This is a genomic window from Streptomyces sp. NBC_01216 (assembly GCF_035994945.1).
In the GTDB taxonomy this organism is placed as follows: domain Bacteria; phylum Actinomycetota; class Actinomycetes; order Streptomycetales; family Streptomycetaceae; genus Streptomyces.
In genome coordinates, this window is the sequence record NZ_CP108677.1 from 1,318,666 (window position 1) to 1,549,351 (window position 230,686).

Below are 230,686 nucleotides of genomic sequence, written 5' to 3' on the forward strand. Positions count from 1 at the left end.
TGCTCTCCCCCACCGGCCGCCGGATCGCCGGCGCCGGCGAACCGCTGGACAGCGGCCTCGCCGCCCGGCTGGCCGGCGAGCATCTGGCGGCCACCCGGACCGGCCGGCGCGGGCCCCACCGGCTGAGCGTCGGCGGCACCACGTACTCGCTGTTCCCGGTCCGCAGCACCGGGCGCGGGGCCGCACCCGCCTCGCGGGACGTCCGGGAGACGGTGCTGTCCGACTGGCTCCTGGCCGTCGAGGCGGACGCCGGGGACTGGCCCGCCGCCCGGCTGGACCTGCTCCAGGGCGTCACCCAGCTGATCGCCGTGGAGCGCGACCGGCGCGACGCGGCGCGCACGGTACGGCGCCGGCTCGCCCAGGAGGTCCTGGAACTGGTCCAGGCGGGTGCCGCGCCGGCCGAGATCGCGGCCCGGCTGCGGGTCGCCGCGCCGGTGCTGCTGCCCGGACTCGGCACCGCCCCGCACTGGCAGGTGGTGGTGGCCCGGGTGGAGTGGGAGCCGGACGGCTCCACGGGCCAGTCCCTGGACAGCGGCCCGGTCGCCCAGGCGGTGCTGGAGGAGATCCTCGTCGACCCGGCGACCGTCGGGCCGGAGTCGGCGGACCGGATCGCCGTGGCCCACCACGGGGACGAGGCCATCGCCCTGGTGCCGCTGCCCGCCGGCCCGCTCCCGGACAGCGAGGACGAGGAGGGGACCACGAGCGCCGGTCTGCACGCCGACGTGCTCCTGGCGTCGGTACGGGAACCCCTGTCCTCCGGTCTCGCCGACGACGGCCGTCTCACGCTGGGCGTCAGCGCCGCGGTCCACTCCGCTGAGGGCCTGCGGGGGGCACTGGAGGAGGCCCGGCACGCCCGCCGGGTCGCCGGGGCGCGCCCCGGCCGCGTCTGCGCGGCGGGCCACCACGAGCTGGCCTCGCACGTGCTGCTGCTGCCGTTCGTCCCCGACGACGTCCGTCGCGCGTTCACGGCACGGCTGCTCGACCCGCTGCGGGACTACGACCGCCGCCACCGCGCGGAGCTGATCCCCACACTGGAGGCGTTCCTGGACTGCGACGGCTCCTGGACGCGCTGCGCGACGCGACTGCACCTGCATGTGAACACCCTGCGCTACCGGGTCGGCAGGATCGAGCAACTCACCGGCCGGGACCTGTCGCGCCTGGAGGACAAGCTGGACTTCTTCCTCGCGCTGCGGATGAGCTGACGCCGTGCGGGCCCCGCGCCGGAGCGGGGCCGCGCTCCGGCGGGGGTCGGCCGGGCGCATCCGGCGCTCCCCGGACCCGGGGAGCGGCACGCGCGGACGCGCTCACCCGGAAGGCGGAATGACAGATTCATCTCTTCGGGGGAGCGCGCGCCCTGCGTTCACGGGAATTCCGGTCCGCGCGATGCCTCCGGCATCGGCACCCGACGTGCCACCGTGGTCTCCGACCGCTTCGATTCGGCCCGTCCATCGGTCACTTCGGGCCGTCTGTGTCCGTATACCGGATAAACACAAGGCACTTGTGAATTGATTCACCTGACCCCTTGGCCAGGCCCACCCGTTCGTGCTGAGATTCCAGCCTCACTCAACAGCTCAATGGTGCGCTCGGGGAGGGCAATGTGGCGGACACCGCCATGTCTGGTTCCGAAACGACGGAGGGTGACGATCCGTCCCTTGCCTACGGCGAGGCGACCCCCACGCAGACGGCCATATGGCGGCTGCGTTCGCGCGGCTGCTGGACGGACGCCGCCGCGCTGCTCGCCCCCCGCTCGGCCGATCCGGCCGCGGCGCTGGAACGGGCCGCGTTGCTGATCGAACGATGTCTCTACACCGAGAAGGGCTGGGCCGAGGCGGAGGAGGCCCTGCGGGCGGCCGAGGCGGTGACGCAGAGCGACGAGGAGCGCGGGGCGGCGGCCTGCGAGCGTGGCTACCTCGCGTACGCGTCTACACTGCTGGGGGTCCGGGACCGGGCGGACGAGGCGCGGGCCGCGCTGGGCCGGGCCGCCGCGCTGCTCGCCCCCTCGGCCGAGGGCCGGCCGCTGCTCGACTTCCGGCGCGGACTGATCGCCCAGAACCTCGGCGACTCCCCGGAGGCGGCGCGGGCCGCGTACCGGCGCGCCCACGCGGGGGCGACGGACCGGGGCGACGCGCTGCTGCTGTCCTTCACCTGGCGCCATCTCGCCGGAATCGCCCTGCGGGAAGGGGAGTTGGCGGAGGCTCGGCACGGCTTCGCCGAATCCCTTCGGATCCGCGAGGAGTTGGGGTATCTGGTCGGTACGGCACCGGCCCTGACCGCGCTCGCCGACACGGAGACGGAGCCGGAGGCGGGCCGGCTTCGGGCGGAGGCCGGACGGCTGTTCCGGCTGCTCGGGGGTGTGCCGACCTGGCTGGCCGGTCAGCTGGCCACCCCGCGCACGGCGGTCTGAGAACGGTGCGGCGCGGAGGGCGCGCGGCGACGGTGCCGTGACGGCCCACGACGCGGAGGGGGACGGGTCGCCGCAGGGCGGACGACGCGTCACCCTCCTGGCGCGCGGGAGGACGCCGGGCCGGCGGGCCGCGCCGGCTCCAGGCACTCCAGCACCTCGTCCATCCCGACCACCAGGGCACCGTCCGGGGTGACCGCCACGGCGCGTACGGGCGGCCCCGGGCGGTGGTGGAGGCGGGTACCGGCGTCGAGGTGGCGCAGTTCGACGAGCCCGTCCGCCCACGCGACGGCGAGTGCCGGACCCGCCCCGGTCGGCATCGCGTGCAGGGCCACGACAGCCGCGTCCCGCGCGGTGAACGGGCCGGGCCTCGGCTCACGGCCCGGGACCCACAGGCGGACCGTGCCGTCGGCTCCGCCGCTGCACACGAACGGCCGCGGCGTCTCCACGGCGGTCACGGCGGTGACCCGCCCGCTGTGCAGGGCTGCCTGGTGCATGCCCGTGAGGCCGAAGGCGTGCACCGAGCCGAGGCGGTCTCCGACCACCACCGAACCGGCGATCGCCGCGAGCGCGGTCCCCGGGTGCCGGGTGAGGGTCGCGGCCACCGCCTCGGTGAGCCGCTCCAGATACGGCGGCCGGGGCACGGCTCCCCGTACGGTGTGGAGCCGGCCGCGTTCGTCGAGGAGGAGGACCGCGCCGTCCGGTGCGGGCGCGAGGGCCTTGACCCGGCCGCCGGGAGCGGAGGCCGGGGTGCCGACCGGGTGCGCGTCGTCCGGGTCGAGCAGGGTCACCGTGTCGGTCGGTCCCGCCACCAGCAGCCCGCCCCGGCCCACGCCCAGCGAGGTGACCGGGCCCGGCCACGGCGGGGTCACATCACCCCGGACCCGCGTCCACCGCATCCGCCAGGGCGAGGCGGCGGCGAGCTCCGCGAGCGTCGGCCGCAGACGGGGGTCGGCGCCGTCCCCGAGGACGCCGAGCAGGAGCAGGGCGCGGTCGGCGGGGGTCTGTTCACGGCTGAGGGACTGGCCGGCGCGCAGCCAGGCGGACCGCAGTCCGCCGTGGTCCTCCTCGGTGTCGGCCGCGTATGCGCTGGTCACGCGCACGGGGTCGGCGGCGCAGACGGCGACCGGGTCGGCCGGGTCCGGGCCCGGCTCGGGTGGCCGGGCGCCTCCGGGCGGCGCGGCCGGTCCGCCGCCCGGTGCGGCTCGTCCGTCCAGCCGCACCAGGGTGACGCGCCGGGCGGCGAGCAGCGTGTGCGCGGGCGTGTCGGGGGTGGTCTCGACGACCATGCGGACGCGCCCCGACCCGGCGAGTTCCGCGAGCAGTTCGGCGCAGCCCCCCGGCTCCGCGGCGGCGTCCAGGTCCGTCAGGAGGAGCACCACCCGGCGGGTCTCGGCGGTGGCGAGGACCCGGACCAGCTCTCCGGGCGTCCGGGCGACCACGCCCAGGCGGTTCGCCAGCGCCCAGGCCGCTCCGAGCGCGCTCTGCCCGGCGAGCGGCACCAGCACCCGGGCCGATCGCCCGCGACGGCTCGCGGACCGCGCTCCGAACGTGGCCAGCCAGGCCAGCAGCTCGGAGGTGTCACGACCGGGCCCGCCGGCGAGCAGGCAGAGCCGCGGCGCGTCGGGGTCGGTCAGCCAGCCGAGCAGGGCGGCGGCCCCGGCCTCCGTGCCGGCGGGGGGTCGCTGCCCGCGCGGGGCCCCGCTCACGGATGCCGTCCCGTGGCCGTCGGCCGGGGGGCTTCTCCCGGAGCCGGGGGCGGGGTCGCGGACGGCATGGGGCACCTCACGGACGACGCCGCGCGGGCCGGCCGGGGCCGGCTGCCCGCGCGGAACAGGCTGACGGCACGACCTTACGGCCTGGCCCGTGGGCAGGGGCGGGCTCCCCGTCGGTAGCTGCGACTTGCGGCGGCGGCGAACCCGTCGACGTGCGCGGTGAGGGCCCGGGCGAGCTTCGCCGGCGTGCGCGGTGGGCGTCCCGGGCGTGGTGGCGGGGGTTCAGCCGCCCGAACCGGTGAAGTGCTCGCGGACCAGGGTCTGGACGACGGTCAGGTCGCGCCCGACGAGCGCGTCGAGCAGGGCGGTGTGTTCCGCCGCGTCCGCCACGAGATCGCCGTGGCGGGCTGCCGGGCCGTTCGTCAGCGGCCACTGGGAGCGGCGGTGCAGGTCGTCGGCGACCACGAGGAGCTGTTCGTTGCCGGCCAGCGCGAGGACCGCGCGATGGAAGGCCCGGTCGGTCTCGGCGTAGTGGGCGCGGTCCCCTCGGGCGGCGGCGGCGCCGGTGGCCTCGGCGAGCGGGCGCAGCTCGGCCCAGCGGGCTGCCGGAACGGTGCGGGCCAGCCGGAGCATGACCGGGATCTCGATGAGCGCGCGGACCTCGGCCAGTTCGGCGAGTTCGCGCGGGGTGCGCGCGGTGACCCGGAAGCCGCGGTTGGGTACGACCTCGACGGCGCCCTCGCTCGCCAGCCGTTGCATCGCCTCGCGCACGGGGGTGGCCGAGACCCCGAAGCGTTCGGCGAGGGTGGGGGCGGAGTAGACCCGGCCGGGGACGAGGTCGCCGCCGACCAGCGCGGTGCGCAGCGCCTGGAGGACCTGTCCCCGGACGGAGTGCCGCCGGACCGGGCGGGGCACGAGGTCCGGCGCGGGGGGTTCTCCGTGCGTGTGCTCGCCGCGGGCCGCGGGCGGACATGCCGGCGAGGGTGCGCGGACCCCGCCGCGCGGCTGCCCCGGGACGCGTGCGGCGCCGTCGACGAGCGGGTACGGCTCCTCCGCCGCCCGCTCGCGCGCTCCGCCCTGCTCCACCCGGGTCCTCCTGGGGCTGCGTACCTGGTCCGGCTCGCGATGCCGGGACCCCGAGTGCACCATAGGCGGACAGGGCCGCAGTTCAAACCTCACGACCGTCGGGTAAGGTAAGGCTTACCTGCTGACGATCGCGATTCGGTGGCCCCGTATGACCGTCCCCGCCCTCCTCGCCACTCCCCTCACCTCGCCTTTCACGGCGTCCTACGCCCGCCTCGGCGAGGTGTTCGCCGGGCTGCGGGTGGACGAGTACGCAGGGGGCGAGCGGCTGCCGCGCGGCGGCGGCTGGGTCGGCGCGGACGAGCTGGGGGCCGGTGGCGCCGCCCTCGACGAGTTCCTGGCCTGGGACGACGCCCAGGTGCTGCGCGACTACGGCACCCGGGCCCGTCCGGACGTCGTCGCGAGCTTCGGCCTCCACCGGTACGCCTGGCCGGCGTGCCTCCTCGTGACCGTCCCCTGGTTCCTGCACCGCAGGGTGCCCCGGCTTCCCGCCGGGAACGTCGGCTTCCACCGGGCGTCGGGGCGCATGGCCGTGACCGTGGAGGAGTTCGCCTGCCTGCCCGGCGATCCCGCCGCCGTCCTTCCGGGCGCCCGCGTGGTGGCGGACGAGGAGACCCTGCGTGCCGAGGTACGGGCGTCGCTCGCCGAGCACTTCGAGGCGGTCCTGGCCGGCTTCGGCCCGCGGATGCGTCGTGGGCGGCGGGCGCTCTGGGGCATGACCACGGACGAGATCGTCGAGGGGCTCTGGTACGTCGCCGCCCTGCTCGGCGAGGAGCGGCGCGGCATGGCGGAGCTTGACCTGCTGCTGCCCGGCGCGACCAGTCCGTACGCGGGGGCCGCGGGCTTCCGCGAGCTGCCGGGGTCCGGCGCGCCCGGCGAGGAGTCCCGGGCGACCCGGGACCGGGCCACGTGCTGCTTCTTCTACACCCTGCGCCCCGAGGACACCTGCCTGACGTGTCCGCGCACCTGCGACGAGGAGCGGGTCCGGCGGCTGACCGCCACCGCCTGACGGATACGCCACCCGCGCGGGTGACGTAAATCGAACGCAACCTCCCGACCCAGGAAGGACGTTCGACCAGATCGCACCTATTCGTATGCCCTGCCGCCCCGATGGCGTGCTCTTGCCGCGAAACCCCCCTCCGCGCCCCGGGAGGTCGGCCAGTATGGGCCGCCGAAAGGCCCTACGGCGATGCAAGGGACACCGCATGAGACTGACCGACATATCGCTGGACTGGCTGCTTCCGGGCGGCGTGATGGTCGCCGGAGTCCTGACGGCGGTGGCGGTGCTCGCGCGCGGCAAGCGCGCCGGTGACCAGGCCGCGGCCGAGGACTCCTGGGAACGCAGCGAGGAACGCCGCAGACGGAAGGAAGCCGTCTACGGGACCGCCTCCTACGTGCTGCTGTTCTGCTGCGCCGCCGTCGCCGCGGCGCTCTCCTTCCACGGTCTCGTCGGCTTCGGCCGGCAGAACCTCAGCCTGACGGGCGGCTGGGAGTACCTGGTTCCCTTCGGACTCGACGGTGCGGCGATGTTCTGCTCGGTGCTCGCGGTCCGCGAGGCCAGCCATGGTGACGCGGCCCTCGGTTCGCGCCTGCTGGTGTGGACCTTCGCCGGCGCGGCGGCCTGGTTCAACTGGGTCCACGCGCCCCGGGGCCTGGGACACGCGGGAGCCCCGCATTTCTTCGCGGGCATGTCGCTGTCCGCGGCCGTCCTCTTCGACCGGGCCCTGAAGCAGACCCGCCGTGCGGCACTGCGGGAACAGGGTCTGGTTCCCCGGCCGCTGCCGCAGATCCGGATCGTGCGGTGGCTGCGCGCGCCCCGCGAGACCTTCGCCGCGTGGTCGCTCATGCTGCTGGAGGGCGTGCGGACCCTCGACGAGGCGGTCGACGAGGTGCGCGAGGACCGGCGGGAGAAGCAGCAGACCCGGGTGCGCAGGCGCGATCAGGAGAAGCTCGACCGCGCCCGGCTCAAGGCGATCAACCGTCAGCACCGGGCCTTCGGGCTCGGACGCGGCGGTGGCCGGCAGGTGGAGGTCGCCGCCCTGGGTTCCGGCACGGGCTCCGCGACGGCCGTGGGGACGGCCGTCGCGGAGCCTGCCATAGCGGACCCCGGACAACTGCCGCTTCGACACCGGCCCTCCCTCGCGGCCGTGAAGGGAACTGAGTCCCGGACGGTGGACCTCACCGCCGAGGACGATACCCAGACGCTGCCCCGGCTCGACTCCCTGGAGCGCAAGCTCAAGGATCTGGAGCAGCAGTTCGGCTGAGAACCTGTCGGGTGGCCTCCGGCCGGGCGGTCACGCCTTCCGGTCGAAGGCCACCCGACGGCGTCCGAGAGGCTCTCAGGTCCTGTCGGGTGACCTCGACCGACAGGTTCTCAGGCAGCCGCCCCGTTCAGTTCGAACCACACGATCTTGCCGGCGCCGGTCCCCTGGTCCTCGACGCCCCAGGAGTCGGCCAGCGCCTCGACGAGGAACAGCCCTCTTCCGTGGGTGCCGTCCTCGGCGGCCGGCGCGGGTGGCCCGGCGAGTCCGGCCAGCCCGGAGACGAAGTCCCGGACCTCGACCCTGAGGCTGTCGGGGACGACGGTCGCGGTGACCACCGCGCCGTGCTCCGTATGAATGATCGCGTTGGTCACCAGCTCGCTGGTCAGCAACTCGGCCACATCGGAAGCCCCTGGCCCACCCCAGGTGCCCAGCATCGCGCGCAGGGCGTGCCGGACCTCCGGCACCGCGGTGAGTTCCGTGCCACCGACCTTCCTCAGCAGTTGAGTCGGCTCCGTCGCCTCCCCGGCCATATCCCCCACCCACATGTCGTCACGACTCCACGGTCTTCCCGCCTCGAACAGGCTCACGGGGATGCATGCCCCGCCGGCCGGCCCGCATGCCTACCGGATCGTCACCACACGCGCTCGTGGGCGTACGCCCGGTCCGCGCGCGGGGCGGGAGAGGCGCGACGCGCCGGATCACGGACGGTGCGCCGGGCCCGGTACGGGTACCCCGGCGGCGTCCGCCCCCGGTGGCCGCGGACGGGGTCGCCGAGCCTGCACCCGTACAGGCGCTGGACGCCCGCCCGGACGAGGATGCCGACGAACTGCTCAGCGACACTCTGTTTGGCCATGCGTCCCTCAACCCACGGGCCGTGGGGTTACGCCTCCCAGACGGCGACCCCCGTACGGTCGTCGGCGTACCCCTTCACCCGGACCTGGGTGTCGGCGAGGAAGGCGGCGAGTCCGGGAGCGACGGGGCCCGCCCAGCGTTCCGCGAGTTCCGCCGCGAGCGCGGGTTCGCCGCGCATCGGCTCGGCGAGGCCGTTCGACGCGAGCAGCAGGACGTCACGGGGCCGGGCGACGGAGGCACGGAACCGGAACGGCTCCGCGGGCGGCGGCAGCGGAACGTCGGCGACGGGGCCCGGTGGAGTCGTGACACCGAGGTCCATGGTGAGCCGGTCGCCGTCCGCCGCCTGTTCCGGGGGTTCCTGGGGCGGCGAGCCGAAACCGACCACGGGCGCGCCGGCCCGCGCGGCGGCTTCGGGGACGCGGGGCTCGATGTCCTGCCAGGCGCCGTCCCGGAGACGGAAGAGTCCGCCGCGGCCGATGCCGAAGAAGACGCGGGTACGACAGTCGGGGTCGGCCGAGAGCAGCAGACAGCGCAGGCTCGCGGTGTACTCCTCCGGTGCCACGTCCCGCTCGGCGGCACGGGCCCTGAGCCGGCCGTAGGTACGGTCGGTGAGCCGGTGGAGTCCGGACTTGAGGTCACCGCGGCGCCCGGCTCTGATGTCCTCGGCGAGCCGTGCGTGGCTGCGGCCGACGGCCTCGCCGATCCAGCGGCAGGCGTCGGCCGCCGCCAGGTGGGCTCCCTCCGCCGCGCGGGCGCCGCCGGCCACGGCGACGAGGACGAGCGCGGCCTCGTCGCGGCCGAAGCGGGCGGTGAGCAGGGCGTCGCGGCGCGGTTCGCCGCGAAAGCGGGCGGAGTCACCGCGGACGGAGGCGGCGCGCAGGGTGCAGAGACCGTAGTGGGCGCCGTCCAGGACGGTGTCCGGGACCAGCCCGGCCAGCTCTCCTGGATGAGCGGCGGGCAGCGCGGTGGGTTCCGGGTCGTACGTGGGCGGGCGGCTGCCGATGTGACCGGCCCGGGGCCCGGGGACGGGGACCTCCACGGTCGGCGGCGGCACCGGCGCCGCCGTCGGCGGTACGGGCGCGGGCCGTTCCGGGGCCGGTGGGGCGGGAGGCGGCGGGGCGGGGGGCTCGGGCGTGGGAGGCGGCGGTGCGGGCGGTAAGGGCGCGGCGCGTTCCGGAGCCGGTCGCGCCGGTGCGGGCCGGACGGGGGCGGGTGGCTCGGGGGCCGGTGGTTCGTAGGGCGGCACCTCGTAGGGTGGCACCTCGTAGGCCGGTACTTCGGAGACCGACCGCTCGGACGGGGGTGCCCCGGGCATCGGGCCCCGGACCGGGGGCGGCCCGGACGGCGGACGCGGTGGCGCTTCCCGGGGTGCGGCGGCCCGTGCGGCCGAGTCGAAACGGTCGTCCAGCGTGTCACCCGTGGCGGTCGGTGAGGTCTCCGGCATCGACGCGTCGTAGAGCTTGTCCCACCAGTCGTCCCCCTGCTGAGTCATGGCCCCTATTGTCCACCGCACAGGCCGCCCGAAAACAGGACATCGGGAAATGCGCGGCGAGGGACGCGAAAAAGGAGTCCGCCGGGCGACCCCACCCCCCACGGGAAGGACGCCCGGCGGACCGGCGTGATCAGCGCACGTCGTCAGCGCGGATCACGGTCTGGGGGACGGGGCCGCCCCGTGGCGTCCGTCCGTGCGGTCGCCGGGACGCCCCCGGAAGTCGCGGCGGCCGGTGTCCGGGTGACCGGTGTACGGGGTGACCGGTCACCCCGTCGCTCCTCCTCCGCTACTCCTCCGCCGGGCCGGTCTTCGGCCGGTCGCGGCGGGGGCGTGCGTCCGCCCTCCGGAAGGTCGTACCACGGGTGGAGCACCGGGATGTCCTGAGAGTAGACCGTCTCGTCGGCCACGGTGGCGGAATTCCGCGCCTCGGTGACGGCCCCGGGCCGGGTCGTGCCGGTGTGGGCCGTGCCGGTGTGGCCGCGGACGGGACCTTCGCCCGCGCCTCCGGCCGGGGCGGCGAGGGCCGACCCCAGGACCGTTCGCGGCGTCGGCGACATCGTTCTCCTCGTCCCCATCCGGCACGAGGCGGGTGAAAGAGGGCTCGTGCGCGGCAACCGGTGGTGCTGCCGTGACGCCACATTGGCAGAGGTGAGGCCGTTACAGGGATGATGTGCGGGGCGGGAATGCGCCGTGGCCGATTCCCGCCAGGCACCAACGGAACGAACACGTCCGCTGGGCGTCCCCGGAGTGTCCCGAGGCGTCCCGGACGTCCGGCGAGGGGTGGGGACAGCGATGCTGGGAGCAATAGGCCTCGACGAACGGCAGGAGTCGGCGTACCGCGCGCTGGTCGCGCTGGGCGCTGCCGAGGTCACGGATCTGGCGCACCGTCTCGCGCTGCCGGAGTCCGACACCGAGCGGACGCTGCGGCGGCTGGAGTCCCAGGGCCTCGCCGCGCAGTCCTCGTCGGGCACCGGCCGCTGGGTGGCGGCGCCCCCCGGAGTGGCGCTGGGCGCGCTGCTGACCCAGCAGCGGCACGAACTCGAGCAGGCCGAGCTGGCGGCGGCGCTGCTCGCCCAGGAGTACCGGGCGGAGGCGGCGCAGCCGGCCGTGCACGACCTGGTGGAGGTGGTGACCGGGGCGAGCGCGGTCACCCACCGCTTCCTCCAGCTCCAGTTGGGCGCGACCGAGGAGGTGTGCGCGCTGGTGACCGGGAAGCCGATCGCGGTGAGCGGCGTCGACAACGATGCCGAGGAGCTCGCGGCGAAGCGGGGCGTGGCCTACCGCGTGGTCGTCGAGCGCGAGGTGCTGACCCTGCCGTCGGGCGTCATCGAGCTGGCGGCTGCCCTCGGCCGCGAGGAGCTGATCCGGGTGGCGGACCGGGTCCCCACCAAACTGGTGGTGGCCGACCGAGCCCTGGCCATGGTCCCGCTGACCGGCCGCGGCGCCGAACCGGCGGCGCTGGTGGTCCACCCGAGCGGGCTCCTGGAGTCGCTGATGGGCCTCTTCGAGTCGGTCTGGCGCGAGGCTCTCCCACTGCGGCTGGGCGCGGGCGCCCAGGTGGCGGAGACGGAGTTCCCCGGACCGGACGCGACCGATCTGGAGGTGCTGTCCCTGCTGCTCGCGGGCATGACGGACGCGAGCGTCGCCAAGCAGCTGGACCTGGGCCTGCGCACGGTCCAGCGGCGGGTGAAGGGCCTGATGGAGCTGACGGGCGTGACGACGCGCCTCCAGCTCGGCTGGCACGCGTACGAGAAGGGCTGGGTGACCCGGAGCTGACGGCGCGGGCCGGCACCCGGCGCCCCGGACCGGTCCGGGCGGGTCCCCCCACCGATGCCCGCGACCTGCGGGGACGTCGCCCGTCCTGCACGCTGGGCAGATGGGTGTGTGGCAGCTGTTGCTGGTCGCGATGGTCATGCTGCTCGGCCTGTTCGGGGTGCTCGCTCCCGGCGTGCCGGGGCCGTGGCTGGTGTGGGCCGCGATGCTCTGGTGGTCGCTGCACGTGCAGACCCGGCTCGCTTGGATCCTGCTGGTCTCCTCGACGGCGCTGCTCCTGCTCACCCAGGTGGTCGTATGGCAGCTGCCCCCGCGCCGGATCCGCGGGCTGGGCATCACACGGCGGATGGTGACCTACGCGGGCGTGGGCGCCCTGCTCGGATTCGTCCTGGTCCCCGTGATCGGCGCGATCCCCGGCTTCGTCGGAGGGATCTACCTCTGCGAACGCCTCCGGCTCGGCGGCCACGGCCAGGCCAGGGCCTCCACCCGGACGGTGATGCGCGCCGTGGGCACCAGCGTGCTCGTGGAGCTGTTCGCCTGCCTGCTGATCGCCGGGGCCTGGGCGGGGGCCGTCCTCTGGGGCTGAGATCCGATGCGGTATCAGGTCCAGGGTCCCGGACGAGGATCGGTCCGCACGCCGATGCCGGGGCCGGGCCGGTGCGCGAAGCTGACCCCATGAGGGATTTCGAGGGCTTCACCGAGGCGGAACGCGCCTACCTGGACAGTCAGCGTCTCGGCAGAATGGCCACCGTCGACGGCCACGGCCAGCCGCAGGCCAACCCCGTCGGGTTCTTCCCGCGGGAGGACGGCACGGTCCTCGTCGGCGGCATGGCCATGGGCCGGACGAAGAAGTGGCGGAACCTCCAGGCCCATCCGAAGGTCGCCCTGGTGGTCGACGACCTGGTCAGCACGCACCCCTGGCGGGTACGCGGGGTGGAGATCCGGGGCGAGGCCGAACTGCTGGAGGGGCCGCACGAGCTCGGCCCGCACTTCAGCGAGGAGGTCATCCGGATTCGTCCGCGCCGGGTCCACAGCTGGGGTCTGACGGCTCCCGGGGAGAACCGGTCCGCTCCGTGACGGCTGCCTCGGCGGCCGGCGGTTCCAGATGGCGCAGGGCGTAGGAGCGCCAAGGGCGCCAGTTCTCCGCGTCCGGGCCGCCCTCGGGGGCCACGTCCGGGTCTCCGAGGCCGCGCATGCGGATGAGGCCCGCGAGGGCGGCCGTGACACCGGGGACCTCGCGCAGTGTCCGTTCCGCCGCATCACGGTCGGCGCCGGGGTCGAGGCGTACGGTCCCGTCGGTCAGGGCGACCGCCAGCGGCCCGGCGACGGGGTGGCCGGTGAGCGCGGCGGGCTCGGGGAACACATGGGTGAGGGCGCCGTGGGCCCTGTCCAGCGCGGTGCCGTGGCTCCGGGCCAGCCGCGCGGCCTCCCGCGGGCCGACGACACCGCGCAGCGCGAACTCCTCGGGGTCGGCCGCGCCCGGCGAACGCAGGCCGGGGCGGGCGGCGACCCGTTCGGCGAGCTCCGGGTCCGCGCCCAGGCGCTCCGCGACGGCGTACGGGTCGGCGTCCAGGTCGAACAGCCGGCGCAGCCGCTGGACGGCGGTGGTGAGGTCGCGCAGGTCGGTGAGACGGATCCGGGCCTCCAGCCAGGGCCCGGCGGCGTGTTCGTCCACCGAGACGATGCCGGTGCCGTAGGGAAGGCGCAGCGTCCGGTGGTAGGTGCGGGAGCCGGAGGCGCCGAGGACTTCCTCGATGTGCGGCAGGGCCTCTGCGGCGAGGAGGTCGAAGACCTCACGGGCGGCGTACGGGCCCCGGCGCGCGAGCCGCAGCGGCACCCCGGCGGTGAGGGCGGTGCGCGGGCCGGCGCCGGTACCGGACTCGGCTCGGAGCGCGGTAGGGGTCCTGGCGTAGACGCGGCGGATCGTGTCGTTGAACTGGCGCACGCTGGCGAAGCCCGAGGCGAAGGCGATCTCGGTGACCGGCAGGCTCGTGGTCTGGAGGAGGAGGCGCGCGGTGTGCGCCCGTTGGGCGCGGGCGAGGGCGACCGGGCCCGCGCCGACCTCGGCGGTGAGCTGCCGCTGTAGCTGCCGGGCGCTGTAGCCGAGGCGCCCGGCGAGTCCGGGGACGCCTTCGCGGTCGACGACGCCGTCGCCGATCAGCCGCATGGCGCGTCCGACGACGTCGGCGCGGACGTTCCACTCGGCGGAGCCGGGCACGGCGTCGGGCCGGCACCGACGGCACGCCCGGAAGCCGTGTCCCTGGGCGGCGGCGGCCGTGGGGAAGAACGTGACGTTCTTGCGCTTCGGCGTGACCGCGGGGCAGCTGGGGCGGCAGTAGATCCCGGTGGTCTCGACGGCGAAGAAGAACGCGCCGTCGAACCGCGCGTCCCGGCTGCTGACCGCCTCGTACCTGGTGTCCTCGTCCATCACGGTTCCAGTGTGCGGGAGCCGCGAGGCCGTGACTGGCGGTATTCGGACATGGCGTCGCAGGGCGTGCCGTCGGGGGGCGTACACGGGCCGGGCCGGTCACGCGCGTACCGGGCGGGGTACGCGCGCGACCGGCCCGGGACCACCGGCTCCGGCGTCGCTCAGCGGACCCGGCCGCGCTTCGCCTCCAGCGCCGCCCGGCCTTCCGCGCCCTTGCGCTTCCAGTCCTTGAGGATCTCGGCGCGGACGCGGGCATCCGTCTTGGCGACGATGCGCTGGTTCTCCCGCAGGAGTTTGCGGTAGCTCTCCAGGCGGCGGACGGGGAGGGAGCCGTCCTCGACGGCGGCGGTCACCGCGCAGCCCGGTTCCGTCTCGTGGACGCAGTCGTGGAAGCGGCACTCCTCCGCCAGGCCCTCGATCTCCGAGAAGACCTGTCCCACTCCGTGGCCGGCGTCCCAGAGGCCGACTCCCCGCAGCCCCGGTGTGTCGATCAGAACACCGCCCCCGGGCAGTACGAGCAGGTTGCGTGTGGTCGTGGTGTGGCGTCCCTTTCCGTCCACGTCCCGGGCGGCATGGACCGACATGACGTCCTCGCCGAGGAGCGTGTTGGCGAGGGTGGACTTCCCGGCGCCGGACACGCCGAGCAGCACGCTCGTGCCACCCGACACGACCGCGGCGAGCTCCTCCAGGCCCTCGCCGGTCGTGGAGCTGACCGGCAGCACCTGGACTCCCGGCGCCGTCGTCTCGACGTCCTGGACGAGGTAGGAGAGCCCGACGGGGTCGGGCACGAGGTCGGCCTTGCTCAGCACGACCAGCGGCTGCGCGCCCGACTCCCAGGCCAGGGCGAGGAAGCGTTCGATCCGGCCGAGGTCCAGCTCGACGGCGAGCGAGACCGTGATGATCGCGTGGTCGACGTTGGCGGCGAGGATCTGGCCCTCGGACCGCTTGGACGAGGTGGACCGGGCGAAGGCGGTCCGGCGGGGAAGGATCGTCCGCGCGTACCGCGGATCACTGCCCTCGGGGTCGACGGCGACCCAGTCACCCGTACAGACCACCCGCAGGGGGTCGTGCGGCGTGACGAAGGTGGTGTCGGCCCGGACGACGCCCTCGGGAGTGACCAGGTCGCACTGACCGCGGTCGACCCGGACGACCCGGCCCGGAAGCAGTCCCCGCGCGGCGTGGGGGGCGAACTCGCCCTCCCAGCCGGTGTCCCAGCCGTACGGGGCGAGGGCGTGCGAGGTGGAGTCCTGCGAAGAGGAGGAAGACAAGGGGGAACCCTTCGAAGGGCGGCCCCGGCAGCGCGCTTCGCGCGCGGAAGTTCGAGTGGGTGTCAGCCGGAGGCCACGGGGGTGGGAACGATGAACTCCTGAATGCGGGCAGAGCCCGTCACCGTGACAGTCATCAATGTCCTCACCTCCTGCTTCTTCTCGACGTGCCGACACCGTCCGCTCGGGAACGGATGAGCAGAACCATAGCCCCGCGCCAGGACACGGCGCCACCGATTAGGCGGCACCATCGATCGGACGGGAGCGTCGATCGGAAGGCACCACCGATCGGACGGGGCGGTCATCGAGCGAGGGCGGTACCTCCGCCGCGCCGGACGGTCCGCCGGCGCCACGGGGAAGCCTCAGCGGCGGGCGGGGCGGCCCGTGACCGGCCTCCCGGGTCGCTGTCAGTCCTTCTCCCACCCCGAGTGCAGGCGCGACTTCACGTCGTCGGGCGGAAGGAACTTCGACCAGCGTTCCGGGAACTCCGACGGCATGTCCGGGTCGTCCTCGTCCACGTCGTCCGCCTCCGCCCGCAGACGGGCGACGAGGTCCGCGGCCTGCGCGGCACGGGCTCGGTCGGTGGCCTCACGCGCCGCCGCGGTGGCGACCGAGGGCCACACCCGGTCGATCGCGGCGTTCACCGCCGCGCCGACCAGCACCGCGAAGGCCGAGATGCCGATCCAGAGCAGGACCGCGATAGGCGCGGCGAGGGAACCGTAGATCGTGGGTCCCTCCACCTGGCTGGTCAGGTAGATCCGGAGCAGGAAGCTGCCGAGGACCCACATACCGAGGGCCACCAGCGCCCCGGGAATGTCCTCGATCCAGGGCGAACGGACCGGGACCGACACGTGGTAGAGCGTCGTGAGGAAGGCGACGGAGAGCAGGATGACGGCCGGCCAGTACAGCACGGAGACCACTTCCGTGCCCCAGGGGACGAGTTCCACCACCCGGTCGGGTCCGACGACCGCGAGCGGTAGGACGACCGCGCCGATCAGCAGCGCCACGATGTAGAGCAGGAAGGCGAGGAGCCGGGTCTTGACGATGCCCCGGTGCCCGTCGAGTCCGTACATGACGGTGATGGTGTCGATGAAGACGTTCACGGCCCGCGATCCGGACCACAGGGCGATGGCGAAGCCGAGGGAGATCAACTCGGGGCGTTTGCCCTGGGTGACGTCGTCGAGGACCGGTTTGGCGATGTCCTGGACGCCGCGGTCGGAGAGGACCGTTCCGGCGGCGTTGAGAATGTTCTGCTCGATGCTGGCCACCGTGTCGGTGTTGGTCCAGTCGTCCGCGTAGCCGAGCAGCGCGATCATGCCGAGCAGCAGCGGGGGCAGCGACAGCAGCGTGAAGAACGCCGCCTCGGCGGCGAGTCCGAGGATGCGGTACTCGATGCACGAGTTGACGGTGTCCTTCAGGAGCAGCCAGACCAGTTTCCGCTTCGACACGTTGCGGTAGAGGACTCGCGCCCGGTGGAGTCTGCTCCCGGGCCGCCGCTCGGGGTTTTCCTTCGCTGCCTGCACGTCCTTACCGTATCGGCATGGCAGCCGGCACCCACACCGTGACCAATCAGGCTCCGCCCCTGGTGGGATACGACGTCTTCACATCCGACCGGGCTCTGGCGGAGTCCGTCGAACGACATCTGGCACCCGAGGATCTCGCCGGGGCGCGGGCGGACCTCGTGTCCCTGGGCCGGGCCGCCGGTTCGGCGCAGGTGCGGGAGTGGGGGGTGCTCGCCGACGCGTACCCGCCGCGGCTGCGCACGCACGACCGGTACGGCAACCGGATCGACGAGGTCGACTTCCACCCCGCGTGGCACCGGCTCCTCGGCAAGGCCGTCAACGCCGGGCTGACCGACGCGTGGGGCCGTCCGGGTGGACATGTCCGCAGGGCGGCGGGCTTCCTGGTGGCGACACAGGCCGAGTCGGGGCACGGCTGCCCGGTGTCGATGACGCACGCGGCGGTGCCCGCGCTGCGGACCGATCCGGAGCTGGCCGCCGTCTGGGAGCCGTTGCTGACCTCGCGTGTGTACGAGCGGGGACTGCGGCCGCCGGCCGGGAAGTCCGGGGTGCTGTTCGGCATGGGCCTGACCGAGAAGCAGGGCGGCAGCGACGTCCGTACGAACACGACCGGGGCGCGACCGCTGGCCGAGGAGGGCACGTACCTCCTCACCGGGCACAAGTGGTTCTGCTCGGCGCCGATGTCCGACGGGTTCCTGGTCCTGGCACAGGCGCCCGGAGGCCTGACCTGCTTCCTGGTGCCGCGGGTCCTGCCGGACGGCACCCGCAACGCGTTCGCGATCCAGCGCCTCAAGGAGAAGCTCGGCAACCGGGCGAACGCCTCGGCGGAGGTGGAGTTCGACGGCACGACCTGGGCGCGCCGGGTCGGCGAGGAGGGGCGCGGCGTCCGCACGGTCATCGGGATGGTGGCGGCGACCCGGCTGGACTGTGTGCTGGGCTCGGCGGCGCTGATGCGGCAGGCGGTGGCGCAGGCCGTGCACCACACCGCGTACCGGCGGGCGTTCGGCGGCGTACTGATCGAGAAGCCGCTGATGCGCAACGTGCTGGCCGATCTGGCCCTGGAGTCGGAGGCGGCGACGGTCCTCGGCATGCGGCTCGCGGCGGCCTACGACGCCGGCACGGACGCGGAGCGGGCGTTGCTGCGGATCGCGGTGCCGACGGCGAAGTACTGGGTGACCAAGCGGTGCACTCCGGTGGTGGCGGAGGCGCTGGAGTGCCTCGGCGGGAACGGCTTCGTGGAGGAGTCGGGGATGCCCCGGCTCCTGCGCGAGTCGCCGCTCAACTCGATCTGGGAGGGTTCGGGCAACGTCCAGGCGCTGGACGTGCTGCGGGCACTCCAGCGGGAGCCGTCGGCGCTGAACGCCTTCCTGACGGAGGTGGGCGCGGCGCGGGGCGCGGACCACCGGCTCGACGGCGCGATCCGCGGCGTGTTGACCGAGCTGGCCGATCTCCACGCGATCGAGGGCCGGGCGCGGCGGCTGGTGGAGCGGATGGCGCTCGTGCTGCAGGGCTCCCTGCTGGTGCGGTGGGCACCGGCGGAGGTGGCGGACGCGTTCTGCGCCGCACGGCTGGGTGGCGACGGAGGGGCGGCCTTCGGGACGCTGCCGGCCACCCTGGATCTCGGATCGGTGGTGGAGCGGGCGCGGGCGGTGACCTGAGCGCCTGTCACCGGACCGAAGTGGGCACCGGGGCGTGCGGGGCCCTCGGGGCGCGTCCCCCCGGGCCGGTGCCGGAGCCCGTACCGGACGGCTCCCGCCCCGTACGGCGCCTCCGCTGTGCCCTTGTCCGCGCGCGCCAGGGGTGGACCCGCGGGGGTCGGCGCGCGCGGAAGAACCGGGGGTGGTGCTGCGCCGACACGGCACCACCCTCGGCTGCCGGACCACCCTCCTGCACGCTGCCGATGTCCGCCAGAGTTGCAAGAGGTTGCAGGATTACCTCAACAGCCCTTCACCCGGGAACACCGGACGGCACGATGGGCTCCGACACTCCGGAAATCTGCAGAACCGATTCAGCGCCGCAGGTGGCTGGGAGAGAACGATGAAGAACACGCAGCTCGACATGTACCGGCTGGCGGCCATGGACGCCGCTCAGGCCGCCCGGCTGCTGTACCGGGTAAGGGAGGAGACCCTCGCGGGGCGCATGCCTCCGATCGCGCCCCGGCCGGTCATCGACGCGTCGTGGCGGCGGATGTTCCGGCTGGGTGTCGATCCGGACCGGAGCACCAGCAGCGTGCTGCTCCGGCGTGACGAGCTGGAGGAGCGGCGGCGCACGTCGGTCCTCGGGGAGGTGATGCGGACGCTGAGCGGCGGGCTCGCCGGGATCGCCGACGTCTCCCTCCAGATCATGGTCGTGACGGACGAACAGGGCCGGGTGCTGTGGCGCGAGGGCAATCTCGCGGTGCTGCGGCAGGCGAACGGCATCTGCCTGGAGGAGGGCGCGGCCTGGACCGAACACAGCACCGGTACGAACGCCGTGGGGACGGCCCTCGCGACGCGTCGGCCCGTGCAGGTCCACTCCGCCGAACACTACGTCCACACACTGCACCGCTGGACCTGCGCCGCCGCCCCCGTGCACGACCCGCGCGACGGACGGCTGCTGGGCATCGTGGACGTCAGCGGCCCCGCGTCGAGCTTCCATCCGACGACCCTGGCGCTGGTGCGGTCGGTGGCACGGCTCGCGGAGGCGGAGATACGCGAGCGTCACACGCGGGCCATCGAACGGCTCCGCTCGGTGGCCGCGCCGATCCTGTGCCGGGTGGGAGGGCGGGCGGTCGCCGTGGACATCCACGGCTGGACGGCGGCGGTGACCGGCATGCGCCTGAGGGACCGGATGGCCCTGCCGAAGTCCCTCCGCGCCGGACGGATCTGGCTGCCGTCACTGGGGAACTGCACCGTGGAGCCGCTGCCGGGCGGCTGGCTGCTGCGCGTGGACGAGGGGCAACCGGCGGCGATCGGCACGGCGGAAGCGGAGAGCCGGGTGGTCCTCGACCTGAGCCGGCCGCGGCAGTGGTCGGTGGAGGTGTCGGGGGCGGCCGGCAGCTGGACGCAGGAGCTGAGCCCGCGCCATGCCGAGCTGCTCTACGTCCTGGCGCTGCACCGGGACGGGCGGACGGCGGCGCAGCTGGCGGAGGACGTCTTCGGTGACCGGACGCGGACCGTGACGGTGCGGGCGGAGATGTCGCGGATACGCAGGAACCTGGCGGGCGTGCTGGCGCACCGGCCGTACCGCTTCAGCGAGGAGGTCGCCGTGGAGGTCCTCCGGCCGCCCCACCCGGACGACCTGCTGCCGCACTCCACGGCGCCGGCCGTCCGGAAGGGCCCCCGGAGCTGAGGACCTTCCCTCGAGGGGCCGACGGCCTCGCGGTCCCGGACGGCCCGGCGGGCCCGGCCGGGGGAGCGTGCGCGCCGCGCGGTATCGGGGCCGGACTCGGTGACCGCCGTGTGCACGGCGTCCGGGTCCCGCGGGCCGGACTCCGCGGAGCGTGGTCCCCGCCTCCCCTCCTGGACGCGGGCGGCACGGAGGGCGCGAGTCCGGATGGCGGAAGAGCGTCCACCATGCGGACGGCCGGCTCCGCGGCCCGAGCGGCCGGAGCGAGCCGCTCATCGACACCCACCCGCCGGCGCCCGCCTCCCCCGCGACATCGCGCGCACGGCGCCGCACCGGGGGCGGTCACCCCGAGGTCCGGCGCCTCTCCCGTATCCGAAGCCGCCGTGGGATACCGCCTCCCGGGTCGGGCCCGGGAGGCGGGCCGGGGGCCGCCTGGGCATCCCGGTCGCGGGCGTGATGCGATGAGCCCATGAGCACTTCTGTCACCATCTGGTCCCTCGAACAGACCTCGCCGTCCGATCTGAGCCCCGCCGCCGCGCCGGAGGGCGACGACATCACGATCGTCCGCGCCGAGGTGCCGTCGGCCGAGTTCAGCCGCTTCCTCTATACCGCGGTCGGCGGCGACATCCACTGGCACGACCGCCTGCACCTCTCCTACAAGGAGTGGCAGGCGATCGTCGAGAAGCCGGGGGCCGAGATCTGGGTGGCGTACGAGAAGGGCACGCCCGCCGGGTACGTGGAGCTGGACCCGCAGGACGACGGGGTCGTGGAGATCATCTACTTCGGACTGATCGCCCCCTTCCGCGGACGCCGGATCGGCGGCCACCTGCTGACCGAGGGCGTGCGGCGGGCGTGGGACCTGGCCGATCGCTGGCCGGGCCGGGAGGCGACCCGCCGGGTCTGGTTGCACACCTGCTCGCTGGACGGCCCGCACGCGATGGACAACTACCGGCGCCGCGGGTTCCGCCTCTTCGACACCAGGACGGAGGAGACGGAGGAGACGCAGACCCCGGGACCCTGGCCGGGCGCGCTGGCCTGACCCGGCGGCCCCGTGCCGGGAGGCCGGGGCCTACGCCGGGACACCGCGCCCGCGCCCCTCGTGTGGCGGGCGGCCGCCGCCCACGGTCCGCCCGGCGACCGCCCGCGCACCGTGCGGGCACCCCCCGGTACACGTCATGGCCGCCCCCTCCCCCGGCGCGTCACGTCACGCGGGGCCCCTTTCCGTCACCCGTCCCGCCACCGCTCCGCGCCGGTCTCCCCGACGGGTCCGCACCGCACGGTCCTTGACCGTCGGCCCGGAAAGTGATCCACAGCACATCGTCTCGTGATATGAGACATCTGCGTCCACATCTTGGACGAAGCTGGACTGAGTCCAAAGTCCCGTGACACGCTTCCGTCATGCCTGGAACTGGAATTGCCTTGGTGAGTCGGCGGCACGTCGACCTCGGCCGCATGTCCAGCGCCATCTGTCCGGCGCGCTGAGAGAACCAGCACCGCCGAGATCCCCTTTCTGCCCCACCCTGCTGCGCACCGTCGCGCCATCACCTGATCTGAGCACGAGTGTGCAGGTCAGAGCCGCCCTCCCGCAGTCCCAAAGGACAAAACGCCATGGCCGCCACCCCGGAAAACCCCGCACCCGCCACGCCCCGCCGCAAGGTGAGCCGTCACCGTGGCGAGGGTCAGTGGGCCGTGGGGCACCTCACCCCGCTGAACGGCAATGAGCAGTTCAAGAAGGATGACGACGGTCTCAATGTGCGGACACGGATTGAGACGATCTACTCCAAGCGTGGATTCGACTCCATCGACCCCAACGACCTCCGCGGGCGCATGCGCTGGTGGGGCCTCTACACCCAGCGCAAGCAGGGTCTGGACGGCACCAAGACCGGCGTGTTGGAGCCGGAGGAGCTGGACGACGAGTTCTTCATGCTGCGGGTCCGCATCGACGGCGGCAGGCTCACCACCGCACAGCTCCGCGTGATCGGTGAGATCTCCCAGGAGTTCGCGCGGGGCACAGCCGACCTCACGGACCGGCAGAACGTGCAGTACCACTGGATCCGGATCGAGGACGTTCCCGAGATCTGGAACCGCCTGGAGGCCGTCGGGCTGTCCACCACCGAGGCGTGCGGCGACACGCCCCGTGTCATCCTCGGATCGCCGGTGGCCGGTATCGCCGAGAACGAGATCATCGACGGCACCCCCGCCATCGACGAGATCCAGCGGCGGATCGTCGGCAACAAGGCGTTCTCGAACCTGCCCCGCAAGTTCAAGTCCGCGGTCTCCGGCTCCCCCCTGCTCGACGTGGCGCACGAGATCAACGACATCGCCTTCGTCGGCGTGGATCACCCCGAGCACGGGCCCGGCTTCGACGTCTGGGTCGGTGGCGGACTGTCCACCAACCCCAAGCTGGGCGTGCGGCTGGGCACCTGGGTCTCCCTGGACGAGGTCCCCGACGTCTACGAAGGCGTCATCTCGATCTTCCGCGACTACGGCTACCGTCGGCTGCGCACCCGCGCCCGTCTCAAGTTCCTGGTCGCCGACTGGGGCGCGGAGAAGTTCCGCCAGGTCCTGGAGGACGAGTACCTCCAGCGGAAGTTGTCGGACGGCCCCGCCCCCGAGCAGCCCGCGGGCCGCTGGCGCGACCACGTCGGCGTCCACCGTCAGCGGGACGGCCGCTTCTACATCGGGTTCGCGCCGCGGGTCGGCCGGGTCGACGGCGCCACCCTCACCAGGATCGCCGAGGTCGCCGAAGCGCACGGTTCCGGCCGGGTCCGCACCACCGCCGAACAGAAGATGATCGTCCTGGACGTGGAGGAGACGCGGGTCGACTCCCTCGTCTCCGCGCTGGAGGCCCTGGACCTGCGGGTCGATCCCTCGCCGTTCCGGCGCGGCACCATGGCCTGCACCGGTATCGAGTTCTGCAAGCTGGCGATCGTCGAGACCAAGGCGCGCGGCGCCTCCCTGATCGACGAACTCGAGCGCCGTATCCCCGAGTTCGACGAACCGATCACCATCAACATCAACGGCTGTCCCAACGCCTGTGCCCGGATCCAGGTGGCCGACATCGGTCTCAAGGGCCAGCTCGTCCTGGACGACGCCGGCAACCGGGTCGAGGGCTACCAGGTCCACCTCGGCGGCGCGCTCGGCCTTGAAGCCGGCTTCGGCCGCAAGGTCCGCGGCCTGAAGGTCACCTCCACCGAGCTCCCCGACTACATCGAGCGGGTCCTCACCCGCTTCGGCAAGGAGCGCGAGAACGGCGAGCGCTTCGCCACCTGGGCGGCGCGCGCGTCGGAAGAAGCCCTGTCATGAGCGAGCGTGCCGCCCCGTTCCACTGCCCGTACTGCGGCGACGAGGACCTGCGTCCCCACGAGCAGGGACACGGTGCCTGGGAATGCCGGGCATGCGGTCGAGCCTTCCAGCTGAAGTTCCTGGGGCTCCTCGCCCCGGGTACTTCGAGCCGTTCCGATGGAGGGGAAGAGACATGACGACGACCCAGCTCACCGAGGCCACCGATCTCAAGGCCCTGGCCGAACAGGCCGGACGAGACCTGGAGGACGCCTCCGCCCTGGAGATCCTCCAGTGGGCCGCCGGCACCTTCGGCCGGGACTTCTGCGTGACCTCCTCGATGGAGGACGCGGTCGTCGCCCACCTCGCCTCTCGCGCCCTGCCCGGCGTCGACGTCGTCTTCCTCGACACCGGCTACCACTTCCCCGAGACCATCGGGACCCGGGACGCGGTCGACGCCGTGATGGACGTCAACGTCATCACGCTGACCCCGCGCCGGACGGTGGCCGAGCAGGACGCCGAGCACGGCCCGGCCCTCCACGACCGCGACCCCGACCTTTGCTGCGCGCTGCGCAAGGTCAAGCCCCTGGAGGAGGGACTGACCGCCTACCGCGCGTGGGCCACCGGCCTGCGCCGCGACGAATCCCCGACCCGGGCGAACACCCCCGTCGTCGGCTGGGACGAGAAGCGGCGGAAGGTGAAGATCTCCCCCATCGCCCGCTGGACGCAGGACGACGTCGACGCCTACGTCGCCCGGCACGGCGTCCTCACCAACCCCCTGCTGATGGACGGATACGCCTCCGTCGGCTGCGCACCCTGCACCCGCAGGGTCGCGGAGGGCGAGGACGCACGGGCCGGCCGCTGGGCCGGCCGCACCAAGACCGAATGCGGACTGCACGGATGACGGACACTCAGGAAGATCAGGAGAAGCACGTGACGGGTGCGACGGTCTGGCTGACCGGTCTGCCGAGCGCGGGCAAGACGACCATCGCCCACGAACTCGCGGGACGGTTGCGGGGTGCGGGCCATCGGGTCGAGGTGCTGGACGGCGACGAGATCCGCACGTTCCTCTCCGTGGGGCTCGGCTTCGGCCGCGCGGACCGGGACACCAACGTCCAGCGGATCGGCTTCGTCGCCGAACTCCTCGCCTCCCACGGCGTGAAGGTCCTCGTCCCGGTCATCGCCCCCTACCAGGACAGCCGCGAGAGCGTCCGCGAACGCCACCGGTCCGAGGGCACCCCCTACGTCGAGGTGCATGTCGCGGCGCCGGTGGAGGTGTGTTCGGTGCGTGATGTGAAGGGGCTGTACGCCCGGCAGGCGGCGGGTGAGATCAGTGGTCTCACCGGGGTCGACGACCCCTACGAGGAGCCGCGCGATCCCGATCTGCGGATCGAGTCCCACAACCAGACCGTGCAGGAGTCAGCGGCGGCGCTGCACGCGCTGCTCACCGAGAGGGGCCTGGCGTGACCACCCTTGTCAACGTCCACGAGGCGACCGACAGTCCGTTCGCCCTGTCGCATCTCGACTCGCTGGAGTCGGAGGCGGTGCACATCTTCCGTGAGGTGGCGGGTGAGTTCGAGCGGCCGGTGATCCTGTTCTCCGGTGGTAAGGACTCGATCGTGATGCTGCATCTGGCGTTGAAGGCGTTCGCGCCGGCGCCGGTGCCGTTCACGTTGCTGCATGTGGACACCGGGCACAACTTTCCCGAGGTGCTGGAGTACCGGGACCGGACGGTCGCCGCGCACGGGCTGCGGTTGCATGTGGCGTCCGTGCAGGACTACATCGACGACGGCCGGTTGCGGGAGCGCCCGGACGGGACGCGTAACCCGTTGCAGACGGTGCCGTTGACGGAGGCGATCCGTCAGCACCGGTTCGACGCGGTGTTCGGTGGCGGCCGGCGTGACGAGGAGAAGGCGCGGGCCAAGGAGCGGGTGTTCTCCCTGCGCGACGAGTTCTCGCAGTGGGACCCGCGTCGTCAGCGGCCCGAGCTGTGGCAGCTGTACAACGGGCGGCACGCGCCGGGTGAGCACGTGCGGGTGTTCCCGTTGTCGAACTGGACCGAGCTGGACGTGTGGCAGTACATCCAGCGCGAGGACATCGCCCTGCCCCGGATCTACTTCGCGCACGAGCGGGAGGTCTTCGCCCGTGACGGGATGTGGCTGGCCCCCGGAGCGTGGGGCGGTCCGAGGGACGGCGAGCGGGTGGAGAAGCGGCTGGTGCGCTACCGCACCGTCGGAGACATGTCCTGCACCGGCGCCGTCGACTCCGACGCCACCACCCTGGACGCCGTGATCGCCGAGATCGCCGCCTCCCGCCTCACCGAACGCGGCGCCACCCGCGCCGACGACAAGATGTCCGAGGCCGCGATGGAAGACCGCAAACGCGAAGGGTACTTCTAGCCATGACCAGCACCACCGAACAGTTCGCCGACCTCTCCGCCACCACCCTGCTGCGCTTCGCGACCGCCGGCTCCGTCGACGACGGCAAGTCCACCCTCGTCGGCCGCCTGCTCCACGACTCCAAATCGGTCCTCACCGACCAGCTCGAAGCCGTCGAACACGCCTCCCGCTCCCGCGGCCAGGAAACCCCCGACCTCGCACTGCTCACCGACGGCCTGCGCGCCGAACGCGAGCAGGGCATCACCATCGACGTGGCCTACCGCTACTTCGCCACCAGCCGACGCCGCTTCATCCTCGCCGACACCCCCGGCCACGTGCAGTACACCCGCAACATGGTCACCGGCGCCTCCACCGCCGACCTCGCCCTCGTCCTCGTCGACGCCCGCAACGGCGTCGTCGAACAAACCCGCCGCCACGCCGCCGTCGCCGCACTCCTACGCGTCCCGCACGTCGTCCTCGCCGTCAACAAGATGGACCTCGTCGACTACGCCGAGCCCGTGTTCGCCGCCATCGCCGAGGAGTTCACCCGGTACGCCACCGCGCTCGGCGTCCCCGAGATCACCGCCATCCCCCTCTCCGCGCTCGCCGGCGACAACGTCGTGGAACCCTCCGCCCACATGGACTGGTACGGCGGCCCCACCGTCCTCGAACACCTGGAGACCGTCCCGGTCAGCCATGACCTGACAGGCTGCCACGCCCGCTTCCCGGTGCAGTACGTGATCCGTCCGCGGACCGCCGAGCACCCCGACTACCGCGGCTACGCCGGGCAGATCGCCGCCGGAGCCTTCCGCGTCGGCGAACGGATCACCGTGCTCCCCTCGGGCCGGACCAGCACCATCGAGGCCATCGACGCCCTCGGCGACCCGGTCGACATCGCCTGGGCACCCCAGTCGGTCACCATCCGGCTCGCCGACGACATCGACATCTCCCGCGGCGACCTCATCGCCCCCGCCGACGACGCCCCGCCCACCAGCCAGGACGTCGAAGCCACCGTCTGCCACGTCGCCGACACACCGCTCACCCTCGGCCAGCGCGTCCTGCTCAAGCACACCACCCGCACGGTCAAGGCCCTCGTCAAGGAGATCCCCTCCCGCCTCACCCTCGACGACCTCTCCCAGCACCCCCAGCCGGGACGGCTCGTCGCCAACGACATCGGCCGCGTCCGGCTCCGCACCGCCGAACCCCTCGCCCTCGACGCCTACGCCGACTCCCGCCGCACCGGCTCCTTCCTCCTCATCGACCCCGCCGACGGCACCACCCTCGCCGCCGGCATGGCCGGCGAATCCTTCGCCGGGTCCGATGCCTCGGCCGCCGAGAAGGCCACCGAAGAGGAAGGGTGGGACTTCTGAGATGAGACAGGACGTCTACGCCACCTTCTCCAAGGAGGGTGGCCGGGTGGGCTCCGGGGCCCTCGGCGCGGGGCGAGGAGGTGTCGCGCGATGTGCGTGCTGACACCGGCGTGCCGCGTACCCGGCGCCATCCCGCCCCGCCTCGAACGACACAGACGACGAAAACCGCGAAGACCCTGAGGGGAACACCTCCGTGCCTGCCTCCCGCGCCATCCCGCGCCGCTCACTCGCCGCCGCCGCGGCACTGCCGCTGCTGATCGCCGTGCTCGCTTCCTGCGGCTACGGCTCCCAGGCGCGGAGCGACCAACGGAGGGTGGCCGCCGAGGGCGAGAAGCTCTCGGCCGACTCGGTCCGGCTCGGATACTTCCCGAACCTGACGCATGCCACCGCCCTGGTGGGCGACCGGGAAGGCATCCTCCAGAAGGAGCTGGGCGGCACACAGTTGAAGGTCTCGTCCTTCAACGCGGGCCCCTCCGAGATCGAGGCGCTCAACGCCGGCTCGATCGACATCGGGTTCATCGGCCCTTCGCCCGCCGTCAACGGCTACACCCGGTCCAAGGGCGGCAATCTGCGCATCATCGCCGGGTCCGCGTCCGGCGGGGTGAAGCTGGTGGTGAACCCGGACCGGATCAGGGCCGTGGCCGACCTCAAGGGCAAGCGGATCGCCACCCCGCAGCTCGGCAACACGCAGGACGTGGCCTTCCTGAACTGGATCGGCCGCCAGGGCTGGAAGGTCGACGCCCAGAGCGGCAAGGGCGACGTCTCCGTGCTCCGCACGGACAACAAGGTGACTCCGGACGCCTACCGGTCCGGTTCCGTGGACGGCGCCTGGGTGCCCGAGCCGACCGCTTCCATGCTGGTCGCCGACGGTGCGAAGGTACTGCTCGACGAATCGGACCTGTGGCCCGGCAAGCAGTTCGTGATCACGAACGTGATCGTGTCGCAGAGGTTCCTCGATGCACACCCGGACGTCGTCGAGGCGGTGCTGCGCGGCACGGTGAAGACCAACGCGTGGATCAACGCCGACACCGAACGGGCGAAGGCATCGGTCAACGCCAGGCTCGAGGAGCTCTCCGGCAAACCACTGAGCGGCGAGGTCATCGACGCCGCCTGGCCCTCGATCCGCTTCACCGACGACCCGCTCGCCGCCACGCTCAAGACCCAGGCGGAGCACGCGGTCGGGGCAGGTCTGCTCAAGCAGCCCGACCTGAACGGCATCTACGACCTGAAGCCGCTCAACAAGGTCCTGAAGGCCACGGGGCAGCCCGAGGTCGCCGACGCCGGTCTCGGCGTCAAGTAACCCTCGACAACCCCAGTTCAGGTTTCCCAGGAGGTGACGACCATGGCCACGACCGCGACGCTCGCCAAGGCCGAGGACCGTGCGGCGGTGACCCACGCCGCCCGGATCGAGCATGTCTCGAAGTCCTTCGCCGGGCCCGCCGGCCCGCAACTCGTCCTCGACGACATCACGCTCGATGTCGCCCCGGGTGAGTTCGTCACCTTGCTGGGGGCCTCCGGCTGCGGCAAGTCCACGCTGCTCAACCTCGTCGCCGGGCTCGACCGGCCCTCCGCCGGGTCCATCGACACCCCCGGCGGCCGGCCGGCCCTGATGTTCCAGGAGCACGCCCTCTTCCCGTGGCTGACCGCGGGCAAGAACATCGAACTGGCTCTGCGACTGCGCGGGGTGGCCAAGGCCGCGCGCCGCACCGAGGCGGAACGTCTGCTCGAACTGGTCCGGCTCGGCGGCTCCTACGGCAAGCGGGTCCACGAACTGTCCGGTGGCATGCGCCAGCGGGTGGCACTGGCTAGGGCCCTGGCCCAGGACAGCGACCTGTTGCTGATGGACGAGCCGTTCGCGGCGCTGGACGCGATCACCCGGGACGTCCTGCACGACGAGCTGACCCGGATCTGGCGGGAGACGAACCTGTCGGTCCTCTTCGTCACCCACAACGTGCGCGAGGCCGTACGGCTGGCAGAACGGGTGGTGCTGCTGTCGTCGCGCCCCGGCCGGATCGCCCGGGAATGGAGCATCGGCATCCCGCAGCCGCGCCGCATCGAGGACGCCGCCGTGGCGGAACTGTCCGTCGAGATCACCGAAGAACTGCGTGGGGAGATCCGCCGCCATGGCCAGCACTGACACCACATCCCAGGCCGACGACCTCGCCGGCCTGGAAGCGGGCCTGGACGCGCTGGACAGCGTGCAGGTCCGGCGGACCCCGGTGGGCGAGGTCCTGCTGAAGAAGGTCCTGCCGCCGCTGCTCGCCGTGCTGCTGGTCCTGGTGGTCTGGCAGCTCCTGGTGAGCTCGCGGGTCGCCGACGAGGGGAAACTGCCCTCACCCGGAGCGGTCTGGGACAGCCTGTCCACGATGTGGCTGGAGGGGACCCTCTTCGGCATTCTGTGGACGAGCGTGTCCCGTGCGCTGCTCGGCTTCCTGCTGGCGCTGGCGATCGGTACGCCGCTCGGCCTGATCGTGGCACGGGTGTCCGTGGTGCGGACGGCGATCGGACCGATCCTGTCGGGTCTGCAGTCACTGCCGTCGGTCGCCTGGGTGGCGCCCGCGGTGCTGTGGCTCGGGCTCAACGACCGGATGATGTTCGCCGTGATCCTGCTGGGCGCGGTCCCGTCCATCGCCAACGGCCTGGTCGCCGGCGTGGATCAGGTGCCGCCGCTCTTCCTGCGGGCCGGCCGGACGCTCGGCGCGACCGGCCTGCGGGGCGCCTGGCACATCGTCATGCCGGCCGCGCTGCCCGGATACCTCGCGGGTCTGAAGCAGGGCTGGGCCTTCTCCTGGCGCTCGCTGATGGCCGCGGAGATCATCGCGTCCTCGCCCGATCTCGGCCTGGGGCTGGGGCAGCTGCTGGAGAACGGCAGGAACAACTTCGACATGCCGGGGATCTTCCTCGCCATCATCCTGATCCTGCTCGTCGGCGTCGCCATCGACCTGCTGGTCTTCAGCCCGCTGGAGCGTGCCGTGCTGCGGCGCCGCGGGCTGCTCGTGAAGAGCTGAGCGGGTCCGGTCGTGCACACCCGACACGCCGGCGGCCCGGTCCTCCTCGTCATCGCCCACGGCAGCCGCGATCCCCGGCACGCGGAGACCGTGCGGGCGCTGGTCGACCGCGCCCGGTCGCTGCGCCCGGGACTCCGCGCGGAGACCGCGTTCCTCGACTTCGACCGGCCATCGGTGACGGTGACCCTCGACCGGCTCGCGGCCGAGGGGGAACGCGACGTGGTGGCACTGCCGCTGCTGCTGACCCGCGCGTTCCACGCGAAGGCCGACATCCCCGCCGTCCTGCGGCAGGCCCCGCCGGCCCTCCGGGTCCGGCGGGCGGAGGTCCTCGGCCCGTCCCCGCTGCTGGTGGCGGCGGTGGAACGACGGCTGTACGAGGCCGGCCTCACGGCCGGCGACAAGAGCACCACCGGGGTCGTCCTGGCCTCGGCGGGCTCCACCGACCCGGAGGCGATCGCGGTGATCGCAGAAACGGCGCGGGAGCTGCGGCGCACCGGTTGGTGCTCCGTGCGGCCCGCGTTCGCCTCCGCGTCTCTTCCCCGGACCGAGGACGCCGTCCGGACCCTGCGCGCCGACGGGGTGCGGCGGGTCGCGGTCGCCCCGTACGTCATCGCCCCGGGCCGGCTGCCGGACCGGATCGCGGCGGGGGCGGCCGGGGCGGACGTCCTGGCGGACGTGCTGGGCCCCTCCCCGGAGCTCGCGCGACTGCTCGTGGAGCGGTACGAACAGGCCGTCGTGGTCCGCCGCGTGCCCGTGGCCGGCTGACCCGGACACCGACCGGCCCGAACGGCGACCGGCCGAGCACCGGCTGATCCGGACACCGACCGGCCGGATGGCGTCCGGACCGAACGGCGACCGCTCCGGAGCGCCGATGGTCCGGAGCGCCGATGGTCCGGAGCGCCGATGGTCCGGAGCGCCGATGGTCCGGAGCGCCGATGGTCCGGGCGGCAGGCTACCGGCGCGGGTCGCGCCCGCTCGCCGCGAGGGCGCGGCTGAGGGCCGGCGCGTCCGCCGCGACCTCGACCGGGGCGGCGAACCCGTCGTGGCGACGGTACTCCTCGGCGTGCTCCGTCACGACGCCGAGCAGGAACTCCGCCGTCGCGTCGGGCAGTGCGAAGTCCTGCCCGGTGGAGCGGGCCAGGTCCCAGCCGTGCACGGCGAGTTCCTTGACCAGCAGCGAGGCCATCACGGCCGCGGGCAGGGTCATGAAGCCGAGGTCGATCCGGCCCTCCCACGCGTCGGGGCGCCGCCAGGCGGCCAGTGCCCGTCCGAGCTGCGCGGTGTACCGCTCGGCCCAGTCGGCGTCCGCCGTGAAGGCGCGTGTCAGCAGTGTCTCGGGGAGCGGCTCGCGCCGGGCGCGGTGTTCGAGGCCGTGGGAGGTGTAGAGCACGAGGTGGTCGGCGAGTTCTCCCACCGTCCAGTCGGCGCAGACGGAGGGTCCGGCGAGGTGCTCGCGGGTGACGCCGCGGGCGACACGTGCGGCTTCGTCGGCACAGATGGTGAGGTGCGTGTGGATGTCGTTCACGCCGTCGACGTTACGAGTGGTCCCGTGCCCGGTCTTGAAGTTTCGCGACAGCCGGTGCGGGGCGGGCCGGGTCAGTCGAAGTCGAGGCCGCCGGTCCGGGTCCGCTTGAGCTCGAAGAGCTCGGGGTGAGCGGCCAGGACACGGAAGCCGTCGAAGAGTTCCGCCGCCTTCGGGCCGCGCGGGACGGCGCGCAGGACCGGGCCGAACCAGACCGTGCCGTCGACGTGGAGGGTGGGCGTTCCGACGTACCCGTCGGCCCGCGGGTCCTTGCCGGCGTCGTGGCTGCGCCGGACGGCCTCGTCGTACGTCGTGTCATGGGCGGCCGACGCGAGTCCCGCGGGCAGGCCCAGTTCCGCGAGGGACTCGGCGATCACGCCGTCGAAGTCCTTCCGCCCTTCCCGGTGGAACCGGGTGCCGTACGCGGTGTAGAGAGGGCGGAGGATCTCCTCGCCGTGTCGCCCGGCCGCCGCGGCGGCGACCCGGACCGGACCGAGGGACCGGTCGACGAGATCCCGGTACCAGTCGGGAAGTTCGTTCCCGACATTGTGGAGGTACAGGCTCATCAGCCGGAAACGCAGGTCGATGTCGCGCTGCTGTTCGACCTCGAGCAGCCAGCGGGAGGTGATCCAGGCGAACGGGCAGACGGGGTCGAAGTAGAGGTCGACGACGGGCGGGTGCTGGGCGGGTGTGGTCATGGAGCGGAGCCTAGCCAGCCGATGGCCCGTGGAAGCGGGCCATTCGGCGCCGGATCGACTGGGCCACCTCGCGTCGCCGACGTACGCGCTCCGCTCGACGCGGCCGGGGTCAGTCCGTCGCGCACTCGGCCGGACCGAAGGGCGTGCCCTGGTGGAAGTAGAGGAGCCAACGCCCCTCGGTCAGACGCCAGATGGAACTGCGGTGGGCACACACGCCGTGGGAGTCGGTGACGAAGGTCAGGTGCACGACATCGGGGGCGAGCTGCACGCCACGCATCCGGCTGGCGGTGATCGGCCGGGGCGTGGCCCCCTCGGTCATCGCGGCGATGATCGACGCCCGGTCCCAGCGGCGTCCGGAGCTGCCGAACTCCTCGAACTCCGGGTGCAGAAGCGCGCCGAACAGTTCGGCGGAGGCACGGACCGTCGGGTCCAGGAGGCGCAGTTCGCCCTCGACAGCAGCCGCCACGGCGGGGGTGTGCTCAGTCATGGGTCATCTCCACGAGTTTGAGGACGGTGTTCCAGTTGCGGGAGGTGGCGACGACCCCCTTGAGCAGAGAGGGACGGGAGACCGCCTCCGCGAGCTTGGAGCGGCCGAGACCGTCGGGGGCGTAGAGGTAGAGCGCCCGGTCGCCGAGCCGGAACTCCTCGGGCCGGAAGGCCGCCTCGTCGATCGCGGCGAACCGCTCGGGACCGACGGGCTCCGAGTAGTACGTGACGTGCAGTTGCCGGCCTTCCAGTTCCCCGGCGGGGAACGGGCAGGCGTCGGCCACGGCCGCGAGGTAGGCGGCACCGCGCACGAGGGTGTCGACCCGGAAGCCGAGGCGCTTCCCGATCGCCGCCTCGATCGCGGCGGCGAGGACGTCGTCACCGGAGTCGTCGTCGGTCGTGAAGACGGCGTTGCCGCTCTGGAGATACGTCCGGACGTTTCGGTGACCCAGCTCTTCGAGGAGTGAACGGAGCTCCGCCATGGGCACCTTGCGGTGCCCGCTCACGTTGATCCCGCGCAGGAGCGCGGCATAGGTCGTCGTCATGGTCACACGATAGGGCGGTCGCCGGGGCCCTGGGGGGAGGGCACGGCTGCCGCGCCGTGGCCGTACGGCCGCCCCGCGGCGTATCCGCCGGGCACGCGCGGACCGCCGGGTGCCCCGCCCGTCACGCCCGGCCCGGCGCGGCGGCGCCGACGGCCGGTGCCCGGTCGGGCCCTGCGGACCCGCCGGAATCGGCCGCCCGCCGTGTCCTCCGGCCGCCGTCCTGTCCGGATCTCCCTTGCGCGGCCCGGCACTTCGGGATCTCGCCCGGTCCGGCGAGGGCCGCGCGGAGACCGGGGGGTGGCGGGCGCGCCGCAGCGACGCGGTCGGGCTTCCGGGAACCACGACCGCGTACCCAGGGGTCCGGCCGCGCCTGGATGGATCAGCCGCCCGGCGGGCTCTCCCGGTCGGCGCAGACGCGGATGCCAGACTACGACGGGTACGCACAGGGCACGGGAGAGCGGGAGAAACGGGATGGACGAGGTGCGGGCACGAATGATCCTGGCCGCGACGGGGCTGCCTGCCCGGGAACAGGACTCCCCTCTGCTCTCCCTGGGGGAGAACGCGGTCTTCGCCGTCGGCGAGCTGGTGGTGAAGGTCGGCCGGGACGCGGAACTGCCGGCCCGCGCCGAGCGGGAACTGGCGCTCGCGTCCTGGCTGGCGCAGACGGGGATTCCCGCGGTACGCGCGGCGGAGCCGAAACCGCGCCTGCTGGAAGGGCACCCGGTCACCTTCTGGCATCGCCTGCCCCCCGCCGTGCGGCCGGCCGAGCCCCGCGACCTGGCGCCGCTGCTGCGGCGGATCCACGCCCTGCCGGAGCCGGACTCGTTCGCCCTTCCGCGTCGTGAGCTGCTCGGCGGCGTCGAGCGGTGGCTGCGGCTGGCAGGAGCAGCCATCGACCCTGCCGACGCCGCCTACCTGCGGGAGCGGCGGGACGCCTTCGCATCGGCCGCAGCCACGCTCACGCCGCACCTGCCACCCGGGCCGATCCACGGGGACGCCCTGCCGCGCAACGTCCACGTCGGCCCGGACGGACCGGTCCTCGTCGATCTGGAGACCTTTTCCTCGGATCTGCGGGAGCACGACCTGGTGGTCCTCGCCCTTTCCCGTGACCGGTACGGGCTCGATCCGGCCGCCTACGACGCCTTCACCGACGCCTACGGCTGGGACGTGCGCGGCTGGGAGGGCTGCGCCGTCCTGCGCGGTGCCCGGGAGACGGCGAGCTGCGCCTGGGTGGCCCAGCACGCGCCGGGCAACCCGGCCGCGCTGGCCGAGTTCGGGCGGCGGGTGGCCTCCCTCCGGGACGGCGACCCGAGCGTGCGCTGGTACCCGTTCTGACGCGGAGTCGGGGACCGGTCGTCACCCGGCGGTAGAGGCGAGGCCGGCCACGGTCACGGGCGCCGGGACGGCCCTCGCGGCCTGGGCACTCGTCGCCGTCGCCGTGATCGTGGTACGGCGCCGGGACATGCGAGAAGGGCTCGGCCGGGTGCGGCCGTGCCGTGATCGCCAGGTACGGCCGGTGCCGCCCCCGGCCGCCGGGGCGCGGCTCCGGGCCGGCGGCTCCGGGCTACCGGCTCCGCGGGATGACCGGCCAGGCCGACTCGACGACCGCCGTCGGGTCCGTGGTCCGTCGCAGGTACGCCTGCAGGGAGGCCGACTGCACGGCCGCGGCGCGCACCTGGAGGTCGTGCAGGTCGGTCGGGGACATCACTCCGACGGGCTGGTGCTTCTCGCCCATGCGTCGCACCACACGGGCGGCCGCCACGGCGTCCGCCCGCGCGTCGTGCGCGTCGTCGAGCGGGACGCCGTAGTGTGCGCACAGCGCGTGCAGGGCGCGTCTGCCCTTCCGGTACTTGTCGACGTGCTTGTCGATCACGAGGGGGTCGATGACGGGCGAGGGAATGCCGCCCAGTCGCTCGCTGATCGACGCCCTGCCGTACCGCCGGCACTCGCGGTCCAGCAAGGACAGGTCGTAGCGCGCGTTCATCACGACCAGCGGTGTCCCGGAGCGCAGCACCTCGGCGACGGTCCGGGTGATCTCCTCGATCGCGGACGAAGCCGGCACCCCGCGCTCCCGGGCGTGGTCCGTCGAGATGCCGTGGATCGCCGAAGCCTGCTCGGGTATCACCACTCCTGGATCGAGCAGCCAGTTCCGCTCCGCCGACACGGTGCCGTCCGGCTCCAGCCGCACGACCGCCGCGGTGACGACGCGGTCGGTCTCGACGTCCGTCCCCGTGGTCTCCAGGTCGAAGGCCGCCAAGGGGCCCGTGGTCCAGCTCATCGCGTGGCCCCCGCTCGTGTCGCCCCTGCCGGAAGACGGGCGTCCGGGCCCGTGAGGCGCACCGCCCGTCCGCCGCGGGCCCCGGCGACCGGCGCCGTCCCGAGCCGTGCCTCCGGCGGTCCGGTACCGGTGGTCACCAGGCCGAAGCCGACCAGCTCTTCCCCATGCCAAACCATCGGTTCCTCCTTGCGTGATCTCCCCCGTGGTGATCTCCCCCGTGGTGCTGTTCACCCTGCCACGCGTCACTGACAACGGCCGGGGCACGGGCCTCAGGAGACGGGACGTGAGTCGAGCCATACCGACTCGAACTCCTCCCGGTATGTCGCGAAGAGTCCGTTCTCACTGTCGCCCGCCTGCCGGCCGGAGCGGACCAGGTCGCGTCCGCCGCCCCTCAGTACCAGCACCGGCGCCTCCATGCCGCGGGCCCGCCGCAGATAGGACTGGACGACGGCGACGCCGTCCGGGCCGTCCCCGTCGACGAGGTAGGCGGTGAAACGCGGGGTCTCGTCGAAGACGTGGATCTGGAAGGCGCCGGGGTCCCGCAGCCGGGATCGGACCCGGCGCATGTGGAGGATGTTCATCTCCACGGACCGGCTCAGCTCACCCTTCTTCAGACCGAGTTCCCGCTCTCGCCGTTTGACGGCGCTGCTGGCCGGGTTCAGGAAGAGCAGCCTGATCCGGCAGCCTGACTCGGCCAGCCGCACGAGCCGGCGGCCGGAGAAGTTCTGCACCAGCAGGTTCAGTCCTATGCCGGTGGCGTCGAGGCGCCGGGCCCCTCCGAAGAGGTCCTCGGCGGGCAGCTGCCGCTGGAGGCGGACCCGGTCCGGGTGGACGGAGACCACGTCCGCGTACCGGTCGCCGACCAGGTCCTCGACGGCGTCGACCGGAAGGCGGTCGGCGGAGGGGACCCCCGCTCCGCTCCCGAGGATCTCCAGGAGCCGCGCGGAGGCGCGCTCGGACTGGGCGAGCACCGTCAGCGACAGCGCGCGGTTGCGGGAGACGACGTTGCGGGTCACCTCCAGCTCGTCCAGGGCCAGCTCCACCTCGCGCCGGTCGTCGAAGTACGGCTCGAAGCAGGGCCAGTGCTGCACCATCAGCTCCCGCAGCTGCGGGAGCGTGAGGAAGCTGAGGACGTTGTCGTCGGCCGGGTCGAGGAGGTAGCCCTTGCGCCGCGACACCTCGCGCACGGCCACGGCCCGCTGCACCCACTCCTGGCCGGCCGGACCCGCCGCGGCCACCACCCAGTCGTCACCGTGCACCGGCTCGTAGACCGGCCGCAGCACCGCGGCGACCACGGCGCGCAGCCGTTGCTCGACGAGATTCAGCCAGACGTAGGCGCGGCCGGCCCGCTGGGCGCGGGTGCGCACCTCGCTCCAGGCTTCGGCGCCCCAGGAGAGTTCCGCTCCGATCTCCATCGGCCTGGCGACGGACACCGCCCCTGGCGGCACGTCCCCGGGGTCGGGGGAACTCCCCTCGTGACCCGCGTCACCTGGGGGCAGCTCCAGACCTCCCGAGCTCACCCACGCACCGCCTTCTGCTCCTGGACGCCCGTCGGACAAAGATCAACGAAGGGTACTCCGGGAACGGAAGGCGGTGCAGCAGGATCGGCAGGCTCCTGCTCAACTCCCCTGATCCGAAGCGCCGTTCCGGTCGGCGAGATCGGACGGAGTGAGCGGTTTCATAGCGATTGCCCCCTCCGGGGGGCGGCCGGAACCCCGCGGGTGGGCGTACCCGACACGGTGCCTCGTCACGGCGACGCGGCGGAACCCCGCGCCGGCCCGACCCGGCCCGCGGCGGGACGGCCGCACCCCGGGACCGGCCCCCGGCGCGCCCGCCGCTGACGAGGAACCTCGGAGCGCGGGGCACCCCCGGCCCGGCCCCGCACGAGGAACCGCGGGGGCCGCCGTCCGAGCCCCGGGCAGCATGGCGCGCGCCGGCGCTCCCCCGGGCGACGACGCGACGACGCGCCGACGCGCACGCATACGCATACGCATACGAACCGTTCTTCCCCGATTCTCGCTGATTTCCGCACGGTCACCCGGTAGGACCGGCCGAAGTCCTAGGACGCGGTCCCACTTTCGGGCAGGATCTGGCCGGAGTGCACCCCAACACCCGGATCAGAATGGAAGAGTCGTATCTATGCAGGTCTGGCCGGGACAGGCGTATCCCCTGGGCGCCACCTACGACGGCGCCGGAACGAACTTCGCGGTCTTCTCGGAGGCCGCACACCGCATCGAGCTGTGTCTGCTGCACGACGACGGCTCGGAGACGGCGGTGGAACTGCGCGAGACGGACGCCTTCGTCCGCCACGCCTATCTGCCGGGCGTGATGCCCGGCCAGCGCTACGGGTTCCGGGTCCACGGACCCCACGCCCCGGAACAGGGGCAGCGCTGCAACGCGGCGAAGCTGCTCCTGGATCCCTACGCCCGCGCGGTCTCGGGCCGGATCGACTGGGGTGAGGCCGTGTACGGCTATCACTTCGGCAGGCCCGACTCGCGCAACGACCTCGACTCGGCTCCGCACACGATGACCTCGGTCGTGGTCAATCCGTACTTCGACTGGGGCGACGACCGCCGCCCACGGACCGACTACCACCGGACAGTGATCTACGAGGCCCATGTGAAGGGCCTGACGATGCTCCACCCGGAGCTTCCGGAGGAACTGCGCGGCACGTACGCCGGGCTCGCCCACCCCTCCGTCATCGGACATCTCAAGGAACTGGGTGTCACGGCACTGGAGTTGATGCCGGTCCACCAGTTCGTCAACGACCACCGGCTGGTGGACGCGGGTCTGTCGAACTACTGGGGCTACAACACCATCGGCTTCTTCGCCCCGCACAACGCCTACGCCTCCTGGGGCGACCGGGGCCAGCAGGTCCTGGAGTTCAAGTCGGCGGTGCGGGCCCTGCACCAGGCCGGAATCGAGGTCATCCTCGACGTGGTCTACAACCACACCGCGGAGGGCAACCACCTCGGCCCGACGCTCTCCTTCCGCGGCCTGGACAACCCGTCGTACTACCGTCTGGCCAACGATCCCCGCTACTACATGGACACCACCGGCACCGGGAACTCCCTGCTGATGCGGTCCCCCCACGTGCTGCAGCTGATCATGGACAGTCTGCGGTACTGGGTGACGGAGATGCACGTCGACGGCTTCCGCTTCGACCTGGCGGCCACCCTCGCCCGGCAGTTCCACGAGGTGGACCGGCTGTCGTCGTTCTTCGACCTGGTCCAGCAGGACCCGGTGGTCAGCCAGGTCAAGCTGATCGCGGAGCCCTGGGATGTCGGCGAGGGTGGCTACCAGGTGGGGAACTTCCCGCCGCTGTGGACCGAGTGGAACGGAAAGTACCGCGACTGCGTGCGGGACCTGTGGCGCGGCGAACCCCGCACGCTGGCCGAGTTCGCGTCCCGGCTGACCGGCTCGTCCGACCTCTACCAGGACGACGGCCGCCGCCCGCTCGCCTCGGTGAACTTCGTGACCTGCCACGACGGATTCACCCTGCGGGACCTCGTCTCGTACAACGGAAAGCACAACGAGGCCAACGGCGAGGGCAACCGTGACGGCGAGAGCCACAACCGCTCCTGGAACTGCGGCGAGGAGGGCGACACCGAGGACATCGGCATCCGGGAGCTGCGGGCCCGCCAGTCACGCAACTTCCTCGCCACCCTGATGCTCTCGCAGGGTGTGCCCATGCTCAGTCACGGCGACGAGTTCGGCCGGACGCAAGGCGGCAACAACAACGCCTACTGTCAGGACAACGAGGTCTCCTGGGTGCGCTGGCCGGAGCCGGGCGGCGAGGAGGACGGCACGCTGCTCGCCTTCACCCGGGCGATGGTGCGGCTGCGCCGTGACCATCCGGTGCTGCGGCGCCGCCGCTTCTTCCACGGCAGGCCGGTGCAGGGCACCCACGACGAGCTCACGGACATCGCCTGGTTCACCCCCGAGGGCGAGGAGATGACGGCGCGGGACTGGCAGGCGGCCCACGCGCGGGCGCTGTCGGTGTTCCTCAACGGCAACGCGATCTCGGAGCCGGGTCCGCAGGGCGAACGGATCGCCGACGACTCCTTCCTGCTGATGTTCAACGCCTCCGCGCAGGAGCTGGAGTTCGAGGTGCCGGTCAACCACGGCCAGACCTGGAGGGTGGTGGTCGACACCTCCCATCCGGAGGGCATCCCCCCGCTGGAGGGCCCGAAGGTGGCCGCGGGCGAGCGGGTGACGCTGGCACCGCTCAGCCTGACGGTGCTGCAGCGGCCCGCGTAGTCGACGGCGCGGCCCCTGACCGTCCCTTGTCGGCCCGGGGCCGGGCGCCGGGCCCCGGCGGCACTCCACGGACCGCCACGGGGGCGCCGGCCGGTCCTCGTTCGGCGGCGGCCGTACGGGTGTGGGTCCGTCCCCGCCGACGACGCGCGGGACGCCCCCCGGATGCCCGCCGGGCCGGGGCGGAGCGCGACCGGTCGTCGCCGTCCGGCACACCCGGCGCCCGGCGGTCCGTCTCCGGCCCGCCGCCGGGAGACGGGCACGTCTCCACGCCGCCCGCCCGTCGCGATGCACACGAACGGACGCACCGGGCGATGCGATGACACGGAAGCCGCCCAGCGGGGTACGTACGTTCGCATGACGCCCTCGTTCTCCGCTCCGACGGTCCCCACCGCCACCTACCGGCTCCAGCTCCAGCCCGAGTTCCCGTTTCCGGCCGCGGAGCGGGCCGTCCCCTACCTCGCCGGTCTCGGGGTCTCGCACCTCCATCTGTCGCCGGTCCTGGAGGCCGTGCCGGGGTCCTCACACGGCTACGACGTCACCGATCACCGGGTGATCCGGGCGGAACTCGGCGGTGAGGCGGGTCTGCGGGCGCTCGCCGCGACCGCCCGGGACCACGGGATGGGTCTGGTCGTGGATCTGGTGCCCAATCACATGGCCGCCTCACCCCGGCACAACCACGCACTGCGCGAGGTGCTCCGCGAGGGGCCGGACTCCCCCTACGCGCGCTGGTTCGACGTGGACTGGGCGGCGGCGGACGGGAGGCTCCTGCTCCCCGTGCTGCCCGGACGGCTCTCGGAGGCGCGGGAGCGGATGCGGGTGGCCGACGGGGCCCTGCACCTCGACGGGCAGGAGTTCCCGCTGCGGGACGGCACGGAGGAGCTGCCGCTCGACGAACTGCTCGACGCCCAGTGGTACCGGCTGTGCTGGTGGCGGCTGGCCCGGACCGAGCTGAACTACCGGCGCTTCTTCACGATCTCGGACCTGATCGGAGTGCGGGTCGAGGACCCCGGGGTCTTCGACGCCACCCACGGGAAGATCCTGGAGCTGGTGCGGGACGGCGTGATCGAGGGCCTGCGGATCGACCATCCGGACGGGCTCGCCGACCCCGCGGGCTATCTGGCACGGCTGCGGGAGTCGACCGGCGGCGGGTGCTGGACGGTGGTCGAGAAGATCCTCACGGGCACCGAACCGCTCCCCGCCGACTGGCCCGTCGCGGGCACCACCGGATACGACGCCCTGCGCCATGTGGACGGGCTCTTCGTGGACCCGGTGGGGGCCGACGAACTGCTCGACGTGTACCGGCAGTTCGCCGGAAGGGCCGGGGACCGCGGCGGATACTGGGAGCCGACCGCGCGCCGGGCCGCGTACAAGGTCGTGACCCACGAACTGGCCGCCGAGACCGCCGCCCTGACACGGATGGCCGAGCGGATCTGCGCCGCTGATCCCGAGCTGCGCGACCACGCGCCCTGGGCGCTGCGGACCGCGATCAGCGAACTCCTGGTCCGGGTCCCGGTCTACCGCACCTACGGATCGGGCGGTGAGACGGTACTGACACCGGACGCGGCACGCGGTGCGAAGGCCGCGTTCGCGGTCGCCGAGGAGGCGTCAGCGGTCGACACCGTGTGCGACCTGGCGCTCGGACGGCGCGGGATCGGGCCCGAACAGCGGGCGTTCCGGGCGCGGTTCGAGCAGACCTCGTCCGCGCTGCGGGCCAAGTCCGTCGAGGACACCGCGTTCTACCGCTTCACCCCGCTCCTGTCGGCGAACGAGGTGGGCGGCGATCCGGGCCGTCCGGCCGTCTCCCCGGAGGAGTTCCACGCCTACTGCCTGCGGCTGGCCCGGGACTGGCCGGCCACCGGAACGGTGCTGTCCACCCATGACACCAAACGGAGCGCGGACGTCCGGGCGGGGATCGCGGTCCTGGCGCAGTGCCCCGCCGTGTGGTCGGAGCTGCTGGAGGAGGTGGCGGGGGTACCGGCCCCCGATCCGCATCTGGCGTGGACGGCGTGGCAGACGGCGTTCGGCTTCGGAGCGGCGGACGCGGCCCGGCTGGGGCCCGCCGTGCTGAAATCCGTCCGTGAGGCGGGCCTCCACACCAGCTGGACCGAACCTGATCCGGTATACGAGCGCGCGGTGGACGAGTTCGTGGCGGCGGGTCCGGGCCGTATCCCCCTGCGCGCCGCCTCGGAGGCGGCCTTCGCGCTCGAACCACACATCCGGGCGCACCTGCTCGGTGCGACGCTGGTCCAGCTGACGATGCCGGGGGTGCCGGAGTTGTACCAGGGCACGGAGCGGGAGTACCGGGCGCTGGTGGACCCGGACAACCGGGAGCCGTTCGCGGTCGGGCCCGACGACGGCAAGACCGAGCTGGTCCGGGCTGCGCTGGGGCTGCGCCGTCGGCACCCGGACCTGTTCGGGGAGCCGGGCTCGTACGCGCCGCTGACCGCGACGGGTCCGGCGGCACGGCACTGCCTGGCGTTCGCACGCTCGGGCGAGGTGGTCACGGTGGTCACCCGGCTGCCGCTGCGCCTGGCGGAGGCCGGTGGATGGCAGGACACGGAGGTGCCGCTGCCGGAGGGCCGCTGGTTCGATCTCCTGCACGGTGTGCGGGAGTTCTCCGGTGGCGCGGTGAAGGTGGCGGAGTTGCTGGAGGAACGGCCGGTGGCACTGCTCAGCCGCCGGGCCGTACGGGAAGGCTCCGCGGGGCTCGGGTGATCAGTCCCGTCCGCTCGGGCCGGAAGCCGTCGACGAGCCGCAGCCGGGGCATGGTGTCGAGCAGGGCGCGCAGGGCGTACTCGGCCTCCAGAGCGGCCAGTTCGACGGCCGGACAGAATCCGCTGCCGTAGGTGAGCTGGCCGGGGTCGTCGCGTCCGGGATCGAAACGGTCGGGTTCCCGGAAGCGTTCGGGGTCGCGGCCCGCGGCGCCGATGAGCAGGGCGACCGGTTCCCCGGCGGGGATGGTGCCGCCGGAGACCCGCACCTCGGCGCCGGTGCGGCGGACGGCGATCTGCACGGGCGGGTCACGGCGCAGGGATTCGGCCCAGGCGCGGGCGATCGGTCCGGTCGGCCCCGGGGCCGCGTCCCGGAGCGTCGCCGGCAGGCCCGGGTCGGCGAGCACGTTGGCGAGGAAGGAGGCCAGGGCCTTCTCCCGTACCGCGATCTGGGAGGAGCACTGGCCGGCGAGCGCCGAGACGGCCCGGCCGCGTACCAGCCGCATCATGTCGCGGTAGGGCACGCCGACGGCTGCGGCGACCGTGCCGGCGGGCAGCCAGTGACAGAAGTCGGTGACCAGGTCGACCTGCGGGCGGGTGGCGATCCGGCGGGCGAGGACGTAGGCGGTACGGGCGGCGACGGCCCGCAGTTCGTCGACGTCGACCGCCACGTGGCTGTCGGCGCAGGGCGGGTCGCCGGGGCGGTGGCCGTGGGTGAAGCGGGTGTCGGTGAGGGCCGTGGCGACGTCGGCGTACCGGCTGAGCACCCAGGCCCGCAGCAGGGGGTCGTAGGTGAGCGGGAACCGCTCCCGCAGGGCGCGGTGGACGGGGTGCGGGTCGCGGGACGCGCCGGGGTCGAGGAGGCTGGGCGCGACGGTCCGGCTCCGGAGGGGTGCGGCGCCCGGTGCCGGGGTCTCCGCCCGTCCGCCCGGTGTCACCGTGCGAAGGCCGGGAGCTCTGGTCATGGGCGGGAGCTGTGTCCGGGTGTGCTGCCGTATGCCGGGCTTCGGTTCCTCGCGCATCGTGCCCCCTGTCGGTCCGGTGGGTCTCCTCACACCACCACCAGGCTGACCCTCCCGCAGCTCCCACACCGCCAACCGGGTGAAAAGGGCTGGGAAAGAAAACCGAAAGTGATCCGGGGTGTGGAGTGGGCCGAGCGGCGCGCCGGCCGTGCACCGGACCGGCGGAGACGAGACCGGCGGAGCGCGAGACCGGCGGTGGACCGGGTCAGTGCGGGGAGAGCCGGAAACTCATCTGTCCGAAGCTGACCGAATCACCCGCCCGGACCGCCACCGCCCCCGTGACCCGGCGACCGTTGACGGTGGTGCCGTTGGTCGAGCCGAGGTCACGCAGCACCCACATGCCGTTCCGGAGGGAGAGCTCGGCGTGCAGGCGCGAGACGGTCTCGTGGCTGAGGCGCAGCCCGTTCACCGGGTCACGTCCTATGCGCAGCGGCTGGACGCCCGGTGCGGGCAGCATCAGTTTCGGCAGCCGCTCGGACCGCCAGGCACGGCCGACCTTGGCCGTGAACGCCGACATCCGCTCGACCGCGCCCACCACGCGCCGGGTCCAGGTGCCCTCGGTCTCCAGGTCGGCCGTCAGGAGGGCGAGTTCGTCGGGGCGGCGGGCCACGAGTACCCGCTCCATGCGGTACAGGAAGGTGTCGTGCGAGAGGCGGCCCTGCGCGGCGCCCTCCCGGAGCAGTACCAGCGCACGGTCCCGCTCGGCGTCGGAGACCCGGACCGGGACGGCGCCGGAGTGCGTGGGGAACTCGAACGGGGTGCTCACACCCAGGATTGTCGGTCCGACCGGCACACAGTGTCCAGAAGACTCCGTGCCGGTTCTCTCCGAAGCGTTCGTTCCGGCATCACCGCAACGGTCTTCGACGGGTGGGTCACGCCGCCTCCCAGGGCCGGTCGCCGGTCCCGGCGCGCGCTCGGCCACCGCCGCGACGCACCGGGCCTGGTGGCCTCCGGTTGAGAGCCTGCCGGGTGACCTCCGGCCGGGTGGTCACGCCCTGGCACGCCCGCTGCCGGCGTTGCCGACATGCCGGTAGCTCCGTCACAGCGGCATCCCGGCGCCTTGGAATCGCGCGCACCAGACCGCGTCCGCCTGTCGGTCCAAGGCCACCCGACAAGCTCTGACAGGATGAACGCCTTAGCCGTTGGTCCATCGACGAGGGGATCGGCCAGTGCTGTTCGAGGTGTGGGCTCCCGCGGCCCGTGACCGGGTGACGCTGGAGCTGAACGGTGCGGGGCACCCGATGGAGCGGGACGCGGAGCGGGACGGCTGGTGGACCTGTGTGGCGGCGGCGGAGGACGGGGACCGGTACGGCTTCGCCCTGGACGACGGGCCGGTCCTGCCGGACCCGCGCTCACGCCGTCAGCCGAACGGCCCCGACGGGCTGAGCGCCGTCGTCGACCACGACGCGTACGTCTGGTTCGACGAGGCGCCCCGGCTGCGGCTCCGGTCTTCGGTGCTGTACGAGCTGCACGTGGGAACGTTCACCCCGGACGGCACCCTGGACGCGGCCCGCGACCGGCTGGGAGAGCTCGCCGGGCTCGGCGTCACCCATGTGGAGCTGATGCCGCTCTGCCCCTTCCCCGGCCGGTGGGGCTGGGGGTACGACGGCGTGGCACCCTGGGCGGTACACGAGCCGTACGGCGGGCCGATGGCGCTCAAGCGGTTCGTCGACACCGCGCACGGGCTCGGCATGGGCGTGGTCCTGGACGTGGTGCACAACCATCTCGGCCCGTCCGGGAATCACCTGCCCTCCTTCGGACCGTACTTCACCGAGAGCCACCACACGCCGTGGGGCGCCGCCGTGAACCTGGACGCGCCGGGTTCGGACGAGGTGCGGGCGTACCTGCTGGGCAGCGCGCTCGGCTGGCTGCGGGACTACCGGATCGACGGACTGCGGCTGGACGCGGTGCACGCCCTCGCGGACACCCGGGCGCTGACATTCCTGGAGGAGCTGTCGGAGGCCGTCGACGAACTGGCCCGGGAGCAGGGCCGTCAGCACTTCCTGATCGCCGAGTCCGACCTGGCCGATCCCCGGACCACGACCCCGCGGGTGGCCGGTGGCCTCGGACTCCACGCCCAGTGGAACGACGACTTCCACCACGCCTTGCACGCGGCTCTGACCGGGGAGTCCCAGGGCTACTACGCCGACTTCGCGCGGGCTCCGCTGGCCGCGCTCGCCAAGACGCTCCGGCAGGTCTTCTTCCACGACGGCACGTACTCGACCTTCCGGGGCCGTCACCACGGCCGCCCCGTGGACCGGGTCCGCACGCCCGCCCACCGCTTCCTGGGGTACGCGCAGACCCACGACCAGATCGGCAACCGGGCGTTGGGAGACCGGCTCTCGGCGTCCCTCTCCCCCGGGCTGCTGGCCTGCGCGGCGGCCCTGGTCCTGACCGCGCCGTCGGTGCCGATGCTGTTCATGGGCGAGGAGTGGGGGGCCGGGACGCCGTGGCTGTACTTCACCGACCACACCGATCCGGAACTAGCGGAGGCCGTACGGCGCGGCCGGCGGCGGGAGTTCGCGGCGCACGGCTGGTCGGAGGAGGAGATCCCGGACCCGCAGGACCCGACCACCCGTGACCGTTCGGTGCTGGACCGCTCCGAACGCGAACGGGCCCCGCACAACAGGCTGCTGGCCTGGCATCGAGAGCTGATCGCGCTGCGCCGCACCCTTCCGGATCTCACGGACCCGGATCTGGCGGCGGTGCGCGCGGCCTTCGACGAGGAGGGGCGCTGGCTGGCGTTCCGCCGCGGGGTGCTGCGGGTGGCGGTCAACCTGGGCGGTGAAGCGGTCGAGATCCCGCTGGGGTCGAACGGCCGGGATCGCGTCCTGGCGTCCTGGGAACCGGTCGGGGCGCCGGGCACGGACGGAATGCTGAGGCTGCCGGCGGAGTGCGCGGTCATCCTGACGGACGGCTGACCCGGGGGCCGGCCGGAGGACGGGCGAGGCACCCCGCCGCCGCGGTCCCGCCCGCCGGGGGGCGTGCGTGCGAGCGGCGTCACGGGTGCCGGGGCACGGCCTGTCGCGTCATCCGGGCCCGGTCGTCGTCGCCGCTGAACGGCGCGGGGGCGGACGTGCTCGGCGTCGGCTGTCTCCTTCGCGACGTACGGCGTCCCCCCGCCGCGACTGGTCAGCGCTGCTCGGGGTCCTGGGTGATGAGGCGGGCGAGCAGACGCTGGAAGTCCTCGCCGGCGACGATCCGCGGCTCGCCCTCCTCGGCGTGCTCGGTGAGCCGGGTGAGCCGGCCGTCCCGCCACCAGAAGACGCACGGGCTGACGGCGCCCGGCGTGTCCTCGTAGCCGGAGGCGGCGAACGAGGCCATCGCGCCCAGCGCGGGGACGATCGTGGTGTCCCGGATCGGATGGAAGGCCAGTTGGTGCCGGCACGGCAGAGCCACCAGCGCGCCGTGCTCGCCCAGCGACTGCCCGGTGACCCGGTGCGCGACCCCGTCCAGGTCGAGGACCCGGCTCGCGGTGTAGAAGGAGTCCCCGGCGATCACCTCGAAGCACATGCCGTCGGCGTCCCGGACGGTCTCGTGTCCCTCGATGGGCAGGCCACGCAGGTTGCCCAGGGCACGCTCGCGCAGCCGCCGGAGGTCACCGAGCGGCTCCAACGCCTCGTCGGTGAGCATCAGCACGCTGTCCGGCAGGTCCAGGGCGAGGATCTCGTACAGCCCGGGGGCGACGGCACGGGCGTATCCGAAGGCCGCCCGATCGATGCCGTCGCCACTGACCACGCGCGGATAGAGCTGGGACCGGATCTGCTCGGGCGGCAGCGCGTCCAGCGCCGACGGCTCCGTCACGGTCCGTACCAGCAGGCGGACGTGACGGCGGATCAGTCCGGGCCACACGCGCGTTCCGCGGTGGTCGCCGTGACACACGGCCGCGAGGTCGGCGAGTCCGAACCTGCGTCCGCCGTCGTCGGCCACCACGTCGGCGTAGACGGTGACTTCGAAGCCCAGCTCCGCGAAGGACTCCCGGACCCGGCCGCGGAAGAGCGCGGCCTCGCGGGTGGAGAGGAATCCGAACTCGGGGTCGCGGGGGGCGTCATCGCCGTCCCGTCGGGGTCCTCGCCGGAACAAGCCCACCTGTGCCCGCCTTCCGTCGCCTCCGCGTCACCGTCCAGCCTAAGGGCTGTCCCGCGATCCCCGGCGCGGGCGACCACGCCCGGATGACGGCGGCCGGGGTGCGTCTCCTGGAGGAGCCCCGGCACGAGGCGTACGGCTCGGTCGCGGTCTTCGAGGACCTCTACGGCAATCGCTGGGACCTGCTGCAGCCCGCCGCCCCGTAGACCCGGCCCTTCCCCCGGGGCCTCCCGAAAATCCGGTGTCGTCCGCAGGGCCGGCTTCCCTAGACTCACCGCACGCACCGTCCGGGTGCGCACCGTGACCAGCCGTCCGAGGGGAGCCGACCGTGCGTTGCCGCGCCGCCGCCGTCGCTCCCCGTTCCCGTTATGACGTGATCCTCGCCTCTCCGCGCGCCCGACGGCGGCTGCGCGGCCGTCGTCGCAGGCCCGCGACGACCCTCTGACCTCGTTCTCCGGCCCCTTCGCGGGCCGGGACCCCCGGGTCCGAGCCTCCTTCCGTCCGGGAATCGCGCTGCCCCCTTCACAGGCGCAAGCGAAAGGCGTCACGCCGTGCGTACCCGTACTCTCCCGTCCCTCGTCCGCAATCTGGGCATCCTCGCCCACGTCGACGCGGGCAAGACCACCGTCACCGAACGGTTCCTCTACCTCACCGGCGCCATCCACAAGCGGGGCGAGGTCCACGACGGCACCACCGTCACCGACTTCGACCCGCAGGAACGCGACCGCGGCATCACCATCTTCGCCGCGGCCGTCAGTTGTGACTGGGCCGGACACCGTGTCAACCTCATCGACACACCGGGCCACGTCGACTTCTCCGACGAGGTCGAGCGGGCCCTGCGGGTGCTCGACGGCGCCGTCGCGGTCTTCGACGCCGTCGCGGGCGTCGAACCGCAGAGCGAGGCGGTGTGGCGCCAGGCGGACCGGCACGGTGTCCCCCGGATCGCGTTCGTCAACAAACTGGACCGCGCGGGCGCCGACCTCGACACGGCGGTCGAGTCGATCCGGACCCGGCTGCACACGGTGCCGCTCGTCGTCCAGCTGCCGATCGGCCGGGAGGACGGCTTCACCGGCGTCGTCGACCTGGTGCGCCTGCGCGCCCTGGTGTGGGACGGCGACGGCGGCCCGTACACCGAGGGGCCGCTCCCCGACGGCCTGCTCGCCGAGGCCCGGCTGCGGCGACGACGGCTGGAGGAGACGGTGGCGGAGCTCCATCCGGCGGCCCTGGAGGAGTTCTGCGCGCGGTCCGCGCTGAGCGAGGGGACGCTGGTCGCCGCGTTGCGCGACCTCACCCTCGACGGTGGGGGCGTGGTCGTCCTGTGCGGCTCGGCCTATCGCAACCGCGGTATCGAACCGCTGCTCGACGCCGTGGTGGCCTACCTGCCCGCGCCCCCGGACGTACCGCCGGTCCGCGGGACGCTGGACGGCGCCCCGCAGGAGCGGGCGGCCGACCCGGACGAAACCTTCACCGCGCTCGTCTTCAAGGTGCAGTCGACGGCCACCGGTCGTCTGACCTGTCTCCGCGTCTACGCGGGCACCCTCAGGAAGGGGGACACCGTGCTCGACGCCACCACGCGGCGCACCGAGCGTGTCGGCCGGATCCTGCGCGTCCAGGCCGACCGGAACACCGAGGTGGACGAGGCCGCCGCGGGCGACATCGTCGCCGTCGTCGGGCCGAAGACCGCCCGCGCCGGCTCCACGCTGTGCGCTCCGGGCGCACCGCTGGTCCTCGAACCGCCGTCGACGGCCGACCCGGTCGTCTCCGTCGCCGTCGAGGCCCGCAGGAGTCTCGACACGGACCGGCTGGCGACGGCGCTGGCCCGGCTCACCGAGGAGGACCCCTCCCTGGTGGTGCGGACCGACCCGGAGACCGGCCAGACCGTGCTGTCGGGGATGGGTGAACTGCACCTGGAGGTGGCGGTCGAGAAGGTCCGGCGCGCCCACGGGCTGGACGTCACCGTCGGCAGGCCGCGGGTGGCGTACCGGGAGACGGTCGCCCGCGGCGTGTCCGGCCTGCTGTACCGGCACGTCAAACAAGACGGCGGCGCCGGCCAGTTCGCCCACGTCGTCATGGACGTCGCACCTCTGGAGGAAGGGACCGTGGACGGTGACTTCGTCTTCGCGTCGGCGGTCACGGGCGGCCGGGTGCCACAGGAGTACGTCCGCGCGGTCGAGGCCGGCTGCCGGGACGCCCTGGCGGAGGGCCCGCTCGGCGGGCATCCGGTGACCGGTGTACGGGTCGTGCTCACGGACGGCGCGACGCACGCGAAGGACTCCTCGGAGATGGCATTCCGCGCGGCGGGACGCTTCGCGCTGCGGGAGGCCCTGCGGGCGAGCGTCATGACGCTGCTGGAGCCGGTGGCCGAGGTCACGGTCACCGTGCCGGAGGAGGCGGTCGGCGCGGTGCTCGGCGACCTGGCGGCGCGGCGCGGCCGGGTCACCGACTCGACGGCCCGCTCCGGCGCGGCGGTCGTGACGGCGACCGTGCCGCTGGCCGAACTCTTCGGCTACGCGTCCCGACTACGCTCGCGCACCCAGGGCCGGGGCACCTTCACCAGCCGCCCGACCGGCTACGCCCCGGCGGCGTCGGCCGGCTGAGAGCCCGTCGGTCGAAGGCCACCCGGCGGGCTCTCGGAGGTCGAGCTCGGCCCGGATGGTCTTCCCGGCCGGTACGCGGCCGAGCTCGGCCCACCGTGACCCCCGGCACCTGGACGACGAGCGGGCCCCGACCCGTCTCCTCCAGGTGCCGGGGTCCGGCGATACCGGCGTCCTGTCGCGGACGGAGCCGTACGCCCGCGAACTCTTCGGCGAACGAAGTCCGACTCCGGGAGACGAGGAGACCGAGGCGGGGCCCACGGCCCGCCGCGAAAGGCGACGTCTGCTGACGGAGCGTCCGAACACGGCCTGCCGCCGGCCCGACTTCGTCGCCCACGTCCGCGCCGGAGGACCGGAGGCCGCCCCGGACGTCAGTCCTCGGCCGGGGTGAGCCGCAGCGAGATCGAGTTGATGCAGTACCGCTGGTCGGTGGGGGTCGGATAGCCCTCGCCCTCGAAGACGTGGCCCAGGTGCGAGCCGCAGCGGGAACAGCGGACCTCGGTGCGGAGCATGCCGTGCGAGCGGTCCTCGATCAGCTCGACCGCGTCGCTGTCCTTCGGGTCGTAGAAGGACGGCCAGCCGCAGTGCGACGCGAACTTCTCCGTCGAGGTGAACAGCTCCCCGCCGCACGCCCGGCAGGAGTAGACGCCCGAGGTCGTGGTGTCGGTGTACTCGCCACGGAAGGCGGGCTCCGTGCCGGCCTGCCGCAGGACCTGGTACTCCGCCGGGGTCAGCTCCGCGCGCCACTGCTCGTCCGGCTTCTCGACGTCGTAGGACATGAGCTCGCTCCCTCTGCTACTTCGACAGGTGGTCCAGGATCCGCGGGCCGAGGTCCGTGACGTCACCCGCGCCCATGGTCAGAACGAGATCACCGGGCTTCGCCATTCCCGCGACGACCTCCGGGACGGCGTCCTTGTCGTGGACGGGCGTCACATCGGCACCGGCCCGCCGGCCGGCCTCGATGATCAGCTCGCTGGTGATGCCGGGGATGGGGTCCTCGCGGGCCGGGTAGATGTCCAGGACGACCGAGGCGTCGGCGAGGGCCAGCGCGTCCCCCATCTCCTTGCCGAGTTCCTGCGTGCGGGAGAAGAGGTGGGGCTGGAAGACGACGAGCAGACGGGAGGCGCCGGCGGCACCGCGCATGGCCTCCAGGTCGGCGGTCATCTCGGTCGGGTGGTGGGCGTAGGAGTCGATGACCTGGACGCCCGCGGCCTCGCCCTTGAGCTGGAGGCGGCGGCCGACGCCGGTGTAGGCCGTCAGCGCCTGGGCCAGCTCCGCGGGGTCGACGCCCACCCGGGCACCGGCGGCGAGAGCCGCGGCGGCGTTGTGCGCGTAGTGACGGCCGGGTACGGAGACGGTGAAGGCGTGCTCGACTCCGTCGAGGACGACGGAGACCTCGCTGGTCATGCCCTGCGGAGTGATCGAGCGGATCCAGACGTCGGAGTGCTCGGCCTCGCCGACGGTCACCACGTGCAGTCCCCGCCGGCCGGCGACCCGCCCGGCCAGTTCGAGGGCCCCGGAGTGCTCGCCGACGACCAGCGTGCCGCCGGGCCGGATCTTCGCGGTGAACGCCTCGAAGGACTCGTAGATCTCGTCCATGGAGGCGTAGTTCGCGTGGTGGTCCAGCTCCACGTTGAGGACGATCGCGACCTCGGGGTCGTATTTCTGGAAGCTGCGGTCGCTCTCGTCGGCCTCCGCGACGAAGACCTCGCCGTCACCGTGGCGGGCGTTGGTGCCGGGACCCGCCAGGTCGCCGCCGATCGCGTACGAGGGGTCCAGGCCGAGCTCGGTGAGGGCGACGGCCAGCATGGAGGTGGTCGTCGTCTTGCCGTGGGTGCCGGCGACGGCGATGGCGCGCAGGCCGTCCATCAGGGAGGCGAGCGCGTCGGAGCGGTGGACGACCGGGATGCCCAGCTCGGCGGCCCGGAGCAGCTCGGGGTTGTCGGCGCGGATGGCGCTGGAGACGACGACGCCGGAGGCGTCGTCGGCGAGGTGATCGGCGGCGTGGCCGATGTGCACCGTGACACCGAGCGCGCGCAGCGCCTCGGCGGTCGCGGACTCCTTGGCGTCACTGCCGGCGACCTTCGCGCCGCGCTGGGCGAGGATCTTCGCGATGCCCGACATTCCGGCACCGCCGATGCCGATGAAGTGCGGCCGTTCCATGGTGGCAGGGACGGCTGCGGCAGGGGTGGCGGGTGCCATGCGTGGTTCTCCCCGGGGTGCGTCGTACTGGAAGCCCCCAGCCTAGTAGCTCCCGCCCGGTGGCTCGCGGCCACGCGGCGCCGGGGGCGGCCCGGGGGGCGCGGGGGCCTGGGCGGAGGCGTCCGGGGGGCGGTGCGGGCTCGGGGCCCACGTGTGGCCGGGGGTGGCGCCGTGGCCCCGGCACCACCCCCGACCTGCTCGGATACCCCGGCGGGGCGACCGGTGCCATGCCGGGCGGCGCGACGGGGCGAGCGGCGCCTGACGCGGCGCTAGTCGCTGTGCGCGAAGAGCTTCAGCACCGGCACCCCCACCTTGTGCCGGGCCCGGGAGGCCCAGTCCCGGTGGAAGAACTCCTCCACGTAGTGCGGGGCCGTCAGCACGATCACCTCGTCCGCCTCCGACTCGTCCACCACGGCCTTCATCTTGTTCAGGGGGTGGTCCTCCACGACCTGGCCGACCGCCTGGCAGCCCGCGTCGCGGAGTGCCTGGAGCGATAGCTCCAGCGCCTGCTCGGCGGGGCCCCGGGCCGCCGTGCCCTCCGGTTCCTCACCCTCTCTGGTCGCTTCCTTCAGTTCGCCCATGGCGACGTCGTCGATGGCGCGCAGCAGCACATCGGCCTGGTCACCGCGCGGCTGCATCAGCACGATGAAGGACACGGACTCGTCGCCGTGGAGGGTGGTGACGAATTCCACGTCGACCGACGTCAGGGGCTTCTCGATCATCAAAACGCTTGTGAACACCTCAGGAGCCCTTCTGCGGAAACCATCCTTCCCCGTGCCCGCACGGGGTCTGCGAGAGTAATAGTGCCCAGCGGAAGCTAAGCGGAACGACTAATTCCGCTGTTCGTCAGATCCGACGGTAGCGGGTGAAGAGAAACCCGGCCTCTTCCAGCAGCGACGCCACGGCGAACCGTTTCGGGACGTCCACCGACGGCCCGCCGGCGATCCGTTGCGCGCCGCCCGCCGTCATGGTCGGCGAGAGCGTCAGGCACAGCTCGTCGAGTACCCCGGAGGCGACGAACTGACCCAGCAGCCGGGGACCGCCCTCGGTCAGCTGCCGCTTCAGTCCGCGCTCCGCGAGCGCGGTCACCACGCGCCCCGGGTCCACGCCGGCTCCGTCACCGGCGATGACCACCTCGGCGCCCGCCTTCTCGGCCGCCAGCAGCTTCTCCGGGGCGGCGGCGGCGCCGGTGAGGACCAACGTCGGCACCAGCGGCGCGGTGAACAGCGGAGCCGAGAAGTCGAGCTCCAGGGAGGCGCTGGCCACGGCGATCACGGGCGCGGGGCCCTGGCCCGCGGCGGCCCTGCGACCGGCGAAGACCTCTCGCGCCCGAGCCGGCCGGTACCCCTCCGAGCGCACCGTCTGGGCGCCCACCACGACCACGTCGGCCAGCCCGCGCAGGGTGCCGAAGATCCGCATGTCGGACGGGGAGGAGAGGGGCTGGGAACGACCCTCGTGCTGCCCCGCTCCGTCGAGCGAGGAGACCATGTTGGCGCGCAGCCACGTGCCTTCCGGGCCGCGGTCGGCCTCTTCGGGATAGGCGTAGGCGTCGGCCAGCTCGTCGAGGGACCACTCCCGGTCCCCGGCGGTGGCTTCGGCGGCTGTCATGTCCGTCACAGGGAACAGGCGTCGCATCCTCGCAGTCTGACACGGCGCTTAGAGTGGATGACTGTGTCGACCCGTTCCCCGCACGCCTCCCCCGCCATAACCGAGGCCGCTTCCGCCGAAGCCTCCCCGGTCTCCCTCTGCACCCGGGAGCCGCAGGTCCCCGCCGACCGGCTGGTCGCGGAGATGGTGCCGCCACCGCGGTTCGACGCGGTGCGCTTCGACACGTACATCCCGGACCCGAACCGGCCCAGCCAGACCGACGCGGTCAGGGTCCTGAGCTCCTTCGCCGAGGGTCTGGGCGGCGCGCACGCCAGCGGTGCCGGCAGGCGTCCGGTGCTCGGCCGCTGGTTCGCGAGGAAGCCGGCCGCCCCCACCGGGCCGCGCGGCGTGTACCTGGACGGCGGCTACGGCGTCGGCAAGACCCACCTGCTCGCCTCTCTCTGGCACGCGACCCCGGCCGAACCGGCCCTCAAGGCATTCGGCACCTTCGTGGAGCTGACGAACCTGGTCGGCGCCCTGGGATTCCAGCAGACCGTGAAGACCCTCGGCGGGCACCGGCTGCTCTGCATCGACGAATTCGAGCTGGACGACCCGGGCGACACCGTGCTGGTGTCCTCGCTGCTCAGCCGGCTGGTCGAGTCCGGAGTGGCACTGGCCGCGACCTCCAACACGCTGCCGGGGAAGCTCGGCGAGGGCCGGTTCGCCGCCGTCGACTTCCTGCGCGAGATCCAGGGCCTGTCCGCCCACTTCCGGCCGCTGCGGATCGACGGCGAGGACTACCGCCACCGGGGACTGCCCGAGGCACCGACGCCCTACTCCGAGGAGCGGGTGACGAAGGCGGCCTACGCCACACCGGGCGCCTCGCTCGACGACTTCCCGCACCTGCTGGAGCACCTGGCGAGGGTCCACCCCAGCCGGTACGGCGCGCTGACCGACGGGCTGAGCGCGGTCTGCCTCACCGACGTGCGCCCGGTCCCCGACCAGTCCACCGCGCTGCGGCTCGTCGTCCTCGCCGACCGCCTGTACGACCGCGAGGTGCCGGTGCTGGCCTCGGGGCTCCCCTTCGACCGGCTGTTCAGTGACGACATGCTGAAGGGCGGGTACCGGAAGAAGTACTTCCGGGCGATCTCCCGGCTCACGGCGCTGGCACGCGACGCAAAGGGTCTGGTGGAGCAGTAGGTTGGGGGCCATACCCGATCGAAAGGGAATCACCATGGCCACCGTCCGTCACGCCCACACCGTCTGGGAGGGCGACCTCCTCCAGGGCAAGGGCGTCGTCACCCTCGACTCCTCCGGCCTCGGTTCGTACGAGGTCTCCTGGCCGGCTCGCGCCGAGGAGCCGAACGGCAAGACCAGCCCCGAGGAACTCATCGCCGCCGCGCACTCCTCCTGCTTCTCGATGGCGTTCTCCAACGGTCTGGCCAAGGCCGGCAACCCGCCGGCCCGCCTGGAGACCAAGGCCGACGTCACCTTCCAGCCGGGTGAGGGCATCACGGGCATCCACCTGACCGTGCGCGGCGAGGTCCCCGGACTGGACGCGGACGAGTTCAAGGCGCTGGCCGAGGACGCCAAGAAGAACTGCCCGGTCAGCCAGGCACTCACGGGGACGACGATCACGCTGACCGCCGAACTCGTCTGACGCTCGCGCGACATGGGGCCGTCGTGGCCCGCATGGTGCATCTGACGCACGCCTCACGTGCGGCACGGTTCACGCGCCGCACGCTGCGTGGTACACACATGCGGGTCACACGTCACTTCTGTCCTGTCCGCCAGCAGGGGAGCTGTTGCCCCATGTCCGCAACACGACGTCAGATCCTTTCCCGCACCGGCGCGTCCGTCGCCGGCATCGCCTTCTCCGGCGCCCTCTCGGAGCTCTTCACCGGGAGTGCGAGCGCCGCGGGGCGCGGCGGCTACGGCCCGCTCGTCCCGGACCCCGCCGGCCTCCTCGACCTTCCCCGGGGCTTCCGCTACACGGTCCTCTCCCGGCAGGGCGACCCCCTTCGCTCCGGCGAGGGCCTCGTCCCGAGCAACCCCGACGGCATGGGCGCCTTCACCGGCCGTCGCGGCCGCGTCCATCTGGTCCGCAACCACGAGAACCGGGTCACCGGCGCGATCGGCGTCCCGGTCGTCCAGGGCCTGACCTACGATCCGGCCGCCAAGGGCGGCTGTACCGCGCTCGCGCTCGACGCCCGGAACGACGTCCTCGGCGAGCGTGTCGCCCTCGCCGGTACCGCCGTCAACTGCGCCGGCGGACCCACACCCTGGGACACCTGGCTCACCTGCGAGGAGACCGAGGACCGGGCGGGGACCAACGGATACACCAAGGACCACGGCTACGTCTTCGAGGTCGACGGCGCCGATCCGCACCGCACGGGGGCCGTCCCGCTGACCGCGATGGGCCGCTTCCAGCACGAGGCGGTCGCCCTCGACCCCCGCAACGGCATCGTCTACGAGACGGAGGACGCCTTCGACCGGCCCTTCGGCCTCTTCTACCGCTTCCTGCCGGAGAGGCCGCTGGGCGGCACCGGTTCGCTGCGCGCGGGCGGGGCGCTGGAGGCCATGCGGGTACCCGGTGCCCCCGACCTGTCCCTGATCCAGGAGACCGGCGCGAGCTTCGGCGGCGTCGAGTGGGTGCCGGTTCCGGACCCGCTGGCCACGCGGACGCCCATCCGGCTCCAGGACTTCGGCCCGCGGGGCATCACCCACGCGCAGAAGCTGGAGGGCTGCTACTGGGGCGGCCGGGCCGTGTACTTCGTGTCGAGCTTCGCCCGTGCCGCGGACGGCTCCGCCGGCACCCACTTCGGGCAGGTGTGGAAGTACGAGCCACACCGCCGACGACTCACGCTCGTCGTCGTCTTCGGCCCCGGCACGGACATCCGGCTGCCGGGCGAATCCCCGGACAACATCTGCCTGGCCCCCCACGGCGGGCTGATGGTCTGCGAGGACGGCGGCGGCGCGCAGTACGTGTACGGGCTGACCCGGCACGGCGAGGTGTACGCGATGGCGCGGGGCGCGCAGAACACCGGGACGCCGGAGGATCCCGAGTGGGGAGAGTTCGCCGGTGTCACGTTCGCGCCGGACGGGCGGACGATGTACGTCAACTGCTACCGGCCGGGGACGACGTTCGCCGTGACGGGGCCGTGGCACTGAGAGCCTGTCGGGTGGCCTTCGGCCGCCCGTACAGGGGCCACCTGACAGGCTCTGAACCGCCGGTCCGGGTACGGGCCGCCGGGGTACCGGGCCCCGGTGGGGTGACGCCGGGGGCGTCGGACCGTGCGGAGGGCGGCCCGACGCCACGCCGCCGTCGAGCCGCGAACGATTGAGTGCGATGATCGTATAACTTCCGATCGTGACCATTTCTGCACGAAAGATGGGTGCGCTCGGCCTGCTGGGCGCCGTCCTCGTCGGCTGCGGAGGAGTCGGCACGACGGCCCCGGGCGACCCCGCGAAGCCGGCCGCCACCCGCCCGGCGCTCGCCCCCGCCTCGGCTCCCGCGTCCCGGCCGGGGGCAGGAGCGGAGGCGGGGGCGGGCGCCGGGCCGGACACCGCGGGAAGCCCCGGCGCCGCACCCGGTCCGGCGACGGTGCCCCAGGCACCGCCCACCATGGCCCCGGGGCCCAGCGGCATGACGCCCGTGTTCACGCGACGGACCCAGGGCACGGAGAAGGTCGTCGCGCTCACCTTCGACGCCGACATGACGGCCGACCAGGGTCCCCGGGCGGCCCGCGGGGAACGCTTCGACAACCCGCGCCTCATCGCGACGCTCCGGCGCCTCGGGGTCGACGCGACGGTCTTCATGACGGGCCGCTGGGCGGAGGAGTACCCGGACCAGGCACGGTCGATCGGCAACGACCCCAGGTTCGAGATCGCCAACCACTCCTACAGCCACTACGCCTTCGCCTCCCCCTGCTACGGCCTGCCCACGGTGACCGAACGGGACATGGCGGCCGACGTGACGCGTGCCTTCGACGCCTTCCGCGAGGCCGGGGCGCGCCATGTCGTGCCGTACTTCCGTTTCCCGGGCGGCTGCTACGACGACACCGCGCTGCGCGCGCTCGCGCCGGCGAAGGTCACCGCGGTGCAGTGGGACGTGGTGAGCGGGGACGCCTTCGCGACGGACGCCGACGCCGTGGCCCAGCAGGTCCTGGACGGAGTCCGGCCGGGCTCTCTGGTCGTCATGCACTGCACCCGCAGCGCGGCGCCCGCCACGGAACAGGCGATCCGCCGGATCGTTCCCGAGCTCCGGGCGAGGGGCTACCGCTTCGTGAAGGTCTCGGAGCTGATGGGCCGGCAGAGTCCGCGCGGCTGAGGGACTCTGAGGGCCTGTCGGGTGACGTGTCCACGCGGACGGCCGGGACGCCCGCGCGGGTCGCTGACCGCCATCACGCCGAGGACGGCGAAGACGCCCAGCGGAGCGGCGCAACCGACAGCGGTCAGGAACGCCGCCAGGTGTGCCCGCCACCGCCCCACGGTGGCCACCACCTGCCGCGCCGCGGCGGGTTCCCGGTCGAGGTTCAGTTGGCCGAAGCCTTCTGCGGGGTGAGTTCGCTCGGCCGGACGATGACGAAGCCCTGCCCTTCCAGCTTCAGCTGTACCGCCTCACCGGAGCCGCCGCGGACCATCGAGCCGAAGGACTGCGAGCGGTGCAGCGTCGTGTGCAACCGCTCGCTCCAGCCGACGACCGCGTCGGTGTCGACGAAGACCGGCGCCTGTGGGCTGACCGGAATGACGATCGGGCTTCCCTCGCAGATCAGGGCGATCTTCCCGTGACCCGAGAAGACGCTGTTGAAGAGACCGCCACCGGTCATCCCGGCGCCCTTCACGGTCTTGATCTCGTACGAGAGGGTGGCGTCGAAGCACAGGACGTTGCGGCCGTTGACGGTGAGCGCGTCGTTCTGCTCGATCTCGACGATGAAGCAGTTCTGCGCCTCGTGCGCGAACCACGCCTCGCCCCGGCCCCGGACGGCCATCAGCGCCAGGCCCTCGCCGGTCACGGCTCGCTTGAGGAGGCCGCCGATGCCCTGGCCCTTGCGCTCGAAACGGAGGTCTCCGCGAAAGGCGATCATCGAGCCCTGGCGGGCGTGCATCTCACCGTCGACGGCGTACTTGACGGACTTGGGGTTCTGAAGGGTCATTCCCGGGAAGGTCGCCGGCTCGACAAGGTTCTCCGTGGCGAACAGATCGCTTTTCATCCGTGCATCCTGGCCCGGAAGGATTGGTTCCGACAACAGGCGCCGGTGACGCGGGTGGCAGAATCCCCGGGTGAACAGAGATGAGACCGACCCCGAGACCGTCCGCGCGGACTCCCGGGACGAGCAGCCGCAGTTCGTCCTGCCGCTCGTCGTGCGGATCGAGCGGGCCGGTCCCCCGGACCGTACCGACGCGCTGGAGACGTCGGCCCGCGCGGTCCTGGCGATCCTCTCGGACGACCGCGCCCGGGGTGACGGCGCGTGGGCGCGGGCGATGACGGACTGGCAGGACGCCCGGATCCGCAAGGTGGTGCGGCGGGCCCGCGGTGCGGAATGGCGCCGGGCGGGCGGGCTGCCCGGGATCACGGTCACCGGCCGGTCGGCGGAGGTCCGGGTGTTCCCGCCGGTCCCGCTGGACGGCTGGCCCAAGGAGCTGGCCAGACTGCAGGTGTCGGGGACGGAGCTGGACGACCCGGTCGAGCCCGGTGACGGACCGGCCGGGGCCGCGCGGCTGTGGCTGAACCCGGGGCTCGACATGTCGGCGGGCAAGGCGATGGCGCAGACCGGGCACGGCGCCCAGTTGTTGTGGTGGGAGATGACGGAGGCGGACCGCGCGGCATGGCGCGAGGACGGATTCCCGCTGTCGGTGCGGACCGCGTCCGTGGAACGCTGGGCCGAGCTGACCACCAGTGGGCTGCCGGTGGTACGCGATGCCGGATTCACGGAGATCGCTCCCGGTTCGCCCACCGTGGTCTCCGCGTTCCCCGTCGTCGGTCCGCCCGGTCGTTGAACACGGCCGCCCGTTCATCCGTATTCCCGGATACCGTCAAGCGGCTTGATCGGTCGCCAGGTTGGCGGTTCAGTCTGCGGTGATACCATCGCACAGCTGCACGGGAGACACCTTGTCGCTACGCCTCAACGGAACGGCCCTCATCATCGCGGCGCTGGTCGCGACGGTCGGCGCGCTTGCCTTCCCCGTCTGGTCCTACGCCGATCGCTCCGGAACCGGACAGGCCAATCTCAACGCGTCGAGCGTGCCCACTCCGTGGGGCCCGCTCTCGGCCACGGACCGGGACTTCCTCGTCAAGGTACGACTCGCCGGCCTCTGGGAACTGCCGGCCGGCCAGCAGGCCATCGAACGCGCCCCCAGTCAGGCCATCCGGGACGCCGGCGACCACCTGGTCGTCGGCCACAGCGATCTGGACCGGCGGGCCCGGAGCGTGGCCGCGAAGCTGGGGGTCGAGCTGCCGAACCAGCCGACCGAGCAGCAACAGGGCTGGCTGCGGGAGATGACGGCGGCGAGCGGGGAGGAGTACGAGCGGAAGTTCGCGAACCTGTTGCGCGACTCGCACGGGAAGGTGTTCGCGCTGATCGCGGAGGTCCGGCACACGACCCGCAACACGCTGATGCGGCAGCTGGCGAGCGACGCGAACCAGACCGTGCTCGACCACATCACCATGCTGGAGGCGACCGGGCTGGTCGACTTCGACGCGATGGCGAACGAGGCCGCCGGGCGGAAGACGGCGCCGCCGACGGGTCCGCCGGTGGTGCCGTCGCCGGCCGTGCCGACCCCGGCGGTACCGACCGGGGACCAGACCTTCACCTCACGGCCACTGCCGGAGTCCAGCCTCGTCACACCCACCTCGTAGACCGGGACGCGCCGCCCCGCCCCAGGTCCCCGGTCCCGGGTTCCGCTCCGGCGGAACCTCAAATCAACCTCTGAACGTCCCTCCCACCGGATTCGAACGAATCCCGTGGGGTCATCACGTGAGGGACTGAAGGAGGGGGACATGGCGGAACTCGGCATCGGCATCGGCTGGCGCCCGGAGATCGCGGAGGCGGTGGAGGCGCTGCCCGGCGTCGACTGGGTGGAGGTCGTCGCGGAGAACATCTGTGTGGGCCACCTGCCCGACTCCCTGACCCGGCTGCGTTCGCGCGGGGTCACGGTGGTCCCGCACGGGGTGTCTCTGGGGCTCGGCGGCGCGGACCGGCCGGACCCGGCACGGCTCGCTGACCTGGCGGCGAAGGCCACGGCCCTGGGGGCGCCGCTGGTGACGGAGCACCTCGCGTTCGTACGGGCCGGGGGCGCGCGGACGGCGACACCGGTGCTGGAGGCCGGCCATCTGCTTCCGGTGCCCCGCACCTGGGACGCGCTGGAGGTGCTCTGCGAGAACGTCCGGATCGCCCAGGACGCGCTGCCTGTCCCGCTGGCACTGGAGAACATCGCCGCGCTGATCTCCTGGCCGGGCGAGGAGCTGACCGAGGGGCGGTTCCTGGCGGAGCTGGTGGAGCGCACGGGTGTGCGGCTCCTGATCGACGTCGCCAATCTCCACACCAACCACGTCAACCGCGGAGAGGACCCGGCGAAGGCGCTGGCGGACCTGCCGGTGGAGGCCCTCGCCTACGTGCACGTGGCGGGCGGCGTGGAACGCGACGGCGTCTGGCACGACACCCACGCCCACCCGGTACCGGCCGAGGTGCTCGCCGTTCTGTCGGACCTCGCGTCTCGGGTCTCCCCGCCGGGTGTGCTGCTCGAAAGGGACGACCACTTCCCGTCGGCGGAGGAACTGGCCTCGGAGCTGGCGGCGATCCGGCGGACGCTGAAGGCGGCGCGGGCGGGGACGACGGACCTGACGTCCCGGCCGGACGCGGCGGCGCGGACGCGTGCCACCGCCCGCCGCGCCGTCGCCTCCCCCACCGTCGCCTACTCCGCGGACCGGCGACCCTCCGGGGACGGGGAAGAACGGCCCGTGCTCATCGGCGCGGGCGCCCGGGTGTCGGGCGGCCTCATGCCCGGCCCGCGCCGGCCCGCCCGGGTGGCCGTCGGCGCGGCCGGGCCGACGGGCGCACGGCGGCCCGCGCTCCGCTTCCGGCAGCGGCGGGGCGGGGCGATACCCCGCCCCGCCGCTGCCGCCCCCGCCCCGCACTCCGGCTCCGGGGCGGCTGACGGCGCACGCGAGCGGCTCGCGCTCGCCCAGACCTCGCTGTTGTCCGCGCTCGTCGCCGGCACCCCCGTACCCGAGGGCTTCGACCGGAGGCGGCTCGGGGTGCAGAGCCGGGCCCTGGTGGCCAAGCGCGCGGGAGTGATCGCGAAGGTGGCCCCCGAGCTCCCGCAGATCCTCGGCGAGGACTTCCGCCCGGCCTTCCGCTCGTACGCCCTGACCCGTCCGATGTCCGGGGGGTACCGGCGCGACGCGCTGGACTTCGTCGAGCACCTGCTCGTCGCCGGCCGTCCCGAGGACGCCGAAGCGCGCCGTCGTCTCACCGACTGGTGGCGGGAACGGGCCGACGTCCGCCCGCCGGGACGGTCGACGAGGCTGGCCCGCGCCGCCCGCGCCGCGCTCGCGAGGAGGTGGGCGGCGTGAACGGGCTCGCCCTGTTCGTCAGTGCGGCCGGAGTCGTCTGCGCGCTGCTGTTGATCGTGAAGGTCGCCCGCACCCGGCGGGGTTCCGGCGGCGAGCTGCACGACCGTGACGAGGTCGCCTTCGTCAACGGCGGCCCGGCCCGGGTCGTGGACGCCGCTCTCGCCTCGCTCCAGGCCGACGGCCGGATCGGCGTCGGCGGGCCCGGCATCGTGACGGTCGTGCGCCCCACCGCGCACGGCCCCGTCGAGCGTGCCGTCCTCCAGGAGCACGCGGCGGCCCTGCACGGTGGGTTGCACACGCTTCGGGCGGCCGTGGTGCGGCACCAGGCCGTCCAGGAGATCGGCGACGGACTCGCGGCCCGCGGCCTCCTGGTGCCGCCGCCCGCGCGCCGCTCGGTGATCGTCTGGAGTCTCGTCCTCGGACTGGTGAGTCTGGCCATGTTCCCCGTCGCGATCGTCCTGACGGTCGTGGAGTTCACGGGCGTGGAGTTCACGGGCGTGGACGACATCGCGTTTCCCTTCGTCCTCAAGGTCGCCCCGGTCCTCGTCGGCGCCGGGATCACGGCCCTGGTCTGCGGCGCGGCCTCCGCCGACCGGGTGACCTCCGCCGGCCGGCGGGCCGCCGCCGCGTACCTGCGCGCGTCCGGGCACCTCGGCGACCCCGGTCACCTCGTCGCGGTGCACGGGCTGCGGGCCCTGCCGGACCCGGTCCTGCGGGAGCAACTCCTCGCGGCGGCACGGGCACGCCGGCCCACCGCCGGCAACCGTCGGCGCCGCGGCGCCGGCCGGCCCGGGGGCGGCGGATTCACCGGCGGCCGGCACCACGGCTCCTCGGCCGACGCCGTCGGCGTGGTCGCCGTCTGGTGCGCGGGCGACGCCGGCTACGGCGTCGGCGACGGAGCGGGCGGCTGTTCCGGCGGCTCGTGCTCCAGTGGTTCCTGCTCCGGCGGTTCGAGCTGCGGCGGGTCCGGCGGGAGCTCCTGCTCAAGCGGTTCGAGCTGCGGCGGGTCCGGCGGGAGCTCCTGCTCCGGCGGTTCGAGCTGCGGCGGGTCCTGAGCGAGACCGGCGGGGACGGCGCGGCGGCGATCGCGACACCACCCGTCGGTCCTTTACACCGGGCGCCTCACCCGCTTTCGTCCCTTGTGGACGAAAGGAAGGTGGCGATGAGAGCCCTCGCGCTGTTCGGAACCGTCGGGTCGCTGGTGCTGTCGTCCGTGGCCGCCGCGCCGGCCGCCGGGGCCGCGGACCCGGCGTCGGCCGAGGCCCTCGGGACCCTCACCGCGGCCCGCCGCGCCGCCGCCGATCCGCTGCGCTTCGGCACGTGCCCGGCGGCGGAGCGGCTGCCTTCCACCGTCCGGTGCGGCACACTGCGGGTCCCCCTCGACTACGCGGACCCGGACGGTCCCCGGATCGCCCTCACGGTCAGCCGGGTCGGGGCCTCGGGCCCGGCCTCGTCCCGCCAGGGCGCGCTGGTCTACAACCCGGGCGGCCCCGGCGCCTCCTCGACCTTCTTCCCGCTGGCCGCGGGCCTGCCGGCCTGGAAGCGGATCGCCGCGGCCTACGACCTGGTCGGTTACGCCCCGCGCGGTGTCGGGGGCTCCGCCCCGGTGTCCTGCCAGGACCCCGCCGACCGTGTCCAGGGCCCGACGCCGGCGCCGACGCAGCCGTCGGAGGTCTTCAAGCGGGAGCGGATCGCCCGCGCGAAGACGTACGCGTCGGGCTGTGCCCGCCGTACCGGTCCGTCGCTGCGGCATTACCACTCGCTCAACAACGCCCGTGATCTGGAGGTGCTGCGGGCGGCGCTCGGCGAAACGCGGCTGACGTACATGGGCGCCTCGTACGGCACGTACTTCGGCGCGCTGTACGCGACGCTGTTCCCGCACCGGGTGCGCCGCATGGTCTTCGACGCCCCCGTCCACCCCGCGCCCAGCCGGATCTGGTACGCCGACAACCTCGCTCAGTCCGCGGCCTTCGAACGACGCTGGGCCGACTTCCGCACCTGGGTCGCGAAGCACGACACGGTGTACGGACTCGGCACCACCGCGGAGCGGGTGCGGCAGAGCTACGAGAGGGTGCGCGCCGAGCTCGCGGCGCGTCCGGCGGGCGGCCGGGTGGGGCCGGGTCAGCTGCACGCGGCGATGCTCCCGACCGGGTACCACGACGGGTACTGGCCGTCGCGGGCCGCCGCGCTCTCCCGGTTCCTGGAGGGAGACCCCGCGCTCCTGATCGAGCAGGCCGCTCCGGCCGGAGACCCGTCGCGCGCGGCGCGGCCGGCGCTGTCGTCGGCGGCGCCGTCCACCGGCTCCGGCGACGGGATGGCCGTCTACACGGCGGTGGAGTGCAACGACGCGCCCTGGCCGGAGGACTTCGCCGTCTGGGACCGGGACAACACCCGGCTGGCGAGGAGCGCGCCTTTCGAGACCTGGGACAACGTGTGGACCAACCTGCCCTGCGCGTACTGGAAGGCGCCGCGGCAACGACCGCTGGACGTGCGCACCGCTCCCGGCGTGCTGCCGCCGGTGCTGATCCTGGCCGCCGAGCGGGACGCGGCCACACCGTACGAGGGGGCGCTGGAGCTCCAGCGCAGACTGTCGGGGGCGGCCCTGGTGACCGAGCGGGACGCGGGGACACACGGCATCGGGGGCGGCGAGAACGCCTGTGTGAACGGCCATCTGGAGACGTATCTGCTCACGGGGGCCGTGCCCGGAAAGACGCCGGTGCGGCGCGCGTCGTGCGCGCCGCACCCGGAGCCGGACCCGGTGTCGCTGGACCGGCGGGCCGAATCGGGGATTCCGCCCGCCGTCTGATCTTCCGGGTCGAGGGGTGACTCCCGGCTGGGCGCCGGGTCGTCACCGAGTCCGAGGAGCTGTCGGAGGGCCGGTCAGGCCAGGCCCGTCACCAGCTCGGCCACGCTCTTGCGACGGCCGGTGTAGAACGGGACCTCCTCGCGGACGTGCAGCCGCGCCTCGGACGCGCGCAGGTGCCGCATGAGGTCGACGATGCGGTACAGCTCGTCGGCCTCGAAGGCGAGGAGCCACTCGTAGTCGCCGAGCGAGAACGAGGCGACCGTGTTGGCGCGCACGTCGGGGAAGCCGCGGGCCATCTTGCCGTGGTCCGCGAGCATCCGGCGGCGGTCCTCGTCCGGCAGCAGGTACCAGTCGTAGGAGCGCACGAAGGGGTAGACGCTCACGTAGTCGCGGGGTGTCTCGTCGGCCAGGAAGGCCGGGATGTGCGACTTGTTGAACTCGGCGGGGCGGTGCAGTGCCATGTTCGACCACACCGGTTCCAGAGCGCGGCCCAGACGGGTGCGCCGGAAGAGGTTGTACGCCTCCTGGAGCTCGTCGCTCGTCTCGGCGTGCCACCAGATCATGACGTCGGCGTCGGCGCGCAGACCGGAGAGATCGTACGTGCCGCGGACCGTGATGTCCTTGGCGGCGAGCTGGTCGAACAGCTCCTGGACCTCGTCGGCGAAACCGGCGCGGTCCTCGGGCAGAACGTCGCGCAGCTTGAACACGGACCACAGGGTGTAGCGGATGACCTCGTTGAGGTCCTTCGCCTTCTTACCGGCGTTCGGGATCTTTTCGGGCGCACTCATACGCCTATTCTCGCCCGTCACGGACAGTGCCCGGCACCAGGGTCGGTGGTTTCCGACGTGTCGATGATCTCGTCCGCCGCCCGATGGGCGGAGGCGACGCAGGCGGGGATGCCGACACCGTCGTACGCGGCGCCCGCGAGACGAAGTCCGGGCAGGCCCGCGACGGCCGCCCGGATGCGGGCGACCCGGGCGAGATGGCCCACGGGGTACTGGGGCAGGCCGCCGGTCCAGCGGGTGACGGTGGTGGCGACCGGGCGGGCGGTCAGTCCGACGGCCGCGCCGAGGTCCTTGAGGGAGGCGGCGACGAGATCGGCGTCGTCGCGGTGCAGCTGCTCCTCCTCTCCGTGCCGGCCGACGGAGGTCCGCAGCACGAACGAGCCGGGAGCGCCGTCGGTCACCCACCGCCACTTCTGGCTGGAGAAGGTGGACGCCTTGATGGTGTGGCCGTCGACGGGTGGCACGAGGAAGCCGGAGCCGGGCAGCTCGCCGAGGTCGGAGCGCCGGAAGGCGAGCGTGACCAGGGCCATGGAGGCGTACTCGACCGCGCCGAGTTCGGCGGCGGCTTCGGGCGCCTCGTCGGCCAGCAGCGCGGCGGCGACGGGGGCGGGGGTGGCGAGGACGACGGCGTCGGCGTGGCGGGTGCGGCCGTCGGCGACGACCTGCCAGCCCGGTGCGGCGGTGCGCGGGGGGTGCCCGGGGGCGGTCGTGGCACCGTCGGGCGCCGGGAGGCGGCGCAGCGCGGTCACGGGGGTGCGGGTGAGGATCTCGCCGCCCGCCGCGCGGACGGCCCGCGCCAGCGCGTCCGGGAGGGTGCCGATGCCGCCGACGAGGCCCAGGAAGGCGGAGCCGCCGAGGCCGGTGGCGGCGCCCGCGGCGTCGGCGGGGGTAGCGGCGCCCGCGCGCTGCACGGCATGCACGGCGTCGGTGAGCGTGGGGTGCGAGCGGGCCGCTTCGTACAGGCCGGGCACGGCGGCCCGCAGGGAGATCCGGTAGGCGTCGCCGGCGTACACCCCGCCGAGCAGCGGCTCGACCAGCCGGTCGACGACCTCGTGGCCCATCCGCTCGGCGACGTACGCGCCGATGGCGATGTCGTCGCCGATCTCGGTGGGGGGCAGTTCCCGGTCACGGGCCACGCGGCGCACGCCCTCCTCGGAGAGCAGCCCGGCCAGTGCCCGGCCGTCACCGGGCACGCCCATGACGTGGCCCTTGGGCATCGGGGTAAGGCGTCCCCTGGACCAGACCGAGGCGGTGGTGGTGGCGGGTGGTGTCAGGCGGTCCTCCAGGCCCACGGCGCGGGCGAGGTCCACCGCCTCGGGGCGGCGGGCGAGCAGCGACTCGGCGCCGAGGTCGACCGGGGTTCCGGCGATCTCCCCCGCGAGGAGTTTCCCACCGAGCCGGTCGCCTGCTTCGAGCAGGGTGACCCGTGTCCCGGCCGAGACCAGCCGGTGGGCCGCCGCGAGCCCGGCGACGCCGCCTCCCACCACGACGACGTGCGCCGGTGGCCTGCCCGTGATGTCCGCGTTCATGGCTCCACTCTCTCAGAGCCTTGTCGGATGCCCCTGTCCGGGCGGTCACGGCCGGGCACGCGCGCTTCCCGCGTTGCCGCCATGTCCGAGTGGCCCCACTGCGAGGACCCGCCTCCCGGCGCCTCGGCCTGGCACGCGCCGTGCCGCGCCCGCCTTCCGGCCGAAGGTCACCCGGCAGGCTCTCAGCCCCGTTCCGCCGTCCGTTCCGAGGCCGGACCGTGACCGTATCGCCACCTCGGGAAGGCAACGGTCCGGGGGGCGTGGACGTCGAACCGGCATGGAGCGACCATCCGGTCGCCGATCCCCAGGGGGGGGCACATGCGTGGAACGAGGACGACCGCGGCGGTACTGCTGGCGGCCGCGCTCGCACTGACCGGGTGCGGCGCGTCGGACAGCGGCACCGGCCGGAGTTCGAGCGATGCGAAGGCGGGCCCGGCGGCCGGGAGAGAGGCCGCCGACGACGCGGCGGCCAAGGGGCCGGAGGCCGGGAGGTCCACCACCGCGGTGCCGGGGCGGCAGGTGATCCGGACGGCCGAGCTGCACGTCGAGGTGGACGACGCGGTGAAGGCCCTGACCACGGTCCGCCGGGTCACCGCGACCGCCGGCGGGCACGTCGCGCAGGAGTCCACCGAGCGGATTGACGGCGGGGGGATGGGCTCGCGGGTGGTGCTGCGGGTGCCGCAGGAGCGGTACGAGCCGGTGGTCGCGGAGCTGGCGGGCATCGGCACGCTGGTGTCGCGGAGCGCGGAGGCGAAGGACGTCACCGAGCAAGTGGTGGACGTCGAGAGCCGGATCGCCACGCAGCGGACGAGTGTGGCGCGGGTGCGTGGGCTCATGGAGCGGGCGACGCAGCTGAGCGACGTGGTCGCCCTGGAGGGGGAGCTGAGCCGCCGCCAGGCGGATCTGGAGTCGCTGCTGGCGCAGCGGTCCGCGCTGAAGGACCAGACCTCGCTGGGGACGATCACCCTGGTCCTCGCCGAGAAGGAGAAGCCGCGGGCCGTGGCGGAGGAGGGCGACGGCCGTCCCGGGTTCCTGGACGCGCTGTCCGGGGGCTGGAACGCGCTGCTGTCGGTGCTGGCGTGGGTCGGGGTCGTCCTGGCCGCGGTGGCGCCGTGGCTGGTGGTGGCGCTGGTGGTGTTCCTGGTGTGGCGGCGGCTGCGTCGGATGCCGGGGGCACGCCGCGCCCCCGGGCCGGATGCCGGGTCCGCCGCTCCGGCGGCGCGTGACGCCGAGGGCGCGCCGGTGCCCGCCGCTGCCGCCGACCCGGCCGGGGAGGCCCCGGGGACCGGTGCTCCGCCGGCGCCGCGGAAGGGCTGAACGGCCGCTCCGACGTAGCGTGTTCGTATGAGAGAACGACTGGTGGTCATCGGGGGCGACGCGGCGGGCATGTCCGCCGCGTCGCAGGCGCGCAGGCTCAGGACGTCCGGCGAGCTGGAGATCGTGGCCTTCGAGCGCGGTCACTTCACGTCGTTCTCGGCGTGCGGGATTCCGTACTGGGTCGGGGGCGACGTCGCGAGCCGGGACGAACTGATCGCGCGCCGCCCGGAGGAGCACCGGGCACGGGGCATCGATCTGCGGACACGGACGGAGGTGACGGAGATCGACGTCGCCGGTTCCCGGGTCCGCACCCTGGACCTGGAGTCGGGCGCGCGGGCGTGGACCGGCTTCGACAAGCTGGTGATCGCGACCGGGGCCCGGCCGCTGCGGCCCGCGCTGCCGGGGATCGACGCCGTGGGCGTGCACGGGGTGCAGACCCTCGACGACGGACAGGCGTTGCTGGACTCCCTCGCGCGGACGACCGGCCGCCGCGCGGTGGTCGTCGGCGCCGGGTACATCGGTGTGGAGATGGCGGAGGCGCTGCTGAACCGCGGCTACGAGGTGACGGTGGTGAACCGGGGCGAGGAGCCGATGGCGACGCTCGACCCGGACATGGGCCGGCTGGTCCACCGGGCGATGGACGGACTGGGCATCACCACGGTCGGTTCCTCGGCCGTCACCGGCATCCTCACCGGCGAGGACGGCGCGGTCCGGGCGGTGGCGACGGCGGACGCCGAGTATCCGGCGGACGTGGTGGTGCTGGGCATGGGGGTGGTGCCGGAGACGGCGCCGGCCCGGCGGGCCGGGCTGCCGCTGGGGTCGCACGGCGGTCTGCTCACCGATCTCTCGATGCGGGTGCGGGGGCACCGGAACATCTGGGCGGGTGGTGACTGCGTCGAGGTCCTGGACCTGGTGTCGGGCCGTGAGCGGCACATCGCGCTGGGCACGCACGCCAACAAGCAGGGCCAGGTCATCGGCGCGAACGTCGGGGGCGGTTACGCCACTTTCCCGGGCGTGGTCGGCACGGCGGTGTCGAAGGTGTGCGACCTGGAGATCGCCCGGACGGGGCTGCGTGAGCGGGAGGCCGACGAGGTGGGGCTGCGGTACGTGACGGTGACGGTCGAGTCGACCAGCCGGGCGGGCTACTACCCGGGCGCGGCCCCGATGACGGTGAAGATGCTGGCCGAGCGGCGCACGGGCCGGCTGCTCGGGGTCCAGATCGTGGGCCGGGAGGGTGCGGCGAAGCGGGTGGACGTCGCGGCGGTGGCGCTGACGGCCGGGATGACGGTGGAGCGGATGACGGCCCTGGACCTGGGGTACGCGCCGCCGTTCTCGCCGGTGTGGGACCCCGTCCTGGTCGCGGCGCGCAAGGCGGTGGCCGCCGTGCGGGCGGCCGGCTGACGGTCGGGGGGACGGGCCGCCATCCGTCAGCCGGCCGGGTGTCAGACGGCCGTGCGGGTGTGGACGTGGTCCACCAGGCGCGTCAGCGTGTCCGGGTCCGTCGTCGGCAGGACGCCGTGGCCCAGGTTGAAGATGTGGCCCTCCAGGTCCCGCGCGGCGTTCAGGACCTCGTCGGTCTTGGTCTCGACGGCCTCCCGCGAGGAGAACAGCACGGCCGGGTCCAGGTTACCCTGGAGCGCCTTGCCGGGGCCGACGCGGCGGGCGGCCTCGTCGAGCGGCACCCGCCAGTCGACGCCGACCACGTCCGCGCCGGCCTCGCCCATGAGGCCGAGCAGCTCCCCGGTGCCGACGCCGAAGTGGATGCGGGGCACTCCGTAGGAGGCGACGGCGTCGAAGACCTTGGTGGAGGCGGGCATCACCGAGCGGCGGTAGTCGGCGGGGGCGAGGGCGCCCACCCAGGAGTCGAAGAGCTGGACGGCGGACGCGCCGGCCTCGATCTGGACCTTGAGGAAGGCCGCGGTGATCTCGGCGAGGCGGTCGAGCAGGTCGGCCCAGAGCACGGGGTCGCCGTACATGAGCGACTTGGTGTGCTCGTGGTTGCGGGACGGGCCGCCCTCGACGAGGTAGCTCGCGAGGGTGAACGGCGCGCCCGCGAAGCCGATGAGGGGGGTGGGGCCCAGCTCGGCGGTGAGCATCCCGATGGCCTCGGTGACGTAGTGGACGTCCTCGGGGGTCAGGTCGCGGAGCCGGTCCAGGTCGGCTCGGGTGCGGATGGGGTCGGCGACGACCGGGCCGACGCCCGGCTTGATGTCGAGGTCGATCCCGATGGCCTTGAGCGGGACGACGATGTCGCTGAAGTAGATCGCCGCGTCGACCTTGTGGCGCCGCACGGGCTGGAGCGTGATCTCGGTGACCAGCTCGGGCCGCATGCAGGACTCGAGCATCGGGATGCCCTCGCGGACCTTCAGGTACTCGGGCAGCGAGCGCCCCGCCTGGCGCATGAACCAGACCGGCGTGTGCGGCACCGGCTCGCGGCGGCATGCCTTCATGAACGGGGAGTCGTAGGTCTGCGACCGCTGCCGCGTCTGCTGGCCCGAGGGGCTGTCGTTGGCACTCACGCCCAGAATCTTCGCATGTGTGCGAAGCCGCTCCACCGGCCCGGGTGTCCCTCCCTGCGCGCGGGGCCCGTTCCGCCTAGTCTTCCCGGCATGGCTGCGGCGCAGGGACACTTCTCCGATCATTCCGACGGCGACGAACAGGCGGGTGACACGGCGGGGCAAGCGGAGGCCGACCAGGTGCCTACGGCCTTCCGGCGGGCGGTCGAGGCCGTGCGCGCGGCCCGGTTGCGGCCGGAGATCGAGATCGACCCGACCCGGCCGCCGCGGCGGCTCGCGCCGTACGCTCACGCGCTGGAGGCGACGGTCGTGGACGGCGAGGACGATCTGGCCGACGGCCGGCTCGTGCTGCTGCACGACCCGGCCGGACACGAGACCTGGAAGGGCACCTTCCGGCTCGTCACGCTGGTCCGGGCGGAGCTGGAGCCGGAGATGGCGGCCGACCCGCTGCTGCCGGAGGTCTGCTGGTCCTGGCTGACGGGGGCGCTGAAGGCGCGCGGGCTGGGGTACGGGGAGGCGAGCGGCACCGTCACGATGGCGGGCTCCCACTACTTCGGCGGGCTCGCGGACCGCAGACCGGCGACCCAGATCGAGATCCGGGCCTCCTGGACGCCGAAGGAGGGGCCTGCGGGCGTGCCGGACTCGGGCGCGCACCTGGCGGCCTGGTGCGATCTGCTCTGCCAGATCGCCGGGCTGCCGCCGTCCCCGTCCGATCCGGGGGCGGGTACGACCTCGGGCGCGGGGGTCGTCTCGCTGCCCCAGCGCCGGGGTCCGCAGCAGGTCTGAGAACCTGTCGGGTGACCCGTGACCGCCCGGCCAGAGGCGTCCCGACAGGCTTCGAGTGGCGGGCCGGAAGGATGCACCGCTCGCCCGGGATTCGCCCGGACGGAGGGCCACGCACAGGATGATCGATCACGTGTCTGAATTGCACCGAATTGTTACTCAGTAAATCGTGATCTTTCCCTAAAGGCGGGCGCCCGAGTTGCCGAAGAGGTCAGTGACCCCTTCACCGCACGGGTTCGCCCCCGGCTTCTTCCCCGAGCCGGCTCCGTCCCGCATCTCCCCAGGAGGCCGTGTGTCCGTTCTCCTCGAGCAGCCCGCAAGTCTGGCCTACCGCCCGAACAAGCCGACCGCGATGGTCGTCGTGGCCGACCCGCGTGTCCGCTCCACCGTCACCCGCCACCTGTGGGCTCTCGGCGTACGCGACGTCATCGAGGCGTCGTCCATCGCCGAGGCTCGCCCTCGCGTCGGCAGCCCCCGCGACATCTGTGTCGCCGACGTCCACCTCCCCGACGGCAGCGGTCTCACCCTGCTGTCCGAGACCCGCGCCGCGGGCTGGCCGAACGGCCTGGCCCTCTCCGCGGCCGACGACATCGGCGCCGTACGCAACGCCCTCGCGGGCGGCGTCAAGGGCTATGTCGTCACCGGTACGCGCACCAACATCGGGCATCCCACCCGCCCCGGCGCCGCCCCCATCGGAGCCTCGGCCGCCCGCCTCGGTCACCGCCGCCCCCCGGGTGCCCCGAGCCACCCGGGGGGCTACCGCGAGCTCTCCGGCCGCGAGGTGGAGGTGCTCCGACTGGTGGCCGAGGGTCAGTCGAACAAGGCCATCGGCGTCTCGATGGGCCTGTCCGCGCTGACCGTGAAGAGCCACCTCGCCCGGATCGCCCGCAAGCTGGGCACCGGTGACCGGGCCGGCATGGTCGCGGTGGCCCTGCGCACCGGGATCATCCACTGAGCGCCCCTCCCAGCGGCCTCGTCCCGGGTCCCCACGGGGACGAAAGCGGCGGCTCGCACGCCTGACGAAAGATCGGCGCCTGCCGACGGAACGTTCCGTCGGCAGGCGCTTGCCGTTCACGGATACCCTTGACACGTGACCGACGCCCAAGAGACCGCAGCCGACACCGCACTGCGAACCACCGGGGGCGCTCCCCCGGACGACGACGTCCCTGCGAATGGGCTGCCGATCCCGTTGCTGGAGCCCCGCGAGGGCATTCCGCCCGTCGTCGCGACCGACGAGGCCCTCGCCGAGGTGATCGCCGCCTTCGCCGCCGGCCGCGGCCCGGTCGCCGTGGACGCCGAGCGCGCCTCCGGCTACCGCTACGGCCAGCGCGCGTACCTCGTCCAGCTCCGCCGCGAGGGCGCGGGCACCGCGCTCGTCGACCCGGTGGGCTGCCCCGACCTCTCGGGCCTGGACCGGGCACTCGCGGGCACGGAGTGGATCCTGCACGCCGCGACCCAGGACCTGCCCTGCCTGCGGGACATAGGCATGGCGCCGACACGGCTGTTCGACACCGAGCTGGCCGGCCGGCTCGCCGGTTTCCCCCGGGTCGGGCTCGGGGCGATGGTCGAGTCCGTGCTCGGCTACGCCCTGGAGAAGGGCCACTCCGCCGTGGACTGGTCCACCCGTCCACTCCCTGAGCCCTGGCTCCGGTACGCCGCGCTGGACGTCGAGCTCCTCGTCGACCTGCGGGACGCGCTGGAGAAGGAGCTCGACCGGCAGGGCAAGCTGGAGTGGGCCCACCAGGAGTTCGACGCGATCGCGTCCGCCCCGCCGGCGCCGCCGCGCAAGGACCCCTGGCGGCGGACGTCCGGGATGCACAAGGTGCGGCGCCGTCGCCAGATGGCCGTGGTGCGGGAGCTGTGGACGGCGCGCGACCGGGTCGCCCAGCGGCGGGACGTCTCGCCCGGCAAGGTGCTCAGCGACGCGGCCATCGTGGAGGCGGCACTGGCGGTACCGCTGAACCTGGCCGCGCTGACCGCGCTGCCGGGGTTCGGCCACCGCATGGGCCGCCGCCAACTGGAGCAGTGGCAGGCCGCCGTGGACCGCGCCCGCGCGCTCCCGGACAACGAGCTGCCGCAGCCCGGCCAGTCGGTCGCCGGTCCGCCCCCGCCGCGCGCCTGGGCGGACAAGGACCCCGCCGCCGCGGCCCGGCTCTCGGCTGCCCGGACGGCCATCTCGGCCCTCGCCGAGGAGCTGAACCTCCCCCAGGAGAACCTGATCACCCCGGACACGGTGCGCCGGGTCTGCTGGGAGCCCCCGGCGCCCGCCACCCCGGACGCGGTCTCGGCCGCCCTGGCGGGCCACGGCGCCCGCGCCTGGCAGGTCGGCCTGGTGACCCCGCTGCTGGTGGCGGCCCTGGCCACGACCGCCTGACCCACCGCTCTCGCGGCCCCCGGGCCGGCATCGGGACACGACAGGGGGAGCCCCGGCGTACGTCGGGGCTCCCCCTGTCGTGTCCCGTGTCGTGTCCCGGTTGTGTCACCACCCGGACGGATTCCTTTTGAACGCGCTCAAACCCTCCTAGGGTCCTCGGCATGACCGACAAGGGATACGACGACTGGATCGCGGACTTCGTCTCCGCGCGGGAACACCGGGCGACGCTCGGCGATCCCGACTGGACGCGCGGCGCGCGGCTGACGCCCGCCCTGATACGCAGCGTCCAGCGCTTCCAGGTCGGCGAGGACGGGGACGGCGCCGAGCTGAGGGCCAAGGCCCGGACCTCGGGTGACGCCGGCTACGCCGAGGCGGTGGCACTGTTCGTCGCCGAGGAGCAGAACCACGCGCGGATGCTGGGACTTCTACTCGAGGCGGGTGGTGCCGGGACGCTCCCCGGCCACTGGAGTGACACCGCCTTCGTCCGGCTCCGCCGGCTGCTGGGGCTCCGGACCGAGCTGCTGGTGCTGATGGTGGCCGAGGTGGTCGCGCTGCGGTATTACCGGGCCCTGCGCGACGGGTGCGCCGACCCCCTGGTCTCCGAGGTCGCGGGGCGGATCCTGGGCGACGAGGAGCGGCACGTGCCGTTCCACTGCCGACGGCTGCGCGAGGGCTTCGCCGGACTCCCCGCCCCCGGACGGCGCGCGGTGTCCGCCCTGTGGCGCGGCCTGCTGACGGCGGCGGCCCTGGTCGTGGCGCACGACCACGGCCCGGCGCTGCGGGCCCTGGGTACCGGCCGGGCGGCCTTCGTCCGCGACGTGCTGCGGATCTCGGCGCCGCTCGCGGCGGTCGTGGACGGCCGTGCGCCGGCGCTTCCGGGACCCGCCGCGCGCGACACGCGGGTGTGACCTTCGCCGCTTGGGCCCCAGGGACTGGGCAGTCTGGTTACCCACAAGTAGCATGGGGGAAGCAAGCGCGCGCTTAGTCGCGTGCGGCAGCAGTGCCATCCCGCACCCTGGAGGAGAGCCATCGTGCCTCGTACCGTCAGGGACGTCGTCTTCGTCGACGGCGTCCGCACCCCGTTCGGCAAGGCGGGCCCGAAGGGCATCTACCACGAGACCCGCGCCGACGATCTCGTCGTGAAGGCCATCCGGGAGCTGCTGCGCCGCAACCCCGGCCTCGACCCGGCGAAGATCGACGAGGTCGCCATCGCCGCGACCACACAGATCGGCGACCAGGGACTGACGCTCGGCCGGACCGCGGGCATCCTCGCCGGTCTGCCGCAGTCCGTCCCCGGCTACTCCATCGACCGCATGTGCGCCGGCGCCCTGACCGCCGTCACATCGGTCGCCGGCTCGATCGCCTTCGGCGCCTACGACGCGGTGATCGCCGGTGGCGTCGAGCACATGGGCCGCCACCCGATGGGCGAGGGCGTCGACCCGAACCCGCGCTTCGTGTCGGAGAAGCTCGTCGACGAGTCCGCCCTGTTCATGGGCATGACCGCCGAGAACCTGCACGACCGCTACCCGACCATCACCAAGCAGCGCGCGGACGAGTACGCGGTGCGCTCGCAGGAGAAGGCCGCGAAGGCGTACGCCGACGGCAAGATCCAGCAGGACCTGGTACCGGTCTCGGTGCGCCGCACCAACGCCGAGGCCGGCGAGACCGGCTGGGGCCTGGTCACCGCCGACGAGCCGATGCGTCCGGGCACCACGCTCGAGTCCCTGGCGAGCCTGAAGACGCCGTTCCGCGTCCACGGCAACGTCACCGCGGGCAACGCGGCCGGGCTCAACGACGGCGCCACCGCCTCGATCATCGCCTCCGAGGACTTCGCCCGCGAGCACGGCCTCCCGGTCAAGATGCGCCTCGTCTCCTACGCCTTCGCCGGCGTGGAGCCGGAGGTCATGGGCTACGGCCCGATCCCGGCCACCGAGAAGGCCCTGGCCAAGGCCGGCCTGTCCATCGGGGACATCGACCTCTTCGAGATCAACGAGGCATTCGCGGTCCAGGTCCTGGCGTTCCTGGAGCACTACGGCATCGCCGACGACGACGCCCGCGTCAACCGGTACGGCGGCGCCATCGCCTACGGTCACCCGCTGGCCTCCTCCGGCGTCCGCCTGATGACGCAGCTGGCCCGTCAGTTCGAGGAGCAGCCCGAGGTCCGCTACGGCCTCACCACGATGTGCGTCGGCTTCGGCATGGGCGCCACCGTCATCTGGGAGAACCCGAACCACAAGGACGCCGGAGGCAGCAAGTGAGCACCACCGCTGAGCTTTTGAAGGGTGCGGCCGCGCTGTTCCCGGACGAGGTCGTCACCAGCGCCCACGTACGGCACTTCGACCTTCCCGCGGGCGCGGGCCGGTTCGCGCTGATCACGCTGGACAACGGCTTCGACCACACCAAGCCGACCACCTTCGGCCCCCAGTCGCTGGCGAACCTCAACGCCGCCGTCGACCAGGTGGAGAAGGAGGCCGCCGAGGGCGCGATCGTCGGCGTCGGCATCACCGGCAAGCCGTTCATCTTCGCGGTCGGCGCCGACCTCAAGGGCGTGGAGCTGCTGGGCAGGCACTCCGACGCGCTCGCCATCGGCAAGGGCGGCCACGACGTCTTCAAGCGGCTCTCGTCGCTGGCGGTGCCGACCTTCGCCTACTACAACGGCGCGGCCATGGGCGGCGGTGTCGAGGTCGGTCTGCACTGCACCTACCGCACCGTGTCGAAGGCCCTGCCGGCCTTCTCGCTGCCCGAGGTCTTCCTCGGTCTGGTGCCCGGCTGGGGCGGCTGCGCGATCCTGCCGAACCTGATCGGCGCCGACAAGGCCGTCTCGGTCATCATCGAGAACTCGCTGAACCAGAACCGTCAGCTCAAGGGCAAGCAGGTCTTCGAGCTCGGCATCGCCGACGCGCTCTTCGAGGGCGCGGACTTCCTGGAGCAGTCGCTGATCTGGACGGCCTCCGTCCTCAACGGCACGGTGAGCGTCGAGCGTCCCGGGATCGACCGCGGTGCGGCCTGGGACGAGGCCGTCGCGCGCGGCCGGGCCATCGCCGACTCCAAGGTGCACGGCGCGGCCCCGGCCGCGTACCGCGCCCTGGAGATCATCGAGGCGGCCAAGGACGGCGACCTGCAGAAGGGCTTCGACGCCGAGGACACGGCCCTGGCCGACCTCATCATGGGCGGCGAGCTCCGCTCGGGCATCTACGCCTTCAACCTGGTGCAGAAGCGTGCCAAGCGCCCGGCGGGCGCGCCGGACAAGTCGCTGGCCCGCCCGGTCACCAAGGTGGGCGTCGTCGGCGCCGGTCTGATGGCCTCGCAGCTGGCGCTGCTCTTCCTGCGCCGCCTCGAGGTGCCGGTCGTGCTGACCGACATCGACCAGGAGCGGGTCGACAAGGGCGTGGGCTACGTCCACGCCGAGATCGACAAGCTGCTCGGCAAGGGCCGGATCAACCAGGACAAGGCCAACCGTCTCAAGGGCCTGGTCTCGGGTGTCCTGGACAAGGCCGAGGGCTTCGCGGACGCGGACTTCATCATCGAGGCCGTGTTCGAGGAGATGAGCGTCAAGCAGAAGGTGTTCGCGGAGGTCGAGGCCGTCGCCCCGGCGCACGCGATCCTCGCCACCAACACCTCCTCGCTGTCCGTCTCGGAGATGGCCTCCAAGCTGCGCAACCCGGAGCGCGTGGTCGGCTTCCACTTCTTCAACCCGGTCGCGATCCTCCCGCTCCTGGAGATCGTGCGCGGCGAGAAGACGGACGACGCCTCGCTCGCCACCGCCTTCGGTGTCGCCAAGAAGCTGAAGAAGACCGCGGTCCTCACCAAGGACGCCCCGGCGTTCGTCGTGAACCGCATCCTGACCCGGTTCATGGGCGAGATCCAGAACGTCATCGACGAGGGCACCCCGGTCGAGACGGCCGAGAAGGCCATCGAGCCGCTCGGTCTGCCGATGTCCCCGCTGGTCCTCCTGGAGCTGGTCGGTCCGGCCATCGGCCTGCACGTCTCCGAGACCCTGAACCGCGCCTTCCCGGAGCGCTTCACCGTCTCCGAGAACCTCGCGGCCGTGGTGAAGGCCGGCAAGCGCGGCTTCTACGTCTACGACTCCGGCCGCCCGGAGCTGGACCCCGAGGTCGCCGCGCTCCTCAAGCAGGGCGACAGCGTCCTGACGGAGGAGCAGGTCCGCGACCGCGTCCTGGACGCGGTGGCGCAGGAGATCGGCCTGATGCTGGAGGAGGGTGTCGTCGCCGAGGCGCAGGACATCGACCTCTGCCTGATCACGGGCGCGGGCTGGCCCTTCCACCTGGGCGGCATCACACCGTATCTGGACCGCGAGGGCGTCTCCCAGCGGGTGAACGGCAAGCCGTTCCTCGCCCCGGGCGTCGCGAGCGTCCCCGTCCAGGCGTGACGGAGTCCGCGTGAAGCGGACGGCCCCGGTACCCGGCGTGGGTGCCGGGGCCGTCCTCCGTCCGCGGCCCGGTCCGCGCCGGAGATCCGTCGCGCACGCGAGCGGCCCGGAAGCCCACGGGGTTCCGGGCCGCCGTCGTACCGGGCCCGCGGGGGCCTGCGCGCTCACCGGGCCTGTCGGGTGGCCTTCGCCCGGTCGGAAGGTGATCCGACGGGCACTCAGCTCAGGCGCGGGTCCATGCCTCCAGTGCCAGGCCGGACTCCTCCTTCTGGCGCGTCACGCGCAGTGCGCCGTCCTCGCCGATCGCGGCCAGGACCACGCGGCCGAGCCCGTCGAGGGCCATCGCGGGCGCGCCGGCGCAGACCTCGCCGGTCGGCGACCACACGAGGCCCGCGTCCTCGCTCTCGGTCGGGTAGGCCGCGAGCGACGGGCGGCCCGAGGCGTCGCGCTGGGCCAGCAGGGTGCAGTCCACACCGTCGACCGGGGTGCGCAGCAGGGCGATGGTCCCCGTGCCCTCGGCGCCGCCCAGCGTGCGGGGCGGGCCGCCGGGACGCCAGGCGGCGACCTCACCGGTGCCGGCGTCCCGCCAGAAGCGGGTGACGGACTCGCGTCCGGTGCGGGTCGCCGCGTAGGTGCCGTCGGCGACCGCGACACCGGTGAGATCCTCGGCGCGCGGCATGCGCCAGCCCGGCTCCTTCTGGCTCCAGCGCAGGACGTGGTCGGCGCAGGGGGCGGACACCTCGGCCAGACCGGCGTCGTTCACGGTCACGGCCACGGTGCCGGAGACCTGGCTGCCCTTGATGTCGCCCCAGCCCTTCCAACGTCCGGTCTTCTCCTGACTGCGCCCGCTGACACCGCGCCCGGCGTTGCGGACGAACATGTGCATGGAGCCCTCCGGGTCGACCAGCGCCGACGGCAGGCCGAGGTCGGCGGCGAGGTGCCGGGTCTCCTGGGAGGTGTAGGGGGTGTTGAGGGCGTACCAGTCCCGCAGCGGCCGGCCCGTCTGGTACTGCACGGCGTACACGACCGAGACGTCGACCTGGTCCGGGCCGCCGGGCAGCCGGCGCAGCCCGGTGAGGAAGACGTAGCCCTCGGGGCTCTGCACGATCGACAGATAGGGCACGAGTCCCGGCGCGGGCAGCAGGTCGGGGCCGGTCCACTCGGGGCCGCCGACGTTCTTCTCGGTCCAGCGGAGCACTCCGCCGTCGAGGGGGGCGTAGGCGGTGAGCCGGCCGTCCTTGCCGCGCAGCAGCCAGTTCCCGGTGGCCGGGACAGGGCCCTTCATCGGGACCGAGGGGGTGAGCTCCGCCGCGTGGGTTCCCGTGAGTGGGACGGGCGCCGAGGCGCGACCGTCCGGAGCGGGCTTACGGCTCTGCGACCTGCGCGCGGACCACACGGCCATGGTCTGCGACCACCTTCCCTGACACCTTGAAATCGCCGCGACAATAGCACTGGGACGCTTCCCACCGTCCGCCGGGAGGCCGCAAGATCGCAAGATCGCGAGGGCAGAGGTCATGACCGGGGACAAGTCGGAACATCTCCGACCGGTACTGATCGTGGATGGTGCCAATGTCGTCGGTTCCGTCCCGGACGGCTGGTGGCGGGACCGGCGGGGGGCGGCCGAGCGCTTGCGGGACCGGCTCGTGCAGGTCGCCGCACGGGGTATCCCGGAGGCACCGGGGCCGCTGGACGTGGTGCTGGTGGTCGAGGGCCGGGCGCGCGGTGTGGCGGACGTGCCGGAGGTGCGGGTCGCCGCGGCGGCGGGCAGCGGCGACGACCTGGTCGTGGAGCTGGCCGAGGAGGCGGCGGACCGGCCGTGCGTGGTGGTCACGGCCGACCGGGAACTGCGCCGGCGGGTGACCGCGTACGGCGCGCGGTGCGTGGGGCCGCGCGCCGTGCGGGAGGGGTGAGCCGCGTGCGGGGCGCGGGAGCCCGCCCAGGAGACGCTGTACGGGTGTCTGGGGGGGCTGGGCGCCCCCGGGTGACTCGGGAGCCCGCGTCCTAGTAGAGGGCGTCCTGGCCCGTTTTGCCGAGACGGCTGTGCTCGCGCCCGTAGAGGAAGTAGACGACCAGGCCGAGGACCATCCAGACGGCGAAGCGGAACCAGGTCTCGCCGGGGAGGTTGAGCATCAGCCAGAACGACGCCGCGATGGAGATGACCGGCAGCGCGGGCACCCACGGGGTGCGGAAGGCCCGGTGCAGGTCGGGGCGGCTGCGGCGCAGGACGATGACGCCGGCGGCGACGACCACGAACGCGAAGAGGGTGCCGATGTTCACCAGGGTGGCGAGTTCGTTGATGCTGGTGAAGCCGGCCACGACGGCGATGATCCCGCCGAGCAGGATCGTCGGCCGGTAGGGCGTCCTGAACTTCGGGTGGGTGATGGAGAAGAAGCGGGGCAGCAGTCCGTCGCGGCTCATCGCGAAGAACACCCGGGTCTGGCCGAGCAACAGGATGAGGCAGACGGTGGTGAGGCCGACGGCGGCGCCGAAGCTGATCACACCGGCGTAGAAGGGGTGCCCCACGGCCTTGAAGGCGTCCGCGAGGGGGGCGCTGACCGACAGTTCGGTGTAGTTCTGCATGCCGGTCACGACCAGCGCCACGGCGACGTAGAGCACCGTGCAGATGAGCAGCGAGCCGAGGATGCCGCGGGGCATGTCGCGCTGCGGCACCTTCGTCTCCTCGGCGGCGGTGGCGACCACGTCGAAGCCGATGAAGGCGAAGAAGACGACCGAGGCGGCGGTGAAGATGCCCATGACACCGAAGTTGGTCGGCTCGTAGCCGAAGATCGTCTGAACCAGCGGGGCGTCCCAGCCCGATCCGGCCTCCGGGGCCACCGCGTCGGGGATGAACGGGTCGTAGTTGTCGCCGACGATGAAGAAGAGACCCGCGACGATCACGATCATCACGACCGTGACCTTGATGGCCACGACGATGGCGGTGATGCGGGCGGAGAGCTTCATGCCGAGGACCAGGACCGCGGTCAGCACCACGACCAGGAGGAAGGCCAGCAGGTCGAAGGTGCCGCCCGGCACGTCGGGCCCTTCGAGGGCGGCAGGCAGATGCCAGCCCACGTTGTCCATCAGGGAGCGCACGTAGCCGGACCAGCCGACCGCGACGACCGCCGTTCCGAGCGCGAACTCCAGGACGAGGTCCCAGCCGATGATCCAGGCCGGGAGTTCGCCGATCGAGGCGTACGCGAAGGTGTAGGCCGAGCCGGCGACCGGGACCGTCGAGGCGAACTCGGCGTAGCACAGGGCCGCGAGCGCGCAGACGATGCCGGCGGCGACGAAGGCCAGCGCGGTGGCGGGTCCCGCGTTCTCCTTGGCCACCTTGCCGGTGAGGACGAAGATACCGGTGCCGATGATGACGCCGACACCGAAGACCGTCAGGTCCCAGGCGGACAGGGACTTCCTGAGAGCGTGCTCGGGCTCCTCGGTGTCCCGGATCGACTGCTCGACCGTCTTCGTCCGGAACCACCCGGACGCCCTGCTGGGTTCCTGGTCCGTGCTCACCGTCGTACCTCCGTGCCGTCGGTCCCAGGACCCATGATCGTGAGGGCGGGCGGAGGGTACGCGAGGCGTAACGGGGTTTCACACGAACGGGCCGGTCGGACACTCCGTGGAGTGGTCCGACCGGCCCAATGGTGACGCTGGGTGGCGACGGTCAGTCGCGCACCGGTGCCACGGCCTGTCCGCTGCTCTCGTAACGGCCGTCCAGTCGCGCGACCAGGCCGGTGACCTGGCGGGAGATGTCCGGGGCGGTCAGCCCGATCTCCGCCATGACCTCCTTGCGGGAGGCGTGGTCGAGGAAACGCGGCGGGATGCCGAAGTCGCGCAGCGGCACGTCCACACCGGCGTCGCGCAGAGCCTGCGCGACGGCCGAGCCGACGCCGCCGACGCGGCTGTTGTCCTCGACCGTGACCACCACGCGGTGCCGCTCGGCGAGCGGGGCGAGGGCCTCGTCGACCGGCTTGACCCAGCGCGGGTCGACGACGGTCGTCGTGATGCCCTGCTTGTCGAGGAGGCCGGCGATCTCCAGGCACATCGGCGCCAGCGCGCCGACCGAGACGAGGAGGACGTCGGGCCTGTCCGTACCCGGCTCGCGCAGGACGTCCATGCCGCCGATCCGGCGCAGCGCCGGTACGGCGGGGCCGACGGCACCCTTGGAGAAGCGCACGACGGTCGGGGCGTCGGTGACCTCGACGGCCTCGCGCAGCTGGGCGCGGACCTGGTCGGCGTCGCGTGGGGCGGCGAGCCGCAGGCCGGGGACGACCTGGAGGATCGACATGTCCCACATGCCGTTGTGGGAGGCGCCGTCGGTCCCGGTGACCCCGGCACGGTCCAGGACGAAGGTGACGCCGCACTTGTGCAGGGCCACGTCCATCAGGACCTGGTCGAAGGCGCGGTTGAGGAAAGTCGCGTAGACGGCGAAGACCGGATGGAGTCCGCCGGTGGCCAGGCCCGCCGCCGAGACGGCCGCGTGCTGCTCGGCGATGCCGACGTCGTACACACGCTCGGGGAATGCCTTGGCGAACCGGTCCAGGCCGACCGGCTGGAGCATGGCCGCGGTGATCGCGACGATGTCCTCGCGTTCCTTGCCGAGCTCGACCATCTCCTGGGCGAAGACACCGGTCCAGTCGGCGCCGGAGGAGGCGATCGGCAGGCCGGTGTCGGGGTGGATCTTGCCGACGGCGTGGAAGCGGTCGGCCTCGTCGGCGAGGGCGGGCTGGTAGCCGCGGCCCTTCTCGGTGAGGCAGTGCACGATCACCGGGCCGCCGAAGCGCTTGGCGCGCGTCAGCGCGGACTCCAGCGCCTCGATGTCGTGGCCGTCGATCGGACCGACGTACTTCAGGCCCAGGTCCTCGAACATGCCCTGCGGCGCGATGAAGTCCTTCAGGCCCTTCTTGGCGCCGTGCAGGGTCTCGTAGAGCGGCTTCCCGACGACGGGGGTGCGCTCCAGGATGTCCTTGCCGCGGGCGAGGAAGCGTTCGTAGCCGTCGGTGGTGCGCAGGGTGGCCAGGTGGTTGGCGAGGCCGCCGATGGTGGGGGCGTAGGAGCGCTCGTTGTCGTTGACGACGATGACCAGCGGGCGGTCCTTGGCGGCGGCGATGTTGTTCAGCGCCTCCCAGGCCATGCCTCCGGTCAGCGCGCCGTCGCCGATGACCGCGACGACGTGGTCGTCCTTCCGCAGGACCTCGTTGGCCTTGGCCAGGCCGTCGGCCCAGCCGAGGACGGTCGAGGCGTGCGAGTTCTCGATGACGTCGTGCTCGGACTCGGCCTGCGAGGGGTAGCCGGACAGGCCGCCCTTCATCTTGAGCTTCGAGAAGTCCTGGCGGCCGGTGAGCAGCTTGTGGACGTAGCTCTGGTGGCCGGTGTCGAAGAGGACCTTGTCCTTCGGGGAGTCGAAGACGCGGTGCAGGGCGATGGTCAGCTCGACCACACCGAGATTGGGGCCGAGGTGGCCGCCGGTCTTGGAGACGGCGTCGACGAGGAAGGTCCGGATCTCTTCGGCCAGCTGTTCCAGCTGTTCCGGGGAGAGCCGGTCCAGATCACGCGGTCCCCTGATGCGGGTCAGCAGATCCCACCCGTCGCCCACCACCACCCTTGGCGGTCGCGCTGCGCGCGGCTGTGTCACCGGGCCTCCTTGCGTTTCGAACTGTCGAGCTTGCCGATTTTGTCGAGTCTAATGTTCCGCTCCCGGCCTTGGTCAGCGGGCGGCGGGGTGAGCGTCACCCGAATGGCTGACACGCCGCAGAGCCTACGGTGCGGTACACGGATCAGGACGCGGCGGTGCCCGGCGCCGGTTCTGCGGCGCCGGGCACTGTGGGGTTCGTTACGCGAGGGCCCCGGGGCCCCGTGTCACGCGCGGCCCGCGGTCTTCTGCGTGCGGCGGGAGACCGAGTCGATCACGACGGCGGCGAGGAGCACCGCGCCGGTGATCATGTACTGGATCTCGTTGGCCATGCCGATCATGTTCAGGCCCTGCTGGATCGACTGGATGACGATCATGCCGAGGAGCGCGGACCAGACCTTGCCCCGGCCTCCGAAGAGGCTGGTGCCGCCGATGACGGCGGCGGCGATGACCAGCATCAGCGTGTTGCCGCTGCCCAGGCTCTTGGTGGCGCCGCCGGAGAGGCTCGCCACGAACAGGCCGCCGAAGGCGGCGAGCATGCCGGACAGGCCGAAGACGATGATCCGGATGCGGTCCACGTTGATGCCGGCACGGCGGGCGGCCTCGGCGTTTCCGCCGACAGCGAAGACCTGGCGGCCGAAGAGGGTCCGCCGGGCGACGAAGTCGGCGATCACGAGCACGGCGAGGAAGAGGACCAGCGCGAGCGGCAGGCCCCGGGCGCCCTGGGGCTCGTTCAGCACGTAGGCGATGACGAAGCAGAGGACCGCGACGACGGCCGTGCGGAGCACGATCTCGCTGGTGGGGCGGGCGGGCAGGTGCGCGTCCTTGCGGCGCTTGGCGTCGCGCAGCAGCGAGCCGGCGTAGGCGAGGACCGCGACGAGGGCCAGGCCGTAGGCGACGGCCTTGTCCTCGAAGTAGAACGCCGTGAGGTTCTCCACGATGGAGCCGGAGGGGGCGTTGATCGAGCCCTCCTTGCCCATCAGCCAGATCTGCAGGCCGCTCCAGCCGAGGAAGCCGGCCAGGGTCACCACGAAGGCGGGGACGCCGATCTTGGCGAAGAAGAAGCCGTGCAGCAGGCCGATGGCGAGACCGGCGACCACCGCGAGGACGACCGAGAGCAGGTCGCTCATGCCGTTGGTGACGTTGAGGACGGCCCAGACGGCCGCGCCCACGCCCGCGACCGAGCCCACGGAGAGGTCGATCTCGCCCAGGATGAGGACGAAGACGATGCCGACGGCCATGATGCCCAGGCCGGAGGAGTACACCGCGATGTTCGAGACCGAGCTCGCGGAGAGGAAGTTGCCGTTCTGCACCTGGAAGACGATCGCGATGACGATCAGGCCCAGGACGACGGGCAGCGAGCCGATTTCGCCACCGCGGATCTTGCGGGAGAACTCGGTCCAGTAGCCCTTGAGGCCCTCCTCGCGGACCAGCAGGCGCGGGTCGACGGCGGGGATCGGGGCGGCGGCCTCGGGGGCCGGCTCGGGCGCGGCCTCGGCGGTCACGGTACCGGCGGACGCCGCGGCGGTGCTGTCGGGGGTCTCGGGGGTCTTGGCGAGGTCGCTCACTTCGCGTCCTCCTTCGTGGCCGCTGCCGAGGCCGTACGGGCCTGCCGACGGGTCACGGCGTTGTCCGTGGCACCGGTGATGGCGGCGATGATCGTCTCGTGGGTGGTGTCCTTGACGTCGAAGACGCCGTTGTTGTGGCCCAGCCGCAGCACCGCGACCTTGTCCGCGACGGCCCGGACGTCGGCCATGTTGTGGCTGATGAGGATGACGCCGTGGCCGCGCTCACGCAGCCGCTCCACCAGGTCGAGCACCTGTGCGGTCTGCTCGACGCCGAGGGCGGCGGTCGGCTCGTCCAGGATGACGATCTTGGGGTCGCCGATCAGGGCGCGGGCGATGGCCACGACCTGGCGCTGACCGCCGGAGAGGGCGGCGACGGGGATACGGACGCTCGGGATGCGGATGGACAGGGTGTCCAGCAGCTCCTTGGCGCGCTTCTCCATCGCGATCTCGTCGAGGACGGACACGGAGCGCAGCTCGCTGCCGAGGAAGAGGTTGGCGACGACGTCGAGGTTGTCGCAGAGCGCCAGGTCCTGGTAGACGGTCGCGACGCCGAGGTTCTGGGAGTCGTGCGGCCTGGTGATCTGGACGGGGCGGCCGTCCCACTCGATGGTGCCCTCGTCGATCGGGTGGACACCCGAGATCGTCTTGACGAGGGTCGACTTGCCGGCGCCGTTGTCGCCGACCAGGGCGACGACCTCTCCGGCGTGGATCTCCAGTTCGACATCGGTGAGCACCTGGACGGCGCCGAATCGCTTGGAGACCCCGCGCAACGCCAGCACGGGCGTAGCGGACACGTGAATCATCTCCTTCGCCGCCTGACCGGCGGGGATGGTGGTGCAGGGGGAGCACTCGGGGTGCGAGAGGAGTCCGGCGCCCCGCCCCCGCTTGCGGGGCGTTGAACGGGGCGGGAGGCGCCGGACCGGTTCCGGCGGGCCGTCCGGGGGCGCGTGCACGGGGGACGCGCGGGGCCGGACGGCCCGGCCGGCGGCGGGTGCTACTTGATGCCCGCCGCCTCGCAGGCCGCCTTGTACTCGGCGGTGCAGATGTCGGCGGCCTTGTAGACGCCGTCGGCGATGATCGTGGACGCGATGTTGTCCTTGGTGACGACCTGCGCGTCGTACAGCTTCGCCGGGATGTCGCTGAACTCACCGGTCAGGCTGGTGACCTTGGTCGGGACCAGGTCGTCGATCTTCTCGCCCTTGAGGAGCTTGACGGCGATCTCGGCGGTGGTCTCGGCCTCCGGCTTGATCTGCTTGTAGATCGTGAAGGACTGGTCACCCGTCAGGATGCGCTGGAGACCGGCGAGCTCCGCGTCCTGGCCGCCGACCGGAACCTTGATGCCCTGCTTGGAGAGGGCCGTGATGATGCCGCCGGCCATGCCGTCGTTGGCGGAGTAGACGCCCTGGAAGCCGCCCTTGCCCAGGGAGTCGATGGCGGCACCCATCTTCTTGTTGGCCTCGTCCGGGGACCAGTCCGGGATGTCCTGCTCGTAGACGACCTTCTTGACGCCGGAGTCCAGGACGCTGTGGGCGCCCTTCTTGAACAGCGGGGCGTTCGGGTCGGTCGGCGAGCCGTTGATCATGACGACGTTGGCTTCCTTCGCCTTGTCGCCGAGCGCGGCGACCAGGCCCTCGCCCTGGAGGCGGCCGATCTTCTCGTTGTCGTACGAGACGTAGGCGGAGATCGGGCCCTCGGCCAGGCGGTCGTACGCGACGACCTTCACGCCGTCCTTCTCCGCCTGCTGCACCCAGGACTTGGTGGCCTTGTAGTCGACCGAGTCCAGGATGATGACCTTCACACCCTGCGTGACGAGCGCGTCGAACTGCTTCTTCTGCGTCTCGGTGTCCTGCGCGGCGTTGTTGTACTTGACCTCGCAGTCCGAGCACAGGGCCTTGATCTTCGCCTCGATGATCGGGCGGTCGAAGGTCTCGTAGCGCGTGGTCTTGTTCTCCGGAAGCAGCAGACCGATGGTCTTGCTGTCACCACCGCCGCCGTTGCCCGAGTCGCTGTCGCCCGCCTTGCCGCAAGCGGCGACGGAGAGAGCCATCGAGACCGCGGCCGTACCTATGACGATGCGACGCGTCATTGCGTTCATGTGAGTTGCCTCCCTGACGAGGCCGCGACGTGCGGCCGAGGTGGCACGAAGTCAACTCGGCCGCACCATCAACGTCAAGAAGTAAATTCTTAACGAGATGACAACGGTGCCTTTCGTTATCTAAGTGAAGGCAGGCTTGGAGGCGGGCGCGGAACCCGGCAGGGCACTCTCCAACAGGGTCGAATCGCCCATCTCGCTCAGTACGAGCGCCAGCGCGCCGAGTACCTCGGCGCGGCCACCCAGAGCGCCCGGGGCCAGCGACAGCTGACGGGCGGCGCTGGGGATGGCGTAGCGCGAGACGGAGTCGCGGATCGGCGCGAGGACCAGCTCACCGGCCTCCGCCAGGTCTCCGCCGAGCACCACACGGCTGGGATTCAGCAGGTTGCAGAGGTTGGCGACGCCGCTGCCGATGTGACGGCCCACGTCCGCCACCACCCGGCGGCAGCCGGGGTCCCCCTCCCGCGCCAGCTGCACGACCCGCTCCATGGTGAGATCGGGCCCGTGGCCGGGCTGGAGCAGCGGCAGGACGTAGCGGGCCGCCGTGAAGGTCTCCAGGCAGCCGCGGTTGCCGCAGCGGCAGACCGGACCGGACTCGTCCAGGGTGATGTGCCCGATCTCCCCCGCCGTGCCACCGGGCCCCCGGTAGACGCGTCCGTCGATGACGAGGCCGGCGCCGACACCGCTGGCCACCTTGATGTACGCGAGGTCCTTGACCCCGCGCCCGCTGCCCCAGACCAGCTCGCCCAGCGCGCCGAGGTTGGCGTCGTTGTCGACGTACACGGGCACGCCGAGACGGCCGGAGAGTTCGTCGGCGGGGTTGATGCCGGTCCAGCCCGGCAGGATCGACGTGGAGCCGAGCGTGCCGGAGGAGACGTCGATCGGTCCGGGTACGCCGAGCCCGACGCCGATCACCTTGCCGTGACCGATGCCGGTGGCCTCGAGGAGGCGTTTGACCAGCACCTCCGCCCGGTCGAAGCCTTCGGCGGAGGACGCGTCGACGTCCAGCGGTTCGGACTCCTCGGCGAGGACCTGATGGGCGAGGTTGCCGATCGCGACCCGCAGGTGGGTGTGGCCGAAGTCGACGCCGACGACCACGCCCGCGTCGCCGGACAGCGAGACGCTGCGGGCCCGCCGCCCGCCGGCGGAGGTCGGTGTGACCTCGACCGTTCCGCCGTCCTTCAGCTCCCGCACGATGTTGGAGACCGTGGCCGCGGACAGGCCCGTGGCACGGGCGATCTCCGCCTGGGTGAGCGACCCGGCCATGCGTACCGCACGGACGACCCGCTCGAGATTGGCCCTGTGCAGAGACGTCTGCGACCCCGGAGTCTGCATCGACTCATCCACTCCCGCCTGTGGTGGGCGGCGCGCGCACCGCCCCGGCCGGGGCGCGTCAAGAGAACCCCGGCTCCTTCTCCAACTTGTGAACTCTAAGGGGAGCCTTTCGGGGTGTTCCCCGTCAAGACCTTGAGCGAGGCAAGGCTCGGATGAGCCGCATCGTTCGGGTCACGACGAGGGACGGGCCGGGGCCCCGGCGGGATGTCCGCGGGGGCCTCGGCCCGTGTGCCCGTAGGGGCGTGAACGTCTCGGAGCGCGCCCTCGGCGGCGCGCGCCGGCTACTTCACCGCGCCGGCCGTGAGTCCGGCCACCACCTGGCGCTGGAAGACGATGTACGCGGCGAGCACCGGCAGCATCGCCATCACCAGGCCGGCGAAGAGCCCTGACCAGTCGCCCTTGTAGCCCTGGCTCACCGCGAGCTGCACCAGGCCCTGCGAGAGCACCTTCTTCTCCGGCTCGGTGTTGAGCACCGTCGGCAGCAGGTACTGGTTCCACTGGCCCAGGAAGTTGAAGATGCCCACGCTGATCAGGCCCGGCTTCGCCATCGGCAGCATGATCTGGAAGAAGGTCCTCGTGTGCGAGGCGCCGTCCACGAAGGCCGCTTCCGCCACCGAGGTCGGCAGCGTCCGGAAGAAGGCCGTGAGGAAGAAGACGGTGAACGGCAGCGAGTAGGCGATGTAGACCAGGATCAGGCCGTGCAGGGTGTTGAGCAGGGCCATGTTCTGCAGCACGTAGAACAGGGGCACCAGCGCGAGGATGACCGGGAAGCTCATCCCGCCGATGAACAGGAAGTAGACGAAGCGGTTGCCCGGGAAGTCGAAGCGGGCGAGGACGTAGGCCGCCATCGACCCGAAGAGGAGCGTGCCGATCAGCGAGCCGCCGACCACCAGGATGGTGTTCAGGAAGTAGTCGCTCATGTGCGCCTCGGTCCAGGCACGCGACCAGTTCTCGAAGTGCAGCTTGTCCGGCAGCGCCCAGGGTGAGGTGAAGATCGCGCGGTCTGTCTTGAACGAGGTCATGACCGCCCACAGCAGCGGCATCACCACCATGATCGCCCAGATGATCAGCACACCGTGGGAGAAGACGTTGAGGGTCGCCCCCTCGCGCCTGCCCCTGTCGCGGGGCGCGGGCGCCGCGGACTTCCGGGGCAGCGACGCGCCTCCGGCCTCGCGCGGTCCGGGCAGGTCTCCGGTGCCGGTGGACGGGGTGTCGGTGGTCTTCATCTAGTACTCCAGCCGCTCGCGCCGGCCGAACCGCATCACGACCGCCGCGAAGGCCAGCGTGACGACGAGCAGCGCGACGCCGATCGTTGTGGCGTAGGCGGCCTGACCGTCCCGGAAGGCCTTCTGGTAGACGTACAGCGGCATGACGATGGTGGAGTAGTCCGGTCCACCGCCGTTGGGGCCGACCGTCATGATCTGGACGACGGCGAAGGACTCCGCGCCGAGCGCCAGGATGCCCATGTAGATCCAGCCGGACTGCACGGTGTCCCAGAGCAGCGGCAGGGTGATCTTGAAGAAGGTGGTGAACCGGTTCGCGCCGTCGAGCAGCGCCGCCTCGTAGAAGTCCTTCGGGATGGATGCCATGCCCGCCGAGAAGAGGACCACGAAGAAGCCGACCGTGGACCAGACGAGGACGATCATCACGCAGATGAGGGCGAGGTCCGGGTCACCCAGCCAGTCGGGCTGGACGCTGCCGAGACCGACGCCCTTGAGCACCGAGTTGATCGCGCCGCTGTTCGGGTTGTAGGCGAACTGGAAGAGGAGCGCGACGATCGCGATCGACAGGACCTGCGGAAAGAAGTACACGATCTTGTAGAAGGCGGAGCCCCGGACACCGGCGACGGCCGCTCCCCCGCGGCGCCGGCCGCCGACGTTGAGCATGAACGCGAAGAACAGCGCCAGGCCGACGGTGACCAGCGGCAGCACGACCGCCAGCGTCAGACTGTGCTGGAGCGACTTCCAGAAGATCTCGTCGTCCAGCAGGCGGCTGTAGTTGTCGAACCCGACCATCCGGAACTCGGGGCTGAGTCCGCTCCAGTCCGTGAACGAGTAGTAGATGGACTGGATGAACGGCCATATGACGAACAGCACGTACAGGGCCAGGGGGGCCGCCAGGAACCCCACGATGAAGCGGTACTTGCCGTGTTGCATTCCTACCGACCCCGATCCTCCCGCGGTCAAGCCGCTGGTGCCGTGCGTGGCGCGTGTGCCGGACGCGAGGGGCCGGGGCCCGCTCCCGGTCGGCGGGAAGGGGCCCCGGCACAGCTCACTGGTGCTTGTAGTGCTTGATCGAGGAGTCCTTGGCCGCCTCGTCGGCGTACTTCTGGATCTTCTTGATCGTCTCGGCCGGGGTCGCGCGGCCGGCCATCATCTCGCCGAGGCCGGCGACGCCGATCTTCTCCTTCTGCAGCGCCACGTACCAGTCCTGCAGACGCGGGTTGACGACGTTCTGTCCGGCCTTGTCGAGGGCCGCCACACCGGACTTCAGACCCGGGGTCAGGTCGATGCCGTCGGTGCCGCCGTTGAACGCGGTCAGCGACTTCACGGACTGGGTGAAGTTCTTCGAGGATGCCTCGCTCAGCATGATGCGCAGCTGCTCCATGCCGCCCTCGACGTTCTTCGCCTTCGCGGGCACGATGAAGGGCTCGCCGCCGGAGGCCCAGATGGTGCCGAAGGGCATCTTGTCGGAGGAGTCGATGCCGGTCGGTCCCGACACCGCGAGGTCGAAGTCCGCCGGCATGGTCTTCGCCGCCTCGTTCTCCACCCAGGAACCGTTCGGGATGAAGAGGGCCTTGCCCTCGGTCCAGGCGGTCTGCGACTGGATGTGGTCGAGACCCGGGGTGCCCTGGAGGATGTAGCCCTTCCGCTGGAGCTCGTAGTATGCCTCGAAACACGCCTTGACCGCGGGGTGCTCCCAGGCCTTCGGCTCCAGGTTGTCGATCGCGTCCAGGACCTCGCGGCCACCGACCTTGGCGATCATCGGGTAGAGCGAGAAGGGGATGTAGTACGGGTGCTTGCCCGCGTAGGTCCAGCCCGCGATGCCCTTCTTCTTGGCCTTCTCGCAGACGGCCAGCATCTCGTCCCAGGTCTCGGGGTACTTCGCGTCGAGCGAGTCGAGCAGCTTCTGCGAGTACCAGACGCCGTAGACGGTGTACGCGTAGTACATGATCCAGACCGGGTCGCCGTCGAACTGGCCCATCTCCACGATGCCCGGACGGAGGGTGTCGCGGACCTTCTTGCTCGGGTCGTCGATGGAGGCGGCGTCCAGCAGCGGGGTGAGATCGGCCAGCTGCTTCTGGCCGACGAGGACACCCATGTCCATCTGCTCGGCACCGGAGTTGTCGATCAGGTCCGGCGGGTTGCCGCCGTTGAAGCGCGGCTGCAGCTCCGTGGTGATCTTCTGGGTGGCCGCGAACTTGACTTTCGCCTTGGGGTAGTTGGCCTCGTAGACCTTCACCGCGTCCTTGGCGTAGTCCTGGCCGAAGCCGCCGTCGAAGAGGACGAAGTCCAGCGGCGCCGACTCGTTCACGCCGAGTGGGTTCTTGTCGGACTTGGTCCCCTTCTCGACCTTGTCGTTGCTCCCGCCGTCACTGCTCGCGCAGGCCGACAGGAAGCTCATGGTGGGTACCGAGATCAGGCCGAGCGCGGCGGAGCGCTTGATCAGATCGCGGCGGCCGAGGCCCACGTTGTTGTGCGCGGAGGTGGATCCCATGCTCAAGTCCTCGCTTTCATTCAGGACTCAGGCGGTGTACCGGTCGCCCGTACTCTCGCCTCAGGCGAAGGGCCCCGCCACCGCATGCCGATGCAGCTTGGGTCGTGCAGTCGTCTCGCGAAGTGCCGCGCGTGCGGCGTCGTGCAGTCGTCGTGCGTACCTCACCCGGCCGTCGGCGTCACCGACCGGTCCGGACGCCGACAGGTATAGTCCACTTTCCGTCAACTGAGCAAGATCGGGACCGGGTTTGAGCGGCAGTCTTTCCCGAGTTGAGACCTCGGGGGTATCCGCGCCGCATCTGCACCGGTTCCTCCCTCGCGTTGCCGCGAACACCCTTGACACCGGGCCCCACTTGGACCACTACTGGTTCCTGCGCCTTGAGTTGACAACGTTGTCTAACTACTGCAGCGGGAGTGACGACACGGTATGCAGGCCCGAATTCGCACCGGATCGAGAGCCCGACAGGCACGTCTTCCAGCAGCCGCCCTCCTGGCGACCGCCGCCCTTCTCCTGGCGGCGACCCCCTCCACATCCCTCGCGCTCCCGGCCCGGCCGGGGAAGCCGGACAGGGAGTTCTCCACCTCCTTCGAAGCCGACGAGACGCCTCCGACGTGGCGCGACACCGTCGACGTCGGCAAGGACGGCACCCCGAGGACCTCCGGGGTCGACGGCGGCTTCGCCACCGGAATCCCGGGCAACGTCACCGACCGGGTGACCGAGGTGCGCGCCAGCGGCGAGAACGCCCCTTCGGGTGAGACCAAGGAGAACCTGGTCGACCTCCAGAGCTCCACCAAATGGCTGGTGTTCGAGCCGACGGCCTGGCTCGAGTTCGACCTGGACGCGCCCGTCAAGGTCGTCACCTACGCGCTGACGTCGGCCAATGACGCCGCCGAGCGCGATCCGCGCGACTGGACCCTGAAGGGCTCGTCCGACGGCGCCGAGTGGAAGGTCCTCGACACCCGTGAGGACCAGGTCTTCGCGAAACGCTTCGAGACGAGGACGTACGACTTCGCGAACGACACGGCCTACGCGCACTACCGGCTGGAGATCACCGAGAACGGCGGCGCGGGCCTCACCCAGCTCGCCGACGTCCAGTTCTCGAACGGGGACGCCACCGCCCCCGTACCGAAGGACATGCGCAGCCGGGTCGACCGCGGACCCGGCGGCTCCCCCACCGCCAAGGCCAACGCCGGCTTCACGGGCACCCGGGCGCTGCGCTACGCCGGTACGCACCAGGCGGCCGGCCGGGCGTACTCGTACAACAAGGTCTTCGACGTGAACACGGCCGTCGTCCGGAACACCGAGCTGTCCTACCGGATCTTCCCCGCCATGGCCGAGACCGACCTCGGCTACCCGGCCACGAACGTGTCGGTGGACCTCGCCTTCACCGACGGCAGTTACCTGAGCGAGCTGCGGGCCACCGACGCGCACGGCGGCCCGCTCACTCCGCAGGGCCAGGGCGCGGCCAAGCGCCTCTACGTCAACCAGTGGAACCAGGTCACCGCCTCGATCGGTTCGGTCGCGGCCGGCAGGACGGTGGACCGGATCCTGGTGGCGTACGACTCCCCCCGGGGGCCGGCGAAGTTCCAGGGCTGGATCGACGACATCTCCCTGCGGCCGAAGGCTCCCGAGAAGCGGCGGGAACGGCTGTCGGACTACGCCTCGACGACCCGCGGCACCCACTCCAGCGGCTCGTTCTCGCGCGGCAACACCTTCCCCGCGACCGCGGTCCCGCACGGCTTCAACTTCTGGACGCCGGTTACCAACGCCGCGTCCAAGGGCTGGCTGTACGAGTACGCGCGCGGCAACAACGCCGACAACCTGCCGACCCTGCAGGCGTTCGCGGCGAGCCACGAGCCGAGCCCCTGGATGGGCGACCGGCAGACCTTCCAGGTGATGCCCTCGGCGGCGGCCGGCGTCCCGGAGACGGACCGGTCCGCGCGGGCCCTGGCCTTCCGGCACGAGAAGGAGACCGCCCGACCGCACTACTACGGCGTCACCTTCGAGAACGGCCTCAAGGCCGAGATGGCCCCGGCCGACCACGCCGCCGCGATGCGCTTCCGCTTTCCGGGCAGGGACGCGAGCGTCGTCTTCGACAACGTCACGCGGGAGGGCGGTCTGACCCTGGACGCGGCGGCCTCCTCCTTCACCGGCTACTCCGACGTGCGGAGCGGACTGTCCGCGGGCGCCACCCGGATGTTCGTGTACGGCGTCTTCGACGCGCCGGTCCTCTCCTCGGCGGCCGAGGGCGTGAAGGGCTACTTCCGCTTCGACCCGGGCGCCGGGCGGACCGTGACCCTGCGGCTGGCGACGTCACTGATCTCCGTCGACCAGGCCAAGGCGAACCTCGCGGACGAGATTCCGGCGGGCACCTCCTTCGAACGGGTCCGGGGCCGGGCGCAGGACGCCTGGGACGCGGTCCTGGAGCGGGTGGAGGTCGAGGGCGCGACCCACGACCAGCTGGTGACCCTCTACTCCAGCCTCTACCGGCTGTACCTCTACCCCAACTCCGGTTTCGAGAAGGCCGGTTCCCGGCACGTGTACGCCAGCCCCTTCTCACCCGGGACGGGCCCGGACACCCCGACCCGGACGGGCGCGAAGATCGTCGACGGGAAGGTGTACGTCAACAACGGCTTCTGGGACACCTACCGGACGACGTGGCCCGCCTACTCCTTCCTCACCCCGAGGAAGGCGGGGGAACTGGTCGACGGCTTCGTCCAGCAGTACAAGGACGGCGGCTGGATCTCCCGCTGGTCCTCCCCTGGCTACGCGGACCTGATGACCGGCACCTCCTCCGACGTGGCCTTCGCCGACGCCTTCGTCAAGGGCGTGGACTTCGACGCGGAGGCGGCGTACGAGGCCGCGCTGAAGAACGCGACCGTGGTGCCGCCGAGCGGCGGCGTAGGACGCAAGGGCATGGAAACCTCGCCGTTCCTCGGCTACACCTCCACCGCGACCCACGAGGGCCTTTCCTGGTCTCTGGAGGGGTACCTCAACGACTACGGCATCGCGAAGATGGGCCGCGCGCTCTACGAGAAGACCGGCAAGAAGCGTTACCGGGAGGAGTCGGCGTACTTCCTCGACCGGGCGCGCTCCTACGTCTCCCTCTTCGACCCCGAGGCCGGCTTCTTCCAGGGCCGCGACGCCACCGGCGCCTGGCGGGTGCCGTCGGCCTCGTACGACCCGCGGATCTGGGGCCACGACTACACCGAGACCAACGGCTGGGGCTACGCCTTCACCGCCCCGCAGGACTCGCGGGGCCTCGCCGGCCTGTACGGAGGCCGCGCGGGCCTGGCGAAGAAGCTCGACGCCTACTTCTCGACGCCGGAGACGGCGAGCCCGGAGTTCGTCGGCTCCTACGGCAGCGTCATCCACGAGATGACCGAGGCGCGGGACGTCCGGATGGGCATGTACGGCCACTCCAACCAGGTCGCGCATCACGTGCCGTACATGTACGACGCGGCCGGGCAGCCGTGGAAGACGGCTTCGAAAGTGCGTGAGGTGCTGTCCCGGCTCTACACCGGCAGCGAGATCGGCCAGGGCTACCACGGCGACGAGGACAACGGCGAGCAGTCGGCCTGGTTCCTCTTCTCGGCGCTCGGCTTCTACCCGCTGGTGATGGGCAGCGGGGAGTACGCGATCGGTTCGCCGCTCTTCACGAAGGCGACCGTCCGGATGGACAACGGACGCACACTGGTCGTGGAGGCCCCGCGCAACAGCGCCCGCAACATCTACGTCCAGGGCGTGCGGCTGAACGGCAAGCGGTGGAACTCCACCGCCCTGCCGCACGAGCTGCTCGCCCGCGGCGGCACGCTGAGGTTCGACATGGGGCCGAGGCCCTCGGCCTGGGGCACGGGTGCCACGGCGGGACCGGTCTCGATCACGAAGGACGACCAGGTGCCGGTCCCGCGTGCGGACCTGGTGAAGGGCGCGGGGCCCCTGTTCGACGACACCTCGGCGACGGCGGGGCCGGTGACCGGCGCGGTCGGCCTGCCCGTGGCCGGACGGGTGAAGGCGGTCCAGTACACGCTGACCTCGCCGGCGGACCGGGCGAAGGCGCCGGCGGGCTGGGTGCTCCAGGGCTCCGCGGACGGGGTGGCCTGGAAGGACCTGGACCGGCGGGGCGGCGAGACCTTCGCCTGGGCGCGGCAGACCCGGGTGTTCTCGGTGCACGCGCCGCGCCCGTACGCGAAATACCGTCTGGTGCTGTCGGGTTCGGGCGGTGAGCTGGCGGAGGTCCAGCTGCTCGGCTGACCGGGCCGCTCCGGAACACGGCAAGGGCCCTCTCCCCCGGGCGGGGAGAGGGCCCTTGCCGTGTTCCGGTCCCGCGGCGGTCAGCCGCGGACGCCGGTTCAGCCGCGGATCAGGTTCCGCAGCACGTACTGCATGATGCCGCCGTTGCGGTAGTAGTCCGCCTCACCGGGGGTGTCGATGCGGACGACCGCGTCGAACTCGACACCGGTGTCGGTGGTGACCTTGACCGTGCTAGGGGTGGTGCCCTCGTTCAGCTCGGTGATACCGGCGATGGAGAAGGTCTCCTCACCGGTCAGGCCGAGCGAGTCGGCCGACTGGCCGGCCGGGAACTGCAGCGGCAGGACGCCCATGCCGATGAGGTTCGAGCGGTGGATGCGCTCGTACGACTCGGTGATGACGGCCTTGACGCCGAGGAGCGCGGTGCCCTTGGCCGCCCAGTCACGGGACGAGCCGGAGCCGTACTCCTTGCCGCCCAGGATCACCAGCGGGGTGCCGGCGGCCTGGTAGTTCCGCGAGGCGTCGTAGATGAAGGAGACCGGGCCGCCGTCCTGCGTGAAGTCACGCGTGAAGCCGCCCTCGGTGCCCGGCGCGATCTGGTTGCGCAGGCGGATGTTGGCGAACGTGCCGCGGATCATGACCTCGTGGTTGCCACGGCGCGAGCCGTAGGAGTTGAAGTCACGACGCTCCACACCGTGCTCGGTGAGGTACTGGCCGGCCGGGGTGTCGGCCTTGATGGCACCGGCCGGGGAGATGTGGTCGGTGGTGACCGAGTCGCCCAGCTTCGCCAGCACGCGGGCGCCGGTGATGTCGGCGACCGGGGTGGTCTCCATCGTCATGCCCTCGAAGTACGGGGGCTTGCGGACGTAGGTGGACTCGGCGTCCCACTCGAAGGTGTTGCCGGTCGGGATCGGGAGCGCCTGCCACTGGGCGTCGCCCGCGAACACGTCCTGGTAGGACTTGGAGAACATGTCCTCGCCGATGGCGTTGGCGACGACGTCGTTGACCTCGGCCTCGGAGGGCCAGATGTCGGCCAGGTAGACCGGCTTGCCGTCGGTGTCGGTGCCGAGGGCGTCCTTGGTGATGTCCACCTTCATGGAGCCCGCGAGGGCGTAGGCGACGACCAGCGGCGGGGAGGCCAGGTAGTTCATCTTGACGTCGGGGTTGATGCGCCCCTCGAAGTTCCGGTTGCCCGAGAGTACCGAGGTCACGGCCAGGTCGTGCTCGTTGACGGCCTTGGAGACCTCCTCCGGCAGCGGGCCGGAGTTGCCGATGCAGGTGGTGCAGCCGTAGCCGACGAGGTTGAAGCCGACCTTGTCGAGGTAAGGGGTCAGACCCGCCTTGTCGAAGTAGTCGGTGACGACCTTCGAGCCCGGGGCGAGGGTGGTCTTGACCCACGGCTTGCGGGTCAGGCCCTTCTCCACGGCCTTCTTCGCGACGAGCGCGGCGGCGACCATGACGTACGGGTTCGAGGTGTTGGTGCAGGAGGTGATCGCGGCGACGGTGACGGCGCCGTGGTCGATCTCGTACGTCGAGCCGTCGGGGGCGGTGACCGTGACGGGCTTCGACGGCGCGCCGTCGGGGTGGTTCGCCGGGGCGTCGGAGGCCGGGAAGGACTCCTTGCCCGCCTCGTCGACCTCGTCCACGTAGTTGCGGACGTCCAGGGCGAACTGCGTGGCGGCCTCGGCGAGGACGATGCGGTCCTGCGGGCGCTTCGGGCCGGCGATCGACGGAACGACCGTGGAGAGGTCGAGCTCCAGCTTCTCGGAGAAGTCGGGCTCGGCGGCCGGGTCGAGCCAGAGGCCCTGCTCCTTGGCGTACGCCTCGACGAGCGCGACCTGCTGCTCGGAGCGGCCGGTGAGCTTGAGGTAGTTCAGGGTCTCGCCGTCGATCGGGAAGATGGCGGCGGTGGAGCCGAACTCCGGCGACATGTTGCCGATGGTGGCGCGGTTGGCGAGCGAGGTGGCGGCGACGCCCTCACCGTAGAACTCGACGAACTTGCCGACGACGCCATGCTTGCGCAGCATCTCGGTGATGGTGAGCACGAGGTCGGTGGCGGTCGTGCCGGCCGGGAGTTCGCCGGTCAGCTTGAAGCCGACGACGCGCGGGATGAGCATCGAGACCGGCTGGCCGAGCATGGCGGCCTCGGCCTCGATACCGCCGACGCCCCAGCCCAGCACACCGAGGCCGTTGACCATGGTGGTGTGCGAGTCGGTGCCGACCAGGGTGTCGGGGTACGCCTGCCCGCCCCGGACCATGACGGTGCGGGCCAGGTGCTCGATGTTCACCTGGTGGACGATGCCCGTGCCGGGCGGGACGACCTTGAAGTCGTCGAAGGCGGTCTGGCCCCAGCGCAGGAACTGGTAGCGCTCGCGGTTGCGGCCGTACTCCAGCTCGACGTTCTGCGCGAACGCGTCGTGGGTGCCGAACTTGTCGGCGATGACGGAGTGGTCGATGACCATCTCGGCCGGGGACAGCGGGTTGATCTTCGCCGGGTCACCGCCGAGCGCCGCGACGGCCTCGCGCATGGTGGCGAGGTCGACGACACAGGGGACACCGGTGAAGTCCTGCATGATCACGCGGGCCGGCGTGAACTGGATCTCCTGGCTCGGCTGAGCCTGCGAGTCCCAGTCGCCGAGCGCACGGATGTGGTCGGCGGTGATGTTCGCGCCGTCCTCGGTGCGGAGCAGGTTCTCCAGCAGCACCTTCAGGCTGTAGGGGAGGCGAGCCGAGCCCGCCACCTTGTCCAGCTTGAAGATCTCGTACGACTCGTCGCCCACCTGCAGCGTGCTGCGGGCGTCGAAGCTGTTCGCCGACACGACAGTCTCCTTCATCAATGTGCGCGTTCTACCGCCATGCTGCCGCCACGACTCCTCGCCGGTCCGCTAAGGTAAGGCTTAGTTAGGTAACCCTTACCGGATGGGCGGCTGCGGTGCGCCAGGCAGTTATCTCGATGTCGAGATAACTCTAGTGCATCCCGGTCGCTCGGTCATGCCCGGCATGCGTGTCCGTTGTCATCCGACCCGGGCGTCTGTCGCGACGGACACCCGGGCCGGACGCCCCTCAGGGGTCACACGAGAGGGACCCCTGAGGGGAGGCGCGCCACGACGGGACCCCGGCCGCACCCCCGCCGACCGGGAGGACGTCCGGCATCGCGACCGAGGCCGGAGGGACCCTGCCCCCGGACGGGCCGCGCACGCACCCGAACGGACCCACCGCGATGGCGCCCACCCTCGATACGGCCCAGGATCGTGACGTGTTCAGTGGAAGGCGGGCGGGGCGGGAGGGTGGCGCCGGGACAGGAGGCGACCACACCGCACGGGGAGCTCACGGGGTGTCAGCGACACGCCCGACCTCAGGGCCGACCGGAACTCCCGCACCGGGCGAGGCCCGAGACCGCTCACGCGCGACCCGCCACCCAGACGGCGCACCCCACGACAGCCTCATCTCATATCTGAGATAACGTGACGCCATGGCAGACGACTACCTCGTACGCATCGGCAAGCTCATCCGTGACGCCCGCCAGCACCGTGGCTGGACACAGACGCAGCTCGCCGAAGCCCTGGCCACGAGCCAGAGCGCCGTCAACCGGATCGAGCGCGGCAATCAGAACATCAGCCTTGAGATGATCGCCCGCATCGGAGAGGCCCTCGACAGCGAGATCGTGTCCCTGGGATACGCCGGCCCGATGCATCTGCGCGTCGTCGGCCGACGGCGGCTGTCCGGCGCCATCGACGTCAAGACGAGCAAGAACGCCTGTGTCGCGCTGCTGTGCGGCTCACTCCTCAACAAGGGGCGCACGGTACTGCGCCGGGTGGCCCGCATCGAGGAGGTGTTCCGCCTCCTGGAGGTCCTCAACTCCATCGGCGTCCGCACCCGCTGGATCAACGACGGTGTCGACCTCGAGATCGTGCCGCCCGCCGAGCTGGACATGGAGTCCATCGACGCGGAGGCGGCGATCCGCACCCGGTCGATCATCATGTTCCTCGGCCCGCTGCTGCACCGCCTCGACCGCTTCAGACTGCCGTACGCGGGCGGCTGCGACCTCGGCACCCGCACGATCGAACCCCACATGATCGCGCTGCGCCGCTTCGGCCTCGACATCACCGCCACCGAGGGCCTGTACCACGCCCAGGTCGAGCCGGCCGTCTCGCCCGACCGTCCGATCGTGCTGACCGAGCGCGGTGACACCGTGACCGAGAACGCGCTGCTCGCCGCCGCGCGCAACAACGGCGTCACCGTCATCCGCAACGCCTCCTCCAACTACATGGTCCAGGACCTCTGCTTCTTCCTGGAGGCACTCGGCGTCCGCGTCGAGGGCATCGGCACGACCACGCTCACCGTCCACGGAGTGCCGCGGATCGACGTGGACGTCGACTACTCCCCCTCCGAGGACCCGGTCGAGGCGATGAGCCTGGTGGCCGCGGCTGTCGTCACCGAGTCGGAACTGACGATCCGCCGTGTCCCCATCGAGTTCATGGAGATCGAGCTCGCGGTTCTGGAGGAGATGGGACTCGACCACGACCGCTCGCCCGAGTACGCCGCCGACAACGGCCGGACACGCCTGGTCGACCTGACGGTCCGCCCCTCCAAACTGGAGGCGCCGATCGACAAGATCCACCCGATGCCGTTCCCCGGCCTGAACATCGACAACGTGCCGTTCTTCGCGGCCATCGCGGCGACCGCCCAGGGCAAGACCCTCATCCACGACTGGGTCTACGACAACCGGGCGATCTACCTCACCGACCTCAACCGCCTCGGCGGCCGGCTGCAACTCCTCGACCCGCACCGCGTCCTGGTCGAGGGCCCGACCCGCTGGCGCGCCGCGGAGATGATGTGCCCGCCCGCACTGCGCCCGGCGGTGGTCGTGCTGCTGGCGATGATGGCGGCGGAGGGCACGTCGGTGCTGCGCAACGTGTACGTCATCAACCGGGGGTACGAGGAGCTGGCCGAGCGGCTGAACTCGGTGGGCGCGCAGATCGAGATCTTCCGCGACATTTGATGCGCGGATGCCGCCGCATCCCGTCTGACCTGCGATGAAGCGGGTCAGGGAGGGGTGCGGCGGCATCCGTGGGACTTCTCTGGGACTTTGGGCTGGTGTCGGGCTCCTACGGGCCGCTCTGCCGGACCGCCGCCCTCACGCCGAGGCTACGCGAAGAGCGCGTCGATGGCGGCGCTTCCCCGTGCGCCCGCGCGGGGCAGGAAGTGGGAGTACTTCCGCAGCGTGAACCCGGGGTCGGAGTGCCCGAGCCGGCGTGCGAGGGAGACGACCGATTCCCCGGCCCCCAGTTCCTCGGAGGCGTAGAAGTGACGCAGGGCGTGGAAGCCGTGCCTCGACAGGGCACGGGCTCGCGCTGGAACACACTCAGGGCACGAGATCCGCGTGAGGCGCTCGGTTCACCACGAGGAGGTTGACGACCCCTCAGCCGTATTCGTCCGGAAGCGCGTCGACGCGCCTGTCGGCGAGGGCCTGGCGACTGAAGAGGCACCTCGCGTACCTGGTCATGAGGACCTCGACGCTGATGCCCGCCCGTTCGGCGACCTCGGTGGGATCGACGCCGGCGTTCAGCCGGGTGGACAGGCCCGAGTGCCGCAGGTCGTAGAGGCGGACGGCGAGGGGCGACGCCAGCAGGTCGGCCTCGTGCTGGAGGCGGTCCACGTCCGCGGAGCCCGCGCCGTGGTTCTCGGGGCCGTTCCCGCGCAGGGCCGAGCGGTAGCCGAGCAGGGTCTCGTGGCGGGCGTCGTCCTCCAGTTCCGCGAAGGGCCGGCCGATGAGCAGCGCGGTGGACCAGCTGAGGATCTCGTGCGTGGAGCGGTAGTTCCTGCGCATCTTCGTCGACCGTCCCGCCACCCTGATCCCGACCGCCTTGAGGGAGACCCTGCTGTCGTGGGTCCGCTGGTGCGGCTCGTCGGCGCGCGGTGGACAGCGCCCGTCCGGCGAAGGCGTCGACGGGCCCGGCACCTTCCGCGGCGGCGAGGTGGACGGCGACCACGTCCCGCCGTACCTCCTCCACCGTGAAGCCGGCGGCGAGGTATTCGAGCACCTCACGCTGGTCCTGGGGAAAGAACGGCGCGAAGGCATCCAGTTGCTCCACGCTGGTCAGGACCCGGGCCTGGCGCGGGATCGTCCCGTCGACGCCGAGGGCGGCCAGGTCCCCGTCCGAGAAGGCGGCGAAGAGACGCTGCTCGGGGGCGGGAGCGGTCCTCTCGTAGGCGGGGGTGAGCTCTTCCAGGACGGCGATGTCGCGGATCTCCACGGCTCGGGTGACCGTGTTGACGGACGCCTTCTGCTTGACCGCCTACGCGTTCGCCTCGTCGTGCGGCGGCACCCGCAGTCGAAGGCGAGGCGGGGCATGGGCGGATCTCCTCATCGGGGTGCGGGGCGGGGCAGCAGGCGAGCCTCCTTGCCGGCGGCCCCTCCCGGCTGTCGTCAGTCGTCTTCGCCGCCCGGCAGAGGTTCTTCGAGATTGCTGAGGACTCGCCATGCCAGGTCGGCGAGGGTCTCGCCGCTGGAGGTGAGCCATCGAGCGGTGCCCTGGTTCGCCACGGGTCGCTGCTCCCATTCGGCGAGCTTCCACATGTGGGTGATCAGTCCGGACGGCGAGTACTGCTTGCCGTCGGCTGCCCACAGCACGGGCCGGGACCGGTGCTTGACCCAGGTGGCGCGCGAGCGCCGCTCGTCCTCGGCCAGCCAACCCGCCAGAGCCTCTGCCTCCATGGGGTAGGCGGTGGTCAGGGTGAGCGGGTCGCCTTCTTCCAGCGTCCCCTGGTCGATGAGGACGTGTACGGCGTTCGGCCGGCGAGCCTTGCGCTGTGCGGGAACGCGGCGGTACTTGTCCCGCTCGGCCGGGTCCTGAGCCGCTGTGCCGCCGAGTACCCGGTCGGCGATCTCGCGGCAGCGGACGATGTCCGCGCACACCGCTCGGATCTGCGACCGGTCGCCGTAGAGTCCGTCGATTGCCGCGGCGACCGTGGGCAGCAGTTCCTTGACCAGGCCGGGTACCCGAGCCACAGCAGCGGCGGACCATTCGAGCTTGGGGTCCGGCTCGTCGATCGCCTCGGTGTCCAGGCTCCGGAAGACGAGGTGCGTGAGCAGGTAGGGGCCGTGCTCGATGAGGGCGGCACCACGGCCTTCGTAGCGCGAGCGCAGGGTGTGCAGCTCTCGGCGGACGGCGCGCAGGACCTGCACCGCGTTCCACAGGAGGTACGCCCCGGGCTGAGGCCGGAAGAGCACGTCGTAGATGCCCTGAGCGCCGCGTTCCCACAGCACGTCCAGTGTGGTGGCCATCCGGGCGGCGTACTGGCTGTCGGGGTGGGCGCAGGCGAGGGCGCACGCGGCCTCGACAACCGAGCACCCCGTGTCCTCGGGCGGGTCCAGTTCGCCCCGGCGGACGCTGTAGTCGAGCCCGAGTTCCGCCCGCATCTCCTCCAGAATGGCAGCCTGTACCGGGTCGAGCGCGATGAAGTCCCGCGGCTCCACCCGGTTCTGCCTGTTGGTCGCCTGCGTGGTCCTCTTGGCGAAATCGGCCGACTTGCCGGTGACGATGATCCGCACCGGCACCTGCGCGGAGGCTGCGCCCTCATCGGCGGCCACGGCATCGGCGACGGATCTGACGGTCTGGGCACCGTTCACGACGCTCGCGTTGTGCAGTTTGAGTGTGAGCGGGTAGGTGTGGGGCGTTCGCATCGACTGGTACGTCTTCTCGACCGATTCGCAGAGCACCGTGATGCCGTTGTTGAAGTAGAGGAAATGCGCGGGTTCCTCGGTGAGGGTCTCGATCAGCTCGTTGTTGATCGACGTCCTGCCCAGCGGATTGCGGATGTTGAGGTTGAACAGGTGGGAGCCGTGCTCGGCCCACTCCGCGACGATCTCCGCCGCGACGACCCCCTGATAGGACTCGTAGGGAGCGTTGACCCCGAACCAGGGGAAGAGGATGGTGTCCAGCTCCACGGGCTTCGGCGCCAGGTCCTTCCGCACCGAGGCCCAGACGTCGGGAGCGAGGATGATCTCGTGGTCGAGGAGGTCGCCGAACCGGTTGAATTCCTTCTCGCCGTTGACCAGAGCGTGCCGGAACCCCTCGATCACGTCATCCGTACGCATGAGTACGACGACCTGGGTGACGGGCACCGGCCCCTGCGACATGACGGCCTTGGCCTGTTCGGCCAGCCGACGGCCGCGCGGGTTGAACGGCGCGAAGTCCTCGTCGTCGATGAGCCGCAGCCCGGCCAGCAGTTCGAGCACGGCTTCCCGCTCGCTCTTGGCCTTGCCGTACTGGCTCCACTTGGCTTGAACGAGGTAGACGTGTGGGTCGGGGCCGTCCACCACCGCGATGGCGTCTATGCCCTGGTCTGCGATTCCGTCTATGACGGTGTCCGCCGCCTCCTGCGGGCTGAAGCCGGTGACCATGCGTACGGCCTGGGCCGTCAGCGCCCGTGACAGCAACCGGGGTTCCCGTTCCTGGGGTGGCTTGCCCTCCAGGTCGCCGACGTGCAGGAGACCGCCGTCCACGTACACGGTCCGGAGCGCCTGCTCCACCTGACGCACTTGAAGGGCCACGCCGTCGCTGCCCTCTCCGAACTTCTTACCGCTCATGATCTCTCTTTCTCCAGTCCCCGGACCTGACCCGGCAGGACTGCTCAGGACGCCTGGCCGTCGAGGTCGAGCCGTGTCAGCGCCAGCGCCTCGGCGATCTCGGCGGTCAGCTCGTCCGCCGGGCCGTAGACGACGTTCAGGTCGGCGTGCAGCGGTTCGAGGACGACCAGGGCGTCGGCGGCCCGGCCCTGCGCGAGGAGCAGCATGCCGATGTCCCGGCGGAGCTCCACGGCCTCCTCGCTGACGTCGCCGTCCACGGCCCGGACCACGGCCAGTACGGCTTCCAGCGCCGTGAGCGCCTCCGTCACCTGGCCGAGTTCGGCACGGCAGCGGGCGGCCTGGGCACGGCAGGCGCGGGCCTGCTCACTGGTGGGCCCCGCGATGCGCCCGTACGCGTCGGCGAGCGCCGTGAACTCGGGCAGGGCGGCCCGGTAGTCCCCGCCGAGCAGCCGGATAGCCGCCCGCTGGGTGCGCAGTTCGAGCACTTGCCGGCTGTCCGTGCCGAGGGCGCGGGCGGCCGGTTCGATGACCTCGCTCAGGACCTCCGCGGCCTGGCTGAACCGCTCCTCTTCGAGGAGGGCGCCGGAGTGCGCGTACGCGTCCGCGATGTCGGCCCTCAGTCCGTCGGGTACGGGGACGGGCGCGGGGGCCTGCTCCGCCGAGGGCGTCGGGGCGGCCACCGGGCGGGGCCGGGAGCGGGGCGCGTACGGGTGGCGGAACAGCCCCGTCGGATCCGGGGCACCGGCCGGCCCCGTCTCGCCGGGCGACGGGTCCTGGCCGGCCCGCGGGAGGAAGGGCCGCAGCCGCTCGTACACCTCCTGCACGTCGGCGGGCCGCGCTTCCGGGGCCTTGCGGAGCAGGTGCAGGACGAGCTCCTCCAGCGCGGCCGGGACCTGGGGGCGCAGGTCCCGGAGCGGGGTGGGGTCCTCGGTGACGTGCTGGTACATGAGCGCGAGCTCGCTGTCCGCCTGGAACAGGACCCTGCCGCTGAGCAGTTCGTGGAGCACGCAGCCGAGCGCGTACAGGTCGGTCCGCGGGGTCACGCGCCCGCCGCGGACCTGCTCGGGCGCCATGTACTGGGAGGTCCCGATCGGGCTCCCGGTCGCGGTGAGCTTGGTGGCGTCGGTGCGCAGGATGGCCGCGATACCGAAGTCCAGGACCTTCACGGTCCCGTCGCGGGCGACGAGGACGTTGCCCGGCTTGAGGTCCCGGTGGATCACGGGGACCTCGTGGGCGTGCGACAGCACGGTGGCCACCTGGGCGGCCACCGCCACGGCCCAGCTGACCGGCAGGGGCCGGGCCGGGTCCACGTAGGCGGACAGCGGGAGGCCCTCGACCAGCTCCATGACGAGGAACAGGTGCTCGTGGGTGGCGTCCAGGACGGCGTCGTAGACCTGCGGCACGCCGGGGTGCTGGATCCGGGCCGTGATCCTGGCCTCGCGCCGGAACCGCTTGGCGAGCTCGTCCGCGAGCTGAGGTGAGGTGACGGCCTGGGACCGGATGCGCTTCACGGCCACGGGCCGGTCGAGGACGGAGTCGTAGCCGCGCCAGACGTCGCCCATGCCGCCGTGGCTGAGCTCCTCCAGGAGTTCGTAACGTCCGTCGATGATCCGCTGTGGCACCGTGCCCCTGCCCCGTGGTGTTGCTGTCGCCGGCGTGGTACCCGAGGTGGTGTCGGCCGGCCCGACATGTCGGAGCCAGTGTGGTGGGGGCGGTGATCCAGCGTCCAGGGAGGCGTACGAGGTCTGTCAGATCTGGCCGAGAACCGTCTGTGTGTCGGGGTTTCGCCGGTCGTACTCGGCCCACACGATCTTGCCGGGCGCCCCGCAGGGCCGTGGGCCCCAGCCCCACCGGTCGGCGAGGGCCGCGACGAGGAGCAGACCGCGCCCGTCGGTCCGCTCGGCGCCGGGGAGGTGCGGTGCGGGTTCCGGCAGCCGTTCGCCGCGGGTGTCGGCCACCTCGATCCGCACGGTGGAGAGGGGCTGTGCGGGGACGGAGAGCCGGACGTGGAAGTCCCGGCCCGGGACCCGGCCGTGCTGGACGGCGTTCGCGCCCAGTTCGGCCACGAGGAGGGCGATCGTGTCGTGGGCGTCGGTGCCGTACGGAATGCCCCAGGCGTGCAGCCGTTCCGCGCACAGCCGGCGGGCGAGGCGGGCGCCGCGGGGCGTGGCGGTGAAACGCATGGCGAAGTGGTCCGCGGGCGTGGCGGGTTGGGTGGCGTGCGTGGTTCCGGTGGGGTCGTTCGTCATGGCTCCACGGTGGGCCGTGGTGGCGTAGCGTGACCATGGGTGACGCGCCGTCGCGTTCCGCTTGTACGCGGGTGGGCGGTGCGGTGTACGCGCGCGGAAGGGTGGCAGCGGTGCGGGACGATGACGCGGGAACCGGACGGGAGTGGATCGAGCCGGACGAGCCTGAGGCGCGACTCGGGGCGGCGGAGCCGGTGGGTCAGGCGGGGCAGGTGGGCCAGCGCCCGGAGGACGAGCCGGGACAGGGCGTGGTCACGGCCTTCGGGCGGCAACTGAAACTGCTTCGGTTACGCGCCGGTCTGGAGCGGCCGGAGTTCGGGAAGCTGGTGGGCTACGCGGCCCAGTCGGTCGCCTCGTTCGAGCAGGGCCGCCGCATCCCGCCACCCCGGTTCATCGACCGGTCGGACGAGGTGCTGGACGCGGGTGGCGTCCTGAAGGCGCTGAAGGAGGAGGTGGCGCGGGCGCAGTATCCGGCCTTCTTCCGGGACATGGCGCGGTTGGAGGCGGAGGCGGTGGAGTTGTGCGCCTACGACACCCTGGTGGTCAAGGGGCTACTTCAGACCGAGGAGTACACACGTGCCGTACTGGCCATGCGGCGGCCCCTGCTGGACGAGGAGACCATTGAGACGCGCGTGACAGCCCGGTTGGCCCGCCACGAGATCTTCAATCGGTGGCCGGCACCCTTGCTGAGCTTCGTCATGGAGGAGACGGTCTTGCGCCGCCCCCTGGGCGGCAAGACGACCTTGCGTGGCCAGTTGGAACATCTCCTGCTCGTCGGCCAGAAACGCAATGTGGAGATCCAGGTCATGCCCCTCGACCGCGAGGACAACGCCGGTGTGGACGGCCCCTTCACCGTCATCACCCGCAAGGGTGGACAGCAACTCGTGTACACGGAAGTCCAGGGCCGAAGCAGCCTGCTGACGGACCGGGAGGAGGCTCGGCTCGCCGCAGCCCGCTATGGAATCATTCGGAGCCAGGCTCTCAGTCCCCGAGAGACCATGAGATTCATCGAGAAGTTGCTGGGAGAGCTATGAGCACCGCCGTTACCGCACCTGTGCAGCCGGTACTCGCCTGGTTCAAGAGCAGCTACAGCGGCGCCGAAGGCGGCGATTGTGTCGAGGTGGCCGCCGCACCCGGCACCGTGCACGTCCGGGACTCCAAGCGGCCCGGCGGGCCCGTGCTGAGCGTGAGTCCGCGGGCGTGGACCGGGCTCGTGGAGCTGGCGGCCGACCGCACGGCCTGAGCGCAAGCGGGGCCTCGTACACCAGGCGCGGTGTACGAGGCCCCTGCTCATGCCGCATCGGCTATGCCGCGTCGTCCACGCCCTCCTCGCGGCGGATCATCCGCCAGGCGGCGCGGCGGGCGCTGCGGTCGAGGCTGGACTTGAAGTTCCGGTCCGCGCCGAAGTACTGGCGGCCGAGGCCGGCGATGGAGTCGACGTGGTCGGCCATCTTGTCCGCGAAGACCTTGTCGAAGACCTTGCCGAAGTTGTCCTCGTCGTTGACGACGGCCGCCGCCCGGACCTTGGCGTCGGCCTTGGCCTCCTCGAAGGGCCGGATGACGTCCTGTTCGGTGAAGTCCGTGCCGAACTTGGCGTTGAACTTCTCGATCAGCTCGGACAGAAGCGACTTCTCGGCTTCCTTGGCTCCGCCCGGCCCCTCGCCGAAGCCGGGCATGGTCGCGGGCCCTTCCGGGCTGAGGGAGACGTCATGCTCGCCGGTCTTCTGCACGCGCAGGTGGCTGAGGTCGACCTCGCCGATGTCCACGCCGCCGTCCGTGCGGCCGCGCAGCCGGGTGAGGAGGTAGCGGCCGTAGAGGTGGAGGCGCTCCAGGTCGGGGTCGTGATAGGGCACGATCTGGGCGAGGAAGCCGTACTTGCGCACGTAGTCGTGCAGGTCGGCGCGGAAGTCCTCGGCCGTCTTGACGTCGTCCTCGTCCTCGTCGTTGTCGCGCAGGGCCTCGTAGCGGGTGACGGCCGGGGAGAGCCGGCGGTACAGCTCGGCGTGCAGCTTCTCCCACGTGGCCGGGGACCCGGCGGCCTTCTCCTTCGCCTCGAACCAGGCGGCGCAGAACTCGTCCATCTCCGTCTCGGAGACGATCGGCGCGGACATGACGCGGCTCTGGGCGGTGTAGAGGAGGTTGGGGTCCGAGGGGAGGGTGTTCGCCTCCTCGAAGTACGGGCGGAACGCCTCCTTGATGTCCTCGGCCTCGTTGGTGAAGTCGAGGACGGCGAGGTCGGCCTGCGTCTTGCGTTCGGCGGTGCGGTTCAGCCGGGAGAGGGTCTGGACGGCGGCGATGCCGGTCAGCGTCTTGTTGACGTACATGGTCGTCAACAGGGGCTGGTCGAAGCCGGTCTGGTACTTCTCGGCGACGACCAGGATCCGATACTCCTGCTTCCCCTTCGCCCCCGCCTTCACCGCCTTGTCGTCGGCGCGCGTGTAGCCGAATGCCTTCGGCAGGGCGGTCTCGGACAGCCCCCCGTTCTCCTTCGGCTCGGTGGTCTCCTCGCCGTCGATGGTGAGGGAGCCGGAGAAGGCCACCAGGACGCCCAGGTCCGGATACCTGGTGTCGTACGCGCGGTCCTTGATGTAGCTCTTGATGGCGCGGGCCATCTGGACGGCGGAGTGCCGGGAGGCGGTCACGACCATGGACTTGGCACGCCCGCCGAGCCGCCCCCGGGTGTGGGCCACGAAGTGCTCGACGATCACCTGGGCGTGCTGGGAGACGGTCGAGTCGTGGGTGAGGACGTACCGGGCGAGCAGCGAGTTCGCCTTGCCGGGGTCCACCTCGCGCTCGTCCCGGTTCTGGTTCACCAGCTTCCAGTACGTGTTGTACGTGACGTAGTTGCGCAGCGGGTCGAGGATGAAGCCCTCCTCGATGGCCTGGCGCATGGAGTAGGTGTGGAAGGGGCGGTAGGCGGCCTTGCCGTCGACCTGGTCCGGGGTGCCGAAGAGTTCGAGGGTCTTCGACTTCGGGGTGGCGGTGAAGGCGAAGTAGGAGAGGTTCGCGGCCCGGGACCGCTCCAGGGCCTTCTTCTTCAGCTTGTCGGTGACGTTGGCGGTGGTCGCGCCGGCGTCCTCGGAGTCCGAGTCGAGGCCGAGTTCGCGCAGGGCGGCGCGGACGGAGGTCGCCGCGTCGCCGGACTGGGAGGAGTGGGCCTCGTCGATGACGATCGCGAAGGTGGTGCCCTTGATCTCGGTCGGGTTGCGCTGGAGGTAGTCGAGCAGCGCGGGGAACGAGTGCAGGGTGACGGTGACGATCTTGCCGGTGTCGCGGGAGAGGGCGCGGGCGAGCTGCTCGCTCTTGGTGCCCTGCTTCTCGTCGATCTTGACGACCAGGCCGTCGGTCTGGGAGAAGCTGCCGACCGTCTCGCGCAGCTGGGCGTCCAGGTTCCGGCGGTCGGTGATGACGATGACCTTGTCGAAGACGGGCGCGCCCGGCTTGATGAAGCCGGCGGACAGGGCCTCGGTGTTCAGCGTGCGGGGGTCGTTGTCCGCGTGCAGGTCGGAGAGGCGGTGGACGAGCCAGCCGATGGTGTTGGACTTGCCGGAGCCGGCCGAGGCCATGATCAGGTAGTTCTGACCGGCGCCGTGGGTGGCGGCGTGCGCGGTGAGCTTCTTGACCGCGTCCCACTGGTGGAAGCGCGGGAAGATCGTGGTGCGGGTGGTGCCGCCGCCGGGCGTCTTGGTCTTCTGCTGGTGCGCGAACCGCTGGAGGAGGTCCAGCCAGTTGTCCCGCTCCCAGACCTGCTCCCAGAGGTAGGAGGTGGCGTACTGGCCGTACGCGGTGGGGGCGGGGTTGCCGGCGCCACCGGGGCGGCCGGGGCCCTCGGAGCCGGTGTTGAAGGGCAGGAAGCGGGTGTTCTTGCCCTTGAGCTGGGTCGCGACGAAGACCAGGTCCGGGTCTATGGCGAAGTTGGCGACGACCCGGCGGGTGAAGATCAGCTCGGTGGGGTCGCGGTCGGTCCGGTACTGCTCCTTGGCGTGCTCGACGCCCTGGCCGGTCAGCGGGTTCTTCAGCTCGGCCGTGGCGACCGGGATGCCGTTCAGGAACAGGGTCAGGTCGAGGCGGTTGTTCCAGTCGAGCTGCTTGGTGGCGTACGGAAGCTCGCGGACGACGGTGAGGCGGTTGGCACGGTAGCCGTCAAGGACGGACGCGTCAGCGACCAGGTTTGGCCTGAAGTAGGCCACGCGGAGGAGGACGCCCCGGTCCTTGACGCCGTTGCGGAGGACATGGAGAAGACCGTCGTTGGCGATGGCCTGGTCCAGGCGGCGCGCGAAGCCGCGCTCTGCCTCGGCGGCGTCGCCGTAGACGGTACGGAGCTCGTACCACTCCTCGGCCTGGGTCTCGCGGATGAACTCGAAGAGTTCGCCCGTGTCCAGGCCGAGGTCGGGCTGATAGCCGGCGGGACTCGCTTCGCGCCAGCCTCGCTCGGCCATGGCGGCGACTATGGCTTCGCCGAAGGCGGACTCACTGTGGACCGGGCCTGGGCTCATGCGGTGATTCCCTCCGTGACGTTGCGTCCGCTGGCGGTGGAGACGTCGAACTGGCCGGTTACGGCAGCGGTGATGAGGGCTTGGCGGCGCTCGGCAAGCAACTGTTTGTGCTGGCGTACACGCACTCGAAGCGCTTCATGGGTCTGAATCGAGCGCCCCACCCCATCAGCCAAGACGGTCTGCAATTCAGCGGGCGGTGTCGGCACCAAGATTCGCTTCAAGTCCCAAATATTGATCCCCTTAATCGTCGCGCCCGTGACTCGCCCCTGGATTTGATGCGCTACGACCGGAGACTCCAGTGCCAGCCTCAACCACTGAGCATTGACAGCCTTGCCGACCGAAATTCGAGCAGCATCTTGAGTTAGATTGGCGCCCGTCAACGCCTGTGGGACGACTGCGATTTCTCCGACACTTCCACGAATCGCGATCACGAGATCTCCGCCCTTGAGTCGTGACCTGGCATACCCAGCTTCAATCTCGCGAGTCGTGTGATTCAACGCTTCCACGCGCAGACGATTTGCGGCAACATCACCACCCTTCACGATGGGGACGCCGTCGCCCACGTTCGGTCCCGGCAGGACGATTCCATACATGATCTGCCGGAGGGGGTCGGTCAGATGCATGAGCGGAGTCCACTGCCAGCCATCCGGTAGTACCGATTCAGATTCCCTAGCGCCCGCGTTGAGAGATTGCGCCAGGACAGCCCGCTCCCGTTCTCTGACGTCCACGTCGAAACGGTGGAGCGATTCGCTCAGATCGGCCATGCGGTCGATCTCCGCATCTAGGAAGTCGGCGATGCGACGCTGCTCTTCCAACGGAGGGAGCGGGACTCGTAGCTGTTCAATGTCAGGCATGTAGATCGTCTTATGAGTGGACCCCATGGCGATACGTTTCAAATCCGACGCCATGCCGCGCAAGGCGTGCAAAAGGTAGCGCCGATCAAGCTGTGGTCCGCAAGTCCACGTCGCGAAATCCTGGCTCGTCGCCATCTCACGACCCATGATCGCGGAGAATCCAACAGATGCCGTGCGCGAAAGGATCACGGTACCGGCAGCATGCTTGACAGCAGCTGAGTTGGCTACGCCGAGCGGTGAGATTTTCTCCTTGGTATCCGTGATCACATTCGTCTCGCCACGGCGCAGCTGCCAGACGTCCGCCAGGGTGATCCAGGGGATAGTGCACCCTTCCCAGTACTCTGGCCTGCTCCTGCTGGGGGTGTGCCCAGATCCCAGTCGCGCTACAAGGCGAATAGGAACCGTGCCCCAACGGGAGTTGGACAACCAGGGCGCCACTCGCGACCCACTCACCTGGCCACCTCCCCCAGCAGCGCCTGAATCTCCGACTCCAGCGCCTTCAGCTCCGCGTCGATCTCCGCCAGCGGCCTCGGCGGTTCGTACACGTAGAAGTGCCGCGTGAACGGGATCTCGTACCCGATCTTCGTCTTCGTGTGGTCGATCCACGCGTCCGGGACGTGCGGGTGGACCTCGCGCTTCAGGTACTCCTCGACGTCCTCGCCCAGCGGGACGTTCTCGTAGTCGCGCAGCTCCGCGTCCGGCTCCGGCTCACCCTTGACCTTCTGCACCTCGCCCTCGGGGTCGCGGACGCCGACCGCCTCCCGCAGCGCCTTCGCGAACGGCGCGCCCGTCGGCCACAGCAGGCCGGCCGCGACCACCGCGTCCTTCAGGGCCACCAGGCACTCGGACTTGGTCGGCCACGTCGATCCCAGCAGCGTACGCACCGCGCCCACGAACGCCTCCGCGTCCGTCAGCTTCTGGACCGGCCTCGCCGCCGCCAGGGCCGTCAGCGTCTCCTCGGTGACCTCGAAGCGGAGCTTCAAAGGGCGTTCGACCGTGATGCGCTGGTAGCCGAAGGCCGTGTTGTCGAAGACCTTCACCTTGCCGTGGAGCGGGTGGTCCGGGTCAGCCGCGGCCTGGACGGCCTCCGCGTACAGGCGCGTCACGTCCTTGATGTGCTGCGTGCCCAGCTCCTTGCGCTTGTCGCCGAGCGACTTGCGCATCTTCTGGAACTGGTCGCGCGCGTCGAGGAGGACGACCTTGCCCTTGTGGTCCGGTGCCTTGCGGTTGGTGAGGATCCAGAAGTACGTGGAGATCCCGGTGTTGTAGAAGAGCTGGTCCGGGAGGGCGACGATCGCTTCCAGCCAGTCGTTCTCCAGGATCCAGCGGCGGATCTCGGACTCGCCCGAGCCGGCCGCGCCGGTGAAGAGCGGCGAGCCGTTGAAGACGATGGCGAGGCGGGAGCCGCCGCCGCCCTTCGCGTCCACCGGCTTCATCATCGAGATCATGTGCTGGAGGAAGAGGAGCGAGCCGTCGTTGATGCGCGGCAGACCGGCGGCGAAGCGGCCGGCCTCGCCCAGGTGCTTGTGCTCGTACTCGACGTCCTCCTTGACCTTCTTCCACTCGACGCCGAACGGCGGGTTGGCCAGGAGGTAGTCGAACTTCTCGCGGCCCTGCCCCGGGTCGCTCAGCGAGTTGCCGGAGGCGATGTGCTCCGGGTCCTGCCCCTTGATCATCAGGTCGGACCGGCAGATGGCCCAGGACTCGGGGTTGAGCTCCTGGCCGTAAACCTCCACCGTGGCGTCCGGGTTCAGGGACCGGATGTGCTCCTCGGCGGCCGACAGCATGCCGCCGGTGCCGCATGCCGGGTCCATGACCGTGCGGACCACGCCCGGCACCTGCAACGCGTCCCCGTCGGGCGCGATCAGCAGGTTGACCATCAGCTTGATGACCTCGCGGGGGGTGAAGTGCTCACCCGCCGTCTCGTTGGACTGCTCCGCGAAGCGTCGGATCAGCTCCTCGAAGATGTAGCCCATGTTGTGGTTGGGCACGTTCTCCGGGTGCAGGTCCAGGTCGGTGAACTTCCCGATGACCTGGTAGAGGAGATCGGCCCCGTCGAGCCGCTTGATCTGCTGGGCGAAGTCGTACTTGTCGAGGACCTCGCGGGCGTTGCCCGAGAAGGCGGCCACGTAGATCTGAAGGTTCTTCGCAGCGCTCTGCGGGTCCGCGGCGATCTTCTTCAGGGTGAGGTCGCTCCTGTTGTAGAAGGAGTGGCCGGATGCCTTGCGCAGCCAGTGATCCGGGTCGATGTCCTCCTGGTCCTTGTACCGGGCGGCGGTCTCGACGACCTTGTCCCGGGTCGGCTCCAGGACGCACTCCAGCCGACGCAGCACCGTGAACGGCAGGATGACCTTGCCGTAGTCCGACTGCTTGTAGTCGCCGCGCAGGAGATCGGCGACGGACCAGGCGTGGTTCGCCAGTTCCGTGTGCTTACTGCTGTTCAAGGGGTTCCCCGGTTTCCTTCCGGACCGTCCCGCCCAAGGGAAGCGGGTGCGGACAAGTGTGGTGGATGGTCGCGAAGATCAGGTGCGGTTCAGGCCGGGCCGGTCTCCGCCGGCGTCTCGGTCGTGGCCGGGAGGAGCGCGCCGCCCGTGAGGCCGTCCGCGAGCAGGGCGGCCGTGTCCTCCGCGAGGCGCGCCGCCCGGCGCGCCCGCGCGCGCAGGTCGTGGACGTGCCGGAACGCCTCGCCGTAGCGGCGCTGCTCGTCCAGCGGGAGCAGCGGGACCCGGAGCCGGCCCGGGGCGACGTTCAGGACGGTGCTGCCGGTGGAGGCCCCGGCGATGTTCTCCGCCGAGCCGACGAACCCGGCGAGGAACCAGGGGTCCAGGCGGGACGGGTCGGGGCGCAGCAGGTGGACGTGGGGGCCGAGGCGGGCGCCCGCGTCCGCGTCGTCGGCCACCCGGGCCATCGGTCCGGCACCGCCGGCGACCGCCCGTACGAGGACGTCACCGACGGCGATCACGGGCGCGGTGGCGGTCGCGGAACCCAGCTCGGCCGGATCGCCGGTCGGGGCCGTCCCCCGGGCGATGTCGGCTCCGGTGAGGACCGGCGCGGCCTCGGGGTCCGCCCCTTCCGGCTCGGGACTCTTGGTGTCCGGCACGGTGCGGAGCAGGGCCAGTGCCCCGCCCCTGGCGAGGTCGGAGGCGGTGGCCGTACGCCAGTCCCGGGCCGAGCGGCCGGGGGCCGTCCAGCCGGCGAGGCCGGCCGTGTCGAGGAGGGCGCGGGCGGCCTCGGTCAGCTCGCGGCGGCCCGTCTCCGTACGGGCGGACAGCTCGACGGGGTCGACGTCCGTGCGCGAGATGCGGACCAGACGGGCCGGGGTGAGGTCGACGAGGTCGTCGAGGAGGTCGAGGACCGGCACCGCGCGTGCGGTGCCGGGCTCGGCCGTGAACCGGTCCGGGTCGGCGGTGAACGCTTCCCAGTGGGCGACGGTCCGAGTCGTCAGCCCGGCCCAGTCGATCGGGGGCCGGGAGGAACTCGTGCGCGGCCCGCCCGTGGCCCGCTGCCCGGCGTCCGACGAGGGTGCGCCGGCCGTGTCGACGAACAGCACCGACTTCCGCTCCGGACCGCCCGGCTCGGGCCGGGACAGGACCCACAGGTGCAGGCCCACGTGCAGGGGCGGCGCGGCGCCGGCCGGGAGGGCCAGCACGGCCCGCACGGCGCCGCTGCGCACCAGTTCGGCCCGGACCCGGCGCCCGGAGGCGCGGGAGGCGGTGGCCGGCGGCAGGATGAGCACGGCCCGGCCGCCGGGTACGAGGTGGGCGAGGCAGTGCTGCACCCAGGCGAGCTCGGACTCGGAACGCCCCGGCACGCCGTACGCCCAGCGCGGGTCGTAGGCGAGCTCGTCGTGACCCCAGTCGCGGTCGCCGTACGGCGGGTTGCACACCACCGCGTCGGCCGTCAGGCCGTCGAAGGCGTCCGCGCGCAGGCTGTCGCCGATGCGCACGGTGACCTCGGCGTCCGGTGCGGCGAGGCTCAGCCCGGCTGCGGCGCGCTGTGCCTGCACGGGTACGGAGTCCTGGCCGAGGAGTTCGGTGGCGCCGCGCCCGACAGCGGCCGCCAGGAGCCTGCCGCTGCCGCAGGCCGGGTCCAGGACGCGCGCCGTACCGGCCGGGAGCAACGCCGCGACCAGCTGCGCCAAGCCCACCGGGGTCCCGTACACGCCGGTCGCGGCACCGTCCTCGAGCTCCCGTTCCGCGAGGACGGCGAGCGCGGCCGGGCCCCCCGCCTCGAGTACGCAGCGCAGGAGAGCGCGCAGTGTGGGGGCGTCGGGTGCGGAGAAGAGCGGGCCTGAGGGCGTCGGGCCGGGGAGCGTGGCCAGGAGACCGGCCGCCTCCTCGGAGGCCCGGGTGGCGAGTTCGGCGTCCGTGAGGTCGCTGAGCTCCGCCGTCCCGTCCGGGGCACGGCGGGCGAGCGCGAGGGTGAAGCCGATACGGCCGGTCGTCCGGTCCGGGTCGTAGGCATGGAGGCGGACCGCGGTGCGCAGTTCCTCCCGGGGGTCGGCGACCCGCGTGTGGCCGCGTGAGCCGAGCCATGCCCGGACCGCTCCGAGGTCGTAGAGCGGGCTGGTGTCGGTGCCGGCGGTCGGAGCGGGGAAGTCGTCGTGCCGCCTGCGCCAGTTGCTGACGGTGGCCCGGGTGACACCGGCGATGCGGGAGATCTCCGCGGCTGTCACATGGGCTGTTGTCTCAGGCATGGCCGTGCGACACCTCTCCTCGGAGTGGACGGCTCACAGACTACACCACAGTCCGTCTGGTAATTCATGTTTGACGGCGCTTTCACGGCATCTGGGTGTCGTCGGCGTCCTTCACCTCACCGCCTGGGAGTCCACGTGTCGCTCGGTCCGACCACCGACCAGAGCTCCGCCACCGCCCCCAAGACCCGGCGCAGCACCCTCTCCCTCCTGCGGGACACCGGAGCGTCCCCCTCGGAGCTGCGCGCCGCCCTCAGCCCCCGATACGAGCGCGATCACTCCCTCGCCGTGGAGGACGTGACGATCGAGGGCATCCCGGCGCTCCTGCGCCACGGCGTGATCGGCCGCCGTCGGCCGCCCGACTGGACCTCGGCCCCGCACGCCCTCACCGGGCGGAAGCCACCCGTGGAGAACCGAACTCCGGCGTGCGCACCGCTCCTCCCCGTCGCCGACGACGCTTTCGCCCTCACCTTCGGCAGGGGACACCTCCTGCTCGGCCGGAGCGGGATCTCGCCCGGTTTCGGCTTCGACTTCGCGCCGCGCGCGGCGCAGCCCGACACCGTCCGCCAGGTCACGCACAACCTGATGGACGCCCGAGGCCGCACGGATCGCAGCTCGGCCACCCTGGGGCACATCCGCGCGTTCCCCATCGACCACATCCGGGAACCGCTCGACGACGTCCCGGCCGGCAGACGACTGGAGGCCCTGACCGCGGGCTACATGCAGCTGCACCGGGACGAGGAGGGTGCCGATCCGGTGAGCGCCCAGGTACGGGCGCAACAGGTGGAGCACGGCGGAGATCCCGCGCGACGCGATCCGCTACTTCCACCACGAGGGGCGCTGGTTCGAGATCGGGGACCGGTACCTGGCGGGCATGCGGACGGAGGCCGGCGCCCTGCTCACCGCACCGGCCGGCGCGCGCCGAGTTCGTCCGGCACGTACGGGAGAAGCATCCGGGGCATCCCCTCGGGCGGGACTTCACCCCGAGGAAGGTCGTCTACGCCATCTCGCTCAAGAGCGGCAAGTCCCTGCCCACGCGGAACCTGTTCACCTTCGCCCAGGTATCCCTGCCGCAAGCGGTTCGCGCGCTGCGCACGCACGGCGTCGACATGGCGGTGGTCGACATTCCGACCCTCGGCACGAGCACCTGAAGCATCACCCACCGTCTCCCCGACCCCGGAAAGGTTCCTCACGCTCCGAAGGTTTCGGCTACCGAGACATCCCGACCGCCCGAGTCGGGGCCGCACAGCCTCGCGCGCCGCGAGACCTCTGCCGCCCGTCATGACGTAGCCGGATCTCAGCACGCGGGACTCGAGCGCAAAGTAATACCCAAACAGGACATTTCATTTTGACGGGACATACGCGGGACGAATCAACTGACACCACGCCAGCTCGGACGGCGTGATCAAGGCGCTGATACCACTGCCTCCTGCACGCGTACGGGCGAGCGACCGCCCTCTCCGCCACGTCGGTCGGGCATGGGAAGGCGAACCCAGTGACAAGGCGGGCTCACTGCCCAGCCTTACCCGAGCGGGCTCCCTGCCGGGCAGCCTTCTGGTGACCCCAGCTGGGACCCGCTCGCGATCAGCCGGCGGGCACCGGTCCATTCTGAGCCCCCGTCCAAGGCGCGGCCGTCGATCACCCGCCGCACCGGACCGGATCAGCCGGAACGTTGGCCGCCTTCTCCGGTCCGGTCCGTTCGCCGTCACGCGTCAGCCGTCGTCTTCACGCTGCCGTCGAGTCGGACGCGGAACCCGTTGGGCCAGTGGGCCTGTCCCACGGTGTACTCGTGCACGCAGAATCCTTCCGGTGAGCGCCTGAACCCTGGCAAGGTCCGCGCTTGCTCGATGCGTTCCTCGGCCCGCTGCCGGCTTGAGTACAGGCCCAAGATCTTGAAGCTTTCTTCACTGTCGTCCCAGAAGAGCGGTTCGCCGTCTTCCATGAAATCGGAGGCGAGATCGTCAGGTTCAAGAGAGATGTGATGCCTGTGCACCAGAAGAAAGAGAGTACGGCTCATCGCAACCCTTCGTCGTGCGGGTTTGTCCGGAGTATGGCTCAGTCCTGCTGTCGCCCGTCCGGATACTCTGTGAAGTACCCGTCAACCCACTCGTCCTGATCGATCAGCAAGGGTGAGATTTCGAAGCAATCGGGCTCGTCTCGGAATCCTGGAAGCAGGATCGATGCCTCTCTTTGTACCTCGGCCGCCGCCATGTCGGCATAAACGCCGACGATTCTCCATTCCTCCTCATCCGCATGGATGCCACCGTCCGGGTCCCGGTGGATCGTTCGGCCGTCCTCCTCGAAAACAAGATGCCGGGCATGCCAGAGCACAAACACTTCTCTGCTGGGATCAGGGCCCGTTGCCATCGCGTACGCCTCCTTCAGACCTTACGCGTCCGGGGGCGCGGTAGACCACCCCCCCGGACAGTCTATGGATTCCGGTTACTTTCGGTCGAAATACTTCCTGGCCTTATTGATAGGCCCGCCCGGTCCTCTCTCCTGCTTCGTGGGAGGTCGGCCGAATGCCCTCTTGAAGTACTCTATCGCCGACTGTTCCGCCGACTTTCCAGGGATCTTGTTCTTGCCCTTCACGAAGCTCGGGGCATCGGTGGCGCGTTCCTTGCCGGACTTCTTGGATGCCTTCGCCCAGAGGATCTTGACCTGGCGGATGGCCCATGCCTTCCCCTTCCACCAGATGACGGCAATGATGGCCACGATGGCGGCTGCGGTGAGAACGGCCAGCACCGTGCCGAGGCTCACTCCGAGTCCAGCGGAGGCGACGAGAGCTGCCACGGCCATTCGTCCGTCGAGGTCGAGCATGTTGACGGGGTCGCCGCACACGTAGTCGTAGCTGTTGCAGCTACCACCGTTGACAGGATCGATCGACAGGAAGCGTCCTGTCGTCGAGTTGTACAGCCGGACGCCCATGAGGGTGAGTCCGGTCACGGTCTCACCGGACCGCTGATGGGCGCCGAGCCAGTCGTAGCGGGTGTCCGCCTGACCAGTCCGGGGGGGGTGCCGTACTCGTCGGCGTCGAGCACCGTGGGCGCGACACCTGCGTCCAGCGGGAGGAGCAGGCTGACGTCACCGTGAATGTTGGTGAGCTGCAGGACCGTGCTGCCGGTCTTGGCCGTGGTGGCGGCCAGTCGGCCGTCGAGGCCGGTGACCATGCGCGTCAGCGCGCCGGTGGCGGTGTCCTCGGTGATCCAGCGGGGGCTGTCGCCGTCACTGTCGTAGTGGTTGACCTTGGAGCCGGTCTGGGTCCAGGTGGAGCCGCTGCCGGATTCGGTCTTCCAGGAGCGGAAGCGCAGGTCGGCGTCCAGCTGCCAGGTCTGCCGCTTTCCGTTGGCCGTCTGCTGGTAGGCGAGATCGTTGGCGTAGTAGCCGACCGTGCCGTTGCCGGGGACTGCGGTAGTACGGCCGAAGGCGTCGTAGGCGTAGCCCGTGTCGACGATGCGGTCAGCGCTGTCGTAGCTGTGGCTGGTGGTGGTACCTCCCGTGATGGGGCAGTCCAGCCCAGGGGCGCCCGGTGCGGAGGTCGTCTTGCCGTTGGTCAGCTGGCCGGCGGGGACGGTCACGGAGGCGACCTGGCCGGAGGGGACCCACGGGGAGACGATGACGTTGCCGACCTGGGTGTTGGCGACGGAGTCGAAGATCTGGAAAGTGCCGTTGACCTTGTCGCCGTTAGGGTCGACGAACGTGTCCCGCAGCGTGGGCGTCACGGTGTTGACCACGTAGGCGCCGCCGTAGGAGAAGAACGGCGGACCGGCCTCCTGCTTCGTTCCCGTACGCGGCCGGTAGTTGTACGTCACGACCAGCTTGGGCGGGTTGGAGGCGGCGTTGGCGGAGTTGACCCGCTTCCACTGCTCCGTGATGCTCTCGTCAGTGGCGCGCAGACCCATGTGGGACTTGGCGGCCTTGACCGAGGCCCATTCCTGCACCAACGTGGTGACGTTGGCGTTGATCCAGCCGTCCGGCTGGGTGGAGCAGGACGGGTTGCCTCTGGTCTCCGAAGAGGTGGCCTTCTTCGCGATCCACGACGGCTGGGCCGTCCACCGCGACGAGGTCGTCGCGGCTCCGGTGGACCACACTTCCCACGGCTGGTTGGGACACGAGGAGCCGGTGAAGTTGGCGGAGTGGAAGTTCCACAGGCTGAGCTTCGCGTCCATCACCAGCGCATCGGCGATCGGCGCGGTGTTCCACGAGATGAAGGAACGCGCCGTGCGGTATGTGCCGTCCGCGTTCTTCGTACCCGGGTTGCCCAGGTCCAGCTCGGTGTCGGTCGACCAGTCGACCGTCGTGCCCTGCTGCACGTAGGTGTCGAACACGTTCGACAGGGCGGAGGTGGACGGGTCGACCGTCACCGGGTACTTCGTCGCCGGATCGGCCAGGAACTTCGCGTCCGGGGTGAGGACGAGATCCACGCCGCCCTTGGTCGTGACGGCCTTCATGGCGACCAGGACCTGGCGCGTGTGCTCGCCGGAGACTGGGACGATCGTCGCGTCCCACATCACTGGGGCCGTCATGACCGCGGTCTTCTTCGACTTCTTGTCGGTGAACAGCACACTGCCGTCGGCCAGTTGCTCCACCTTTAGGCCCTTGGCCTTCAGCGGCAGTGTGTAGGAGTAGCCGTCAGCCGGCTTCTGTCTGATCTCGACGAACTGCTCGAAGCCTGTACGGGTGGCCTCGACCACCACGTCCGCTCCGGGCACGGCGTTCTCGTATGTCGCCCGGGTGCCGTCGAGCTTCGGGACTGGCAGCCCGCCACGCCACTGCAGCGTGATCTGCTCGTCACCCTGGCCGAGGGTGACCAGGTCGGTGGCCGGTGCGGACTGCGCCGCACGCAGCGAGCGAGCCGGCGCCCCGGTCCTACCGGCGAGCGTCAGGCCCTTCGGGTGGGACTTGGCGGCGACCGAGCCGTCCGCCTGTGCGGCCAGCTCGACATCGACATCGCACCAGTGGCCCGTGACCGCATCCTTGAACCTGACCGGTCCGGCGGACAGCTCGGTGGTGAGCGAACCGTCCTTGTTCACCCAGGTCGTGGAGGTTTCCGTGCGCTCGGACAGCGCCTCTACCCGCTTGCCCGACAGCCGGGCCGCCACACGAGCCGCAGGAATGTCCGCCGCCTGTGTGACAGCCGGCTTCTCAGCCTCGGCGGCCGCCTGAAGCGGTGCGGCCACGACGTCAGCGCCGTCCAACAGCGTGACAGACATGGCCAGGACAAGGCTCCCCGCTATGTAGCCGGAAGCCCTCCCACGCCAAGGCCATCTGCGCCGCCGCGGCGCAGACACGCGAATCAGCATGATTCCTCGATCTCTACCTGCACATGCGCATCACCCATGTGATGCCTTCGTGAACGTACCGAGGCGAGAGCGCTCCACGATCAAGGCAATACGGTCAAGATCGACTTACCGACCTACCAGGAGGCTGATCTGCGCCACATGCGGGTTTCAACCAGTCGAGAAGGGTAGAAGCTCCTGTTTGGCACCGCGGCGGCTCAGCGTGTTCCGCGTTGTGCCCAGCCCAACCTGACCAAGTCGTGGGTGAAGTCGGTCGACACGCTCGGCTGGCGGGTCATCCCCCCTCTACGTCGGTGCCCAGCCGCCCTGCCGGAAGAGCAGGGAACAAGGAGGGGTTCACCGCCGCCACCGCAGCCTCGGTCGGGGCGAGCAACGCCACGACGCGATCACCAAGGCGACGGCGCTCGGCATGAAGCCCGGCAGCCCGATCTACCTCGACCCGACCGTGGTCGTGCGCCCGCAGCCGTGCCGACCACGCCGCTCTCATGCTCTGGATATCTACTGGGCCGTCCCGGGTGGTTCACGGAGCGGCAGCACGCCGACCGCGCTGGCCCAGACACCAGGGCTGGGGACAGCGTGGACGTCTTCCGGCGTGGTGCGCCCAGTCCGTTCCTGGGCCCCGCACTGGCACAACAGGATTTGAGCCAGGCCCGGGGTTGCCGGAACGTCTGGGCGTCGCGGTGCTCACCGCGCCTGTGGCCCGTGCCGTCGCCGGTGCCTGGCGCGGGCGGCGTCGTGGGCGGCGCGCAGCAGGCGGGTGACGGTGGCCATGGTCCGTTCGCCCGGGACGACGACGGAGATCCAGCCGAGGGTGCCGTAGACCGGATGCGGCGTCACGATGTCGGTGGCGGCGTGGTCGTGGCTGCCCGGAGCGTCCGGTTCCTGCCCGGTGAGCTCCCGGAAGGTCGCGCGGTCCACGCGGATGTTCACGCGCCAGCGGTCCGGAGGGTCGAGGTCGGAGGCGGTGTCGCCGGGCTGGTCGCCGGTGACGATCGTCGCGTAGGGCTGGACGTTGCGCGGCATCCGCCCGTCCGGGGCGTAGTAGAAGAAGGCGTCGCCCCACGCCTCTTCCGGGGCGTCGCTGCCGGGCTCCGGGAGGATCACGAGCGCGTCCTCGAAGCCTCGTACGGTCGCGGTGATGTGTTCCATACTCATGGTTCGAGCATCACCTTCAAGTGCTTCTGTGGGGTTGGCTGATGGACGAGCCGGTGGGCGGCGCGCGGCGGGGGCGGCTTCGCACGGTCGATGTGGCCCGGGAGTCGGGGTACTCGCCGCAGCAGGTCCGCGACCTGGAGCGGCTGGGTGTCCTCCCGCCGGCCGCCCGGTCGGACAACGGCTACCGGTGCTACACGGCCCTCCATGTCCAGGCCCTGCGCGCCTACCGGGGAATCGCGGTCGCCGTCGGGCCCGTCGTCGCCCGGCAGGTGCTCACGGGACTGCGCGGCGGGACGGTCGAGGAGGCGGCCGCGGCGGTCGGCGCCCTGCACGTGCGGCTGGCCGGGGAACGGGACGAGGCCCTGCGGGCGCGGCGGGCGCTGGACGCGATACGGGCGGAGACGAACACGGACACGGCCGGGACGGCGGGCGGACGTGACACGATGACGATCACCGAGCTGTCCTCGGCGCTGGGCGTGCGTCCCTCCGCCCTGCGGTTCTGGGAGCAGGAGGGGCTGGTGTCCCCCCGGCGGGTGACCTCCCTGCGCGCGCGCAGCTACGACCCGCCGGCCATCCGGGCGGCCCGCGTCGTCGTGGCCCTGCGCGGCGCCGGGCACGGGATTCCCGCGGTGCGCGAGATCATCGGAGCCCTCCACCGGCTCGACGGTCTGGAGGAGGCCGAACGCCTCCTGCTGCGGCGGCTTGACGGGATCGCCGCGCGGAGCGTGGCGCTCCTGCGGGCGGGTACGGATCTGGCGGCCGTCGTGACGTCCGCGAGGGCGTGACGACGGAGCGGGAGCGGTGTCCGTGCGGGAGCCTCCCGGGGGCGCGGCCCGCGCCGGTCCCGGCCGGTGGCCCTCGGGCGGTCGGCCGGGCGGGGGCGCGCCACCGGGTGTGCCGGGTCCTTCACGTTCACGGGCGGGCGCGCGGGGTGTGCGGAGTGTGCGGGGTCAGCCCACGCCCGGTGGTCCCATGCCGCCCTTGAGGCGTTCGATGTCCGAGGGGCGGACCTGGATCACGAAGAGTGCGATGAGAGCGCCGACCACGGCGAAGATCGCCGCCGTGACGAAGCCCGCCGAGACGCCAGAGGTCAGCACCTGGTCGCTCCAGGGGGGCGGCAGTTCGCCGGTCTGGGCGAACCGGGCCTTCTCCAGCGGCCCGGCCTGGGAGAGGAAGGCGGGGACCTGCTGGTCGGCCTCGTTGCGGCTGGCCGTGCCGAAGACCGTCACCAGGATGGACAGGCCCAGTGAACCGCCCACCTGCTGGGTGGCGTTGAGCAGTCCGGACGCGGCGCCCGACTCCTGCTGCGGGACGTTCGACAGCGCCATGATGGTCAGTGAGACGAACATCAGGCCCATGCCGAGTCCGAAGACGAGGATCGGGCCGAGGATACTGCCCGCGTAGGTGGAGTCGATATCGGTCAGGGTCAGCCAGGACAGACCGGCCGCGGCGAAGATCGAGCCCGTCACCATGAAGGGTTTCGGCCCGTATCTGGGCAGCAGGTTGGAGGTGATGCCCGCGCCGACCGCGATGATTCCGCTGACCGGCAGGAAGGCGAGACCGGCCTGCAAGGGGCTGAAGTCGAGCACAGTCTGCACGAACAGCGTCAGGAAGAAGAACATCCCGAAGATCGCCGCCGCCAGGCAGAGCATGATCGCGTAGGTGCCCGAGCGGTTGCGGTCGGCGAACATGTGCAGTGGCGTGATCGGCTGTTGGGAGCGCCGCTCGACCAGGATGAAGAGGCCGAGGAGCACGACCGCGGAGGCGAACGAGGCGATCGTGTAGGGGTCGCGCCAGCCTTCCTGGGCGGCACGGATGAATCCGTACACCAGGGCCACCATGCCGAGCGTGGAGGTCAGTGCGCCGGCGAGGTCGAAGTGGCCGGGGTGGCGTTCGGACTCCTTGACATGGCGGGGTGTGAGGAAAGCGATGAGCAGGGCGATCGGCACGTTGACGAAGAAGATCCAGCGCCAGTTGAGCCATTCGACGAGTATGCCGCCGGCGACCAGGCCGATCGCGCCGCCGCCGGCCGAGACGGCCGCGAAGACGCCGAAGGCCCGGTTGCGTTCCGGGCCTTCGTCGAACGTCGTGGTGATCAGGGACAGCGCGGTCGGCGAGGCTATCGCGCCGCCGACGCCCTGGAGGGCCCTGGAGGCCAGGAGTTGCCAATCGTTCTGTGCGAGTCCGCAGAAGAGGGAGGCCAGTCCGAAGAGCAGCACGCCGAAGATGAACACGCGCCGCCGGCCCAGGATGTCGCCGGTCCGCCCGCCCAGGAGCAGCAGGCCGCCGAAGGTGAGGGTGTAGGCGTTGACGACCCAGGACAGGCTGGTCGTGGAGAAGTCCAGCGCGCTCTGGATGTGAGGGAGCGCGATGTTCACGATCGTGATGTCGAGGACCACCATCAGCTGGCAGGACGCGATCACGAAGAGGGCGATGCCCTTGCCGTCACTGCCGTGCTTCGGGTTGGCGGTCTGTGCCGGTGTCGTCGGCTTGGGTGTACTCATGGCGCCTCGGGTTCTCGCCGGTTGAGTGAGCCGTGGGCCGGTCAGTCCACTGTTCGACATTAAGCCCGGGTCCTGCGGGTGACCAGTTGATCAAGGGGCCGCCGGAGGGCGCCCGACGACGGGGGCGCGAGGGCGCGGCGCGGCGGTTGGGGGGTTCCGCCCGCGTCGGCGTACGCCCCCGCCCGGGTCCGGACGCGGGGCCGGGGTGGGGAGCGCGCCGGGCGGGGTCACGGTAGGACGGCGAAGCCGTCCAGTTCGACGTGGGCCTGGTCGTCCCAGAGCCGCACGACGCCGATCACGGCCATGGCCGGATAGTCCCGGCCCGCCAGGCGTCGCCAGACCCGGCCGAGTTCGTGGGCGTGGCGCCGGTAGTCCTCGACGTCGGTGGCGTAGACGGTGACCCGGGCCAGGTCGGCGGGTGAGCCGCCGGCGTGGCGCAGGGCGGTGAGGAGATTGGCCAGCGCGGTCTCGAACTGCTCGGGCAGGGTCTCCCCCACCACCTTGCCGTCGCGGTCGAGGCTGGTCTGGCCGGCGAGGAAGACCAGGCGGGAGCCGGTGGCGGTGACGGCGTGGGAGAAACCGGTGGGTGGGGAGAGTTCGGCGGGGTTGTGCCGGTGCAGGGGGCTCATCCGTACAGCTCCTTCGCGATGATCGTCCGCTGGACCTCGGTGGCGCCTTCGTAGATGCGGGGTGCACGCACCTCGCGGTAGAGATGTTCGAGCAGATGGCCGCGTTGCAGGGCGCGTGCACCGTGGAGCTGGACGGCCGCGTCGACGACGTACTGCGCGGTCTCGGTCGCGAACATCTTCGCCATGGCGGCGCGCCGGGGCACGTCGGAGGCGCCCGCGTCGTGGGCCGCCGCAGCCGCGTACACGAGCAGGCGGGCGGCCTCGGTGCGGGTGGCCATCTCGGCGACCTGGTGGGAGACGGCCTGGAGGTCGCGCAGGACGCCGCCGAAGGCGGGGCGGGCGGCGGTGTGCGCGAGGGTCGCGTCGAGGGCCGCCTGGGCCATGCCGACGGCGAAGGCGCCGACGCTGGGGCGGAAGAGGTTGAGGGTGGTCATCGCGACCCGGAATCCGTGGTCGGGCTCGCCGAGGACGTCGGCCGGGCCGACGGGCACCCCGTCGAAGGTGAGGGAGCCGATCGCGTGCGGGGCGAGCATGTCGAGGGGCTCGCCGGTGAGGCCGGGCCGGTCGGTGGGGACGAGGAAGGCGGTGACGCCGCGGGCGGCGGCGCCCGGGGTGGTGCGGGCGAAGACGGTGGCGAAGTCGGCCTCGGGGGCGTTGGAGATCCAGCGTTTCTCGCCGTGCAGGTGCCAGCCGCCGGCGCCGTCGGGGCGGGCGTCCAGGGACAGGGCCGCGGCGTCGGAGCCCGCGTCGGGCTCGCTGAGCGCGAAGGCGGCGACGGCGCGGCCCGTGACGACCTCGGGCAGCCAGCGTTCGCGCTGCGCGGGCGTTCCGTAGGCGGCGACGGGGTGGGAGCCGAGGCCCTGGAGGGCGAGGGCGGTCTCGGCCTCGGTGCAGGAGTGGGCGAGGGACTCGCGCATCAGGCAGAGGTCGAGGGCGCCGGAGTCGAAGAGGCGGGCGAGCAGGCCGAGTTCGCCCAGGGCGGTGACGAGGGGGCGGTTGACCCGTCCCGGTGCGCCCTTCTCGGCGAGGGGCCGCAGGCGCTCGGCCGCGAGGGTCCGGAGCTCCTCGCAGCGAGCGGTCTGAGCTGGATCGAGTGAGAATGCGGACATTCGGACCCCTGTCTCCGTCGTTCCGTCACTTCTATCGCGCACCGTTGACTGTCGTCACCATCACGATACGCTCGTGTGGCGACCCCACCACGACAAGGGGACGAACTCATGCAGCTGACGCCCTCGGCCCACCACGACACCTTCGCGCGCGACCATCTGCCGCCCGCCGCGCAGTGGCCGCACCTGCTCTTCGATCTGCCCGGACTGCGCTACCCGGACCGTCTCAACTGCGGGGCGGAACTCCTCGACCGCACCATCGAACGGTGCGGCGCGCATCGGCCGGCGTTCCTGGACGGCGACGGAGGCGTCTGGACCTACGGCGAACTGCGCGAACGCGTCGACCGGATCGCGCACACCCTCACCTCCGGCCTCGGCGTCCGGCCCGGAAACCGGGTCCTGCTGCGCGGCCCCACCACCCCCTGGCTTGCCGCCTGCTGGCTGGCGGTCATGAAGGCGGGCGCGGTCGCCGTCACCGTGCTGGCCCAGCAGCGGGCCGGGGAACTGGCCGTCATGTGCGAGATGGCCCGGTGCAGCCACGCGCTCTGCGACGTCAGGACCGTCGAGGATCTCGTCGAGGCCGGGGTACCGGGGCTGCGGATCACCACGTTCGGCGGGGACGCCCCGGACGACCTGCTCTCCCTCGCGGCGGACCGGCCCGGCGTCTACGAGGCCGTCCGGACGGCCGCCGACGACGTGGCGCTGATCGCGTTCACCTCCGGCACCACCGGCCGCCCCAAAGGGTGCATGCACTTCCACCGCGACGTGCTCGCGATCGCCGACACCTTCTCGGCGCACGTCCTCAGGCCCGACCCGGACGACCTCTTCGCCGGCTCGCCGCCCCTCGGGTTCACCTTCGGACTCGGCGGGCTGGTCGTCTTCCCGCTGCGCGCGGGGGCGAGCGCCCTGCTTCTCGAACAGGCGAGACCCGGTCAGCTCCTCGCGGCGATCGGAAAGCACCGGGTGTCGGTGCTCTTCACGGCCCCGACCGCGTACCGGGTGATGATGGAGGAGATGGACCGGCACGCCGGGCACGACGTCTCGTCGCTGCGCCGCTGCGTCTCGGCGGGTGAGAACCTCCCCGCCGCGACCTGGGACGCCTGGCACGCGCGCACCGGCCTGAAGCTGATCAACGGCATCGGCGCCACCGAACTGCTCCACATCTTCATCTCGGCCGCGGACGGGGCCGTCCGCCCGGGGACCACCGGCCGGCCGGTACCCGGCTGGCAGGCCCGGGTGGTGGACCGCCTCGGTGCCGACGTCCCGGACGGCCACGAGGGGCTGCTCGCCGTCCGCGGCCCGGTCGGCTGCCGCTATCTGGCCGATCCCCGCCAGGGCGAGTACGTCCTCGACGGCTGGAACGTCACGGGCGACACGTACGTGCGCGAGGACGACGGCTACTTCCGCTACGTGGCCCGCGCCGACGACATGATCGTCTCGGCCGGTTTCAACGTGGCGGGCCCCCAGGTGGAGGAGGCGCTGCTGGCCCATCCGGACGTGGTGGAGGCGGCGGTGGTCGGACGTCCGGACGAGCTGCGCGGGCAGATCGTGGTCGCCTACGCCGTGGTCCGCGACGGAGTGCCGCGCGACGCGGACACCGCGGCGGCGCTGCGGGCCTTCGTCCGGTCGCGCCTGGTCCCGTTCAAGAGCCCCCGGGAGATCGTCTTCCTCGACGCGCTGCCCCGGACGGCCACGGGGAAGCTCCAGCGCTTCCGGCTGCGCGAGGCCGCGGGGGAAGCCCCCTGAGAGCCTGTCGGGTGCCCTGCCGGGCGTCGCGACGGGGCGAACGTCGCTCGGCGCGGCACTAGAGTGATCACGTGGCCGAGCAGCACACTCCCCGTTCCCTGATCGTCTCGCTGTACGGCGCGTACGGCCGCGGGCGTACGCGCGACGAGGCGCCGATGCCGGTGGCCGAGCTGATCCGGCTGCTCGCCGTGCTGGGCGTGGACGCCCCGTCAGTGCGGTCCTCGGTGTCCCGGCTGAAGCGGCGGGGGCTGCTGCTGCCCCGGCGGACGCCGGGAGGCGCCGCCGGGTACGCCCTCTCGGACGACGCCCGTCAGCTGCTGGACGACGGCGACCGACGGATCTACACCCGCGCGGAGCCGAAGCTGTCCGACGGCTGGGTGCTCGCCGTCTTCTCCGTGCCCGAGGCGGAACGCCACAAGCGTCACCTGCTGCGCTCCCGACTGACGCGGCTGGGATTCGGGTCGGCCGCTCCGGGTGTGTGGATCGCGCCGGCACGGCTGCACGAGGAGACCCGGCACACCCTGGAGCGGCTGGAGCTGTCGCCGTACGTGGACCTCTTCCGCGGCGACCACCTGGGGTACGCGCCGACCGCGGAGGCGGTGTCCCGGTGGTGGGACCTGCCGGCGATCGCGAAGCTGCACGAGGAGTTCCTGGCCGCCCACGAGCCGGTGCTCCGCGCCTGGACCACCTCCGCGGGCACGGCCGAGGACGCCTATCGGGACTACCTGTTCGCCCTGGACTCCTGGCGGCGCCTCCCGTACGCCGACCCGGTCCTGCCGTCCGAGCTGCTGCCGCGGGACTGGCCGGGAAGCCGCTCGGCGGAGGTCTTCGCGCAGCTGCACACCCGACTGCGGGACGCCGGGGCGGCGTTCGTGCGACCCGACGGACCGGAACCTCCCGCCGGGCCGTGACGGCCGGGCCGGACGAAGGGCGGTGCCAACAGGCCGTGCGGGTGGGGGCCCGCCCCCGTCCCTCTCGTGCTCAGGGCCGGGAACGGAGCGTGAGCCGGGGCTTGGGCGCGTCCGTACGGCCGGTCGGGGGCGGCCGGCTGCCCGCGCGGTACGGGGCGGGCCAGGGCGCCGCCGGGCCCCGGTAGTCCTGCTCGGCCGCCGCGTGCAGGGTCCAGTGCGGGTCGTACAGGTGGGGGCGGGCGAGGGCGCAGAGGTCGGCGCGGCCCGCGAGGAGCAGGGAGTTGACGTCGTCCCAGGAGGAGATGGCGCCGACCGCGATGACCGGGACGCCGAGGGTGTTGCGGAGCCGGTCGGCGTACGGCGTCTGGTACGAGCGGCCGTACTCGGGCCGCTCGTCGGGAACGACCTGACCGGTGGAGACGTCCAGCGCGTCGGCTCCGTGCGCGGCGAAGGCTCGGGCGATCTCCACCGCGTCCTCCTCCGTCGTGCCGCCGTCGGCCCAGTCGGTGGCGGAGATCCGGACCGTCGCCGGACGGTCCTCGGGCCATGCCTCGCGTACCGCGTCGAAGACCTCAAGAGGGAAGCGCAGACGGTTGGCGAGCGAGCCGCCGTAGGCGTCGGAGCGCAGGTTGGTGAGCGGGGAGAGGAAACCCGACAGCAGGTAGCCGTGCGCGCAGTGCAGCTCGAGCAGGTCGAATCCCGCGTCGGCGGCACGCCGGGCCGCCGCCGCGAAGTCGTCCCGGACGGCCTTCATGCCGGCCTGGTCGAGGGCGTGCGGGACCTGGTTGACGCCGGGGCGGTAGGGCAGTGGTGAGGCGGCGGCCAGCGGCCAGTTGCCTTCGGGGAGCGGCTCGTCGATGCCGTCCCACATGCGGCGGGTGGAGCCCTTGCGCCCGGAGTGGCCGAGCTGGACGCCGATCGCGGTCCCGGGGGCCCGCTCGTGGACGAAGGCGGTGATCCGGCTCCAGGCGGTCGCCTGCGCGTCGGTGTACAGGCCGGTACATCCCGGGGTGATCCGGCCCTGGGGGCTCACGCACACCATCTCGGTCATGACGAGTCCGGCGCCGCCCAGGGCCCTGGCCCCCAGGTGGACGAGGTGGAAGTCGCCGGGCACGCCGTCCTCGGCGAGGTACTGGTCCATCGGGGAGACGACCACCCGGTTGCGCAGGGTGAGTCCGCGCAGCCGGAAGGGCGTGAACATCGGCGGTGTCCCGGGCGGGCAGCCGAAGTCGCGTTCGACGGTGGTCGTGAAGACGGGGTCCCGCAGGCGCAGGTTGTCGTGGGTGACCCGGCGGCTGCGCGTCAGCAGGTTGAAGGCGAACCGGCTTGGCGGCTGGTCGAGATGGCCGGCGATCTCCTCGAACCAGCGCAGGCTCGCCGCCGCCGCGCGCTGGGTGGACTCGACGACGGGGCGACGTTCGGTCTCGTAGGCGAGCAGGGCCTCGGCCAGGGTGGGCCGCTCCTCGACGCAGGCGGCGAGGGCGAGGGCGTCCTCGACGGCGAGTTTGGTGCCCGAGCCGATGGAGAAGTGGGCGGTGTGGGCCGCGTCGCCGAGCAGGACGACGCCGTCGTGCGACCAGCGTTCGTTGACAACGGTGCGGAACGCGGTCCAGGCGGACCTGTTGGAGCGCAGCGCCCGGCCGCCGAGGGTCTCGGCGAAGACCTTGGCGCAGCGGGCGGTGGACTCCTCCTCGTCCAGCTCGTCGAAGCCGGCGGCACGCCAGACCTCTTCGCGCATCTCGACGATGACGGTGGAGGAACCCGCTTCGTAGGGGTAGCCGTGCAGTTGCATGACGCCGTACTCGGTCTCGGCGATCTCGAAGCGGAAGGCGTCGAAGGCGAAGTCGGCGGCGAGCCAGATGTAGCGGCAGCGGTGGGTGGTGACGCGGGGCCGGAAGACGTCGGCGTGGGCCTCGCGGGTCGCGCTGTGGACACCGTCGGCGGCGATCACGAGGTCGTGGGTGGTGGCCAGTTCGACGGCCGGCGGGGCCTCGGTACGGAACCTGAGCCGTACGCCGAGCTCGGCGCAGCGGTCGTGCAGGATCTCCAGGAGGCGGCGTCGGCCGAGAGCGGCGAAGCCGTGGCCGGAGGAGGTGAGGAGGTGGCCGCGGTGGGCGATGTCGATGTCGTCCCAGCGGACGAACTCCTCTCGCAGCGCGCGGTACACCGCGGGGTCCGCGTGCTCGATGCCGCCGAGGGTCTCGTCGGAGAGGACGACGCCGAAGCCGAAGGTGTCCTGGGGCGCGTTGCGTTCCCAGACGGTCACCTCCCGGGCGGGTTCGAGCCGCTTGAGGAGGGCGGCGGCGTAGAGCCCGCCGGGGCCGCCGCCGACGACGGCGACACGCAGGGGTGCGGGGGTCGCGGGAGTGTCCGCCGGTGCCGCCGCGCCGGTCCGTCCGGGCGTGGGGCGGGGGGCGGGGTCGCTCGGGGAGCCGTTCCGTGCGGGGGCCATGGCTAGCGGCCCCGCCACTTGGGGTCGCGCTTCTCGGTGAAGGCGGCGTGGAACTCCGCGTAGTCCTCGCCGTTCATCAGCAGGGCCTGGGTGGCGGCGTCCAGTTCGACGGAGGCCGCGAGCGGCATGTCCAGCTCGGCCGTGAGCAGGGCCTTCGTCTGGGCGAGGGCGAGGGCGGGGCCGTCGGCGAGACGGCGGGCGAGCCGGCCCGCGCGGGCACCGGCGCCGCCTTCCTCGGTGAGCTCGCTGATCAGGCCGATGCGTTCGGCCTCGGCGGCGCGTACCGGTTCGCCGAGCATGAGGAGCCGGGTCGCGTGCCCGAGGCCGACGACCCGGGGCAGCAGGTAGGCCGCGCCCATGTCGCCGCCGGAGAGCCCGACGCGGGTGAAGAGGAAGGCGAAGCGGGCGCTCGGATCGGCGATGCGGAAGTCCGCGGCGAGCGCGAGGACCGCCCCGGCGCCGGCCGCGACGCCGTGGACGGCGGCGATGACGGGGAAGGGACATTCGCGGATCGCGCGGACGACCTGGCCGGTCATCCGGTTGAAGTCGAGCAGCTGCGCCGTGTCCATGGCGAGGGTCGCGCCGATGATCTCGTCGACGTCGCCACCGGAGCAGAAGCCCCGGCCCTCGCCGCCGAGGACGAGGGCGCGGACGGCTCGTTCCCGGGAGAGTTCGGCCAGCAGGTCGCGCAGGTCGGCGTAGGCGCCGAAGGTGAGGGCGTTGAGCTTCTCCGGGCGGGCCAGGGTGAGGGTGGCGACGCCGTCGTCGATGTCCACGCGCAGATGTCGCCATTGAGCGGTGCGGGGCGCGGAGCCGGAAAAGGGGCTCATTCGGGGCGGCCTCCCTCAGCGTTCGTACGTCACGACGACACTTCCCGGAAGGCTATCACTCGTATGTGACTGTCGTCACGGTAGCGCGATACGCGGTACACCCGGCGGACGGCGCCTCCGGTCCCGGGGCCGGCGCCGGGCGGGCTCCTCCCCTACGCCGCGCCACCGGCCAGGGTGGCGACCAGGACGGCCTTGATGGTGTGCATCCGGTTCTCCGCCTCGTCGAAGACGACGGAGTGGGCCGACTCGAAGACCTCGTCGGACACCTCGAGCTCGGTCAGGCCGTGACGGGTGTGGATGTCGCGGGCGACGGCGGTGCCGAGGTCGTGGAAGGCGGGCAGGCAGTGCAGGAACCTCACGTCCGGGTTGCCGGTGGCGCGCAGCACGTCCATCGTCACGGCGTAGGGGGAGAGGGCCGCGATGCGCTCGTCCCAGACCTCCTTGGGCTCCCCCATGGAGACCCAGACATCGGTGGCGACGAAGTCCACGCCACGCACCCCTTCGGCGACGTCCTCGGTGAGGGTGATCCTCGCACCGCTGGAGGCGGCGAGCCGGCGCGCCCGGGAGACGAACCCCTCGGCCGGCCAGTAGTCCCGCGGGGCGACGAGACGGACGTCCATGCCGAGCAGGGCGCCGGTGATCAGGTACGAGTTACCCATGTTGAAGCGGGCGTCGCCGAGGTAGGCGAAGGCCGTGCCGTCGAGCGGCCCGGCCGAGTGTTCGGTCATGGTCAGCACGTCGGCGAGCATCTGGGTGGGGTGCCAGTCGTCGGTGAGGCCGTTGTAGACGGGAACCCCGGCGAACGCGGCGAGTTCCTCGACGGCGGCCTGGCTGTCCCCGCGGTACTCGATGGCGTCGAACATCCGGCCCAGCACGCGCGCGGTGTCCTTGACGGACTCCTTGTGCCCCATCTGCGAGGCCGCCGGGTCCAGGTAGGTGGTGAAGGCGCCCTGGTCGGCGGCGGCGACCTCGAAGGCACAACGGGTCCGGGTCGAGGTCTTCTCGAAGATCAGGGCGATGTTCCGGCCCCGCAGCCGCTGCACCTCGGCGCCCGCCTTCTTCGCGGCCTTCAGCTCGGCGGCCAGCTCGACCAGACCGCGGAACTCCTCGGCGGTGAAGTCCAGCTCCTTGAGGAAGGGGCGGCCGATGAGGTCAGTGGCCATGATGAGGGCTCCTGGTTCAGGTCACGGAGGGGCGAGGAACAGTGGAAGTCTATACGTTATCCAGTATTCCTATACAGCCCCCGCGGGGTGACGAACCCCACGCGCCCGGCCCCGGACCGGCGGGCCGCACCCCCCGGGGAGCCCCGCCGGTCCGGTCCGGGCGGGACCGGCGAGACTACCCGGTGCGCCCGGCAGAACCTCTCGGGTGGCACTCGACCGACAGGCTCTCGGCCTCAGGCGGCGTCCCTCTCGACGGGACAGCTCATGCAGCGGGGACCGCCCCGGCCCCTGCCCAGTTCGCTGCCCGGGATCTCGATCACCTCGATGCCCTGCTTGCGCAGGTGGGTGTTGGTGGTGACGTTCCGCTCGTAGGCCACCACCACCCCCGGCTCCACCGCGAGCACGTTGCAGCCGTCGTCCCACTGCTCGCGTTCGGCCGCGTGGACGTCCTGGGTCGCCGTCAGCACCCGAACGTCCTTGAGCCCGAGAGCCGCCGCGATCGCACTGTGCATGTGCTCCGGCGGATGGTCGGAGACCCGGAGCGACGTACCCGCGTCGCCCGGCTCGATCGTGTAGGAGCGCAGCATGCCGAGCCCGGCGTACTGGGTGAACGTGTCGTGGTCGACCATCGTCATCACGGTGTCGAGGTGCATGAAGGCCCGCCGCTTCGGCATGTCGAGCGCGACGATCGTGCGCGCCGAGCCGGCCGCGAACATGCCCCTCGCCAGCATCTCCACGGCCTGCGGAGTGGTCCGCTCGCTCATGCCGATCAGCACGGCGCCGTTGCCGATGACGAGGACGTCACCGCCTTCGATGGTGGACGGATAGTCGGTCTGACCCTCCGACCAGTGGTGGAAGGACCCGGCCTCGGAGCCCGTGAAGAGGGCGTGGTGCTTGTAGATCGCCTCGAAGTGGACCGTCTCGCGCTGCCGGGCCGGCCAGCGCATCGCGTTGATGGAGACGCCGTCGTAGATCCAGGCCGAGGTGTCCCGGGTGAAGAGGTGGTTGGGCAGCGGCCCGAGCAGGAAGTCGTCCAGGTCCATGGCGTGGAATCGCACCGAGGTCGGCTCGCTGAAGGCGGCGAGGAACTCCCGCTTCGTCATCCCCCCGACCAGCGCCTCGGCGAGCGGCCCCGCCTCCAGCGAGTCGAACGCCGCGCGCAGATGGTCGGCCGCGAGTGGCCCGTACTCCTTCTCGTCGAAGACCCGGTCGAGCACGAGCGCCCGCGCGGCGGGCAGCTCCAGCGACTCCCGCAGCAGGTCGCCGAAGAGGTGGACCTCGACGCCGCGGTCCCGCAACACGTCCGCGAAACCGTCGTGCTCCTGGCGAGCCCGGCGGACCCAGAGCACGTCGTCGAAGAGGAGCGCGTCCTTGTTGGAGGGTGTGAGCCGCTTCAGCTCCAGATCAGGCCGGTGGAGGATGACGCGGCGAAGCCGCCCGGTCTCGGAATCGACATGGAATCCCATGCGCCCATCCTGACGGAGTGCGTGCCCGCGCGCCCCGGTCCACGACGAGATGACCACGATCACCTCTCGCCCGCCCGGGACCGGTCCGGGCGGGCGAGAGGCGGCACCGGGGCGGAACGGCGTCCGGGCCCCGTCCGTGGTCACAGCCGCGGGTCGACCGGCTCCGACTCCAGCGCGAGTACCGCGAAGACCGCCTCGTGGACCCGCCAGAGCGGCTCGCCCTCCGCGAGCCGGTCCAGCGCTTCCAGACCGAGCGCGTACTCACGCAGGGCCAGCGAGCGCTTGTGGCCGAGGAAACGGTTGCGCAGCCGCGACAGGTTCTCCGGACGGGTGTACTCCGGACCGTAGACGATCCGCAGGTACTCCCGGCCGCGGACCTTCACACCGGGCTGCACGAGCCGTCCACGACCGTCCCTGACCAACGCCGCCAGCGGCTTGACGACCATGCCCTCGCCGCCGGCCTCGGTCATCTCCAGCCACCAGTCGACCCCGGCCCGCACCGACGCCTCGTCACCCGTGTCGACGAGGAGCCGACGGGTGGTCCGGAGCAGCCCGGTGGGGTCCTGCCCGACCAGCCGGTCGAGCAGGGCGAGCTGTTCGTCGTGCGGCAGGCCCGCCAGCGAGCGGCCCCGCACCGCCAGGATCTGGAACGGCGCGAAACGCACCCCGTCCAGCCCCTTCGTCGGCCAGCAGTAGCCGCGGTATGCCTCGGTGAACGCCGCCGCGTCCGCGGCCCGCTCGCTCTGATCGGCGAGCAGCCCCTCCAGCCCCTCGACCCCCCGGTCGACGGCCCGCCGCAGCGCGCCGAGCGCGTCGGGGAACACGGCGCGGGAGGCCGCGCCGACGGCCGCGTACTGCGCGCGCAGCAGCCCCGCCGACTTCAGCGACCACGGCATCAGCTCGCCGTCCAGCAGCAGCCAGTCCGTGTCGAGTTCCTCCCACAGCCCGGCGGCGGTGACGGCCGATCGCAGCCGTCCCAGGACTTCCTCGGTGATCTCCCGGTCGTCGAAGAACGGTCGTCCGGTCCGGGTGTGCAGGACTCCGCTGACCCCCTCCCCGGGGTCCACGCCGAACCGTGTCCGGGCCGCCTCCGCGTCGCGGCAGACGAGGGCGACGGCCCGCGAACCCATGTGCTTCTCCTCGCACACGACGCGCTCGACGCCGTCGGCCGCGTACTGCGCGAACGCCTCGGCCGGGTGCTCGAGGAAGCCCTCGGCCCGCGAAGTGGCGGTCGGTGCCATGGTCGGAGGCAGGTAGCCGAGCAGCCGCGGATCGACCGCGAACCGGCTCATGACCTCCAGCGCCGCCGCGGCGTTCTCCTCGCGGACACCGACGTTGCCCATCCGGCGGGTCTCCACGATCCGCCGTCCGTGCACGTCGGCGAGATCCAGCGGGCGGCCCTGGTGCCCACCCGGCGCGTCGGTGGTGAGCGGCCGGGCCGGCTCGTACCAGACCTTCTCCGCGGGGACGTCGACCAGTTCGCGCTCGGGCCAGCGCAGCGCGGTCATCTTCCCTCCGAAGACCGCCCCGGTGTCGAGACAGATGGTGTTGTTGACCCAGGAGGTGTCCGGCACCGGCGTGTGACCGTAGACGACGGTCGCCCGGCCCCGGTACTCCTCGGCCCACGGGTAGCGCACCGGCAGCCCGAACGCGTCGGTCTCGCCCGTCGTGTCCCCGTAGAGCGCGTGCGCGCGCACCCGGCCGGAGGTCCGTCCGTGGTACTTCTCCGGCAGACCGGCGTGGCAGACCACCAGCCGGCCCTCGTCGAGCACGTAGTGGCTGACCAGGCCCTCGATGAACGCGCCGACCTCCGCGCGGAACTCCTCGCTCTCCCGGCCCAGCTGCTCGATGGTCTCGGCCAGCCCGTGGGTCTCCTGCACCTTGCGGCCCTTGAGCCAGCGGCCGAGCTTGTTCTCGTGGTTTCCGGGCACGCAGAGCGCGTCACCGGCCGAGACCATGCCCATCACACGGCGCAGGACGCCCGGACTGTCGGGGCCGCGGTCGACGAGGTCGCCCACGAAGACCGCCGTGCGGCCCTCGGGGTGGTGTCCGTCGACGTAGCCGAGTCGGCCCAGCAGTGTCTCCAGCTCGGAGTGGCAACCGTGGACGTCCCCGATGACGTCGAAGGGGCCGGTCAAGTGGCGAAGGTCGTTGAACCGCTTCTCCAGGACGACCTCGGCCGCCTCCGTCTCCGCGACGTCGTGCAGCACGTGGACCTTGCGGAAGCCCTCGCGCTCCAGACCGCGCAGCGAACGACGCAGCTCACGGCGGTGACGCTGGATCACATGGGCGGGCATGCCGGCCCGGTCGGGGCGGCCCGCGTTGCGGGTGCGGCACACCTCCTCGGGCAGATCGAGGACGATCGCGACGGGCAGCACGTCGTGCTCCCGGGCCAGGCGGACGAGCCGGCGCCGCGCCTCCTGCTGCACGTTGGTGGCGTTCCCTGTCAAGTTCTTCTGTTCAGATTCTTGAAGCTCATGGCTTCCCGCAGCCTCTGGCCGCTGGGAAGATCACCGCCATGACCATCTCGTTCCGCATCGACCGAATCCTCGGTGACCGTCCCTTCGCCGAGATCGGTGACCCCTGCCTCGCCGTGGATGACGAGGGCCGCGGCATGCTGGCAGTGGCGGGCGTGCACGAGTTCGGCAGTAATGCGCCGGTCGGTGTCTACGACATCGATGATCTGACCTGCCGAGCGCTTTTCCGTGCGCGCTATCCCGTGCACGCCATGGCTTTCCACCCCAGGCTCCCTCTCCTTGTAGTCGGCACGGGCAACTACGACGGCGGCTACTTCTTCGAAGGGGAACTGCTCCTTCTGGACCTGGAGACGGGCAGCACCACGTCGCTCATCGAGCACGAGCTCGGCCGCCAAGTCCTGGGCTTGGAATGGCTCAGCGAACAGGAACTGCGCGTGCTGATGGCACCGCCTGACGACTGGCAGAACAAAGCGGCGTGGAACGAAGGGCACGTCGCGGTAGTGCATCGCGCCGACTGGAGGGTCGTACCACCCCGGTCAATCACCGGATATGACCTGTCTGGACCACGGGTAGCGGTCCCGCGAACCGACCATCGAGAGGATGCTCGTCAGATGCTCTCCGGTCTGAGCACGAACTGGGACCCGCGGCGCAACGTCCGCGCGGTTGAGGAATTGTCCGACGGCAGGGTCGTGGCGACGCTCGATGGAATCCAGTTGGAGTCCTGGCTGCCTTCAGGGCAACGGCAGTGGGCTGTCAGGGACGACGATGGTGGCGGTCGTGACATCGTCATCGCCCCAGATGAGCGATCGGCCTGGGTTGGTCTGGTGCGGCCTCCGTGGGAGGAGCGTGCTCAGGCCGTGGTCCGGCTCGCACTCCAGGACGGGGTGCAGCTCGACCACCTCACTCCCGTTGGAGCGGTGTCTCTGGTGCGATGTGCTGACGGGCTGCCCGCCCTTGCACCCGCTGGGCGCAACGGGGAGCGGAGCAGGCTGCGTATCCGGCGTGGCAGCCGGATCTACTTTCGGGAGACCGTTTCCACGACGGACGGGCAGAAGTCTGGACCAGGTGAAACTTGGCTTGCGGCTGCGGACCTTGGTTCCATACCGGCGGGCGAACGTCCCCGTGAGCCGAGGGGAGCCGAGGTCGCTCATCTGTGTCCCTACTCCTGGAAGCCCGGTGAGACACACTTCGCCGGCCCGGGCGTGGAGACCGTCGACGGTGATCTGATCTATGCCGGCACTGTCTACCACGGCCACGGGCTGCAGCCCGGCGGCTCGTTCGTCGTACGCCGCATGGTGGCCGGCGACGAGCCCACTTGGGTCTTTCGGACAGACCAGAAAGCCACGGACCTCGACCACGACATGGAGACCGTCTACGTCACGTACGAAGATGGCGAGATCGTCGGACTCGACCTCCGTGACGGCAACGTCCGCTGGCGTCGGCACCTGACTGTTGCGGGAGTACCCGCCGTGGCGACCGCACTGACCGTTACCGAACCCGGCCGTCTGCTCATTGGCACCACCGATGGGCGACTCCTGAACTGCTCGACCGTAGGGCCTGTCCGGTGAGTCGGCAGGCTCCCCTTGCTTGCCTTCTAGGATGGCACTATGGACACCGGGCTCGCTCATGAGGAAAGCGCCTTCATCAACTTTCGACGCTACTCACCGGATCCGAAGGAGCACGGGTTTCGGTGGGTTGACGTCAAGCAGCTCCGCTTCTCTGCGGAGTCGGTGGACGATAGAGGACTGCTTGCCGCACTGATCGGGGATGAGCAGTTCCGGGACGACTATGCAGGTGGTGGGGTGCTGCCAGACGGGCTTCGACACGGTCCGTATTGGCTGCGGTTGATCACTCCCGACCTGTACGAGTTGATCAGCCAGGAGAAGGCCGTGCAGATCCTGCGGGAGTGGGTGGATCCGCTCTGGGACGTGCCCACCGAGCTGGAGGCAGATCTGCAGCGGGAGGTGTTCGCCCGCCTAGCCGCAGCCGATGGCATCTACTACCTCAGCGAGCTCGGTGATAAGGCGGTTCACGACTGGGGACGCGTGCACGACTACTTCCACGAGTTCGTGCTCATCACCCGCTCGGCTGGGCGGATCACGCTCATCGTCGCCGCCGACGACTGAGACAGCCCTCGGGGCCACCTGCTGCGGTGGCTGACATCAGTAGCGGAGCCACAGCCGAATCGCGGCAAGAGTGACCGTGCCGTGGAAGACGTAGGCTCTCTTGTCGTAGCGAGTCGCCACGGCTCTGGAGCCCTTGAGCGCGTTGAAGCAACGCTCAACTTCGTTCCCTCTACTGCCCCTCGACGTCGGCGTCCGCCTGGACCGTCCGCAGAACACGCTCCCATGTGCCATCCGCCGACCAACTGCGATGGCGGTCACAGACCGTCTTCCACTTCCCGAAGCGGGTCGGAAGATCTCGCCACGGCAGGCCGGTGCGCTGTCGGAACAGAATCCCGTTGATCACACCGATGGCCGACAGGCGGATTACCTGACCCATCGGACAGGCTCTAGGAAGTGCTGATGCGGCGCGGGCACGCTGTGAGCCTTACCCACTAGCCTCGAAGTTTCGTGACGGTCCGCCGACGGAGTCGGTGGACCGTTTTCGTGCCGTGGGTGAAGGCTGCGCAGGCCCGGGGCCCGAGTGTCGCCTCGGGGTGGCGCCGGGTTCCACTGCTCCGGGTGTTGAGTTGCTGTCGTAGGGACGGGGAATTGGCTGGTCAGCCAGGGGCGGGCAGTTGGGTGAGCCGGTCGAGGGCTGCGGTGATGTGGCTGGTCCAGGGCCAGTGGCGGGCCAGGCGGAGGATCCGCCGACGGCCGGTGGCCACGAGTTGTCCGGCCGTGGTGAACAGGCGGAGCCGCAGTCGGCGGGGTTCCCAGAGCCTGGCCTTGCCGGTCAGGGCGAGCATCGGCATCCAGGCCAGCAGGTCGAGAGCAATCTGCACGATCTCCAGCCAGATCCGGTTCTGAGCCGTGCGGTGCAGGGGCAGGTTGCGCAGGCCGGTGGCTCGGGCGGCGCGGATGCGGTCCTCGGCCCGGGCCCGCAGCCGGTGACGCAGCTCGAGCTCGGCGATCGGCCGGCCCAAAGTGTTGGTGGCGAAGCAGGTCAGCCGCATGCCGTCCGCATCAGTGAGCCGCAACTGGGCCCCGGGGTGCGGTCGTTCCTTGCGGACGATCAGCCGCATGCCCTCCGGCCAGCCGTCCAGGACATCGCCGGTGAGTTCGGCGACCCAAGCGCCGTCACGGATCTCGCCGTCGGCCTCGACGGCCGGCGTCCAGGCCGACGCCGGAACCTTCAGCACGTGCTGGTGGATCGCCTCGGTGATCACCATGCCGACCGAGTAGGACAGCCACCGTCCCCGCCGGGCGAGCCAGGACACGAAGTCATGGGTGCCGCCCGCGGAGTCGGTGCGGATCAGGGTCCGTCGCCCGCGCCGGTACTTCTTCGGCAGCTGAGACAGGGCCAGTTGGGCGGCGATGATGTGGTCGGCGGCAGTGTTCGATCCCGCGTTCCCCGGTCTGAGCAGGGCTGCCACCGGCTCACCCGTGCCGCCCGGCCCGTGGTCGACGAACCCCATCAGCGGGTGGTGGCCGTAGGTTCGTTTCCACGTCGGTGCGGCGTCTTCCTTGTCCGAGTGCGCGATCACCAGCACCCCGTCGAGATCAACAGTCACCATCCCGTCGGCATCAGGCGCTTCCCGGCCAGCCAACCACCAGACGTGTCGGCGGACTTCGGCCCGCGCGGCACGGATGGCCCGCAGGGCCTTCTCTCCAGAGGCTGCGAGGGTGTCAACGAGGCGGGAGACCGTCGGGTCGGAGGCCACCGGCCCGAACACGGCCGGCTCGGCCCGCAGCATGCCGACATCCGCGAGGCAGTCCCCGCCCAGCGCGACCGCCAAGGCCACGTCCAGCAGGACCTTGCCCGGATCGTGCACTGCCCGAGCCTTCCGCCACGGCGTCAGCGCCGCTGATATCGCGGTGTCCAAGCCAGTCTTGCGGACGGTCTCGACCAGCAGCACGCCCCCGGCCTGCGACACCATCGCGCGGCCGCCGCCCTCGATGCGGACACGCGGATACGACCCGATACGCTTCTTCACCTGGAGAGTGCTTCTTTCCGTGCAGCCAACAGGACCCTAGACAAGTCCCATCGTTGCAGGTCAGGAGCACTCTCCGCTTATTTGATCAAGCCTCGGACATCCCACCTCGTGAAAGCGCGAGGCTAGAGCAGCCTTCACGTTGTCGATCGAGGGAATGGAATGACGTTGTCGGAGGCCGGTTCTGCTGACGCTGCCTTCCCATGCGTGAGAACGGCGCTGGCGAGAGTCAGGCGAGTGACCAAGTCGCGGAGCTCTTGGATCTCTGTTCTCTGCTCGGCGATGGTCTTTTTGAGTTGGGTGACGGTTTCCCGGAGTCGTTTCTCCGTTTCCGGGATCTGCTGGGTCTCGTTGCGGACACGTTCGTAGAACTCGTTCTTCAGATCGACGTGGCGTTTGAGAAGGGCCATGCGGTGGACGTCGGCCTCGGCGGCGAGGGCGACGACGGTGAGGCTGCCGTTGGAGGCGTTGGCTTGTCCCGCCAGGAGTCTGTCCATGGCCTCGCGGATGCGGGTGCGCTCGTCCTGATGTTGTTGGTTCACGTAAGGGCCTCGGCACGGTGGGCGGTGCTGTGGTGGTTGTCGGCGATGCCGCGGAGCCGGTGGGCGTTGGCGCGCAGGCGTTTGCTGACCGGTCCGGGGGCATGGGCGGCGAACTGGTCGAGTTCGTCGGCGCGTTCGCGGAGTTGTCGGGCATGGGTGTCGGTGCGGACGGTGTTGCCGCAGCCGGGTCGGCAGTCGTACTGCCGTGGGGCGGTCGCGCCGGGTTCTGGTTCGCAGAGCGCGTTGTCGTGCTTGAAGGCGCAGATCAGGAACGCGTCGGGGTTGTCGTAGAGCACGATGCCGTCGCGGGCGAGGAAAGCACTGGCTTTCCTGGCGAAGGTGCGGAGGACGAAGCGGCCCTCGAAGCGAGGGGTGTGGGCGGCGGCGGTCAGGGCCCGGCGGGCGGCGGGCCCTGAAACGCTCTCTCCGGCGGCGACGCGGTCACGCAGTCGGGCCGCGGTGTCGGCGGCGGCGAGGGCCGTTTCGACATCGAGGATGGCATGGATGCCGCGGCGGCCACGGGCGCCGTAGCCGCTGGAGGTGCGTGCGTCGAGGACGGTGCGCATGTGGCCGTACTGAATGGCGAGCGCGATCAGTCCTCCGGGGCGCCGGGCGATGTGCCAGGCCAGGGACCTTCTGAACCGGCTCAGTCCGATCGCGCCGTGGGGATCGTCGGGGATGACCTCGCCGGGGAGGCCCTGAGCTTCGGCCTCGCGGTTCACCCAGTTCACGAAGGACTCGATGCGCAAGGTCAAGGTGGCCTTCTTCAGCGCGCCCGCGTAGCTGTGGCTGGAGCGGAATGCGTGGTGGGCGGCGCCGAGGAGGAGTTCGCCCTCGGGGACGATGCGTTCCAGCACGCGGATGGCGCGGACTACCGGTGTGATCGCGACCCAGGGCACTTGGCGGACTTCACCTGCGGAGATGTGGTTGCCGTCGTCGTCGGTGACGTTCTTGTAGTGGTGGCTTTGGATCAGGTGCCGTCCCTCTGCGCCGTCGGCGGTGGGTTCGGGGTCGGGGCAGCAGCCGGAACGCAGCCCCTGCACCTCCTGGGGACGCATCCCGGTCAGATAGAGCAGGATGATCGTCGCGGCCGTACCCAGGTGCCGCATGAGCTCGGCGGCCTCGTTGAAATCCACATGCTCGCGCCATGGCTTGCCGTTGATCTGCCCGGCGACCGGCACCCGCAACGGGCAGGGACCTGGTCGTGCTGCGGCGATCTCTGCGAGGCCGTGCTGCTGGACGAACCTCGACACCTGGCCGCGGTTCGAGCCGGTGAGAGCGGCGATGTAGGTGGTGGCCATCTGGATCTCGCGTTTCTCCGAGCTGGCCGGCAGCGGGTGACCCGCTCGCGCCATGGGCAGCAGCCATTCCTCCAGCGCGGCCCATCCGGCTGGCGAGGCCTTCGTGGCGGCGGCGACGGCGATCAGGCGGCGGCGTTCGGCCCAGGCTGCGAGGATGTCGTCGGCGAAGTCGTCGACGAACCGGATGGCCCAGATCAGCAGGGGGCCGAGGACCAGCGGGTCCAGCGGCTCCGTCGCGTTCTCCCCGCCGGCGGCTGTACTGACTGAGGGAAGGAAGTCGTCGACTCCTTCGGTCTCCCACGGAGGCCGGGCGATGCCCGATGGTCGGCCGCTGAGCTGGTCGAATGGAACCGGTCGGTCAGCAGCACGCCGAGCGCGGTGAGTTCGGAGCGAGACAGGAAGAGCCTGCCCCACGTGTTCTCCGGGCTGGTGCCGCCCAGCAGCGCACGGTCCTTCACGAACTCCCCGCTCGGCATGACCGCGTGAGGGACATAGCCGGTCTGCGCAAGGTGATCGAGCACCTGGCCCAGGCGCCAGTCGCGACTGCCTTCCTCCAGGTCACCGGCCCGCCACCTCTCCAGCAGTACGGTGTTCTCGCAAATCCGCAGCAGAGCGGTCCGAAACTGCCGCTGGGCCACCCGCAGGACCCGCTCCCGCTCCTCCTTCCCGTACGACTGCTTGATCGGCACGGTCTTCGGGATGCGCCGGGCCAGTTCTTCCCCCACCGGCCCGCCCGCCAGTCGCGGATCGGCCCGCAGCAGCGGCCGAACCTGACGCAGCACGTTCTTGCCGCTGTTGGTGCCGATATGCCTCGCGCGCCAGCGCTTGAGCATGGCGGACGTCAGGTCCTCCAGGTCCTGCGGGGGATGCTCCAGCTCGGCGACGAACCGCGCGAACATCTTCACCGTGATCCAGGAAGCCCGTGCGGTCTCGTGACTGTTCCAGCCCGCAGACCGGATCGCGAAGACCTCGGCCAGTGACCGCTGCATCGCCGCGGCGACGGGCAGCTCGGCGAAGTCGAACGTCATCTCGTATCCGGCCTTGTTGACGACCGTCACCACAAGCCCCTCGGGAGCCAGCGGGGGCTCGGTGCGGTGATCGGCCGGTGGCAGGGCGGCCTGCCGTCCACGCCCGGTCACCGGGCCGCCTCAAGGACGGCGTCGATGTCCTGGATGCCTTGCGACTCCCGGGCGAGCCGGGTGAACACACCGTCCAGGTCCTCGACCTGCTGTTCCTCCTCGCTGACGGGTTCGGCCGCGGCCAGGATCGACTCCAGTTGCAGGTGCGTGACCGGCGCGAGGTAGTGCCGTTTCGTCACCTCCACGTCCGCATGACCGAGGAGGGTCTTCACCAGCCACCACGGATCGCCGAACAGCATGGCGAAGTCCCGCCGGTCCGCAGCCGAGAGCCCATAACGGGTCTCCACCAGCTGGTTCAGCAAGACCAGCATGTAGAGGGCCATCGAATGACGCGCAGCGTGCGGCGTGGCGTACGGGCTCTTGCCGCGTACCTCCGCCAGCCGGAAGTCCCGTTCGACCTCCCGTTCTCCCACGGTGAGCAGGACTTCTTCGCAGCGCAGGTTCGCCGCCCTGAACACACCGTTCCACCGGTCCGGGGCCATCGGCAGGCCCTGCTCGGTCAGCCACAACCACGCCGGCTCCGGCCCGTCCGGGCTCTCCAGGAACAGCCACTGCCGCTCGCGCCATTCCAGGCGGCTGAGTTCCTGCTCACCGGCGACACCGTTCGCATCGACCCACTCGACCTTCGGTCTCAGACCCCGCGTCACCTTCGTGACCAGCCGCATCATGGGCAGCCGCTCGTAGCGGCCTTCCGCCTGGGCTCGTTGCACCGCCCACGCGCGCTCCGACTCGACGTATGCCTCGGCCTGGCCGACCGCGTCCACCGACACGTAGAAGACCCGGCTCTGCTTCGACCGGGTGACCGCCGCAGCGACGCGGCCATGGCAGTAGCGGCCGAACCGCAAGCGCTGACTAGGCAGTTCGAAGGTGAGCAGTGAACCACCCTCCTGCCGGCGCAGACCGGAGCTGAGCAGCAGCTGCACGAAGCTGGTGTTGCGCAGCTCCGTCCGCGACTCCCACCCCGGCGCCGGCATTCCTGTACGACTGTGGCCGCGCAGCCCGATGTCCGACCACAAACCCCAGGTCCGCGGCGTCAGCCACAGCACCCGCGAGCTCACCGAGTCCGCCGCCCGGTCCCCTCGCCGCACGATGTCCACCGGCAGCGGGGACACCTTCGCCCACCGGAACAGCTTGGTGAACGCGGCCGCCTCACGGTTCCACTTCGTCCCACTGATCCGACGCGGATTCTGCGGAGCCCGGCATCTCCAGTGCCGGTAGTCCGCCAAGTCCTGCCTGGTCGCCTGCCTCCACAGAACCTCACGTGAGGACAGGAAAGTCAACAACGGCCGGATATCCGTCGCGTAATTCCGCTTGGTCTCCCGCTCCAAATCCCGGAATTCGACGGACCGCACAAAATCCAGCAGGTCCCGGTCCACCGATCCGTCCGGCGCCACGAACACCGGATCACCCGGCCGCAGACCAATCCGAGCCACCTCGGCCGGCAGGTCCTGTACCCCCAGGACACCCTCAGACGGCAGCGATCCCCACTGCCCCGGATCGGGCACCCACACCACGTACCACTCGTGCAACTGACGCCTCCCCTGACGCTTGAACACGCCCAATCATCAGGGAAGTGGCGTCGACCACGGTCAGCCGGCCCGCCGCGAGACGCTTGCCGACGATGTAGTGCAGCAGGTCGAAGGCGTCCCGGCTGGCGCTCTGGTCGTTCTCGTCGTCGGCGACGAGTCCGCGGCAGAAGTCGGAGGAGACGACCTCGGTCGGCTTGAAGTGGCGGCGGGCGAACGTCGACTTGCCCGAGCCGGTGGCGCCGATCAGGACCACGAGCGAGAGGTCGGGCACGGGCAGTCTGCGGGTGGTGTCGGTCATGCCGAGTCCTCCTTCGGGTTTCGTGCCTGGGACTGACGTGTGTGCTGGTCCTGCTGCGTCCGGGTGAAGACGGCCATCTGGGTGGGCGGTCCCACCTCGGGGTCGTCGGGGCCGACGGGGGCGAACTCCACCCCGTACCCGTACCGTTCGGCGACACCCGCCGCCCAGGCGCGGAACTCCTCGCGGGTCCACTCGAAGCGGTGGTCGCCGTGGCGGACGTGGCCTGCCGGGAGTGACTCCCAGCGGACGTTGTACTCCACGTTCGGGGTCGTCACCAGGACCGTCCGGGGTCGCGCCGATCCGAACACGGCGTACTCCAGCGCGGGCAGCCGCGGCAGATCGACGTGCTCGACGACCTCGCTCAGCACGGCCGCGTCATAGCCGGTCAGCCGCTTGTCCGTGTACGCGAGCGAGCCCTGGATCAACCGCACCCGGCTCGCCTGCCGTTCGCCGAGCCGGTCCAGCCTGAGCCGGCGCCCGGCGATCGTCAGCGCCCGCACGGACACGTCGACACCGACGATCTCGGTGAAACGCACGTCCTGGAGCATTGCTTGCACCAACTGCCCCTGTCCGCAGCCGAGATCGAGCACCCGGGTCGCGTCGGCGGCCCGCAGCGCCCCGAGGATCGCCAGGCGGCGCTGCTCGGCCAGTGGCACGGACCGCCACGCGGTGACGACGGTTTCCTCCGCGCCGGCCCCGTCGGTACCGGCGCTCTCGGTGTCGGCCGCGGTCTCGTCGGTGCCGACCGCGTTGTCGAGCTCCTCCACCTCCAGGCCGTCGCTCTCGGCGAGCCGGACGAGTTCCAGCCGCTCCATCGCCTCGCGGGTGAGACTCCAGCGCCGGGCGAGGTACCGGCTGGTGATCAGCTTCTGCTCGGGGTGCTCGGCGAGCCAGCCGTCACCGGCGCGCAGCAGCTTGTCGACCTCGTCGGGGGCGACCCAGTAGTGCTTGGCGTCGTCGAGGACCGGCAGCAGGACGTAGAGCTGGTTGAGGGCGTCGGCGAGCCGCAACTCCCCTTCGAGGACGAGCCGCACGTAGCGCGAGTCGCCCCACTCCGGGAAGGTGGTGTCCAGTGTGACCGGCTCCGCGTCGACCGTGTCCCAGCCGAGCGGACCGAAGAGCTTCCGCACCAGCGCGGCACCGCCTCGGGCCGGGACCGCCGGCACCTCGACGCGCAGCGGCAGCGGCTCGGCGGCCCGCTGGGGCATCGCCTTGCACACGCCGCGCAGGGCGCTCTTGAACACCGAGGCGAGCGCGACGGCGAGCAACGAGGAAGCGGCGTAGGGGCGGTCGTTCACGTACTGCCCCAGGGCCGTGTCGGGGGCGCCGCCCCGGCCCTTGCCCTTGCCGCGCCGCACCAGCGCCACGGGATCCACCTCCAGCAGCAGCGCGGCCGTGCACCGCTCGGCCGACGCCTCGGGGTAGAGGACGTGTGCCGAGCCGTGCGAGGTCGAGAACGTCTGCGCGTTGTCGGGATGCTTGTGCAGCAGGAAGCCCAGATCGGTCGCGGGACGCTCGGGGGTGCCGGTGGTACTGATCGTCAGGAACACGCGGCCGAGTATGCCTCGCGCTCCGCGCCTCCGACCAGGCGTTTTCCGCGCGGCCGAACACTCTCCGACCGACATCCGCCGGCCGCCCGACCCACACCGCCGACCCACACCACCGGCCGGGAGCGAACGGCCCGCCTGGGCTCCGCCTCGCAGGGCAGCGGCTCCGGCTTCGGGCCCCGACGAGGAACGACCGACCAGCAGCGGAAGTCACCGAACGACTGCCTCCTGCCGACCGGCTGCCGGTGGTCACGGTCTGTTCCCGCGACCGAGACCGGGCGGGACGGTCGCTGTCGGGCCACGGGCGTCCATTCGCCGACAGGACGGAACGTGCCCAGGCTGAAACGCAGGGCAACCGGGGAGATCGCAGCCGGGTCGTGCCGGTCACGGATGGCGCCCTGAGGGGTGCCGCGCCGAAGCCACCGGGCGGCGCGCGGTACGAGCGAGGAGGTCCTTCGTGACAGTTCCCGTTCCCGGCCAGGCGATCCGGATCGACGGCGTGCCCAACCTGCGCGATCTGTGCGGATGGGCGGCCCCTGGTGGGAGAGTGGCCCGCGATCGGGTGTTCCGCCCGGCCGAGTTCTCCGGGCTCCGTGGCGACGCCGCGAAGGCGTTCGCCGCCCTGGGCCTGCCCTGCAAGCCCACGGTCGACACCTTCGCCTCCATCGGCGGCGACCCGCAGCTCCTTGAGCCCGCCATCGGGGTCCGGAGGGAGTACCTGGACGCCGCCCGCGACGAGATGGCGGGCGGCCACAAGACCATCGAGGGCTACTTCCTCGACGGCCTCGGCGTGGGACCCGCCATCGTCGACCGGCTCCGCTCGGCCCTGGTGGAGACAGCATGAACGCGCTCACGGCTGTCGACGTCCTCCTCACCCCCGACACGGCCGTGCTCGCCCTCGCGCAGCGGGTGAACGCGCGGATGCTCACCAGCGTCCCGGCGCCGCAGGGCTTCGCCCTCGACGAGCACCACCAGCCCCACCTCACCACCCTGCAGCGTTACGTCCGCGCCGAAGAGCTCGACCGGGTGTACGCCGCGATCGGGGAGGTCATCGCCGACGTGGACCTCTCCACCCTGAAACCGACCGCCCACGGCATCGCCCAGATGGAAGTCCAGCCCACCGTCGGCCTCGCCGCCATCGTCGTCGGCCCCGGCCCCGAGGTCCTCGGCTTCCAGGCCCGCCTCATCGAGGCCCTGCATCCCTACACCGGCACCGGCGGCACCGCCGACGCCTGTGTACGCACCGACGCCGAACCGGACATCAACGCGGCCACCCTGACCTACGTCGAGAACTACGTCCCCGACCACGGCGGCGACAACTACCTCGCCCATGCCCATGTCACCGTCGGACTGGCCACCCTCACCGACCTGGCCGTCACCGAGGCCGAGCCGTTCGACCCGCTCACCTTCGCCGCCGACGGCATCAGCCTGTACCAGCTCGGCGACAACGGCACCGCCGCGCAACACCTCAGGAGCTGGAACACCCCCACCCGAAGGAGTTCGTCGAGAGTGCCGGCTCACACGAGGACGAGGACGGTGGAGTGGTCCAGCCGCCTTGAGGTCAGGGACCGGCCGTGAGGGCCGCGGCCAGAGCGGCGATCCGGTCCGGGCCGACACGGCAACAGCCGCCCAGCAGGCGGGCTCCGGCCGCCCGCAAGTCCGCCGTGCGAGCCGGATCGAAGGCCACGTCGCCCCGCCAGCTCCTGGAACGGGCGTCCCATTCCTCTCCGCTGTTGGGGTAGGCGAGCACCGGCTTGCCGGTCACGGCCGCGGCGATCCCGACGGCGGGCGCCGCGTCCGCCGGCTCGCAGCAGTTGACTCCGACCGCGATCACCTGGTCGTTGCCCGCGGCGAGCGCGAACGCCTCCGTCAGCCGCTGTCCCGCCCGGGTGCGTTCCCCCGCGACCGTGTACGAGAGCCACACCGGCACCCCACAGCCCTCCGCGGCCCGCAGCAGGGCCTCGGCCTCGTCGGTGTCGGGCACCGTCTCCAGCGCGAGGACGTCCGGCGCGGCCGCCGCGAGCGCCTCGATCCGAGGGCGGTGGAACCGCTCCAGCTCCCTCACGGTGCGCCCGTACCGGCCGCGGTACTCGCTGCCGTCGGCGAGCACCGCGCCGTACGGGCCGACCGATGCCGCGACCCACACCTGCCGCGGCATCCGGGCCGCCGCGGCCCTGGCCAGCTCCACGCTCCGGCCGAGCAGCCGCGCCGTCCCCGCCCGGTCCACCCCTCGCCGGGCGAAGCCCTCGAAACCGGCCTGGTAGCTGGCGGTGATGAGGACCCGCGCCCCGGCCCGGAGGTAGGCCGTGTGCGCGGCCTCGATCTGCTCGGGCCCGTCGGCGAGGAGCCGCGCCGACCAGAGCGCGTCGGAGAGGTCGCAGCCCTGGGCCTCCAGCTGGTTGGACAGGCCACCGTCCACGACGAGGACGTCCGTCGCGAGCGCCGTGGCGAGTGAACGGCCTGGAGCCATCGGGCTCTCCTTTCCCTCAGAGCCTGTCAGGTGGCCTTCGTTCGACAGGCGGAAGCGGTCTGGTGCGTGCGGTTCCACGGCGCCGGGGTATCCCGGCAACGTCGGCGGCGCGTGCCAGGGCGTGACCACCCGGCCAGAGGCCACCCGACAGGCTCTCAGCTCAGCCGAGCTGGGTCCGGACCTGTGCGGAGATCAGCTCGAGATGGTCCAGATCGTCCAGGTCGAGGACCTGGAGATAGACCCGGGAGGAGCCGATCGCCGCGTACCGGCCGAGCTTGTCGACGACCTCCGCCGGCGATCCCGCCAGGCCGTTCGCCTTCAGCTCCTCGACCTCGCGGCCGATGGCCGCCGCCCGGCGCGCCACCTCGGCGTCGTCCTTGCCGACGCAGACCACCAGCGCGTTCGAGTACACCAGGTCACCGGCCCGCCGCCCGGCGGCCTCGGCCGCGGTCCGGACGCGTCCGAACTGGCGCTCGCTCTCCTCCAGGGAGGCGAAGGGGATGTTGAACTCGTCCGCGTACCGGGCGGCCAGCCGCGGCGTACGGACCGCGCCGTGCCCGCCGATGAGGACCGGTACCCGGGACTGGGCCGGCTTGGGCAGGGCGGGCGAGTCCCGGAGCCGGTAGTGCTCTCCCTCGAAGGAGAACGTCTTGCCCACCTCCGTCTCCCACAGACCGGTGACGATCGCGAGCTGCTCCTCCAGCCGGGCGAACCGCTCCTTGGGGAAGGGAATCCCGTAAGCCCGGTGTTCCTCTTCGAACCAGCCGGCCCCCAGGCCCAGTTCGACCCGGCCGCCCGACATCTGGTCGACCTGGGCGACCTGGATGGCGAGGACGCCCGGAAGGCGGAAGGTGCCGGCGGTCATCAGCGTGCCGAGGCGGATTCGGCGGGTCTCCCGCGCGAGACCGGCCAGGGTGATCCAGGCGTCCGTCGGACCGGGCAGTCCGTCGGCGGAGCCCATGCTGACGTAGTGGTCGGACCGGAAAAAGGCGTCGAAGCCGAGATCCTCGGTGGCCTTGGCGACGGTGAGCAAAGTGTCGTACGCGGCCCCCTGCTGGGGCTCGGTGAAAATGCGAAGATCCATACCTCCATCCTGCACCGGACGACCGCCGTCAACCGCTTCGTCAGCCCCGGGCCCGCACCGGCTCGGTCGGGTGAACATCCGGCCCTCCGGCGGACGGCGTCCCGCCGAACCGGTGACCGCGGACCGGTGGCGTCGTTGGCTCGGGCGGAGCCGGACCCCCGGCCCGCGTGCCGGCGGCCCCGCCGGCACGTGTTCTCCCTACGGCTCCTCACTGCGCGGAGGAGTCCGGGCCGAGGAGGCCGCGATGTCCCAGGAAGCCACGCCGCAGCGGGCGGTGCCCGATGAGCGGGTGCCGCGGCAGGTCCTGCCCGAACAGCAGGCCACCGGCGCCATCAAGGGCCTGTTGCAGCAGATGGAGGAGCTGATGGCTGCGCTCACCGCCGACCTCTCGCGGCTCGACGCCGACCTCCGGACCTCGACGGGTCTCCGGTCCACGGCCGTCCGCGACGAGGGCTGACCCACCCCGCCAGGCGCCCTGGACCGGCGTCCGCGCATCCGGGGCCCGCCACTCCCGCGCCACCCCTTCACGACCGTCCCGCCGCCGGTCCCGCGAAGCCCCAGGCCGCGTCGGGCGGCCGGTCCCGCTCCCGCACGGCGAGCCGGCGCAGCATCCCGCGCACCCGGTCGTTCGACTCGTCGGCCGCGTCGATCGCCTCGATGCACTGCCAGTAGAGACCCTCCTCGTCGGTGGCGCAGGCCACCCCGACGAGCGCGATCCCCACCTCGCCGAGGAGCTCGCCGAGTGCGGTCAAGGCCGCCCGCGCGTCCGCGACTTCGGTCAGCTGGGCGGCCCGCGGCCCGCCCGTACCGAGCACGGGGTACTCCAGCACCCCGCGCCCGCCACCGGTCTCGCTCAGCGCCCTCGCCTCACTCCGAAGCTCCAGCGGCCCGCGCAGCGCGAGGTGACTCCCTATCGCCTGGGCGAGGGCCTGGGCCTGCCATGCCTCCGCCACGATGTCCAGCGCTGTCCGGCTCTCCGCCAGCGCGTGCCTGCCGGTCGCGACGAGTCGCTCCGCATCCATGTGACCGCCCCCGTTCATACGACTTACCACCCACTCACTCCATTACCCAGCGTGAAGGCCGCTGAGCGCAAAAGCCAGAGGAATTCGGAAATCTGTGGACAGGAAGCCTGACGGGGAGAACTCGATCACTCCGCAGAGTGACGATCACCGCCTTCCCGGGAGCCCACCCCGTCCGGCCGCCGCCGTACGGGGAAGCGGAGTTCGTTCCTGTCGATCTTCTCCGACAGCGCGACCAAGGGGTCGACGCCGAGGACGCCGCAGAACTGGAGGAGGTACGCCAGGACGTCCGCGACCTCGTCCGTGACCCGGTGCGCCGACGACGGGTCCTCCATCACCCGGTTCGCCTCGTCCGGCGTCAACCACTGGAAGATCTCCAGGAGTTCGGCCGCCTCGACACTGAGGGCGGAGGCCAGGTTCTTGGGCGTGTGGTAAGGCTGCCACTCCCGCGCCGTCGCGAACTCCGCCAGTCGGCGCTGCAATCCCGCTACATCCGGTTCAGTCACGGTCCAGGTCTACCACCGAGACCCCCGTCACCTCCCGGGCGTCCGCCGTGAAGGCGTCCCCGACCGTGCCGACCAGCCGGATGTGCCCGTCGGCGCAGATGGTCGCGGCGAGGCCGAGCAGCGCGCGGAACTGGCGCCGGTCCAGGCTCAGGTCGAAGCCGTCGGCCAGGACCGTCAGCGCCCGCATCGCCGCCGGCACCTCCGCGAGCTCGTCCATGGCGAGCACGCCCGGTCCGGTGAGCAGGACGAGGGCGAGCGCCAGATAGCGCAGTTCGCCGTCGCCGAGCCGGCCCAGCGGCGTCACGGCGGCGGGGCGGGGCCCCGTCGCCCACCCCGGGGTCCGCTCCAGCACCGCCCGTACCGTCGCGTCGGGCAGGTCCTCCACCCCGAGCGCCGTGACGGGTCCCGCGCAGCCGGCGTCGGCCACCGAGGCCAGCCGGGCGTGGCGGCGCGGGCAGTCGGTCCGGGTGCGGTGCAGCACCTCGGCGAGGTTGTCGCAGCCGCGCCGGAGCCGCCCTTCCCCGGCGGGCACGGGGGCCCGCATCCGGGAAGGCAGGGGGTCGCAGGCGAACACGGAGCGCAGAGCGACCACCACCTGCTCGGCGGCGGCCAGGACGTCGAGCTGCCCCTGGGTCTTGCCGGCGACCCGGAGCGGGAGGAGCGCGGTGCCCAACAGGTCGTCGGGCAGCGGTGCCCGGGTGACGGGGGTGGCGCCCGCGGTGTGCCACTCGGCCTGGACGGTGCTGCGGCCGGGGTCGCGGAGCGCCGTGGTGAGCAGCGTGCGACCCCGGCAGGTGAGACGTTCGCCGACGATACGGAGGCGGGGTTCGGCCTGGACGGCGACGTCGAGGCGGACCGGGCCGGCCGGGCCGTCGACGGTGCAGCCGACGCGGAATCCACGCCGTCCCTGGGCGTCGGGCCTGGCCCCCTCGGGCACGCACCCGGCCGGATCGGGGAACACGAGCGCCAGGTCGTCGCCGGAGCCGAGCCGGGCCAGCGCCTCGTACGCCGCGAGGGCGGTGGATTTGCCGCTGCCGCTGGCTCCCGCGAAGAGGGTCACCGGGGCCAGCGGATGGACGACGCCTCGGTGGGAGGCGAAGGCGGAGAGGCGCAGTTCGGTCACCACCGGGCGGGCGGGCGGGCGTTCGCAGCGCTCGCCCGGCCGGCCCTGGGCCGTGTGGGTGTCGTGCTCCTCGTCGGTGGCCGCCAGGTCCCGCGCGGCCGTGGCGGCGCCGCGCGGGAACGGCGGCGGCGTGGGGGAGGGTGTTCCGGAACGGGAGGACCGGGGTGGGGACGAGTCGTCGAGTACGTGGCCGGACGGGAAGCCACCGGGGGAATCCATGGTCGGACCGTACGCAGACCTTCGTCCGGCGAACCGTTCCGGCTTGATGACCTTCCTACGATCGAGGGACGGCGGACTCCGTCTCGTCATCCCCGGCCGCCTGGGCGCCCTCGACCTCGGTGCCGGCCGGGGCCAGCAGGAAGACGTTCCGGTCCACCCGGTGCATGACGCTGCCGAGCCCGAACACGACACCGCTGCTGAAGTCCAGGATGCGCTTGGCGACTTCGGTGTCCGCTGCGGTCAGGTCCAGCAGGACGGGAATCTGCGCGACGAGGTACTCGGCGACCTCGCGGGCGTCGGCGAAGACCTGCACCCGCAGCACCACCATCCGGCGCTGTTCCGCGTACGCGTACTCCTCGGGGATCGGGTGGTGGTCGACCCTGGACGGCCATTCGTCACGGCCGCGCAGGGGCACGACCTGCGCGAGGCCCTCCCACTGCTCGTCGGTGACGTCGTACCTCTCGTACCTACTCATGCCCCCATCCTCCCGCTCCTCACCCGTTCGGCCCAACAGCGACACGTGGCAACTCGGGGGCCGCCACCTGCGGGATCGCCCCCGGGGCCGGTCAGCGCGGGACCGGCAGGCCGCGCGGTTCCTTGACCCGCTTCATGATGATCTGCGAGTTGACCTCGGTGACTCCGGCGAGGGACGTCAGCCGTTCGATCCAGAGGCGTTCGTACGCGGCGAGGTCGGCGACGGCGATGCGCAGGAGGCAGCCCGGACTGCCGAACAGCCGGTACGCCTCGATGACGTCCGGGATGTCCTGGAGCGCCTCCTCGAACGCCTCGACGGTCTCCCGGTCGCGCCGGACCTCGATGGAGACCAGCACCTCGAACCCCCGGCCGACGGCCTCCGGGTCGATCACCGCCCGGTACCCCTGGATGACGCCGTCCTGCTCCAGCTGCCGCACCCGCCGCATGCAGGCGGAGGCGCTCAGCCCGACCCGCTGGGCCAGATCCAGGTTGGTCAGCCGGCCGTCCTCCTGGAGCTCGCGCAAGATTTGTGCGTCGATTCGATCCATCTCGCAATTATGCGCGCAGGTACAGACAGAAGGGTGCCTCTTTCGCAAACACATTGCGAGCCTTTTGTCCTATTCTTTCGGCGGCACGCTTCGGCCGCGCGCGAGTACGCCCCCACACCCCCACGGTCGCCCTCGCACTCCCCCGCGACGACGACGCCCGATCCCTGGAGCAGACGACATGGAATGGATCCGTGACGACAGGCCCCGCCGCATCAAGCTGATCAGCACGGGCGGCACGATAGCCAGTCGCTGGCAGGGCACCGGCTACGCCGCCGACGCCTCGGGAGACGACGTCCTGGCGACGGCGGCCCGGCCTGAGGGCATCGAGGTCGAGGTGGTCGACCTCTTCAACGTCAACAGCTCCCGCATGACCACCGCCCGCCAGCTGACCCTGCTGCGCGCGGTGCACGAGGCCCTCGCCGATCCGGGCGTCGACGGGATCGTCGTCACACACGGCACCGACACCCTGGAGGAGTCGGCCTTCTTCCTGGACCTCCATCACTCCGACCCGCGTCCGGTGGTCTTCACCGGTGCCCAGCGCCCGCTCGGCACGGGGGACGGCGACGGACCCGGGAACGTCTACGACGCGCTTCAGGTCGCGGCCTCGGTGCGCGAGCTCGGCGTACTGGTGGTCTTCGACGGTGTGGTCCACGCGGCACGTGGCACCGTGAAGGCGCAGACCCTGGCGGCGGCGGCGTTCGCCGACCCCTCCGAGCCGAGCCTCGGCAAGGCCGGCTTCGCCAAGGTGGACGTGCGGCGCCGCCCGGACCGCCCGGCTCCGCTTCCGCTGCCGCAGGCCGCCGTCGACGGGAACGACGGGCCCTTCCCCCGCGTCGACATCGTCACCCACCACAGCGACGGTGACCCGCTCCTCCTCAACGCGGCGGTCGCCGCGGGCGCCCGGGGCGTGGTGCTGGTCGGCACCGGCGCGGGCAACGCCACCCCCGAGATCGCCGAGGCCGTCGCCGAAGCCGTCGCGCAGGGCGTCGTCGTGGCCCTCAGCACCCGGGTGCACTCCGGACCGGTGGCCGAGATGTACACCGGCGGCGGCGCCGTGGACCTGGTCGCGGCGGGGGCCGTACTCGCCGGTACGCTGCGCGCCGGCCAGGCCCGGATGGCCCTCCTCGCGACCCTGCTGTCCGACGTCGCCCCCGCACGGCGCGACACGCTGCTGCGGGACCTCCTGAACGGCCCGACCCGTGCGGAACCTGCCCTGGCTGCCGGCGGGTCGGGCTCACGCTTCTCCGGAACCCACGCCTCGGCCGCGGTCGTCCGGAAGCACGCCGTCCTCCACTGAGGAACCGGCACCCGGACACTCGGCGCGGAATCGTTTCCGTTCCCCCGCGCGCCCGGGGGCGCCGCCGCGTCCCCGTCCCCCTGCCCGCCGGGGCCGCCCTGCGGCCGCGGCGGGCAGGGGCGCTTCTCGGCCAACTCGCGCCTGAGGTACGGAAGACGCCCGCCGCCGACTAGGCTGGCGGACGCAACTGGTTCGCCCCGTCCGCCAGGCGGGAGCGTCGCAAGAGGGAACCCGGTGGGAATCCGGGACTGCCCCGCAGCGGTGAGTGGGAACGACCGCCGTCATACGCACTGGGCCCGCGAGGGCCCGGGAAGCGACGGCCAATAGGTGTCCGCCTCGACGAGAGGCCGGGCGCGCCCACGAGTCCGAAGACCTGCCCGTTGCCCGCGCGCGACCGATCGCGCGCGGCCATCCCGGTGACCTCGAGGGCGGGTCGGCGTACAGAGCGGGCGGCGGCCCGTACCGGTGTGCATGCGTCCGGCGCGTGCCGGCACCCGGCCGCGGCGGCCCGTTCGTCCCGTACCCCTTCGCGCCTTCGTCCCGTCGCCGGGACGCATGGATTCACGCTCGCGAAGGAGAGTTCCGTGACGACAAGGGCGACACGACGGGCCGCGGCGACGGCCACCGTCCACGGGTACCCGCGCCAGGGCCGGGACCGGGAACTGAAGAAGGCCGTCGAGGGGTACTGGCGGGGCGGCGTCGACGCCGAGACCCTGCGTAAGACCGCCCAGGACCTGCGCCGCGCCACCTGGATGCAACTGGCGGACGGGGGCATCACCGAGGTGCCGACCGGTGACTTCTCTTACTACGACCACGTCCTCGACACCAGCGTCATGGTCGGCGCAGTGCCCGACCGCCATCGCGACGCCGTCGCCGCCGACCCGCTCGACGGCTACTTCGCCATGGCGCGCGGCACGCAGGACCTGGCACCGCTGGAGATGACCAAGTGGTTCGACACCAACTACCACTACCTGGTCCCCGAACTCGGACCCGACACCGTGTTCACCGCCGACTCCGGCAAGCAGGTCGCGGAGCTGCGCGAGGCGCGGGCCCTGGGGCTCGCCGCCCGGCCGGTGCTGCTGGGTCCGGTCACCTACCTGCTGCTGGCCAAGCCGGCACCCGGCGTCGCCGACGGCTTCCGTCCCCTCTCCCTGCTCGACCGGCTGCTGCCCGTGTACGGCCAGGTGCTGGCCGACCTGAGGGCCTCCGGCGCCGAGTGGGTCCAGCTGGACGAACCCGCCCTGGTCCAGGACCGCACGGCGGCCGAACTCGACGCGGTCGCCCGGATCTACCACGAACTCGGCTCCCTCACCGACCGTCCCCGGCTGCTCGTCGCCTCCTACTTCGACCGGCTCGGCGCCGCCCTCCCCGTCCTGGTCAGGTCCCCCGTCGACGGGCTGGCCGTCGACTTCACCGGCCCCGCCGCCGCCAACCTCGACGACCTCGCCGCGGTCGGCGGGCTGCCCGGCCGCCGCCTGATCGCGGGGGTGGTCGACGGGCGCAACATCTGGATCAACGACCACGAGAAGTCCCTCGCCACGCTCGGCACCCTGCTGGGTCTCGCGGGGACGGTCGACGTCGCCGCCTCCTGCTCCCTGCTGCACGTCCCCCTCGACGCGACCGCCGAACGCGGCATCGACCCGCAGATCGCCCGCTGGCTCGCCTTCGCCCGCCAGAAGACGGCCGAGGTCTTCACCCTCGCCCGCGGCCTGTCCCGCGGCACCGAGGCGATCGCGGCGGAGCTCGCCGCCAACAAGGCCGCGCTCGCCTCCCGTTCGACATCGGCGCTCACCCGCGATCCGGCGGTACGGGCCAGGGCGGCGGCGGTCACCGACGCCGACCGCCGCCGTACGCAGCCCTACGGCCCGCGCGCCGCCGCCCAGCGCGACGCCCTCGGTCTGCCGCCGCTGCCGACCACGTCCATCGGCTCCTTCCCGCAGACCGACGAGCTCCGCGCCGCGCGGGCCGGGCTGCGGACGGGCCGGCTCGACACGGCGGGCTACGAGGAACGGATCGAGGCCGAGATCCGGGAGGTCGTCGCCTTCCAGGAGCGCGCCGGTCTGGACGTCCTCGTCCACGGCGAGCCGGAACGCAACGACATGGTGCAGTACTTCGCCGAGCAGCTCACCGGGTACCTCGCCACCCGGCACGGCTGGGTCCAGTCGTACGGGACCCGGTACGTCCGGCCGCCGATCCTGGCCGGGGACATCTCGCGCCCGGACCCGATGACGGTGCGCTGGACGACGTACGCCCAGTCGCTGACCGCGCGGCCCGTCAAGGGGATGCTGACCGGACCGGTCACGATGCTGGCCTGGTCCTTCGTCCGCGACGACCAGCCGCTCGCCGACACCGCCCGCCAGGTCGCGCTCGCGCTGCGCGACGAGGTGGCCGATCTGGAAGCGGCCGGGACCGCGGTGATCCAGGTGGACGAGCCCGCCTTGCGCGAGACGCTTCCCCTGCGGGCCGACCGGCACGCCGGGTACCTGGAGTGGGCGACGGAGGCGTTCCGGCTGACGACGAGCGGGGTCCGTCCGCAGACGCAGATCCACACCCACATGTGCTACGCGGAGTTCGGCGACATCCTGGGGGCGATCGACGACCTCGACGCGGACGTCATCAGCCTGGAGGCCGCCCGCTCGCACATGGCCGTCGCCGCCGAGCTCGCGTCGTCCGCGTATCCGCGCGAGGCGGGCCCCGGTGTCTGGGACATCCACTCGCCCCGGGTCCCGTCCCCCGGGGAGGCGACCGAGCTGCTGCGCGAAGCGCTCAAGGCGATCCCCGCCGACCGCCTGTGGGTCAACCCGGACTGCGGACTGAAGACGCGAGCCTGGCCGGAGACCCGGGCCTCGCTCGCGAGCCTGGTCGCGGCGGCCCGCACGCTGCGGACGGAACTGTCCGGATCGTGAACCGCCCGCCCCGGGGCGGCCGGAGCAGGCCGCCCCGGGGCCGCAGGGCCGGTGGGCCGGGCGGGGTCCCGGCCCACCGGAGCCGGCCGGGGGAGGGTGCGAGGCCGTTCCCGGCCCGTCGCACGGAGGTGCTCCCGCCGACCGGCCCGCCGATTCGCCTCTCCGGGCGAGTGCCGTGCACCGGCCGGGGGCAGGCGCGGTGAGGCGACGCGCTTCCCGCCGGGGCCGCGCGCATCATGGGCCGACCTGTTCCAGAGCCGACGGAGACGTATGACCGCCCCGCACACGCACCCGGACACCGGCACCCCGCTACGCGCGGCGGCTCTGCTGCGCCGTCCCCGACTGTGGCTGCTGCCCACGGTCCTCGCCGGCCTGCTCGCCCTACTGCTCTCGCTTCTCTACATGGGTGGCATCGTCAATCCGCAGGCCGCCCTGCGGAACCTGCCCATCGGCCTGGTCAACGCCGACCGGGGCGCTCCACCGCCGGGGCAGCGGGAGAACCTGGGGACGCAGATCAGCCGGGCCGTCACCGGCCGGCCGGACGCCGGCGCCGCATGGCACACCCTCACGCTGCGCGAGGCCCAGGACCAGCTCGACTCCGGGAAGCTCTACGGCGCCCTCGTCATCCCGGCGGACTTCACCTCGTCCGTCACCGCGCTCACGACACCGGACGCCACCGCGCGGCCCGTGATGACCGTGCTCACCAACCCCGGCAAGGGCAGCCTGGGTTCCTCACTGGCGAGCCAGATCTCCACGGCAGCCGCCCATCAGGCGTCCCGGGAGATCGGCACGCGCCTCACCGCGACCGGCGGCAGTGCGACCGTCCGGCTGCTGCTCGCCGACCCGGTGGAGGTGGTGACCCGAGTGGGTCATCCGCTCGGCGGCCACAGCGGCCTCGGTCTGAGCGCCTTCTACTACACCCTCCTGCTGGTCCTCGCCGGCTTCCTCGGGGCCAACGTGATCAGCAACGCCGTCGACACCTCGCTGGGCTACGCCGACAACGAGATCGGGCCCTGGCACACTCGTCTGCCCACGGTGCCGGTCGACCGTTCCCAGACACTGCTCCTGAAGATGGTCATGACCGCGGGCATCACCCCGCTCAGTGTCTCGCTGGTGATGCTGGCGTGCGTCGGGATCCTCGGCATGGACGCGTCCCACCTGCCGCTGCTGTGGGTCTACTCCGCCTGCGCTGCGCTCGCCGTCGGCCTCGGCGTCCAGGCCATCAACGCCGCCTTCGGCGGGGTCGGCCAGTTGGTCTCGATGTTCGTCTTCATCGTCCTCGGCCTGCCGTCGTCCGGTGCCACGGTACCGCTGCAGGCGGTTCCCGACTTCTACCGCTTCCTGTCGCACTTCGAGCCGATGCGCCAGCTCAGCGACGGGGTTCGGGCGATCCTCTACTTCGACGCCCGCGGCGACGCCGGCCTCACCCGGGCCTGGCTGATGATCGCCCTCGGCGCGGTACTGGCGCTGCTCTTCGGCTTCGCGATGACCTCCTACTACGACCGCAAGGGCCTCAAGCGTCTCACTCCGCAACCCGCCTGAGGGCCTGTCGGGTGGCCTGCGGCCGACAGGCGGGCGCGGGCCGGTGCGTGCGGTCTTCTGCGACACTGAGCGCGCGCCGCGACCGGCGGCGCCCGAGGAGGAGGGAAACGATCGCGGGATGCCCCGGTGGATCGTGCTGGCCATACCTGTCGAAGGCGTCGCGGACACGGATCGCGGCGCCCGCACCGTGACGGAGTTCGAGGGAAGCCCGGAGGACGCGGAGGCGGCCCTGCTGCGGACGGCGCACACCTACGAGCACCGCCTCTGGAAGGTGCGCCGCCGGGAGGTCTTCAGGTGCTCGGGCCGGTCCTGTTTCCTCCGTGTCCACGGACGGATGGCGACGTACGGGTTCCTCCTCCAGCTCGCCGAGCTGGTGCACGACTCCGACGGCGGGCCGGCACTCCGGCAAGACGTCTGAGCACCCGTCCCTCCACGCGCCGGGCGGAGCACCTCCCGCGGCGGCCGGCCCCCGGGCCCGGCGGGATCACGCCGGACGGTATGGGGCCGGCGGTGCTTTCCCGGCCGGCCGCGGAAGCGGCGCGGGAAGCGTCCCTTCGGGGTCCGCCACCTCGTCAGTCATGGATTCCTCGGTCGAACCCACGCGTCCGGCTCCCGGCACCGGTGACGCCGGGGGCCGGTGCCGCCCAGCTCCCGAGCAGGCGCAGCGCCTCGTCCGCGCGGGCGTCGGGCGGGGTGAAGACCACCAGGGAGTGCCCCGCGTCGCCGGGCAGGGCGAGCGTCTCGTAGGCGAGGTCGAAGCAGCCGACCACGGGATGCCGGAAGCCCTTCGTGCCGTACGACTTCTCCGCCACCTCCTGCGCCGCCCACAGGGAGCGGAACTCCGCGCTGTGGCGGCACAGTTCGGCGACGAGTCCGGCCGGCCCCGGGTCGTCCGGCCGGCGTCCGGCGGAGAAGCGGAGGAAGCCGACGGTCTGGCGGGCCACCTCCTCCCAGTGCGGGTACAGCGCACGGGCGTCGGCCTCGAGGAAGACATGACGGGCGAGGTTGGGCAGTCCGCCGGGAACCGGGGCGGGAAGCCCGACCAGGGCGCGGGCCAGGTCGTTGGCGTCGAGGACGTCCATCGCGGGACTCAGGACATAGGCGGGGACCGCGCCCACCGCGGCCAGCAGTCGGCGCAGTCCGTCCCGTACGGGCCTACCCCCCGCCGGGGCAGCGCCCCCGGCGGGGGCGGGACCGGAGACGCCGCGGACACGGGGCCGGCGGACCAGGTCGTACAGGTGCGCGCGCTCGGCCGTGTCGAGCCGCAGCGCCCGTGCCAGGGCGCCGAGTACGGCGTCGGACGGGTGGTGGGCCCGCCCCTGTTCCAGACGTGTGTAGTAGACGAGGCTGACGCCCGCGAGTTCGGCGACCTCCTCGCGCCGCAGCCCCGCGACCCGGCGCCGGCCGACGACAGGAAGCCCGGCCTCCTCCGGGGCCACCCGGGCCCGCCGGGACATCAGGAAGCTGCCGAGTTCGCTGGCTGGGTTCATGGCGCCAGTATCCGTCGTCGGAGGGCCGACAGCCTGTCCCCGCGAGTACCCCCCGGACGGCCCTCGTCTGGGCCGCCTGGTACTCGGCGGGTACTGGCTCCGTCTCCGCCGGGCCCGCAGCGTGGACCCCGTCACGGCACGAAGGCCGCGACGGACACGAACACGGACTCGAACAGGAGCATCCTCGATGCGCGCAGTGGTCTTCTCCCGGTACGGCGACGGTAGCGTTCTGGAGCTCGCCCAGCGGCCGGCACCGACCCCGGCGGACGGTGAGATCCTGGTGGAGGTCATGGCCTGCGGTGTGAACCCGGTCGACTGGAAGCACCGCGAAGGCGAGGTGCGCAGCGACAAGCCGTTCCCGCTGGGGATGGGCTGGGACGTGGCGGGAGTGGTGCGGGCCACGGTCCCGGGCGGCCCGGCGGTCGGTGAGGCCGTGTACGGGATGCTGCCCCTTCCCTACGGCGGCGCCTATCAGGAACTGGCGGTGCTGCCCGCCTCGGCCGTGGCGCCCAAGCCGGCCACTCTGTCGTACACGCAGGCAGCGGCCGTCCCCCTGGCCGCGCTGACGGCCTGGCAGGCGCTGGAGGCGGCCGGAGCGGGCGCGGGCCTGCGCGTCCTGGTGCACGCGGGCGCCGGGGGCGTCGGGCACTTCGCCGTTCAGTTCGCCCGGCACCTCGGGGCGCACGTCACCGCCACCGCTTCCGCCCGCAACCTGGACTTCCTGCGCGGGCTCGGTGTCGACGAGCCGGTCGACCGGGCGACGGCGGACCTGACCGACGCGGCCCCCTTCGACGTCGTGCTCGACACCGTCGGCGGCCGGGTGCAGCAGGAGTCCTGGCGGCTGCTGCGTCCCGGCGGCTCCCTCATCACCCTTCCGGAACCGCTCGACGAGGCGCACCGTCTGCCCGGCATCAGGGCTCGCCGCGTCATCGTCGGCCCCGACGGCGAGGCGCTGCGCCGGATCGGCGCGCTCGTCGACTCCGGTGCTGTGCGCGTCGAGGTCCAGTCCGTCCTGCCGTTGGAGAAGGCGGCGGAGGCCCACCGCATCAGCGAGGAGGGCCGGGTGCGCGGGAAGCTGGTCCTGAGCCTCTGAGCTGAGAACCTGTCGGCCGGCACGCTCCGCCGCCCGGCCGTCCAGGGAAGGGCCGGTGCGGGGCGGCGGCCGTCCCGGTAAGACGCGGAGCCGGGGCGGCCGGACCGGTCGGGCCGGGACGCACAGCGGGAGCGCGGCGCGGAAGGCGGCGCCCTGACCGGCAGCAGCTTCTTCACGCCCATGGTCGCCGGGGTGCTGACCCTGGTCGAGCCTCACCGCCTGTACGCGGGCGGGACCCACCGCTCGCTCGTCCTGATCGAGCCGACGCTGCCCGACATCGGCCTGCCTCCGTCGGGGCGCGCGCGGCCTCCGCCGAGCGGGCCTCCGAGATCGCGTACGGATCGATGACGCCCGGCCATACACGCGAGAACGTACGCGTCGACATCGTGAATGCCCCGGAAGGAGGCTGGCGCATGGGCGGGCGCGCCTGTACGGGCGAGGCTCCGGCAGCCGAGATCCGGCGAGCGGCCACCACGGGTCCGGCCGGCGGCTGACGCGGGGAAACCGGGGCCGGGTACGCCCGGACACTCCGCCGCGCGGACTCGTTGGACCTGGACGACTGCGCCGTGGACGGCTCTCATGTCCGGGCCCTCGAGGGGATCACGTCGGCCACTCTCCCGTTGACCGGGCCCGTCCAGGCTCCAAGCATCACCTGATCGTCGACCGCCACGGAACCCCGCTCGCCGTCACCCAGCTCCTGCCCCTACTTGATGCCGTCCCGCCGATCCGGGGGCTGCGGGGACGTCCCCGCCGTAAGCCCCGGCGCCTGTACGCCGACCGGGGCTACGACTTCGACAAGTACCGCCGCCTGCTCTGGAAACGGGGCAGCAAACCGCTGATCGCCCGACGAGGCGTCGCCCACGGCTCCGGACTGGGCAAGGTGCGCTGGGTCGTCGAGCGCGCCTTCGCCTGGCTGCACCAGTTCAAACGACTCCGCACCCGCTACGAACGACGCGCCGCTCTGCACCAGGGCCTGCTCGAACTGGCCTGCAGCCTCATATGCCTCCGCCGCCTCCGAAACTCATTCTGAAACGATCAGTCACGGCAGCCGTAGTTCCGCCGGGACAAGCCGGTCGCCGTCAGGACCGAGACGCTGAAGAACGACGGCTCGTACGAAGCCATTGAAAAAACGGGCCATGCCAGGATGGGTAGTGGCTGCGTCCGGGTTCTGGAATCACCACGTCGATACCGGGCAGCAGTTCCTCCTCCACTACCAGTGCGCTGACTCGGTCAGGGTGATCGGCTGCGAGCAGGTAGCCGACCGTGCCGCCCCAGTCGTGCCCGACGACGGCATAGCGGGCGATGCCGAGGTGGCCCACCAAGCGGGCCACATCCCCGGCCAGCTCCTGCTTGGCGAACCCGCCGACGACCCGCCGAGACCGCGAAGATCGACAGTGACTACCCGGAAGCCCCCGGCGACGAGCGCGGGCACGGTCAACCGCCAGTGGAACGAGGTGACCGGCCATCCGTGCAACAGCACAACCGCGGGGCCTGCACCCGCGTCGGACACTGCCAGGCGCACTCCGCCACCCACCTCTACCCATCCGTCCATGCGGCAAGTGCGCAGCACACAGTCCGGAGAAGATCACACCGCTCGCCTGCCCTCAGTGAACAGGATTGGTCCCAGTTGACCGCTTCGGCTGCCTCGCGGGACTGGCGAGCGCAGTGGACCCAGCTGGAGCTTCAACGCCGACCCAGGCCGGCTCCAGCCACCGTCCTCCCGGTGGCGGGGCACCTCCGCGGTCCGGCACCGGGAGGACGGCTACGCGAGGAATCGGCTGAAGGAGCGTTCCGCTCCTGAGCCGTGGCGGGCGTTCCGGCTCCGTCGTCGCCGCGTGCGCAACAGCTGCTGAAGACCGCTCGCCCAGGGCGCGTATGCCCTTCCGCGACCTCCCGGCGGGCCCGCCGCGTTCTCCGGTGCGGACGGGAACGCGAGGTCGGATTCCCGCCAGCACGTTGAGACCCGGAAGGGTTTCATTGAACTCGCAACCAATTAATGCGGGAGGATCGGCATGGACGGTAATGCAGTGGCGCTGGTGACCGGTGGGAGCCGGGGGATCGGGGCGGCGGTCGGGCTGCGGCTCGCCGAGGACGGTTTCGATGTCGCGTTCACGTATGCGCGCGGCGAGGAAGCGGCGGCCGAGGTGGTCGGGAAGATCGAAGCGCTCGGGCGGCGAGCCTTGGCCGTACGGGCCGATTCCGGGGATCCGGCGGCTGCCGGCGCGGTGGTGGAACGGACCGTGCGGGAGTTCGGGCGTCTCGACGTGCTGGTCAACAACGCCGGTGTGGGAGTGCTGGGGCCGCTGGAGGCGCTGACCGCAGCTGATGTGGAGCACGTACTCGCGGTCAACGCGCGCGGAGTGTTCCTCACAACGCAGGCAGCGGCCCCGCACCTGGGCCCCGGCGGGCGAATCATCACCATCGGCAGTTGCGTGACCCAGCGGGCGTCGTCCCCGGGCGGAACGCTCTACGCGATGAGCAAGTCGGCGCTGATCGGGCTGAACAAGGCGTTGGCCCGGGAGCTGGGCGGACGCGGAATCACCGCGAACATTGTCCACCCGGGGCCCGTGGACACCGACATGAACCCCGCCGGCGGGCCGTACGCCGGGCCGCAGGCCGCGATGACGGCCCTCGGACGGTTCGGCACACCTCGGGAGGTGGCGTCCATGGTGGCCTTCCTTGCAGGACCGGAGGCAGCGTACGTCACAGGCGCCGAGTTCGCCGTGGACGGCGGGCACGCCGCGTAGCCCTCCGGCCGGTCGTCGTCGAGCTGGACCCAGACGTCCCCGATTCACCACCGCGGCATCCGGGCGGTGCCGTCGACCAGTGGCACCATCCACTCACATGGCCCTGATCCACGGGCACCCTTGCCGTGAGTTTGCCGAAGCCGCCCAGGCCCCACTCGATGTCACCCGGGTCGAGCCCGCACGTCTCGCTGACCGCGGGCCGACTTGGGACATCCGGACCGTCAGGTGAACTTGCGGCGGGGGCCGGCTCGCCGCCCCAGCCAGTGAACAGCGTCCCGACTCCCCGGTCACCAAGTCCGACCCGACGGGCCTGCGCCCCGACGGCCCGGTCGGCGGCAACGGAGTCGCGGACTACTACTGAGCCAAGGCCGCGGCATGACCACCGGCTACTACACCAAGACCGAGGACAGGACACCTCCCGGCACCACCAGCGTCGCTTGTGCCACACGAACTCCAGGCGGCGCTCTCCGTACGGGAGATCACGCGGCCGGGTGGTCGCCGCCCCCTTCACCCGGGCCGCGAACACCCCCGGCGCGGACCGGTCCCGGCGTCCCGACGGTCTCCCCCTCCGTCGGCGCGCGTCGAGCACCGCGAACACCCGGGGCCACGGCGCACCGGGCCTCGGAAGCCCCGGCGTCAGACCTCCGACGGCTCCGGACGCGCGGCGGACCCGGCGCGCCGGACCGGCTCGACGATCCCCCGAACGGCGAGCAGGTATCCGAGTTCGGCGCGACTGCGGCTGCCCAGGGCTTCCGACGTCCGCTTCACGTGGTTGGCCACCGAGCGCAGGCTGATGCCGAGGCGGCTCGCTATCGCCTTGTCGGGCTCACCGGTCACGAGCATGCGCAGCACGGCGTCGCGAATGCCGTCGGCGAGGATGTCCGTGTGGATGCCGGGCGCCGTGGCCATGGGTTCCGCCCGGCCCCACTCGTGCTCGAAGGACCTGACGAGGTACCGGACGATGCCGGGGTGGCGGATGGCGAGGGCCTCGGTGCTCCGGTCCCGGACGCTGGGGATGAAGGCGATGTTCCGGTCGCAGACGATGAGCCGCTCGAACAGCTCCTCGGCGGTGCGGACTTCGGCACCGGCCTCGGTGATCTGCTCCACGTAGGAGAGCGTGGGGCCGTGCGAGCGCACGGAGTGCTGGTAGAGCGTGCGCTGATGGACTCCGCGGGCGGCGAGCTTGAGATCGCGCGGGAGCGCTTCGGCCAGCAGCGTGGGGGCCCTTCCCCCGCCCGGCTGCATGGTGAGGAGTTCGCTGGTGCAGCTGCCGACGGCCTGTTCCAGAGCCGTGCTGATCACGTCGGTCCCGATCAGACGGCGGACCAGGGCGTCCCCCTGGAGCGCTTCCAGGTAGACGCCCTCCAGACGGGAGATCGAGACCCGCATGGCCGCCAGCCGGTGCTGCTCGTCGAGGATCGTGCGCTCGATCGGCCGGGTGAGGCCGAACAGGGCCACGTCCGGCGGGACCGGGACGAGTTCACCGGTCTCGGGAGAGGTGCGCAGTAGGCCCAACTGCACGATGCAGAGGGGCACGGCACCCGATGTGTAGCCCTTCTGGAGAGTCTCCCGGTACACGTTCACGCCAAGGTCACACACCTCCATGTGTCCGCTTGCTGATCTCTTGTCGCCATTTCTGCACATAAAATCCCCTTACATCTTCGTGCACTGCATCTAGATTTTGCCGGAATTCGTTGCTTGCCACGAGACGGGGGTGGAAGTCTCAAGCCGTGCCCCAAGAGCCGCCTTTTTTGGGGGCATAGCAGGAAAACTCCACCATTTCCGTAACGCCAACTTGCCGATGGTTGAAAAATGCGACGAGTAACAGGATTCACCGCTGTTCTGCTTCTGGCTCTGCTCGGTACCGGCATCGCCGGGGCGACCGCGGGCGGCCCCGCTTCCCGTGCGGCGTCCGCCCCGTTCAAGGACTCCGCCTGGGGCTGAGGCCCCGCCGACCCACGTTCCCTCCTCTCCGTTCAACCCCTCAGAAGGAATGCGATGACCCGCACAGCTGTGGTCACCGGTGCCGGCAGCGGTATCGGCAAGGCCACCGCGCGACGGCTGGCCAAGGAGGGCTACCAGGTCGTCCTGGTAGCCCGGCGAGCCGATCGGCTGGCCGAACTGGCCGACGAGATCGGCGGCGTCCCGGTGGCCTGCGACATCACCGACCCGGAGGCGGTGCGGGCCGCGTTCGCGCCCCTGGACCGCTGTGACCTGCTGGTGAACAACGCGGGCGGCGCGCTCGGGGCCGAGGCTGTGGCCGATGCCACCGGGGACGCCTGGCAGTGGATGTTCTCCGTGAACGTGCTGGGCACCCTGCACGTGACACGGACACTGCTGCCGCTGCTCCGGGCTTCGGCCGAAGGCGCGACGATCGTGACCATCACGTCGACGGCCGCGTTCGTGAACTACGAGGGCGGTGCCGGCTACAGCGCCGCGAAGCACGCCGAGCACGCGCTCAGCGAGACGCTGCGTCTCGAACTCTGCGGCACTCCGGTGCGGGTCGTCGAGATCGCGCCCGGCATGGTGCGGACCGAGGAGTTCGCGCTCAACCGCTTCGAGGGCGACGCCGAGAAGGCCGCCGCCGTCTACGCCGGTGTGGACCGGCCGCTGCGCGCCGAGGACGTCGCCGAGTGCGTGGCGCTCACGGTGGCGCTGCCGCCGCACGTCAACGTCGACCACCTGGTGGTACGCCCCGTGGCCCAGGCCGCCCAGCACAAGACGCACCGGGGAGCGGTCTTCCCCGTCTGAAGCCGCCGGCCGGCGCCGGGGCCGCACCCCCGCGCCGGCCGCCGCGCGACCGGGGCCGGGCCCGGCTCCGGAGCCGCTTACCACCGGAACCACGAAAGGAAGTGTGCCGAGCCATGTCCTTGTGGCGAAAATTCATGGAGAAATTCTTCGGGCGCAAGCGCCGAAAGAAGAATGACGCGTCCATATACCCCATGTTCTGACCGTTTCCTTCGGGGCGACGGAATGCACCGGCGACGACCGGGCCGACATTCTCAGTAAAGGAAGCAAGAAGGTGCACGCCACCTCACCCACTGCTCGCGCCGTATTCACCCGGGCTTCCGACCCCGAGTGCATGTGGCCGGGCGGTGCCCTCCTGGACGAAGTACGCGCTGAACTCGCCCGGCCCGCTCCACGATGCGGGCCGCTCGACGACCTGGACGAACTGCGGGCCCACGCCTCCCGGTGGGCCGCCGAGGAGACCGACCGCTTCACCACCCTCCGGGACGCCTCCCTCGCCTGCGGCGACGGCGGGGAGGTGGTGCGACGGACGGTGCTGTCCTGCGCCCCGCTCGCGCTGCTCTCCGGCGCCTGGCTGCAGTGGCTCAGCGCCCCGGGCAACGCCGAGACCCTGGCGTCGCTGCGCGCGCTGAGCCTGTACGCCTCCGATGTCGGGGCGAGCCACCCGCACGCCTCGCGCGGCTCCGCCTACCTCACCCTGCTGCGACGCCTCCGACTGGCCGAGTACGCCGTTCCGGCGACCCGGCTGACCCAGGACACCCGCATCGAGGAGGACGCGTTCTTCGTGCCCTCCGTGCTGCTCGCGATGGGTCGGCGGCCGGAGGACTTCCATCCCGAGATCCTCGGGGCCGATCTCTGCCTGCGCAGCGTCGGCCTGCTGCCGGCGCTCACCCTGGTCCGGCGGGCTCACCCGCACCTGGCCGACTGGGAGTCGCTCGACCCGGGCACCGCCCGCGAACCGGCCGGCCCCACCGGCACCGAGCAGGCCCTCGCCGCCGTGGCCGCCCTGGAAGCGGCGGACGGCGGGGCGACCGCCCGAGTGGCCGTCGGGTTCCGCTGGGCGCTGGGCGCCCTCCAGAGCTGGGGCGAGACGCTGTACGCCCGCCTGGAGGCCAGCCTCGACCCCGCGTACGGGATGGCCGAACTGATGCGCCTACGGGCCCGCGAGGGTGCCGTCTACCACCACGACTTCCCCATGGAGGGCAGGCCGCTGTCGCAGTGGCTCACGGAATGCCGCACCGACGCGGGCCCCTTCCTGGACGCCCTGGCGCGCAGCCGGATGGTCAAACCCGGCCGTTCCGAGGCGAGTTCGCTGGTGGGCGGACTGGTCGGCGAGCGGGGCCCGATGTTCCGGGTCTTCGCGGAGGAGGACCTGGCGGTCATCCGCCGCTGGATCGACTCACTGCCCCCGCGCACGGCCACCCCCGCGGCCGGAACCGGCACCGCCGCCCCCACGGGCGCCACCACCGGTGACGGGCTCGCCAAAGCCGGCTCCGCCGAAGCCGCCACCGCCGGAGTGCCGTCCGCACCGTCCGCGCCGTCCGCACCGGCCCTGCCGTCGCTGCTGGCCCACCCGGCGGCGGATCCGTCGCCCCGGGACATCCGCGAGGCGTACTGGCTGCTCCAGCGACGCGCGGCCACCCCCGCCGTGCACGAGTGGGCGAGAAACTACGTCCACGGCTGGCTGGCCCGGTCCGGGCACGGCATGGACCGCGAGGACCTGCAGCTGCCCGGGGCCTGGCCGGCCGAGGGGCTCCGGCCCTGGCTGTCCGCCCAGCACGACCGGCACGGCGCGGAGTTCGAGGACGGCCGCGAGGTGCCCGTGCCGTCCCGGGACGAACTGATCGACTCCACCGTGCAACTGGCCCCGCTGACCCTGATAGACGGCGCCTGGCTGCAGGGCTTCACCGGCTACGAGGAGGCATCGTCCGACATCGGCTTCTCGCTGTTCGAGACCTACTGGGACGAGCTCGGCAACGGTGAGCAGCGGCTGAACCACCCGATCATCTACCGTCAGGTGCTGGCGGAGATGGGGGTCGACGTACCGCCCACCGGCTCCCGGGAGTTCTCCCGGTGGCCGGGCTTCCAGGAGTCGTCCTTCGAACTGCCCGTGTACTGGCTCGCGATCGGCCGGTTCCCGCGCACGTTCCTGCCGGAGGTCCTCGGTCTGAACCTGGCGATGGAGCTGTCCGGGGTCGGCGGTTCGTACCGCAGGGCTCGGATGGCGCTCAAGGCACACGGGTTCAGCACACGGTTCGTCGACATCCACAACACCATCGACAACGTCTCCACCGGGCATTCCGCCTGGGCCGCGGATGCCGTCGACACCCACATGGCCACGGTCCCGTCCCCTCGGGCGGCCGAGGTGTGGGCACGCGTACGCACCGGCTACCGGTCCCTCACCCCGCCCTCCGGGTTCCGTGCCCGGCAGGCCCAGCGGCGGGCCCGGAACGCCGCCGCCACCGACCGACGCATCACGCGTTAAGGAGCTTTCCGTATGCCCGATCTGGTTCTGGGCCTCTCCGCCTACTACCACGACAGCGCCGCGGCTCTGGTCGCGGACGGCGCCCCGCTGGCGGCGGCGCAAGAGGAACGATTCAGCCGGCGTCGTCACGACTCCGGGTTCCCCGCCCGGGCCGTCGCGTACTGCCTGGAGGAGGCGGGCGCCACCCTCGACGACGTCTCCGCCGTCGCCTACTACGAGGACCCGGCGCTGAAGTTCCGCCGGGTGCTCTCCACCTTCACGGCGGCCGCTCCCCGCGCCTACGGGTCCTACGCCCGGACCCTGCCGGACTGGCTGTCGTGGAAGCGGGACGCGACCTCCGAGGTGCGCCACCGGCTGGAGGAGCTCGGACTGGGCCGTGTGCCGGAGATCCAGGCACGCCGCCACCACGAGTCCCACGCCGCCTCCGCCTTCTTCCCGAGTCCGTACGAGTCCGCGGCCGTCCTGTGCATCGACGGGGTCGGCGAATGGGCCACCACGACCCTGTGGCACGGGCGCGGCTCCCGGCTGGATTCGCTGGCCGAGATCCGGTTCCCGCATTCGCTGGGACTGCTGTACTCCGCGTTCACGTATTTCTGCGGATTCAAGGTGGACTCGGGCGAGTACAAACTGATGGGGCTCGCCCCCTACGGCAAGCCACGCTTCGAGCAGATCATCCGCGAGCGGCTGATCGATATCAAGCCCGACGGTTCCTTCCGCCTCGACATGCGCTACTTCGAGTATCTGCGGGGCGAGGTCATGACGGGCCCGGCCCTCGAGAAGCTCTTCGGCGGTCCGCGCCGTACCCCGGAAGGGCCTTTGACGGAGCGCGAGTTCGACCTCGCCGCGTCGGTGCAGAAGGTCACCGAGGACGTGGTGCTCCGGCTCGCCCGCACGGCGCGGGAACGCACCGGCGAGTCCCGGCTCTGCCTGGCCGGCGGGGTGGCGCTCAACTGCGTGGCGAACGGCAGGGTCATCCAGGAGGGCGTCTTCGACGAGGTGTGGATCCAGCCCGCCGCCGGCGACGCGGGCGGCGCGCTGGGCGCCGCGCTCGCCGTCGCCCACGAGGCCGGGGCGGAGCGGTCGCATCTCGGCAGCGGGCACGACGGCATGCGGGGGTCGCTGCTGGGCCCGGCGTTCGACGACGACGAGATCGCCGCCTTCCTGGAGCGGGAGGGCATCCCGCACGAACGGCTCACGCCCGGGCGGCTGGCCGAGCGGGTCGCCGAGGTCCTCGCGGACGAGAAGATCGTCGGCTGGTTCCAGGGACGCATGGAGTTCGGGCCCCGCGCGCTGGGCGCGCGGTCGATCCTGGGCGACCCGAGGTCCCCGCGGATGCAGTCCGCGATGAACCTGAAGATCAAGTTCCGTGAGTCCTTCCGGCCCTTCGCCCCCTCCGTCCTGGACACCGACGCGAAGGACTACTTCGACCTGCCGCAGGAAAGTCCCTACATGCTGGTCGTCGCGCCGGTGGCGCAGGCCCAGCGCATCGCGGACGCGGAGACCCAGGCCGCCGGGGCGACCGGACTGGATCTGCTGAAGGTCACCCGGTCCACCATTCCGGCCGTGACGCACGTGGACAGTTCCGCCCGGGTGCAGACGGTCTCGGAGCACAACAACGCCCCGTACCACCGGCTGCTGGAGGCGTTCAAGGACGCCACCGGCTGCGCCGTCCTGGTCAACACGTCCTTCAACGTGCGGGGCGAACCGATCGTCAACACGCCGGCCGACGCCTACACCTGCTTCATGCGCACCGACATCGACCACCTGGCCATGGGCTCGTTCCTGCTGAGCAAGAGCGAGCAGCCGCAGTGGCGGGAGGCCGGCGACTGGCGCGAGGAGATCCCCCTCGACTGACGGGCGACCTCTGACCGGCCGGGACCACCCGGCGGGCTCAGAGCCTCCCCGCCCCTTCGCCCCCCGGGGGGGCCATGTCGCAACGCACGCCCGAAGAGACGGACCCCATGAAGAGACTCCTGCTTTTCCTCGCCTACTTCCTGATCGTCACGCCGGTCGGTATCGCCCAGCGTCTGCTGGGCGACCCCATGACACGCCGTGTCCGACGGGACGCGGACTCCTACTGGACGGCCGCTCCGGTCCGTAGGTGAGCCGTCGACACCGACCTCGACCCGAGCGGAATGACACCATGATTGATTCCCCTGCCGCGGAGCCGGCCGCCGATTCCCTCCGGCTCGCCCACTTCCGTCTCGACGACGGCACCCGTGACGTCGTGGGCAAGGAGATCGCGGAACGGACCGGCGGGTCCGTCCTCGACTCGGACGACAACCAGGCCATCCTGTCCGGCATCGGCGCGTACGTCCTGCGGCGCCACCTCCCCGGGCAGATCCTGGACGCTCTCGGCGCCTTCCGCGTCGACGGGCGGCACGCTCTGCTGCTGAGCAACCTCCCCCAGCAGGACTTCCCGCCCACGCCGATCAACGGGTACGGGGACGAACCGGCCCTGTCCCTGGTCAACGCCGTCCACTTCGGACTCGTCCAGCTGCTCGGGATGACCCCGTACGCGGTGGACTACGAGAACTGGGGACGGCTGATACGCAATGTCGTCCCCAACCCGGCCGCCTCCGGAACGACCAGCTCCTGGGGCGCGGACTCCGAGTTCTTCTGGCACTCGGACAATCCGCACCTGCCGTTCGGCGAGCCCGGGACGGACCCGCGCGGCTACGTCCCCCGCTATCTGACCTTCTACACGGTCCGCAACGAGGAACGCGTACCCACCGAGATCGCCGCGGTCGACGACGTCGTGCCGTACATCGACCCGGCCCTGCTGCGGTCCCTCGAACGGCCCGGATTCGTGGTGGGTGCACCGGACTCCAACGACTTCCCCGACTCCCCCGAACTCCTGGAGGACACAGCGCTGTTCGACCAGGACGAGGCCGGTCGTCAGCGCATGCGGTACGACTCGGGCACCACCCGCGGCGCCACCCCGGAGGCCGAACAGGACGTGCGGGCGCTGCGCGGGGCGCTGGAGCAGGTGCGCGGCTCCGCCCTCACCCTGGGCACCGGCGACTTCCTCGTGTTCGACAACTACCGCGTCGTCCACCGCAGGCGTGCCTTCTCCCCCGGCCCCGCCACCACCGCGCGCTGGCTGCGCCGCTGCTACGCCAGCTGACCGGCCACCGCCCGTCACCGCGGACCTCGGGTCCGCGCCCCAGCCCGTTACATGTAAGGAGTTGCGACAGATGTTCCGCATAGCAGTCGTCGGAGGCCGCCCGGCACCGGTGAACGGAGCGAAGGAACTGGGCATCGACGTGGTGCTCGTCCACGAGGAGGGCGCCTACGACCCGGCGATCGGCGAGCACTGCGAACGCATCGTGCACGCCCCGATCACCGACGGGCCGGCCATCCTGGAGGTGCTCAGGCCGCTGCACGAGGAGCGGCCCTTCGACCGGGTCATCACCACCACCGAGTTCGCCGGCGAGTCCACCGGCTACGTCGTCGACTCTCTCGGGCTGCCCGGTGTGTCGGAGGCGACCGCCCGCGCCCTCAAGGACAAGGCGCTCACCCGCGAACTGCTCGACAAGCACGACCTGAGCCCGGTCCGCTACCGCTCCGTGCACTCCGCCGAGGAGGCCGCCGCCTTCGCGGCCGAGGTCGGCGACCGGATCGTGCTCAAGCCCGCGGACGGCGTGGCCAGCCTCCACATCCACCCGGCCACGACCCCCGAGGAGGCCGCCACCGCCTGGGAGGCGCTGTCCGGCGCCGGCGTCGGCTCGGTCATCGCCGAGGAGTTCCTGGAGGGCCCGGTCGTCTCCGTGGACTCCTTCTCCTTCGAGGGGCGGCACGTCCCCATCGGCTACTCCGAGTACCGCATGAACGACCGGTTCGTGGAGTGGGAGGTGTCCACCCCCAGCCGGGTCGCCGTCCCGCACCTGGACGCCCTGCGCGAGCTGACGGTCAAGCTGCTGGACGCCGTGGGGCTCACCGAAGGGCCCTCGCACAGCGAGTTCGTCCTCACCCCGAAGGGCCCGCGGGTGCTCGAGTCGCACGCACGGCTGGCGGGCAGCGGAGCACCCGAACTGGTGCGCCGCGCGTTCGGCTGCGACCTCAACCGCTGGTTCCTGACCGTGCCGCTCGGCATCGACACCCTGCCCGAGACCTCCCCCGAGCCCATCGGCGGCGCCGCCGTGCGCTTCTTCACCCCGGAGCCCGGCACGATCGAGGCCATCGAGGTCGACGAGGACCTGCGGATCGAACTGCGCCGGCAGCCGGAGGGCGAGAAGCCGGACGTGTTCCTGCCCCACCTCAACGACTTCGCCGAGCGGGAGGTCGCCGCCTTCATCGCGAAGAACCCCGGTGAGGAGGTGCCGCCGCTGCTCACCGTCATGGACTGCGTCTCCGGATACGTGATCGCCTCCGGCACCGACGCCGAGGACGCCGTGGCCCGGTGCGAGGAGGTCAACCGGCGCATCCACTTCCGGATGGGCTGACGGAGCCGGCCGTCCGTGCCGGTGGCCGGGGTCACGGCCCCTGCCACCGGCACCCCCGGCTCCGCCCTTCCCCCCACACCGCCCCCTCCCGACCGCCGTCGCCCCGCGAAGGCCCCGAGATCGGAAGCGTCATGACCGCTCTCCTCCGACACATCCTCGTCATCCACCGCTGGCGCGACCACTACGCGCGGTACGAGGACTACATCGACCACCGCAGCCACCACGTCACCTATGTGACCACCGACCTCGGGCGCGAGTCGGTGCCCGTCGCCGCCGCAGGAAGCGTGACGGTCCGGGCCACCGACGACCTCCGCGAAGTGCACCAGGCCGCGGACACCCTGTCCGTCCGTTTCGGCGCCCCGGACGTGGTCATCGCGCTGAACGAGGGCGACCTGGAGACGGCTGCGCAGCTGCGCGCGCGGCTCGGCTGCCCGGGGCAGGACATGACCGCGCTGGCCCCCTTCCGGGACAAGCTGACCATGACGCGGGCCGTCGCGTCCGCCGGGCTGCGCACCCCCGCGTTCGCCGACGCCCCCGACACCGCCGCCGTCAAGGAGTTCGCGCAGGAGCACGGCTGGCCCCTGGTGGTGAAGCCCCGCCGCGGCACCGCGAGCCGGGGGGTCGTACGGCTCGGCTCGCCCGACGACCTGGTCACGCTGGAGGCCCTGGAGCCGGAGGACCGGATCGTCCAGGCGTACTGCGGCGACGCGATCTACCACGTCGACGGGCTGTGGACCGGGACCGGGCTGGGGCCCTGGCGTGCCTCCCGTTACGTCAACACCTGTGCCGAGTTCACCGCCGGCGCCGCCCTCGGCTCCGTCGAGGAGGACGACCCGGCGCTGCTGGAGCCGATCGGCGCGTTCACGGCCGCGGTCGCGAAGGCGCTCGGCGGACGTCACCCCTGGGTGTTCCACCTGGAGGTGTTCGTCGGTGCCGAGGCGGACGGTTCCGTCCGGGTGACCTTCCTGGAGGCGGGCTGGCGGGTCGGCGGGGCCGAGATCCCCTTCATCTGGCGCGAGGTGCACGGCGTCGACCTGATGTCGGCCGCCGTGGCCATCCAGCTCGGCGGACCGGTCGAGCTTCCCGCGCTCACGGCGGGGAGGGTCGGCGGCTGGCTGCTCGTACCCGCCCCCGTGGCGGCGCCCTGCCGGGTGGTCGCCGCGCACGTCCCCGACGCGCCCGACACCTACGCCTACGCGCAGGTCGTGCCGGTGCCCGGCCAGGTACTGCCGAAGGTGGGGGGCTACGAGCACGTCGGGGCGAGGTTCCGCTTCCGCGGGACGAGCAGCGCGGAGGTCCGCGAGGCGGTCGTCGCCACCGCCGGCCGGGTCTCTCTGGAGTGCGTTCCCGACGTCCGGACCGGACGGCCTCCCCGGGTCGTCTGCGGACTGGACCGCTGAGGCGACGGAAGGAACCGCTCCATGGTCACCGCAGGTGCCGTGGCCGGCATCGCCCTCGTGGCGCTCGGCCTCGTCCTCACCCCCGGCCCCAACATGATCTACCTGGTGTCCCGTTCCATCGTCCAGGGACGACGGGCCGGGCTGTTCTCGCTGCTCGGCGTGGCGGTGGGGTTCTTCGCCTACCTCCTCGCCGCGGTCACGGGCATCGCCGCCCTGTTCACCCTGGTCCCCGCCCTGTACACGGCGGTGAAGTTCGCGGGCGCGCTCTACCTCGCCTACCTGGCGTGGAACGCGCTGCGGCCCGGCGGGCTCAACGCCTTCGACCCCAAGCCGCTGCCCCCCGACCCGCCGCTGCGCCTCTTCACGATGGGGCTGGTCACCAACCTGCTCAACCCGAAGATCGCGATCCTCTACATCTCGGTGCTGCCGCAGTTCGTGGAACCCGACCGCGGCTCGGTCGCCGCGCAGAGCCTCGTCCTCGGTCTCGTGCAGATCAGCATCGCCATCACCGTCAACGGCCTCATCGCGCTGGGGGCCGGCTCGATCGCCACGTTCCTCAAGAAGCATCCGCGCTGGCTGCGTACCCAGCGGTACGCCATGGGTACCACCCTGGCCGCCATCGCCGTCCACGTGGCCGTCGCCTGAGCGGGCTCCGCGAGCCCGCCCCACCTCCCTTCCCCTCTCTCGTACGCCCCCGAGCAAGGACCACTCCGCCATGGCACTGCACCGCGACGAACTGACCCCCCAGCTCCAGGAGTACGCCCGCTTCGACGACCGCGGCGAGGCTCGCTACCTGCCCTACCTCATGTACTTCCACCGCGCCGACTACCGCTCCGAGGTCATCAACACCGACCGGGCCGGATTCCGGCTCTCCGGCGGGCCCGACGGGGAGACGGCCTCCGCGGCCGGACACATCCCGCGGAGCGGTCCGGTCCGTGTGATCTCCGGCAGCTCCACGGTGATGGGCATCGGCGCCACCAGCGACGCGCACACCCTGGCCTCCCGCCTGTGGTCCCGGCACGCTCCCGCCGCCCCCTGGCTGAACTTCGGCGGCCGTTGCTACAACTCGACACAGGAGCTGCTGCTCTTCACCCTCCACCGCCACCTCCTTCCCGAGATCGACGAGGTCGTGGTCTTCTCCGGCCTCAACGACCTGACCGTGGGCCGGCTGCCCGAGTGGCAGCAGGGCGACCACGGCGCCTTCTGGTTCTGCGGCGAGTACTTCGAGAAGATGGAGGAGCTGCGGGCGGAGAACCGCCGGGCGGCCAGGAAGTCCGGATTCCGTTCCGGTCCCCGCCGCCCCACCATCTCCACCCACGACGACGTCCGGCGGGACATCGCCCAGGTCGTCGACGCCGCCGCCACCCTGACCCTGCGTCACCTGGAGTCCTGGCGCCTGCTGGCACCCACCGCCCGGCTGACGTACGTCCTCCAGCCGATGGCCCTGTGGATGCGCGAACGGCACGCTCCCCAGGAGCAGGTGCTCTTCGACGAGATCGACCGCATCTCCAAGCTGGGCACCTGGGAGGCGCTGTACGGGGACATCTCCACGCCCGCCGTGGCCGCCGCCTTCGCGGAGAAGCTGCGCCAGGGATGCGAGAAGCTCGGCATCGGCTTCGTCGACCTGAACCCGGTGGTGGCCGCGGCGGTCACCGAGAAGGACTGGATCTACGTGGACCGGGCGCACTACACCGACGAAGGCTACGACCTGGTCGCGAAGGTCATGGCGGACTCCCTCGGCCTCTCCTGAAGCACCCCCGCCCCCATTTCCCCGCCCCGCGCGCCCACCGCGCGGGTCCCGAACGAGCAACGAGAGCTGAGGACACGTGACCAGGAGTTTCCGGGTGGCCTGGGTCGGAGGGCGCCCCGCCCCCATCGCCGGAGCCAAGGAGCTGGGCATCGACGTGGTACTCGTCCACGAGGAGGGTCTGTACGAGCCGTCCATCGCACAGCACTGCGAGCGGATCGTGCACGCCCCGATCACCGACGGCCCGGCCATCCTGGAGGTGCTCGGGCCGTTGCACGAGGAACGCCCCTTCGACCGGGTGATGACCACCTCCGAGCCGGCCGGTGTCAGTGTGGGCCACGTGGTGGACGCGCTCGGGCTCACCGGGGTGACCGAGGCCACGGCCCTCGCCCTCAAGGACAAGGCGCTGACCCGGCGGGCCCTGGACCGCGGCGGCCTCAGCCCGGTGCGCCACCGGGTGGTCGAGGACGCCGCCGGGGCCGTCGCCTTCCAGGAGTCGGTGGGCGGGCCGATCGTCCTGAAGCCGGTGAACGGCGCCGCCAGCCGGCACATCCACCGGGCGGCCGACGCCGCTCAGGCCCGCGCGGCGTGGGAGGTCATGGCCGCCGACGGGCTGACCTCCGCGCTCGCCGAGGAGTACCTGGAGGGACCGGTCGTCTCCGTGGACTCCTTCTCCCACGACGGCCGGCACGTCCCCATCGGCTGCTCCGAGTACCAGGTCAACGAGCGTCATGTGGAGTGGGCCGTCTCGACACCCAGCCGGGTCGCCGCCCCGTACCTGGACGAGCTGCGGGATCTGACGGTGCGGCTGCTGGACGCGGTCGGGCTCACCGAGGGGCCCTCGCACAGCGAGTTCGTCCTCACCCCGAAGGGCCCGCGGGTCCTGGAGTCGCACGCCCGGCTCGGTGGCCACGCCCTCCCGGAGCTGGTCCGGCGCGCCTACGGAGCGGACCTGGCACGGATGATGCTGACGGTGCCGCTCGGCATCGAGGAACTGCCGCGGACGTCCCCCGAGCCGGTCGGCGGGGCCGCCATCCGGTTCTTCACCCCCCGGCCCGGCGAGGTCCGCGAGGTCGTCGTGGACGCGGACAATCCGGCCGTGGTCAAGCGGCTGGCACCGGGCGAACTGGAGGGCGTCTACCTTCCGCTGCTGGCCGAGCTCACCGGGCTGGAGACGGGGGCGGTCGTCGCCAAGAACCCCGGTGACGTGGTGCCTCCACTGAACACCCTCTCCGACTGCAGCTCCGGCTACGTGCTCTCCGGCGGGCGGGACGCGGCCGACGCCGAGGCGAGGTGCCTGGAGGTCGAGCAGAAGATCCACTTCCGCACCGCGTGACCCCGTCGCCCGCCCCTGTACCGTCCGAAGGACCCCCACACATGACCACCACCGCGCGAGACGAGGACGGCAGGACACCGGGCGGGCCACCCGCGCCGCCGCCGTCCGTCTTCCGCATCAGACCGTTCCGCTACGTCTTCGCCGCTTCCGCGGCGAGCACGCTCGGGACGCAGATCAGCTATCTCGCGGTCCCGCTGCTCGCCGTGGCGGCACTCGACGCCTCACCCGGCCAGGTGGGCGCCCTGGCCGCCCTGGGCACGGTCGCCTTCCTGCTCATCGGCCTGCCCGCCGGCGCCTGGACCGACCGGATGCGCAAGCGGCGTCTGCAGATCACGGCGGACCTGGTCCGGGCGGTGCTGTTCGGCTCGGTACCCGTGGCCTGGTGGCTGGACGCGCTCACGATCGAGCAGCTGTACGTGGTGGTACTGGTCTCCGGGGTGGCGACGGTCTTCTTCGACGTCGCCAACCAGAGCTTCCTGCCCCATGTGGTGGGGCGGGAGCAACTCGCCGAGGCCAACGCCAAGCTGGTGGCGATGCAGGCCGTCAACCAGGTGGCCGGGCGCAGTGTCGGCGGCTACCTGGTGCAGCTTCTGACCGCGCCGGTGGCCGTCGCGGTCAACGCCGTCACGTTCCTGTGGTCGGCGCTCTGGCTGCTGCGGGTACGGGCCCCCGAGCCGCGGCCCGCGCGGCGGGCGAACGCGCATCTGGGCCGGGAGATCCTGGAGGGCACACGTTTCGTCCTCGGTCATCCCCTGCTGCGTCCGCTGGCGCTCGAGGGCGCCCTGACGAACATGGCCCTGCAGATGATCGTGACCGTGCTCCCGGTGCTCTTCGTACGGGAACTGGGGCTGCCGGAGTTCGTCCTGGGGCTCTTCCTCGCCGTCGCGGGTGTGGGCGTCTTCCTCGGCTCGCTCTCGGCGCGGGCCATCAGCCGGCGGCTGGGCGAGGGACGCTGCATGTGGGTGATCGGTCTGTGCGTCGCTCCGGCCGGCTTCGTCCTCCCGTTCCTCGACCGTGGGCCGATGCTCTGGGCGGCGGGCGGCGCGTACCTCCTGATGACGTTCAAGATCGGGACCGACAACGTCATCAAGGTGACCTTCCGGCAGCGGGCGACGGCCTCCGAGCTCCTCGGCCGGATGAACGCCACCTTCCGTTTCCTTCTGACCGGTTCCCTCGCCATCGGGGCGATCCTGGGCGGCGTCCTCGGCGACACGCTGGGCGTCCGTGCGGCCCTGTGGGCGGGCGCGGCCGTCTTCGCCGTCACCTGGCTGCTGGTCTTCTTCTCCCCTTACCGCGCGGTCCGCGAGACACCCGTCTCCTGACGTCTCCGGCTCCGTTCGGTCCGGCGGCCCCGGTCCCTCTCGGACCGGTCCCTCTCGCTCCGGCCCGTCTCGGCGGCACCGTGGGTCCCGGGGTGCGCGCAGGCGCCCGGGGCGGACGCGGCGGTGAGCCGGCTGTCCTGACCCCGTCAGCAGAGGGTGTCCCAGTGGTGGAGGACGCGGAGGGCGGCCGTACGGGTGGGCGGGTTGGCGGGGGCCGGGGTGAGGAGGTAGTCGGCGACGGGGGTGAGCAGCAGCACGGTGTCGGGGGCCGGCGAGAGAAGACGGGCCTCGTCCCAGGTGTGGCGGATGACGGTGCGGCGGAGCAGGGTGCCCCGGCGGGCCGGGAAACCGGGAGTGGTGGCGGCCTCGGTACGGCGTCGGTGTTCGGGGGCGAGTTCGGGGGCGAGGGCGGCGCGGACGGCTGCGAGGGTGCCGAGCGGAAGGTGGCCGGCGGCGTGGTCGAGGAGGGCTGCGGCCTCGGGGGCCAGGCGGTAGGCGGCGAGGACGGCGGCGGTCTCGGCGGGTTCGAACGGCTGGTGCGTGAGGCCGGCGACGTCGAGCAGCGTGACGGGACCGGGCGGCTGCGCGGGCCCGCGCAGCCGCGACTCGGCCAGGGCGATGAGGCACTCGACGTGCTCGTCGGCCACCAGGTACGGCCGGACGGGCACGGCGGAACCGTCGCCGGGCAGTGCGGCGGTGGTGAGGTGGACGCGGTACCAGGGGTCGACCAGCGGGTCCTCGGCGGGCCAGTGGACCGTGACGGCGGTGTGGTGGGGGCGGGCGCCGAGCAGGGAGACGTCGATGTGCTCCACGGGGTGGTCGGTGACCAGCCGGACGACGGCCTGCCAGAGGGCCGCCTCGTCGGCGGCGACGAGATCGAGGCCGTCCAGCGGCCGGAGCAGGCCGGACGGGTAGTAGCCGGCGAGCGGGAGACCGCGGATGGCGCGGACACCGGTGGCGCGGGCGAGCCCGGCGGCCAGGGCGGCGTAGTGGGCGGAGCGTTCGCGGGCGCGGCGCAGTTCGGCACGGGCGGGCTCGCCCATCCGGACACCGTCACGGACCAGGGCGGAGAGCACCAGGTGGGGCAGGTGGTGTCGGGCGCGGGCCCGGTGGAGCAGTTCGGCGGGCCCGTCGGCCGGGTCGGCGTCGAGCAGCCGGTACAGCAATGCGGTGTTCACGGACATCCGCCTCCGAAGGTAGGGTCCGGGCCCGGCGCCACCGGCGGCCGAGAGGGGGGCGGGCGGGCGATGCCGGACCGTGTCCGACGGGCCCGCGGCACGGCCATTCTGTCCGGCGGAGTTCAACACCTGATCACCACAGCCTCAACGGGCTCTCGACACCGGGTGCGACGCTGTGGTTAAAAGGTGGCACAGAATCCGACATGTGCGCCGAGCGGGGCGGGCACTGTGTTCTGGGGCGGCTGGGGGCAGGCTTTGCGTGATCTCCGTTTCTCGTTACTCGGCCTGATGCAGGCTCACCGGGGCGCGACCGCGCTCAAGGTGGGAAGTCCGCAGCAGCAGGCGATGCTCGCCGTCCTGTTGCTGCGGCCGGGGCACGCGGCGAGCGCCACCGACCTGATCGCCGCACTGTGGGGCGAGGAGCCGCCGAACGCGGCGACGACCACGGTGCGCACCTACGCGTGGCGCTGGCGCAAGGTGCTGGACTCCGGGGAGAAGGACCAGGACGGCGACGGGTCCGGCGCCGACCGGCCCGCGCCGAGTGTGCTCGTGTCGATGGGCGACGGCTACCGGCTGGTCCTGCCGAAGCTCGCCGTGGACGCGGCGGAGGCGGAGTCCCTCGCCGGGGAGGCGGAGCGCACCGCGCGGACCGATCCGCTGCGCGCCCGCAACCTGCTCAACCAGGCGCTGGAGCTGTGGCAGGGCGAGCCGCTGGCCGGCATCCCCGGACCGTTCGCGGAACGGCACCGGCAGCGGCTGGAGGAACTGCGGCTGACGCTGCTGGAGGAGCGGATCGGGCTGGATCTGGCGCTCGGCCGCTACGCGCGCTGCATTCCCGAACTGACCGCGCTCACCACCGAACACCCACTGCACGAAAGGGCCTACGGGCTCCTGATGCGCGCGCTGTACCAGGCCGGACGGCAGGCGGACGCGCTGGCGGTCTACCGCGGGGTGCGTCAGTTGTTCCTCGCGGAGCTGGGCGTCGCGCCGGGCACGGAGCTGGAACAACTGCACCGCGGGATACTGGAGGGAGATCCCGCGCTGGCCGCCCCGGAGCCGAACCCCGCGTCGGCCCCCGCGGCAGGGCCGGGACCATGGGCCGGGACCACGGCGGCACCGGAGGGGGACACGCGGCAGGCCCGGGACGGGAGCGGCGTCGAGGACTCCGAGGACGCGGCCGGGTCCCGTCCGGACGAGGAGGGCCGTCCGGAGGAGGGGAACGAGCGGGAGGGCACCGCCAGGCCGTCCTCCGCTCCGCCGCGGCCCGCCCAGCTGCCGCCGGACGCGGCCGACTTCACCGGACGGTCGGCTCCGGTCCGGGTGCTGGACGAGGCGCTCGGCACGACCTCGGCACAGGCGCTCGTGATCGCCACCGTCGTCGGCATGGGCGGGGTCGGCAAGACCGCGCTGGCGCTCCACGTGGCACACCGCGTCCGGGAGACCTACCCGGACGGCCAGCTCTACGTGGACCTGCGCGGCTCCGACCCCGTGCCGGCCGATCCGGAGGCGGTGCTCAGCGGATTCCTGGTGGCGCTCGGGGTGCCCGGTGACGCGGTGCCGGACGGGCTGGACGCGCGCTCGGCGCTGTTCCGTTCCGTGGTCGACGGACGGCGGCTGCTGCTGGTGCTGGACAACGCCAAGGACGCGGCGCAGGTCCGGCCGCTGCTCCCGGGATCGGTCGGCTGCGCGGTCCTCACCACCGGCCGCACCCGGCCGGCGGGTCTGCCGGCCACTGTCCAGGTCGACCTGGACGTGTTCCAGCCGGCGGAGGCGCTGGACCTGCTGAGCCGCACCATCGGCGAGGAACGTCTGGCCGCCGAGCGGGAAGCGGCGCTGGACCTGGTGGTGGCGTGCGGGTACCTGCCGCTGGCGGTGCGCATCGTGGCCGCCCGGCTCGCGGCCCGGCCGGGCTGGACGGTGGAGACGCTCAGCCGTCGGCTCCAGGTGGAACGGCGGCGGATCGACGAACTGCGGATCGGCGACCTCGCGGTGGCCGCGGCCTTCGAACTGAGCTACCGCCAGCTGACCGCCGACCAGGCCAGGGCGTTCCGGCTGGTCGCCTCGGTGGACGGGCCGGACATCGGGCTGCCGGCCGCCGCCGCGCTCCTCGACCTCGACGCGTACGACGCCGAGGATCTGCTGGAGGCGCTGGTGGACGTGGCGATGCTGGAGTCTCCGTTCCCCGGCCGGTACCGGTACCACGACCTGCTGAGGGCGTTCGCCCGGCGGCGGCCGGTGGCCGAGGGTGCCCCCTCCGCGGCGGCGGGCGGCACGGCGGCGAGCGGGGAGGCGGTCGCCGCCCGGGACCGGTTGCTGGACCATCTGCTGGCCACGGCCTGCACCGCCTTCCAGTACGCGGTGCCGGGCGATCCGGCGGCGGGCGCACTGGGTCCGGCCCTCTCCCCCGGTGTGGCGCTGGCCGGGTGGGACGCGGCCCGGGAATGGGCCGCGGCGGAGCGGGCGGGCTCCGTGGCCCTGGCGGCCCAGGTCGCCGCGGACGTGGGGGCCGACGGACTGGGAGGCGTGCTGCCGCCGGACCGGGTGCGTGCGACGGCCCTGCGGGCCGCGATCGACCTGCTCATCGCGATCACGCCGTTCGTCCTGACCCCGCCGAGCCGTCAGCTCGCCTCCACCGCCGACGCGCTGGCCGAGGCGGCGGAGCGGCACGGCGACCTCCGGGCCGCCGGACGGGCGCACTTCCTGCGCGGGAACGTCGCCCTGGCGGCGACCCGGCTGGAGGAGGCCGAGGCGGCGGCCCGCCAGGCGGTGGACGCGGCGCGGACCGCCGGCGACACGGTGATCCTCCGTCAGGCGCTCAACGACCTCGGCCTGATCTGCCAGTTCCTCAGCCGCTTCGGCGAGGCGGTGGACCACTACGACGAGGCGCTGCTTCTCGCCAACGAGCTCGGGCATCACTCGGGCGCCCTGGTGACGACCGTGAACGGCGCGCTGGCACGGGTGCGCAGCGGGCGGACGGACGAGGCGGTGGAGATCTGTCACGAGGTGCTCGCCCGACTGCGGACCCGGCAGGACGACCCCGGTCGGGCGTACGCGCTGTACGTACTGGGCCTGGCGCTGCACGGGCTCGGGCGGCACGAGGAGGCGGTGACCTGGTTCGGGGAGTGTCTGGCGGTGGCGGCGGGGGCCGGGCTGCGGGACCGGGCGGCGCACGCGCGCTACCGGCTGGCGGACAGTCTGCGTTCGCTCGGCCGGGCGGACGAGGCGCTCGATCACGCCGGGCGGGCGCTGGCGCTCTGCGAGGAGCTGGGGGCGGAACGGGACCAGGCTCAGGCGCTGGTGGTGCTGGGCCGGTCGCTGGCGGACCTCGGGCGTGGGGCCGAGGCGGGGGCGCGGCTGCGGCAGGCGCACGAGATCTTCCACCGGCTGGGGCTGCCGGAGGCCACCGAGGTGGCGGGGCTGTTGGAGGAGCCGGCGTTCGCCCTGCGCGAGCCCTGAGGGGGCGTGGACCGGCTGCCGTGGAGAAACGGTACTGCGCGGGGGTGCGGTTCAGGAGCCGGTGCTGTTCCAGTCCGTGTCGTCGGAGGGCGTGGGCGTCGGGGCCGGCGCGGAGGTCGAGGCGCTGCCGCTGGTCCCGCCCTGGTCGGTCCCGGTGCTGCCGTCGGCCATCGCCGTGCCGGCCGCGCCGAGGGCGATCAGCGCGCTGAGGCCGAGACCCGCGACGGCCAGGCGGATCCGAGCGGCACCGAGGGTGTTCGAACGCTTCGCCATGACTGCTCCCTAGGACGTCTTCCCTGCGGGGAAGGGCTTCTTGCGGGACTTCCCGAAGTGCTTCCGGGCTGATGGGACGAGCATGGCAAGGCGCGTTCAACGGGCGATCGACGCCCGAGCACCATGCGTCGATCGCCTTCGTTGATCGGGGTGTCGATCGGGGCGTCGCGGGGGTGGGCGGCCCGTTCGGCGACGCGGGCGGCCCGGCTCAGGCGGCCTCGCGGATCTCCAGGGTGCAGCACTTCACGCTGCCGCCGCCCTTGAGCAGTTCGGAGAGGTCCATCCCGATCGGCCGGAAGCCCCGCTCGCGCAACCTGGCCGCCACCCCGGTGGCCGCCTCCGGCAGCACCACGTTCAGGCCGTCGCTCATCAGATTGAGCCCGAACGCCTCCGCGTCCCCCTCCTCCACCAGCACCGCGTCCGGGAAGAGCCGCCGCAGCACCGCCCGGCTGTCGGGCGAGAACGCGCCGGGATAGTAGATGATCCGGTCGGCGTCGAGCACCCCGAGCGCGGTGTCGAGGTGGTAGAAGCGCGGGTCGACCAGGTCCAGGCCGATCACCGGGCGGCCGAGGAACTCCCGCGCCTCCGCGTGTCCGGCGGAGACGCTGCGGAAACCTCGCCCGGCCAGCAGGTGCCGGCCCGTCAGCAACAGGTCGCCCTCGCCCTCGTTGACGTGGACCGGGTCGTGGGTGACGAAGCCGCGGGCCCGGAACCACTCCAGGTAGGCGGGGCCCTCGGCCGCGCGCTCGGCGTCACGGAACCGGGCACCGAGCACCTTCCCGTCCACGACGGTGGCGCCGTTGGCCGCGAAGACCATGTCGGGCAGACCGGGCAGCGGGTCGATCAGGTCGACGCGGTGGCCGAGACGGACGTACAGCTCGTACAGCCGCTCCCACTGCGCGACGGCCAGGCCGGTGTCGACCGGCTTGGCCGGGTCCATCCAGGGATTGATCGCGTAGCTGACCTCGAAGTAGGTCGGACGGCACATCAGGAACCGGCGCGGCCGGGCGGTGCGGATCATGGAAGACTCCGGGAAGACGGAGGGAAGGGGTGGGGGCCGGAAGGTGCCCTGAGTGCCTGTCGGTCGAAGGCCACCCGACAGGCTCTGAGGAGCCGAGGGCTCCGAGAGGGCGATCAGGAGGACGCGGCGGGGCGTTCGGGGAAGTTCCGCAGCCCGCGGAGCGGGCCGGCCAGCAGGACCACGCCCGCCGAGAGCAGCACGCTCGCCATGATCCAGATGGTGGTGCGAGCGCCGAGCACCTCGCCCAGCCAGCCGCCGAGCAGGGCTCCCACCGGGATGGCGCTGAAGTTGACGGTCGACGCACTGGCCCGGATACGGCCGATCATCGCGGGCGGGCAGTACGCCTGGTAGAAGCTGCCGGCGATGACGTTTCCGGCGATCACTCCGCAGACCGCGACCGACCAGGCCACCGCGCTCACCGCCAGCGGCAGCCGGTCCCCCGCCATCGGCAGCAGCAGGATGAACGGCGCGCCCACCAGCTCGCACAGCAGCAGTCCGCGCGCCGTCCCGAACCGGCGGGCGATCCGCCCGGCGAGTGCCGCCCCGGCCAGGCCGCCGACCGACACCAGCGCGAACACCGCTCCGACGCCTCCGGGCGACACCCCCACGGTGCGGATCAGGAAGATCGTCTGCACCGCCTGGACACCGTTGAGACCGAGGTTGCCGACGGCCGCGAAGCTCGCCAGTGTGCGCAGGTACGGATCGCGCACCAGGAACCGGACTCCCTCGCCGATCTCGCGCAGGATCCCACGCCGTTCGGAGACCGGCGGCGGCTTCTCCTCGGCCCGGATGCTGCCCACGCACACCGCCGCCACCAGGTAGGTGACCGCGTCGGCGAGCAGGCCGCTGGCCGCGCCGAACGCCTGGGCGAGCAGACCGGCCAGGCCGGGGCCGGCGATCTCCGCCGCCGAATCCCCGGAGCGGAGTTTGACGTTGGCCTCCAGCAGGTCCGGCTTGGCGACCAGCGAGGGCAGTACGGCGCTGTACGCGGTGGACATGAACACCTTGACCGCGCCGGCCAGCAGCGCCACCACGACCAGGTGGCCCATGGTCAGCAGCCCCAACCAGCCGGCCACCGGCACGCTGCCGAACAGCACCAGCAACAGCAGGTCGCAGACCAGCATCACCTTCAGCCGGGGCCAGCGGTCCACCCAGGCGCCGGCCAGCAGGCCGAGGAAGAGCCACGGCACCCAGGCGGACGCGGTCAGCAGGCCGACCATGAAGGGCGAGGCGTCCAGCGTGACGACGGCCACCAGGGCGAGCGCGACGTTGCCGACGGCGGTGCCGAGACCGCTGGTCGTCTCACCGATCCAGAGCTTGCGGAAGTTTCCCTGGGCCCAGAGGCCCCAGCGGCTCCGCGGCGGCGCGTCCGCCGGAGGGGGCGGGGCGGCCGGGGACGGCGGCTCGACGGGGGCGGTGGTCATGGCGGGTCACACTCCAAGCTTCTGGGCCAGCACGGCGGCGATCCGTGCCACGGGGTCCGGCCGCGTCATGGCGCCGTGCGTGCAGGTGATGCGGTGCTCCTCGACACGGCCGTCGACGTACGGCCGCCAGGCCGCCCCGTAGGGCCAGTCGGCGGGCTTGTCGAGGGTGGCTCCGAAGAAGACGGCCTCGCCCCGGTACCGGCCGGGTACGTGCTCGGCCATCAGCTTGCGGTGCTGCTCGAAGACGTCGGGCAGGACACCCGCGGCCTCGCCGAGGAGTGCGGTGAGCTCGGCCTGCCCGCGTCCCTCGGCCGGGTCGTAGCCGAGGGAGGCGAGCAGTTCGGCCAGGGTGTCGACCGGGTCGCCGGAGGGCTCGGCGCCGCCGGCGGGATACCGGGCGGGGTCGGCGGGCAGACCGTCCAGCAGGGCGAGCAGGGCGACCTCCTGACCCGCCGTCTGGAGGGCCACGGCCATCGCCTGGGCGACCACCCCGCCGAAGGACCAGCCGAGCAGGTGGTACGGGCCCTCCGGCTGGACGGCGCGGACCTGTCGCACGTAGTCCTCGGCGATCTCGGTGACGGAGGACGCGGAGCCCCCGCGCAGTCCGCGGGCCTGCAGCCCGTAGACCGGTCGGTCCGCGTCGAGGTGACGCAGCAGCCCGGAGTAGACCCAGCTGATGCCGGCGGCGGGGTGAACACAGAAGAGCGGAGCCCGGGTGCCGGTGGCGCGCAGCGGAAGGAGCACGTCGAGCGCGTCGGTGGCCGTCTCCGCCGCGCCGTCCGGGTGGAGGTGCCGGGCGAGGCGCCGGCCCAGGGCGGCCACGGTGGGGGCTTCGAAGAGCGCCCGCATGCCGAGGTCGACGCCGAAGGCGGTGCGGACCCCGCCGAGCAGGCGCATCGCGAGGAGGGAGTGGCCGCCGAGGTCGAAGAAGCCGTCGTCGATGGTCACGGGGCCCGGGAGGCCGAGAACCTCCGCGAAGAGGCCGCAGAGCAGTTCCTCGTGCGGTGTCCGGGGCGGGCGGCCGGTCGGTGAGGAGGCGAACGAGGGGGCGGGCAGCGCGCGCCGGTCGACCTTGCCGCTCCCGGTCAGCGGCAGCGCGTCGAGGGTGACGACGGCGGCCGGGACCATGTGGGCGGGCAGCGAGTCGGCGGCGAAGGCGCGCAGCGCGGCCGGGTCGAGCGGGCCGTCCGCCACGACGTGGGCGACCAGCCGCGGGCCGGCGGCGCCGTCCTCGTGGGCCGTCACGGTGGCGGCGCGGACCCGGGGGTGGCGGGTGAGGACGTGTTCGATCTCGCCGGGTTCGATCCGGAAGCCGCGGATCTTGACCTGGTGGTCGGTACGGCCGAGGTAGTCGAGGGCGCCGTCGCGGGTGCGGCGGACCAGGTCGCCGGTACGGTACATCCGCCCGCCGGACGGGAACGCACCGTCCCGCGTGAACGGGTCGGCGACGAACCGCTCCGCGGTCGGCCCCGGCCGACCGAGATAACCACGGGCCAGCCCGTCCCCGGCCAGATACAACTCACCCGGAACACCGGGCGGAACCAGCCTCAGATACTCGTCCAGAACATAGGCACGGGTCCCCAGGACGGTGTGACCCAACGTCGGACGCTCCGAGCCGGCGAAATCCTGGAGCAGGGTGTCGACGGTGCACTCGGTGGGCCCGTAGAGGTTGTGACCGGTGGTCGCCGGCGCCTCGCGCAGACGGGTCCACAACGCCTGCCCGACCGGCTCACCGCCCAGCAACACCACCCGCGGCGCCGGAGCATCCAACAACCCCTCGACGACCAGCTGTTCGGCGTAGGACGGAGTGATCTCCAGGACGTCGAGGGACTCCGACCGGACGTGCCGGACCAGGGCGGCGGCGTCGCGCCGGACCTCGTCGCCGATCAGGTGCAGCTCGTGACCGGCGACGAGCCAGAGCAGACCGTCCCAGGAGGCGTCGAAGCAGAGCGAGGCGGTCAGCGCGACACGCAGCCTGCCGTACCGGTGTTCGGCCGCTCCGATCGGACCGGCCGAGGAGCGGTGCGAGGCGAGCAGCGCGGCGATCGCACCGTGGCTCACCACCACCCCCTTGGGACGGCCGGTGGAACCGGAGGTGTAGATCACGTAGGCGGCGTCAGCGGCGGTGGTGCGGCGCGGCGGCTCGCCCGCGCCGGGGCGGAGGGCGGGCGGTGCGGTCCGGTCCGTGGCATCGGCTGGGTGCTTCCGGTCGTGTGGGGGCGTCCCGTACGTCCCCTCGGGGTCCGTCCCGACCGGGGTGTGTGCCGCGTGGGCCGGGGTGGTCGTCCGGTGGCCTCGGGGGTGGTCCGGCGTGTGGGTCGGGTGATCGGAGGTCAGGACCGTGAGTCCGGTGAGGAGTCCGGGGTGTGGCCAGCCGTCTCCGGTCACGACGAGCGCGGGCGTGGCATCGGCCAGCATGGCGGCGGTCCGGTCGGCCGGGTACTCGGCGTCCAGTGACAGCGAGGCGGCGCCCGCCTTGAGGATGGCGAGCAGGGCGATGACGCTCTCCGCGGAGCGCGGCAGGGCCAGTGCCACCACCGATTCCGGGCCCGCTCCCGCGGCCGTCAGACGGTGGGCGAGGTCGTCGGCGCGGGCGTTCAGCGCGGCCCAGCTGAGCCGGGTGCTCCCGGCGACCAGCGCGGTGGCGTCCGGGGTGCGGGCCACCTGGGCTTCGAAGACGGCGGGCAGCAGCGGAACGTCCACCGGTACCTCGTGGGCGCCGGGCAGGAGTTCCGCGCGCTCGCCCTCGGTCAGCAGTTCGGCCTGGCCGATGCGCCGGTCGGGGCGGGCCGTCACCGCCGCCAGCAGCCGGCCGAAGCGGGCGGCCAGGGACTCGACGGTCTCGCGGTCGAACAGGTCGGTGGCGTAGTCGATCGCGCACTCCAGCCCGGCGGGCGCGCCGTCGGCGTCGAAGAACTCCCCCATCGCGATGGAGAGGTCGAACTTGGCCGCGTATCCGCCGACCGGTTCGACCGCGGCCGGCAGGCCGGCCAGGTCGAGCGTCGTGTCGCCGGAGCCGCCCCGGCCTCCGCCCTGGAGCAGCAGCATGACCTGGAAGAGGGGGTGGCGGGCCAGCGAGCGGGCCGGGTTGAGCTCCTCGACCAGCCGCTCGAACGGCACGTCCTGATGGGCGTAGGCGCCCAGGCCAGTCTCGCGGACCCGGGCCAGGAGTTCGGCGAAGGTCGGATCGCCGGAGGTGTCGGTGCGCAGGACCAGCGTGTTGACGAAGAAGCCGACCAGGTCGTCCAGGGCCTCGTCCGAACGGCCGGCGACCACCGAACCGATCGGCACGTCGGTACCGGCCCCCAGCCGGGTGAGCAGCGCCGCGAGCGCGGCCTGCAGGGTCATGAACATCGTGACCCGGTGCTCGCGCGACAACGCCCCCAGCGAGGCGTGCAGTTCGGCGCCGATCGGCAGGACGATCCGGTCACCGCGGTGGCTGCTGTCCGCCGAGCGGGGGCGGTCGACGGGAAGCGCGAGTTCCTCGGGCAGTCCCGCCAGCGCTTCACGCCAGTAGGAGAGCTGGCGGGAGACGAGGCTGTCGGGGTCGGTCTCGTCGCCGAGCAGTTCACGCTGCCAGAGCGCGTAGTCGGCGTACTGCACCGGCAGCGGACGCCAGTCGGGCACCGTGCCCTCACGACGGGCGGCGTACGCGGCGGACAGGTCGCGCAGCAGCGGCTCCACGGACCAGCCGTCGCCGGCGATGTGGTGCAGTACGAGGACGAGGAGATGCTCGTCCTCCGAGAGCGGAAGCAGGTGCACGCGGATGGGAAGTTCGGTGGCCAGGTCGAAGGGGATCGCCGTGCAGTCGGTGAGGGCGGTCGCGGGGTCGGCGGGCGGGGTGGTGCGGTGGTCGAAGGGGACCCGGGCCTCGGCGGGCGGGACGATCCGCTGCCGGGGTTCGCCGTCGTGTTCCGTGAGGAGCGTGCGCAGGCTCTCGTGCCGGGTCACGAGGTCGCCGAGGGCGCTTTCCAGGGCGGCCGGGTCGAGCGGACCGGTGACACGGAGGGCGAGCGGGAGGTTGTAGAGCGCGCTGGGGCCCTCCATCCGGTCGATCAGCCAGAGCCGCCGCTGGGCGAAGGAGAGCGGCGGGCGTTCCGGACGCTCGCCGGCCGTCAGCGCGAGCCGGGCCGTGGCGCCGTCCAGGCGCTGGGCCAGACCGGCCACCGTCGGCGCCTCGAAGACGTCCCGGACGCCGATCTCGGCCGCGCACACCGTACGGACCCTGCTGACCAGCTTCATGGCGAGCAGCGAGTGCCCGCCGAGGGCGAAGAAGTCGTCGTCGACGGTCACGGGACCCGGCACCCCGAGGATCTCGGCGAAGAGCCCGCAGAGGATCTCCTCGCGTGCCGTGCGGGCCGCCCGACCGCCGGTGAAGAGCCCGAAGTCGGGGGCGGGCAGCGCGCGCCGGTCGACCTTGCCGCTCCCGGTCAGCGGCAGCGCGTCGAGGGTGACGACGGCGGCCGGGACCATGTAGGCGGGCAGCGACTCCGCCGCGAACCTCTTGATCTCCAGGGCGAGTCCGGGGCTGGGTGTGGCGACGGCGCAGTGGGCGACGAGGCGACGGTCGCCGTCCGCGCTCTCGTGCGGGGTGACGACGGCCTGGCGGACGGCCTCGTGGCGGGTGAGGACGTGTTCGATCTCGCCGGGTTCGATCCGGAAGCCGCGGATCTTGACCTGGTGGTCGGTACGGCCGAGGTAGTCGAGGGCGCCGTCGCGGGTGCGGCGGACCAGGTCGCCGGTACGGTACATCCGCCCGCCGGACGGGAACGCACCGTCCCGCGTGAACGGGTCGGCGACGAACCGCTCCGCGGTCGGCCCCGGCCGACCGAGATAACCACGGGCCAGCCCGTCCCCGGCCAGATACAACTCACCCGGAACACCGGGCGGAACCAGCCTCAGATACTCGTCCAGAACATAGGCACGGGTCCCCAGGACGGTGTGACCCAACGTCGGACGCTCCGAGCCGGCGAAATCCTGGAGCAGGGTGTCGACGGTGCACTCGGTGGGCCCGTAGAGGTTGTGACCGGTGGTCGCCGGCGCCTCGCGCAGACGGGTCCACAACGCCTGCCCGACCGGCTCACCGCCCAGCAACACCACCCGCGGCGCCGGAGCATCCAACAACCCCTCGACGACCAGCTGTTCGGCGTAGGACGGAGTGAACTGCAGGACGTCGATGGCGGCGGTCCCGATGTGCCGGACCAGGGCGGCGGGGTCACGGCGCAGGTCGTCGCCGATCAGGTGCAGCTCATGTCCGGCGACCATCCACAGCAGGCTGTTCCAGGAGGCGTCGAAGCAGAGCGAGGCGGTCAGCGCGGCGCGCAGCCTGCCGTGCGTCCGCGCGGGCTCCCCGAAGGTCTCCGCCCGGTGGGCGGCCAGCAGCGCGGCGATCGCACCGTGGCTCACCACCACCCCCTTGGGGCGGCCGGTGGAACCGGAGGTGTAGATCACGTAGGCGGCGTTCCCGGGGTGGAGCCGGACGGGCGGCGCGTCGGCCGGGCGGGTGACCCGCTGCTGCTCGGCGACATCCAGGACGGCGACGCCGGTGAGTCCGTGCAGGACTTCGGGCCGCGGCCAGCCGGCCCCGGTGAGCACGGCCGCCGGGCGGGTGTCGGCGAGCATGTGGGCGGTGCGCTCCGGCGGGTGTTCGGCGTCGAGCGGGAGGAAGGCGGCACCGGCCCTGAGTACGGCGAGCTGGGAGACGACCGTCTCCGCCGAGCGGGGCAGGGCGAGCGCGACCACGTCCTCGGGGCCGATACCGGAAGCGGTCAGGCCGTGGGCGAGACGGTCGGCGCGGGCGTCCAGCTCGGCGTAGCTCAGGCGGGTCTCCCCGAAGACCAGGGCGGTGGCGTCGGGGGTCGCCGCCACCTGGGCGGCGAACGCCTCGGGAACGAGGGGCAGTCGGGCGGGCAGCGGCCGGTGGCCGCCGAGGAGTTCCGCGCGCTCGCCCTCGGCCAGTAGCTCGGCCTGGCCGATGCGCCGGTCGGGGCGGGCCGTCACCGCCGCCAGCAGCCGGCCGAAGCGGGCGGCCAGGGACTCGACGGTCTCGCGGTCGAACAGGTCGGTGGCGTAGTCGATCGCGCACTCCAGCCCGGCGGGCGCGCCGTCGGCGTCGAAGAACTCCTCCAGCGTCATGTTGAGGTCGAACTTGGCGACCCCGGTGTCCGCAGGCAGCGCCTCGGAGCGCAGCCCGTCCGGCTCCAGTCCGGCGCCGGCGTCGGACTGGAGGACCATCGCCACCTGGAAGAGGGGGTGGCGGGCCAGCGAGCGGGCCGGGTTGAGCTCCTCGACCAGCCGCTCGAACGGCACGTCCTGATGGGCGTAGGCGCCCAGGCCAGTCTCGCGGACCCGGGCCAGGAGTTCGGCGAAGGTCGGATCGCCGGAGGTGTCGGTGCGCAGGACCAGCGTGTTGACGAAGAAGCCGACCAGGTCGTCCAGGGCCTCGTCCGAACGGCCGGCGACCACCGAACCGATCGGCACGTCGGTACCGGCCCCCAGCCGGGTGAGCAGCGCCGCGAGCGCGGCCTGCAGGGTCATGAACATCGTGACCCGGTGCTCGCGCGACAACGCCCCCAGCGAGGCGTGCAGTTCGGCGCCGATCGGCAGGACGATCCGGTCGCCCCGGTGGTCGGCTCGGGCGCCACGCGGCCGGTCGACGGGAAGCGCGAGTTCTTCCGGCAGATCGGCGAGCGTGGCGCGCCAGTAGGAGAGCTGGCGGGAGACGAGGCTGTCGGGGTCGGTCTCGTCGCCGAGCAGTTCACGCTGCCAGAGCGCGTAGTCGGCGTACTGCACCGGCAGCGGACGCCAGTCGGGCACCGTGCCCTCACGACGGGCGGCGTACGCGGCGGACAGGTCGCGCAGCAGCGGGCCCATCGACCAGCCGTCGCCGACGATGTGGTGCAGTGCGACGACCAGCACGTGCTCCTCGGGGGCGAGTCGGAGCAGGGTGACCCGTACGGGGGGTTCGGCGCCCAGGTCGAAGGGGCGGCGGGCGGCCCGGTCGATCTCGGCGTCCATCGATTCCGGTGCGCAGTCGCGTGGTTCGACCGCGAGCGCGGCGTCGGCGGGGGCGAGCACGCGTTGGTAGGGCTCGCCGTCGTGCTCCGCGATGACGGTGCGCAGGCTCTCGTGCCGGGTCACGAGGTCGCCGAGGGCGCTTTCCAGGGCGGCCGGGTCGAGCGGACCGGTGAGCCGCAGGGCGAGTGGCATGTTGTAGAGCGCGCTGGGGCCCTCCATCCGGTCGATCAGCCAGAGCCGCCGCTGGGCGAAGGAGAGCGGCGGGCGCGCGGGGCGCTCGCCGGCCGTCAGCGCGAGCCGGGCCGTGGCGCCGTCCAGGCGCTGGGCCAGACCGGCCACCGTCGGCGCCTCGAAGACGTCCCGGATGCCGAGTTCGGCGCCGAGGACCGTACGGACCCGGCTGAGGAGGCGGGTCGCGAGCAGCGAGTGCCCGCCGAGGGCGAAGAAGTCGTCGTCGACGGTCACGGGACCCGGCACCCCGAGGACCTCGGCGAAGAGCCCACAGAGGATCTCCTCGCGTGCCGTGCGGGCCGCCCGACCGCCGGTGGTGGCCGCCGCGAAGTCCGGGGCGGGCAGCGCGGACCGGTCGAGTTTTCCGCTGACGTTGAGCGGGAGTTCGTCGAGCGTCACGAAGGCCGCCGGGACCATGTACTCCGGCAGGGTCGCTGCCGCGTGGGCGCGCAGCACGGCCGGGTCGAGCGGGGAGCGTGGCACGACGTAGCCGACCAGCCGGGTGCCGGCCGTGCCGTCCTGATGCGGCAGCACGACGGCCTGGAGAACCTCGGGGTGGGCGGCCAGGACGGTCTCGATCTCGCCGGGTTCGATCCGGAAGCCACGCACCTTGACCTGGTGGTCGGTACGGCCGAGGTACTCGACCCGGCCGTCCGGGCGGCGGCGCGCGAGGTCGCCGGTACGGTACATCCGCCCGCCGGACGGGAACGCACCGTCCCGCGTGAACGGGTCGGCGACGAACCGCTCCGCGGTCAGCCCCGGCCGACCGAGATAACCGCGGGCCAGCCCGTCCCCGGCCAGATACAGCTCACCCGGGACACCGGGCGGAACCGGCCGCAGACACCCGTCCAGAATGTGGGCGCGGAGGTTGGGCAGCGGAAGGCCGATGAGAGGGCGGGGGTCGTCGGTGAGCCGGTGGTGGAGCGCGTCGACGGTGCATTCGGTGGGGCCGTACATGTTGAGCACGACGGTGTCGGGGACGGCGGTGAGGGCGGTCCAGAGGGTCTGCCCGAGGGCCTCGCCGCCGACCATGAGGAGGGCGGGCGGACAGCGGTCGAGCAGGCCCTCCTCGACCAGCCGCTCGGCTTGGCCGGGGGTCACGTCGAGGACGTCGGTGGCGGCCTCCTCGGCGTAGCGGACGATCGCGGCGGCGTCGCGGCGCAGGTCGTCGTCGAGCAGGTGGAGTTCGTGTCCGGCGACCATCCAGAGGAACGCCTCGAGGGCCGTGTCGAAGGAGAGCGAGGCGACCTGGGCGAACCTGAACCTGCGCCCCGGGTGGTTCCGCCGGGCCGCGGTGATGGTCTCGTCGCGGTGGAAGGCGAGCAGGTTGGCGAAGCCGCCGTGGCGCACGACGACGCCCTTGGGGCGGCCGGTGGAACCGGAGGTGTAGATCACGTAGGCGGCGTTCCCGGGGTGGAGCCGGACGGGCGGCGCGTCGGCCGGGCGGGTGACCCGCTGCTGCTCGGCGACATCCAGGACGGCGACGCCGGTGAGTCCGTGCAGGACTTCGGGCCGCGGCCAGCCGGCCCCGGTGAGCACGGCCGCCGGGCGGGCGTCGGCCAGCATGTGGGCGATCCGGTCGCGCGGGTGTTCGGCGTCGAGCGGGAGGAAGGCCGCACCGGCCCTGAGTACGGCGAGGACGGCGACCAACGACTCGGCGGAGCGGGGCAGGGCGAGCGCGACCACGTCCTCGGGGCCGATACCGGAAGCGGTCAGGCCGTGGGCGAGACGGTCGGCGCGGGCGTCCAGCTCGGCGTAGCTCAGGCGGGTCTCCCCGAAGACCAGGGCGGTGGCGTCGGGGGTCGCCGCCACCTGGGCGGCGAACGCCTCGGGAACGAGGAGGTCCGCGCCGGGCCGGGCGGTGTCGTGCCACGCGGCCAGCGCGGCGCGGCCGGCGCGGCCCAGGACGTCCAGTTCGGCGACGGGCCGGTGCGGGTCGGCGACGGCCTGGGCGAGCAGGTCCGGCAGGGCGGCGGCGAGCCGCTCGGCGGTGGTCCGGTCGAACAGGTCGGTGGCGAACTCGAGTCCGCCGTCGAGTCCGGCCGGGGTGCCGTCCGGGTGGTGGCGCTCGGAGAGGTTCAGGGTGAGGTCGAAGGCGGTGTTGGGGAGGCCGAGCGGCTCGTAGGCGGTGCGGGTGCCGGGGAACTCGGGGCCGCCGCCGTCGGTGTTGTCGAAGGCGATCATCACCTGGAAGAGGGGGTGGCGGGCGAGCGAGCGGGCCGGGTTGAGCTCCTCGACCAGCCGCTCGAACGGCACGTCCTGATGGGCGTAGGCGGCCAGGTCGGTCTCCCGGACCCGGGCGAGGAGTTCGGCGAAGGTGGGCCGGCCGCTGAGGTCGGCGCGCAGGACCAGGGTGTTGGCGAAGAAGCCGACCAGGTCGTCCAGGGCCGGGTCGAGGCGACCGGCCAGCGGGGTGCCGATCGGCAGGTCGTCGCCGGCGCCGAAGCGGTGCAGCAGGGTCGCGTAGGCGGCCTGGAGCACCATGAAGAGGGTGACTCCGTGTCCGGTGGCCAGTTCGGCGAGCCGCGCGTGCAGGTCCGCGTCGAGTTCCAGCGGGACGACGTCGCCCCGGTGGCCCGCGACGGCCGGGCGGGGGTGGTCCAGGGGGAGCGGCAGCTCGTCCGGCAGGCCGGCCAATGCCTCTCGCCAGTAGTCGAGCTGACGGGAGAGCGGGGACCGTGGATCGGTGTCGGAGCCGAGCAGCCGGTACTGCCAGAGGGTGTAGTCGGCGTACTGGACGGGCAGCGGTTCCCCGGCGGGGGACTCGCCGCCGAGCCGGGCGGTGTAGGCGTCGGCGAGGTCACGGAAGAGAGGCCGCAGCGACCAGCCGTCGCTGGCGATGTGGTGCATCACCAGGAGCAGCACGTGTGTGTCGGGCGCCTCGGGGCGCAGGTAGGCGTGCAGCGGGACGTCGCGGGCCAGGTCGAAGGTGTGGCCGGCCAGTTCCTCGGCCGGGCGGTCGGTGACGGTGAGCAGGGGGGACGGGGCCTCGGGCAGCACTCGCTGGTAGGGGACGCCGTCGTGTTCCGCGAACACGGTGCGGAGTGTCTCGTGGCGGGCGACGACGTCGCCGAGCGCACGTTCCAGGGCACGCGTGTCCAGCGGGCCGGTGAGCCGGAGCGCGAGGGTGACGTTGTAGGTGGCGGAGGGACCCTCGGCCTGGCCGAGGAACCACAGCCGGCGCTGCGCGAAGGAGACCGGCAGGCGCTCGGGACGGGGTCCGGGGCGCAGCGCGGGCCGGTCCTGGCCGGTGGCGAGCCGGGCGGCGAGGGCGGCGACGGTCGGGGCCTGGAAGAGGTCGCCGATGGCGAGTTCGGCGCCGAGGTCGGCGCGTGCCCGGCCGACCAGGCGGGTGGCGAGGAGGGAGTGGCCGCCGAGTTCGAAGAAGTCGTCGTCGATGGTGATGTCGTCGATGCCGAGGATCTCTCCGAAGAGCGTGCAGAGGGCGCGTTCGCGCTCGTCGCGCGGGGCGCGGCCGACGGTGTCGGCGCCCAGGTCGGGGGCGGGCAGCGCGCGCCGGTCGACTTTGCCGTTGGCGTTGAGGGGCAGGGCGGGCAGCACGACCACGGACGAGGGGACCATGTAGCCGGGGAGGGTGTCGGCGGTGAGCTGCTTGAGTGCGGCGGCGAGGGCGGGGTTCTCGTCGAGGGCGGTGTCGGGTACCGAGCAGTAGGCGACGAGCCGGGTGTCGCCGGGGCGGTCCTCGCGGGCGATGACGATGACCTGGCGGACGGCGGGGTGACGGGAGAGGACGGCCTCGATCTCGCCCGGTTCGATACGGAAGCCACGTACCTTGACCTGGCCGTCGATCCTGCCGAGGTACTCGATCGCGCCGTCGGCCCGGCGGCGGACCAGGTCACCGGTGCGGTACATCCGTCCGCCGCCGGACGGGAGCGGGCCGTCCGTCGCGAACGGGTCGGCGACGAACCGTTCGGCGGTCAGCGCGGGCCGCCCCCGGTAGCCGCGGGCGAGACCGGCGCCCGCCACGTACAGCTCGCCGGGGACGCCGGGCGGGACGGGCCGCAGGCGGGCGTCGAGGACGTGGGCGCGCGTGTTGTCGAGCGGGGAGCCGATCGGCGGGCGCGGGCCGAGGTCGGCGGGGGCGAGGGGGTGGTGGGTGGCGAAGGTGGTGGCCTCTGTCGGGCCGTAGACATGGGCGAGCAGCAGGTCGGGGCAGTGGTCGAGGACGCGCCGCATCAGGGTGCCGGAGGCGGCCTCGCCGCCGGTGCAGACGGTTCGGAAGGCGCGGAAGGTCTCCGGGGCCTGCTCGGCGACGAGGTCGAAGAGCGCCTTGGTGAGGAAGACGGCGGTGACGGCGTGCCGGGTGGCGACGGCGTGCAGGGTGTCGGCGTCCAGGCCGCCGGGCGGGGCGACGACGACCGTGCCGCCGGACAGCAGCGGCGTCCACAGTTCGTAGGTGGCCGCGTCGAAGGCGTGCGGAGAGTGCAGCAGGATCCGCCGGTGTCGGCCGTCCTGCCAGCGGCGGTCGGCGGCAAGGTCGACCACGTCACGGTGGCGGATCGCTACGCCCTTGGGGGTGCCGGTGGAGCCGGAGGTGTACATCAGGTAGGCGAGTCGGTCGGGGTGGACGGGCAGGAGCGGGTCGTGCGCCGGGGCGTCCCGCTCGTCGCCAGGCCGGACGACGACGGCGGTGTGCGGGAAGCCGGGGTCGGCGCGGTCGGTGATCAGGACGGGGGCGGCCGTGTCGGCGAGCAGCGCGGTCATGCGCTCCGGCGGCAGGCTCGCGTGCAGAGGGACGTAGCAGCCGCCGGCCTTGAGTACGGCCAGGGTGGCGACGACCAGGTCGACCGAGCGTTCCATCAGCAGGGCGACCGGGGACTCCGGGCCGACGCCGGCGGCGATCAGGTGGTTCGCCAGCCGGTCGGCGCGGTGGTCGAGTTCGGCGTAGCTCACGGTGCCGCCGTCGTGGGCGAGCGCGACGGCCTCGGGGGTGCGGGCGGCCTGGGCCCGGAACAGTTCCGGTAGCGAGCCGAGCGGTACGGGTGCGGTGGTGGCGTTCCACCGGTCGTGCAGGAGGCCGCGTTCTTCGGGGGCGAGGATGTCGAGGGTGCCGATCGGTGCCTCGGGGTCGGCGGCCGCCGCGGCCAGCAGCCGGCCCAGGCGTTCGAAGAGGGTGGTGACGGTGGCGCGGTCGTAGAGGTCGGCCGCGTACTCGACCGAGCCGGTGAGCCCGTCGGGGGTGCCGTCGGCGGTGTGCCGCTCGGTGACGCCGATGTTCAGGTCGAACTTGGCGACCCGCAGGCCGAGTGGTTCGGGGGACGATTCCAGTCCGGGCAGGCCGAGTTCGCCCTCCTCGTGGTTCTGCAGGACGAGCAGGGTCTGGAACAGCGGGTGGCGGCCGAGGGCGCGGGCCGGGTTGAGCTCCTCGACCAGCCGGTCGAACGGCACGTCCTGGTGGGCGAAGGCGTCGAGCTGGGACTCGCGGACCCGGTCGAGAAGTGTGGCGAAGGACGGATCGCCGGAGGTGTCGGTACGCAGGACCAGGGTGTTGACGAAGAAGCCGACGAGGTCGTTCAGGGCCTCCTCGGAGCGGCCGGCGACGCCGGTGCCGAGGGGGATGTCGGTGCCGGCGCCGAGGCGGGTGAACAGTGCGGCGAGGCCGGCCCGGAGGACGGAGAACAGGGTGGCACGGTGCCGGCGGGCCAGGTCGGTCAGCGCGGCGTGCAGTTCGGGGCCGTAGGCGAACGGCACGGCGTCGGCGGCCCCGGTCGGGGCGGGCGGCCGGGGCCGGTCCACCGGGAGTTCCAGTTCCTCGGGAAGGCCGGAGAGCGTCTCCCGCCAGTAGGCGAGCTGTCGGCTCATCCGGCTGTCCGGGTCGGATTCCTCGCCGAGCAGTTCGCGCTGCCAGAGCGCGTAGTCGGCGTACTGGACCGGCAGGGGCTCCCAGTCGGGGGCGGAGCCGTCGAGGCGGGCGGCGTACGCCCCGGCGAGGTCGCGCAGCAGCGGGCCGAGGGACCAGCCGTCGCCGGCGATGTGGTGGAGCACGACGAGCAGCACGTGTTCGGGGGCGGGGCCGGTGGGGGTGAGTGAGAACACCGTGATCCGGATGGGGGGTTCGGCGCTCAGATCGAAGGCGTGGGCGGCTGCCCGGTCCCGCAGCCCGGGGTAGTCGTCCGGTGCGCAGTCCACCGTCTCGAAGGCGATCTCCACCTCCGCGGACGGCAGGATCCGCTGCACCGGGACTCCCCCGTCCACCGGGTACACCGTGCGCAGGGCCTCGTGGCGGCCGACGACGTCCGCCGTCGCGGCGCGCAACGCGGCGGTGTCGAGCGTGCCGCGCAGGCGGATCGCGAGCGGCAGGTTGTAGAGCGCGGTCGGTCCCTCGATCTGGTCGATCAGCCAGAGACGCTGTTGTGCGTACGAAACCGGGATCACGGTGCTTCCTCTGCTCACGTCACGGCGGGGATGGTGGGCGGATCGCCCCGGTGTCTGTCGGGGTCCGCGGCCGGAAGGCGCGTCATGGTGCGTGCGGCCCCGGCCGCCGGGGCGTGCTCATGGCGGATCCACCGGGGCGGGCCGGCGACGCCGGGAGCGGGTGGGCCGGGGGGGCACCGCCCGGCCCAGGGTCACCCGACAGGCGTTCGGGCGGGGACCTCGGCGGCGGCGTGCACGGTGGGCCGGCAGTCCCGGACGTCCACGGGCCGGCCCATCGCGACGGCGATCTTCCGGTCGCCGCGGAACGGGTCGCGGCCGTGGGCGCACAGCACGTTGTCGACCAGCATCACGTCACCGGCCTGCCAGGGCTCGCGGACGGTGGCGGCGTCGTAGGCCGCGTTGAGGGCGTCCACGTCCTCCTGGGTGAGGGGCTCGCCGTCACCGAAGCCGGTGTCGAAGGGCAGGCCGTCGGGGCCGAACTCGTCGGTCATGGCCTCCCGGATGTCCGGGTCGAGCGACCCCGCGTTCCAGAACGCCAGGTGGTTGAACCAGACCTCCTCGCCGGTCCGCGGGTGGTGGAGGGTCGCCGCACGCAGCTGGCCGGTCCGCAGGTTGCCGTCCGGCAGCCACTGCCAGGAGACGGCGTTCTCCCGGCAGTAGCGCTCGACGTCGGCGCGCTCCTCGGTGCCGAAGGCGGTGCGCCAGCCGAGCGAGACGTAGTCCGAGTAGGTGCGGGTGAGCGTCCAGCCGCAGGAGCGTCCGCGCTCCACCAGGTGGCCGGGGAGCCCGGCGAGGACCTTGCGGACGTCGGCGGTCGGGGTGGCGCCGCCCTCCTCGGGTGCGGTCAGGCAGGCGAAGAGCAGCCGGCCGGGGAAGGTCAGTGTGTAGCTGTTCTCGTTGTGCATGCGGATCGCCTGGGCGGGCGGCAGGTCGGTGGACGAGAAGACGCCGTCGCCGAAGTCGCTGCGCGGGGTGGCCTTCTCGCGGTACGGGGTGGGCTCGGGGATCAGCACGTCGCGGACGGCGGCGACGTCCGCGCTCCCCGTCACCGGCAGTCCCCGGAGGAAGATCGTGCCGTGCTCGTACAGGGCGGCCGTCAGCGCGGCCTCGTGCTCCCGCAGCCACGCGCAGGCCGCGGCGAGGTCGGCCATGGGCGGCACGTGGGTGAGGGCCGGGCGGCCGGGGTTCAGTTCCCAGGTCGGCATGGCGGCACTCACCGCTGGTCGAGGGTGGCGAGCAGGCTCGCCGGGCGGATGTCGGTCCAGTTGGCCTCGATCCAGTCGAGGCACTCCTGGCGGGGGGCCTCGCCGTGGACGGTGGTCCAGCCCGCCGGAACGTCGATCCAGACCGGCCAGAGCGAGTGCTGGTTCTCGTCGTTGACCAGGACCAGGTAGCCGGCGTTGTCGTCCTCGAACGGGTTGCTCATGGTGGTCTCCGTAGGGTGGGAGGTGCTCTGGGTGTGCTTCGAAGGTAGGGGGGGCGGGCGGGCGTGAGCGGCACGAGTTCCGGCAGACGGGCGGCAGTTGCACGGCTGCCGGTGGGCGCCCGCGAGGGGCGGCGGGCGGGTCAGCGGGGGATGAGGCGCACCGGGAAGTGGTCCAGGCCGAAGTTGATGATCGAGCGGTTGTGGCGGACCGGGCCGGCCGGTTCGATGAGGGCGGCCTTCTCCAGGGCGGCCGTGTACAGGGCGCTCAGCTCGGCCTTGGCCAGCGGGGCGCCGATGCAGTAGTGGGCGCCCAGCCCGAGCGCGAGGTGCTTGTTGGGCGAGCGGTCGAGCCGGATCTCCTCGGGCCGGTCGAATGCCGCCGGGTCCCGGTCGGCGGACCAGACCCAGACGGCGACCCGGTCGCCGCGGCGGATCATCCGTCCGCCCAGTTCGCTGTCCCGGGTGGCGGTGCGCAGCGTGTGCAGACCGACCGAGGTCCAGCGCAGCAGTTCGTCGACGGCGGAGTCCATGGACACCTCGCCCCGCTGCAGCTTCCGCCACAGGTCCGGCCGTCCGACGAGGGTGTGCAGCCCCATGGCGGCCGTGTGGCGGACGGTCTGGACGCCGCCCACCACGATGTTGTCCAGGTTGAGCACCACGTCCTCGACGGGCAGGAGCCGGCCGCCGACCTTGTAGGTGGCCATCATCGAGATCAGGTCGTCGCGCGGGTCGGAGCGGCGGAGCATCACCTGGTGCAGCAGGTAGGGGATCAGCTGCTGATGTCCGGCGCGGCGTTCCTCCGGGGTGCGGCCCAGGAAGGCCACGTCGCAGACCCGGACCACCATGTCGCGGTCCTTCTCGGGGACGTCCAGCAGGTCGCACATGACCGCGAGCGGAAGCGCGGAGACCACGTCGACGAGGTCCACCTCGCCTTGCTCGACGGCCCGGTCGAAGAGCTCGGCGGCCCGTTCGGCGATCGAGCGGGCGGCGCCGCGCACGCCGCCCTTGGAGAAGAACGGGTTGGCGGGGGCGCGTAGTTCGCGGTGGCGCGGCGGGTCGGTGAGGGCCATCATCCGGCCCGATCCGACCGGTACCTTGCCCTCCCCCGAGCCGAGCAGTGAACCGGACTCCGAGCTGAAGACGGCCGCGTTGCGCAGCACCTCGGCCGACTCCCGGTAGGTGAGCACCGACCAGACGGGGCCGTCGTCGACGGTCTCGGTCCGGTGGACGGGGGCCTCGCGACGGAGCTCGTCGACCAGGGCGGGGGTGTCGGGCAGCGCCCACAGGCCCGGATCGGTGAGGTCGACGGCGGTACCGGTGGCGGCCCCCGTCGCGGCGGCGGTGGCGGCCGTGGTGGCGGTTGCGGTTGCGTTTGCGGTGGTCAGCATGGCTGCTCCGTAAGGAGAGAGGTGAGGAGGTCGACCGGGCCAGGCCGGTCGACGGTGGCGAGGAGGTGCCCGCCGGGAACCACGCGATGGCCGAACGAACCGCGGGTGTGGGCGGCCCAGCCGGTGAGTCCGGTGGTGGCGAGCATCGGATCGTCGGCCCCCGCCAGGGCGTAGAGCGCGGAACCGATCGGCGCGTGGGGCCGGTGACGGTAGGTGGCGCTGACGGCGAGATCGGCGCGGATGGCCCCGAGGGCGAGCTCGACCAGGTCCGGATCGGCCCGGACGAGCTCCTCCAGACCGGTGAGCCTGAGGAGTTCCGGTGCGTCCAGGTCCCTGGTACCCCGCTCGGTCCACTCGGCGGGACCGGGCGCGCCGGCCACGACCACCAACTCCGGACGGCGGTCGGCGGGCAGCGCGCGGGCGACCTCGTAGGCGAGCAGGGCACCGAAGCTCTGGCCGTAGAAGCCGAACCGGCCGCCGTCACCGCCGGTCAGGTGCGGGGTCAGCGCCTCGGTGACGGCGGCCACCAGGGCGTCGAACCCGGGCGGCATCGGATGCCGGCTCCGGCCGCCCCGGGCCGGCGGGCGCAGCGCCCAGACCTCGGCGACGGGAGCGAGGGCACGGGCCAGCGGGGTGTAGGCGGTGGCGTCGCCCCCGGCGTGCGGGAAGCAGAACAGGCGGTAGGGACGGTGCGGCTGGGGCGCGGGGACGAGCAGCCAGTCGCCCTCGGCCCGGGGGCGGGCGGTCCGCGCGCGCGGCGTGCCGGGCGTGGTGCTCACGGTGGTCATCGGACCGCCGCCCGGCGGGGCGTGAGGGCGGGGCGGGCGGGGGCCGGGCCGGCCTCGACGGCGCGGCGGACGGCTGCGGTGAAACCGGCCAGGTCCGCGGCGTCCAGCAGATGACGGAGCTGGAGCTCGACGTCGAGCTTGCGGCGCAACAGGTGGACGACGCGCAGGGCGGCGAGCGAGTGGCCGCCGAGGGACAGGAAGTCGTCGGTGGGCTCGACGTGGGGCACGCCGAGGACGGTGCGCCAGACCTCCGCGACCCGCTCGTCCACTCCCCCTGGCGACGCGTCCGGCTCGCCGGCCTCCCCCGGGCCGCCGGCGTCCGCCGCCGGGGCGGGCAGCGCACCGTGGTCGACCTTGCCGTTCGGGGTGAGCGGCAGCGCGTCCAGCACGGTCACGGTGGACGGCACCAGGTGGGCGGGCAGGGTGCGGCGGAGTTCGGCCGACAGGTCGGCGGCGCGGAGGTCCGCGCCGACGGCATAGCCGTCCAGTCGCCGGTCCCCTGGCGCGGCCTCGCGCACGGTGACGGCGGCGGCGGTGACCCCGGCCAGCGCGCCCAGCGCGTGCTCGACCTCGCCCAGCTCGATCCGGAAGCCGCGCAGCTTGACCTGGCGGTCCGTCCGGCCGACGTACTCCAGGAGGCCCTCGGCGGACCGGCGGGCCTGGTCGCCGGTGCGGTACATCCGGGCGCCCGCGTCCGGGCCGAACGGGTCGGCGACGAACCGCCCCGCGGTGAGCCCCGGACGGCCCGGGTAGCCGTGCGCCAGGCCGGGACCGGCCAGGTACAGCTCGCCCACGGCGCCGGCGGCCGTCACGGGGGCGAGGCGGTCGTCGAGCAGGTAGGCGCGGACCCCGGGCAGGGGCTCGCCCAGGTGTGGTCCGGGGCCGGTGATCGGGGTGGTGATCGCGTCGACGGTGCACTCGGTGGGCCCGTACAGGTTGAGCGCGTCGACACCGCCGTCGGCGAGTTCGCGCCAGGTCCGGGCGGGTACCGGCTCGCCGCCCAGGAAGAGCCGCGGGACGCGGGCGCCGGCCAGCTCCTCGCGCAGCAGCCGCCAGTGCGAGGGGGTCAGGTCGAGGTCGGTGACGGCGTGCTCGGAGAGGAGCCGGGCGAGCCGGGCCGGTTCGGCTCGCCGGGTGTCGTCGATCACCACCAGCGTGTCGCCGCGGCAGATCCGGATCCACTGCTGTACGGAGGCGTCGAAGGAGACGCTGGCGTTCCAGGCGACGACACCCGGCTCGGGGCGGTAGGCGCCGCCGCGTTCCAGGGCGGCGGCGAGGCCCGCGACGGCGCCGTGCGGGACCTCCACGCCCTTGGGGCGGCCGGTGGAGCCCGAGGTGTAGATGACGTAGGCGGAGTCCAGCGGGTGCGGGGTGAATCCGGCCTCCGGTCCGTCGGTGCCCCGGTCCTCCGGTCCGGTGGCGTCCGGGCGGAGGACGGCGACGTCTTCCGGGACGGGCGGGGCGGCGTCGGCGCTGACCACGGCGGTGAGGCGGGCGTCGGCGGCCATGAAGGCGATCCGCTCGGCCGGGTAGGCCGGGTCGAGCGGGACGTACGCGGCTCCGGCCCGCCAGGTGGCGAGGAGCGCGACCGGCAGGTCGGCGGTGCGGGCGAGGTGGACGCCGACCCGGTCGCCGCGCCGGACGCCGTGCGCCCGCAGGGCGCGGGCCAGGTCGGCGGTGCGGCGGTCCAGGGCTGCGAAGTCGAGGCTGCCGTCGGCGGCGTGCACGGCGGGCCGGCCGGGGTGGGCGGCGACGACGGCGCGCAGGCGGGCCAGCAGGTCGGCGGCGGGCCGCGGGGAAGGAGCGGACGCGGGGGTGGACGGCTCGGCACAGATGGTCATGCGGGGGCTCTCCTCGGTGTGAGAGGGGCGAGGGACGGTGGGCGGATCGCGAGGTGCGGTGGGAGATCGGTGATGGACGCCGCGTCATGGCCGGTCGGCGGATCGTGCGGCGCGGGTGGCGCGGGTGGCGCGTCGCGTCGGAGCGCGTCCGGCCGGGGGCGGTCGGGCCAAGCGGGTCGGTGGCCCCACGGGTAGGTCACACGTCGGCGGCCAGTCGGGCCAGCGCGGTCGTGTACGCCTCGATGAACTCCTCGGCGGTGGCGTCGTCGACCACGGCGCGTTGATGGTCCACGGCGAGCAGCACGCGCTGCGAGACCGGGTCCTGGATCAGCGAGGCGCCGAAGGCGAAGCTGTTGGGCTCGTGCCGCAGGGTCGGCTCGCAGCCGATTCGGCCGTCCTCGATCCGGGCCGCGCTGAGCCGGCCCAGCGCGTGGAACCGCAGGTAGCCGAACTGGCTGTCGAGCGCGGTGTCGGCCATCATCCGGGCCAGCCGGGCGAACGGCACCCGGCGGTGCGGCATGATGTCCAGTTCCTCCCGGTGCACGTGCCGGACCAGCGCGGCGAGGTCCTCGTCCGGCTCGGCGACCAGCGGGACGGTGTTGAGGAACAGGCCGTACACGTCGGTGCCGCCGAGCCGTTCCAGGCGGCCGTTCATCGCGAGACCGGTGGTGACCCGGCGGCGCCCGGTGATACTCGCGAGGGCGTGGAGATGGGCGGCGAGCGCGACCGACTTGACCGGGACGGCGAGCGCGTCGGCGACGGCGCGCAGGTGTCCGGGGGCGTCGGGAAGCACCCGCTCCACCGTGCGCGGCAGCTCGTGGACGTCCTCGCTGCCGGGCCAGAGCTGGCCGGTGGCACCTTCGAGCCTCTGGTGCCAGTACGCCAGGGAGTCCGGGTCGGCGCCGGCCGCGCGTTCGACGGCCACGAAGTCGCGGAAGGTGGTGCGTGGCGGCGGGGTGGGTGTGGAGGCCGGGTCGGCGGCGAGCGCGGTGTGGCGTTCGAGGATCTCGGTGAGCAGCGAGGTGAAGCTCCAGCCGTCGAGGATGGCGTGGTGCTCGGAGACGGTGAGCTGGAAGGCGTCGTCGGCCAGCCGCTGGACGGAGATGCGGAAGAGCGGGGGCGCGGCGAGGTCGAAGGGGTGGTCCCGGTGGTCCTCGAAGACGGTGCGCACCGTCGCGTCCTGCTCGTCCTCCGGTGTTCCGCGCAGGTCCGCGAACTCGACGGGCACCGGCAGGATGCCGTGGACCACTTGGAGCGGTTCGCCGTAGCCGGAGAGGTCGAGCCCGGTGCGCAGGACGGCGTGCCGGCTCATCGCCTCGCCGACCGAGCGGCGGAACGCGGTCTCGTCGAGGTCTCCGGTGATCCGGTAGGAGTTGACGTTGTGGTAGCTGTCGGTGCCTCCGGCGACTTCCATGTGGAAGACCATGGAGAGCTGCATCGAGACCATCGGGTAGGCGTCGGCGATGCCGGGCGGCAGCTCGGCCCGGTCCTCCTCGGCGAGGAGCGCGAACGGCCGGTCCGTGCCGGGGTCTGCTGCCACCGGGCGGGCCAGCGGCAGGAGGGCGGCGACGGTGGGCGCGTCGAAGACGTCCCGCAAGGTGACCTGCCAGCCCCGGTCGTGCAGGGCTCCGGCCAGTTGGACGGCGCGGATGGAGTCCCCGCCGAGGTGGAAGAAGTCCTCGTGGACTCCGATCCCGCCGACCCCGAGCACCTCCGTCCAGACGGCGGCGAAGAGTTCCTCCTCCGGTGTGCGCGGCTCGACGTGCCGGACGGCGGGAGCGGGCGCGGTCCGGCCGGGGGCGGGCAGCGCGGTCCGGTCGGCTTTGCCGTTGACGGTGAGCGGCAGCGCGTCGAGCACGGTGACGCTGGCCGGGATCATGTACGCGGGCAGGGTGCGGCCGAGGAAGGCCCGCAGGTCCGGGGGGCCGGCCGGGGAGCACCCCGTGACGTACGCGGCGAGCCGGTCGTCGTGCACGGTGACCACGCAGGCGTCCACCTCGGGGTGGGCGGTGGCGGCGTTCTCGATCTCGCCGAGTTCGATCCGGAAGCCGCGCAGTTTCACCTGGAAGTCCGCCCGGCCGACGTACTCCAGTCCGCCGTCCGGCAAGCGTCTCGCGACGTCGCCGGTCCGGTAGATCCGGGCGCCGGGCGGGCCGTACGGGTCGGCGGGGAACCGCTCGGCGGTGAGGCCGGGGCGGCCCCAGTATCCGTGGGCGAGGCTGCCGCCGCCGATGTACAGCTCACCGGGGACGCCGGGCGGGCAGGGGCGCAGCCAGTCGTCCAGGACGAGCGCGGTGAGGTGGGGCATGGGTGCGCCGACCAGGCTGCGTTCAAAGCCGGCGCCGCCCTCGGCGACGTCGTGGCGGGTGACGTGGACGGTGGTCTCGGTGATGCCGTAGAGGTTGCAGAGGCGGGCGGGCGGGAGTGGGTCGAGGTCGTGCCAGCGCTGGACGACGCCCGGGTCGAGCGCCTCGCCGCCCAGCATGATCCACCGGAGTGCGGGCAGGGCGCGCGGGTGCCGGCGGAGGGCCGGTTCGAGCTGGCGCAGCGCCGAGGGGGTGAGGCAGAGGTGGGTGACCCGTTCCTCGTCGAGCAGGTCGGCGAACTCGTCGGGCGAGCGGCTGGTCAGGTAGGGGACGACGACGAGGCGCGCGCCGTGCAGCAGGGCGCCCCAGAGTTCCCAGACCGTCCAGTCGAAGGCGTAGCTGTGGAACAGCGTCCAGACCGCGTCCGGGCCGAAGCCGAAGGGTTCCCGGCCGGAGTCGAGGAGGCGGCTGACGTGTTCGTGGGCGACGGCGACGCCTTTGGGCCGGCCGGTGGAGCCTGAGGTGAAGATGAGGTAGGCGAGATCGTCGGGGCGGCCGGCGGGAGCGGGCCGGCCGGGCGGGCGGGCGGCGATCTCCGCGGCACGGGCGGTGAGGTCGAGGGTCTGCCAGGGGCCGTCCGGGGTGCGGTCGAGCCGGTCGGTGAGGACCAGGGTGACGTCGGTGTCGGCGAAGACCAGGGCCGCCCGGTCCTCGGGTGCGGCGAGGTCGACCGGTACGTAGGCGGCGCCGGTCTTGAGCACGGCCAGGATCGCGGCCGGTACGGCGGCGGTGCGCTCCAGCAGCAGGCCGACCCGGTCACCGGGTCGCACCCCGCGGGCGAGCAGGGCGTGTGCCAGGCGGTTGGCCCTGCGGTCGAGTTCGGCGTAGCTGAGAGTGCCGTCCCGGTCGCTCACGGCCGGCCGGTCGCCGTGGGCGTCGACGGCCCGCTCGAAGAGGTGGTGCAGGCAGTGGCCCGGCTCGAGCCGGGCGGGTCGCGGCGGGGCCCCGGACGAGGTGAGCCGGCGGACGGTGGCGTCCGGGTCGGCGAGGGCGGCGTCCAGCAGACCGGCGTAGTCGGCGGCGAGCCGGCGTATCGTGCCGCGGTCGAAGAGGTCGCTGCTGTACTCGGCCTCTCCGCGCAGTTCGCCGCCGTCGGCGCCCTCGAAGACGGACCAGGTGAGGTCGAACTTGCTGGTGCCGTTGGAGCGGACGGCCCGTTCGGCGGTGGCGGCCCCGAGGGAGAGCGGCGTGCGGTCCTCGGTGTGGGCGCCGAACACCACCTGGACCAGCGGCGGATGCCGCGGGGTTCGAGGGGTGCCGAGGAGATCGACGAGCTGGTCGAAGGGGACGTCGAGGTAGCCGAAGGCGTCGAAGGCGACGTCCTGGAGGCCGGCGAGGAGTTCGCGGAACCCGGTACCGGGCGCGAGCCGGACACGTAGCGGCAGGAGGTTGACGAAGTAGCCCAGCAGATCGGAGAGTTCGGCCCGGGAGCGGGTGGTGACCGGGACGCCGACGAGCAGGTCGTCGGCGCCGGTCCAGCGGCCCATCAGCAGCGCGAAGGCGGCGAGCTGGACGGTGAACGGGGTGACGCCCTCCTGTTCGGCGAGTGTCCGGACGCGGGCCGCGGTGCCGGGGGCGAGGTCGAAGGGTTCGGTGGCGCCTCGTCGGCTGCGCTCGGCGGGCCGGGGCCGGTCGCCCGGCAGTTCGAGCAGGGTGGGCGCGCCGTCGAGGCTCCGCTTCCAGTGGGCGAGGTGCTCCTCGTAGGAGGTGTGCCGCTCCTCCTCGGCCCAGTCGGCGTACTGGGTGGTGAGCGCGGGGAGGACGGGGGGCCGGTTCTCGCTCGCGGCGGCGTGGAGTTCCGCGAGTTCACGCTCGAAGAGTTCGGCCGACCAGCCGTCCCAGACGATGTGGTGGACCACGAAGAGCAGCGTGGTGCGGTCGTCGGCGAGCCGGAACGCCTCGGCGCGCAGCAACGGTCCCGTGGTCAGGTCGAAGGGCCGCGCGGCCCGCTCGGTGAGCAGCCGCTCCGCCTGATCGCCGCGTTCCGGTTCGGGCAGCGCGCGGAGGTCGGTGACGGTGAGGGGCACGGCGAGGGCGCGGTGGACGTGCTGGCGCGGGCCGTCGGGGTGCAGGGCGAAGGTGGTGCGCAGTGCCTCGTGCCGGGCGACGATGCCGTCCAGCGCCCGCTGGAGCAGCGGGAGGTCGAGCGGTCCGGTGACCTCGTACGTCCAGGGGGTGGTGTAGGTGGTGTCCCGCGCGTTCCACCGGTCGAGGAACCACAGGCCGCGCTGGAGTCCGGAGACGGGCGCGGTACGGACCGGGCCGCCGATCGGGCCCGACGGCGCCCCGGCGGGCGGAGCGGCATCCGGGGACGGCGCGCGGTGTGCGGGGTCGGCCGTCCGGATGGTCGACGGCGCGGCGGACGGGTCAGCGGACGGGCTCACGGTCTCGTTCCCTTCGGTCGGGCGGGTGGGTCGGCGCGGCGGACGGCGTCTCGTCACGAGACCAGCCGTTCGGCGATGGCGCCGACGGTCCGGCCGCGGAACACCACCTGCGGCGGGACCCGGGTGCCGGTCTGCTGGGAGAGCCGCATGGCGACCCGCACGGCGGCCAGCGAGTTGCCCCCGATCCGGAAGAAGTCGGTGTCCGGGCCGAGGTCCTCGGCCCGCTCCAGAACGGCGCGGACGGCGTCGGCGACGAGCCGCTGGGCCGGGGTCAGCGGGTCGGCCGGGGCGCTCTCCCGTCGCTCGGCCGGGGCGGGCAGGGCCCGGCGGTCGACCTTGCCGTTGGGGTTGAGCGGCAGCGCGTCCAGCACGTCGAGCGTGGCGGGCACCATGTACGCGGGCAGCAGGCCGGCCAGGTGGTCGAGCAGCGTGTCCGGGTCGGGCCCCGGCGCCCCGGCGGGGGTGACGTAGGCGGCGAGCCTGCGGTCGCCCGGTGCGGGTTCGTGGAGGGTGACGGCGGCCTCCCGCACGGACGGGTGGCGGGTGAGCGCGTCCTCGATCTCTCCGGGCTCGACCCGGAAGCCGCGGATCTTCACCTGGTCGTCGATCCGGCCGGTGATCTCCAGTAGGCCCTCCGGTGTCCGGTGGCCGAGGTCGCCGGTGCGGTAGAGCCGCTCGCCGGGCGCGCCGTACGGTGAGGCGACGAACCGCTCTGCGGTCAGGCCGGGCCGTCCGAGGTATCCGAGGGCCAGACCGCCGCCTGCCGCGTACAGCTCTCCGGTACCGCCGTCCGGGACGGGGCGCAGCCGCTCGTCGAGGACGTGGACCGCCTTGCCGTGCAGCGGACGGCCGATCGGGATGGAGGTCCCGGCGGCCTCCTCCCGGGTCGCGCGGTGGCAGGTGGTGAGGCCGAGGCTCTCGACCGGGCCGTAGCCGTTGGCGACGACCAGGTCCGGATACTGGTCGAGGGCTTTGCCGACGTGGGTGACGGAGGCCCGTTCCCCCGCGGTGAAGGCCACCTTGAGGTCCTGATAGGTCTCCGGGAACTCCTCCAGCAGGAAGTTGAACAGGCTGGCGGAGAGCTGTAGCTGGGTGACGCCGTGGCGGCGGGTGAGTTCGGCGATGGACTGGGGGTCGGGCCGCCGGCCGGGCTGGAGGACGCACCGCCCGCCGAAGGCCAGCGCGCCGTACAGCTCCAGGGCGAAGGCGTCCCAGGAGACCGGGGAGCACTGGAGCCAGACCTCGCCGGGACCGAAGCGGGCGTAGCCCTGGCCGAGGTAGGTGGCGGTGAGGGCGCGGTGCGGGACGGCGACGCCCTTGGGACGGCCGGTGGAGCCGGAGGTGAACATCACGCAGGCGAGGTCGCTCCCGGTGACCGGCACGGCGGGGTCGTGGGCGGGGCGGGCCGCGACGGCGCCGGCCGCGGTGTCCAGGTCGAGGTGGCGGGCGACCGGGAACGGGGGATGGGCGTCCCGGTGGGTGACGAGCAGGGCGGCACCGGCGTCGGCGACGGCGCCGGCCAGCCGGTCGGCGGGGAAGTCCGGGTCGAGGAGGGTGTAGGCGGCGCCGGCCTTCAGCGCGGCGAGCAGGGCGACCACCAGGTCCGGTCCGCGTTCGACGAGGACGGCGACGGTGTCGCCGCGGCCGATGCCCAGCCCGCCGAAGTGGTGCGCGAGCCGGTTGGCCCGCTCGTTCAGCGCGCCGTAGTCGACACGGTCCTCGCCGGCGACCAGAGCGGGGGCCCGCGGGCTCCGGGCGGCCCGGTCCTCGAACAGCGCGTGCACGGGCGCCTCGACGGCGGCGGCGAGAGTGCCGAGCCACGCCTCGCACAGCTCCGCCATGGTGGCGGGGTCGAACAGCTCGGAGTCGTATTCGAAGCGGCCGGTGAAGTCGGTGCCCCGGTCGTCGACGGAGACCGACAGGTCGAAGCGGGACACCGGGTTGGAGTACAGCTCGCGGGTGACCTCGGTGCCGCCGACGGTCAGCGGGCGGTCGTCCAGCGGATGCAGTTCCAGCAGGACCTGGCAGAGCGGGTTGCGGTCCTCGGTCCGGTCGTCGGGGCGTTCCGCCATGACGGCGCCGGCGATGGCGTCGAACGGTGCCTCCTGGTGCCGGTAGCCGCCGATGGCCACCTCGCGGACGTGCCGGACCAGCTCGCGGAAGTCCATCCCCTCGTCGAGCCGGACGCGCAGCGGCAGCAGGTTGACGAAGTAGCCGATCAGGGAGTCGAGTTCGGTCCGGCCGCGGACGCTGACCGGCGAGCCGAGCACCAGGTCGGGCTGCCCGGTCCGCCGGTGCAGGGCGAGGGCGAGACCGGCCAGCAGCACCATGAACGGGGTCGCGTCCTCGCTGCGGGCCATCGCCCGGACCGCCTCGGCCACCGGGCGAGGCATGGTGAAGCGGTGGAACGCGCCCCGGAAGGACTGCAGTTCGGGCCGGGGCCGGTCGGTGGGGAGCGCGGGCTCGGCGGGGGCGTCGCGGAGGTGCTCGCGCCAGTAGTCGAGGTGCCGCTCGGCGGTGCCGTCCGCGCGCTGCCAGGAGCTGTAGTCGGCGTACTGGACGGGGAGTTCGGGCAGCTCCGCGGGGCGTCCGGTGGCCAGGGACTCGTACAGAGCGGCGAGTTCACTCTCGAGGACGGGGAGCGATCCCTCGTCCCAGACGATGTGGTGGCAGAGCAGCAGCAGGGTGGACGTCCCGCCGGTGCGGTAGAGATGGGCGCGGAGCAGCGGGCCGGTCTCCAGGTCGAAGGGCACCAGGGCGGCCTCGGCGAGCAGGCCGTCCAGGGCGGCGGTGGTGGCCTCCTGGACGGTGAACGGCAGGTCGGCGGAGGGGTGGATCACCTGCCGGGGGCCGTCCTCGCCCAGTTCGAAGGTGGTGCGAAGCACTTCGTGCCGGGCGACGACGCCGGCCAGGGCCCGGCGGAGCAGGTCCGGGTCGACCGGCCCCTCGAAGCGGAACACCCAGGGCACGATGTAGGTCGGCGCGCCCGGGTTCCACTGGTCCAGGAACCAGAGCCCGCGCTGGAAGTCGGCGAGCGGCGCCTCGGTCGCACCGGTCCGGAGCAGTGCCGGGCGCTCGCCGCCGTCCGAGGCCGTGGTGACCGCGGCGGCGAACTCGGCGAGGGTCGGCGCGTCGAAGATGGTGTACGGGGAGATCATGCCGAACACGTCGAAGACCCGGCCGACCACCCGCACGGCGGTGAGGGAGTCGCCGCCGAGGTGGAAGAAGTTGTCGTCGGCGCCGACCTCGGGCACGCCGAGCACGTCCGCCCAGACCGCGGCGATCAGCTGCTCGGCGGGGGTGCGCGGTGCCCTGCGGCCGGCGGCCGGGGTGGCGGGCGCGGCCTGGGGTACGGGCAGTGCCGCGCGGTCCACCTTGCCGCCCGCGGTCAGGGGGAAGGCGCCCAGCGCGGTGACGGTCGCCGGGACCATGTGCTCGGGGAGCGAGCCGGCCAGCTGGGCGCGGAGGGCGGTGGTGTCCGGAGCGGCGCCGGTCACATAGGCGGCGAGCCGGCCCTCGTGGGCCACGACGACGGCCCCGGCGACGCCCGGCCGGGCCGCCAGCACCTGTTCGATCTCGCCGGGCTCGACCCGGAAGCCGCGGATCTTCACCTGGTGGTCGGTACGGCCGATGAACTCCAGCGCGGCATGGGCGCCGGAGCGCCGGACCACGTCACCGGTGCGGTACATCCGGGCACCGGGCTCCGGGGCGTAGGGGTCCGCGACGAAGCGGCCCGCCGTCGGACCCGGCCGGCCGTGGTAGCCGGAGGCCAGCAGCGGTCCGCCGATGTAGAGTTCGCCGGCCGTGCCCGGCTCGACCGGCCGCAGCCGGTCGTCCAGGACGTACACGCGGCGGTCGCCGAGGGGGTGTCCGACCGGGACGGTGGCGCACTCCCCCGCCGTGGGGCCCGCCGCCTCGTGGACGGTGGCCGTGACGACGGTCTCGGTCGGCCCGTAGGCGTTGAGCAGCGGCACCCCGGTTGCGGTCGACCAGCCGGCCGCGGTGTCCGGGTGCAGCCGGTCGCTGCCGGAGATCATCAGACGGAGGGAGCGGGGGCCAGGGCCGCCCTCGCGCAGCGCGGCCACCACCTCCTGGAAGTAGCCGGCGGCGAGATTGGCCACGGTGACGCCTTCGGCGTCCAGCAGCTCCAGCAGGGCCGCGGGGGCGAGCAGGGGTCGCTCGGGGACCACCACGCAGGCTCCGGCCGACAGGGCGGTGAGCACCTGTTCGACGGCCACGTCCACGGTCGGGCGGGCGAGGTGCAGCACCACGTCGCCCGCGGTGAGGCCGAAACGCTCGACGGCGGCGGCCAGGTGGCCGGTCAGCGCGGCGAGGGGCACATGGACGCCCTTGGGGTGGCCGGTGGTGCCGGAGGTGTAGATGAGGTATCCGGCGGTGGACCCGCCGCCGTGCGGCGGGCTCGCCGGTCCTTCCTGGCCGGCCGGGCGGCCGGCGTCGAGCAGCACTCCGTCGGTGTACGCCAGCGTGGCGCCGGCGTCCTCGCGGATCCAGCGGTTGCGCTCCTCGGGCGCCTCCCGGTCCAGCGGCAGGTAGGTGGCGCCGGCTCGGAGAGCGGCGAGCAGGCCGACCACGTGATCGAGCCGGTCCCGGCCGGTGACCGCCACCGTCCGCCCGGGGGCGATACGGGCGGCGAGGGCGCCACTCAGCTCGTCCAGTTCCCGGTAGACGACGGTCCGGGCTCCCAGTCGTAGGGCCGGGCGGTCCGGGTAACGGCGTGCGACGGATACGAAGGGGAAACCGTGAGATTCCATCATCCAACCCCGATGAATTTAACGACGCTGCGGGCATTGACCCTGACGATAGGGTGGCTTTTCCGGGGCGATCGGCAGAATGCACGGAAGACGATCGGCAGTTACAACTGCCGCCTGACCAGTAGATTCAATGCAACAGACGCAGCCCTCGGAGACGCACGGTGGCGTCCGGGAGGGCTGCGCGATGAAATTCTCTTCGGTTATCCGCCGGCGGGATTTCCAGGGAAATCAGGGGACCACACATCGTCCCGGTCCAGCACGTCGGGCGCGTATTTCCCGAGCGCGCTGATCAGCAGACGAAGTTCGAGTGCGAGACATTCCGCGAACCGGATGAGGCCGGATTCCGGGTCCTCGGCCGTGGCGAGCAGGGCCGCCCGGCCCAGGCCCACCGCACGCGCGCCGAGCGCCAGGCTCTTCACCGCCCGGCCCCCCTCCCAGATCCGTCCGGACACCAGCAGGCAGGGCGGCGGCGGCCCGGCGGTCGCCAGGCGTCGCAGGCATTCCGCGAGGGGCAGACCGACCTGGGCCGGAAAAGCCCCGGGGGCCCAGCCGGTGCCGCCCTCGGCGCCGTCCACCGTGACGGCGTCCGCCCCCGCCTCGGCGGCCACCCGGGCGGCTTCGGCCACGTCCCGGCCGGGGTGCAGCTTCACCCAGACCCGGGCCCGGGGGAAGTTGTTGCGCATCAGCCGGATCTGCTGGCGCAGGATCTCGGCCGTGAAGGTCCCGGGAGTGCTGGAGCGCAGCACCCGGCCGTCGCCGAAGACGTCGTCCAGTCCGTAGCGGTCACCCAGCCGGCCGGCCGCCTCGGCGTCCAGCACGGTCATCCCGCCGAGGCCCGGCTTGGCACCCTGCCCGAGCTTCAGTTCGAAGGCGAGCCGGCCGGATTCGAGCAGCGGCAGCGCCGCCGGGTCGCTGTAGACGAGGTTCCACACCTCGGCGTCGGCGTCCTCGGTGGACTGCTGGACGGCGACCCCGCCCCGGCCGTCGGGGAGTTCCCCGGCGTAGGCGCGGAGGCGGCCGAGGAGTGCGCGGTCCGCAGCCTCGCCGAGCCGGCCGTAGCCGTTCACCGGGACGACGTTCTCACCGATCACCATGGGGAGGCCGAGCCCGCCCGCCTGGCGGCTGAGCGCGAGCCCGAGGTCCCCGCCCGCCGCCCGGGTGGAGCCCAGCGCGGACACGTACACCGGCATCGAGGAGCTGAACCCGCCTATCGGAGTGGCGAGTTCGACGTCCCGGTAGTCCGGCTCGCGGCCGAGGCCGATCAGCCGGGCGAGCCGCTGCGGCATGAAGACCGGCGGCGTGATCCGCAGGGCGTCCAGTGCGTCCGGCACGCCGTCCGGGCGCCGGTCACCCCCGTGGTCCGCGCCGAAGAGGACCCGTCCGTAGTCACCGGGAGGCGGGAAGGCCGCCGCCGCCCCGGCCCGGGCCCGCCGACGGACGTCCTCCTCCGGGAAGCCGGGCGCCGAGAGGTCGCTCACGGCGACACCACCCCCGCCACCTTGGGGAAGGCGGCGGCCTGCCAGACGGCGTCCAGCCCGGTGACGTAGCGGGTCAGCCGCTCGACGCCGATGCCGAAGCCGGCGCTGCCCGGCACGCCCTCGCGGACCAGGTCCAGGTACCAGCGGTACTTCTGCGGGTTCTCGCCGGTCTCCCGCATCCGCGTGATGATCTCCGCGTAGTCGTTGGTGCGCTGGCTGCCGCTGCACAGCTCGCCGTAGCCCTCGGCCGCGATCAGGTCGAAGTTGCGCAGCGAGCCGGGTCGATCGGGATTCTCCTGGTCGTAGAAGCCTCGTGAGCCCTTGGGGTAGTCGGTGACGAAGAACGGCCGGTCCCGGCGGCTGGAGAGCAACGCCTCTCCGGTCCAGTCGAGTTCGCCGTCCGGGCTCTGGGGGTGGCCGAGCCCCTGGAGCTCCGCCACGGCATCGGCGTGACGCATCCGGCCGAAGGAGCCCTTCAGCAGCTCGCTGAAGGCGTCGGCGTCCCGGCCGAGTTCGGCGAACTCCTTGGGCAGTTCGCGCAGCGTGCTGCCGACCATGTGGACCACGAGTTCCTCGACCAGTCGGACGGCGTCGTCCCGGGTCGCGCCCGCCATCTCCACGTCGAGCTGGTGGAACTCGACCAGGTGGCGGTTGGTGCCGGCGGTCTCCAGCGGCTCCAGCCGGACGTTGGGAGCGATGCAGAAGATCTTGTCGAAGGCCAGCAGTGACGCCTGCTTGTAGAGGATGGCGCTGGTCATCAGCTTGTAGCGGTGACCGTAGAAGTCGACGTCGACCTGCTTGGAACCGCGAGAGCCGGGATCGGTGACCGGCCCGATGATCGGCGGAAGCAGCTCGATGAACCCCCGCTCCCGCAAGAACTCCCGTACGGAAAAGAGGAGTTGATGCTGAATGCGGAGCACGCTGCGAGTGCGCGGAGCGGTGAGGTGGCGGCCGGGGTCCGGGATCGGCGCGGGGGTGGTGAGACCGTGGCTGGTCATGGTGTGGTGAGTCCCAACTCTCGTCGTGGCGTGGACGTCGTACGGGGCGGTAGGGGCGTAAGGGTTGCGGCGGACGCTCCGGGTGCGACGGGGGAAGGGGGCGCGGCGGGAACGCGGGGCACGGCGTGGACGCGGGACGCACCGCGACTCGCACCGACGGCCGGGGCGGAGGCGCGGGCGTCGTAGGTCCGCTGGACGAGGGAGAGCGCCGAGATCAGCCCGTCCGAGCCGAGGATCGGTGGACGCGGGCCACCGCCCGCGGGTCCGGCGATCGGCATCGACCCGACGCTCGACCAGTGCAGGCGCCCGTCGGCGCCGAGGGAGCTACGGGCCCGGCCGGCGTTGTCGGGGTGCAGGCAGTAGGGAACGTCCAGGTATCCGGCGGCGAAGGCCCGGATGAGGGCGCGGCCGATGTCGGTGTCCAGTTCCAGCACGGCACCGATCAACGTCCGCGCCTCCGCCTCGATACCGGTGTCCTCGACGCCGGGGCCCTCGACGCCGGGGCTCCGGACGCCGACGCCGGGGTCCCCCACACCGGTGCGCCCCGCGGCCGTGCCGTCGACGCCGGTACGGGAGGCGGCGACCGCCACCGGTCGGCCGGGCCCGCCGGCCACCGCGGCGGCCGTCTCCAGCGCCCGGATGTTCTCGCCGATGGTGGGAATCCGGTGCGCCTCGGCGGTGGTCTTGACGATCAGCCGTGCCGCGCCGGACCGTGCCGCCAGCCGGGCCGCGTCCTCCAGCAGCAGACGGGCGCCGCCGGGGGTGCGCGGGAAGACGCCCATGTAGGCGTAGAGCACGATGTGGTGGTCGACGTCCGGCAGCAGTTCGTCGGCCAGCCGCCCGAGCACGGTGAGCGCCTCCTCGTCCTGCCGGGGGTCGGTCTGCTGGGTGTAGCTGAGCGAGACGCAGCGCAGCCCGCGCTGTCGGAAGAACAGTGCCTCCAGCACGCTGACCGCGATCAGCAGGCTCGGCGGACAGAGCTGGCCCATCAGACAGCCGCCGAAGGTCTCCAGGTGCGGCTCCGCACCGAACTCCCTTATGGAGGAAAGTAGTTCGCAGCTGCGCCGCCACCCTTCGACGGCCTCACGCAGGGGCGTCCGACTGTATGGCAGACAGTAGGAGACCGGACCGCCCTCGGTGGCGTCCAGGCCGGCCGCCAGCAGGGCACGGACGATGTGCTCCGGCATCGCGGACCCGTGCCGGACCTGCACGGGGAAACGGGCGTCCGCGACGCCCCGCAGCACGGCGCGGGTGGTGTCCGCGCTGTGGGTCGCGATCGGGTAGCCGTTGAGGCCGACCCCCTCGGCGAGGGCGCGCCGGACGGCCGCCAGGTCACCGGTACGGGTGTAGCTGTCCAGGGTGACGGTGCCGACGGTGACGGCGTCCGCGTTCCGGGTGGCGAGCAGGCCGTCCCGCATCCGCAGCGGGTCGGCCATGCCCATCCTGGGCTGGACCACCAGTGCGCCGGCCGCACGGGCCCGGGCGACGAAGGCGCCGAAGCCGGATCCGACGACCGCGGGCACGGCGGCGGGCATGTCCCGGCGCGCGGCGAGCCATTCACTCGCGGCGTTCTCGGAGCCGGTCACCACGCCACCGCCGACCCGGCGGACAGGGCATGGGAAGCGGCGGGCAGGGATCCGACAAAGGACCGGAACTCCAGCACCGAGCCGCCCTCCTCGAAGACGCCGTCGAAGCCCGCCGCCAGCAGCGCCCGCTGCCGTGCCGGATCGCCGGAGCCCGCGATCCCGAGCTTCCCGCCGATCACGGTGGTGGTGCGGGCCAGGTCGGGGCAGGCGCGCAGGGCGGCGATCACCCTCAGCCCGTCGTGGAAGCCGTGCCCGTTGACGCTGCTCAGCACGATCAGGTCCGGTGCGGCCCGTCGGCATTCGGCGACCAGCAGGCCGTCCGGTACGCAGGCGCCCAGGTTGGTGACCCGGTGGCCGAGCTCCTCCAGCAACAACTGGAGGAAGACCAGGTTCCAGGTGTGCGAGTCCGAGGCCATGGTCGTCACGACGACGTCCAGACCGGCCGGCTCGGCCTTTGCGTGCTGCTCCACGGCATGCTCCACGGCGCAAACCCTCTGCATCGGTAGGTGGTGGGGGCCCGGGGAGTAATGGCTTCCGGGTGTACGGGAGTCGGGGTGTCCGGGCGTACGGTGTCGGGGTGTCCGGACATCGGAGTGCCGGTCTGTCGGGGTGTCCGGGCGTACCGTGCCGGGGGTCGGGGACGACAGGGTCTTCCGCGGGGCCAGGGGTCCGGCCCGCGCGGCCGTGGACAGAACGCTAGGAAGAATCCGGTCGCCGGACCGGCAGCTCGCCCGGCAGGATTCGGGCAGTATCGGACCAGACCGGGTCGCCGGACGGGCTCAGCTCACCGTCGCGAGCTCCGGGTGGACTCCCGTCCCGCAGAAACGTCTGCACAGGTTCAGCACGGTGAACCGGACGCCGTCCCGGGCCGGGACACTGCGGATCAGCCCGCTGGCCAGCAGCTCGTGCAGGGCGGCCAGGCATTCCTGCGGCGGCCGGCCGCTGAACCGGACGGCCTCCTCGCCCGACCAGTCGCCCGGTTCCGCGGCGAGCCGCTCCAGCAGGTCCCGCTGCCCGAGCGTCAGCCGGTCCAGTGCCGCCCCCACCGCCGCGCCCACGTCCCCCCTGCCGCCGCACCCGGCCTGCGGCGGGGCCAGGTGGAACGGTCCGTCCGTCAGCCAGGCCAGCAGCTGACGCGGGGAGAGTACCGTCGACCAGCTCGCGACCAGCTCCAAGGCTCCCGGCAATCCGTCCAGTTGACGGCAGAGCGCGGCGACGGTGGGCGCCTCCTCGGCTCCCAGTCGGTAGCCGGGGCGGAGCCGTCGCAGGTGGGAGAGCAACAGCCGGACGGCCCCCACCTCGGCCAGCGCCACCGGATCGTGGTCGAGGTCCGGCCCGGGCGCGGGCAGCGGGGCGAGCGGGATCACCTGGCCTCCGGGCAGCGACTGCGGGACCCGGGCGGTGATCAGCACCCGCAGCCCGGGGCAGCGCTGGAAGAGTTCGTCCAGCAGCGGCGTGTCCACACCGGCGTCGGCCCCGTCCAGGACCAGCAGGGTGGGGCGCTCCCCGATCGACCGGGCGAGGGACGCACGGCGTTCGAGCCCGGCGGCCTGCTGCCGGCCGCAGTCGATCCAGTGCACCGACCACCGGGACGCGAGGTGCAGCCGTCGCGCGACCTCCAGGACCAGCCGGGTCTTGCCGACCCCGCCCAGGCCCGCCACCGTGACCAGCCGGTCTCCGTGCACGGCCAGAGCGTCGGCCAGCACGTCGACCTCCAGCTCCCGGCCGACGATCGCGCCCCGGGCGACGGGTGGCGCGGTCGGCTCCTCACGGGTGTCCTCGGCGAGTGTCTGCCGACGAGCCGCCGCCTCGAAGACCAGCCGGCCGCGACCCTCCAGTCGCAACGCGTCGGCCAGCAGCCGGACCGTCTCCTGCCGGGGGCGCTGCACCCGCCCGCTCTCCATGTCCCGGATGGCCCGGACGCTCAGGGTCGCGTGGTCGGCGAGCACCTGCTGGGTCAGGCCGACCCGTTCCCGCCGGATCCTGAGCAGTTCTCCGAAGCCTTCCGTCGACCGCAGCGCCTGAACACCGTTCATGCCTCGTCCGCCTTCCGTGGGTTGGCCAACTACCGGGGACCGGGGGCCCGGACGGCGTTCGGCACGCCGAGGGCGGCGGCGACCGGTGGTGACCGTCCAGCCGCGTTCCCCCTGCGGCCGATGGTCCATGGCACGGCTCTACGGCGGATCAACGGCCGATCACCACACGTTCACGCACCCTCCACAGAGGTGCGAGGGGGGACATCGTGTCGCCCTCCGATCACCGCGGAGTCCACGGAGCCGGGCGGGTTCCGGGCCCGGCCCCACACCCGGAGCCGAAGCCGGCGTGGCCTGAAACGGCGGGACCGGCCGCATCCGAACACCGCCTCGGAGACGAAGAGACGGTGGCACAAAATCCCCATATGCGACTTTTGGAGCCATGTGGGGGTGTGGTTCTCTCACCACCAGAGGAGTGCTCATGATCGTGAAGAAGCCGCACGAGGCCGGCGCCCGGAGCGAACACGCCTATCTGGCCGCCGTCGCGTCCATCGGCCTGGGCCTCGCGCTGGCGAACTACGAGGAACGGGACCCGGCCGGCGACGGCGGGTCCGTCACCGACGCCGTCCACGAGGTGTGATCATGAGCGATCCCCTGGTTCCCCCCGAGGAGACCCCCGCCGCCGAGGGTTCGACGGCCGAGGCACACCGCGAACGCCCGGACGGTGGCGTCTGGGAGCATCCGCGCTTCTGGCTGTCCCTGATCACGATCGGCTGCCTGCTCATCGCCGCCTTCTTCCTGGTGCGCGTGATCACCCTGTGAGCCGGCCACCGACGGCCCGCCCCGGGTCTCCGCGGCCTCCGGGGCGGGCCGTCGGCGTCGCCGGGCGCACCGAGCAGGCGGCCCCTTCGAGCGTCCCCCGGCCGTTCGGACCCGCGCGCAGGCGTCCCCTCGTGGGCTACACCAGACGCGGCCCGGACCACCGCCGGAACACCCCTGCGCAGCGGTAGGGCAGCCCGAACCCCAGGCGCGCGACGAGGACGGGCAGCAGCCGGTCACGGTCGAGCGACCGGAACACGACACCCACGCCGGCCGCGCGCGTCACGGCCGTACAGGCGAACGTTCACGGGTAGGTCGCGGAGGGCCGGGCGGACGGGTCATTCGGGGCGGCTGAAGCGGTGGGCCGCCCAGAGCAGGGCCAGCGCGCCCGTCACCAGGAGGGCCACGGCTTCCAGGGGGAGCGGAGGCTGCCGGCCGAACCATTCGATGCCCGCCACGGCCGCCTGGTCGGGGACCCGGAGCCCGATGCAGCGGCGCAGCAGGTCCACTCCATAGGCGAGCGGATTGCCGGCGGCCAGCACCCGGGCCCAGCCCGGCAGGCCGTCGAGGGGGAAGAAGCCGCCGGAGAGGAACAGCAGCGGCATCATCACCAGGCCGAGCAGCATGTGGAAGACCTCCGGCCGACCCAGGGTCACGGCCAGGGCCAGGGACAGGGCCGTGATGGTGAAGGAGGCGAGGATCATGCCGGCGAGGAGCAACGCCAGGAGGAGCGGATCGTAGGGCAGGCCGACCGCCCCGGCGAGCGCGAGCAGAACGGCGCCCTGGACCGTGGAGACCGCGGTGCCCCCGGCGCAGCTTCCCAGGAGCAGGGTGGAGCGACGTACCGGGGCCATCAGCAGTTCGCGCAGGTAGCCGCTCTGCCGGTCGGTGATGAGGCGAATGCCGACCATGATGGCCGGGGTCTGGACCGTCATCATCAGCATGCCGGGGAACAGGTAGGTCTGGTAGCCCGTGCCCAGTACGGAGTGCGGGATCAGGGCGGCCAGACCGCCTCCGAGGATGAAGAGGTAGAGCACCGGCTGGATCAGCATCAGGGCCGTGTGGGTGGGCTGGGCGGACAGGCGCAGCAGATCGCGGTGCACCAGGGCGTGGACCGCGCGCAGTTCGCGGCGCAGGCGCGTCACCGGCCGGCGGCCGGGGAGGCCCGAGGTGCCGGGGCTGCCGGCGGTGTCGGGGGCACCGGAGGCGCCGGCGGCGTCCGGAGCCTGGAACACGGGGGTGGTCATGCGCTCCCCTCGGTCGCGTGCGGAACGGCGAGGGACGGGGCTGGCCGGGGCTGTGCGGTGGTGATGCTGCGACCGGTGTGGTGGAAGAAGACGTCGTCGAGTGTGGGCGGGGTCGCGGAGGCGGACCGCACCGAGATGCCACCGGCTTCCAGCGCCGCGCACAGACGGGGAATCCAGGCGCTGCCGTCGGGCACGCGCAGGCAGAGCCCTTCGGCGTCCAGGGTGAGGACGGCGCCCGGTGGAACGATCCGCTGGACGACCTCTCGTGCTGTGGCGTCGTCGCTGGTGCCGAGCACTACCCGGTCGTCGCCGATCGCGGCCTTCAGCGCGAAGGGCGTGCCCTGTGCCACGAGACGTCCTGAGTCGATGATGGCGAGACGATCGCAGTTCTCCGCCTCGTCCAGGTAGTGGGTGGTGACGAAGAGGGTGATGCCTTCCCGGTCGCGCAGCGCGCCCAGGTGTTGCCAGACCTGGGCGCGGGCGTGGGGGTCGAGTCCGGTGGTCGGCTCGTCGAGGAACAGGATCCGGGGCGCGTGCAGCAGGCCGCGGGCGAGTTCCAGGCGTCGCCGCATGCCACCCGACAAGGTGCGCACCAGGGAACGCCGCCGGTCGGTCAGTCCGACCGCCTCAAGGGTCTCGGTGGCGCGTCGCCGGGCGTCCCGACGGCTCATTCCGTAGAGACGAGCGTGGATGTGGAGGTTCTGTTCGGCCGTCAGATCCGGGTCCAGGGCGCTGTGCTGGAAGAGCATGCCGACCTGTCGTCGCAGCCGGTCCGGCTGGCTGAGCACGTCGGCGCCCGCAACCGTGGCCCGTCCGGCGGTGGGGCGGGCGAGGGCGCACAGCAGGGCGATGGTGGTGGACTTTCCCGCGCCGTTGGGGCCGAGGAAGGCGAAGGTCTCGCCTTGGCGTACGTCGAGGTCCAGTCCGCGCACGGCGTGGGTGGTGGTGCCGTCCGGACCCGGGTAGCTCTTGACCAGGCCGCGCGTGCTGATGGCGTACGCCGGCTCGGGAGCGGACGGCGGGGCGTCCGGATCCGTCGGGACGGCTGTCAGGAGGGTCGCCCGGTCGGAGGCGTCGTCATCGGCTGGTGGCTGCATGGTCGGTCCTCGTGTGCGGAAGGGCGGCTGCGGACTCGGGCGGGCGGCGGTTCGGAGGGAGAGCCGCGCGGTCGGTCGTGCTCGGCCCGGGGCTCCTCGGCACGGGCAGCGCGGGTGGTACGGGTGGTGCTCCGGCCGGTGGCCGCCGCGCGGCGGCCACCGGCCGGAGGTTCTCGGACCCTCTTCGCCCCGCCCCCCCGTGAGGTATCGACGAGGGAGCGTGGGTCACTCCCTCCCTACGGAGGAACGGTGTTCAGCGCTTCGTCGACAAGGACCTCTGTCGTCCTGGGCGCGTCGTCACCGGAGGCGAAGGGGCCCGCCGGCTGGTCAGGCGCAGCTGATGCCGATGCAGACGGTGTTGAGGAGCGTCAGCAGGCCGACGCACTCGCAGGTCGCGGCGACCGCTCCTCCGTCGGCGCCGACCGGGTCGGTCTCCGGAAGGGCGTGCAGGTGAGCCAGCAGTTCGAGGTCGCGGTTCTCCATGGCTTTCTCCTTCTCTGAGATGGCGGCAGGGGTTCCTGCCGCTCAGCCCGGCTGCTGGATCATCCAGTGCCGGGAGTCTGTGTGGCGCATCCTCAGGAGGAACGCCAGGATGCCCGCGGACCCGTCGCTCCAGCTCGTCGAGGCGTCCCCG

Annotated in this window: 170 protein-coding genes, 10 pseudogenes and 1 riboswitch (2 of these 181 running past the window's edge); of the genes and pseudogenes, 82 read left to right on the forward strand and 98 right to left on the reverse strand. The window is 72.3% G+C overall.

The genetic code is table 11. From position 1 onward, the window contains the following. Together OG393_RS05650 and OG393_RS05655 are read left to right on the forward strand one after the other, a co-directional pair. Positions 1-1,202 carry the 3' portion of a PucR family transcriptional regulator gene (locus tag OG393_RS05650; protein ID WP_327373497.1) on the forward strand. Its footprint begins 496 nt before the window's first position, so only the last 1,202 of its 1,698 coding nucleotides appear in the window; its start codon lies off the left edge, out of view; its stop codon occupies positions 1,200-1,202. 410 nt (positions 1,203-1,612) lie between these two features. Continuing rightward, on the forward strand, positions 1,613-2,404 hold the full coding sequence (locus OG393_RS05655; protein ID WP_327373498.1) for a hypothetical protein: 792 nt from the start codon (positions 1,613-1,615) through the stop codon (positions 2,402-2,404). A gap of 89 nt (positions 2,405-2,493) precedes the next feature. Here the strand turns inward: OG393_RS05655 and OG393_RS05660 are convergent, their stop codons facing one another. Both OG393_RS05660 and OG393_RS05665 read right to left on the reverse strand, forming a co-directional pair. Continuing rightward, complete coding sequence (locus OG393_RS05660) at positions 2,494-4,110, reverse strand: WD40 repeat domain-containing protein (RefSeq protein WP_327373499.1); 1,617 nt, start codon at positions 4,108-4,110, stop codon at positions 2,494-2,496. A gap of 288 nt (positions 4,111-4,398) precedes the next feature. Further along, complete coding sequence (locus OG393_RS05665; RefSeq protein ID WP_327373500.1) at positions 4,399-5,202, reverse strand: GntR family transcriptional regulator; 804 nt, start codon at positions 5,200-5,202, stop codon at positions 4,399-4,401. A gap of 148 nt (positions 5,203-5,350) precedes the next feature. On the opposite strand from OG393_RS05665, the gene OG393_RS05670 reads away from it, so the two are divergent. Together OG393_RS05670 and OG393_RS05675 are read left to right on the forward strand one after the other, a co-directional pair. Continuing rightward, entirely contained in the window at positions 5,351-6,208 is an 858-nt protein-coding gene (locus OG393_RS05670) for a (2Fe-2S)-binding protein (RefSeq protein WP_327373501.1), read from the forward strand. A gap of 196 nt (positions 6,209-6,404) precedes the next feature. Then, complete coding sequence (locus tag OG393_RS05675) at positions 6,405-7,463, forward strand: DUF2637 domain-containing protein (protein WP_327373502.1); 1,059 nt, start codon at positions 6,405-6,407, stop codon at positions 7,461-7,463. Between the two features lie 110 nt (positions 7,464-7,573). On the opposite strand, the gene OG393_RS05680 is transcribed toward OG393_RS05675, so the two are convergent. The 3 genes from OG393_RS05680 to OG393_RS05690 all read right to left on the reverse strand — a co-directional run bounded on the left by OG393_RS05680 (position 7,574) and on the right by OG393_RS05690 (position 9,807). Then, entirely contained in the window at positions 7,574-8,008 is a 435-nt protein-coding gene (locus OG393_RS05680) for an ATP-binding protein (protein ID WP_327373504.1), read from the reverse strand. Between the two features lie 86 nt (positions 8,009-8,094). Further along, positions 8,095-8,316 (reverse strand): hypothetical protein, encoded by a 222-nt coding sequence (locus OG393_RS05685; RefSeq protein WP_327373505.1) that lies wholly within the window; start codon positions 8,314-8,316, stop codon positions 8,095-8,097. A gap of 27 nt (positions 8,317-8,343) precedes the next feature. Next, positions 8,344-9,807: a protein phosphatase 2C domain-containing protein gene (locus OG393_RS05690; RefSeq protein ID WP_327373506.1), complete on the reverse strand. Its 1,464-nt coding sequence runs from the start codon at positions 9,805-9,807 to the stop codon at positions 8,344-8,346. A gap of 792 nt (positions 9,808-10,599) precedes the next feature. Here OG393_RS05690 and OG393_RS05695 point away from each other — a divergent pair. From OG393_RS05695 to OG393_RS05705, 3 genes are all read left to right on the forward strand, one after another. Next, a complete protein-coding gene (locus OG393_RS05695) occupies positions 10,600-11,583 on the forward strand; it encodes a helix-turn-helix domain-containing protein (protein ID WP_327373507.1) in 984 nt (327 codons plus the stop codon). Positions 11,584-11,683: 100 nt separating this feature from the next. Next, positions 11,684-12,166, forward strand: coding sequence for a DUF456 domain-containing protein (locus tag OG393_RS05700; RefSeq protein ID WP_327373508.1), 483 nt, complete (start codon positions 11,684-11,686; stop codon positions 12,164-12,166). A gap of 89 nt (positions 12,167-12,255) precedes the next feature. Beyond that, on the forward strand, positions 12,256-12,657 hold the full coding sequence (locus tag OG393_RS05705) for a PPOX class F420-dependent oxidoreductase (RefSeq protein WP_327373509.1): 402 nt from the start codon (positions 12,256-12,258) through the stop codon (positions 12,655-12,657). Here OG393_RS05705 and OG393_RS05710 read toward each other — a convergent pair. The 3 genes from OG393_RS05710 to OG393_RS05720 all read right to left on the reverse strand — a co-directional run bounded on the left by OG393_RS05710 (position 12,584) and on the right by OG393_RS05720 (position 16,796). Beyond that, positions 12,584-14,008 (reverse strand): bifunctional transcriptional activator/DNA repair enzyme AdaA, encoded by a 1,425-nt coding sequence (locus OG393_RS05710; RefSeq protein WP_327378322.1) that lies wholly within the window; start codon positions 14,006-14,008, stop codon positions 12,584-12,586. The two genes, OG393_RS05705 and OG393_RS05710, sit on opposite strands and share 74 nt — an antisense overlap. A 161-nt stretch (positions 14,009-14,169) precedes the next feature. Beyond that, positions 14,170-15,276 (reverse strand): ribosome small subunit-dependent GTPase A, encoded by a 1,107-nt coding sequence (gene rsgA / locus OG393_RS05715; protein ID WP_327373510.1) that lies wholly within the window; start codon positions 15,274-15,276, stop codon positions 14,170-14,172. A 404-nt stretch (positions 15,277-15,680) separates the two neighbouring features. Next, the gene (locus OG393_RS05720; protein ID WP_327373511.1) at positions 15,681-16,796 is read right to left on the reverse strand and encodes a YihY/virulence factor BrkB family protein; all 1,116 of its coding nucleotides are present in this window, start codon (positions 16,794-16,796) and stop codon (positions 15,681-15,683) included. Between the two features lie 17 nt (positions 16,797-16,813). Between OG393_RS05720 and OG393_RS05725 the strand changes: the two genes are divergently transcribed. The 14 genes from OG393_RS05725 to OG393_RS05790 all read left to right on the forward strand — a co-directional run bounded on the left by OG393_RS05725 (position 16,814) and on the right by OG393_RS05790 (position 30,923). Continuing rightward, positions 16,814-18,451: an acyl-CoA dehydrogenase family protein gene (locus OG393_RS05725; protein ID WP_327373512.1), complete on the forward strand. Its 1,638-nt coding sequence runs from the start codon at positions 16,814-16,816 to the stop codon at positions 18,449-18,451. A gap of 379 nt (positions 18,452-18,830) precedes the next feature. Next, positions 18,831-20,123: a helix-turn-helix domain-containing protein gene (locus OG393_RS05730; RefSeq protein WP_327373513.1), complete on the forward strand. Its 1,293-nt coding sequence runs from the start codon at positions 18,831-18,833 to the stop codon at positions 20,121-20,123. Positions 20,124-20,589: 466 nt separating this feature from the next. Further along, positions 20,590-21,159 carry a GNAT family N-acetyltransferase gene (locus tag OG393_RS05735; protein WP_327373515.1) on the forward strand — a complete coding sequence of 190 codons (570 nt, stop codon included), beginning with the start codon at positions 20,590-20,592 and terminating at the stop codon, positions 21,157-21,159. 359 nt (positions 21,160-21,518) lie between these two features. Continuing rightward, positions 21,519-21,602, forward strand: coding sequence for a putative leader peptide (locus tag OG393_RS05740; RefSeq protein WP_310887545.1), 84 nt, complete (start codon positions 21,519-21,521; stop codon positions 21,600-21,602). Positions 21,603-21,728: 126 nt separating this feature from the next. Beyond that, positions 21,729-23,426 carry a nitrite/sulfite reductase gene (locus tag OG393_RS05745; protein WP_327373516.1) on the forward strand — a complete coding sequence of 566 codons (1,698 nt, stop codon included), beginning with the start codon at positions 21,729-21,731 and terminating at the stop codon, positions 23,424-23,426. Further along, positions 23,423-23,602: a hypothetical protein gene (locus OG393_RS05750; protein WP_327373517.1), complete on the forward strand. Its 180-nt coding sequence runs from the start codon at positions 23,423-23,425 to the stop codon at positions 23,600-23,602. The genes OG393_RS05745 and OG393_RS05750 overlap by 4 nt, the downstream gene beginning before the upstream one ends. Continuing rightward, positions 23,599-24,306 carry a phosphoadenylyl-sulfate reductase gene (locus OG393_RS05755; protein ID WP_327373518.1) on the forward strand — a complete coding sequence of 236 codons (708 nt, stop codon included), beginning with the start codon at positions 23,599-23,601 and terminating at the stop codon, positions 24,304-24,306. The genes OG393_RS05750 and OG393_RS05755 overlap by 4 nt, the downstream gene beginning before the upstream one ends. After that, positions 24,288-24,869 carry an adenylyl-sulfate kinase gene (gene cysC, locus OG393_RS05760; RefSeq protein ID WP_327373519.1) on the forward strand — a complete coding sequence of 194 codons (582 nt, stop codon included), beginning with the start codon at positions 24,288-24,290 and terminating at the stop codon, positions 24,867-24,869. The genes OG393_RS05755 and cysC overlap by 19 nt, the downstream gene beginning before the upstream one ends. Beyond that, entirely contained in the window at positions 24,866-25,801 is a 936-nt protein-coding gene (cysD, locus tag OG393_RS05765) for a sulfate adenylyltransferase subunit CysD (RefSeq protein ID WP_327373520.1), read from the forward strand. Before cysC ends, cysD begins: the two co-directional genes overlap by 4 nt. Positions 25,802-25,803: 2 nt before the next feature. After that, positions 25,804-27,150 carry a sulfate adenylyltransferase subunit 1 gene (locus OG393_RS05770; RefSeq protein WP_327373521.1) on the forward strand — a complete coding sequence of 449 codons (1,347 nt, stop codon included), beginning with the start codon at positions 25,804-25,806 and terminating at the stop codon, positions 27,148-27,150. 193 nt (positions 27,151-27,343) lie between these two features. Beyond that, on the forward strand, positions 27,344-28,450 hold the full coding sequence (locus OG393_RS05775; RefSeq protein ID WP_327373522.1) for an aliphatic sulfonate ABC transporter substrate-binding protein: 1,107 nt from the start codon (positions 27,344-27,346) through the stop codon (positions 28,448-28,450). A gap of 42 nt (positions 28,451-28,492) precedes the next feature. Then, the gene (locus OG393_RS05780) at positions 28,493-29,287 is read left to right on the forward strand and encodes an ABC transporter ATP-binding protein (RefSeq protein ID WP_327373523.1); all 795 of its coding nucleotides are present in this window, start codon (positions 28,493-28,495) and stop codon (positions 29,285-29,287) included. Then, positions 29,274-30,158 (forward strand): ABC transporter permease, encoded by an 885-nt coding sequence (locus OG393_RS05785; RefSeq protein ID WP_327373524.1) that lies wholly within the window; start codon positions 29,274-29,276, stop codon positions 30,156-30,158. Before OG393_RS05780 ends, OG393_RS05785 begins: the two co-directional genes overlap by 14 nt. Before the next feature lie 12 nt (positions 30,159-30,170). Continuing rightward, on the forward strand, positions 30,171-30,923 hold the full coding sequence (locus OG393_RS05790) for a sirohydrochlorin chelatase (protein WP_327373525.1): 753 nt from the start codon (positions 30,171-30,173) through the stop codon (positions 30,921-30,923). A gap of 187 nt (positions 30,924-31,110) precedes the next feature. Here the strand turns inward: OG393_RS05790 and OG393_RS05795 are convergent, their stop codons facing one another. The 4 genes from OG393_RS05795 to OG393_RS05810 all read right to left on the reverse strand — a co-directional run bounded on the left by OG393_RS05795 (position 31,111) and on the right by OG393_RS05810 (position 33,409). Continuing rightward, a complete protein-coding gene (locus OG393_RS05795; RefSeq protein WP_327373526.1) occupies positions 31,111-31,683 on the reverse strand; it encodes a TIGR03086 family metal-binding protein in 573 nt (190 codons plus the stop codon). Between the two features lie 71 nt (positions 31,684-31,754). Then, positions 31,755-32,378, reverse strand: a complete 624-nt coding sequence (locus OG393_RS05800; protein ID WP_327373528.1) for a mycothiol-dependent nitroreductase Rv2466c family protein — start codon at positions 32,376-32,378, stop codon at positions 31,755-31,757. 109 nt (positions 32,379-32,487) lie between these two features. Beyond that, the gene (locus tag OG393_RS05805) at positions 32,488-32,865 is read right to left on the reverse strand and encodes a nuclear transport factor 2 family protein (protein WP_327373529.1); all 378 of its coding nucleotides are present in this window, start codon (positions 32,863-32,865) and stop codon (positions 32,488-32,490) included. Continuing rightward, positions 32,858-33,409, reverse strand: coding sequence for a DUF1697 domain-containing protein (locus OG393_RS05810; protein WP_327373530.1), 552 nt, complete (start codon positions 33,407-33,409; stop codon positions 32,858-32,860). The genes OG393_RS05805 and OG393_RS05810 overlap by 8 nt, the downstream gene beginning before the upstream one ends. Positions 33,410-33,880: 471 nt before the next feature. On the opposite strand from OG393_RS05810, the gene OG393_RS05815 reads away from it, so the two are divergent. Beyond that, positions 33,881-34,744 (forward strand): phosphotransferase enzyme family protein, encoded by an 864-nt coding sequence (locus OG393_RS05815; RefSeq protein WP_327373531.1) that lies wholly within the window; start codon positions 33,881-33,883, stop codon positions 34,742-34,744. Positions 34,745-34,973: 229 nt separating this feature from the next. Here the strand turns inward: OG393_RS05815 and OG393_RS05820 are convergent, their stop codons facing one another. Next, a complete protein-coding gene (locus OG393_RS05820) occupies positions 34,974-35,687 on the reverse strand; it encodes a 3'-5' exonuclease (protein ID WP_327373532.1) in 714 nt (237 codons plus the stop codon). A 269-nt stretch (positions 35,688-35,956) separates the two neighbouring features. Beyond that, positions 35,957-37,207, reverse strand: coding sequence for an SAV2148 family HEPN domain-containing protein (locus OG393_RS05825; protein WP_327373533.1), 1,251 nt, complete (start codon positions 37,205-37,207; stop codon positions 35,957-35,959). 619 nt (positions 37,208-37,826) lie between these two features. On the opposite strand from OG393_RS05825, the gene glgX reads away from it, so the two are divergent. After that, a complete protein-coding gene (gene glgX, locus OG393_RS05830) occupies positions 37,827-39,947 on the forward strand; it encodes a glycogen debranching protein GlgX (protein WP_327373534.1) in 2,121 nt (706 codons plus the stop codon). A gap of 354 nt (positions 39,948-40,301) precedes the next feature. Then, the gene (gene treY, locus OG393_RS05835) at positions 40,302-42,662 is read left to right on the forward strand and encodes a malto-oligosyltrehalose synthase (protein WP_327373535.1); all 2,361 of its coding nucleotides are present in this window, start codon (positions 40,302-40,304) and stop codon (positions 42,660-42,662) included. Here the strand turns inward: treY and OG393_RS05840 are convergent. Together OG393_RS05840 and OG393_RS05845 are read right to left on the reverse strand one after the other, a co-directional pair. Then, a complete protein-coding gene (locus tag OG393_RS05840) occupies positions 42,619-43,623 on the reverse strand; it encodes a cytochrome P450 (protein WP_327373536.1) in 1,005 nt (334 codons plus the stop codon). The two genes, treY and OG393_RS05840, sit on opposite strands and share 44 nt — an antisense overlap. A gap of 262 nt (positions 43,624-43,885) precedes the next feature. Beyond that, positions 43,886-44,446: a DUF1707 and FHA domain-containing protein gene (locus OG393_RS05845; RefSeq protein WP_327373537.1), complete on the reverse strand. Its 561-nt coding sequence runs from the start codon at positions 44,444-44,446 to the stop codon at positions 43,886-43,888. Between the two features lie 403 nt (positions 44,447-44,849). Between OG393_RS05845 and treZ the strand changes: the two genes are divergently transcribed. Further along, positions 44,850-46,601 (forward strand): malto-oligosyltrehalose trehalohydrolase, encoded by a 1,752-nt coding sequence (gene treZ, locus OG393_RS05850; RefSeq protein ID WP_327373538.1) that lies wholly within the window; start codon positions 44,850-44,852, stop codon positions 46,599-46,601. A gap of 211 nt (positions 46,602-46,812) precedes the next feature. Here the strand turns inward: treZ and OG393_RS05855 are convergent, their stop codons facing one another. Then, on the reverse strand, positions 46,813-47,769 hold the full coding sequence (locus OG393_RS05855) for a hypothetical protein (protein ID WP_327373539.1): 957 nt from the start codon (positions 47,767-47,769) through the stop codon (positions 46,813-46,815). Between the two features lie 65 nt (positions 47,770-47,834). Here OG393_RS05855 and OG393_RS05860 point away from each other — a divergent pair. After that, a pseudogene (locus OG393_RS05860) lies at positions 47,835-47,972 on the forward strand (VOC family protein); the annotation flags it as partial. 345 nt (positions 47,973-48,317) lie between these two features. Further along, positions 48,318-50,363 (forward strand): elongation factor G, encoded by a 2,046-nt coding sequence (gene fusA, locus OG393_RS05865; RefSeq protein WP_327373540.1) that lies wholly within the window; start codon positions 48,318-48,320, stop codon positions 50,361-50,363. A gap of 368 nt (positions 50,364-50,731) precedes the next feature. On the opposite strand, the gene msrB is transcribed toward fusA, so the two are convergent. The 4 genes from msrB to OG393_RS05885 all read right to left on the reverse strand — a co-directional run bounded on the left by msrB (position 50,732) and on the right by OG393_RS05885 (position 54,197). Beyond that, positions 50,732-51,139 (reverse strand): peptide-methionine (R)-S-oxide reductase MsrB, encoded by a 408-nt coding sequence (gene msrB / locus OG393_RS05870; RefSeq protein ID WP_327373541.1) that lies wholly within the window; start codon positions 51,137-51,139, stop codon positions 50,732-50,734. 16 nt (positions 51,140-51,155) lie between these two features. Further along, entirely contained in the window at positions 51,156-52,562 is a 1,407-nt protein-coding gene (gene murC / locus OG393_RS05875) for a UDP-N-acetylmuramate--L-alanine ligase (protein ID WP_327373542.1), read from the reverse strand. 269 nt (positions 52,563-52,831) lie between these two features. Then, positions 52,832-53,302 (reverse strand): indole-3-glycerol phosphate synthase, encoded by a 471-nt coding sequence (locus OG393_RS05880; protein ID WP_327373544.1) that lies wholly within the window; start codon positions 53,300-53,302, stop codon positions 52,832-52,834. A gap of 106 nt (positions 53,303-53,408) precedes the next feature. Then, positions 53,409-54,197 carry a pyrimidine reductase family protein gene (locus OG393_RS05885; RefSeq protein WP_327373545.1) on the reverse strand — a complete coding sequence of 263 codons (789 nt, stop codon included), beginning with the start codon at positions 54,195-54,197 and terminating at the stop codon, positions 53,409-53,411. Positions 54,198-54,227: 30 nt separating this feature from the next. On the opposite strand from OG393_RS05885, the gene zapE reads away from it, so the two are divergent. The 4 genes from zapE (at position 54,228) to OG393_RS05905 (ending at position 58,479) form a co-directional block, all read left to right on the forward strand. Beyond that, a complete protein-coding gene (zapE, locus tag OG393_RS05890) occupies positions 54,228-55,349 on the forward strand; it encodes a cell division protein ZapE (protein ID WP_327373547.1) in 1,122 nt (373 codons plus the stop codon). Positions 55,350-55,383: 34 nt separating this feature from the next. Then, on the forward strand, positions 55,384-55,809 hold the full coding sequence (locus OG393_RS05895) for an OsmC family protein (protein ID WP_327373548.1): 426 nt from the start codon (positions 55,384-55,386) through the stop codon (positions 55,807-55,809). A 152-nt stretch (positions 55,810-55,961) separates the two neighbouring features. After that, positions 55,962-57,320, forward strand: coding sequence for an alkaline phosphatase PhoX (locus OG393_RS05900; protein ID WP_327373549.1), 1,359 nt, complete (start codon positions 55,962-55,964; stop codon positions 57,318-57,320). Positions 57,321-57,540: 220 nt separating this feature from the next. Beyond that, positions 57,541-58,479 carry a polysaccharide deacetylase family protein gene (locus tag OG393_RS05905; RefSeq protein ID WP_327378323.1) on the forward strand — a complete coding sequence of 313 codons (939 nt, stop codon included), beginning with the start codon at positions 57,541-57,543 and terminating at the stop codon, positions 58,477-58,479. A 205-nt stretch (positions 58,480-58,684) separates the two neighbouring features. On the opposite strand, the gene OG393_RS05910 is transcribed toward OG393_RS05905, so the two are convergent. Further along, the gene (locus OG393_RS05910; protein ID WP_327373550.1) at positions 58,685-59,362 is read right to left on the reverse strand and encodes an AIM24 family protein; all 678 of its coding nucleotides are present in this window, start codon (positions 59,360-59,362) and stop codon (positions 58,685-58,687) included. A 70-nt stretch (positions 59,363-59,432) separates the two neighbouring features. Here OG393_RS05910 and OG393_RS05915 point away from each other — a divergent pair, with 70 nt between their 5' ends. From OG393_RS05915 to OG393_RS05935, 5 genes are all read left to right on the forward strand, one after another. Next, complete coding sequence (locus OG393_RS05915) at positions 59,433-60,149, forward strand: aminoacyl-tRNA hydrolase (RefSeq protein WP_327373552.1); 717 nt, start codon at positions 59,433-59,435, stop codon at positions 60,147-60,149. Positions 60,150-60,261: 112 nt separating this feature from the next. Continuing rightward, positions 60,262-61,008 carry a DUF4142 domain-containing protein gene (locus OG393_RS05920; RefSeq protein ID WP_327373553.1) on the forward strand — a complete coding sequence of 249 codons (747 nt, stop codon included), beginning with the start codon at positions 60,262-60,264 and terminating at the stop codon, positions 61,006-61,008. A gap of 141 nt (positions 61,009-61,149) precedes the next feature. Continuing rightward, the gene (locus tag OG393_RS05925; protein WP_327373554.1) at positions 61,150-62,724 is read left to right on the forward strand and encodes a DUF692 domain-containing protein; all 1,575 of its coding nucleotides are present in this window, start codon (positions 61,150-61,152) and stop codon (positions 62,722-62,724) included. After that, the gene (locus OG393_RS05930; protein WP_327373555.1) at positions 62,721-63,779 is read left to right on the forward strand and encodes a TIGR04222 domain-containing membrane protein; all 1,059 of its coding nucleotides are present in this window, start codon (positions 62,721-62,723) and stop codon (positions 63,777-63,779) included. Before OG393_RS05925 ends, OG393_RS05930 begins: the two co-directional genes overlap by 4 nt. 107 nt (positions 63,780-63,886) lie before the next feature. After that, positions 63,887-65,530: an alpha/beta hydrolase gene (locus tag OG393_RS05935; protein ID WP_327373557.1), complete on the forward strand. Its 1,644-nt coding sequence runs from the start codon at positions 63,887-63,889 to the stop codon at positions 65,528-65,530. Positions 65,531-65,604: 74 nt separating this feature from the next. Here OG393_RS05935 and hemQ read toward each other — a convergent pair whose 3' ends face one another. Together hemQ and hemG are read right to left on the reverse strand one after the other, a co-directional pair. Next, the gene (gene hemQ, locus OG393_RS05940) at positions 65,605-66,318 is read right to left on the reverse strand and encodes a hydrogen peroxide-dependent heme synthase (protein WP_327373558.1); all 714 of its coding nucleotides are present in this window, start codon (positions 66,316-66,318) and stop codon (positions 65,605-65,607) included. A 17-nt stretch (positions 66,319-66,335) separates the two neighbouring features. Next, entirely contained in the window at positions 66,336-67,844 is a 1,509-nt protein-coding gene (gene hemG, locus OG393_RS05945; protein ID WP_327373559.1) for a protoporphyrinogen oxidase, read from the reverse strand. A gap of 318 nt (positions 67,845-68,162) precedes the next feature. Between hemG and OG393_RS05950 the strand changes: the two genes are divergently transcribed. Both OG393_RS05950 and OG393_RS05955 read left to right on the forward strand, forming a co-directional pair. Further along, positions 68,163-69,161, forward strand: a complete 999-nt coding sequence (locus OG393_RS05950; protein WP_327373560.1) for a DUF4349 domain-containing protein — start codon at positions 68,163-68,165, stop codon at positions 69,159-69,161. 27 nt (positions 69,162-69,188) lie between these two features. Next, positions 69,189-70,562 (forward strand): FAD-dependent oxidoreductase, encoded by a 1,374-nt coding sequence (locus OG393_RS05955; RefSeq protein WP_327373561.1) that lies wholly within the window; start codon positions 69,189-69,191, stop codon positions 70,560-70,562. Between the two features lie 41 nt (positions 70,563-70,603). Here OG393_RS05955 and hemE read toward each other — a convergent pair whose 3' ends face one another. Further along, a complete protein-coding gene (hemE, locus tag OG393_RS05960; protein ID WP_327373564.1) occupies positions 70,604-71,680 on the reverse strand; it encodes a uroporphyrinogen decarboxylase in 1,077 nt (358 codons plus the stop codon). Positions 71,681-71,770: 90 nt separating this feature from the next. On the opposite strand from hemE, the gene OG393_RS05965 reads away from it, so the two are divergent. The 6 genes from OG393_RS05965 (at position 71,771) to OG393_RS05990 (ending at position 79,224) form a co-directional block, all read left to right on the forward strand. Then, positions 71,771-72,463, forward strand: a complete 693-nt coding sequence (locus OG393_RS05965) for a DUF3000 domain-containing protein (protein WP_327373565.1) — start codon at positions 71,771-71,773, stop codon at positions 72,461-72,463. 289 nt (positions 72,464-72,752) lie between these two features. After that, entirely contained in the window at positions 72,753-73,415 is a 663-nt protein-coding gene (locus OG393_RS05970; RefSeq protein ID WP_327373566.1) for a response regulator transcription factor, read from the forward strand. A gap of 135 nt (positions 73,416-73,550) precedes the next feature. Then, a complete protein-coding gene (locus OG393_RS05975) occupies positions 73,551-74,834 on the forward strand; it encodes a ribonuclease D (protein ID WP_327373567.1) in 1,284 nt (427 codons plus the stop codon). A gap of 161 nt (positions 74,835-74,995) precedes the next feature. Then, positions 74,996-75,742, forward strand: coding sequence for a ferritin-like domain-containing protein (locus OG393_RS05980; protein WP_327373568.1), 747 nt, complete (start codon positions 74,996-74,998; stop codon positions 75,740-75,742). 123 nt (positions 75,743-75,865) lie between these two features. Beyond that, complete coding sequence (locus OG393_RS05985) at positions 75,866-77,092, forward strand: thiolase family protein (RefSeq protein WP_327373569.1); 1,227 nt, start codon at positions 75,866-75,868, stop codon at positions 77,090-77,092. Then, positions 77,089-79,224 (forward strand): 3-hydroxyacyl-CoA dehydrogenase NAD-binding domain-containing protein, encoded by a 2,136-nt coding sequence (locus OG393_RS05990; protein ID WP_327373570.1) that lies wholly within the window; start codon positions 77,089-77,091, stop codon positions 79,222-79,224. Before OG393_RS05985 ends, OG393_RS05990 begins: the two co-directional genes overlap by 4 nt. Before the next feature lie 223 nt (positions 79,225-79,447). Here the strand turns inward: OG393_RS05990 and OG393_RS05995 are convergent, their stop codons facing one another. Next, positions 79,448-80,626 (reverse strand): hypothetical protein, encoded by a 1,179-nt coding sequence (locus OG393_RS05995; RefSeq protein ID WP_327373571.1) that lies wholly within the window; start codon positions 80,624-80,626, stop codon positions 79,448-79,450. A gap of 112 nt (positions 80,627-80,738) precedes the next feature. Here OG393_RS05995 and OG393_RS06000 point away from each other — a divergent pair, with 112 nt between their 5' ends. Beyond that, the gene (locus tag OG393_RS06000) at positions 80,739-81,134 is read left to right on the forward strand and encodes an NTP pyrophosphohydrolase (RefSeq protein WP_327373572.1); all 396 of its coding nucleotides are present in this window, start codon (positions 80,739-80,741) and stop codon (positions 81,132-81,134) included. A gap of 91 nt (positions 81,135-81,225) precedes the next feature. Here the strand turns inward: OG393_RS06000 and OG393_RS06005 are convergent, their stop codons facing one another. The 9 genes from OG393_RS06005 to ngcE form a co-directional block, all read right to left on the reverse strand. Beyond that, positions 81,226-82,737, reverse strand: a complete 1,512-nt coding sequence (locus tag OG393_RS06005) for an amino acid permease (protein ID WP_327373573.1) — start codon at positions 82,735-82,737, stop codon at positions 81,226-81,228. A 151-nt stretch (positions 82,738-82,888) separates the two neighbouring features. After that, positions 82,889-84,820 (reverse strand): 1-deoxy-D-xylulose-5-phosphate synthase, encoded by a 1,932-nt coding sequence (dxs, locus tag OG393_RS06010; RefSeq protein ID WP_327378324.1) that lies wholly within the window; start codon positions 84,818-84,820, stop codon positions 82,889-82,891. A gap of 263 nt (positions 84,821-85,083) precedes the next feature. Further along, a complete protein-coding gene (locus tag OG393_RS06015; RefSeq protein ID WP_442817265.1) occupies positions 85,084-86,424 on the reverse strand; it encodes a sugar ABC transporter permease in 1,341 nt (446 codons plus the stop codon). Further along, a complete protein-coding gene (locus OG393_RS06020) occupies positions 86,421-87,227 on the reverse strand; it encodes an ATP-binding cassette domain-containing protein (RefSeq protein ID WP_327373574.1) in 807 nt (268 codons plus the stop codon). Before OG393_RS06020 ends, OG393_RS06015 begins: the two co-directional genes overlap by 4 nt. Before the next feature lie 191 nt (positions 87,228-87,418). Then, positions 87,419-88,519 (reverse strand): sugar ABC transporter substrate-binding protein, encoded by a 1,101-nt coding sequence (locus OG393_RS06025; RefSeq protein ID WP_442817266.1) that lies wholly within the window; start codon positions 88,517-88,519, stop codon positions 87,419-87,421. 120 nt (positions 88,520-88,639) lie between these two features. After that, a complete protein-coding gene (locus tag OG393_RS06030; RefSeq protein ID WP_327373575.1) occupies positions 88,640-89,851 on the reverse strand; it encodes an ROK family transcriptional regulator in 1,212 nt (403 codons plus the stop codon). 281 nt (positions 89,852-90,132) lie between these two features. Continuing rightward, a complete protein-coding gene (locus OG393_RS06035) occupies positions 90,133-91,077 on the reverse strand; it encodes a carbohydrate ABC transporter permease (protein WP_327373576.1) in 945 nt (314 codons plus the stop codon). Then, a complete protein-coding gene (locus tag OG393_RS06040) occupies positions 91,078-92,007 on the reverse strand; it encodes a carbohydrate ABC transporter permease (protein ID WP_327373577.1) in 930 nt (309 codons plus the stop codon). It lies immediately after the preceding gene. Positions 92,008-92,122: 115 nt separating this feature from the next. Beyond that, positions 92,123-93,568 carry an N-acetylglucosamine/diacetylchitobiose ABC transporter substrate-binding protein gene (gene ngcE, locus OG393_RS06045; protein ID WP_327373578.1) on the reverse strand — a complete coding sequence of 482 codons (1,446 nt, stop codon included), beginning with the start codon at positions 93,566-93,568 and terminating at the stop codon, positions 92,123-92,125. Positions 93,569-93,994: 426 nt separating this feature from the next. Here ngcE and OG393_RS06050 point away from each other — a divergent pair, with 426 nt between their 5' ends. Then, positions 93,995-97,822, forward strand: a complete 3,828-nt coding sequence (locus tag OG393_RS06050; protein ID WP_327373579.1) for a GH92 family glycosyl hydrolase — start codon at positions 93,995-93,997, stop codon at positions 97,820-97,822. A 98-nt stretch (positions 97,823-97,920) separates the two neighbouring features. Here the strand turns inward: OG393_RS06050 and acnA are convergent, their stop codons facing one another. Then, positions 97,921-100,638, reverse strand: coding sequence for an aconitate hydratase AcnA (acnA, locus tag OG393_RS06055; RefSeq protein ID WP_327373580.1), 2,718 nt, complete (start codon positions 100,636-100,638; stop codon positions 97,921-97,923). Positions 100,639-101,291: 653 nt separating this feature from the next. Here acnA and OG393_RS06060 point away from each other — a divergent pair. After that, entirely contained in the window at positions 101,292-102,821 is a 1,530-nt protein-coding gene (locus OG393_RS06060; protein WP_327373581.1) for a helix-turn-helix domain-containing protein, read from the forward strand. A 420-nt stretch (positions 102,822-103,241) separates the two neighbouring features. Here OG393_RS06060 and OG393_RS06065 read toward each other — a convergent pair. From OG393_RS06065 to OG393_RS06080, 4 genes and pseudogenes are all read right to left on the reverse strand, one after another. Next, positions 103,242-104,154, reverse strand: a pseudogene (locus tag OG393_RS06065) (hypothetical protein); the annotation flags it as partial. A gap of 95 nt (positions 104,155-104,249) precedes the next feature. Then, positions 104,250-106,412 carry an AIPR family protein gene (locus OG393_RS06070; RefSeq protein ID WP_327373582.1) on the reverse strand — a complete coding sequence of 721 codons (2,163 nt, stop codon included), beginning with the start codon at positions 106,410-106,412 and terminating at the stop codon, positions 104,250-104,252. A 44-nt stretch (positions 106,413-106,456) separates the two neighbouring features. Then, the gene (locus OG393_RS06075; RefSeq protein WP_327373583.1) at positions 106,457-108,034 is read right to left on the reverse strand and encodes a serine/threonine-protein kinase; all 1,578 of its coding nucleotides are present in this window, start codon (positions 108,032-108,034) and stop codon (positions 106,457-106,459) included. Between the two features lie 126 nt (positions 108,035-108,160). Next, positions 108,161-108,661 (reverse strand): ATP-binding protein, encoded by a 501-nt coding sequence (locus tag OG393_RS06080; RefSeq protein WP_327373584.1) that lies wholly within the window; start codon positions 108,659-108,661, stop codon positions 108,161-108,163. Positions 108,662-108,852: 191 nt separating this feature from the next. Here OG393_RS06080 and OG393_RS06085 point away from each other — a divergent pair, with 191 nt between their 5' ends. Together OG393_RS06085 and OG393_RS06090 are read left to right on the forward strand one after the other, a co-directional pair. Then, positions 108,853-109,692 (forward strand): helix-turn-helix domain-containing protein, encoded by an 840-nt coding sequence (locus OG393_RS06085; RefSeq protein ID WP_442817405.1) that lies wholly within the window; start codon positions 108,853-108,855, stop codon positions 109,690-109,692. Beyond that, positions 109,689-109,901 (forward strand): DUF397 domain-containing protein, encoded by a 213-nt coding sequence (locus OG393_RS06090; protein ID WP_327373585.1) that lies wholly within the window; start codon positions 109,689-109,691, stop codon positions 109,899-109,901. Before OG393_RS06085 ends, OG393_RS06090 begins: the two co-directional genes overlap by 4 nt. A gap of 61 nt (positions 109,902-109,962) precedes the next feature. Here OG393_RS06090 and OG393_RS06095 read toward each other — a convergent pair whose 3' ends face one another. The 4 genes from OG393_RS06095 to OG393_RS06110 form a co-directional block, all read right to left on the reverse strand. Further along, on the reverse strand, positions 109,963-113,154 hold the full coding sequence (locus tag OG393_RS06095; RefSeq protein ID WP_327373586.1) for a type I restriction endonuclease subunit R: 3,192 nt from the start codon (positions 113,152-113,154) through the stop codon (positions 109,963-109,965). Then, positions 113,151-114,461: a restriction endonuclease subunit S gene (locus tag OG393_RS06100; protein ID WP_327373587.1), complete on the reverse strand. Its 1,311-nt coding sequence runs from the start codon at positions 114,459-114,461 to the stop codon at positions 113,151-113,153. The genes OG393_RS06095 and OG393_RS06100 overlap by 4 nt, the downstream gene beginning before the upstream one ends. After that, positions 114,458-116,452, reverse strand: a complete 1,995-nt coding sequence (locus tag OG393_RS06105) for a type I restriction-modification system subunit M (RefSeq protein ID WP_327373589.1) — start codon at positions 116,450-116,452, stop codon at positions 114,458-114,460. The genes OG393_RS06100 and OG393_RS06105 overlap by 4 nt, the downstream gene beginning before the upstream one ends. Positions 116,453-116,541: 89 nt before the next feature. Beyond that, positions 116,542-118,704 carry an N-6 DNA methylase gene (locus OG393_RS06110; RefSeq protein WP_327373590.1) on the reverse strand — a complete coding sequence of 721 codons (2,163 nt, stop codon included), beginning with the start codon at positions 118,702-118,704 and terminating at the stop codon, positions 116,542-116,544. A gap of 66 nt (positions 118,705-118,770) precedes the next feature. On the opposite strand from OG393_RS06110, the pseudogene OG393_RS35420 reads away from it, so the two are divergent. After that, a pseudogene (locus OG393_RS35420) lies at positions 118,771-119,370 on the forward strand (DUF6119 family protein); the annotation flags it as partial. Between the two features lie 257 nt (positions 119,371-119,627). Next, positions 119,628-119,852, forward strand: a pseudogene (locus OG393_RS35425) (DUF6119 family protein); the annotation flags it as partial. Positions 119,853-120,406: 554 nt separating this feature from the next. On the opposite strand, the gene OG393_RS06115 reads toward OG393_RS35425, so the two are convergent. The 4 genes and pseudogenes from OG393_RS06115 to OG393_RS06130 all read right to left on the reverse strand — a co-directional run. Next, on the reverse strand, positions 120,407-120,718 hold the full coding sequence (locus tag OG393_RS06115) for a hypothetical protein (protein WP_327373591.1): 312 nt from the start codon (positions 120,716-120,718) through the stop codon (positions 120,407-120,409). A 38-nt stretch (positions 120,719-120,756) separates the two neighbouring features. Beyond that, positions 120,757-121,068 (reverse strand): hypothetical protein, encoded by a 312-nt coding sequence (locus OG393_RS06120; protein WP_327373592.1) that lies wholly within the window; start codon positions 121,066-121,068, stop codon positions 120,757-120,759. Positions 121,069-121,143: 75 nt separating this feature from the next. Beyond that, positions 121,144-121,647: an RHS repeat-associated core domain-containing protein gene (locus OG393_RS06125; RefSeq protein ID WP_327373594.1), complete on the reverse strand. Its 504-nt coding sequence runs from the start codon at positions 121,645-121,647 to the stop codon at positions 121,144-121,146. 593 nt (positions 121,648-122,240) lie between these two features. Continuing rightward, positions 122,241-123,914, reverse strand: a pseudogene (locus OG393_RS06130) (DNRLRE domain-containing protein); the annotation flags it as partial. Between the two features lie 300 nt (positions 123,915-124,214). Between OG393_RS06130 and OG393_RS06135 the strand changes: the two are divergent. Further along, a pseudogene (locus OG393_RS06135) lies at positions 124,215-124,440 on the forward strand (glycoside hydrolase domain-containing protein); the annotation flags it as partial. Between the two features lie 245 nt (positions 124,441-124,685). Here the strand turns inward: OG393_RS06135 and OG393_RS06140 are convergent. Then, positions 124,686-125,150, reverse strand: coding sequence for a DUF6194 family protein (locus tag OG393_RS06140; protein ID WP_327378328.1), 465 nt, complete (start codon positions 125,148-125,150; stop codon positions 124,686-124,688). Positions 125,151-125,197: 47 nt separating this feature from the next. Here OG393_RS06140 and OG393_RS06145 point away from each other — a divergent pair, with 47 nt between their 5' ends. Further along, a complete protein-coding gene (locus OG393_RS06145; RefSeq protein ID WP_327373595.1) occupies positions 125,198-125,941 on the forward strand; it encodes a MerR family transcriptional regulator in 744 nt (247 codons plus the stop codon). A gap of 165 nt (positions 125,942-126,106) precedes the next feature. Here the strand turns inward: OG393_RS06145 and OG393_RS06150 are convergent, their stop codons facing one another. The 3 genes from OG393_RS06150 to OG393_RS06160 all read right to left on the reverse strand — a co-directional run bounded on the left by OG393_RS06150 (position 126,107) and on the right by OG393_RS06160 (position 129,398). Then, positions 126,107-127,660 (reverse strand): MFS transporter, encoded by a 1,554-nt coding sequence (locus OG393_RS06150; RefSeq protein WP_327373596.1) that lies wholly within the window; start codon positions 127,658-127,660, stop codon positions 126,107-126,109. Positions 127,661-127,887: 227 nt separating this feature from the next. Continuing rightward, the gene (locus OG393_RS06155; RefSeq protein WP_327373597.1) at positions 127,888-128,289 is read right to left on the reverse strand and encodes a RidA family protein; all 402 of its coding nucleotides are present in this window, start codon (positions 128,287-128,289) and stop codon (positions 127,888-127,890) included. Continuing rightward, the gene (locus tag OG393_RS06160) at positions 128,286-129,398 is read right to left on the reverse strand and encodes an acyl-CoA dehydrogenase family protein (protein ID WP_327373599.1); all 1,113 of its coding nucleotides are present in this window, start codon (positions 129,396-129,398) and stop codon (positions 128,286-128,288) included. Before OG393_RS06160 ends, OG393_RS06155 begins: the two co-directional genes overlap by 4 nt. 108 nt (positions 129,399-129,506) lie before the next feature. On the opposite strand from OG393_RS06160, the gene OG393_RS06165 reads away from it, so the two are divergent. Together OG393_RS06165 and OG393_RS06170 are read left to right on the forward strand one after the other, a co-directional pair. Then, positions 129,507-131,141 carry an AMP-binding protein gene (locus OG393_RS06165; protein WP_327373600.1) on the forward strand — a complete coding sequence of 545 codons (1,635 nt, stop codon included), beginning with the start codon at positions 129,507-129,509 and terminating at the stop codon, positions 131,139-131,141. 71 nt (positions 131,142-131,212) lie between these two features. Then, positions 131,213-132,052 carry a PaaX family transcriptional regulator gene (locus tag OG393_RS06170; protein WP_327373601.1) on the forward strand — a complete coding sequence of 280 codons (840 nt, stop codon included), beginning with the start codon at positions 131,213-131,215 and terminating at the stop codon, positions 132,050-132,052. Between the two features lie 70 nt (positions 132,053-132,122). Here OG393_RS06170 and OG393_RS06175 read toward each other — a convergent pair whose 3' ends face one another. The 5 genes from OG393_RS06175 to OG393_RS06195 all read right to left on the reverse strand — a co-directional run bounded on the left by OG393_RS06175 (position 132,123) and on the right by OG393_RS06195 (position 140,413). Then, positions 132,123-134,504: a bifunctional salicylyl-CoA 5-hydroxylase/oxidoreductase gene (locus OG393_RS06175; protein ID WP_327373602.1), complete on the reverse strand. Its 2,382-nt coding sequence runs from the start codon at positions 134,502-134,504 to the stop codon at positions 132,123-132,125. A gap of 2 nt (positions 134,505-134,506) precedes the next feature. Continuing rightward, positions 134,507-135,334 carry an enoyl-CoA hydratase family protein gene (locus OG393_RS06180; protein WP_327373603.1) on the reverse strand — a complete coding sequence of 276 codons (828 nt, stop codon included), beginning with the start codon at positions 135,332-135,334 and terminating at the stop codon, positions 134,507-134,509. Between the two features lie 152 nt (positions 135,335-135,486). Further along, a complete protein-coding gene (gene argF / locus OG393_RS06185) occupies positions 135,487-136,497 on the reverse strand; it encodes an ornithine carbamoyltransferase (RefSeq protein WP_327373604.1) in 1,011 nt (336 codons plus the stop codon). Positions 136,498-136,730: 233 nt separating this feature from the next. Continuing rightward, positions 136,731-137,963, reverse strand: a complete 1,233-nt coding sequence (locus OG393_RS06190; protein WP_327373605.1) for an arginine deiminase — start codon at positions 137,961-137,963, stop codon at positions 136,731-136,733. Between the two features lie 140 nt (positions 137,964-138,103). Then, entirely contained in the window at positions 138,104-140,413 is a 2,310-nt protein-coding gene (locus OG393_RS06195) for a polynucleotide kinase-phosphatase (protein ID WP_327373606.1), read from the reverse strand. A gap of 68 nt (positions 140,414-140,481) precedes the next feature. Between OG393_RS06195 and OG393_RS06200 the strand changes: the two genes are divergently transcribed. Both OG393_RS06200 and OG393_RS06205 read left to right on the forward strand, forming a co-directional pair. Further along, a complete protein-coding gene (locus OG393_RS06200; protein ID WP_327373607.1) occupies positions 140,482-142,008 on the forward strand; it encodes a hypothetical protein in 1,527 nt (508 codons plus the stop codon). A gap of 39 nt (positions 142,009-142,047) precedes the next feature. Then, on the forward strand, positions 142,048-142,566 hold the full coding sequence (locus OG393_RS06205) for a hypothetical protein (protein WP_327373608.1): 519 nt from the start codon (positions 142,048-142,050) through the stop codon (positions 142,564-142,566). A gap of 36 nt (positions 142,567-142,602) precedes the next feature. Here the strand turns inward: OG393_RS06205 and OG393_RS06210 are convergent. The 8 genes and pseudogenes from OG393_RS06210 to OG393_RS06245 all read right to left on the reverse strand — a co-directional run. Further along, positions 142,603-142,909, reverse strand: a pseudogene (locus OG393_RS06210) (transposase); the annotation flags it as partial. Positions 142,910-143,162: 253 nt separating this feature from the next. Further along, complete coding sequence (locus OG393_RS06215) at positions 143,163-144,539, reverse strand: IS1380 family transposase (protein WP_327373609.1); 1,377 nt, start codon at positions 144,537-144,539, stop codon at positions 143,163-143,165. Between the two features lie 134 nt (positions 144,540-144,673). Continuing rightward, positions 144,674-145,078 carry a hypothetical protein gene (locus OG393_RS06220; protein ID WP_327373610.1) on the reverse strand — a complete coding sequence of 135 codons (405 nt, stop codon included), beginning with the start codon at positions 145,076-145,078 and terminating at the stop codon, positions 144,674-144,676. Next, the gene (locus tag OG393_RS06225) at positions 145,075-146,433 is read right to left on the reverse strand and encodes an integrase (protein ID WP_327373611.1); all 1,359 of its coding nucleotides are present in this window, start codon (positions 146,431-146,433) and stop codon (positions 145,075-145,077) included. The genes OG393_RS06220 and OG393_RS06225 overlap by 4 nt, the downstream gene beginning before the upstream one ends. Before the next feature lie 140 nt (positions 146,434-146,573). After that, positions 146,574-147,518: a hypothetical protein gene (locus OG393_RS06230; RefSeq protein ID WP_327373612.1), complete on the reverse strand. Its 945-nt coding sequence runs from the start codon at positions 147,516-147,518 to the stop codon at positions 146,574-146,576. Further along, positions 147,515-149,047 carry a site-specific integrase gene (locus tag OG393_RS06235; protein WP_327373613.1) on the reverse strand — a complete coding sequence of 511 codons (1,533 nt, stop codon included), beginning with the start codon at positions 149,045-149,047 and terminating at the stop codon, positions 147,515-147,517. Before OG393_RS06235 ends, OG393_RS06230 begins: the two co-directional genes overlap by 4 nt. Next, a pseudogene (locus OG393_RS06240) lies at positions 149,031-149,345 on the reverse strand (AAA family ATPase); the annotation flags it as partial. The pseudogene OG393_RS06240 and the gene OG393_RS06235, both read right to left, overlap by 17 nt. Further along, positions 149,342-150,895 (reverse strand): 3' terminal RNA ribose 2'-O-methyltransferase Hen1, encoded by a 1,554-nt coding sequence (locus OG393_RS06245; RefSeq protein ID WP_327373615.1) that lies wholly within the window; start codon positions 150,893-150,895, stop codon positions 149,342-149,344. The gene OG393_RS06245 and the pseudogene OG393_RS06240, both read right to left, overlap by 4 nt. Positions 150,896-151,349: 454 nt before the next feature. On the opposite strand from OG393_RS06245, the gene OG393_RS06250 reads away from it, so the two are divergent. Together OG393_RS06250 and OG393_RS06255 are read left to right on the forward strand one after the other, a co-directional pair. Continuing rightward, positions 151,350-151,736: a tyrosine-protein phosphatase gene (locus tag OG393_RS06250; RefSeq protein ID WP_327373616.1), complete on the forward strand. Its 387-nt coding sequence runs from the start codon at positions 151,350-151,352 to the stop codon at positions 151,734-151,736. Then, positions 151,733-152,470: a hypothetical protein gene (locus tag OG393_RS06255; RefSeq protein WP_327373617.1), complete on the forward strand. Its 738-nt coding sequence runs from the start codon at positions 151,733-151,735 to the stop codon at positions 152,468-152,470. The genes OG393_RS06250 and OG393_RS06255 overlap by 4 nt, the downstream gene beginning before the upstream one ends. Here OG393_RS06255 and mmuM read toward each other — a convergent pair. Further along, entirely contained in the window at positions 152,454-153,362 is a 909-nt protein-coding gene (mmuM, locus tag OG393_RS06260; RefSeq protein ID WP_327373618.1) for a homocysteine S-methyltransferase, read from the reverse strand. The two genes, OG393_RS06255 and mmuM, sit on opposite strands and share 17 nt — an antisense overlap. A gap of 160 nt (positions 153,363-153,522) precedes the next feature. Then, positions 153,523-154,446: an LLM class F420-dependent oxidoreductase gene (locus OG393_RS06265; RefSeq protein ID WP_327373619.1), complete on the reverse strand. Its 924-nt coding sequence runs from the start codon at positions 154,444-154,446 to the stop codon at positions 153,523-153,525. A 244-nt stretch (positions 154,447-154,690) separates the two neighbouring features. On the opposite strand from OG393_RS06265, the gene OG393_RS06270 reads away from it, so the two are divergent. Continuing rightward, positions 154,691-154,903, forward strand: coding sequence for a hypothetical protein (locus tag OG393_RS06270; protein ID WP_327373620.1), 213 nt, complete (start codon positions 154,691-154,693; stop codon positions 154,901-154,903). A gap of 67 nt (positions 154,904-154,970) precedes the next feature. Here the strand turns inward: OG393_RS06270 and OG393_RS06275 are convergent, their stop codons facing one another. From OG393_RS06275 to OG393_RS06295, 5 genes are all read right to left on the reverse strand, one after another. Next, a complete protein-coding gene (locus OG393_RS06275; RefSeq protein WP_327373621.1) occupies positions 154,971-155,468 on the reverse strand; it encodes a DUF6099 family protein in 498 nt (165 codons plus the stop codon). A 125-nt stretch (positions 155,469-155,593) separates the two neighbouring features. Further along, positions 155,594-155,971 (reverse strand): nucleotide pyrophosphohydrolase, encoded by a 378-nt coding sequence (locus OG393_RS06280; RefSeq protein WP_327373623.1) that lies wholly within the window; start codon positions 155,969-155,971, stop codon positions 155,594-155,596. Continuing rightward, complete coding sequence (locus OG393_RS06285) at positions 155,964-157,313, reverse strand: ATP-binding protein (protein WP_327373624.1); 1,350 nt, start codon at positions 157,311-157,313, stop codon at positions 155,964-155,966. Before OG393_RS06285 ends, OG393_RS06280 begins: the two co-directional genes overlap by 8 nt. A gap of 55 nt (positions 157,314-157,368) precedes the next feature. Next, positions 157,369-157,788, reverse strand: a complete 420-nt coding sequence (locus OG393_RS06290; protein WP_327373625.1) for a cell division protein SepF — start codon at positions 157,786-157,788, stop codon at positions 157,369-157,371. A 91-nt stretch (positions 157,789-157,879) separates the two neighbouring features. Next, positions 157,880-158,335: an Lrp/AsnC family transcriptional regulator gene (locus tag OG393_RS06295; RefSeq protein WP_327373627.1), complete on the reverse strand. Its 456-nt coding sequence runs from the start codon at positions 158,333-158,335 to the stop codon at positions 157,880-157,882. Between the two features lie 178 nt (positions 158,336-158,513). On the opposite strand from OG393_RS06295, the gene OG393_RS06300 reads away from it, so the two are divergent. The 4 genes from OG393_RS06300 (at position 158,514) to OG393_RS06315 (ending at position 164,498) form a co-directional block, all read left to right on the forward strand. After that, a complete protein-coding gene (locus OG393_RS06300; RefSeq protein ID WP_327373628.1) occupies positions 158,514-159,632 on the forward strand; it encodes an asparaginase in 1,119 nt (372 codons plus the stop codon). A gap of 184 nt (positions 159,633-159,816) precedes the next feature. Next, a riboswitch (cobalamin riboswitch) is annotated at positions 159,817-160,015 on the forward strand. A gap of 201 nt (positions 160,016-160,216) precedes the next feature. After that, on the forward strand, positions 160,217-162,538 hold the full coding sequence (metE, locus tag OG393_RS06305) for a 5-methyltetrahydropteroyltriglutamate--homocysteine S-methyltransferase (protein ID WP_327373629.1): 2,322 nt from the start codon (positions 160,217-160,219) through the stop codon (positions 162,536-162,538). Positions 162,539-162,808: 270 nt separating this feature from the next. Then, positions 162,809-164,080: a YhgE/Pip domain-containing protein gene (locus tag OG393_RS06310; RefSeq protein WP_327373630.1), complete on the forward strand. Its 1,272-nt coding sequence runs from the start codon at positions 162,809-162,811 to the stop codon at positions 164,078-164,080. A gap of 118 nt (positions 164,081-164,198) precedes the next feature. Continuing rightward, the gene (locus OG393_RS06315; RefSeq protein WP_327373631.1) at positions 164,199-164,498 is read left to right on the forward strand and encodes a hypothetical protein; all 300 of its coding nucleotides are present in this window, start codon (positions 164,199-164,201) and stop codon (positions 164,496-164,498) included. A gap of 154 nt (positions 164,499-164,652) precedes the next feature. Here OG393_RS06315 and OG393_RS06320 read toward each other — a convergent pair whose 3' ends face one another. Further along, a complete protein-coding gene (locus OG393_RS06320) occupies positions 164,653-165,570 on the reverse strand; it encodes a helix-turn-helix transcriptional regulator (RefSeq protein WP_327373632.1) in 918 nt (305 codons plus the stop codon). 187 nt (positions 165,571-165,757) lie between these two features. On the opposite strand from OG393_RS06320, the gene OG393_RS06325 reads away from it, so the two are divergent. Beyond that, positions 165,758-166,663: an NADP-dependent oxidoreductase gene (locus tag OG393_RS06325; RefSeq protein ID WP_327373633.1), complete on the forward strand. Its 906-nt coding sequence runs from the start codon at positions 165,758-165,760 to the stop codon at positions 166,661-166,663. Between the two features lie 527 nt (positions 166,664-167,190). Then, positions 167,191-167,693, forward strand: a pseudogene (locus tag OG393_RS06330) (transposase); the annotation flags it as partial. Positions 167,694-167,742: 49 nt separating this feature from the next. Here OG393_RS06330 and OG393_RS06335 read toward each other — a convergent pair. Next, positions 167,743-168,215: pseudogene (locus OG393_RS06335) on the reverse strand (alpha/beta fold hydrolase). 460 nt (positions 168,216-168,675) lie between these two features. On the opposite strand from OG393_RS06335, the gene OG393_RS06345 reads away from it, so the two are divergent. Then, the gene (locus tag OG393_RS06345) at positions 168,676-169,410 is read left to right on the forward strand and encodes a 3-oxoacyl-ACP reductase family protein (RefSeq protein WP_327373635.1); all 735 of its coding nucleotides are present in this window, start codon (positions 168,676-168,678) and stop codon (positions 169,408-169,410) included. Here OG393_RS06345 and OG393_RS35430 read toward each other — a convergent pair. Together OG393_RS35430 and OG393_RS06350 are read right to left on the reverse strand one after the other, a co-directional pair. Further along, the gene (locus OG393_RS35430) at positions 169,367-170,008 is read right to left on the reverse strand and encodes a transposase family protein (RefSeq protein WP_442817267.1); all 642 of its coding nucleotides are present in this window, start codon (positions 170,006-170,008) and stop codon (positions 169,367-169,369) included. The genes OG393_RS06345 and OG393_RS35430 overlap by 44 nt on opposite strands. A gap of 38 nt (positions 170,009-170,046) precedes the next feature. Next, the gene (locus tag OG393_RS06350) at positions 170,047-170,994 is read right to left on the reverse strand and encodes a helix-turn-helix transcriptional regulator (RefSeq protein WP_327373636.1); all 948 of its coding nucleotides are present in this window, start codon (positions 170,992-170,994) and stop codon (positions 170,047-170,049) included. Positions 170,995-171,222: 228 nt separating this feature from the next. Between OG393_RS06350 and OG393_RS06355 the strand changes: the two genes are divergently transcribed. The 12 genes from OG393_RS06355 to OG393_RS06410 all read left to right on the forward strand — a co-directional run bounded on the left by OG393_RS06355 (position 171,223) and on the right by OG393_RS06410 (position 184,893). Further along, complete coding sequence (locus tag OG393_RS06355) at positions 171,223-171,354, forward strand: hypothetical protein (protein WP_327373637.1); 132 nt, start codon at positions 171,223-171,225, stop codon at positions 171,352-171,354. A gap of 54 nt (positions 171,355-171,408) precedes the next feature. Further along, a complete protein-coding gene (locus tag OG393_RS06360; RefSeq protein WP_327373638.1) occupies positions 171,409-172,161 on the forward strand; it encodes an SDR family oxidoreductase in 753 nt (250 codons plus the stop codon). A gap of 271 nt (positions 172,162-172,432) precedes the next feature. Then, a complete protein-coding gene (locus OG393_RS06365) occupies positions 172,433-174,643 on the forward strand; it encodes an iron-containing redox enzyme family protein (protein WP_327373639.1) in 2,211 nt (736 codons plus the stop codon). Between the two features lie 12 nt (positions 174,644-174,655). Further along, a complete protein-coding gene (locus OG393_RS06370; protein ID WP_327373640.1) occupies positions 174,656-176,497 on the forward strand; it encodes a carbamoyltransferase family protein in 1,842 nt (613 codons plus the stop codon). Between the two features lie 107 nt (positions 176,498-176,604). Continuing rightward, positions 176,605-176,748 carry a hypothetical protein gene (locus OG393_RS06375; RefSeq protein ID WP_327373641.1) on the forward strand — a complete coding sequence of 48 codons (144 nt, stop codon included), beginning with the start codon at positions 176,605-176,607 and terminating at the stop codon, positions 176,746-176,748. Positions 176,749-176,786: 38 nt separating this feature from the next. Beyond that, positions 176,787-177,770 (forward strand): TauD/TfdA family dioxygenase, encoded by a 984-nt coding sequence (locus tag OG393_RS06380; protein ID WP_327373642.1) that lies wholly within the window; start codon positions 176,787-176,789, stop codon positions 177,768-177,770. 70 nt (positions 177,771-177,840) lie between these two features. After that, a complete protein-coding gene (locus OG393_RS06385) occupies positions 177,841-179,088 on the forward strand; it encodes an ATP-grasp domain-containing protein (protein ID WP_327373643.1) in 1,248 nt (415 codons plus the stop codon). A 131-nt stretch (positions 179,089-179,219) separates the two neighbouring features. Further along, positions 179,220-180,488 carry an ATP-grasp domain-containing protein gene (locus OG393_RS06390; RefSeq protein WP_327373644.1) on the forward strand — a complete coding sequence of 423 codons (1,269 nt, stop codon included), beginning with the start codon at positions 179,220-179,222 and terminating at the stop codon, positions 180,486-180,488. A gap of 21 nt (positions 180,489-180,509) precedes the next feature. Next, positions 180,510-181,133 (forward strand): LysE family translocator, encoded by a 624-nt coding sequence (locus tag OG393_RS06395; protein WP_327373645.1) that lies wholly within the window; start codon positions 180,510-180,512, stop codon positions 181,131-181,133. A gap of 70 nt (positions 181,134-181,203) precedes the next feature. Continuing rightward, positions 181,204-182,238: an SGNH/GDSL hydrolase family protein gene (locus tag OG393_RS06400; protein ID WP_327373646.1), complete on the forward strand. Its 1,035-nt coding sequence runs from the start codon at positions 181,204-181,206 to the stop codon at positions 182,236-182,238. A gap of 76 nt (positions 182,239-182,314) precedes the next feature. After that, positions 182,315-183,571, forward strand: a complete 1,257-nt coding sequence (locus tag OG393_RS06405) for an ATP-grasp domain-containing protein (protein ID WP_327373648.1) — start codon at positions 182,315-182,317, stop codon at positions 183,569-183,571. Between the two features lie 41 nt (positions 183,572-183,612). Then, on the forward strand, positions 183,613-184,893 hold the full coding sequence (locus OG393_RS06410) for an MFS transporter (protein ID WP_327373649.1): 1,281 nt from the start codon (positions 183,613-183,615) through the stop codon (positions 184,891-184,893). 146 nt (positions 184,894-185,039) lie between these two features. Here the strand turns inward: OG393_RS06410 and OG393_RS06415 are convergent, their stop codons facing one another. After that, on the reverse strand, positions 185,040-186,071 hold the full coding sequence (locus OG393_RS06415; protein WP_327373650.1) for a hypothetical protein: 1,032 nt from the start codon (positions 186,069-186,071) through the stop codon (positions 185,040-185,042). Positions 186,072-186,359: 288 nt separating this feature from the next. On the opposite strand from OG393_RS06415, the gene OG393_RS06420 reads away from it, so the two are divergent. Further along, on the forward strand, positions 186,360-189,527 hold the full coding sequence (locus OG393_RS06420) for an AfsR/SARP family transcriptional regulator (protein WP_327373651.1): 3,168 nt from the start codon (positions 186,360-186,362) through the stop codon (positions 189,525-189,527). A gap of 51 nt (positions 189,528-189,578) precedes the next feature. Here the strand turns inward: OG393_RS06420 and OG393_RS06425 are convergent, their stop codons facing one another. The 16 genes from OG393_RS06425 to OG393_RS06500 form a co-directional block, all read right to left on the reverse strand. Beyond that, complete coding sequence (locus tag OG393_RS06425; protein WP_327373652.1) at positions 189,579-189,800, reverse strand: hypothetical protein; 222 nt, start codon at positions 189,798-189,800, stop codon at positions 189,579-189,581. 208 nt (positions 189,801-190,008) lie between these two features. Next, a complete protein-coding gene (ddaH, locus tag OG393_RS06430; RefSeq protein ID WP_327378329.1) occupies positions 190,009-190,818 on the reverse strand; it encodes a dimethylargininase in 810 nt (269 codons plus the stop codon). A gap of 116 nt (positions 190,819-190,934) precedes the next feature. Beyond that, positions 190,935-192,245 (reverse strand): MFS transporter, encoded by a 1,311-nt coding sequence (locus OG393_RS06435; protein ID WP_327373653.1) that lies wholly within the window; start codon positions 192,243-192,245, stop codon positions 190,935-190,937. A 6-nt stretch (positions 192,246-192,251) separates the two neighbouring features. Then, positions 192,252-205,889 carry a non-ribosomal peptide synthetase gene (locus OG393_RS06440; protein ID WP_327373654.1) on the reverse strand — a complete coding sequence of 4,546 codons (13,638 nt, stop codon included), beginning with the start codon at positions 205,887-205,889 and terminating at the stop codon, positions 192,252-192,254. Between the two features lie 191 nt (positions 205,890-206,080). Continuing rightward, entirely contained in the window at positions 206,081-207,094 is a 1,014-nt protein-coding gene (locus tag OG393_RS06445; protein ID WP_327373655.1) for a TauD/TfdA family dioxygenase, read from the reverse strand. 8 nt (positions 207,095-207,102) lie between these two features. Then, complete coding sequence (locus OG393_RS06450) at positions 207,103-207,315, reverse strand: MbtH family protein (RefSeq protein ID WP_128984835.1); 213 nt, start codon at positions 207,313-207,315, stop codon at positions 207,103-207,105. A gap of 140 nt (positions 207,316-207,455) precedes the next feature. Further along, positions 207,456-208,703: a cytochrome P450 gene (locus OG393_RS06455; RefSeq protein ID WP_327373658.1), complete on the reverse strand. Its 1,248-nt coding sequence runs from the start codon at positions 208,701-208,703 to the stop codon at positions 207,456-207,458. Further along, positions 208,697-209,482, reverse strand: coding sequence for a thioesterase II family protein (locus OG393_RS06460; protein ID WP_327373659.1), 786 nt, complete (start codon positions 209,480-209,482; stop codon positions 208,697-208,699). The genes OG393_RS06455 and OG393_RS06460 overlap by 7 nt, the downstream gene beginning before the upstream one ends. Positions 209,483-209,487: 5 nt before the next feature. After that, entirely contained in the window at positions 209,488-211,332 is a 1,845-nt protein-coding gene (locus OG393_RS06465; RefSeq protein ID WP_327373660.1) for a non-ribosomal peptide synthetase, read from the reverse strand. A gap of 196 nt (positions 211,333-211,528) precedes the next feature. Next, on the reverse strand, positions 211,529-216,082 hold the full coding sequence (locus tag OG393_RS06470; RefSeq protein ID WP_327373661.1) for a non-ribosomal peptide synthetase: 4,554 nt from the start codon (positions 216,080-216,082) through the stop codon (positions 211,529-211,531). Positions 216,083-216,135: 53 nt separating this feature from the next. Further along, complete coding sequence (locus OG393_RS06475; protein WP_442817406.1) at positions 216,136-220,854, reverse strand: amino acid adenylation domain-containing protein; 4,719 nt, start codon at positions 220,852-220,854, stop codon at positions 216,136-216,138. A 200-nt stretch (positions 220,855-221,054) separates the two neighbouring features. Continuing rightward, entirely contained in the window at positions 221,055-222,332 is a 1,278-nt protein-coding gene (locus OG393_RS06480) for a glutamate synthase-related protein (RefSeq protein WP_327373663.1), read from the reverse strand. After that, entirely contained in the window at positions 222,329-223,330 is a 1,002-nt protein-coding gene (locus OG393_RS06485) for an asparagine synthetase A (RefSeq protein WP_327373664.1), read from the reverse strand. Before OG393_RS06485 ends, OG393_RS06480 begins: the two co-directional genes overlap by 4 nt. Then, complete coding sequence (locus OG393_RS06490; RefSeq protein ID WP_327378330.1) at positions 223,327-224,865, reverse strand: methylaspartate mutase; 1,539 nt, start codon at positions 224,863-224,865, stop codon at positions 223,327-223,329. The genes OG393_RS06485 and OG393_RS06490 overlap by 4 nt, the downstream gene beginning before the upstream one ends. A gap of 47 nt (positions 224,866-224,912) precedes the next feature. Next, the gene (locus OG393_RS06495; protein WP_327373665.1) at positions 224,913-225,386 is read right to left on the reverse strand and encodes a cobalamin B12-binding domain-containing protein; all 474 of its coding nucleotides are present in this window, start codon (positions 225,384-225,386) and stop codon (positions 224,913-224,915) included. A 309-nt stretch (positions 225,387-225,695) separates the two neighbouring features. After that, entirely contained in the window at positions 225,696-226,952 is a 1,257-nt protein-coding gene (locus tag OG393_RS06500; RefSeq protein ID WP_327373666.1) for a helix-turn-helix domain-containing protein, read from the reverse strand. A 418-nt stretch (positions 226,953-227,370) separates the two neighbouring features. Between OG393_RS06500 and OG393_RS06505 the strand changes: the two genes are divergently transcribed. After that, positions 227,371-227,529, forward strand: a complete 159-nt coding sequence (locus OG393_RS06505) for a hypothetical protein (RefSeq protein ID WP_327373667.1) — start codon at positions 227,371-227,373, stop codon at positions 227,527-227,529. A gap of 2 nt (positions 227,530-227,531) precedes the next feature. Then, positions 227,532-227,711, forward strand: coding sequence for a DUF6480 family protein (locus OG393_RS06510; protein WP_327373668.1), 180 nt, complete (start codon positions 227,532-227,534; stop codon positions 227,709-227,711). Positions 227,712-227,847: 136 nt separating this feature from the next. Here the strand turns inward: OG393_RS06510 and OG393_RS06515 are convergent, their stop codons facing one another. The 5 genes from OG393_RS06515 to lanL all read right to left on the reverse strand — a co-directional run. Continuing rightward, positions 227,848-227,994 carry a DUF2071 domain-containing protein gene (locus OG393_RS06515; RefSeq protein ID WP_442817268.1) on the reverse strand — a complete coding sequence of 49 codons (147 nt, stop codon included), beginning with the start codon at positions 227,992-227,994 and terminating at the stop codon, positions 227,848-227,850. A gap of 52 nt (positions 227,995-228,046) precedes the next feature. Further along, positions 228,047-228,955 (reverse strand): ABC transporter permease, encoded by a 909-nt coding sequence (locus OG393_RS06520; protein ID WP_327373669.1) that lies wholly within the window; start codon positions 228,953-228,955, stop codon positions 228,047-228,049. Beyond that, positions 228,952-230,052 carry an ATP-binding cassette domain-containing protein gene (locus OG393_RS06525; protein WP_327373670.1) on the reverse strand — a complete coding sequence of 367 codons (1,101 nt, stop codon included), beginning with the start codon at positions 230,050-230,052 and terminating at the stop codon, positions 228,952-228,954. Before OG393_RS06525 ends, OG393_RS06520 begins: the two co-directional genes overlap by 4 nt. Before the next feature lie 327 nt (positions 230,053-230,379). Then, on the reverse strand, positions 230,380-230,535 hold the full coding sequence (locus OG393_RS06530) for a VenA family class IV lanthipeptide (RefSeq protein WP_327373671.1): 156 nt from the start codon (positions 230,533-230,535) through the stop codon (positions 230,380-230,382). Positions 230,536-230,577: 42 nt separating this feature from the next. Continuing rightward, positions 230,578-230,686 carry the 3' portion of a class IV lanthionine synthetase LanL gene (gene lanL / locus OG393_RS06535; RefSeq protein WP_327373672.1) on the reverse strand. 2,576 nt of this gene lie beyond the right edge of the window, so 109 of the gene's 2,685 nt are visible here — the last part of the coding sequence; its start codon lies off the right edge, out of view — the gene reads right to left on this strand; the stop codon is at positions 230,578-230,580.

Excerpts from the sequence above, each read along its gene's own strand:
- OG393_RS06285 (WP_327373624.1), bottom strand. The coding sequence starts at position 157,313 with ATGGATTCCCCCGGTGGCTTCCCGTCCGGCCACGTACTCGACGACTCG.
- OG393_RS05810 (WP_327373530.1), bottom strand. The coding sequence starts at position 33,409 with ATGACGACGACCTATGCCGCGCTCCTGCGCGGGATCAACGTGAGCGGG.
- OG393_RS05785 (WP_327373524.1), top strand. The coding sequence starts at position 29,274 with ATGGCCAGCACTGACACCACATCCCAGGCCGACGACCTCGCCGGCCTG.
- OG393_RS05710 (WP_327378322.1), bottom strand. The coding sequence starts at position 14,008 with ATGGACGAGGACACCAGGTACGAGGCGGTCAGCAGCCGGGACGCGCGG.
- hemQ (WP_327373558.1), bottom strand. The coding sequence starts at position 66,318 with ATGAGTGCGCCCGAAAAGATCCCGAACGCCGGTAAGAAGGCGAAGGAC.
- OG393_RS06060 (WP_327373581.1), top strand. The coding sequence starts at position 101,292 with ATGGCAGACGACTACCTCGTACGCATCGGCAAGCTCATCCGTGACGCC.
- OG393_RS05885 (WP_327373545.1), bottom strand. The coding sequence starts at position 54,197 with ATGCGACGCCTGTTCCCTGTGACGGACATGACAGCCGCCGAAGCCACC.
- OG393_RS06300 (WP_327373628.1), top strand. The coding sequence starts at position 158,514 with ATGGAATGGATCCGTGACGACAGGCCCCGCCGCATCAAGCTGATCAGC.
- OG393_RS06475 (WP_442817406.1), bottom strand. The coding sequence starts at position 220,854 with ATGGAATCTCACGGTTTCCCCTTCGTATCCGTCGCACGCCGTTACCCG.
- OG393_RS06270 (WP_327373620.1), top strand. The coding sequence starts at position 154,691 with ATGTCCCAGGAAGCCACGCCGCAGCGGGCGGTGCCCGATGAGCGGGTG.
- OG393_RS06345 (WP_327373635.1), top strand. The coding sequence starts at position 168,676 with ATGGACGGTAATGCAGTGGCGCTGGTGACCGGTGGGAGCCGGGGGATC.
- OG393_RS06090 (WP_327373585.1), top strand. The coding sequence starts at position 109,689 with ATGAGCACCGCCGTTACCGCACCTGTGCAGCCGGTACTCGCCTGGTTC.
- mmuM (WP_327373618.1), bottom strand. The coding sequence starts at position 153,362 with ATGGCTCCAGGCCGTTCACTCGCCACGGCGCTCGCGACGGACGTCCTC.
- OG393_RS06395 (WP_327373645.1), top strand. The coding sequence starts at position 180,510 with ATGGTCACCGCAGGTGCCGTGGCCGGCATCGCCCTCGTGGCGCTCGGC.
- OG393_RS05675 (WP_327373502.1), top strand. The coding sequence starts at position 6,405 with ATGAGACTGACCGACATATCGCTGGACTGGCTGCTTCCGGGCGGCGTG.
- OG393_RS05750 (WP_327373517.1), top strand. The coding sequence starts at position 23,423 with ATGAGCGAGCGTGCCGCCCCGTTCCACTGCCCGTACTGCGGCGACGAG.
- OG393_RS06030 (WP_327373575.1), bottom strand. The coding sequence starts at position 89,851 with ATGCAGACTCCGGGGTCGCAGACGTCTCTGCACAGGGCCAATCTCGAG.
- OG393_RS05900 (WP_327373549.1), top strand. The coding sequence starts at position 55,962 with ATGTCCGCAACACGACGTCAGATCCTTTCCCGCACCGGCGCGTCCGTC.
- OG393_RS06325 (WP_327373633.1), top strand. The coding sequence starts at position 165,758 with ATGCGCGCAGTGGTCTTCTCCCGGTACGGCGACGGTAGCGTTCTGGAG.
- OG393_RS06275 (WP_327373621.1), bottom strand. The coding sequence starts at position 155,468 with ATGGATGCGGAGCGACTCGTCGCGACCGGCAGGCACGCGCTGGCGGAG.
- OG393_RS05755 (WP_327373518.1), top strand. The coding sequence starts at position 23,599 with ATGACGACGACCCAGCTCACCGAGGCCACCGATCTCAAGGCCCTGGCC.
- OG393_RS05770 (WP_327373521.1), top strand. The coding sequence starts at position 25,804 with ATGACCAGCACCACCGAACAGTTCGCCGACCTCTCCGCCACCACCCTG.
- OG393_RS06450 (WP_128984835.1), bottom strand. The coding sequence starts at position 207,315 with ATGAGCAACCCGTTCGAGGACGACAACGCCGGCTACCTGGTCCTGGTC.
- OG393_RS06095 (WP_327373586.1), bottom strand. The coding sequence starts at position 113,154 with ATGAGCCCAGGCCCGGTCCACAGTGAGTCCGCCTTCGGCGAAGCCATA.
- OG393_RS06380 (WP_327373642.1), top strand. The coding sequence starts at position 176,787 with ATGATTGATTCCCCTGCCGCGGAGCCGGCCGCCGATTCCCTCCGGCTC.
- OG393_RS06320 (WP_327373632.1), bottom strand. The coding sequence starts at position 165,570 with ATGAACCCAGCCAGCGAACTCGGCAGCTTCCTGATGTCCCGGCGGGCC.
- OG393_RS06140 (WP_327378328.1), bottom strand. The coding sequence starts at position 125,150 with ATGGAACACATCACCGCGACCGTACGAGGCTTCGAGGACGCGCTCGTG.
- OG393_RS06435 (WP_327373653.1), bottom strand. The coding sequence starts at position 192,245 with ATGACCACCGCCCCCGTCGAGCCGCCGTCCCCGGCCGCCCCGCCCCCT.
- OG393_RS06110 (WP_327373590.1), bottom strand. The coding sequence starts at position 118,704 with ATGCCTGAGACAACAGCCCATGTGACAGCCGCGGAGATCTCCCGCATC.
- OG393_RS06150 (WP_327373596.1), bottom strand. The coding sequence starts at position 127,660 with ATGAGTACACCCAAGCCGACGACACCGGCACAGACCGCCAACCCGAAG.
- OG393_RS06400 (WP_327373646.1), top strand. The coding sequence starts at position 181,204 with ATGGCACTGCACCGCGACGAACTGACCCCCCAGCTCCAGGAGTACGCC.
- OG393_RS06445 (WP_327373655.1), bottom strand. The coding sequence starts at position 207,094 with ATGCCGACCTGGGAACTGAACCCCGGCCGCCCGGCCCTCACCCACGTG.
- OG393_RS05905 (WP_327378323.1), top strand. The coding sequence starts at position 57,541 with ATGGGTGCGCTCGGCCTGCTGGGCGCCGTCCTCGTCGGCTGCGGAGGA.
- OG393_RS06500 (WP_327373666.1), bottom strand. The coding sequence starts at position 226,952 with ATGAACGGTGTTCAGGCGCTGCGGTCGACGGAAGGCTTCGGAGAACTG.
- OG393_RS05995 (WP_327373571.1), bottom strand. The coding sequence starts at position 80,626 with ATGGCCGTGTGGTCCGCGCGCAGGTCGCAGAGCCGTAAGCCCGCTCCG.
- hemG (WP_327373559.1), bottom strand. The coding sequence starts at position 67,844 with ATGAACGCGGACATCACGGGCAGGCCACCGGCGCACGTCGTCGTGGTG.
- OG393_RS05800 (WP_327373528.1), bottom strand. The coding sequence starts at position 32,378 with ATGACCACACCCGCCCAGCACCCGCCCGTCGTCGACCTCTACTTCGAC.
- OG393_RS05690 (WP_327373506.1), bottom strand. The coding sequence starts at position 9,807 with ATGACTCAGCAGGGGGACGACTGGTGGGACAAGCTCTACGACGCGTCG.
- OG393_RS06505 (WP_327373667.1), top strand. The coding sequence starts at position 227,371 with ATGATCGTGAAGAAGCCGCACGAGGCCGGCGCCCGGAGCGAACACGCC.
- OG393_RS06155 (WP_327373597.1), bottom strand. The coding sequence starts at position 128,289 with ATGAGCCCCCTGCACCGGCACAACCCCGCCGAACTCTCCCCACCCACC.
- OG393_RS06385 (WP_327373643.1), top strand. The coding sequence starts at position 177,841 with ATGTTCCGCATAGCAGTCGTCGGAGGCCGCCCGGCACCGGTGAACGGA.
- msrB (WP_327373541.1), bottom strand. The coding sequence starts at position 51,139 with ATGTCCTACGACGTCGAGAAGCCGGACGAGCAGTGGCGCGCGGAGCTG.
- OG393_RS06530 (WP_327373671.1), bottom strand. The coding sequence starts at position 230,535 with ATGGAGAACCGCGACCTCGAACTGCTGGCTCACCTGCACGCCCTTCCG.
- OG393_RS06295 (WP_327373627.1), bottom strand. The coding sequence starts at position 158,335 with ATGGATCGAATCGACGCACAAATCTTGCGCGAGCTCCAGGAGGACGGC.
- OG393_RS06025 (WP_442817266.1), bottom strand. The coding sequence starts at position 88,519 with ATGAACGCAATGACGCGTCGCATCGTCATAGGTACGGCCGCGGTCTCG.
- OG393_RS06040 (WP_327373577.1), bottom strand. The coding sequence starts at position 92,007 with ATGCAACACGGCAAGTACCGCTTCATCGTGGGGTTCCTGGCGGCCCCC.
- OG393_RS06520 (WP_327373669.1), bottom strand. The coding sequence starts at position 228,955 with ATGACCACCCCCGTGTTCCAGGCTCCGGACGCCGCCGGCGCCTCCGGT.
- OG393_RS06390 (WP_327373644.1), top strand. The coding sequence starts at position 179,220 with ATGACCGCTCTCCTCCGACACATCCTCGTCATCCACCGCTGGCGCGAC.
- OG393_RS05780 (WP_327373523.1), top strand. The coding sequence starts at position 28,493 with ATGGCCACGACCGCGACGCTCGCCAAGGCCGAGGACCGTGCGGCGGTG.
- ngcE (WP_327373578.1), bottom strand. The coding sequence starts at position 93,568 with ATGGGATCCACCTCCGCGCACAACAACGTGGGCCTCGGCCGCCGCGAT.
- OG393_RS05680 (WP_327373504.1), bottom strand. The coding sequence starts at position 8,008 with ATGTGGGTGGGGGATATGGCCGGGGAGGCGACGGAGCCGACTCAACTG.
- OG393_RS05705 (WP_327373509.1), top strand. The coding sequence starts at position 12,256 with ATGAGGGATTTCGAGGGCTTCACCGAGGCGGAACGCGCCTACCTGGAC.
- OG393_RS06455 (WP_327373658.1), bottom strand. The coding sequence starts at position 208,703 with ATGCTGACCACCGCAAACGCAACCGCAACCGCCACCACGGCCGCCACC.
- OG393_RS05740 (WP_310887545.1), top strand. The coding sequence starts at position 21,519 with ATGCCTGGAACTGGAATTGCCTTGGTGAGTCGGCGGCACGTCGACCTC.
- OG393_RS05685 (WP_327373505.1), bottom strand. The coding sequence starts at position 8,316 with ATGGCCAAACAGAGTGTCGCTGAGCAGTTCGTCGGCATCCTCGTCCGG.
- OG393_RS05820 (WP_327373532.1), bottom strand. The coding sequence starts at position 35,687 with ATGAGCTGGACCACGGGCCCCTTGGCGGCCTTCGACCTGGAGACCACG.
- OG393_RS06200 (WP_327373607.1), top strand. The coding sequence starts at position 140,482 with ATGACCATCTCGTTCCGCATCGACCGAATCCTCGGTGACCGTCCCTTC.
- OG393_RS06465 (WP_327373660.1), bottom strand. The coding sequence starts at position 211,332 with ATGACCATCTGTGCCGAGCCGTCCACCCCCGCGTCCGCTCCTTCCCCG.
- OG393_RS05815 (WP_327373531.1), top strand. The coding sequence starts at position 33,881 with ATGGACGAGGTGCGGGCACGAATGATCCTGGCCGCGACGGGGCTGCCT.
- OG393_RS06485 (WP_327373664.1), bottom strand. The coding sequence starts at position 223,330 with ATGACCAGCCACGGTCTCACCACCCCCGCGCCGATCCCGGACCCCGGC.
- OG393_RS05700 (WP_327373508.1), top strand. The coding sequence starts at position 11,684 with ATGGGTGTGTGGCAGCTGTTGCTGGTCGCGATGGTCATGCTGCTCGGC.
- OG393_RS06255 (WP_327373617.1), top strand. The coding sequence starts at position 151,733 with ATGAACGCGCTCACGGCTGTCGACGTCCTCCTCACCCCCGACACGGCC.
- OG393_RS05935 (WP_327373557.1), top strand. The coding sequence starts at position 63,887 with ATGAGAGCCCTCGCGCTGTTCGGAACCGTCGGGTCGCTGGTGCTGTCG.
- OG393_RS06000 (WP_327373572.1), top strand. The coding sequence starts at position 80,739 with ATGACCGGGGACAAGTCGGAACATCTCCGACCGGTACTGATCGTGGAT.
- OG393_RS06510 (WP_327373668.1), top strand. The coding sequence starts at position 227,532 with ATGAGCGATCCCCTGGTTCCCCCCGAGGAGACCCCCGCCGCCGAGGGT.
- OG393_RS05670 (WP_327373501.1), top strand. The coding sequence starts at position 5,351 with ATGACCGTCCCCGCCCTCCTCGCCACTCCCCTCACCTCGCCTTTCACG.
- OG393_RS05745 (WP_327373516.1), top strand. The coding sequence starts at position 21,729 with ATGGCCGCCACCCCGGAAAACCCCGCACCCGCCACGCCCCGCCGCAAG.
- OG393_RS06080 (WP_327373584.1), bottom strand. The coding sequence starts at position 108,661 with ATGACGAACGACCCCACCGGAACCACGCACGCCACCCAACCCGCCACG.
- zapE (WP_327373547.1), top strand. The coding sequence starts at position 54,228 with ATGACTGTGTCGACCCGTTCCCCGCACGCCTCCCCCGCCATAACCGAG.
- OG393_RS06225 (WP_327373611.1), bottom strand. The coding sequence starts at position 146,433 with ATGGCGCGAGCGGGTCACCCGCTGCCGGCCAGCTCGGAGAAACGCGAG.
- OG393_RS06160 (WP_327373599.1), bottom strand. The coding sequence starts at position 129,398 with ATGTCCGCATTCTCACTCGATCCAGCTCAGACCGCTCGCTGCGAGGAG.
- OG393_RS06050 (WP_327373579.1), top strand. The coding sequence starts at position 93,995 with ATGCAGGCCCGAATTCGCACCGGATCGAGAGCCCGACAGGCACGTCTT.
- OG393_RS06290 (WP_327373625.1), bottom strand. The coding sequence starts at position 157,788 with ATGAGTAGGTACGAGAGGTACGACGTCACCGACGAGCAGTGGGAGGGC.
- OG393_RS05735 (WP_327373515.1), top strand. The coding sequence starts at position 20,590 with ATGAGCACTTCTGTCACCATCTGGTCCCTCGAACAGACCTCGCCGTCC.
- OG393_RS06355 (WP_327373637.1), top strand. The coding sequence starts at position 171,223 with ATGCGACGAGTAACAGGATTCACCGCTGTTCTGCTTCTGGCTCTGCTC.
- OG393_RS06410 (WP_327373649.1), top strand. The coding sequence starts at position 183,613 with ATGACCACCACCGCGCGAGACGAGGACGGCAGGACACCGGGCGGGCCA.
- OG393_RS06375 (WP_327373641.1), top strand. The coding sequence starts at position 176,605 with ATGAAGAGACTCCTGCTTTTCCTCGCCTACTTCCTGATCGTCACGCCG.
- OG393_RS06310 (WP_327373630.1), top strand. The coding sequence starts at position 162,809 with ATGACCGCCCCGCACACGCACCCGGACACCGGCACCCCGCTACGCGCG.
- murC (WP_327373542.1), bottom strand. The coding sequence starts at position 52,562 with ATGGCACCCGCCACCCCTGCCGCAGCCGTCCCTGCCACCATGGAACGG.
- OG393_RS05925 (WP_327373554.1), top strand. The coding sequence starts at position 61,150 with ATGGCGGAACTCGGCATCGGCATCGGCTGGCGCCCGGAGATCGCGGAG.
- OG393_RS05910 (WP_327373550.1), bottom strand. The coding sequence starts at position 59,362 with ATGAAAAGCGATCTGTTCGCCACGGAGAACCTTGTCGAGCCGGCGACC.
- OG393_RS06370 (WP_327373640.1), top strand. The coding sequence starts at position 174,656 with ATGCCCGATCTGGTTCTGGGCCTCTCCGCCTACTACCACGACAGCGCC.
- OG393_RS05965 (WP_327373565.1), top strand. The coding sequence starts at position 71,771 with ATGGCTGCGGCGCAGGGACACTTCTCCGATCATTCCGACGGCGACGAA.
- OG393_RS05725 (WP_327373512.1), top strand. The coding sequence starts at position 16,814 with ATGGCAGCCGGCACCCACACCGTGACCAATCAGGCTCCGCCCCTGGTG.
- OG393_RS05655 (WP_327373498.1), top strand. The coding sequence starts at position 1,613 with ATGTCTGGTTCCGAAACGACGGAGGGTGACGATCCGTCCCTTGCCTAC.
- OG393_RS06070 (WP_327373582.1), bottom strand. The coding sequence starts at position 106,412 with ATGAGCGGTAAGAAGTTCGGAGAGGGCAGCGACGGCGTGGCCCTTCAA.
- OG393_RS06420 (WP_327373651.1), top strand. The coding sequence starts at position 186,360 with ATGCAGGCTCACCGGGGCGCGACCGCGCTCAAGGTGGGAAGTCCGCAG.
- OG393_RS06205 (WP_327373608.1), top strand. The coding sequence starts at position 142,048 with ATGGACACCGGGCTCGCTCATGAGGAAAGCGCCTTCATCAACTTTCGA.
- OG393_RS05805 (WP_327373529.1), bottom strand. The coding sequence starts at position 32,865 with ATGACTGAGCACACCCCCGCCGTGGCGGCTGCTGTCGAGGGCGAACTG.
- OG393_RS06120 (WP_327373592.1), bottom strand. The coding sequence starts at position 121,068 with ATGGCAACGGGCCCTGATCCCAGCAGAGAAGTGTTTGTGCTCTGGCAT.
- OG393_RS06145 (WP_327373595.1), top strand. The coding sequence starts at position 125,198 with ATGGACGAGCCGGTGGGCGGCGCGCGGCGGGGGCGGCTTCGCACGGTC.
- OG393_RS05950 (WP_327373560.1), top strand. The coding sequence starts at position 68,163 with ATGCGTGGAACGAGGACGACCGCGGCGGTACTGCTGGCGGCCGCGCTC.
- OG393_RS06360 (WP_327373638.1), top strand. The coding sequence starts at position 171,409 with ATGACCCGCACAGCTGTGGTCACCGGTGCCGGCAGCGGTATCGGCAAG.
- OG393_RS05695 (WP_327373507.1), top strand. The coding sequence starts at position 10,600 with ATGCTGGGAGCAATAGGCCTCGACGAACGGCAGGAGTCGGCGTACCGC.
- treY (WP_327373535.1), top strand. The coding sequence starts at position 40,302 with ATGACGCCCTCGTTCTCCGCTCCGACGGTCCCCACCGCCACCTACCGG.
- OG393_RS06315 (WP_327373631.1), top strand. The coding sequence starts at position 164,199 with ATGCCCCGGTGGATCGTGCTGGCCATACCTGTCGAAGGCGTCGCGGAC.
- OG393_RS06490 (WP_327378330.1), bottom strand. The coding sequence starts at position 224,865 with ATGCCCGCCGCCGTGCCCGCGGTCGTCGGATCCGGCTTCGGCGCCTTC.
- OG393_RS05840 (WP_327373536.1), bottom strand. The coding sequence starts at position 43,623 with ATGACCAGAGCTCCCGGCCTTCGCACGGTGACACCGGGCGGACGGGCG.
- OG393_RS05955 (WP_327373561.1), top strand. The coding sequence starts at position 69,189 with ATGAGAGAACGACTGGTGGTCATCGGGGGCGACGCGGCGGGCATGTCC.
- OG393_RS06175 (WP_327373602.1), bottom strand. The coding sequence starts at position 134,504 with ATGGCCCCCGCACGGAACGGCTCCCCGAGCGACCCCGCCCCCCGCCCC.
- OG393_RS06190 (WP_327373605.1), bottom strand. The coding sequence starts at position 137,963 with ATGGGATTCCATGTCGATTCCGAGACCGGGCGGCTTCGCCGCGTCATC.
- OG393_RS06035 (WP_327373576.1), bottom strand. The coding sequence starts at position 91,077 with ATGAAGACCACCGACACCCCGTCCACCGGCACCGGAGACCTGCCCGGA.
- OG393_RS06165 (WP_327373600.1), top strand. The coding sequence starts at position 129,507 with ATGCAGCTGACGCCCTCGGCCCACCACGACACCTTCGCGCGCGACCAT.
- OG393_RS06425 (WP_327373652.1), bottom strand. The coding sequence starts at position 189,800 with ATGGCGAAGCGTTCGAACACCCTCGGTGCCGCTCGGATCCGCCTGGCC.
- OG393_RS06115 (WP_327373591.1), bottom strand. The coding sequence starts at position 120,718 with ATGAGCCGTACTCTCTTTCTTCTGGTGCACAGGCATCACATCTCTCTT.
- OG393_RS06020 (WP_327373574.1), bottom strand. The coding sequence starts at position 87,227 with ATGATTCACGTGTCCGCTACGCCCGTGCTGGCGTTGCGCGGGGTCTCC.
- argF (WP_327373604.1), bottom strand. The coding sequence starts at position 136,497 with ATGGCCACTGACCTCATCGGCCGCCCCTTCCTCAAGGAGCTGGACTTC.
- cysC (WP_327373519.1), top strand. The coding sequence starts at position 24,288 with ATGCGGACTGCACGGATGACGGACACTCAGGAAGATCAGGAGAAGCAC.
- OG393_RS05980 (WP_327373568.1), top strand. The coding sequence starts at position 74,996 with ATGACCGACAAGGGATACGACGACTGGATCGCGGACTTCGTCTCCGCG.
- glgX (WP_327373534.1), top strand. The coding sequence starts at position 37,827 with ATGCAGGTCTGGCCGGGACAGGCGTATCCCCTGGGCGCCACCTACGAC.
- OG393_RS05895 (WP_327373548.1), top strand. The coding sequence starts at position 55,384 with ATGGCCACCGTCCGTCACGCCCACACCGTCTGGGAGGGCGACCTCCTC.
- OG393_RS05730 (WP_327373513.1), top strand. The coding sequence starts at position 18,831 with ATGAAGAACACGCAGCTCGACATGTACCGGCTGGCGGCCATGGACGCC.
- OG393_RS06180 (WP_327373603.1), bottom strand. The coding sequence starts at position 135,334 with ATGAGCCCCTTTTCCGGCTCCGCGCCCCGCACCGCTCAATGGCGACAT.
- OG393_RS06265 (WP_327373619.1), bottom strand. The coding sequence starts at position 154,446 with ATGGATCTTCGCATTTTCACCGAGCCCCAGCAGGGGGCCGCGTACGAC.
- OG393_RS06525 (WP_327373670.1), bottom strand. The coding sequence starts at position 230,052 with ATGCAGCCACCAGCCGATGACGACGCCTCCGACCGGGCGACCCTCCTG.